The 227497-nt window shown below is 71.3% G+C and carries 212 protein-coding genes, 1 tRNA gene and 2 rRNA genes (1 of these 215 cut by a window edge); 93 read left to right on the top strand and 122 right to left on the bottom strand.

Annotation, left to right across the window (positions count from 1 at the left end; all coding sequences use genetic code 11):
* On the bottom strand, positions 1–471 hold the 5' portion of the coding sequence (locus QSK37_RS30635) for a TetR/AcrR family transcriptional regulator (RefSeq protein WP_285628081.1). The gene continues 111 nt to the left of window position 1, outside the view; 471 of the gene's 582 nt are visible here — the first part of the coding sequence; the start codon lies at positions 469–471; its stop codon lies off the left edge, out of view.
* Between the two features lie 102 nt (positions 472–573).
* On the opposite strand from QSK37_RS30635, the gene QSK37_RS30630 reads away from it, so the two are divergent.
* The 3 genes from QSK37_RS30630 to QSK37_RS30620 all read left to right on the top strand — a co-directional run bounded on the left by QSK37_RS30630 (position 574) and on the right by QSK37_RS30620 (position 2961).
* Positions 574–987, top strand: coding sequence for an ester cyclase (locus tag QSK37_RS30630; RefSeq protein ID WP_285628078.1), 414 nt, complete (start codon positions 574–576; stop codon positions 985–987).
* Between the two features lie 148 nt (positions 988–1135).
* Positions 1136–2005 (top strand): ADP-ribosylglycohydrolase family protein, encoded by an 870-nt coding sequence (locus QSK37_RS30625; protein WP_285628075.1) that lies wholly within the window; start codon positions 1136–1138, stop codon positions 2003–2005.
* Complete coding sequence (locus QSK37_RS30620; RefSeq protein ID WP_285628072.1) at positions 2002–2961, top strand: ArsR family transcriptional regulator; 960 nt, start codon at positions 2002–2004, stop codon at positions 2959–2961. The genes QSK37_RS30625 and QSK37_RS30620 overlap by 4 nt, the downstream gene beginning before the upstream one ends.
* 87 nt (positions 2962–3048) lie before the next feature.
* On the opposite strand, the gene QSK37_RS30615 is transcribed toward QSK37_RS30620, so the two are convergent.
* Positions 3049–3660, bottom strand: a complete 612-nt coding sequence (locus QSK37_RS30615) for a hypothetical protein (RefSeq protein ID WP_285628070.1) — start codon at positions 3658–3660, stop codon at positions 3049–3051.
* Between the two features lie 180 nt (positions 3661–3840).
* Here QSK37_RS30615 and QSK37_RS30610 point away from each other — a divergent pair, with 180 nt between their 5' ends.
* On the top strand, positions 3841–4467 hold the full coding sequence (locus QSK37_RS30610; protein ID WP_285628067.1) for a TetR/AcrR family transcriptional regulator: 627 nt from the start codon (positions 3841–3843) through the stop codon (positions 4465–4467).
* 9 nt (positions 4468–4476) lie between these two features.
* Positions 4477–5316 carry an NAD(P)H-binding protein gene (locus tag QSK37_RS30605; protein WP_285628064.1) on the top strand — a complete coding sequence of 280 codons (840 nt, stop codon included), beginning with the start codon at positions 4477–4479 and terminating at the stop codon, positions 5314–5316.
* Between the two features lie 5 nt (positions 5317–5321).
* On the opposite strand, the gene QSK37_RS30600 is transcribed toward QSK37_RS30605, so the two are convergent.
* The 3 genes from QSK37_RS30600 to QSK37_RS30590 all read right to left on the bottom strand — a co-directional run bounded on the left by QSK37_RS30600 (position 5322) and on the right by QSK37_RS30590 (position 9346).
* Entirely contained in the window at positions 5322–7610 is a 2289-nt protein-coding gene (locus QSK37_RS30600) for an AAA family ATPase (protein WP_285628061.1), read from the bottom strand.
* 276 nt (positions 7611–7886) lie between these two features.
* Positions 7887–8519, bottom strand: a complete 633-nt coding sequence (locus QSK37_RS30595) for an HhH-GDP family DNA glycosylase (protein ID WP_285628058.1) — start codon at positions 8517–8519, stop codon at positions 7887–7889.
* A 38-nt stretch (positions 8520–8557) separates the two neighbouring features.
* Positions 8558–9346 (bottom strand): sugar isomerase domain-containing protein, encoded by a 789-nt coding sequence (locus QSK37_RS30590; protein ID WP_285628056.1) that lies wholly within the window; start codon positions 9344–9346, stop codon positions 8558–8560.
* A gap of 36 nt (positions 9347–9382) precedes the next feature.
* Here QSK37_RS30590 and QSK37_RS30585 point away from each other — a divergent pair, with 36 nt between their 5' ends.
* The 4 genes from QSK37_RS30585 to QSK37_RS30570 are packed head-to-tail and all read left to right on the top strand — an operon-like array spanning position 9383 to position 11779.
* Complete coding sequence (locus tag QSK37_RS30585; protein WP_285628053.1) at positions 9383–10552, top strand: sensor histidine kinase; 1170 nt, start codon at positions 9383–9385, stop codon at positions 10550–10552.
* Positions 10549–11154 carry a response regulator transcription factor gene (locus tag QSK37_RS30580; RefSeq protein ID WP_285580228.1) on the top strand — a complete coding sequence of 202 codons (606 nt, stop codon included), beginning with the start codon at positions 10549–10551 and terminating at the stop codon, positions 11152–11154. The genes QSK37_RS30585 and QSK37_RS30580 overlap by 4 nt, the downstream gene beginning before the upstream one ends.
* Before the next feature lie 23 nt (positions 11155–11177).
* Complete coding sequence (locus QSK37_RS30575) at positions 11178–11348, top strand: hypothetical protein (RefSeq protein WP_285628048.1); 171 nt, start codon at positions 11178–11180, stop codon at positions 11346–11348.
* On the top strand, positions 11345–11779 hold the full coding sequence (locus QSK37_RS30570) for a hypothetical protein (RefSeq protein ID WP_285628046.1): 435 nt from the start codon (positions 11345–11347) through the stop codon (positions 11777–11779). Before QSK37_RS30575 ends, QSK37_RS30570 begins: the two co-directional genes overlap by 4 nt.
* Here QSK37_RS30570 and rnhB read toward each other — a convergent pair.
* Positions 11701–12408 carry a ribonuclease HII gene (rnhB, locus tag QSK37_RS30565; RefSeq protein ID WP_285628838.1) on the bottom strand — a complete coding sequence of 236 codons (708 nt, stop codon included), beginning with the start codon at positions 12406–12408 and terminating at the stop codon, positions 11701–11703. The two genes, QSK37_RS30570 and rnhB, sit on opposite strands and share 79 nt — an antisense overlap.
* 367 nt (positions 12409–12775) lie before the next feature.
* Here rnhB and QSK37_RS30560 point away from each other — a divergent pair, with 367 nt between their 5' ends.
* Positions 12776–13615 (top strand): DoxX family membrane protein, encoded by an 840-nt coding sequence (locus QSK37_RS30560; RefSeq protein ID WP_285628043.1) that lies wholly within the window; start codon positions 12776–12778, stop codon positions 13613–13615.
* A 150-nt stretch (positions 13616–13765) separates the two neighbouring features.
* On the opposite strand, the gene pgi is transcribed toward QSK37_RS30560, so the two are convergent.
* Entirely contained in the window at positions 13766–15403 is a 1638-nt protein-coding gene (gene pgi / locus QSK37_RS30555) for a glucose-6-phosphate isomerase (protein WP_285628040.1), read from the bottom strand.
* An 82-nt stretch (positions 15404–15485) separates the two neighbouring features.
* On the bottom strand, positions 15486–16535 hold the full coding sequence (lplAB, locus tag QSK37_RS30550) for a lipoate-protein ligase LplAB (RefSeq protein ID WP_285628038.1): 1050 nt from the start codon (positions 16533–16535) through the stop codon (positions 15486–15488).
* Positions 16536–16666: 131 nt separating this feature from the next.
* Here lplAB and QSK37_RS30545 point away from each other — a divergent pair, with 131 nt between their 5' ends.
* Both QSK37_RS30545 and QSK37_RS30540 read left to right on the top strand, forming a co-directional pair.
* A complete protein-coding gene (locus tag QSK37_RS30545; RefSeq protein WP_285628036.1) occupies positions 16667–17155 on the top strand; it encodes a MarR family winged helix-turn-helix transcriptional regulator in 489 nt (162 codons plus the stop codon).
* A gap of 79 nt (positions 17156–17234) precedes the next feature.
* Positions 17235–18689, top strand: coding sequence for an MFS transporter (locus tag QSK37_RS30540; RefSeq protein WP_285628034.1), 1455 nt, complete (start codon positions 17235–17237; stop codon positions 18687–18689).
* A gap of 52 nt (positions 18690–18741) precedes the next feature.
* Here QSK37_RS30540 and QSK37_RS30535 read toward each other — a convergent pair whose 3' ends face one another.
* Positions 18742–19557: an isocitrate lyase/PEP mutase family protein gene (locus QSK37_RS30535; RefSeq protein WP_285628031.1), complete on the bottom strand. Its 816-nt coding sequence runs from the start codon at positions 19555–19557 to the stop codon at positions 18742–18744.
* A 74-nt stretch (positions 19558–19631) separates the two neighbouring features.
* The gene (locus QSK37_RS30530) at positions 19632–20201 is read right to left on the bottom strand and encodes a YceI family protein (RefSeq protein WP_285628028.1); all 570 of its coding nucleotides are present in this window, start codon (positions 20199–20201) and stop codon (positions 19632–19634) included.
* A gap of 137 nt (positions 20202–20338) precedes the next feature.
* Here QSK37_RS30530 and QSK37_RS30525 point away from each other — a divergent pair, with 137 nt between their 5' ends.
* Both QSK37_RS30525 and QSK37_RS30520 read left to right on the top strand, forming a co-directional pair.
* Positions 20339–20728, top strand: coding sequence for a winged helix-turn-helix transcriptional regulator (locus tag QSK37_RS30525; protein ID WP_285628025.1), 390 nt, complete (start codon positions 20339–20341; stop codon positions 20726–20728).
* Positions 20729–20784: 56 nt separating this feature from the next.
* Positions 20785–22281 (top strand): cryptochrome/photolyase family protein, encoded by a 1497-nt coding sequence (locus tag QSK37_RS30520; RefSeq protein WP_285628023.1) that lies wholly within the window; start codon positions 20785–20787, stop codon positions 22279–22281.
* Positions 22282–22343: 62 nt separating this feature from the next.
* Here QSK37_RS30520 and QSK37_RS30515 read toward each other — a convergent pair whose 3' ends face one another.
* The gene (locus QSK37_RS30515; RefSeq protein WP_285628021.1) at positions 22344–25199 is read right to left on the bottom strand and encodes a helix-turn-helix transcriptional regulator; all 2856 of its coding nucleotides are present in this window, start codon (positions 25197–25199) and stop codon (positions 22344–22346) included.
* A gap of 129 nt (positions 25200–25328) precedes the next feature.
* Here QSK37_RS30515 and QSK37_RS30510 point away from each other — a divergent pair, with 129 nt between their 5' ends.
* On the top strand, positions 25329–25931 hold the full coding sequence (locus tag QSK37_RS30510; protein WP_285628018.1) for a dihydrofolate reductase family protein: 603 nt from the start codon (positions 25329–25331) through the stop codon (positions 25929–25931).
* Between the two features lie 295 nt (positions 25932–26226).
* Entirely contained in the window at positions 26227–27714 is a 1488-nt protein-coding gene (locus QSK37_RS30505) for an MFS transporter (RefSeq protein WP_285628016.1), read from the top strand.
* A gap of 138 nt (positions 27715–27852) precedes the next feature.
* On the opposite strand, the gene fusA is transcribed toward QSK37_RS30505, so the two are convergent.
* On the bottom strand, positions 27853–29946 hold the full coding sequence (fusA, locus tag QSK37_RS30500) for an elongation factor G (RefSeq protein WP_285628014.1): 2094 nt from the start codon (positions 29944–29946) through the stop codon (positions 27853–27855).
* Positions 29947–30236: 290 nt separating this feature from the next.
* Here fusA and QSK37_RS30495 point away from each other — a divergent pair, with 290 nt between their 5' ends.
* From QSK37_RS30495 to QSK37_RS30485, 3 genes are all read left to right on the top strand, one after another.
* Complete coding sequence (locus QSK37_RS30495) at positions 30237–31136, top strand: ABC transporter ATP-binding protein (RefSeq protein ID WP_285628011.1); 900 nt, start codon at positions 30237–30239, stop codon at positions 31134–31136.
* A 64-nt stretch (positions 31137–31200) separates the two neighbouring features.
* Positions 31201–32553, top strand: coding sequence for an ABC transporter permease (locus QSK37_RS30490; protein ID WP_285628009.1), 1353 nt, complete (start codon positions 31201–31203; stop codon positions 32551–32553).
* 3 nt (positions 32554–32556) lie between these two features.
* Positions 32557–35313: a bifunctional YncE family protein/alkaline phosphatase family protein gene (locus QSK37_RS30485; protein WP_285628006.1), complete on the top strand. Its 2757-nt coding sequence runs from the start codon at positions 32557–32559 to the stop codon at positions 35311–35313.
* A 66-nt stretch (positions 35314–35379) separates the two neighbouring features.
* Here the strand turns inward: QSK37_RS30485 and QSK37_RS30480 are convergent, their stop codons facing one another.
* A complete protein-coding gene (locus tag QSK37_RS30480; RefSeq protein WP_285628003.1) occupies positions 35380–36315 on the bottom strand; it encodes a GlxA family transcriptional regulator in 936 nt (311 codons plus the stop codon).
* Positions 36316–36387: 72 nt separating this feature from the next.
* Here QSK37_RS30480 and QSK37_RS30475 point away from each other — a divergent pair, with 72 nt between their 5' ends.
* A complete protein-coding gene (locus QSK37_RS30475; protein WP_285628000.1) occupies positions 36388–36723 on the top strand; it encodes a cupin domain-containing protein in 336 nt (111 codons plus the stop codon).
* A gap of 119 nt (positions 36724–36842) precedes the next feature.
* On the opposite strand, the gene QSK37_RS30470 is transcribed toward QSK37_RS30475, so the two are convergent.
* A complete protein-coding gene (locus QSK37_RS30470) occupies positions 36843–37520 on the bottom strand; it encodes a VOC family protein (protein ID WP_285627997.1) in 678 nt (225 codons plus the stop codon).
* Between the two features lie 62 nt (positions 37521–37582).
* Positions 37583–38494, bottom strand: a complete 912-nt coding sequence (locus QSK37_RS30465; RefSeq protein ID WP_285627994.1) for an AraC family transcriptional regulator — start codon at positions 38492–38494, stop codon at positions 37583–37585.
* 127 nt (positions 38495–38621) lie between these two features.
* Here QSK37_RS30465 and QSK37_RS30460 point away from each other — a divergent pair, with 127 nt between their 5' ends.
* Positions 38622–39671: a saccharopine dehydrogenase family protein gene (locus tag QSK37_RS30460; RefSeq protein ID WP_285627992.1), complete on the top strand. Its 1050-nt coding sequence runs from the start codon at positions 38622–38624 to the stop codon at positions 39669–39671.
* A 2-nt stretch (positions 39672–39673) separates the two neighbouring features.
* On the opposite strand, the gene QSK37_RS30455 is transcribed toward QSK37_RS30460, so the two are convergent.
* From QSK37_RS30455 to QSK37_RS30440, 4 genes are all read right to left on the bottom strand, one after another.
* Positions 39674–40594, bottom strand: a complete 921-nt coding sequence (locus tag QSK37_RS30455) for a helix-turn-helix domain-containing protein (protein WP_285627990.1) — start codon at positions 40592–40594, stop codon at positions 39674–39676.
* A gap of 67 nt (positions 40595–40661) precedes the next feature.
* Positions 40662–41108, bottom strand: coding sequence for a hypothetical protein (locus tag QSK37_RS30450; RefSeq protein ID WP_285627988.1), 447 nt, complete (start codon positions 41106–41108; stop codon positions 40662–40664).
* Between the two features lie 129 nt (positions 41109–41237).
* Positions 41238–42689 (bottom strand): glycosyltransferase family 39 protein, encoded by a 1452-nt coding sequence (locus QSK37_RS30445; protein WP_285627986.1) that lies wholly within the window; start codon positions 42687–42689, stop codon positions 41238–41240.
* 118 nt (positions 42690–42807) lie between these two features.
* Positions 42808–43527, bottom strand: coding sequence for a TetR/AcrR family transcriptional regulator (locus QSK37_RS30440; RefSeq protein ID WP_285627984.1), 720 nt, complete (start codon positions 43525–43527; stop codon positions 42808–42810).
* A 209-nt stretch (positions 43528–43736) separates the two neighbouring features.
* Here QSK37_RS30440 and QSK37_RS30435 point away from each other — a divergent pair, with 209 nt between their 5' ends.
* Genes QSK37_RS30435 through QSK37_RS30425 form a run of 3 tightly spaced genes read left to right on the top strand, consistent with a single transcriptional unit; the run spans position 43737 to position 45208 of the window.
* A complete protein-coding gene (locus tag QSK37_RS30435; RefSeq protein WP_285580287.1) occupies positions 43737–44078 on the top strand; it encodes an ArsR/SmtB family transcription factor in 342 nt (113 codons plus the stop codon).
* 3 nt (positions 44079–44081) lie between these two features.
* The gene (locus QSK37_RS30430) at positions 44082–44588 is read left to right on the top strand and encodes an SRPBCC family protein (RefSeq protein WP_285627981.1); all 507 of its coding nucleotides are present in this window, start codon (positions 44082–44084) and stop codon (positions 44586–44588) included.
* On the top strand, positions 44588–45208 hold the full coding sequence (locus tag QSK37_RS30425) for a dihydrofolate reductase family protein (protein ID WP_285627979.1): 621 nt from the start codon (positions 44588–44590) through the stop codon (positions 45206–45208). Before QSK37_RS30430 ends, QSK37_RS30425 begins: the two co-directional genes overlap by 1 nt.
* Positions 45209–45291: 83 nt before the next feature.
* On the opposite strand, the gene QSK37_RS30420 is transcribed toward QSK37_RS30425, so the two are convergent.
* From QSK37_RS30420 to QSK37_RS30395, 6 genes are all read right to left on the bottom strand, one after another.
* Positions 45292–46278: a hypothetical protein gene (locus QSK37_RS30420; RefSeq protein ID WP_285627977.1), complete on the bottom strand. Its 987-nt coding sequence runs from the start codon at positions 46276–46278 to the stop codon at positions 45292–45294.
* A 188-nt stretch (positions 46279–46466) separates the two neighbouring features.
* The gene (locus QSK37_RS30415; RefSeq protein ID WP_285627975.1) at positions 46467–47282 is read right to left on the bottom strand and encodes a MerR family transcriptional regulator; all 816 of its coding nucleotides are present in this window, start codon (positions 47280–47282) and stop codon (positions 46467–46469) included.
* A gap of 24 nt (positions 47283–47306) precedes the next feature.
* On the bottom strand, positions 47307–48113 hold the full coding sequence (locus QSK37_RS30410) for an alpha/beta fold hydrolase (protein WP_285627973.1): 807 nt from the start codon (positions 48111–48113) through the stop codon (positions 47307–47309).
* Positions 48114–48260: 147 nt separating this feature from the next.
* Complete coding sequence (locus QSK37_RS30405) at positions 48261–51080, bottom strand: vitamin B12-dependent ribonucleotide reductase (RefSeq protein WP_285627972.1); 2820 nt, start codon at positions 51078–51080, stop codon at positions 48261–48263.
* Between the two features lie 73 nt (positions 51081–51153).
* Positions 51154–51609 carry a transcriptional regulator NrdR gene (gene nrdR / locus QSK37_RS30400; protein ID WP_285627969.1) on the bottom strand — a complete coding sequence of 152 codons (456 nt, stop codon included), beginning with the start codon at positions 51607–51609 and terminating at the stop codon, positions 51154–51156.
* A gap of 237 nt (positions 51610–51846) precedes the next feature.
* Positions 51847–52230 carry a LysM peptidoglycan-binding domain-containing protein gene (locus tag QSK37_RS30395; RefSeq protein WP_285627967.1) on the bottom strand — a complete coding sequence of 128 codons (384 nt, stop codon included), beginning with the start codon at positions 52228–52230 and terminating at the stop codon, positions 51847–51849.
* A gap of 198 nt (positions 52231–52428) precedes the next feature.
* Here QSK37_RS30395 and lexA point away from each other — a divergent pair, with 198 nt between their 5' ends.
* The gene (gene lexA, locus QSK37_RS30390) at positions 52429–53127 is read left to right on the top strand and encodes a transcriptional repressor LexA (RefSeq protein WP_285580305.1); all 699 of its coding nucleotides are present in this window, start codon (positions 52429–52431) and stop codon (positions 53125–53127) included.
* A gap of 104 nt (positions 53128–53231) precedes the next feature.
* On the opposite strand, the gene leuS is transcribed toward lexA, so the two are convergent.
* Positions 53232–55697 carry a leucine--tRNA ligase gene (gene leuS, locus QSK37_RS30385; RefSeq protein WP_285627964.1) on the bottom strand — a complete coding sequence of 822 codons (2466 nt, stop codon included), beginning with the start codon at positions 55695–55697 and terminating at the stop codon, positions 53232–53234.
* Between the two features lie 309 nt (positions 55698–56006).
* Between leuS and QSK37_RS30380 the strand changes: the two genes are divergently transcribed.
* Genes QSK37_RS30380 through QSK37_RS30370 form a run of 3 tightly spaced genes read left to right on the top strand, consistent with a single transcriptional unit; the run spans position 56007 to position 58942 of the window.
* Positions 56007–56597 carry a lytic polysaccharide monooxygenase auxiliary activity family 9 protein gene (locus tag QSK37_RS30380; RefSeq protein WP_285627962.1) on the top strand — a complete coding sequence of 197 codons (591 nt, stop codon included), beginning with the start codon at positions 56007–56009 and terminating at the stop codon, positions 56595–56597.
* 58 nt (positions 56598–56655) lie between these two features.
* Entirely contained in the window at positions 56656–58197 is a 1542-nt protein-coding gene (locus tag QSK37_RS30375; RefSeq protein WP_285627960.1) for a long-chain-fatty-acid--CoA ligase, read from the top strand.
* A 19-nt stretch (positions 58198–58216) separates the two neighbouring features.
* Positions 58217–58942 carry a hypothetical protein gene (locus QSK37_RS30370; protein WP_285627957.1) on the top strand — a complete coding sequence of 242 codons (726 nt, stop codon included), beginning with the start codon at positions 58217–58219 and terminating at the stop codon, positions 58940–58942.
* Positions 58943–58946: 4 nt separating this feature from the next.
* On the opposite strand, the gene QSK37_RS30365 is transcribed toward QSK37_RS30370, so the two are convergent.
* From QSK37_RS30365 to QSK37_RS30350, 4 genes are all read right to left on the bottom strand, one after another.
* Positions 58947–60200, bottom strand: a complete 1254-nt coding sequence (locus tag QSK37_RS30365; protein WP_285627954.1) for a cytochrome P450 — start codon at positions 60198–60200, stop codon at positions 58947–58949.
* Positions 60201–60293: 93 nt separating this feature from the next.
* On the bottom strand, positions 60294–61160 hold the full coding sequence (locus QSK37_RS30360; RefSeq protein WP_285627951.1) for an alpha/beta fold hydrolase: 867 nt from the start codon (positions 61158–61160) through the stop codon (positions 60294–60296).
* A 75-nt stretch (positions 61161–61235) separates the two neighbouring features.
* Complete coding sequence (locus QSK37_RS30355; protein ID WP_285627949.1) at positions 61236–62519, bottom strand: class I SAM-dependent methyltransferase; 1284 nt, start codon at positions 62517–62519, stop codon at positions 61236–61238.
* 2 nt (positions 62520–62521) lie between these two features.
* Positions 62522–63886 carry an FAD-binding oxidoreductase gene (locus QSK37_RS30350; RefSeq protein WP_285627946.1) on the bottom strand — a complete coding sequence of 455 codons (1365 nt, stop codon included), beginning with the start codon at positions 63884–63886 and terminating at the stop codon, positions 62522–62524.
* Positions 63887–63971: 85 nt separating this feature from the next.
* Here QSK37_RS30350 and QSK37_RS30345 point away from each other — a divergent pair, with 85 nt between their 5' ends.
* Entirely contained in the window at positions 63972–64565 is a 594-nt protein-coding gene (locus QSK37_RS30345; protein WP_285627944.1) for a pyridoxamine 5'-phosphate oxidase family protein, read from the top strand.
* On the opposite strand, the gene QSK37_RS30340 is transcribed toward QSK37_RS30345, so the two are convergent.
* The gene (locus QSK37_RS30340) at positions 64535–65056 is read right to left on the bottom strand and encodes a DUF1707 and DUF4870 domain-containing protein (protein ID WP_285627942.1); all 522 of its coding nucleotides are present in this window, start codon (positions 65054–65056) and stop codon (positions 64535–64537) included. The genes QSK37_RS30345 and QSK37_RS30340 overlap by 31 nt on opposite strands.
* 98 nt (positions 65057–65154) lie before the next feature.
* On the opposite strand from QSK37_RS30340, the gene QSK37_RS30335 reads away from it, so the two are divergent.
* Positions 65155–65664 (top strand): DinB family protein, encoded by a 510-nt coding sequence (locus QSK37_RS30335; protein ID WP_285627940.1) that lies wholly within the window; start codon positions 65155–65157, stop codon positions 65662–65664.
* Positions 65665–65732: 68 nt separating this feature from the next.
* Here the strand turns inward: QSK37_RS30335 and QSK37_RS30330 are convergent, their stop codons facing one another.
* Entirely contained in the window at positions 65733–66188 is a 456-nt protein-coding gene (locus tag QSK37_RS30330; RefSeq protein WP_285627938.1) for a MarR family winged helix-turn-helix transcriptional regulator, read from the bottom strand.
* Between the two features lie 212 nt (positions 66189–66400).
* Here QSK37_RS30330 and QSK37_RS30325 point away from each other — a divergent pair, with 212 nt between their 5' ends.
* The gene (locus QSK37_RS30325) at positions 66401–70129 is read left to right on the top strand and encodes an RHS repeat-associated core domain-containing protein (RefSeq protein WP_285627936.1); all 3729 of its coding nucleotides are present in this window, start codon (positions 66401–66403) and stop codon (positions 70127–70129) included.
* A 21-nt stretch (positions 70130–70150) separates the two neighbouring features.
* On the opposite strand, the gene QSK37_RS30320 is transcribed toward QSK37_RS30325, so the two are convergent.
* Positions 70151–70963 (bottom strand): polysaccharide deacetylase family protein, encoded by an 813-nt coding sequence (locus QSK37_RS30320; protein WP_285580332.1) that lies wholly within the window; start codon positions 70961–70963, stop codon positions 70151–70153.
* A 190-nt stretch (positions 70964–71153) separates the two neighbouring features.
* Here QSK37_RS30320 and QSK37_RS30315 point away from each other — a divergent pair, with 190 nt between their 5' ends.
* Together QSK37_RS30315 and QSK37_RS30310 are read left to right on the top strand one after the other, a co-directional pair.
* Positions 71154–71501 carry a hypothetical protein gene (locus QSK37_RS30315; RefSeq protein WP_285627935.1) on the top strand — a complete coding sequence of 116 codons (348 nt, stop codon included), beginning with the start codon at positions 71154–71156 and terminating at the stop codon, positions 71499–71501.
* A gap of 69 nt (positions 71502–71570) precedes the next feature.
* The gene (locus tag QSK37_RS30310; protein WP_285627933.1) at positions 71571–73649 is read left to right on the top strand and encodes an ATP-dependent DNA helicase; all 2079 of its coding nucleotides are present in this window, start codon (positions 71571–71573) and stop codon (positions 73647–73649) included.
* Between the two features lie 35 nt (positions 73650–73684).
* On the opposite strand, the gene QSK37_RS30305 is transcribed toward QSK37_RS30310, so the two are convergent.
* The gene (locus QSK37_RS30305) at positions 73685–74536 is read right to left on the bottom strand and encodes a LysR family transcriptional regulator (RefSeq protein WP_285627931.1); all 852 of its coding nucleotides are present in this window, start codon (positions 74534–74536) and stop codon (positions 73685–73687) included.
* Positions 74537–74606: 70 nt separating this feature from the next.
* Here QSK37_RS30305 and QSK37_RS30300 point away from each other — a divergent pair, with 70 nt between their 5' ends.
* Positions 74607–75347, top strand: a complete 741-nt coding sequence (locus QSK37_RS30300) for an SDR family NAD(P)-dependent oxidoreductase (RefSeq protein ID WP_285627929.1) — start codon at positions 74607–74609, stop codon at positions 75345–75347.
* Between the two features lie 31 nt (positions 75348–75378).
* Here QSK37_RS30300 and QSK37_RS30295 read toward each other — a convergent pair whose 3' ends face one another.
* Positions 75379–77076, bottom strand: a complete 1698-nt coding sequence (locus QSK37_RS30295; RefSeq protein WP_285627927.1) for an AMP-binding protein — start codon at positions 77074–77076, stop codon at positions 75379–75381.
* 223 nt (positions 77077–77299) lie between these two features.
* On the opposite strand from QSK37_RS30295, the gene QSK37_RS30290 reads away from it, so the two are divergent.
* Positions 77300–78286, top strand: coding sequence for a DUF4192 domain-containing protein (locus QSK37_RS30290; RefSeq protein WP_285627925.1), 987 nt, complete (start codon positions 77300–77302; stop codon positions 78284–78286).
* Between the two features lie 467 nt (positions 78287–78753).
* Here QSK37_RS30290 and QSK37_RS30285 read toward each other — a convergent pair whose 3' ends face one another.
* On the bottom strand, positions 78754–79269 hold the full coding sequence (locus QSK37_RS30285; RefSeq protein WP_285627923.1) for a hypothetical protein: 516 nt from the start codon (positions 79267–79269) through the stop codon (positions 78754–78756).
* A 296-nt stretch (positions 79270–79565) separates the two neighbouring features.
* Positions 79566–80132 carry a TetR/AcrR family transcriptional regulator gene (locus QSK37_RS30280; protein ID WP_285627921.1) on the bottom strand — a complete coding sequence of 189 codons (567 nt, stop codon included), beginning with the start codon at positions 80130–80132 and terminating at the stop codon, positions 79566–79568.
* 108 nt (positions 80133–80240) lie between these two features.
* Here QSK37_RS30280 and QSK37_RS30275 point away from each other — a divergent pair, with 108 nt between their 5' ends.
* From QSK37_RS30275 to QSK37_RS30260, 4 genes are all read left to right on the top strand, one after another.
* Positions 80241–80627 (top strand): nuclear transport factor 2 family protein, encoded by a 387-nt coding sequence (locus QSK37_RS30275; protein ID WP_285627919.1) that lies wholly within the window; start codon positions 80241–80243, stop codon positions 80625–80627.
* A 73-nt stretch (positions 80628–80700) separates the two neighbouring features.
* Positions 80701–81744, top strand: coding sequence for a S66 family peptidase (locus QSK37_RS30270; protein ID WP_285627917.1), 1044 nt, complete (start codon positions 80701–80703; stop codon positions 81742–81744).
* A gap of 40 nt (positions 81745–81784) precedes the next feature.
* The gene (locus QSK37_RS30265) at positions 81785–81934 is read left to right on the top strand and encodes a hypothetical protein (RefSeq protein ID WP_285627915.1); all 150 of its coding nucleotides are present in this window, start codon (positions 81785–81787) and stop codon (positions 81932–81934) included.
* Entirely contained in the window at positions 81931–85572 is a 3642-nt protein-coding gene (locus QSK37_RS30260; RefSeq protein ID WP_285627913.1) for a DUF6531 domain-containing protein, read from the top strand. Before QSK37_RS30265 ends, QSK37_RS30260 begins: the two co-directional genes overlap by 4 nt.
* A 3-nt stretch (positions 85573–85575) precedes the next feature.
* Here QSK37_RS30260 and QSK37_RS30255 read toward each other — a convergent pair whose 3' ends face one another.
* From QSK37_RS30255 to QSK37_RS30240, 4 genes are all read right to left on the bottom strand, one after another.
* On the bottom strand, positions 85576–86787 hold the full coding sequence (locus tag QSK37_RS30255; RefSeq protein ID WP_285627911.1) for a pyridoxal phosphate-dependent aminotransferase: 1212 nt from the start codon (positions 86785–86787) through the stop codon (positions 85576–85578).
* A 104-nt stretch (positions 86788–86891) separates the two neighbouring features.
* Positions 86892–87545 carry a 4a-hydroxytetrahydrobiopterin dehydratase gene (locus tag QSK37_RS30250; RefSeq protein WP_285627909.1) on the bottom strand — a complete coding sequence of 218 codons (654 nt, stop codon included), beginning with the start codon at positions 87543–87545 and terminating at the stop codon, positions 86892–86894.
* Complete coding sequence (locus tag QSK37_RS30245; RefSeq protein WP_285627907.1) at positions 87538–87714, bottom strand: DUF397 domain-containing protein; 177 nt, start codon at positions 87712–87714, stop codon at positions 87538–87540. The genes QSK37_RS30250 and QSK37_RS30245 overlap by 8 nt, the downstream gene beginning before the upstream one ends.
* Positions 87711–88526: a helix-turn-helix domain-containing protein gene (locus tag QSK37_RS30240; protein ID WP_285627905.1), complete on the bottom strand. Its 816-nt coding sequence runs from the start codon at positions 88524–88526 to the stop codon at positions 87711–87713. Before QSK37_RS30240 ends, QSK37_RS30245 begins: the two co-directional genes overlap by 4 nt.
* A gap of 413 nt (positions 88527–88939) precedes the next feature.
* Here QSK37_RS30240 and QSK37_RS30235 point away from each other — a divergent pair, with 413 nt between their 5' ends.
* The 5 genes from QSK37_RS30235 to QSK37_RS30215 all read left to right on the top strand — a co-directional run bounded on the left by QSK37_RS30235 (position 88940) and on the right by QSK37_RS30215 (position 94539).
* Positions 88940–89674, top strand: coding sequence for a dienelactone hydrolase family protein (locus QSK37_RS30235; RefSeq protein WP_285627903.1), 735 nt, complete (start codon positions 88940–88942; stop codon positions 89672–89674).
* Positions 89675–89775: 101 nt separating this feature from the next.
* Entirely contained in the window at positions 89776–90426 is a 651-nt protein-coding gene (locus tag QSK37_RS30230) for a TetR/AcrR family transcriptional regulator (RefSeq protein WP_285627901.1), read from the top strand.
* Between the two features lie 2 nt (positions 90427–90428).
* Positions 90429–91436, top strand: a complete 1008-nt coding sequence (locus QSK37_RS30225; RefSeq protein WP_285627899.1) for an AurF N-oxygenase family protein — start codon at positions 90429–90431, stop codon at positions 91434–91436.
* Complete coding sequence (locus tag QSK37_RS30220; protein ID WP_285627897.1) at positions 91433–92266, top strand: SDR family NAD(P)-dependent oxidoreductase; 834 nt, start codon at positions 91433–91435, stop codon at positions 92264–92266. Before QSK37_RS30225 ends, QSK37_RS30220 begins: the two co-directional genes overlap by 4 nt.
* A gap of 302 nt (positions 92267–92568) precedes the next feature.
* Positions 92569–94539, top strand: a complete 1971-nt coding sequence (locus QSK37_RS30215) for a S53 family peptidase (protein WP_285627895.1) — start codon at positions 92569–92571, stop codon at positions 94537–94539.
* Between the two features lie 75 nt (positions 94540–94614).
* On the opposite strand, the gene QSK37_RS30210 is transcribed toward QSK37_RS30215, so the two are convergent.
* Both QSK37_RS30210 and QSK37_RS30205 read right to left on the bottom strand, forming a co-directional pair.
* The gene (locus tag QSK37_RS30210) at positions 94615–95316 is read right to left on the bottom strand and encodes a TetR/AcrR family transcriptional regulator (protein WP_285627893.1); all 702 of its coding nucleotides are present in this window, start codon (positions 95314–95316) and stop codon (positions 94615–94617) included.
* A 58-nt stretch (positions 95317–95374) separates the two neighbouring features.
* A complete protein-coding gene (locus tag QSK37_RS30205; protein WP_285627890.1) occupies positions 95375–96307 on the bottom strand; it encodes a phosphotransferase in 933 nt (310 codons plus the stop codon).
* A 100-nt stretch (positions 96308–96407) separates the two neighbouring features.
* Here QSK37_RS30205 and QSK37_RS30200 point away from each other — a divergent pair, with 100 nt between their 5' ends.
* Positions 96408–96590 (top strand): hypothetical protein, encoded by a 183-nt coding sequence (locus tag QSK37_RS30200; RefSeq protein ID WP_285627888.1) that lies wholly within the window; start codon positions 96408–96410, stop codon positions 96588–96590.
* Positions 96591–96594: 4 nt separating this feature from the next.
* On the opposite strand, the gene QSK37_RS30195 is transcribed toward QSK37_RS30200, so the two are convergent.
* The 4 genes from QSK37_RS30195 to QSK37_RS30180 all read right to left on the bottom strand — a co-directional run bounded on the left by QSK37_RS30195 (position 96595) and on the right by QSK37_RS30180 (position 99866).
* Entirely contained in the window at positions 96595–98061 is a 1467-nt protein-coding gene (locus QSK37_RS30195) for an FAD-dependent monooxygenase (RefSeq protein WP_285627886.1), read from the bottom strand.
* Positions 98062–98149: 88 nt separating this feature from the next.
* Positions 98150–98314 (bottom strand): hypothetical protein, encoded by a 165-nt coding sequence (locus QSK37_RS30190; RefSeq protein WP_285627884.1) that lies wholly within the window; start codon positions 98312–98314, stop codon positions 98150–98152.
* Between the two features lie 59 nt (positions 98315–98373).
* Complete coding sequence (locus tag QSK37_RS30185; RefSeq protein ID WP_285580377.1) at positions 98374–99168, bottom strand: GAF domain-containing protein; 795 nt, start codon at positions 99166–99168, stop codon at positions 98374–98376.
* A gap of 74 nt (positions 99169–99242) precedes the next feature.
* Positions 99243–99866, bottom strand: coding sequence for a TetR/AcrR family transcriptional regulator (locus QSK37_RS30180; protein WP_285627882.1), 624 nt, complete (start codon positions 99864–99866; stop codon positions 99243–99245).
* A gap of 96 nt (positions 99867–99962) precedes the next feature.
* Between QSK37_RS30180 and QSK37_RS30175 the strand changes: the two genes are divergently transcribed.
* From QSK37_RS30175 to QSK37_RS30165, 3 genes are all read left to right on the top strand, one after another.
* Positions 99963–101552 (top strand): MFS transporter, encoded by a 1590-nt coding sequence (locus QSK37_RS30175; protein WP_285627880.1) that lies wholly within the window; start codon positions 99963–99965, stop codon positions 101550–101552.
* A gap of 656 nt (positions 101553–102208) precedes the next feature.
* Positions 102209–102424: a V-type ATP synthase subunit F gene (locus QSK37_RS30170; RefSeq protein ID WP_285627877.1), complete on the top strand. Its 216-nt coding sequence runs from the start codon at positions 102209–102211 to the stop codon at positions 102422–102424.
* Positions 102425–102519: 95 nt separating this feature from the next.
* Positions 102520–103266: an HAD family hydrolase gene (locus tag QSK37_RS30165; protein WP_285627874.1), complete on the top strand. Its 747-nt coding sequence runs from the start codon at positions 102520–102522 to the stop codon at positions 103264–103266.
* A gap of 21 nt (positions 103267–103287) precedes the next feature.
* Here QSK37_RS30165 and QSK37_RS30160 read toward each other — a convergent pair whose 3' ends face one another.
* Together QSK37_RS30160 and QSK37_RS30155 are read right to left on the bottom strand one after the other, a co-directional pair.
* Positions 103288–103998, bottom strand: coding sequence for a PIG-L family deacetylase (locus QSK37_RS30160; RefSeq protein WP_285627871.1), 711 nt, complete (start codon positions 103996–103998; stop codon positions 103288–103290).
* Between the two features lie 129 nt (positions 103999–104127).
* Positions 104128–104994 (bottom strand): universal stress protein, encoded by an 867-nt coding sequence (locus QSK37_RS30155; protein ID WP_285627868.1) that lies wholly within the window; start codon positions 104992–104994, stop codon positions 104128–104130.
* Between the two features lie 253 nt (positions 104995–105247).
* Between QSK37_RS30155 and QSK37_RS30150 the strand changes: the two genes are divergently transcribed.
* Complete coding sequence (locus QSK37_RS30150; RefSeq protein ID WP_285627865.1) at positions 105248–105835, top strand: Rv1733c family protein; 588 nt, start codon at positions 105248–105250, stop codon at positions 105833–105835.
* Between the two features lie 161 nt (positions 105836–105996).
* Positions 105997–106653, top strand: coding sequence for a response regulator (locus QSK37_RS30145; RefSeq protein WP_285580394.1), 657 nt, complete (start codon positions 105997–105999; stop codon positions 106651–106653).
* On the opposite strand, the gene QSK37_RS30140 is transcribed toward QSK37_RS30145, so the two are convergent.
* Positions 106654–107625 carry an Acg family FMN-binding oxidoreductase gene (locus QSK37_RS30140; protein WP_285627862.1) on the bottom strand — a complete coding sequence of 324 codons (972 nt, stop codon included), beginning with the start codon at positions 107623–107625 and terminating at the stop codon, positions 106654–106656.
* A gap of 115 nt (positions 107626–107740) precedes the next feature.
* Positions 107741–108607, bottom strand: a complete 867-nt coding sequence (locus tag QSK37_RS30135; RefSeq protein WP_285627859.1) for a universal stress protein — start codon at positions 108605–108607, stop codon at positions 107741–107743.
* A gap of 451 nt (positions 108608–109058) precedes the next feature.
* Here QSK37_RS30135 and QSK37_RS30130 point away from each other — a divergent pair, with 451 nt between their 5' ends.
* Entirely contained in the window at positions 109059–109268 is a 210-nt protein-coding gene (locus QSK37_RS30130) for a hypothetical protein (RefSeq protein ID WP_285580397.1), read from the top strand.
* A gap of 185 nt (positions 109269–109453) precedes the next feature.
* On the opposite strand, the gene QSK37_RS30125 is transcribed toward QSK37_RS30130, so the two are convergent.
* The 3 genes from QSK37_RS30125 to QSK37_RS30115 form a co-directional block, all read right to left on the bottom strand.
* Positions 109454–111160, bottom strand: coding sequence for a glycerol-3-phosphate dehydrogenase/oxidase (locus QSK37_RS30125; protein ID WP_285627856.1), 1707 nt, complete (start codon positions 111158–111160; stop codon positions 109454–109456).
* A gap of 84 nt (positions 111161–111244) precedes the next feature.
* On the bottom strand, positions 111245–112762 hold the full coding sequence (gene glpK / locus QSK37_RS30120; RefSeq protein ID WP_285627853.1) for a glycerol kinase GlpK: 1518 nt from the start codon (positions 112760–112762) through the stop codon (positions 111245–111247).
* A gap of 29 nt (positions 112763–112791) precedes the next feature.
* A complete protein-coding gene (locus QSK37_RS30115) occupies positions 112792–113616 on the bottom strand; it encodes an MIP/aquaporin family protein (RefSeq protein WP_285580400.1) in 825 nt (274 codons plus the stop codon).
* A 298-nt stretch (positions 113617–113914) separates the two neighbouring features.
* On the opposite strand from QSK37_RS30115, the gene QSK37_RS30110 reads away from it, so the two are divergent.
* Together QSK37_RS30110 and glpK (QSK37_RS30105) are read left to right on the top strand one after the other, a co-directional pair.
* Positions 113915–114679: an IclR family transcriptional regulator gene (locus QSK37_RS30110; protein WP_285580401.1), complete on the top strand. Its 765-nt coding sequence runs from the start codon at positions 113915–113917 to the stop codon at positions 114677–114679.
* 22 nt (positions 114680–114701) lie between these two features.
* Positions 114702–116210 (top strand): glycerol kinase GlpK, encoded by a 1509-nt coding sequence (gene glpK, locus QSK37_RS30105; protein WP_285580402.1) that lies wholly within the window; start codon positions 114702–114704, stop codon positions 116208–116210.
* Between the two features lie 3 nt (positions 116211–116213).
* Here glpK (QSK37_RS30105) and QSK37_RS30100 read toward each other — a convergent pair whose 3' ends face one another.
* Positions 116214–117401 (bottom strand): PP2C family protein-serine/threonine phosphatase, encoded by a 1188-nt coding sequence (locus QSK37_RS30100; protein ID WP_285627850.1) that lies wholly within the window; start codon positions 117399–117401, stop codon positions 116214–116216.
* An 89-nt stretch (positions 117402–117490) separates the two neighbouring features.
* On the opposite strand from QSK37_RS30100, the gene QSK37_RS30095 reads away from it, so the two are divergent.
* On the top strand, positions 117491–117979 hold the full coding sequence (locus QSK37_RS30095; RefSeq protein ID WP_285627848.1) for a MarR family winged helix-turn-helix transcriptional regulator: 489 nt from the start codon (positions 117491–117493) through the stop codon (positions 117977–117979).
* Positions 117980–117990: 11 nt separating this feature from the next.
* Here QSK37_RS30095 and QSK37_RS30090 read toward each other — a convergent pair whose 3' ends face one another.
* The 14 genes from QSK37_RS30090 to QSK37_RS30025 form a co-directional block, all read right to left on the bottom strand.
* Entirely contained in the window at positions 117991–119685 is a 1695-nt protein-coding gene (locus tag QSK37_RS30090) for a PP2C family protein-serine/threonine phosphatase (protein ID WP_285627845.1), read from the bottom strand.
* Positions 119682–120728 (bottom strand): SpoIIE family protein phosphatase, encoded by a 1047-nt coding sequence (locus QSK37_RS30085; protein WP_285627843.1) that lies wholly within the window; start codon positions 120726–120728, stop codon positions 119682–119684. Before QSK37_RS30085 ends, QSK37_RS30090 begins: the two co-directional genes overlap by 4 nt.
* Before the next feature lie 123 nt (positions 120729–120851).
* A complete protein-coding gene (locus tag QSK37_RS30080; protein ID WP_285627841.1) occupies positions 120852–121280 on the bottom strand; it encodes an ATP-binding protein in 429 nt (142 codons plus the stop codon).
* The gene (locus QSK37_RS30075; protein ID WP_285627839.1) at positions 121277–121651 is read right to left on the bottom strand and encodes an STAS domain-containing protein; all 375 of its coding nucleotides are present in this window, start codon (positions 121649–121651) and stop codon (positions 121277–121279) included. Before QSK37_RS30075 ends, QSK37_RS30080 begins: the two co-directional genes overlap by 4 nt.
* Positions 121648–122463, bottom strand: a complete 816-nt coding sequence (locus QSK37_RS30070) for an STAS domain-containing protein (protein ID WP_285627836.1) — start codon at positions 122461–122463, stop codon at positions 121648–121650. The genes QSK37_RS30075 and QSK37_RS30070 overlap by 4 nt, the downstream gene beginning before the upstream one ends.
* A 221-nt stretch (positions 122464–122684) precedes the next feature.
* Complete coding sequence (locus tag QSK37_RS30065) at positions 122685–123200, bottom strand: VanZ family protein (RefSeq protein WP_285627832.1); 516 nt, start codon at positions 123198–123200, stop codon at positions 122685–122687.
* 198 nt (positions 123201–123398) lie between these two features.
* Positions 123399–123662, bottom strand: coding sequence for a UBP-type zinc finger domain-containing protein (locus QSK37_RS30060; RefSeq protein ID WP_285627829.1), 264 nt, complete (start codon positions 123660–123662; stop codon positions 123399–123401).
* Positions 123663–123812: 150 nt separating this feature from the next.
* Entirely contained in the window at positions 123813–126248 is a 2436-nt protein-coding gene (locus QSK37_RS30055) for an ABC transporter permease (protein ID WP_285627825.1), read from the bottom strand.
* The gene (locus tag QSK37_RS30050; protein WP_285580413.1) at positions 126248–127009 is read right to left on the bottom strand and encodes an ABC transporter ATP-binding protein; all 762 of its coding nucleotides are present in this window, start codon (positions 127007–127009) and stop codon (positions 126248–126250) included. The genes QSK37_RS30055 and QSK37_RS30050 overlap by 1 nt, the downstream gene beginning before the upstream one ends.
* A gap of 50 nt (positions 127010–127059) precedes the next feature.
* A complete protein-coding gene (locus QSK37_RS30045; protein WP_285627822.1) occupies positions 127060–127629 on the bottom strand; it encodes an ArsR/SmtB family transcription factor in 570 nt (189 codons plus the stop codon).
* 76 nt (positions 127630–127705) lie between these two features.
* Positions 127706–128854 (bottom strand): alcohol dehydrogenase catalytic domain-containing protein, encoded by a 1149-nt coding sequence (locus tag QSK37_RS30040; protein ID WP_285627820.1) that lies wholly within the window; start codon positions 128852–128854, stop codon positions 127706–127708.
* 38 nt (positions 128855–128892) lie between these two features.
* Positions 128893–129747: an ABC transporter permease gene (locus QSK37_RS30035; protein WP_285627818.1), complete on the bottom strand. Its 855-nt coding sequence runs from the start codon at positions 129745–129747 to the stop codon at positions 128893–128895.
* Entirely contained in the window at positions 129744–130526 is a 783-nt protein-coding gene (locus QSK37_RS30030; protein WP_285580421.1) for an ABC transporter ATP-binding protein, read from the bottom strand. The genes QSK37_RS30035 and QSK37_RS30030 overlap by 4 nt, the downstream gene beginning before the upstream one ends.
* A 2-nt stretch (positions 130527–130528) precedes the next feature.
* Positions 130529–131596 carry an ABC transporter substrate-binding protein gene (locus tag QSK37_RS30025; RefSeq protein WP_285627814.1) on the bottom strand — a complete coding sequence of 356 codons (1068 nt, stop codon included), beginning with the start codon at positions 131594–131596 and terminating at the stop codon, positions 130529–130531.
* Positions 131597–131771: 175 nt separating this feature from the next.
* Between QSK37_RS30025 and QSK37_RS30020 the strand changes: the two genes are divergently transcribed.
* Positions 131772–132332: a MarR family winged helix-turn-helix transcriptional regulator gene (locus tag QSK37_RS30020; RefSeq protein WP_285627811.1), complete on the top strand. Its 561-nt coding sequence runs from the start codon at positions 131772–131774 to the stop codon at positions 132330–132332.
* 109 nt (positions 132333–132441) lie between these two features.
* Positions 132442–133917, top strand: a complete 1476-nt coding sequence (locus QSK37_RS30015; RefSeq protein ID WP_285627808.1) for an aldehyde dehydrogenase — start codon at positions 132442–132444, stop codon at positions 133915–133917.
* A 13-nt stretch (positions 133918–133930) separates the two neighbouring features.
* Here the strand turns inward: QSK37_RS30015 and QSK37_RS30010 are convergent, their stop codons facing one another.
* Entirely contained in the window at positions 133931–134482 is a 552-nt protein-coding gene (locus QSK37_RS30010; RefSeq protein WP_285627805.1) for a MarR family winged helix-turn-helix transcriptional regulator, read from the bottom strand.
* A gap of 237 nt (positions 134483–134719) precedes the next feature.
* Between QSK37_RS30010 and QSK37_RS30005 the strand changes: the two genes are divergently transcribed.
* The 16 genes from QSK37_RS30005 (at position 134720) to QSK37_RS29930 (ending at position 149560) form a co-directional block, all read left to right on the top strand.
* Positions 134720–135541, top strand: a complete 822-nt coding sequence (locus QSK37_RS30005; protein ID WP_285627799.1) for an FAD binding domain-containing protein — start codon at positions 134720–134722, stop codon at positions 135539–135541.
* Positions 135538–136023, top strand: coding sequence for a (2Fe-2S)-binding protein (locus QSK37_RS30000; RefSeq protein ID WP_285627796.1), 486 nt, complete (start codon positions 135538–135540; stop codon positions 136021–136023). The genes QSK37_RS30005 and QSK37_RS30000 overlap by 4 nt, the downstream gene beginning before the upstream one ends.
* Positions 136020–138302 (top strand): xanthine dehydrogenase family protein molybdopterin-binding subunit, encoded by a 2283-nt coding sequence (locus QSK37_RS29995; RefSeq protein WP_285627793.1) that lies wholly within the window; start codon positions 136020–136022, stop codon positions 138300–138302. The genes QSK37_RS30000 and QSK37_RS29995 overlap by 4 nt, the downstream gene beginning before the upstream one ends.
* A 139-nt stretch (positions 138303–138441) precedes the next feature.
* Complete coding sequence (locus QSK37_RS29990; RefSeq protein ID WP_285627791.1) at positions 138442–138963, top strand: cupin domain-containing protein; 522 nt, start codon at positions 138442–138444, stop codon at positions 138961–138963.
* Between the two features lies 1 nt (position 138964).
* Positions 138965–139894: a PDR/VanB family oxidoreductase gene (locus tag QSK37_RS29985; RefSeq protein ID WP_285627788.1), complete on the top strand. Its 930-nt coding sequence runs from the start codon at positions 138965–138967 to the stop codon at positions 139892–139894.
* An 11-nt stretch (positions 139895–139905) separates the two neighbouring features.
* Positions 139906–140127, top strand: a complete 222-nt coding sequence (locus tag QSK37_RS29980) for a recombinase-like helix-turn-helix domain-containing protein (RefSeq protein WP_285580440.1) — start codon at positions 139906–139908, stop codon at positions 140125–140127.
* Positions 140124–141179 (top strand): Rieske 2Fe-2S domain-containing protein, encoded by a 1056-nt coding sequence (locus QSK37_RS29975; RefSeq protein ID WP_285627786.1) that lies wholly within the window; start codon positions 140124–140126, stop codon positions 141177–141179. Before QSK37_RS29980 ends, QSK37_RS29975 begins: the two co-directional genes overlap by 4 nt.
* Complete coding sequence (locus QSK37_RS29970) at positions 141176–142096, top strand: VOC family protein (RefSeq protein ID WP_285627784.1); 921 nt, start codon at positions 141176–141178, stop codon at positions 142094–142096. Before QSK37_RS29975 ends, QSK37_RS29970 begins: the two co-directional genes overlap by 4 nt.
* On the top strand, positions 142093–142797 hold the full coding sequence (locus QSK37_RS29965; RefSeq protein WP_285627779.1) for an aspartate dehydrogenase domain-containing protein: 705 nt from the start codon (positions 142093–142095) through the stop codon (positions 142795–142797). The genes QSK37_RS29970 and QSK37_RS29965 overlap by 4 nt, the downstream gene beginning before the upstream one ends.
* On the top strand, positions 142794–143552 hold the full coding sequence (locus QSK37_RS29960) for an alpha/beta fold hydrolase (protein WP_285627778.1): 759 nt from the start codon (positions 142794–142796) through the stop codon (positions 143550–143552). The genes QSK37_RS29965 and QSK37_RS29960 overlap by 4 nt, the downstream gene beginning before the upstream one ends.
* A complete protein-coding gene (locus QSK37_RS29955; RefSeq protein WP_285627776.1) occupies positions 143549–144286 on the top strand; it encodes an SDR family oxidoreductase in 738 nt (245 codons plus the stop codon). Before QSK37_RS29960 ends, QSK37_RS29955 begins: the two co-directional genes overlap by 4 nt.
* A gap of 14 nt (positions 144287–144300) precedes the next feature.
* Entirely contained in the window at positions 144301–145083 is a 783-nt protein-coding gene (locus QSK37_RS29950; RefSeq protein ID WP_285627773.1) for an SDR family oxidoreductase, read from the top strand.
* Positions 145076–146689 (top strand): thiamine pyrophosphate-binding protein, encoded by a 1614-nt coding sequence (locus tag QSK37_RS29945; RefSeq protein WP_285627770.1) that lies wholly within the window; start codon positions 145076–145078, stop codon positions 146687–146689. Before QSK37_RS29950 ends, QSK37_RS29945 begins: the two co-directional genes overlap by 8 nt.
* Entirely contained in the window at positions 146686–147402 is a 717-nt protein-coding gene (locus QSK37_RS29940) for a dienelactone hydrolase family protein (RefSeq protein WP_285627767.1), read from the top strand. The genes QSK37_RS29945 and QSK37_RS29940 overlap by 4 nt, the downstream gene beginning before the upstream one ends.
* A 76-nt stretch (positions 147403–147478) precedes the next feature.
* Positions 147479–148846 carry an MFS transporter gene (locus QSK37_RS29935; RefSeq protein WP_285627764.1) on the top strand — a complete coding sequence of 456 codons (1368 nt, stop codon included), beginning with the start codon at positions 147479–147481 and terminating at the stop codon, positions 148844–148846.
* A gap of 75 nt (positions 148847–148921) precedes the next feature.
* Positions 148922–149560: an HAD family hydrolase gene (locus tag QSK37_RS29930; protein WP_285627761.1), complete on the top strand. Its 639-nt coding sequence runs from the start codon at positions 148922–148924 to the stop codon at positions 149558–149560.
* Between the two features lie 23 nt (positions 149561–149583).
* On the opposite strand, the gene QSK37_RS29925 is transcribed toward QSK37_RS29930, so the two are convergent.
* Positions 149584–150243, bottom strand: coding sequence for a TetR/AcrR family transcriptional regulator (locus tag QSK37_RS29925; protein WP_285627758.1), 660 nt, complete (start codon positions 150241–150243; stop codon positions 149584–149586).
* 134 nt (positions 150244–150377) lie between these two features.
* Here QSK37_RS29925 and QSK37_RS29920 point away from each other — a divergent pair, with 134 nt between their 5' ends.
* Positions 150378–150797, top strand: coding sequence for a Dabb family protein (locus QSK37_RS29920; protein WP_285627755.1), 420 nt, complete (start codon positions 150378–150380; stop codon positions 150795–150797).
* A gap of 1012 nt (positions 150798–151809) precedes the next feature.
* Here the strand turns inward: QSK37_RS29920 and QSK37_RS29915 are convergent.
* Genes QSK37_RS29915 through QSK37_RS29905 form a run of 3 tightly spaced genes read right to left on the bottom strand, consistent with a single transcriptional unit; the run spans position 151810 to position 153294 of the window.
* The gene (locus QSK37_RS29915) at positions 151810–152502 is read right to left on the bottom strand and encodes an anti-sigma factor family protein (RefSeq protein WP_285627753.1); all 693 of its coding nucleotides are present in this window, start codon (positions 152500–152502) and stop codon (positions 151810–151812) included.
* Positions 152499–152732, bottom strand: a complete 234-nt coding sequence (locus QSK37_RS29910) for a sigma factor-like helix-turn-helix DNA-binding protein (protein ID WP_285627750.1) — start codon at positions 152730–152732, stop codon at positions 152499–152501. Before QSK37_RS29910 ends, QSK37_RS29915 begins: the two co-directional genes overlap by 4 nt.
* A 46-nt stretch (positions 152733–152778) precedes the next feature.
* Entirely contained in the window at positions 152779–153294 is a 516-nt protein-coding gene (locus QSK37_RS29905; RefSeq protein ID WP_285627748.1) for a MarR family winged helix-turn-helix transcriptional regulator, read from the bottom strand.
* Between the two features lie 62 nt (positions 153295–153356).
* Between QSK37_RS29905 and QSK37_RS29900 the strand changes: the two genes are divergently transcribed.
* On the top strand, positions 153357–154625 hold the full coding sequence (locus QSK37_RS29900) for an amidohydrolase family protein (protein ID WP_285627746.1): 1269 nt from the start codon (positions 153357–153359) through the stop codon (positions 154623–154625).
* On the opposite strand, the gene QSK37_RS29895 is transcribed toward QSK37_RS29900, so the two are convergent.
* Together QSK37_RS29895 and QSK37_RS29890 are read right to left on the bottom strand one after the other, a co-directional pair.
* Positions 154626–155603, bottom strand: coding sequence for a helix-turn-helix transcriptional regulator (locus QSK37_RS29895; protein WP_285627744.1), 978 nt, complete (start codon positions 155601–155603; stop codon positions 154626–154628).
* 282 nt (positions 155604–155885) lie between these two features.
* A complete protein-coding gene (locus tag QSK37_RS29890; protein WP_285627742.1) occupies positions 155886–156689 on the bottom strand; it encodes a mechanosensitive ion channel domain-containing protein in 804 nt (267 codons plus the stop codon).
* Between the two features lie 215 nt (positions 156690–156904).
* Here QSK37_RS29890 and recQ point away from each other — a divergent pair, with 215 nt between their 5' ends.
* Both recQ and QSK37_RS29880 read left to right on the top strand, forming a co-directional pair.
* Positions 156905–158737 carry a DNA helicase RecQ gene (gene recQ / locus QSK37_RS29885; RefSeq protein WP_285627740.1) on the top strand — a complete coding sequence of 611 codons (1833 nt, stop codon included), beginning with the start codon at positions 156905–156907 and terminating at the stop codon, positions 158735–158737.
* 505 nt (positions 158738–159242) lie between these two features.
* Positions 159243–160286 (top strand): glycosyl hydrolase, encoded by a 1044-nt coding sequence (locus QSK37_RS29880; RefSeq protein ID WP_285627738.1) that lies wholly within the window; start codon positions 159243–159245, stop codon positions 160284–160286.
* Positions 160287–160312: 26 nt separating this feature from the next.
* Here the strand turns inward: QSK37_RS29880 and QSK37_RS29875 are convergent, their stop codons facing one another.
* Positions 160313–160975, bottom strand: coding sequence for a helix-turn-helix domain-containing protein (locus QSK37_RS29875; protein WP_285627735.1), 663 nt, complete (start codon positions 160973–160975; stop codon positions 160313–160315).
* 93 nt (positions 160976–161068) lie between these two features.
* Here QSK37_RS29875 and QSK37_RS29870 point away from each other — a divergent pair, with 93 nt between their 5' ends.
* Both QSK37_RS29870 and QSK37_RS29865 read left to right on the top strand, forming a co-directional pair.
* Positions 161069–161953 carry an oxidoreductase gene (locus QSK37_RS29870; protein ID WP_285627733.1) on the top strand — a complete coding sequence of 295 codons (885 nt, stop codon included), beginning with the start codon at positions 161069–161071 and terminating at the stop codon, positions 161951–161953.
* Positions 161954–162158: 205 nt separating this feature from the next.
* Positions 162159–162524, top strand: coding sequence for a hypothetical protein (locus QSK37_RS29865; RefSeq protein ID WP_285627730.1), 366 nt, complete (start codon positions 162159–162161; stop codon positions 162522–162524).
* Here the strand turns inward: QSK37_RS29865 and galT are convergent.
* From galT to QSK37_RS29835, 6 genes are read right to left on the bottom strand one after another with little or no spacing between them, the layout of a single operon-like run.
* Positions 162521–163522 (bottom strand): galactose-1-phosphate uridylyltransferase, encoded by a 1002-nt coding sequence (gene galT, locus QSK37_RS29860; RefSeq protein ID WP_285627727.1) that lies wholly within the window; start codon positions 163520–163522, stop codon positions 162521–162523. The two genes, QSK37_RS29865 and galT, sit on opposite strands and share 4 nt — an antisense overlap.
* Positions 163519–166182, bottom strand: coding sequence for a glycoside hydrolase family 2 protein (locus QSK37_RS29855; RefSeq protein WP_285627725.1), 2664 nt, complete (start codon positions 166180–166182; stop codon positions 163519–163521). The genes galT and QSK37_RS29855 overlap by 4 nt, the downstream gene beginning before the upstream one ends.
* A gap of 22 nt (positions 166183–166204) precedes the next feature.
* Complete coding sequence (arfA, locus tag QSK37_RS29850; RefSeq protein WP_285627723.1) at positions 166205–167689, bottom strand: arabinosylfuranosidase ArfA; 1485 nt, start codon at positions 167687–167689, stop codon at positions 166205–166207.
* Complete coding sequence (locus QSK37_RS29845) at positions 167686–168495, bottom strand: carbohydrate ABC transporter permease (RefSeq protein WP_285580495.1); 810 nt, start codon at positions 168493–168495, stop codon at positions 167686–167688. The genes arfA and QSK37_RS29845 overlap by 4 nt, the downstream gene beginning before the upstream one ends.
* On the bottom strand, positions 168495–169403 hold the full coding sequence (locus QSK37_RS29840) for a carbohydrate ABC transporter permease (protein ID WP_285627720.1): 909 nt from the start codon (positions 169401–169403) through the stop codon (positions 168495–168497). Before QSK37_RS29840 ends, QSK37_RS29845 begins: the two co-directional genes overlap by 1 nt.
* Positions 169404–169410: 7 nt before the next feature.
* Complete coding sequence (locus QSK37_RS29835; RefSeq protein ID WP_285627717.1) at positions 169411–170682, bottom strand: ABC transporter substrate-binding protein; 1272 nt, start codon at positions 170680–170682, stop codon at positions 169411–169413.
* 192 nt (positions 170683–170874) lie between these two features.
* Between QSK37_RS29835 and QSK37_RS29830 the strand changes: the two genes are divergently transcribed.
* Positions 170875–171924 carry a LacI family DNA-binding transcriptional regulator gene (locus QSK37_RS29830; protein ID WP_285627714.1) on the top strand — a complete coding sequence of 350 codons (1050 nt, stop codon included), beginning with the start codon at positions 170875–170877 and terminating at the stop codon, positions 171922–171924.
* Here QSK37_RS29830 and QSK37_RS29825 read toward each other — a convergent pair.
* The gene (locus tag QSK37_RS29825; RefSeq protein WP_285627711.1) at positions 171921–172451 is read right to left on the bottom strand and encodes an rRNA adenine N-6-methyltransferase family protein; all 531 of its coding nucleotides are present in this window, start codon (positions 172449–172451) and stop codon (positions 171921–171923) included. The genes QSK37_RS29830 and QSK37_RS29825 overlap by 4 nt on opposite strands.
* Positions 172452–172578: 127 nt before the next feature.
* On the opposite strand from QSK37_RS29825, the gene QSK37_RS29820 reads away from it, so the two are divergent.
* Together QSK37_RS29820 and QSK37_RS29815 are read left to right on the top strand one after the other, a co-directional pair.
* Positions 172579–173400 carry a patatin-like phospholipase family protein gene (locus QSK37_RS29820; RefSeq protein ID WP_285627708.1) on the top strand — a complete coding sequence of 274 codons (822 nt, stop codon included), beginning with the start codon at positions 172579–172581 and terminating at the stop codon, positions 173398–173400.
* Positions 173401–173570: 170 nt separating this feature from the next.
* Positions 173571–174104: a hypothetical protein gene (locus QSK37_RS29815; protein ID WP_285627706.1), complete on the top strand. Its 534-nt coding sequence runs from the start codon at positions 173571–173573 to the stop codon at positions 174102–174104.
* 229 nt (positions 174105–174333) lie between these two features.
* On the opposite strand, the gene QSK37_RS29810 is transcribed toward QSK37_RS29815, so the two are convergent.
* From QSK37_RS29810 to nadD, 4 genes are all read right to left on the bottom strand, one after another.
* Positions 174334–174406: transfer RNA gene (locus QSK37_RS29810), tRNA-Ala, on the bottom strand.
* A 69-nt stretch (positions 174407–174475) separates the two neighbouring features.
* Positions 174476–175111, bottom strand: coding sequence for a histidine phosphatase family protein (locus tag QSK37_RS29805; protein ID WP_285627704.1), 636 nt, complete (start codon positions 175109–175111; stop codon positions 174476–174478).
* Positions 175112–175145: 34 nt separating this feature from the next.
* Positions 175146–175553, bottom strand: coding sequence for a ribosome silencing factor (rsfS, locus tag QSK37_RS29800; RefSeq protein ID WP_285580510.1), 408 nt, complete (start codon positions 175551–175553; stop codon positions 175146–175148).
* A gap of 36 nt (positions 175554–175589) precedes the next feature.
* On the bottom strand, positions 175590–176180 hold the full coding sequence (nadD, locus tag QSK37_RS29795) for a nicotinate-nucleotide adenylyltransferase (protein ID WP_285627701.1): 591 nt from the start codon (positions 176178–176180) through the stop codon (positions 175590–175592).
* A gap of 161 nt (positions 176181–176341) precedes the next feature.
* On the opposite strand from nadD, the gene QSK37_RS29790 reads away from it, so the two are divergent.
* Positions 176342–177436 (top strand): RNA-guided endonuclease InsQ/TnpB family protein, encoded by a 1095-nt coding sequence (locus QSK37_RS29790; RefSeq protein WP_285627699.1) that lies wholly within the window; start codon positions 176342–176344, stop codon positions 177434–177436.
* 65 nt (positions 177437–177501) lie between these two features.
* Here QSK37_RS29790 and QSK37_RS29785 read toward each other — a convergent pair whose 3' ends face one another.
* The 3 genes from QSK37_RS29785 to QSK37_RS29775 form a co-directional block, all read right to left on the bottom strand.
* Positions 177502–178302 carry a hypothetical protein gene (locus tag QSK37_RS29785; RefSeq protein WP_285627697.1) on the bottom strand — a complete coding sequence of 267 codons (801 nt, stop codon included), beginning with the start codon at positions 178300–178302 and terminating at the stop codon, positions 177502–177504.
* A 10-nt stretch (positions 178303–178312) separates the two neighbouring features.
* A complete protein-coding gene (locus tag QSK37_RS29780) occupies positions 178313–179179 on the bottom strand; it encodes a flagellar basal body-associated FliL family protein (RefSeq protein ID WP_285627694.1) in 867 nt (288 codons plus the stop codon).
* A 100-nt stretch (positions 179180–179279) separates the two neighbouring features.
* Entirely contained in the window at positions 179280–180548 is a 1269-nt protein-coding gene (locus QSK37_RS29775; protein ID WP_285627692.1) for a phenylacetate--CoA ligase family protein, read from the bottom strand.
* A 77-nt stretch (positions 180549–180625) separates the two neighbouring features.
* On the opposite strand from QSK37_RS29775, the gene QSK37_RS29770 reads away from it, so the two are divergent.
* Entirely contained in the window at positions 180626–181663 is a 1038-nt protein-coding gene (locus QSK37_RS29770; protein WP_285627688.1) for a M48 family metallopeptidase, read from the top strand.
* 100 nt (positions 181664–181763) lie between these two features.
* Here QSK37_RS29770 and QSK37_RS29765 read toward each other — a convergent pair whose 3' ends face one another.
* From QSK37_RS29765 to QSK37_RS29755, 3 genes are read right to left on the bottom strand one after another with little or no spacing between them, the layout of a single operon-like run.
* Positions 181764–182276 carry a WXG100-like domain-containing protein gene (locus QSK37_RS29765; protein WP_285627686.1) on the bottom strand — a complete coding sequence of 171 codons (513 nt, stop codon included), beginning with the start codon at positions 182274–182276 and terminating at the stop codon, positions 181764–181766.
* Between the two features lie 47 nt (positions 182277–182323).
* Positions 182324–182653: a hypothetical protein gene (locus QSK37_RS29760; RefSeq protein WP_285627684.1), complete on the bottom strand. Its 330-nt coding sequence runs from the start codon at positions 182651–182653 to the stop codon at positions 182324–182326.
* A gap of 10 nt (positions 182654–182663) precedes the next feature.
* Complete coding sequence (locus QSK37_RS29755) at positions 182664–183440, bottom strand: hypothetical protein (RefSeq protein WP_285580524.1); 777 nt, start codon at positions 183438–183440, stop codon at positions 182664–182666.
* Positions 183441–183708: 268 nt separating this feature from the next.
* Between QSK37_RS29755 and QSK37_RS29750 the strand changes: the two genes are divergently transcribed.
* Both QSK37_RS29750 and QSK37_RS29745 read left to right on the top strand, forming a co-directional pair.
* Positions 183709–184857, top strand: coding sequence for an ROK family transcriptional regulator (locus QSK37_RS29750; RefSeq protein ID WP_285627681.1), 1149 nt, complete (start codon positions 183709–183711; stop codon positions 184855–184857).
* Positions 184858–184965: 108 nt separating this feature from the next.
* Positions 184966–187209 (top strand): glycoside hydrolase family 3 N-terminal domain-containing protein, encoded by a 2244-nt coding sequence (locus QSK37_RS29745; protein WP_285627679.1) that lies wholly within the window; start codon positions 184966–184968, stop codon positions 187207–187209.
* 85 nt (positions 187210–187294) lie between these two features.
* Here QSK37_RS29745 and QSK37_RS29740 read toward each other — a convergent pair whose 3' ends face one another.
* From QSK37_RS29740 to QSK37_RS29730, 3 genes are all read right to left on the bottom strand, one after another.
* Positions 187295–189451: an MMPL family transporter gene (locus QSK37_RS29740; protein ID WP_285627676.1), complete on the bottom strand. Its 2157-nt coding sequence runs from the start codon at positions 189449–189451 to the stop codon at positions 187295–187297.
* A gap of 118 nt (positions 189452–189569) precedes the next feature.
* Positions 189570–189767, bottom strand: a complete 198-nt coding sequence (locus QSK37_RS29735; RefSeq protein WP_285627674.1) for a hypothetical protein — start codon at positions 189765–189767, stop codon at positions 189570–189572.
* 56 nt (positions 189768–189823) lie between these two features.
* A complete protein-coding gene (locus QSK37_RS29730) occupies positions 189824–190165 on the bottom strand; it encodes an ArsR/SmtB family transcription factor (protein ID WP_285627672.1) in 342 nt (113 codons plus the stop codon).
* A 114-nt stretch (positions 190166–190279) separates the two neighbouring features.
* Here QSK37_RS29730 and QSK37_RS29725 point away from each other — a divergent pair, with 114 nt between their 5' ends.
* The 3 genes from QSK37_RS29725 to QSK37_RS29715 all read left to right on the top strand — a co-directional run bounded on the left by QSK37_RS29725 (position 190280) and on the right by QSK37_RS29715 (position 193025).
* A complete protein-coding gene (locus QSK37_RS29725) occupies positions 190280–190852 on the top strand; it encodes an RNA polymerase sigma factor (RefSeq protein ID WP_285627670.1) in 573 nt (190 codons plus the stop codon).
* Positions 190849–191499 (top strand): hypothetical protein, encoded by a 651-nt coding sequence (locus tag QSK37_RS29720; RefSeq protein ID WP_285627668.1) that lies wholly within the window; start codon positions 190849–190851, stop codon positions 191497–191499. Before QSK37_RS29725 ends, QSK37_RS29720 begins: the two co-directional genes overlap by 4 nt.
* Positions 191500–191600: 101 nt before the next feature.
* A complete protein-coding gene (locus QSK37_RS29715; protein WP_285627666.1) occupies positions 191601–193025 on the top strand; it encodes a phospholipid carrier-dependent glycosyltransferase in 1425 nt (474 codons plus the stop codon).
* On the opposite strand, the gene QSK37_RS29710 is transcribed toward QSK37_RS29715, so the two are convergent.
* From QSK37_RS29710 to QSK37_RS29670, 9 genes are all read right to left on the bottom strand, one after another.
* Positions 192994–194247: a glutamate-5-semialdehyde dehydrogenase gene (locus QSK37_RS29710; RefSeq protein WP_285627663.1), complete on the bottom strand. Its 1254-nt coding sequence runs from the start codon at positions 194245–194247 to the stop codon at positions 192994–192996. The two genes, QSK37_RS29715 and QSK37_RS29710, sit on opposite strands and share 32 nt — an antisense overlap.
* A gap of 14 nt (positions 194248–194261) precedes the next feature.
* On the bottom strand, positions 194262–195404 hold the full coding sequence (proB, locus tag QSK37_RS29705; RefSeq protein WP_285627660.1) for a glutamate 5-kinase: 1143 nt from the start codon (positions 195402–195404) through the stop codon (positions 194262–194264).
* 22 nt (positions 195405–195426) lie between these two features.
* Positions 195427–196893, bottom strand: a complete 1467-nt coding sequence (gene obgE, locus QSK37_RS29700) for a GTPase ObgE (RefSeq protein WP_285627657.1) — start codon at positions 196891–196893, stop codon at positions 195427–195429.
* An 87-nt stretch (positions 196894–196980) separates the two neighbouring features.
* Complete coding sequence (gene rpmA, locus QSK37_RS29695) at positions 196981–197238, bottom strand: 50S ribosomal protein L27 (protein WP_285585044.1); 258 nt, start codon at positions 197236–197238, stop codon at positions 196981–196983.
* Positions 197239–197247: 9 nt separating this feature from the next.
* The gene (gene rplU, locus QSK37_RS29690; RefSeq protein ID WP_285585043.1) at positions 197248–197562 is read right to left on the bottom strand and encodes a 50S ribosomal protein L21; all 315 of its coding nucleotides are present in this window, start codon (positions 197560–197562) and stop codon (positions 197248–197250) included.
* 220 nt (positions 197563–197782) lie between these two features.
* Entirely contained in the window at positions 197783–200335 is a 2553-nt protein-coding gene (locus tag QSK37_RS29685) for an Rne/Rng family ribonuclease (RefSeq protein ID WP_285627654.1), read from the bottom strand.
* 164 nt (positions 200336–200499) lie between these two features.
* A complete protein-coding gene (locus tag QSK37_RS29680; RefSeq protein ID WP_285627652.1) occupies positions 200500–201318 on the bottom strand; it encodes a TIGR03936 family radical SAM-associated protein in 819 nt (272 codons plus the stop codon).
* A gap of 67 nt (positions 201319–201385) precedes the next feature.
* Positions 201386–202051 carry a hypothetical protein gene (locus QSK37_RS29675; RefSeq protein ID WP_285627650.1) on the bottom strand — a complete coding sequence of 222 codons (666 nt, stop codon included), beginning with the start codon at positions 202049–202051 and terminating at the stop codon, positions 201386–201388.
* A 27-nt stretch (positions 202052–202078) separates the two neighbouring features.
* Positions 202079–203161, bottom strand: a complete 1083-nt coding sequence (locus QSK37_RS29670) for a LacI family DNA-binding transcriptional regulator (protein WP_285627647.1) — start codon at positions 203159–203161, stop codon at positions 202079–202081.
* A 92-nt stretch (positions 203162–203253) separates the two neighbouring features.
* Between QSK37_RS29670 and QSK37_RS29665 the strand changes: the two genes are divergently transcribed.
* A complete protein-coding gene (locus QSK37_RS29665) occupies positions 203254–203472 on the top strand; it encodes a hypothetical protein (protein WP_285627645.1) in 219 nt (72 codons plus the stop codon).
* A gap of 927 nt (positions 203473–204399) precedes the next feature.
* On the opposite strand, the gene QSK37_RS29660 is transcribed toward QSK37_RS29665, so the two are convergent.
* Positions 204400–206316 carry a TIGR03960 family B12-binding radical SAM protein gene (locus QSK37_RS29660; RefSeq protein ID WP_285585036.1) on the bottom strand — a complete coding sequence of 639 codons (1917 nt, stop codon included), beginning with the start codon at positions 206314–206316 and terminating at the stop codon, positions 204400–204402.
* A 180-nt stretch (positions 206317–206496) separates the two neighbouring features.
* On the opposite strand from QSK37_RS29660, the gene QSK37_RS29655 reads away from it, so the two are divergent.
* Positions 206497–207495 (top strand): zinc-dependent alcohol dehydrogenase family protein, encoded by a 999-nt coding sequence (locus tag QSK37_RS29655; protein ID WP_285627642.1) that lies wholly within the window; start codon positions 206497–206499, stop codon positions 207493–207495.
* A 40-nt stretch (positions 207496–207535) separates the two neighbouring features.
* On the opposite strand, the gene QSK37_RS29650 is transcribed toward QSK37_RS29655, so the two are convergent.
* From QSK37_RS29650 to QSK37_RS29595, 12 genes are all read right to left on the bottom strand, one after another.
* Complete coding sequence (locus tag QSK37_RS29650; RefSeq protein WP_285627639.1) at positions 207536–207913, bottom strand: type II toxin-antitoxin system VapC family toxin; 378 nt, start codon at positions 207911–207913, stop codon at positions 207536–207538.
* 22 nt (positions 207914–207935) lie between these two features.
* Complete coding sequence (locus QSK37_RS29645; RefSeq protein WP_285627636.1) at positions 207936–208283, bottom strand: hypothetical protein; 348 nt, start codon at positions 208281–208283, stop codon at positions 207936–207938.
* Between the two features lie 42 nt (positions 208284–208325).
* The gene (locus QSK37_RS29640) at positions 208326–208814 is read right to left on the bottom strand and encodes a macro domain-containing protein (protein WP_285627633.1); all 489 of its coding nucleotides are present in this window, start codon (positions 208812–208814) and stop codon (positions 208326–208328) included.
* A gap of 37 nt (positions 208815–208851) precedes the next feature.
* The gene (rodA, locus tag QSK37_RS29635; RefSeq protein ID WP_285627630.1) at positions 208852–210027 is read right to left on the bottom strand and encodes a rod shape-determining protein RodA; all 1176 of its coding nucleotides are present in this window, start codon (positions 210025–210027) and stop codon (positions 208852–208854) included.
* Positions 210024–212174, bottom strand: a complete 2151-nt coding sequence (gene mrdA, locus QSK37_RS29630; RefSeq protein WP_285627627.1) for a penicillin-binding protein 2 — start codon at positions 212172–212174, stop codon at positions 210024–210026. Before mrdA ends, rodA begins: the two co-directional genes overlap by 4 nt.
* A 4-nt stretch (positions 212175–212178) precedes the next feature.
* Positions 212179–212724 (bottom strand): rod shape-determining protein MreD, encoded by a 546-nt coding sequence (mreD, locus tag QSK37_RS29625; RefSeq protein ID WP_285627624.1) that lies wholly within the window; start codon positions 212722–212724, stop codon positions 212179–212181.
* 2 nt (positions 212725–212726) lie between these two features.
* Positions 212727–213704 (bottom strand): rod shape-determining protein MreC, encoded by a 978-nt coding sequence (gene mreC / locus QSK37_RS29620; protein WP_285627621.1) that lies wholly within the window; start codon positions 213702–213704, stop codon positions 212727–212729.
* A gap of 12 nt (positions 213705–213716) precedes the next feature.
* A complete protein-coding gene (locus QSK37_RS29615; RefSeq protein ID WP_285585022.1) occupies positions 213717–214748 on the bottom strand; it encodes a rod shape-determining protein in 1032 nt (343 codons plus the stop codon).
* Between the two features lie 189 nt (positions 214749–214937).
* A complete protein-coding gene (ndk, locus tag QSK37_RS29610; protein ID WP_285627619.1) occupies positions 214938–215348 on the bottom strand; it encodes a nucleoside-diphosphate kinase in 411 nt (136 codons plus the stop codon).
* 140 nt (positions 215349–215488) lie between these two features.
* Complete coding sequence (locus QSK37_RS29605) at positions 215489–216919, bottom strand: hypothetical protein (RefSeq protein WP_285627617.1); 1431 nt, start codon at positions 216917–216919, stop codon at positions 215489–215491.
* 147 nt (positions 216920–217066) lie between these two features.
* Positions 217067–217384, bottom strand: coding sequence for a DUF4233 domain-containing protein (locus QSK37_RS29600; RefSeq protein WP_285585018.1), 318 nt, complete (start codon positions 217382–217384; stop codon positions 217067–217069).
* A gap of 43 nt (positions 217385–217427) precedes the next feature.
* The gene (locus QSK37_RS29595) at positions 217428–218780 is read right to left on the bottom strand and encodes a bifunctional folylpolyglutamate synthase/dihydrofolate synthase (protein WP_285627615.1); all 1353 of its coding nucleotides are present in this window, start codon (positions 218778–218780) and stop codon (positions 217428–217430) included.
* A 230-nt stretch (positions 218781–219010) separates the two neighbouring features.
* Here QSK37_RS29595 and QSK37_RS29590 point away from each other — a divergent pair, with 230 nt between their 5' ends.
* A complete protein-coding gene (locus tag QSK37_RS29590; RefSeq protein WP_285627613.1) occupies positions 219011–220210 on the top strand; it encodes a folylpolyglutamate synthase/dihydrofolate synthase family protein in 1200 nt (399 codons plus the stop codon).
* Between the two features lie 6 nt (positions 220211–220216).
* Here the strand turns inward: QSK37_RS29590 and QSK37_RS29585 are convergent, their stop codons facing one another.
* Complete coding sequence (locus QSK37_RS29585) at positions 220217–222286, bottom strand: SpoIIE family protein phosphatase (protein WP_349498001.1); 2070 nt, start codon at positions 222284–222286, stop codon at positions 220217–220219.
* Positions 222287–222395: 109 nt separating this feature from the next.
* Here QSK37_RS29585 and QSK37_RS29580 point away from each other — a divergent pair, with 109 nt between their 5' ends.
* Together QSK37_RS29580 and QSK37_RS29575 are read left to right on the top strand one after the other, a co-directional pair.
* Positions 222396–226238 carry a HAMP domain-containing protein gene (locus QSK37_RS29580; protein ID WP_285627608.1) on the top strand — a complete coding sequence of 1281 codons (3843 nt, stop codon included), beginning with the start codon at positions 222396–222398 and terminating at the stop codon, positions 226236–226238.
* A gap of 14 nt (positions 226239–226252) precedes the next feature.
* Positions 226253–226870, top strand: a complete 618-nt coding sequence (locus tag QSK37_RS29575; RefSeq protein ID WP_285585008.1) for a response regulator — start codon at positions 226253–226255, stop codon at positions 226868–226870.
* Between the two features lie 187 nt (positions 226871–227057).
* Here the strand turns inward: QSK37_RS29575 and rrf are convergent.
* A 5S ribosomal RNA gene (gene rrf / locus QSK37_RS29570) occupies positions 227058–227174 on the bottom strand.
* 87 nt (positions 227175–227261) lie between these two features.
* Positions 227262–227497, bottom strand: a 23S ribosomal RNA gene (locus tag QSK37_RS29565); the annotation flags it as partial.

Below are 227497 nucleotides of genomic sequence, written 5' to 3'. Positions count from 1 at the left end.
GTCCACCCCGGGCCGTACCGTCCCGGACCGCCGCGCCCGGTCCAGAAGGGCCTCGGCGGTGGTGCGCATCGACTCGTGCCAGCCGTCGAACAGCTCCGAGCGCCGGCCGGCGCGGTCGTCGGTGAGGGCCAGCGCCAGCTCTCGCTTGGTCGCGACGTGCGCCACGAACGCCTCCAGCCAGGTGAACAGCGCGTCGCCCGGCGGGTCCGCCGCCAGCAGCGCCTCGCCGCGCGCGCACAGCTCCGTCACCTCATCGGAGTAGACGGCGATGAGGAGTTCCTCGCGCGTCGGGAAGTGCCGGTACATCGTGGCGTTGCCGACCCCGGCCCGGCGCGCGACCTCGTCCAGGGGCGCGCCGGCGCCCCGTTCGGCGAAGACCTCCTTGGCGGCGGCCAGCAGCAGGTCGTGGTTGCGCCGGGCGTCGGCCCGGCGCGGCCGGCCTCCCGGCTCGGCGGCCTGACGTGGCGGCATGGCCCTCCCTTGCTAACCGGGGTACTCCCCGGTTAATTTACCGTGAGCAGCGAAACGGGGAGTTCCCCGGTTATCCGCAGTGTTGTCGCGAGGAGGAGAACGATGACGGATGTCACCCCCGGACCGGGCGAGGTCCACCGGCGCGTGGTCGGGATGTACGACGAGGTCCTCGCCGGGCGGCTCGACGAGGCGCTCGCGCTGATCGACCCGGACGTGGTCGACCACCGCGGCGGGTCCTCCGGCGACCACCACGGCATCGAGGCCTGGCGGCGCAAGTGGGAGGGGTTCGGCCGGGGCGGCGCCTTCCACGACGTCTCGGTGACGATCGAGCAGAACGTCGTGGCCGGCGACACCTCGGTCAACCGCTACACCACCCGCGGCACGCACACCGCCTCCGGGCGACGCTACGAGGTCCTCGGCATGGACATGGTCCGCGTACGGAACGGCCGCATCGTCGAGCACTGGGCCCTGCGCGACTCCGACGCCATCCGCCACCAGCTCGGCCAGGACACCTGACCCCCGGATACCGTTCCTGACATGAGCGAGCGGAGCGAGCGAATCGAGAGCACGGCGCGCCTCGCCGCTCCTCCGACGAAGGAGGACTCATGAGCGAGCGAATCAGAAACACAGCGTGCCTGATCACTCCTCCGACGAAGGAGGGCTCATGAGTGCGTTCGACTCGCTTGTGGGGCTGTCCGTCGGTGACGCGTTCGGGGCCCAGTTCTTCGCCACGGAGAACCGGCCGCTGCTGCTCGACGAGACCGCGCTGCCGGCACCGCCCTGGCCCTGGACCGACGACACCGAGATGGCCTGCAACCTCCTCGACGTCCTGTGGCGCCACGGGCAGGTCGAGCGCGACGCGCTCGCGGCGGCGTTCGCCGAACGCTACGACCCCTACCGCGGTTACGGGCCCGGCACCGTCGTCCTGCTCCGCGCGCTGCGCGACGGCGAGCACTGGCGGTCCGCCACGACGGCGCAGTTCGGCGGGCGCGGGTCGATGGGCAACGGCGCGGCGATGCGCGTCGCGCCGCTCGGCGCGTACTACCCCGGCGACCCGGCGCGCGCCGCCCTGGAGGCCACCGCCTCGGCCGTCGTCACGCACGCTCACCCCGAGGGTGTGGCCGGCGCGGTCGCGGTGGCCGTCGCCGCCTCCTGTGCCGCGAGCGGCGACGCCGCCGGACTGATCGAGACGGTCCTCGCCCACACACCGCCGGGCCTGGTCCACGACGGCGTACGGCGGGCCGCCGGTCTGCTGGACCGCACGCGGGAGGAGGCCGCGTACGAGCTCGGCAACGGCGCCCGCGTCCTGGCGCAGGACACCGTGCCGTTCTGCGTCTGGGCCGCCGTGCGCCATCTCGGCGACTACGAACGGGCCGTACGCGACTGCGTCGCCGTCGGCGGTGACATCGACACGACCGCCGCCATCACGGGCGGCATCGTGGCCGCCGGCACCGGAGCGGAGGGGGTGCCGCGCGCCTGGCGCGACGCCCGTGAGCCGCTGCCCGGGTGGCTCCCCACCGGCGAGCCGGGATGATCGAGCTGGACCTGGACGTCGAGGACCTCGTCGGCATGCGGTTCGCCGTGTCTCCCCTGATGGAGACGGTGATGAGCCTGCGCACCCCGCTGCTGCCGACCTACTTCGTGCTGCAGATGCCCTGGTGGCGACGGGTCGAGAAGGACGTGGCCCACCTCGACATGCGGCCGCTGGCCTCGCTCGTCGGCGTACGGCGCTGGGTGCCGGACTTCCTCACGCCCCGGCCCGAGGTCCCGGTCCCGGACTTCGAGGACGAGCTCGAGATCGTCCGCCGGACGCCGCCGGAGAAGGTGGCCGCCGACATCCGGCGCGCCCACGCGGGCCGTCCGGTGCCCTCGATCCTCCGGCTGGACGAGCCGGCGCGGCTCCGCGACCGGCTCGCCGACCTGCTCCGGGAGTACTGGGAGACGGCGCTGGCCCCGTACTGGACGCGCATGCGCGGAGTGCTGGAGGCCGACATGCTCTACCGGGCCCGGCAGTTCACCCGTGGCGGCGCCCGGCTGCTGTTCGCCGACCTGCACCCGGCCGTGCGCTGGGAGGCCGGCGTGCTGCGCCTGGACGTGCCCGCGATCGACTACCGGGTCGACGTCACCGGCCGCGGGCTGTGCCTGATGCCGTGCCTGTTCGTCCGGAGCACGGCGCCGCCGATCAGCGCGGACGAGCCGCCCTCGCTCGCCTACCCGGCACGCGGCATCGCGACGCTCTGGGAGACCGAGCGGCCGACCGGCGGCGAGGCGATCGTCGCGCTCATCGGCCGCCGCAAGGCGACGCTGCTCGGCTGCCTGGACCGGCCGGCCTCGACGCTGGACCTGGCCGAGCGGCTCGGGGTCACGCCCGGAGCGGTCTCCCAGCACCTGAGCGTCCTGCACGGCGCCGGACTCGTCACCCGCGCACGCGTCGGCCGGGTCGTGCTGTACGCGCGCAGCGAGCTGGGCTCCCGCCTCCTCGCCAGGTGACCGCCTTCAGGGCTCCCACGGCCGCGACTCCGGCCAGCGAGCAGCCCCCCTACCTGAGGTGAACGAGCGGCGCGCCGATGACCGGCCTCAGGACGCGGTCGTGGTCTCCTGCGGTCGCGACTCCAGCCACGGGGCGGCACGCTCACGGTCGAGCAGTTCGGGCCGGCGCAGCTGGCCGAGCATGAGGTGGACGAGCGGCGCGGCGTCCCGCGTCCAGGCGTAGCACTGGTGCGCCGAGCCGCACTGGGTCGCCGCGCGGCTCTGCGCCACCGCGACGATCTCCGGCGCGTCGGCGCGGATCTGCTCGACGTCGGCGGCCGGGTCCGCCAGCGGCACGCCCGCCCGCTCGGCGACGGCACCGATGTCGGACAACTCGCCGTGCAGCCACTCCCACGGCGTGGCCTTGACGGCGTCGGCCCAGTTGCGCTCGCACGGCTCGACGCCGTCGAAGCGGGGATGGAAGTGCGCGGCCTCGAACGCCCCCGGCGTGCCGTCGACGCGGTCGAACAGGTCGGCACGCCACACCGGCCGGTCGGCCACGATCCGCTGCGCCGCGGACTCGCTGCCGCGGAGCGGCTGCGGCTCACGCAGCCGCAGCTCCAGCCGTACGCCGTGCTCGAGATGACTGTCCTTGGGACTCACCTCGAACCAGTGCCGGACCAGGATCGCTGTGTCGTTGTAGACGAAGGCGTGCAGCACCTGACCACCCCTTGATCACCATCCGGACACCCCGCGGCGACCCGCCCCGGGCACCGGATCACGAAGAACCGGCAGAGCGTTCTCTACCCTCCCAGAGGACTCATTAGTCGGACAAACCACTCTCTCATCCATCTGCTTGACAGTTGTCATCCAACTGATTGATTGATTAGCATCGCCCGCATGTCGGCACGAAGGGCGCCATCGCCGGAGGATCGCGGGAAGACGGCCGAACGGACGCGGGAGCGGATCCTCGACGCCGCCGTGGCCGAGTTCGGGGCCAAGGGGTACGCGGGCGCCCGCACCGCCGGGATCGCCGCGCGTGCGGGCGTCAACCAGCAGCTGATCTCGTACTACTTCGGCGGCAAGCAGGGCCTGCTCACTGAGTTGTGCCGCCGCCGGCAGCAGGCCGAGTCCTCGATGGTGTCCCCGGACGCCTCGTTCGAGGAATCGGTCGCCGCGTACCTGGACGCGATTCTCGACCATCCCGACTGGGCCCGGCTGGTGATCTGGCAGGCGCTGGGCGACCGCCCGTTCACCGACGCCGAGGAGGACGAGCGGTTCGCGGAGGCCCGGCGGTCCACGACGGCGAAGGCGTTGGAGCGCATCCGCCGCCGGCAGCGGGCCGGTGAGGTCACCGGTGAGATCGATCCCGCCTTCGCGCTCCTGGTCGCGTACGCCGTGGTCCTCTCACCGATCACGATGCCGCAGTTCGTACGTGACATCTTCGGCGAAGACCCGCTGGCGCCATCCGTCCGGCACCGGCTCCACGAGCAACTGGTCAAGCTCCTCGGCACCGCCGAGGGTTAGGAGGATTCAGTGGTCACGGTCGTCTTCGGTGCCCGAGGGAACGTGGGCCGCCATGTCGCCGACGGCCTGCTCGCCGCGGGCGAGCGGGTACGGGCGACGAGCCGCACCCCCGAGGCGGCGGGCCTCTCGCCACACGTGGAGGTCGTGGCCGCCGACCTGGAGCGTCCGGAGACGCTGCCCGCCGCCCTGGAGGGCGCTGAGAAGGTGTTCCTCTACGCCAAGCCGGACGGCGTTCAGGGCTTCGTCGAGGCCGCCGGGTCGGCGGGCGTCCGGCATCTGGTCCTGCTGTCGTCGGCGGCGATCGTGGCCGACGACGCCGAGCGGAACCCGATCGCCCAGGCGCACCGCACCGTGGAGCTGGCGATCGAACGGTCCGGCATCGACTGGACGTTCATCCGCCCGGGGATGTTCGCCACGAACACCCTGTGGTGGTGGCGCACGTCGATCCGCACCGAGGGCGTCGTCCGCACCCCGTACCCGGAGGCGCAGACAGCACCGATCCATGAGAAGGATCTCGCCGCGCTCGCGGTGGCCGCGCTGACCGAACCCGGCCACCAAGGGCAGTCCTACACCGTGTACGGGCCGGAGTCGCTCACCCTGCGGCGGCAGGTCCAGCACATCGGCGACGCCATCGGCCGGGACGTCCGCCTCGACGTGGTCTCCGCCGAGGAGGCGCGGGCCGAGCTGAGCCGGACCATCCCCCCGATCGGCGTCGAGACCTTCCTCCGCCTGTGGGCGGCCCGCGACGGCAAGCCGGCCGAGACCTCGGCGACCGTCCAGGAGGTCACCGGCCGTCCCGCACGCACCTTCGCCGAGTGGGCGCAGGACCACGCCGGCGACTTTCGCTGAGACCGTCAGGCGCGGCGCTGGGCGAACTCGGCGTACGCCGAGCGGACGTCCTCGGCGGTCAGCGTGGTGAGGTCGGCGGTCGTGGCGTCCGAGCCGAGCGAGGCGATCCGCAGGTCGCGGAAACCGCACGCCTTCTCGTACAGCGAGCGCACGAAGCGGCCGTTGCCCAGCTCGTCGATGCGCCCCTGCCCGCGTACGTGCTGGAAGACGCCGGCGAGGTCGTCGAGCGCGTCCTCCTCCCACGAGTCGCCGGCCGAGGCCGCCAGGCTCACCGCGATCTCCAGCAGCTCGTCGGGCGTGTAGGAGGGGAACGCGACGCGCTCGGAGAACCGCGAGGCGAGGCCGGGGTTGGAGCGCAGGAACCGGTCCATGTCGGCGTCGTAACCGGCCAGGATGACGACCAGCCGGTCACGGTCGTCCTCGGCCCGCTTCAGCAGCGTCTGCACGGCCTCGACGCCGAACGCGTCGCCTCCGGCGTACCCGGGGTTGACCAGGGAGTACGCCTCGTCGATGAACAGCACGCCGCCCAGCGCCGAGTCGATCACCTTGTTGGTCTTCAGCGCCGTCGAGCCCAGGTGCTCCCCCACCAGGTCGGCGCGCTGCGCCTCGACCACCTCGGGCCGGGCGAGCAGGCCCAGCGCGGCGAAGATGCGGCCGAGGACGCGGGCGACCGTGGTCTTGCCGGTGCCGGGCGGCCCGGCGAAGACGAAGTGGCGCATCGGCGGATGGGTGGCCAGACCCTGTTCTTGCCGGAGCTGCGCCACGCGCAGCTGGGCCGTGATGGCGTGCACCTGCCGTTTCACCGGTTCGAGGCCGATCATCGCGTCGAGGCCGGCGAGCGCCTCCTCCAGCGTCGGCGTCTCGGCGTAACCGCGATAGCGCTCGGTCACCTCGGCGAACGCCAGCTCGATGTCGGCGGCGCCGATCGTGACGAGCTCGTCAGGCGTCGGCTCGGGCGCCTTCTCGGCGCTCCGCGCCCCGTGCCGCCAGCCGCCGCCGACGATCCGCACGTCGCGGGCCCGCGCCGCGCCCTCGATCAGGGAGCGGACGAAGCGGCCGTTGCCCAGCTCGTCGACGATGCCACGCCGGCTGACCTCCTCGAACCGCGCCCAGAGGGTGGGCGCCGCGTCCGGGCCGAGGCGGTCGCCGCGCAGCGTGGCGTGGTATTCGGCGATCTGGAGCAGCTCGGGCGGGTCGTACCGGGGGAAGCTCACCCGCGTGCCGAACCGGGAGGCCAGGCCGGGGTTGGAGGACAGGAACGTGTCCATCTCCTCCTCGTACCCGGCCAGGATGATCACGACGTTCTCACGGTCGTCCTCGGCCCGTTTCAGCAGCGTCTGCACGGCCTCGTTGCCGAACCGGTCGGGTTGCCCGTCCGTGCCGCCCACCAGGCCGTACGCCTCGTCGATGAACAGGACGCCGCCGAGCGCCCGGTCGACCAGCTCGTTGGTCTTGATGGCGGTGGCACCCAGGTACTCGCCGACGAGGTCGGCGCGTTGTGCCTCGACGACCTCGGGTGACGGCAGCAGTGCGAAGGCGTAGAAGATCTTGGCGACGACGCGGGCCACGGTGGTCTTGCCGGTGCCCGACGGGCCGACGAACACGAAGTGCCGCATCGGCTTCTCGGCGGCGAAGCCGGCCTCCGCGCGCATCCGCGCCGCCTCGATCGACGCCGCGATGGCGCGGACCTGCCGCTTCACCGGCTCCAGGCCGATCATGGCCTCCAGCTCGGCGAGCGCCTCGTTCACCGAGATCTGCGGGACCTCCTCGACGGCGCGCCCGTGCGCCGGAGGGGCGTACTCCTCCGGCTCCTGGTAGTCCTCCTGCGCCCAGCCGGTGTCGTATGCCTCGGCCGGCACGATGCGCCGCGCCTGCCACCAGCGATAGCACAGCACGACCAGCGCGGTCGCCCAGGCGGGCGCGGCGTTCAGCTGGGGGAAGGGGTGTGCGAGGGCGGCGGCCACGATGCCGGCGAGGGCGAAGGCGGCCAGGGCCGTACGCCACGGGGCGTACGCGCGAATGCGGTGGGCGAGGAAGGCCGTCGGGAGGGCGAGGGCGGCCAGGAAGACGGCCTCGTGGCCGCCGGGCGGGTAGAGGCGGCTGAGCGGGAGGATCACGGCCAGCCAGCACATGACGACGAACGCCGTCGCCATGCCGCTGGGCGAGCGTAGGGTGAAGTCGATGACGAGCAGGATCGTGGCCGCGAAGACGACCGTCGTGAGCAGCGGCCAGCCGGTGACGACGGCGACCGCCGCCGCGCCGACCACCAGCACGAGAAACGTCAGCCGCCGCACACCCGCTTGAATCTGGAAATAACGCCAGCGTGCGCGTTCGAACACATCGCGCGCGATCTGCGGGTGCGATCGGGATCTGCCGAACGGTCGCATCGCCCTCCCCTCACGCCTGCAGACGTGTATAGCGCAGGTTCACCATGTAATGGCAGAACCTATTGTCTGGCGTGCCCCCATCAAGACGGTTACCGCCCGGCGACAATACGCGGGATTCGGGGCCGGTCTCAAAGTTCGCATCCGTGGAACAGCGGGACTTTGAGCCGGGGTGGTGGGGCCTGGCTAGGCTCCGACCAGCCGATCGGCCAGCTTCTTGTCCTTGGCGACCCGCACCAGCGCGGAGGCGAGACGGGCGAGTTCGCGGTCGCCGACGAGTTCGGCGAGGCGTTTCGGATCGGTGGGCAGGCCGAGACGGTCGGCGCCCTTGAGCGCGAGCGCGTCGAACGACGGACGCAGCCACGGCCACACCGCCTGGGCCTCGCGGCAGAAGATCTCGGCGCCGACCGGACCGATGCCGGGGAACTCCTGGAGCGCCTCCCGGGCCCGGTCGGCGTCACGCCCGACGTTCTGCGGCAGTCTGCGCAGGTCACCGGCGTAGTCCTCCATCACCTTGTCGGCCATGTCGCCGAGCCGGGTGGAGGTGCTCTCGTCATAACGCACATAGTGCGCGCGGCCCAGTGCGTCGACGCGTCCCTGCCAGCCGAGCTTCGCCAGGCCGCGTGGCGTGCCGCCGCCGGCCTCGAACAACTCGCGCGCCGCCGCCACCGCGATCTCCGCGTTGATGCGGGTGCTGAGGAGATTCGTGAGTACCAGGAGCTTGAAAAGGGCCGCCGGCTGGTCCTTGAGGGTGATTCCGGCGTCCTCCGCATAGGTATGGCCCGCTTCGGAGAGCAACGTCTTGGTCGTCTTGTCCATGGGCCACCTCCACTTATGGCGGGCAGGTACGCATTTCCTTACCCCGTGAAGGACCGTCTTAGTGCGGGGACACGGACCGAGTAGCGTTCGAGCAGCTCGGCGTTGCGCTCGTCGCCGCCCGGAACGTTGGCGCTGACCCACAGCGGCAGGTCCGCGCGGTCGGCCATCCGCGCCAGCAGCAGGTTCCACAGGTACACGCACGCCAGCGACGACAGGGCCGCCGTACGCGGCGCCTCGGCCGGGTAGGACACGTCGCCGGGCGGGACGAGCGTGTCGATGACCAGGTCGGCGACCTCGCCGAGCTTCACGCCGGCGCGCGCGGGCGCCGCCGCCATCGACGGGCCGGACACGAACGCGATCACCGGCAGGCCGTACGAGCGGGCCGCGCCGGCCAGTTCGACCGGGTAGGGGTTCGCGCCGCTGTTGGAGAAGATCACCACGACGTCGCCGGGCCGGGGCGCGGCCGCCTCCATGATCGGCCCGGCCAGGCCGGACCGGCGTTCCGCCTCGGTCGCGGGCCACGCGCCGTGCAGCGGTGAGATCTCCGGCGCGTACAGCGGATGCACGCAGGCCAGGCCGCCGGCGCGGAAGAAGCCTTCGAGCACCATCGCGAGCGAGTGGCCGGATCCGCCGACGTGGACGAGGCCGCCGCCGGTCACGGCCGGGAGAAGGAGTCCGGCCGCCTGGTCGAGCGCGTCGGCGTTGTGCCGCTCGACGAGGTCGAGATGTTCCTGCATCCAGTTCACGAAAGATCGGTTTACCAGGTACGGCGCCGCGTTCCACGCACCCAGGACATTTGTCCTGCTTAGAAGCGGATGGACCGCCATTCCCGGCTTCTCCGCCACGTCCTAGGGTGTCTCTCTGTGACCCACAGGGACGAGGCGCCGGACGCGCCGGGGTCGGCGCCGGATTTCGCCGGGCGGATCGACGACGGGCCCGGCCCGTTCGGGATCTACCCGTGGCTGCTGGTCGGGGCCGGCGCCGTCTCGGATGTCGCGCACGGGAGGGCGCGGCCGCTCTGGGCGTCCGCGCCGCTGCTGGGGTTGTTCGTCGCGCTGGTCCTGGCGGCGATCTGGTTCGGCTTCCGCCGTGGGCGGGGCGACCGGCTGGCGTCCGGCCTGCTCGTGGCGCTGACCGCGGACGCGTTCGTGCTGAACGCCTGGTTCGGGCACGGCATGGCCATGCTGTTCCCCCTGGCCGCGATGGCCGCCGGCGTCGTGGTGCCGTGGACCCGCCGGCCGTGGCCGGTGGTCGTGGTCGGGATGCTGGCCGTGCTGGGCGGCGTGGCCACGTGGCTTCGCGGCGCGTCGCCCGGTGACGGCTTCACCGTCGGGTACAGCACGCTGATCTCCGGCTTCATCGTCTCCATCATCCTGCTGCTGTTCGGCGCGATCCGCGAGCTCCGCGAGACCCGCGAGGAACTCGCGCGGACGGCCGTGTCCGAAGAACGGCTGCGGTTCGCCCGCGACCTGCACGACCTGCTCGGCCACACGCTGTCGGTGATGGTGATCAAGGCCCAGGCGGTGCGCAAGCTGATCCCGCGCGACACCGGCCTGGCGGCGGGCCAGGCGGCCGACATCGAGACGATCGGCCGGGACGCTCTCCGGCAGGTGCGCCTCGCCGTGAGCGGCTACCGCGGCCGGGGACTCGCCGCCGAGATCGACGGGGCGCGTACGGCGCTGCGCGACGCCGGCATCGAGCCGACCGTCCGTCAGGAGGGCACGCCGCTCCCGGATGAGGCCGGCTCGCTGCTCGGCTGGGTGGTGCGCGAGGGCGTCACCAACGTCATCCGCCACAGCGGCGCCGGCACCTGCGAGATCTCGGTACACGGCCGTGTGGACACCGCCGTACTGTCGATCCGCGACGACGGCCGCGGCGGGCCCCCGGTCATGGGCAACGGCCTGCTCGGGCTCACCGAACGCGTCAGCGGCGCCGGCGGGCGGCTCCAGGCCGGCCCGGACGAGCGGGGCGGGTATCGGCTCACGGTGACGGTCCCGTTGAATACGCTCCCGGTGAAGGGAGACGTCTCTTGATCAGGGTGTTGCTGGCCGAGGACCAGGGCATGATGCGCGGCGCGCTGGCGCTGCTGCTCGGCCTGGAGGAGGACTTCGAGGTCGTCGGTCAGGTCGCCGCGGGCGACCGGATCGTGCCCACCGCACGTGAGGTCCGCCCCGACGTCGCCGTCCTCGACATCGAGATGCCCGGCCGCAGCGGCCTGGACGCCGCCGCCGACCTGCACGCCGAGCTGCCCGACTGCAAGATCCTCATCGTCACGACGTTCGGCCGCCCCGGCTACCTGCGGCGCGCGATGGAGGCGGGCGCGAGCGGCTTCCTCGTCAAGGACGGCCCGGTGGAGGACCTCGCCCGCGCCATCCGCCGGGTGCTCGCGGGCGAGCGCGTGGTCGACCCCGAGCTGGCCACGGCCGCGTTGAGTGCGGGCCCGAACCCTCTCACCGGCCGCGAGCGCGACGTGCTGACCGCCGCGGTCGACGGCTCCACCATCGCCGATATCGCCGGACGCCTGCACCTGTCGGAGAGCACGGTCCGCAACTACCTGTCCGCGGCGATCGGCAAGACCGGAGCGCGCAACCGGATCGAGGCCGTACGCACCGCGCGCCACAACGGCTGGCTCTGACGTCGAACATCTTCACGGACGTCGTGCGGATCCACGCGCGGCCCGGTCGTCGCATCGATGAGGTCGAGGCGCAGTGGATCGCCTGGACGCTGCTCGGCCCCGGCGGCTCGTACCGGGTGCCGGTCCACGTCCGGCGCGGACCCGAGGGGCGCTACGCCGAGATCCCGTACGGCTCGGGAAAGAGCCCCGCGTGACCACCGCCGACGGGCGGCCGCCGACGGACGCACCGTGGCGGCGGCATGCCGACGGTTCGTGGCGGATCGAGGTCACCGGCGGTTACCGCACCGGCAACGACCGGTTCGCCGGTGTCGGGCCCTGCGCCACGCCCACGACGGATCCGCCGGTCCCGGACCCGGACGTCCTGCCGCTGCCCACGCCGACCACCCCGACCATCGGCGACGAGGCACCGACGGCCGTCGATCCGCCCTGGCTCACCGGCGAGGAGTCGGCCGTCGTGGCGATCGAGCACCACTGCCGGGGCCGCCTCGTGCATCGGGCCACAGGACTGGGAGGCGGCCACCTGGGACCACCGGCGATGACCGGCCGTCAGATCAGGGAGAGCTGGCCCTCGATCTCGGGCCGGTGCTTGCGCAGGTGCCGCCACTCGGGCAGGTCGTCGAGGTAGGACCAGGACAGCCGGTGGTGCGGCGTGGGGCCGAGCCGCCGGAGCGCGTCCTGGTGCACGGGCGAGGGGTACCCGGCGTTGGCCGCGAAGCCGTACTCCTCGTGGCCCAGCCCGGCCATCAGCGTGTCGCGGTGCACCTTGGCCAGCACGGACGCCGCCGCGACCGACACCGACCGCAGGTCGGCCTTGATCTCGGTGCGGACCGGCCACGGCCGCCCGTCGGCGGCCGCGCGGTCGCCGAGGAAGTTGTGCGCGCCGTCGAGGATCACCGCGTCCGGGCGTTCGGGCAGCGCCTCCAGCGCGCGTACGGCCGCCCGGCGCAGCGCCTCGGTCATGCCCACGTCGTCGATCTCCTCCGGGCTCGCGGCGCCGAACGCGTACGCGGCGAGCCAGTCCTCGATAACCTCGGCGATCGCGGTGCGGCGGCGCGGCGTGAGCATCTTGGAGTCGGTGAGGCCCTCCGGCGGGGTGTCCATGCGGGTCACGGCCGCGCAGACGACGACCGGCCCGGCCCAGGCGCCCCGGCCGACCTCGTCGACGCCCGCGACGCGGACGGCTCCGGCGGCGGTCAGCTGCTCCTCGACGGCGTAACCGGGGCCGCTCGGGGCAGGCGTGTCCTCGGTTCCCATGGCGCTCATGAGTCCTCCTTCGTCGGAGGGAGTGACCACCGGCGCCGTGCCTCCGATTCCCTCGCTCCGCTCGCTCATGAGTCCTCCTTCGTCGGAGGGAGTGACCACCGGCGCCGTGCCTTCGATTCCCTCGCTCCGCTCGGTCATGAGTCCTCCTTCGTCGGAGGGTGTGACCACAGGGCCGTGCTCTCGATTCCCTCGCTTCGCTGGGTCATGATGGCAGGTTCACGGGTCGCGTTCGCCGTGTTACGACGGCGTGCCGCCCCTCCCGCCGTTTCACGATCGAGCAACGGCGGACCGGACCGAGTGGACGCCGAATCGCTGCGGAGCGGATGATCTGACGGATACGTCCGCAGGAAGGATTGTCATGCGTAATCGGCCGATATACGACGTCGTCGCGCTGCTCGCCCGATGTGGTGTCGGCACGGTGTTCCTGGCCCATGGGTGGCAGAAGATCCAAGTAGGGGTGACCGCCACCGGGCGCAACCTCGACGCGATGGGCACCCCGTTGCCGACCGCCGCGGCGGTCTACTCGACGTTCGTCGAACTGCTGGGCGGGGCGGCGCTGATCCTCGGCCTCGCGCTGCCGGTCGCCGGGACGCTGCTCTTCCTCGACATGGCGGGTGCGTTGATCTTCGTGCACGCCAAGCACGGCATCTTCCTCGTCGACAACGGGAAGGTCCAGAACGGCTTCGAGCTGGTCATCGTCCTCGGCCTGGCGGCGCTGGTGTTCGCGGCCGGCGGTGGCGGGCGCATCGCGCTGGACCAGCGGCTGTTCGGCGGGCGGAGCCGCGGGGCGGACGAGGACGACGAGACGCCGCCGCCCTGGCGTCCGGTGCCCGGCACGACGGAGGAGACGCCCGTCGCGTCGCCCGCGAAGCCCGCCATCGCGGCGGGCGCGTACCCCGTGCCCCCGGAGAGCCCGCGGGAGGACTCGCGGAAAGACGAGGACAAACCCGCGGCCCGGCCCCGGCTGGCTGCCGAGATCGTGACCGACACCTCCCGCGACGTGATCGTCGCCGGCCGCAAGAAGCCCGAGCCGCCCGCGGGCGACACGGCTCCGCTGCGGACCCGCAAGAAGCGTCCCGAAGCGCCCTCGGACGACACGGCGCCCGCCCGGACCCGCAAGAAGGCGGCCGAGCCGTCCGGAGACGACACCACTCCCGTACGGACCCGCAAGCGCCAGCCCCGGTCGACCGACTCGTGACTTAGGCCGGCGCCCGCCGGTGAGCATCCCACCGGCGTCGCGGTCGAACCGCCCAGGTCACCGAGTCTCGGCCGCGCCGACCAGCCGGCGCCCGCCGGCTCGTGACCTGTGCGGATGCCCGGCCGGCGGGCCGGGCATCCGCCGGGGCGGTCAGCGGCCGCGCAGCCGCCGGTAGCGCTCCACCAGCGTCGCGGTCGAACCGTCCAGGTCGCCGGTGTCGGCGGCGCCGGTCAGCCGGGGCTCGAGGTTCTTGGCGAGCACCTTGCCCAGCTCGACGCCCCACTGGTCGAAGGAGTTGATCCCCCAGATCGCCCCCTGGACGAACACCTTGTGCTCGTACAGGGCGATCAGCTGGCCGAGCACCGACGGGGTCAGCTCCGTGGCCAGGATCGTGTTGGTCGGCCGGTTGCCGGGGAACGTGCGGTGCGGCACCTGCTCGGCCGGCACGCCCTCGGCGGCGACCTCCTCGGCGGTCTTGCCGAACGCCAGCGCCTGGCCCTGCGCGAAGAGGTTGGCCATCAGCAGGTCGTGCTGCCCCTTCAGCTCGCCGAGCTCCTCGACGGGCCGGGCGAAGCCGATGAGGTCGGCCGGCACGAGCTTGGTGCCCTGGTGGAGCAGCTGGTAGTAGGCGTGCTGGCCGTTGGTGCCCGGCGTGCCCCACACGATCGGGCCGGTCTGCCAGGTCACCGGCCGGCCCTCGCGGTCGACGGACTTTCCGTTGGACTCCATGTCGAGCTGCTGGAGGTAGTCGGTGAACCGCGACAGGTAGTGGCTGTAGGGCAGCACGGCGTACGTCTGGGCGTCGTAGAAGTCGTCGTACCACACGCCGAGCAGGCCGAGCAGCATCGGCAGGTTCCGCTCCGGGGACGCCGTACGGAAGTGCTCGTCCATCAGGTGGAAGCCGTCGAGCATCTCGCGGAAGCGCTCCGGCCCGATGGCGACCATCAGCGACAGTCCGATGGCCGAGTCGAAGGAGTACCGGCCGCCGACCCAGTCCCAGAAGCCGAACATGTTGGCGGTGTCGATGCCGAACTTGGCCACCTGGTCGGCGTTGGTGGAGACCGCGACGAAGTGCTTCGCGACCGCCTCCTCGCCGAGGGCCGACACCAGCCACTGCCGCGCCGCGGTCGCGTTGGTGATCGTCTCGACCGTGGTGAAGGTCTTGGAGGAGATGATGAACAGCGTCTCCGCCGGGTCGAGGTCGTGGACGGCCTCGTGCAGGTCGGCGCCGTCGACGTTGGACACGAAGCGGAACACCCGCGACCGGTCGGTGTAGGGACGCAGCGCCTCGTACGCCATCTTCGGGCCGAGGTCGGAGCCGCCGATGCCGATGTTGACGACGTTGCGGATCGGCTTTCCGGTCGCCCCGGTCCACTCCCCCGAGCGCACCTGGCCGGAGAAGGCGGCCATCCGGTCGAGGACCTCGTGCACGGCGGGCACGACGTTCTCCCCGTCCACCTCGATGACGGCGTCACGCGGGGCGCGCAGGGCGATATGCAGCACCGCGCGCTTCTCCGTGAAGTTGATCTTTTCGCCGGAGAACATCGCGTCGCGCAGCTCGGTCACCCTGCGGGCGGCGAGGAGCTCGCGCAGCAGCCGCAGCGTCTCGTCGGTGACCCGGTTGCGCGAGTAGTCGACGTACAGGTCGCCGGCCTCCAGCGCGTACCGGCTCCCCCGTTCGGGGTCGGCGGCGAACAACTCGCGCAGGTGCAGCTCGCGCGTCTCCTCGTAGTGCCGCCGCAGCGCCCGCCACTCGTCGGTCTGGTCCAGCCGCCCGCTGTCGGACATCCCTTTGCCTCCGTCTCGTCTGCCTACCCGGCCATCCAATCGAACGCGCGGGGGCGGCGCGCACCGAACCCCCGCGAGCGGCTCAGGGAACCCGCGCGGTCCACGCGTCCGTGCCGAACTTGGCGGCCACTCTCTTCTCGGCGGCGCTCAGCTCGGCGGCGGTGAGCCGGTCGCCGGTCAGCCCGTACCGGCCGCGGAAATGGCCGATCATCCGGTCGATGATCTCCGACCGCGGCAGGCCGGTCTGGCGCCGCAGGGGGTCCACGCGCTTGCGCGCGCTCGTGATGCCCTTGTCCGACAGCTTCTCCCGGCCGATCCGCAGCACGTCCAGCATCTTGTCCGCGTCGATGTCGTACGACATGGTCACGTGGTGCAGGACGGCGCCCGAGCTGAGCCGCTTCTGCGCGGCTCCGGCGATCTTTCCCTGGTCGGAGGTGATGTCGTTGAGCGGCTGGTACCAGGCCCGGATGCCGAGCTCGCCGAGGGCGCCCAGCACCCAGTCGTCGAGGAAGGCGTAGCTGTCGGCGAAGCTCATGCCCTGGACGAGGGTGGCCGGGGCGTACAGCGAGTAGGTGATCGTGTTGCCCGGCTCGATGAACATCGCGCCGCCGCCGCTGATGCGCCGGACCACCGTGACGCCGTGCCGCCGCGCCGCCTCGGCGTCCACCTCGTTGCGCAGCGACTGGAAGCTGCCGATCACCACCGCGGGCGCCGCCCACTCCCACACGCGCAGTGTCGGGGGCCGCCGCCCGGCGCCGACCTCCTCGGTGAGGACCTCGTCGATCGCCATGTGCAGCGCGGGGTCCTGCGGCGGCTCGTGGACGAGACGCCAGTCGTAGGCGCGCCAGTCGCTCGCGTCGGTCAGCGCCCGGCGTACGGCGACGCCCACGGCCTCGGCGGAGAACCCGAGCATCATCGTGCCCGGCGGCAGCTGCGCGTCGATGCGGGCGGCGATGTCGCGGGCCTCCAGGTGCGCGGGCAGGCCGTTCAGCGCCGCGGTGATCCGGTCCAGCGCGTGGTCGGGTTCGAGGAAGAAGTCGCCGCTGACCAGGGCGTGGCGCAGCCGGCCGTCCTCGAGGTCGAAGTCGACGACCACGAGCTTTCCCCCGGGCACCTTGTACTCACCGTGCATGTCGGCATCCCCGCTTCGTGTGCTGGCGTCCCCGTGACGCGATCACCTCAACCGTTCCGGCGCGTCCGCGATTCCGCGAATCGGTCCGTCGCGGATAATCCACCTCCGATCCGAACGCATAGACTCCGAGCATGACCGCGAGCGCTCCCAGCCGAACCGTCCTCGACCTGTCCGCCCTGTTCTCCCAGGCCAGTCACGTTCTCGAGACGCAGATGACGGCGGCGTTCACCGAGATCGGCATCACCCCGCGCGAGTACTGCGTGCTGTTCCACGCCCTGGAGGACGAACGCACCCAGATCCAGCTCGCCAAGATCTCCGACCTGGACAAGACCACGATGGTGGTGACCGTCGACGAGCTGGAAAAGGCCGGCCTGGCCGAACGCCGGCCGTCCAGCACCGACCGGCGGGCGCGGATCATCGCGGTGACCGAGGCGGGCGAACGCGCCGTCGCCGCCGGGATGAAGATCGCCGACCGGGTGCACCGCGACGTCATCGACGCGATCCCGGAGGAGTGGCGCGAGGTGTTCCTCAGCGCGCTCACCGGCCTGGTCGCGGGCCATCTGTCCACGCCGGCGGAGTCCGAGCAGCCGGTACGGCGGACGCGGCAGAGGAAAATCTAGGTCCGAGTTAGATCGTCTACTTCAAAACTATCTGCTACGGTCTCTCCTGTTCCTTCCCTGCGAACAGGAGCTTTCCGCGATGCCTCGCACTTCCCGTACGGCCGCGCTCATCGCGCTCTGCGCGGCCATGCTGATGATCGTTCTCGACGGCAGCATCGTCACCGTCGCCCTCCCCGCGATCCAGCGTGACCTGCGGTTCTCTCCCTCGAACCTCACCTGGACCGTCAACTCGTACATGATCGCCTTCGGCGGTCTGCTGCTGCTGGCGGGACGCCTCGGCGACCTCGTCGGGCGCAAGCGGATGTTCGTGGCGGGCCTGGCGGTCTTCACCGTCGCGTCCCTGCTCTGCGGGGTGTCCACCGGCCAGGAGATGCTCATCGCCGCCCGGTTCGTCCAGGGCGTGGGCGGGGCGATGACCTCGGCGGTGAGCCTCGGGATGATCGTGACGCACTTCCCCGAGCCGCGTGAGCGCGGCCGGGCGATCGGCGCCTACGCCTTCGTCGGCGCCGCGGGCGCGTCGATCGGCCAGGTCCTCGGCGGAGTCCTCACCCAGGCCGTGAGCTGGCACTGGATCTTCTTCATCAACCTGCCGATCGGCGTGGCCGCCGCGCTCCTGGCCCTGCGGGTGCTGGATTCCGACCGGGGGCTCGGCCTCCGCGCGGGGGCCGACCTGCCCGGCGCCCTCCTGGTGACCGCCGGTCTGATGCTCGGCGTCTACACGATCGTGGAGACGAGCCGGTACGGCTGGGGCTCCGCGCACACGCTCGGCTACGGCGCGCTCGCGCTGGTGCTGCTCGCGGGGTTCCTCCTGCGCCAGGCCACGGCGGCGGCCCCTCTCCTGCCGCTCGGGATCTTCCGGTCGCGGGTCGTCGCGGGCGCCAACGCCGTCCAGGTCCTGATGGTCTCGGCGCTGTTCGGATTCCAGATCCTCATCGCGCTGTACCTGCAGGAGGTGCGCGGCTACGGGGCGGCGGGGACCGGGCTGGCGATGCTGCCGGCCGCCCTGGCCATCGCGACGGTCTCGCTCCTCCTGTCCGCGCGGCTCAACGCGCGCTTCGGCGAACGCCGCGTACTGCTCGCCGGGCTCGCGCTGCTGGTCGTCGGCATCGGGCTGCTCACCCGCCTGCCCGTGCACGCCGGATACGCCGTGGACCTGCTGCCGACGATGCTGCTGGCGAGCGGTTTCGGCCTGGCGACCTCCGCGCTCACGACGCTCGGCATGTCCGGCGCGGGCGCGGCCGACACGGGGCTCGTCTCGGGCCTGTTCAACACCTCACAGCAGGTCGGCGGGGCGCTCGGCGTGGCGGTGCTGTCCACCTTCGCGGCGTCGCGCACGCGGGGCCTGACCGCCGCCGGGCACGACCGCGCCACGGCGCTGACCGGCGGGTACCACCTGGCGTTCGGCATCGGCGCCGGTCTGCTGGTCGCCGCGCTCGTCCTCGCGGCCGCGGTGCTGCGGCAGCCCCGGGTCCGGATGGCACGGGCGTCCGGAAGTCAGGCGGTGGAGGAGACGCCGGTCCCCTCCGCCACCTGACCTCCGGTGCCCGCCGATGGGCGGTCCGTCCTCGGACGGGCCGCCCGTCGGCTCATCCGGACAGGCCGTTCAACTCCCCGTAGTCCAGGGCGTCGGCGAGTTCGTCGTACGTGCCGTCCGACAGCACCTGGCGGGCGGCGCGCCGTACGACGGCGTACGCCGCCTGGGCGATCCCGGAACCCAGGCTGATCCGCGAGACGCCGAGCCCCGCCAGCGTCGCGACGTCGGGTGCGCCCGGGCCGGCCATCACGTTCAGGGGCAGCGTCGTCCCCTCGACGAGCGCGGCCACCGTCTCAACGTCGGTCACGCCCGGCACGAAGATCCCGCTCGCGCCCGCGTCGGCGTAGGCCGCCGCGCGGGTCAGGGTCTCGCGCAGACGCGTGTCCGGGTCGCCGACGCGCCAGAGATAGGTGTCGATGCGGGCGTTGAGGAAGAGCGGAACGTCCGCGGCATCGGCGACCCGGCGGGCGGCCGCGATGCGTTCGGCCTGGTCGGCGATCTCACGCAACCCCGCCGCGCCGGCGTCTTCGAGGTTGACCCCCACGGCCCCGGCCGCGAGCACCCCTTCGACCGTCTTCGCGACCCCGTCGGGCGTGTCGGAGTAGCCGCCCTCGATGTCGGCGGTCACCGGGACGTCGACCGCCGCGACGACCCGGGCGATGAGGTCGACGGCACGGTCCTGCCCCAGGGTGCCGCCGTCAGCGGCCCCCAGGCTCCAGGCGACCCCGGCGCTCGTGGTGGCGACCGCCCGGGCGCCGGCGTCCGCCACCAGGCGGGCGCTGATGGCGTCCCAGGCGTTGGGCAGGACCAGGATGCCGTCGTGCAGCGTATGGAACAGCTCGGCCTTGGCCTTGATGTCAGATGTCATGAGCGCAGTCCACCAGTCGAACACCGATGACCTCTGGCAGAAATCCGACATCGACGTCGGGTCGTTACCCGGGCTCAGCCACCGGTTTCGAGCGCCGCCTCGATCTCCAGGACGATCTGGACCTTCTCCGAGATGAAGACACCGCCGCCGGGGACGGGGCTGTTGAAGCTGACCCCGAAGTCTCCCCGGTCGATCTCCCCGGTGGCGGTGAAGCCGGCGCGGGTGCCGCCCTCGTTCATCGGGTCGGGGGCGAAGCCGTTCACCTCCAGCATGAGCGGCACCGGACGCGTCACGCCCCTGAGGGTGAGCTCGCCGTCCAGGACGAGATCGTCGCCGTCGTGGCGGACGCCGGTCGAGCGGTACGTCATCGTCGGGTGCTTCTCCACGTCGAAGAAGTCGGCGGAGCGGATGTGGGCGTCCCGCTGCTCGTTGCTCGTGTCGACGGAGGCCAGGTCGATCGTCGCGGTCACGGTGGACTTCAGGGGGTCCTCCGCGGTGACGATCCGGCCCTCGAACTTCGTGAAGTGTCCGCGCACCTTGCTCACCATCACGTGCCGGACGACGAAGCCCACGTCGGAGTGGACCGGGTCGACCGTCCACGTGCCCGCGACATATCCGGGAATCTCCACCAGCTCGGCCGTCATCGTCTCTCCCGATTACGAAAAGTGTGTTGGTTACCGTTCATGGGGTGGTTCCTGATGGGAACCGGATCTATCGTGGGACGATCCGCCGACCGGCACAAGAAGGCATGTTTTTCTGCCTCAGGCACCTGGAGATAACCATGGCCCGACCTGCCCCTTCGGAGGCCCGCGCGCAGGAGTCGCCGCACTCGGTGAGCTGCCGGGCCCGCGACATCCTCGGCCGGATCGGCGACAAGTGGTCGTTGTACGTCATCTTCGTGCTCGGCGAGCAGACGCTCCGGTTCACCGAGCTCAAGCGCGGCGTCGAGGGCATCAGCCAGCGCATGCTGACCGTCACCCTGCGCGGCCTCGAACGCGACGGCATCGTGTCCCGGACCGTCTACCCGGTCGTGCCGCCCCGCGTGGAGTACTCCCTGACCCCGATGGGCCGCACCCTGCTCGATACGGTGGGCACGCTCGTGCGCTGGGCCGATGACCACGTCGAGCGGATCCAGCACGCCCGCACGGCGTACGACGCGCGCGAGGCGTAGCGGCCCGGCCGTATCAGCAGGCATCCGGTCGTGCCCGGGCGGTAACACTCCAGGTCATGAGGGACGGAACGCCGCTGTGGCTGTTCGGGGACCAGCTCGGCCGGCACTTCCACGCGACCCCGGAGAACCGGGGCCGGGACGTGCTGCTGATCGAGTCGGAGGCCGCGCTGGCCCGGCGGCCCTTCCACCGGCAGAAGCTGCACCTGGTCCTGTCGGCGATGCGGCACCTCGCCGTCGAACTCGGCGACCGGGTCACGCTGGTCCGGGCGCGCACCTACCGCGAGGGACTGGCCCGGTTCGGGCGCCCGGTGGTCGTGCACGAACCCGGTTCCCACGCCGCGGAACGGCTGGTCGCCGGCCTGATCGAGGAGGGGCTGGTCGAGGCCGAACTGCCCACGCCGGGGTTCATCCGGTCCAGGAGGGACTTCGCCGCCTGGGCGGACGGGCGGGGCCGCCTGGTGATGGAGGACTTCTACCGCGACCAGCGACGCCGGTTCGCGGTCCTGATGGAGCCCGACGGCGACCCGGTCGGCGGCACGTGGAACCTCGACCGCGCCAACCGTGAGCCGCCGCCGCGCCGCGCCGCCCTCGGCGTGCCGCGGGCCTACCGGCCGCGCGAGGACGACGTCGACCGGGGCGTACGGGACGACCTGGACCGGCTGCTGCGCGCCCGGCGGATCGGCCCGGTCGGCGTGGACGGGCCACGGCTGTTCGCCGCCACCCACGACGAGGCCGGACGGGCACTGAGGAGGTTCCTCACGACGCGGCTGGCCTCGTTCGGACCGCACCAGGACGCGATGCTCGCCGGAGACTGGGCGATGTCACACGCCCTGCTCTCAGCCTCGCTGAACCTCGGCCTGCTCGACCCGCTCGCGGTCGTCCGCGCGGCCGAGGCCCGCCTGCGGGGCGGCGAGGCGCCTCTGAACAGCGTGGAGGGATTCGTCCGGCAGATCCTGGGCTGGCGGGAGTGGATCTGGCACCTGTACTGGTACCTGGGGCCGTCCTACCTCGACCGCAACGCGCTGGACGCGCGCACCCCGCTGCCGGACTGGTGGCGGCGGCTGGACCCGTCCCAGGTGAGCGCCCGATGCCTGCGCACGGCGCTGGCCGGGGTCCGCGACCGCGCGTACGCCCATCACATCCAGCGGCTGATGGTGCTGGGCAACTTCGCCCTGCAGCGCGGCTTCGCGCCGGGCGCGCTCACCGAGTGGTTCGCCACCGCCTTCGTCGACGGCCACCCGTGGGTCATGCCGGCGAACGTCATCGGCATGAGCCAGTACGCGGACGGCGGCATCGCGGCGACCAAGCCGTACGCCGCCGGGGGCGCGTACATCAACGCGATGAGCGACTACTGCCGGGACTGCCGGTACGACCCGCGGGTCCGGCTCGGCCCGGACGCCTGCCCCTTCACCGCCGGCTACTGGGCCTGGCTGGACCGCAACGCGACCCGGCTGGCGGGCAACCGCCGCATGTCACGGCCGCTGAGCGGGCTGCGCCGCCTCGCCGACCGCGAGGCCGTCGTCGAGCAGGAAAGGCACCGGGAGCGCTACTGATGACCTCCGGTCAAGCCCGTACCCGATGTCACCAAGTCTGGTGTCCTTCGCTGCCGGACGGGTCAGGAGCTCAGGAGATCCGCCTCGTGGGCTCGCGCGGCGGCCTCCGTACGGGTGGTGGCGCCGAGCTTGGTGAGGATCCTGGCGACGTGGGACGCGACCGTGTTCGGGGTGATGAACAGCTCCTCGGCGATCTGCGGGTTCGACCGGCCGCGGGCGAGGACGCGCAGGACGTCGAGTTCACGGCGGGTCAGGCCGAAGCCGTTCGGCGCCGGGGCGTCGGTGTCCTCGCCGAGGCGGCCGCGGGCGGTCAGGTCGCCGATGCGGGTCAGCAGCGGAGCGGCGCCCAGTTCGGCGGCGATGGCGCGCGCCTCGCGCAGCCGGGAGCGGGCGCCGGGCCGGTTGTTCGAGGTGAGCGCGGCGGCCGCTGCGTCGGTCAGCGCGGTGGCCGTCTCGTAGGGGTTGAGGAGGCCGCGCCATGCCTCGGCGGCGCGGTCCCAGGCGGCGAGCGTGTCGGCGACCTCGGCCTCGAACGTGCGGCGGTAGGCGGTGACCGCCGGAGTGACGGCGCGTACGGAGTCGGCGACGCCGGCCAGCTGCGCGAGCCGGTCGGCGCACTGCCCGGCGACCCCCCGGTTCCGCGGCGCCGCGGCACGGCGGGCGCGCTGGGCTCGCGCGCCGAGCGCCGCGAGCCGCATGACGACGTCCGGCTGCGGTGACGCCGGGGGCAACTGCTCGCCGAGGACGCGGTCGGCCAGTGCCGGGTCGCCTTGGTCGAGGGCCCAGGCGATGCGCTGGAGGGCGATCTCCACCTTGACCTCGGCCGCCCCGCGCGCGTGCAGGGCGAACTCGGTGAGCTGGCGGAGCAGGATCTCGAACCGGTCCGTCTCACCGCGGCAGCGTGCGATGTCGGCGGCCACCAGGCGCACGAACGCGCCGTACAGGGGCGGCGGGCCCTCGGCGAGAGTGTCCTCGACGAGCCGCAGGGCCTCGTCCCACCGGCCCAGCAGCCGGAGGGGGACCGCGCGAGCCGAGGCGAGCGCGCTGCCGCGGGACCGGGCTCGGCCGAGCCGCACGGCCTCTCGCCGCCCGGCACCGGCCAGTTCCGCGGCCGGCCCGTACCGGCCGGTGGACTCCAGGAGCGCGGCCTCCCACTGGAACGTGGTCAGGAAGGTCTGTACGTCCAGGGCCGCCTCGGCGGCACGGCGAGCCTCGGCGAACATGCGCTCGGCGGGCTCGGTCTCGCCGTCCATGCCGTCGAGCGCGGCCAGTACGAGCAGGGCGGGCGCTCGCAGGCCGTCGTCGTCGAGCCGTTCGGCGATGTCCAGCGCCTCGGCCGCGTGCCGCCGGCTGTCGCCGTGGCGGTGCGCGCCGATGCCGACGAACGCCAGGGCGGACAGCAGACCGCCGCGCAGCGCGTCCGACGAACCCGCGGGCACCAGGGCGATCGCCCGTTCGAGGTCGTCGATCCCGGTGCCGTCGACGCGGTTCTGCGACTGGCCGCGCAGGCCGAGCAGCCGGGCCACCCGCTGCGGCTCGCTCTCCGGAGCGAGCCCGGCCAGCGCGGCGGTGGCGTGCCCGACGCCGGCCGCCGACCTGCCCGCCGCGTGGGCCGCCGCCGCGGCCCGCTCCAGCACGGTCGTGCGGTCGGCGCCGATGAGCCGAGGCGGGTCGGCGACCTCGGCCCAGCTCCGCAGGATCAGTTCGAGCAGGTAGAGCTGCTCGTCATAGGCGTTCTGCCGGGCGGCGCGGTCGGCCGCGCGCCAGGCGGCGGGCAGCGCCCGTTCCGGCTCCCCCGCGGCGATCCAGTGTTCGGCCAGGGCCAGGTCGTCGGCGTCGCGGGCGGCGAGCACGGCGGCGTACCGGGCGTGCCGGCGCCGCCGCTCCGCCGGGAGCAGCGAGGCGTACATGGCCTCCCGGATCAGCTCGTGCCGGATCGCGTACGCGTCCTCGTGGACCACCACGAGGTCGCGCCCGACCAGGTCGGCCACCGCGCGCCGCTGCCGCGGCTCGTCCAGGCCGCCGACCTCCAGCAGGATCCGGTCCGGCAGCTCGGCACCGGCGACCGCCAGGGCCGACAGCACCTCGCGCGCCGGATCCGGCAGGTCGGTGATCCGGTCGATCAGCAGGGACCGCAGGTCGCCGGCCGACGCCTCGTCCGCGTCGCTCAGCGTCTCGACGAAGAGCGGGTTGCCGCCGCTGCGCCGGTGGATCCGCTCGCTGCGGGAACGGTCCGGCCGGCGGCCGTCGATGGCCGCGAGCAGCTCGACCACGTGCCGGTGCTCCAGCGGGCCGAGGGCCAGGCGGACGACGTCGCCGCCGCGGCCCAGTTCGGCGAGCAGCTTCCGGTTCGGGTGCCCCGCCGCCAGCTCGCCGGTGCGGATCGTGCCGATCAGCAGGACGGCGCCGTCGTTCAGGTTCCGGGCCAGGTAGGCGAACAGCTCGCGGCTGGACGCGTCGGCCCAGTGCAGGTCCTCCACGACCAGGACGACCGGCCGCGCCTCCGAGACCCGCGTGATCAGCCCCAGCATCTCCTCCAGCAGCCGGACCCGCCCGTACGTCGCCGGTGACGGCCCGAGGTCGGGCAGCCAGTCGCCGAGCGCGGAGCCCGACGGCGGCAGCAGCGCCGCCACCCGGTCGCGCCCGAGCCGGCGTACGAGGTCGCGCAGGATCGCGACGAACGGCACGTACGGAGCGCCCTCCGCGCCGAGCTCCAGGCAACCGCCGGACAGCACGAGAGGCTCGCCCGGCAGCGTCCCCGCGACGGTGGCCACCAGCCGGGACTTGCCGATGCCCGCCTCTCCGCTGACCAGCACCGTCACCGGCCGCCGTGCCAGCGCCCGCTCGTAGGCCGCCCGCACAGCGGCGGACTCGGACGCCCGGCCGACCAGCACCGGGCTGACGATCGACCCGATCATCACCTGGTCACCCCTTCAAATCCGGACAGCATCTCATCAGGTCTGACGACGACGGCCCGTGCCCTGCCCCGGCAGGCTCATCTCATCACCGCGACCGGCCCGCCCGGTCCCCGAACGAAGGAGTCCCCGATGACCGCACCGACCCGTCGCGTCGTCGCCAACATCTCTCTGTCCCTCGACGGACGCGTCACCGGCCCCGGTGGAGAGTACGACATGGGCTGGATCGCTCCGCACGCCCTGAGCGCGGGTGCCCGCTCACACATGGTGGAGGTTACCGGCGCGGCCACCACGGCGCTGCTCGGCCGCAAGAACTACCAGGGCTTCGCCGGCTTCTGGCCCGCCGTGGCCGACGACGAGGCCGCCGATGTCAGTGACCGGACCTTCGCGCGCTGGCTGAACGACGTCGAGAAGGTCGTCTTCTCCAGCACGCTGGAGAAGGTGGAGTGGCAGAACGCGCGCCTGGCCACCGCCGACCCGGCCGCCACCGTCAAGGAGCTGCGGGAGCAGGAGGGCGGCGACATCATCGTCCTCGCCAGCACCAGCGTCATCCGGCAGCTCATCGACGCCGACGAGCTGGACCGGCTGAGCATCACCCTGTGCCCGGAACTCGTCGGCGGCGGCGCCCGCCTGTTCCCCGACGGCCCGGCCGCCTCCTCCTGGTCGCTGACCGCCACGAGCACCACCGAGAGCGGCGCGCTCTGCCTCCTGTACGACCGGGTCCGCCAGGCCTGACGCCACGCCGGGCGCACACGACGGGCCATGCTTGAAACCTGTGGATCATCGGGAAGGGGCCTACCTTCCCGATGATCACGTGAGATCTCAAGCATGGCCAACGCGCCAACGTCGGCGGGGAAGACACACCCGATCCTCCGCTGCGCTACCCATCACCGACAACGGACGGCGCCGGGACGTCTTCGCCAAGTCGACCGGGAGTCGGGCGTCCACAGCCGTGCCGCACCTGACGGCTTGACCTCAATGTTGGTTGAGGTTTCAGGATGGGGGCCGCTACCGACGACGGGAGGAATGTGTGAGCACCATCAGTGTCGGCGCGCGGCCCGCGGGGCGGGTGAGCCCGCCGGTGACGGCGGCCACCGTGCTGCTCGGCGTCCTGGCGCTGGCCATGTCGATCGCGGGCACCGCGGTGGCGGTCCCGCGCATCGGGGACGACCTGGGCGTGTCCGGCGCGGCCCTGCAGTGGGTGGTCGCCGGATACAACCTGACGTTCGCCGCGTGCACGCTCGTGTGCGGCTCGCTGGCCGATCTGTTCGGCCGCCGACGCGTCTTCACGCTCGGGGCGGCGCTGTTCACGGTGGCGGCGCTGGCCGGCACGGTCGCGAACGGCATCTGGCTGCTGGACGCGGCGCGGCTGCTGGCCGGCGTGGGAGCCGCCGGGATGATGGCCGCGGGCGGGGCGATCCTGGCGTCGACGTTCGATGGTGCCGCGCGCACCCGTGCGTTCGCCGGGATGGGGACCATGGCCGGCGTCGGCATCGCGATCGGCCCGAGCCTGTCCGGCTGGATGATCGGCGGGTTCGGCTGGCGCGGCACGTTCGGCGCGTACGTGGTCGCCGGCCTGCTGGTCCTGGCGGGCAGCCGGTTCGCTCCGGAGTCGCGGGCCGGCGAGCGTCCCCGTGTGGACCATGGGGGGATCACCACCTTCGTCGGCGGGCTGGCCGCGCTCATGTTCGGCATCATGCAGGGCCCGGAGCAGGGCTGGAGCGCCGCGCCGGTGCTCGTCGCACTGGCCGTGGGAGCTCTCCTGCTGGTGGCCTTCGGCGTGGTCGAACGCCGTGGCGCCCACCCGGTGCTGGACCTGACGCTGATCCGGAACCGGCCGTTCATGGGCTGGTGCCTGGGCACCCTGGCGACCTCGATCGGGTTCGTCGGTGTGCTGGTGTTCCTGCCCACCTATCTGCAGGGCGTGAACGGGGTTCCGGCGAGCGAGTCGGGCGTGCTGATGCTCATGTTGACCGCGCCGGTGCTGGTCGTTCCGCCGCTGGGCGGCCGGCTGGTGACCCGCGGCGTGCCCGGCCGCACGCTGATGACGGCGGCACTGGGCCTGATCGCGGCGGGCAACGCCTGGCTGACCGTGCTGCGTCCCGGCATCGGCGTGGCCGGGCTGCTCGGCCCGCTGCTCCTGATCGGCGTCGGGATGGGCCTGTCGTTCGGGATCACCGACGGCCAGGCCATGAACATCGTCGAGCCCACACGCGCCGGGACGGCTGCGGGCTTCCTCAACACCGTGCGCGGCGCGGCCGAGGCCCTGGTCATCGCGGTGTTCGGCGCGGCGCTGGTCAGCCTCATCCGGGTGGAGACCGGATCGCCGGCCGCGGCGGCGCGGATCGCGGCGGGCGAGGTCGCCCGCACGGAGCGCACCGCGTTCACGGACGCCTGGCACTCGGCCCTCAGCGGTGTCACCCTGGTCACCGCGCTGTGCGCCGTCGCCGTCTTCGTCCTGCTCCGCCCGCGCCGCTCGTCTGTGGACGACGCCCTGGAGGGCAGGGGTCGTCGATGACGCCGCAGACCGAGACCCGCCACCCGCCCGGTCCCACACGCGCCTCGCCGGACGGCTGAACCGAATCAACGACTCAGGACACCGGCCGTTCGTGCCGGGGCGGGTGCCGGCGTGCTGCCGACGCCCGCCCCGGGTGCGTCACGCCTTGGCGACGATGGCCTCGGTCAGGCCACGTGGGACCTCGGCGTAGGAGGCGAACAGCATCGAGTGGCTCCCCCGTCCCGAGGTCCGGCTGCGCAGGTCACTGACGTAGCCGAACATCTCCGACAGCGGCACCAGTGCCCGGATGAGGCGGGCGCCGGACCGCTCGTCCACGGCCTGCACCTGGCCGCGGCGTGCGTTCAGGTCGCCGATGACCTCTCCCATCGCGGCGTCGGGGGTGACGACCTCGACCGCCATCACGGGCTCCAGGAGCACGGGTGCCGCCTGGCGGGCGGCCGCGCGGAACGCGTGGTACCCGGCCTGCCGGAACGCCAGTTCGGAGGAGTCCTGCTCGTGGAAGGCGCCGTCGACGAGCGTGACGCGTACGCCCGTCATCTCGTGCCCGGCCACGATGCCGGCCTGCATCGCGTCCTGGCAGCCGGCGTCCACCGACGGGATGAACTCCTTCGGGACGCGGCCCCCGGTGACCTTGTTCACGAACTCGTAGCCGTCCGCGATCGGTTCGATCGAGATCTGTACCTTGGCGAACTGTCCCCTTCCTCCGGTCTGTTTCCGATGCGTGTAGCCGACCAGCTCCACCGGCCTGCGGACGGTCTCCCGGTAGGCGACCCGTGGCCGGCCGAGGTCGGCCCGTACCCCGAGCTCCCGTGCCATCCGGTCGACGAGGATCGACAGGTGCAGCTCACCCATCCCGCCGATGACGGTCTGGCCGGTCTGCGGATCGGTCCGTACGACGAAGGACGGGTCCTCCGCGGCGAGCCGCTGGAGCGCCGACGGGAGCCGCTCTTCGTCCGCCCTCGACCGGGGGCGTACGGCCGCCTCGATGACCGGCTCCGGCAGGTCCATGGACTCCAGGACCACCGGGCGCCGCTCGTCGCACAGCGTGTCGCCGGTCGTGGTGCCCTTCAGCCCCATGAGGACGACGATGTCGCCCGCGCCCGCCGAGTCCAGCTCCTGGCGCCTGGCCCCGTACATCCGGAAGATGCGGCCGATCCGCTCCTTCTGTCCGCTGACGGAGTTGAGCACCGTCATGCCCGGTTTCAGCCGGCCGGAGTAGATCCGGGCGAACGCCAGCGCGCCCAGGTGCCGGTCGGTCACGATCTTGAACGCCAGGGCGGCCGGTGGCTCGTCGTCGGACGGCGCGATCCGGCCGCTCCGTTCGACGTCGAGGACCTCGACGTCGAGCGGTGACGGCAGGTAGCGCACGACCGCGTCGAGCAGGGGCTGGACGCCCTTGTTCTTGAACGCGGTGCCGCAGAGCACCGGCGTGACCGTGACGTCCGCCGACGTGCCGGAGGCGATGGTGATCCGCCGGATCGCCGCGTGCAGGCGCTCCTCGGACGGCTCGCGCCCTTCGGCGTACAGCCGCATCATCTCCTCGTCGTGCTCGGCGACCGTCTCCAGCAGCCGGTCGCGCCACTGCCGGGCGGCCTCGGCGTACGCGGCCGGGATGCCGGTGACCTCGTACGCCTCACCGAGGCGCGCCTCGGCGTGCCAGACGCAGGCCTTCATCCCGACCAGGTCGACGACGCCCGTGAAGGCAGCCTCGGCTCCGATCGGCAACTGCAGGACCAGCGGCACCGCCCCGAGCCGGTCGACGATCGTGTCGACGCAGGCGTGGAAGTCGGCGCCCGCGCGGTCGAGCTTGTTGACGAAGCAGATCCGCGGCACGCCGTACCGGTCGGCCTGGCGCCAGACGGTCTCGGACTGCGGCTCCACGCCCGCGACCCCGTCGAACACCGCCACGGCGCCGTCGAGCACCCGCAGGCAGCGCTCCACCTCGACGGTGAAGTCGACGTGCCCGGGGGTGTCGATGATGGTGACGGCGTGGTCGGCACCGTCGACCGTCCAGTGACAGGTGGTCGCGGCGGACGTGATCGTGATGCCGTGTTCGCGCTCCTGCTCGGTGTGGTCCATCAGCGTGTCGCCGTCGTGGACCTCGCCGATCCGGTACGCGACGCCGGTGTAGTAGAGGATCCGCTCGGTGGTCGTCGTCTTGCCCGCATCGATGTGGGCCATGATCCCGATGTTGCGGACCGCGGCCAGATCCAGACGAGTCGTGGTGGCCATGGGCTTTGATCCCTTCTGCGCTCGATGGGTGAACGACGACCGGTCGTACTGCGGCCCAAGTATCAAGTCGCGGCTCCCGCCACCGCACGTCATTTTCCCGGGCCGTGTGCAATCGCCCGTTGATTGTCTTATTGGCGGCTTTGGCGTCGTTCGCCCAAAATTCGACTGCGCGCCCCTCCACGGCAAACCGCGCTCCCTAGGGTCCTCCTGCTGAAGATCGATCAGAGGAGACCGACATGCGCAGGAGCCCCGCAGTCCGGGGTCGCGGGATCAGGAAGTCTTTCGGCGATGTGGTCGCACTCGACGGCGTCGACCTCGACGTGGCAAGCGGGCAGGTCCACGGCCTGGTCGGCCCGAACGGCGCGGGCAAGACGACGCTCCTCGGTCTCCTGCTGGGCCTGGCGGTCGCCGACAGCGGCCGGCTGGAGATCCTGGGTACGACGGTCGGGCGGACGCTCGCCGTCCCCGACGGCGTCTCCGGCTTCGTGGACGGGCCGGGCCTCTACCCGTCGCTCACCGCGCGGCAGAACCTCTCGGCCCTGGCCGCACTGCGCGGGCACGAGACCGGTCAGGCCGCACGCGTCGGCGAGGCGCTGGAGCAGGTCGGGCTCACCGACGTCGCCGACGACCGCCTCCGGGGCTTCTCTCTCGGCATGCGCCAGCGGCTCGGGCTCGCCGCCGCGCTGCTGACCGAACCGCGGCTGCTCGTGCTCGACGAGCCGGCCAACGGCCTGGACCCCGCCGGCAAGCACCACGTGCACCGCGTCATCACCGGGCTCGCCGCGGCCGGGACCGCGGTGGTCCTGTCCAGCCACCGGATGGACGACCTCGCCGCGCTGTGCTCGGAGGTCACCCTCCTCGCCACCGGGCGGGTCGTGTTCTCCGGGCCGGTGGGCAAGCTCGCCGCCGAGAGCGGCGAGCTCGACTACCGGGTGCGCACCTCTGACCCGGCCGAGGCTCATCGGGTGGCGCTGGAGACGCCCGGACTCCAGGTCAAGTCCGACCGCGACCCCGCCGAGCGGCCGGACACCGACGTGCTCGTGGTCCGCGGGCCGGTGCCCGTTCTCGACGACCTGGTGGTGCGGCTCGTACGGGCCGACGTGGCGGTACGGGAACTGGCGCCCGTCGTGTCGCCGCTCGAGGCCGCGTTCCTGGCCATGACCGGGCAGACCGATGAGGAGAACAAGTGACCGAGCGAAGCGAGGGCACCGGAAAACACAGCGACTTTGTCATGAGGCTGACGAAGGAGGCCTCATGACGACTGTGGCCGCGCCGCCCAGGGTCGAGGCCCAGCCGGCGCCGGTGCTGCGCGGGTACCGGTTCGAGCTGGTCAAGCTGCTGTCGCAGTGGCGGATCCGGGTGCTGCTGCTCGCCTGCTGGATCGCCCCCGCGGTGTTCGTGGTCGCGGTGAGCCTGCAGAGCACGCTCCCCAGCGACACGGTGTTCGGCCGCTGGATGCACGCCACCGGCTGGGCGGGGGCCCTGGTCGTACTGGACTTCTCCCGCAGCTGGGCGCTCCCGCTGCTGACCGCCCTGGTCGCCGGCGACGTCTTCGCGACCGAGGACCGGCTGGGCACCTGGCGCCACCTCCTCGTGGCGGTCCGCTCGCCGCGCCGGATCTTCGTGGCGAAGGGCCTCGCCACCCTCACCGTGCTCCTGGTGCTGGTGGCCGGGCTGGCGGTGTCGGGCATCGCCGGCGGTCTGGCCGCGGTCGGCGACCACCCGCTCGTCGGCCTGGACGGGCATCTCCTCAGTCCGGGGGGCGCGGCCGGCACGGTCCTGCTCTCGTGGGCCTGCGTGCTGGCGCCGACGCTGGCGTTCGCCGGGGTCGGCCTCCTCGGCTCGGTCGCCCTGGGCCGCTCGACGATGGGCCTGTTGATGCCCGCGCTCCTCGCCTTCGCGCTCCAGCTCACGCAGCTGCTTCCGCTGCCGGTGCCGATACGGCTGGCCCTGCCGAGCCACGCCTTCCTCGCCTGGCGCGGGCTGTTCACCAGCCCGGCGCAGACGGGGCCCCTTCTCATCGGCATCGTGGTGAGCCTGGCGTGGGCGATCGTCGCGACCGCGCTGGCCTACCACCTGTTCCTGCGCCGCGGCTTCACCGACCTGGCGTACGACGGGTCGGGCCGGCGCGTCCTCGTCGCGGGGGCGCTTCCGCTGGCCGCTCTGGTCGGCCTCACCGCCGTACTGCTCGCCGTCGTGACCCCGGCCAAGGGCTCCGGGATCGAGCAGGCCAAGCTGCAGCGCTCGCTCGCCACGGTGTACGCCCACCTGTACCGCGTGCAGACGCGGGAGCTCCATCGTCCCGACGTCACCGAGGCGCAGCTCGCGGCCACCGCGTCCTGCGACAAGGGCGGCGACCGGGTCCTCGACCAGGGGCCGGGCAACGACTGGCGCTGTGTCGTGTCCTGGCACCTTCCCGGCACGGCCGCCGTCGGCCAGGCCATCTATCAGCTCGACGTCACCGCGGACGGGCGGTACGTCGCGGACGGAGACGGACCGAAGGAGGTGAACGGCTACTTCCCGGTGCGCACCGAGACCGGTGACGCACCCAATCCCCTGTGGCAGTTCGACGGGAACGTCGATCTGCTCGCAAGCACGAAGGATTAACTCATGCACGTTACGCGCCAGCGCGTCGCGAAGTCCCGTCGTAGATTCTTCGAAAGACGCACCGGCCGGCGGATCCACACGGTGGCGGCCGGCACCGCTGCTCTCGCCGTCGCCAGCGGGAGCATCGCCTACGCCTCCACCACGGGGTTCGGCACCGACCAGGTCGGCCAGACCACCAAAAAGGGCCAGGTCGTCTCCGGCGACCAGTACATCGACCCCATCGGCGAGCGCCTCGTCATCAACAACGGCAAGATCATGTCGTCCACGCTCAGCCCGGACGGCACCCACGTCGCGGCCTCGGTCACCGACGGCGGCATGGCGCTCGCCATCGTGGACGTGAAGAACTGGAAGGTGCAGCAGCTCGTCGGCAACAACGCGGCGGCGAACCTCAAGATCAGCGGCAACGACGTGGGCCAGGAAGGCCCCACGTACTCGCCCGACGGTTCGCAGCTGTGGCTGGGCCAGACCGACGGCTACACCAAGTTCACCGTGAACGCGGACGGCACGCTCGCCAACCCCGTCGCCGTCAAGATCCCGGCGGACGGGGCCAAGCACGCGCTGGTGGCTCAGGCGGTGTTCTCGCCCGACGGCAAGACCGTGTACTCCGCCGTCAACGGCCAGAACCGCGTGGTCGCCATCGACGCGGCGACCGGGGCCGTCCAGCAGAGCTGGGCCGTGGGCAACGCCCCGCGCGGCGTGGCGCTCGTCGGCGGCAAGCTGTACGTCAGCAACGAGGGCGGCCGCCCGGCCAAGCCCGGCGACACCACGATCAACTCCTACGGCACCCAGGTGCCGGCCGACCCGAAGACCGGTGCCACCACCACCGGCACGGTCAGCGTCATCGACCCGGCGAACCCCGCTGCCGCCGCCGCGAGCATCGACGTCGGCCTGCACCCGACCGCCCTGTACGCCAAGAACGGGGCGCTGTTCGTCACCAACACGGCCACCAACAACGTGTCCGTCATCGACACCGCCAAGAACAAGGTCGTCCAGACCATCGCCACCCAGCCGTGGCCGGAGGCGTCGGTGGGCTACGAGCCCGACGCGGCCACGCTCACGAAGGACGGTCACCTGCTGGTGACGCTCGGCCGCGCCAACGCGGTCGCCGTCTACCGGTACACGAAGCCGCTGGAGCCGGTCAGCTACGTCGGCCTGCTCCCGACCGACTACTTCCCCGCGGAGATCACCACTGTCGGCGACGACGTGCTGGTCTCCAACACCCGTGGCATCGACGCCCGCCGTACGCCGCCCGCCAACAGCGCCGGACACGGCACCCACGACACCACGTCCAGCCTGCAGCGGTTCAAACTGCCGAGCGACAAGGTCATCCGGTCCTACACGGCCAAGGTCTTCGCGCAGAACGGCTGGGGCAAGAACGACGTCAAGCTGGCCAACGGCCGCTCCGCGCACGCGGTGGCGGTCCCGCAGCGGCTCGGCGACCCCTCGACGATCAAGCACGTCTTCATGCTCGTCAAGGAGAACCGGACCTACGACCAGCTCTTCGGCGACATCGCGAAGGGCAACGGCGACCCGACGCTGGCCCAGTACGGCGAGAACGTGACGCCGAACCAGCACGCGCTGACCGAGCAGTTCGGGCTGTACGACAACACGTACGACATCGGCACGAACTCCGCCGAGGGTCACAACTGGCTGATGCAGGCCGACGACCCGGAGTACACCGAGTCCTCGGCCGGTGAGTACCTGCGCAGCTACGACACCGAGGACGACGCTCTCGGCCACCAGCGGACCGGCTTCATCTGGTCCGGTGCGCAGGCGGCGGGCAAGACCGTACGGGACTTCGGTGAGTTCCAGCAGTTCCTGACCAAGCCGGCCGGCGCGACCTGGCAGAACCTGTACTGCGACACCAAGACCATGGCGGCGAACCCCGCGCAGGACACCGCCTACCCGATGAACTCCTACTCGCCGATCCCGTCACTGAACAACGTGTCGGTGCACGGCTTCCCGAAGTTCGACACCAGCGTCCCGGACATCTACCGGTACGAGATCTGGAAGCGTGACTTCGAGAAGAACGGCCCGGCGAACCTCAACATGTTCTGGCTCTCCAGCGACCACACCGGTGGTCCGCCGAACGGGGCCGCTCAGGTCGCGGACAACGACCTGGCCGTCGGCAAGATCGTCGACGAGATCTCGCACAGCAAGTACTGGAAGGACTCCGCGATCTTCGTGGTCGAGGACGACTCCCAGGCCGGCACCGACCACGTCGACGGCCACCGCGCCCCGATCCAGATCATCAGCCCCTGGGCCCAGCACGGCACCGTCGACAATCACTACTACTCGCAGATCACGATGATCCGCACGATCGAGCAGATCCTCGGGGTCCACCCGATGAACCAGAAGGACAGCGCCGCCACGCCGATGAGCGCCGCCTTCACCAACAAGCCCGACTACAAACCGTTCACCGCGCTGCCCAACCGGACATCGCTGACCCTGGGCCTTTCCACCCTGCCGACCTGTGGCGCGGACACCCCCGCGGCGCAGGACCCGAAGGCCGCGGCCGCGCCGACGACGGCGGCCGTGCCGAAGGCCGAGCAGCAGGTGGCGGCGCAGTGGCAGGCATGGAAGGCCAAGCAGCCCTTCTCCGCGCCCAACGCCAAGGCCGACTCCGCCAACCCCGAGCAGATGAACCACTTCTCGTGGTACGAGGCTCACGGGTGGAAGAAGCCGTACCCGGGTGAGAGCAAGATCTACGCGCCGGACAAGGTGCCCGGCGCCTACATCCCGTCGTCGGACACCGACTGACGCGGGACTGATCACCTAAGGAGGCCCCTGGCCGGCGTCACCGCCGGCCAGGGGTCTCTTTTCGTGTCAGGAGACCCGGAACGCCCGCCGGTAGGCGCCCGGGGTCGTGCCCACCTGGGCGCGGAAACGGCGGCGCAGGTTGACCGCCGAGCCGAGACCGACGCGGCCGGCGATCGCCTCCACCGGCAGGTCCGTCTCCTCCAGCAGGGTGCGCGCCTCGGCCACCCGGCGGGACAGCAGCCACGCGCCCGGGCTCGTACCGAGCCGGTCGTCGAAGCGCCGCGCCAGCGTACGAGGCGAGACGCCGAGGTGCGCGGCCAGGTCGTCCACGGACAACGGCGTCCCGAGGCGCGCGCCCGCCCACTCGAGGAGACCGCCGAGCGCGTCCCCGGGCGGCGGAGGCGGCGCGTACTGCGCCTGACCTCCCTCACGGTGCGGCGGCATCACCATGTGCCGGGCGACGAGGGCGGCGTGCGCGGCCCCGTGGTCCTTGCGGACGAGGTGCAGGCACAGGTCCATGCCCGCGCCCGCACCGGCGCTGGTCGCGACGTCGCCGTGGTCCACGTACAGCACGTCCGGTTCCACCCGCACCGCGGGGAACTCGCGCCGCAGTCGCTCGGCACGCGCCCAGTGCGTGGTGGCCGAGCGGCCGTCGAGCAGTCCCGTACGGGCCAGCGCGAACACCCCGGAGCAGATCGTGACGAGCCGCGCCCCACGGGCGTGCGCCCGCAGCAGCGCACGGCGCACGCCGGCGGAGAGCGGCACCTCCACCGGCGCCCAGCCGGGGATGAGCACGGTGTCCGCGGCCGCGAGCGCCGAGAGCCCCAGCGGCACGGACATCCCGTACCCGGCCGACGTCGGCACCGTGCCGGGCGTCTCCGTGCACACCTGGAACTCGTAGTGCTGCGGCACCCCGTCCCGTACCGTGCCGAAGACCTCGGCGGCACAGCCGAGCTCGAACGTCGACTGCACCGGCCGCACCAGGGCCACCACGCGATGCATGGCAGGAAAATACCCCATGGTGTCATTGCAGACGGTGTCGCTTCCTGACCCGCGCGCGGCACGGTGGATGGCATGCAATCCGAGATCCTCGCCCAGTCGGGCTACACCTCCGTTTCCGTCAGCGAGTCCCCGGTCCGCGAACTCTTCCCGGGCATCCGGCTGCGCCCACTGTGGAAGGGCCCGACCGGCGCGCACGCCAACGTGCTGGAGATGGACCCGGGCACGTCATGGCCGCACCGCGACGTCCACGAGCCCGGCCCGGAGGAGGTCTACGTGCTGACGGGAACGTTCAACGACGGCGCCCGCGACCACCCGCCGGGAACGTTTTTGCACGCCCCGGCCGGAACCTGGCACGTGCCGTCCAGCACAACGGGCTGCACGCTGTTCCTCTTCTACCCGGAGGGCTAGTGCCGCACTTTACGCCGGCCGTTGATCCACATCGATGGTGATCACAACCTCATCGCCCAGAGAAGGTTCGACGCGGCAGTGCAGACTCAGGTCGACGATGCGACCGTCACGCGGGCGCCTTATCCCTGGTACAGGTCGATGTGGTTGCCGGCCGGATCCTTCACGGTTGATGACCGTGGCTTCCACGGTTTGTCGGCCGGCGCTTCGATTTCGACGGCTCCGGCGGTGAGTGCCCGTGCGTGCGCGGTGTCGACGTCGTCGACGAGCAGTCCGAACTTGGCCGGCCCGCCGGGCCAGGGGTGCTGTTTCTGGTCGGCCACCGTCACGAGGAAGAAGTCGTCGTCAGGGTAGCCGCCGAACTGAAAAGAGCTGATCTCTTCGTGGTAGGCGGCGTCGAAGGCGTCGCGGTAGAACGCGATCAAGGTGGGCAGGTCGTCGGTCACTATGGTGACCTGGGCGATGCGACGGGTCTTCACCGGCAACCCCTTCTCAAGGTAGCGCTCGACGTTTTCGATGAGCTGCGCCAGCGAGTCGGCTCTGGCGCGCAGGCGTTCATGGTGCTCGCTGAGTACGGCCTCGACGCCGCGTTCCCGAACCGTTCGCATCGCGTCGACGGGTACCTGGAGACGTCGCAACGCCGCGTACAGACGCGCCTCGCCGACCTGGTCGGGCCGGTACCGGCGGTATTTGGTGTCGGGGTCGACATAGGCGGGCGTCAGCAGCCCGACCTCGTCGTAGTGTCGCAACGCGGTGATCGACAGGCCGGTGACGAGCGAGAAGCTTCCGATGCTCAGCACGCGACCATTCTGCGAGTCTCGCGCCACCTGAGAGTCAAAAAGGTCACCGGAGGTGGGAGGCCTCAGGGCCCCTGCTTCCGGTATCGGCCGGGGGCGACGCCGAAGGCTCGTTTGAACGCGTTGGCGAACGCGAACTCCGATCCGTAGCCGACTCGGGTCGCCACCGCGCTCAGGGGGAGGTCGGAGTCGCGCAGGAGTCCGGCCGCCGTGGTCATCCGCCACCAGGTCAGGTAGGCCAGGGGCGGCCGGCCGACCAGCGCGGTGAACCGCCGGGAGAACGCCGCGCGGGACATTCCCGCCCGTGCCCCCAGTTCCTCGACCGTCCACGGCCGGGCCGGGTCGTCGTGGATGCCGTCCAGTGCCGCCATGATGCGCGGGTCGCGGAGTGCCGCGGTCCAGCCGGTCGCCGCGTGGCCCTCCGGCTGTTCGTCCAGCCAGCCGCGCACCATGTAGACCAGCAGCGCGTCGAGGAGTGACGGCAGGACGGCGTCCGCCCCCGGGCGGCGTCGTTCGAGTTCGGTTCCGAGCAGGTCGATCGCGGCGCGCAACGACGGATGGCGTCCGACGCGCGACGGCAGGTGGACGATCTCCGGAAGCTCGTCCAGCAGGGGATGCCGCCGGGTCCGGTCGATCAGGTAGGCGCCGCAGAGCAGCACGACGGAGTCGGGGCCGTCCGGCGGAAGCCGATCCTCCATCTCGGTCAGCGCGGTGACCGGAGGGTCGGCCGGCGGATCGGAGAGGCCGTCGGCGAGTTGGTGCGCGCTGCCGTGCGGCAGGAACACCGCGTCGCCCGTACCGAGCGCGATCGGCGAGCCGCCCTCGGAGGTCAGCCGGCACGCTCCCTGCAGGACCACGTGGAAGCCCGCTCCCGCGAACGACGAGTGGCGTACGGCCCACCGGCCGCGCCTCCCGGTGCGCGCCGAATGCGGCCTGCCCAACCGCATCGCGGTGATCGCGTCACTCAGCACGTCCATGAACGCCAGCGTATCGCCAGACGATCGCAGTGAGACGCACGCTTATGAACAGAGCACTATCGAGCATTGAGCGTCTTGGCACAGGACTCATAGCGTCGAACTCATCCGAGCCGCGAGGAGCAGATCCATGAAGATCGCCGTCTATGGGGCGAACGGCTATACCGGAAGACTCGTCGTCGCCGAGCTGGCCCGGCGAGGCATCGACCTCGTGCTGGTGGGGCGCGACATCGAACGCCTCCGCAAGACCGCGGCCGGAACCGAGACACGCGCCGCCGGAGTCGACGACACCGCCGCGCTCGCCGGCGCATTTCACGGCTGCGACGCGGTGATCAACTGCGCGGGCCCGTTCAGCGTGTCCGGTGAGGCGGTCGTACGGGCCGCGATCAGGGCCGGCCGTCACTACGTGGACATCTCCGGCGAACAGCTCTACCTGAAGCGGATCCACGACACGTTCGCGCAGGAGGCCACGGAGGCCGGCGTGACGGTGGTACCCGGCGTGAACGACGACGGCCTGCCCAGCGACCTGATCGCGCACCTCGCGGCCCGGCGGGTCTCGCCGGTCGCCGAGCTGGTCATCGCCCTGGACCTGGCGCGCAGCGGCGCCTCACCGTCTCGCGGCACGCTGCGCTCCGCGCTCGCGAACATCGACACGTTCACCGGCGGCGGCCTCACCTACCGCGACGGCGACTGGCGCCCGGACGTCCCCGCTCTCCGTACGTCGATCGTCTTCCCCGGTGGTACGGGACCGGCTCCGGTCGCCCGGTTCCCCCTGCCCGGCGTCGTCACCGTTCCCCGGCACGTGTCCGCTCGGCACGTCGAGGGGGTGGTCCGGACGGAGCTGGTGGCCGCCTTCTCCGCGGTCACCCCCGAGGTGGTGGACAGCGTGCCCGACGGGCCGTCCGAGGACGACCGCCGCGCCGGGCGGTGGACCGTCCTGGCCGAAGCCACCGGCCAGGACGGGCGCTCGGCCCGTGGCGTGGTGTCGGGCCCGGACACGTACGGCTCCACCGCGGTCATCGCGGTCGAGAGCGCCCGCCGCCTCGTCGCCGACGGAGCCGAGCCCGGCGTGCTCGCCCCCGCCCAGGTCTATGACCCGATCGGCTTCCTCGACTTCCTCACCGAGCACGGCGCCACCTGGACCGTCGAGGTAGGACCGGCGCCTCGTACGGGCCCCTGACGTCAGGCCCGAACGTCGCCGTGGGCGCGGAGGGCTGCGATCAGCCACTCGAAGCTCGGTACGGCCGCCGGCTGCGGCGGGTGGCCGTTGACGATCGCCAGGAGCTGCCAGTACCGCTCCACCCGGGCGTCGACGAACGTCTCGAGCTGCTCGAGTATCCGGGCGCGCTGCGCGGCCGTGGTGTCCGGGGCGACGATGCGGTCGAGTACGGTCCGGGCCTGAGCGGAGCCGGGTGCGACTCCCTCCGCCAACGCCCCGCCCGCGTGTTCCACGACCGCGTGGTGGTCCGGGCCGTACTCCAGTTCGTCGGCGCCCCGGCCGGCCACCGCCATGGCGCGCACCCGGCGTCGGAAGTCCTCGTCCGCGACGAGTTCGCCGAGCTCGATCCACGCGTCCACCTGTTCGGGCGCCGGGTCGTCCGGCAGGTCCGCGGGCAGCCGCCGCATGCTGTCGGCGATCCCCATCGCGGGGGCGTCGGGATCGACGCCCGCCACGACGTACTGGACGAAGTCATCGATGATCTGCTGCCGCTCCCGGGCGGACATCTGGGCCAGCTTGTGCATCAGCAACGTCTCCTCAATCGTGTTCGCGCGCTCGGCGACGGTGCTGAGCACCGCCCGGCGCAACCGCAGCGTCCTGATCTCCGCGTCCAGGGCGGCGACGTGCGCCGACGCCACCTCGCTCACGGTGACGCTCCTGGACAGGACCGCCTCCACCACGTCCAGCCCGAGCCCCAGTTCGCGGAGGGTACGGACCAGCTCCAGCCGGGCCACCGACCCGGCGTCGTAGAGGCGATAACCGCCCGCGGACCGGCCGGCCGGCGGAACCAGCCCCGCATCGGACCAGAACCGGATCGTCCGCGCCGGCAGCCCACACCTCTCGGCCAGCTGCCCGATCGTGAACAGCCCCGCGTTCGTGCTCATGAGGACGACTGTGCACCTTCCACCCGCTGGAACCTCAAGCCCGGCCCCCCGGCCGCGGATGGGGGCGTCAGACGCGCTTGCGGTGCCGGAACCATTCGGCGCGGAGCTCCTCGAACGGCTTGCGCAGAGACCCGGGCGTATTGGGCGGCGCCATGTCGTAGCCGGACAAACGAGACAGGAGGGGGTTGGCGCCCAGCCCGGGGTCGACGGCGTTGGTCGGGCACACGAGCGCCGAGCGGCCCACCCCATCGGACCAGACCCGCACCCGCCAGACCCGGAACCCGGGATGGACGGTCACACGCTCGATCTTCGTCCAGGGAATCCGGTGCCGCTTGAACGATGACACCAGTTCGACGCCGGAATCGTCCATGACCACGCGGCCGCGGAGTGCGGCGGCGATGAACACGGTCACGCCGAGAAGCAGCAGCACGAGGAGAAGCACGCCAAGACGCCGGCCGATCGAATGGTCCGGCAGATCGTCGGTGATGAGAAGCCACGCGACCTGGCCGCACATCGCGGCGAACGCCGCGACACCGAAGACCAGTAATCCGACCGTACGGCGACAACGAAGCGTACGAGGCTCTGACATGGCGGTGGATGTTAACGCATACCGACCCCGTCCCCCACAGAGCGGCCGTGTGTCCTAATCAAGGTGGCGTAGCCCCGGCCAGATCTGTGCCCAGTCGCCGTGTGGTCGCCGGCACAGGTAGATCGCCGCGTGTTGGGCGGTTTCCTCGTTCACGATGCCGCCGGGCATGGTGATGGGCTCGATCTCCTGCACGTCGGACCAGGACCGGCGCAGGTAGGCGGCGCGGAACTCGCCCACGCACAGCACGGTGTCCGGCGTCGTGCCCGAGGGCGGTCCCCACAGCAGGTAGCCGTTGTGTCCGCTGGATACGGGCAACCGCAGGCCCGCGTCCGGGCCGAGGACGGTCAGCGCCCCGGCTTCGCCGTAGTTGCTGGTGAAGATGCCGGCGCCGGGCGGAAGGGTCTTGGCCACCTCCGTGACCTGGCGGACGAAGGCGGGCCAGCCGTACGTCTCCACCGGCTGGGCGTTGACCGAGCGGAGCGCGTTCTCCGCGCGCAGCGGCAGCACGGGCAGGCCGATCAGCAGCGCGAACACCCCGGACATGGTGATCGCGACCGGCCACCGCCAGCGCGGCCGGGCGGCCGGGGTCGCGGCCCCGGTGGTTCGGGCTTCGACCCACACCCCACCGGCCGCGAACAATCCGATCAGGGCAGGCGCCGGGTAGTAGACCTTGCCACCGCTGGCGGTGAACACGACCACCGCGGTCGCCGCGACGACGAGCACCCATCGGTGGTCGCGGCCGGCGGCCGAACCCAGCCAGCGGATACCGAAGATCCACAACAGGACCAGCGGCGGGCCGGCCAGGACCAGCGCCAGCTCGGGAAGATGCGCCAGGGAGCCGAGGGGGCCGCCCTCCGAGGCCGAGAGCGTGGCGCCCATGCGGAACTGCGCCCACCCGTGCCGCGCGTTCCACACCACATTCGGCGCGACCATCAGCACCGCCAGGGCACCGGCCAGCCACGGCCCGGAAGTACGCAGCACGGCACGGTGAGACAGCAGCACCCCGACGGTGATGCCCAGCACCAGCACCCCGATGGTGTCCTTGTTCTCCAACCCGATTCCGGCCATCGCCCCGGCCGGCAGCCAGGCGCGCACCGTGCCCAGCCGTACGGCTCTTGCCGTCATGACGAACACGGCGGCCCAGGCCACCTGGTCGGTGACGGTCGTGCCGAACAGCAGCGCGGCGGCGACGAACGCGGGGCAGGCCGCGACCGCCGCGGCGGCGATGGTCTGGGCCCGAGCCCGGCCTCCGAACTCGGCGGCCAGGGCGGCGACCAGCAGGATGCAGCCCAGTTGAGCGGCGACCGCGAGCAGCCGCAGCGGCAGCACCCCGCCGGGCAGGTCGGCGGCCAGCCGCGCCAGCAGCGGCGTCAGCGGCGGCTGGTCCGGGTACCCCCAGGCCAGGTGCCGGCCGGAGATCACGTAGTAGAACTCGTCACGGTGCCAGCCGAACCGGGTCGCCACCGCCAGGTGTACGGCGCCGGCCACGGCCACCACGGCCAGCACCGGTCGCCACGCCAGTGGCGCTGCCCGCCTCGCGTCGGGCTCGCTCGAGCCGGACGCCGTTCGCGCGCCGGCCGGCGCGGATGCTGCACTCTCAGACACGGCTTCTCGTCTTTCCGGATCAGGTCGGTTCGGTGTCCACGTCCGGGGCGGGGAGGAACGCGGCGAGCAGGAGGTGGCGGACGGTTCGACGGCAGGCGTCGCCGTCGAGCATCGCCGAGTCCGGATCGTCGATTCGATGCCAGGCGAACCAGGCGACGGTCTCGGTGATGAAACGCGCCGCCGCCGGCACGTCGGGAACCGGGCGCAGTGCACCGGACTGGATGTGCCGGCGCAGGTAGTCGCCAAGAGTGGCCAGCAGCGTCCTACGACGCTGTATGAAGTAGTGCTGTGCGAGTTCCGGCAGGTCGGGGGCGCACCGCTCGATCAGGGCCAGCAGTCGCCGGTTGCGTTCGACGAACTCGTACAGCTCGTCGATGATGGCGCCGAACTCTTCGGCGACCGACTCGTGTCGCCGCCGTCCGTCGGCCGCCGCGGTCAACCGGGAGAAACCGCTGTGGTCGGCGGCCCCGGTGTCGACCACGGCCACGATCTCCTCCGGCGCCGGCGTGGCCACCGGAATCTCCAGGCCGGCCAGCGACTCCGGGCGGGCCAGGCGCAACAGAGCCAGGTACAGCAGAGCCGCCTTGCTCCTGGCGTAGGTGTACACCGCACCGTGGCTCATGTTGAGGGCCGCGGACACGTCGGAGATCCCGGCCCCTCGGTAGCCCTTGGCCATGAACACCCGCGCCGCCGCTTCGGCTATCTCCTCGACCGGCCGCGCCGGCACCCTACCTCGCACCCGCCCGATTATTGACTGACCAAGTCAGTCAGTCAAATGCCCTGATACGCCGGGTGAGACGTCCGGGGCCCCGGCTAGGTGGATCGACGCCGGCTTGGCCGCGGCCAAGCGGGTCACCGGCCGGGTCGTCGTCTACGTCGCCCCGCCACCGTTCCACCGTGACCGAACTCGGGGCTAACGCATTCCGATATGGGTATATGATTCCTGCCATGGCACGAGCAGCGACGACGTCGGACGTCTTCAACGCGATCGCCGAGCCGCAGCGCCGGGAGATCCTGGTGCTGCTGCGGGCGGGTGAACGGCCGGTGACCGAGTTGGCCCGGGAGCTGGGGATGACCCAGCCGGGGGCGTCCAAGCATCTGCGGGTGCTCCGGGAGGTGGGGCTGGTGCGGGACCGCAAGGCGGGCAAGCAGCGCCTGTACGGCCTTGACGCCCGCGGGCTGCGGCCGGTTCACGAGTGGACCGGCGGGTTCGAGCGGTTCTGGGACGAGAGCTTCGACCGGCTGGACGCGTACGTGCAGGACCTGAAGCAGGAAAGGCAGGAGGGGTAGCCGATGAGCGAGACAGGACGAGGAACGCCGGCGCAGTCCGCGACGGCCGACCGCGAGATCGTGATCTCCCGGGCCATCGACGCACCGCGGGAGCTGGTGTTCGAGGCGTTCACCGAGGTGCGGCACCTGTCGCGGTGGTGGGGGCCGGAGGGTTTCAGCACCACCACGCGGGCGTTCGAGTTCCGCGTCGGCGGGGTGTGGGACTTCGTGATGCACGGACCGGACGGGACGGACTACCAGGAATGGATCTCCTGGACCGAGATCACCCCGCCGGAGCGGATCGCGCTGCTGCACGGTGAGTCCCGCACCGACCCGAACGCCTTCGAGTCGGTCCTGACGTTCGCCTCCGAAGGCGCGGCGACCCGGATCGAGATGCGCACGGTGTTCCCCACTAAGGAGCTGCGCGACGAGGCTGCCGAGAATTACCACGCGATCGAGGCCGGCCGGCAGACCCTGAGCAGCCTGGCGGCCTACGTCACCGACCTCGCGCGGAAGGGAGTTGAGGGCTGATGGCCGGGAAGGTGTTCTTCAGCGTGTCGATGTCGCTGGACGGGTTCATCGCGCCCGGCTCGCTCGGGGAACTGATGGGGCGGCAGTGGATGGAACTGCAGCGGTGGATCTTCCCGCAGCGGTTCTTCCGGGAGAACCTGGGGCTTGGCGAGGGCGGCGAGGAGGGGCGCGACAACGACATCGTGCGGGAGACGTTCGAGCGCACCGGCGCGAGCGTGATGGGCAAGCGCATGTTCGACGCCGGCGAGCGGATGTGGCCGGAGGAGGCGCCGTTCCACACGCCGGTCTTCGTCGTGACGCACGAGAAGCGCGACCCCTGGGAGCGGCCGGGTGGAACCACATTCCACTTCGTCAACGACGGCATCGAGACGGCGCTCGACCAGGCCCGCGAGGCCGCCGGCGACCGTGACGTCCGCATCGCGGGCGGCGGCGCGACGATCCTGGAGTACGTGAACGCCGGCCTGATCGACGAGTTCACGATCGCGCTCTCGCCCGTGCTGTTCGGCTCCGGAATCCGCCTGTTCGAAGGCGTGGACGCGGGCCGCGTGGCCCTGGAGCCGGTCGGCGCGGAGCCGACGCGGCGGGTGACCCACCTGACCTACGCGGTCCGGGAGCGGTAACCGTCCCGACCCCGGCGGCAGAACCCGGAAAATCACGCAGGAGGGGAGCCGATGGATATCGGCTACCCTCCTGAGGCGGGCGCTCATGCCGAGGATGCGGTATGCCCCCGGAGCTTGATGGCGGCGATGAGAAGGGCCAAGCCGGCACCGATGCTCAGCGCATGCTCGATCACCGCGACAACGGGGTATTCGGCCGTCACGTAGTCGCCGGGTCGGATGACGGCCAGCGGAAGCTTCCAGCAGCTCCAGGCGAACAGCGACCCTGAGGCCGCGAATACCGACGTCATCGGAATCCACAGCGGCAGGCCGGCCGGACGTCGACGAGCGAACACCAGCATGTTCGAGCCGCCGATCAGGGCCCATAGTCCCGAGTTCACGTTCAACAGCCGCCCGTTGAGGTCCCACTGGTCGCGATGAGAGGGGTCCAGGCCGATCGTTCCGCCGAACCCCCAATACGACCAGAGCAAGCCCAGCATCACGGCCGCGAGCATCCCCGCCCAGGCCCATCGTGATGCGCTCAACCGGAGCTGTCCGACGCGCCCCAGGAAATGGTTCGGCCACCTCTCCCTCAGATAGATCGGAAGAGCCACGGCCAGCCCTACCGCCATCCCGGCGAAGCCGATGGCGATGAAGACCATCTCCCACCCTGGCACCGAGCCGGAACCACCGGACTGGTCGCCGCCTCGGTCGACGCCGGCCGCGTCCAGGACCGTACTGATCACCATGTAGGGCAGCATCGGAACCAGGAAGCCGGCGCCCACCCAGGAAATGAGGACCACGGGAAGCGCGGGCAGCCGCCGCCCCCATCGCTGGGCCAACGCCAGTCCCAGCATGACCCCGACCGCGGACATCCCCACGGTGACGGCGTTGAGCCCCACCCAGCCGGCGGTACCGGCGTCCGGCGGTCCATGCCCGACCAACGCGGCCGCGATCCAAATGACCTTGACCAACAGATAGAGCGACATGGTCAGCGCGGCCGCATGGCCCGCCAGCCTGCGTGCGGCGCTCCACCGCGCGCCGACGATGCCGGCGGACGGCCGCCCCTCCAGGCCGGATTTCACCTGCGTCATTCGACCCCACCTTTCGCACACCGATGCGCGACGTGGGCGATCCTTCCGCCGGCCACCCGCGCGCGGATCCCGCCGAGGGGCGAACATCTCTCAGGCGTCTCCCCACAACGCGCGGTCGCACGATCACCCGCTAGAGGGAGGACCCACCATTCGCGCTGAACAGCGCCCGTCGCACTGGTGGAGATCACTTATTCGAGCGTGCGCTGTTCGGACCGGTGTCTTCCTGCCGCACCCCGTGGGTCCACGCGCTCGAGCTTGGTCCAGCCGGTCCAGCCTCGCCTCTTCAGCAGCCCGATCAGCCGACGGGCCGGCGGCACGGTGTCGAACACCAGTGCGTCCATCAGGTTGGCCAACGGTGGGTCGATATCGACGTCGTCGACATAGTCCTCGCCCATCTCGTCGGCCATCCGCGTGATATAGGCGGCCAGCTCATCGGCAAGTTCCACCAGCCGTGGGTCGTCGGAGTTCCGATCGAGAGCCTGGCTCAGGGTGAGAAAGAAGTCGATGAGCCGCGGGTCGGCGATCTGCTCCCGCTTGCGCGCCATCCACTCCGGGACTCGCTCGGATGAGTGCGCGGCCAGCAGGATCCAGCCGTCGCGCTCGACCTCGACGATCCGCTCGTCGACCCCGAGCGCCCGCAGCCGGTCGAGATACCCGACCACCTCCGATGGCAGCGCCAGGCTGTCCCCGGCGGCGAGCCGGGCGATCCGTTTCCGGTGACGCTGCCGTTGCCGGATCTCCGCCCGCAGCCGCTCGTCGATGTCCGCGACCGCCGCGGCGAACTCCTCCTCGTCGGCCTGCAGCAGTTCTCGCACCCGCGCCAGCGGGATCCCGGCCTCGGCGAGGGTCCGGATCTTGATCAGCTCGATCACGGCGCCGGCACCGTACCTGCGGTAGCCGGAGTGGTCCCGCTCCGGCTCCGGCAGCAGTCCCTTGGCGTGGTAGTGCCGCACCGTGCGCACCGTCACCCCGGCGTACGATGCCAGCTCGCCGATGGTCAGCATCGCACCAGTCTCCTACGAGTGCGTTCAAGGAGCCGCCTGGCCGACTGCGCCTTGTGCACTCCGGATGATCTGGGCGATTTCCGGGCCATGGGTGAAGACCAGCCCGTGGTCGGCCTCGAGCCAGAACGTGGCGATGTGCGGCTGCTCGCGGACAAGCCGCTCGACGCCGGCACGCCAGTTCTGATTGAACCGTGGCGCATGCCCTTCGGCGCTGTCGCCGGCCATCGAGATCGACATGATCATGCTGATAGGCCGGTCGATCTTCCGGTACCGGTCGAGGATCCCTGACCGAACCGCATCGATCTCGACATTCAGGTCGAGAATCTCCTGGGCGGTGAGCAACACCTGACGCGCGGTGCCCCGCTCGGCCTCTTGCTGCGTCGCCATGTCCTCCCACATGGCGCGGAACTCCGGCAGGACGGCCTCGGTGATGAACGGTTCGGGCACCGGGTTCGCCCCGTCGATGAGAACAAGCCCCGCGACGCTGTCAGGATGCTCGGCGGCATAGTGCACGGCCAGGTCCGCGCCCAGCGAGTAGCCCACCAGCACGGGCGCCGTGTCCAGGTCGAGCCGCCCCAGCTCCGCCATCACGGCGACGAGATCGCTGAGGAACGCCTCGAAGGAGTAGCGGTCGGCGGCCGAGGCGAGGCCATGGCCCCGCAGGTCGAAGGTCACCACGTCGTGGTCGCGCCGCAGCAGCTCGGCCAGCTCGTGCAGGTCGGCCTGTGTCGAGTTCAGCCCAGGGCACAGGACCAACGGTCGCCCCCTGCCGCCGCGAGACACCGGGATCGTGACGCCGTCGTGGTGGATCGTGAAGTTGTTCGTGGTCATGCCGCCATGCTGAGAGATTGACCTTGCGTCAGGGTCAACCGCCACAGCGACACGACCTCCGCACACCCACCACTCACGCAGGAGGGGGAGCCGATGGACATCGACTCCCCCTCCTGACCTGCCATTCGCGCTGAGCAGCGCCCGTTGTCAGCTGCAGCCGCTGGTGGAGCCGCAGCCCTCGCAGACGTAGCAGCTGCCCGCAGGGCGCATCTTCGTGCCGCACGTGAGGCACAGCGGGGCGTCGGCGGTGCGGCCCTGGTGGCTCTCGATCAGCTCCGTCGAGGAGTGGGCCTCGGCGACGGCCGGGGCGGAGTTCTCCTGCTTCGGGCGCTCGACCGGGACCGACTGGGCCAGCGTCTCCTGGTCGACGTCATCCTCGGTGTGCAGGCTCGCCGGGTCCTGGCCGGCCGCCTGGGCGGCGCGCTCCTCGGCCGAGAAGATGCCCAGCTCGGCCCGCGTCTCGTACGGCAGGTGGTCGAGGGCGAGACGGCGGAAGATGTAGTCCATCATGGAGTTCGCCATGCGGATGTCCGGGTCGTCGGTCATGCCCGCAGGCTCGAACCGCATGTTGGTGAACTTGTCCACCCAGGTCTCCAGCGGCACGCCGTACTGGAGGCTGATGGAGATCGCCATGGAGAAGGCGTCCATGACGCCGGCCAGGGTCGAGCCCTGCTTGCCGAGCTTGAGGAACACCTCGCCGAGGCCGTTGTCCGGGTACGTCGAGGCGGTCATGTAGCCCTCGGCGCCGCCGACGGAGAAGCGCGTCACCGTGGCCGGGCGCCGCTTGGGCAGCCGCGTGCGCACCGGGCCGACCTCGACCGGGGCCGCGGCGGGCTCCGCCTTGTCCTCGGTCTTCTTCTTCGCCACGGACAGCGGCTGGCCGACCTTGCAGTTGTCGCGGTAGATCGCGAGCGCCTTGAGGCCGAGCTTCCAGCCCTGGAGGTAGACCTCCTCGATGTCCTCGATCGTCGCGCTCTCGGGGACGTTGACCGTCTTGCTGATGGCGCCGGACAGGAACGGCTGGGTGGCGGCCATCATCCGGACGTGGCCCATCGGGCTGATCGCGCGCTCGCCCATCGCGCAGTCGAACACCTCGTAGTGCTCCGGCCGCAGGCCCGGGGCGTCGACGACGTGACCGTGCTCGGCGATGTACTCCACGATCGCCTCGATCTGCTCCGGCTGGTAGCCGAGCTTCTTCAGCGCCCGCGGCACGGTGTTGTTCACGATCTGCATCGACCCGCCGCCGACGAGCTTCTTGAACTTCACCAGCGCGAGGTCGGGCTCGATGCCCGTCGTGTCGCAGTCCATCATCAGGCCGATCGTGCCGGTCGGCGCCAGCAGCGAGGCCTGGGCGTTGCGGTAGCCGTTCCTCTCGCCGACCTTGAGGCACTCCTGCCACTGCCGGGTCGCCTCGGCGTGGATGGCCTTGTCGATCGCGTCGAGGGTGCGGATCTGGTCGTTGGCCGCGGCGTGCTTGCGCATGACCCGCTTGTGGGCCTCGGCGTTGCGCGCGTAGCCGTCGTACGGGTCGACGACACCGGCCATCTCGGCGGAGCGGCGGTAGGCGACGCCGGTCATCAGCGAGGTGATCGCCGCGGCGAGCGAGCGGCCGCCCTCGGAGTCGTACGCGTGGCCGGTCGCCATCAGCAGCGCGCCGAGGTTGGCGTAGCCGATGCCGAGCTGGCGGTACGCCCGCGTGGTCTCACCGATCTTCTCGGTCGGGAAGTCGGCGAAGGTGATGGAGATGTCCATCGCCGTGATGACCAGCTCGGCGACCTTGACGAAGGCGTCGACGTCGAAGGTGTTGTCGTCGCGCAGGAACTTGAGCAGGTTGAGGCTGGCGAGGTTGCAGGAGGAGTTGTCCAGGCTCATGTACTCCGAGCACGGGTTGCTCGCCGTGATCCGGCCCGACTCGGGGTTCGTGTGCCAGTCGTTGATCGTGTCGTCGTACTGGATGCCGGGGTCGGCGCACTCCCAGGCCGCCTTGGCGATCTTGCGGAAGAGGCCCTTCGCGTCGACGGTGTCGATCACCTCGCCGGTCAGGCGGCCGCGCAGCCCGAAGGAGGACTGGGACTCGACGGCGCGCATGAACTCGTCGCTCACGCGCACGGAGTTGTTGGCGTTCTGGTACTGAACGCTGACGATGTCCTTGCCGCCGAGGTCCATGTCATAGCCGGCGTCGCGGAGCGCGCGGATCTTGTCCTCTTCCCGCGCCTTCGTCTCGATGAACTCCTCGACGTCGGGGTGGTCGACGTCGAGCACGACCATCTTGGCGGCCCGCCGGGTGGCGCCACCGGACTTGATCGTGCCCGCCGACGCGTCGGCGCCGCGCATGAACGAGACCGGGCCGCTGGCCGTGCCGCCGGAGGAGAGCAGTTCTTTGCTGGACCGGATGCGGGAGAGGTTGACACCCGAGCCCGAACCGCCCTTGAAGATCACACCCTCCTCCTTGTACCAGTCGAGGATCGACTCCATCGTGTCGTCCACCGACAGGATGAAACAGGCGCTGACCTGCTGCGGCGACGGCGTGCCCACGTTGAACCACACCGGCGAGTTGAAGCTGAACACCTGGTGGACCAGCGCGTGCGTCAGCTCGTGCTCGAAGATCTCGGCGTCTTCGTCGCTCGCGAAGTAGCCGTGCTTGCGGCCGGTCTCGGTGTAGACCCCGACGACCCGGTCGACCAGCTGCTTCAGGCTCCACTCACGCTGCGGCGTGCCGACGGCGCCGCGGAAGTACTTCGACGTGACGATGTTGGCCGCGTTGACCGACCAGGACTCGGGGAACTCCACGCCGCGCTGCTCGAAGTTGACCGAGCCGTCGCGCCAGTTGGTCATGACGACGTCGCGGCGCTCCCACCGGACCTCGTCGTACGGGTGAATGCCGGGCTTGGTGAAGATGCGGCGCATCTTCAACCCCTTACGGCCGCCCCTCCCGCGCCGTGTCTGGCCGCTCACGGTCTCCGTCATGACCTCCCCCTTCTCAGGCCGAACCGGCCCATTTCAAGGATTACCTCGTACAACACGCGATGGGGCGCCGGTGTTACCGGCCGCGTTCCGCCGCGCGAAGAGTCTCGATTTCCTTCTCGAAGTCGTCGATCGACTCGAACCCCCGGTAGACGGAGGCGAATCGCAGGTACGCGACCTCGTCCAGCTCACGCAGCGGCCCGAGGATGGCCAGCCCCACGTCGTGCGAACGCATCTCGGCGTTTCCGGTCGCCCGGATGGCCTCTTCGACGCGTTGCCCGAGCTTGGCCAGCGCGTCCTCCGTCACCGGGCGCCCCTGACAGGCCCGGCGCACCCCAGCGATGATCTTGTCGCGGGAGAACGGCTCGGTGACGCCGCTGCGCTTGGCGACCATCAGGAGTACGGTCTCCTGGGTCGTGAAGCGGCGACCGCACTCGGGGCACGACCGGCGCCGCCGGATCGCCGCGCCGTCTTCGGTGGAGCGGCTGTCGATCACCCTGCTGTCGGGGTTACGGCAGAACGGGCAGTGCACGATCCATCCCCTCCCCCCGGCGGGCGTTACGTCCTCGATTACAGCGACTTCACTGCGTGACCACAACCTGTGGTGAACTACATCCATGTAAGTACTAGATGTAGTGGTCTACCGTACGGCTCCACGAGGGCCTCCGCAACCTCGTCCGCCACATGAGCACGAAGACGCCGACGCCGTCACGGCGGCGTCGGCGTGTCGCGCCGCCGCCCCGCGAGGGCGCGGCGAGCGGCGAGCCCGTCAGCGCGCGGGGATGTAGATCTTCTGGCCCGGATTGACGACCGCGGTGGACAGGGCGTTGAGGTCGATCATGCGCTGGACCGTGACGCGGGGGTCGACCTCCGGCCGGGCGCGTACGGCGATGCCCCACAACGTGTCGCGCGGCCCCACGATCACCGACTCGCGCGCGACCGCCGGCCCCCTCTCGCCACCGGACGTGGCGCGGGCGCCGTGCCGCGCCCCCGTCCAGTAGCCGGCGAGGAGCGCCAGCGCCACGGCGCAGACCACGACGACCCGGCCGCGCCGGGTGAGCCGGAGAGGTGTGCCGGGATGAGCCCGACGCTCGCCCATGAGCCCTCCCTCGGGAGTGACCAGGCTCACGCGCCCATCGATTCGCTCGCTCATGTCGATCTCCCCTCTGCCGAGTCGAAAGAGATTTCGATCGAACATCTGTACGAGTTGTACCGCGAGAGCCGACGAATTTCCAGGACATCTTCGAACAGGTGTTTGATCATTTAGCGGGAAGGCGCTAACGTCCGTGTACAGGAACGAAATACCGGCGACAGCGCGTCACCGGAGCGCAGTCATCCAGCGGAGACATATATGAGCAAGGTTCGGGAAATGCCCGACGGCCCCCGCGACGAGTCGGGGCTCACGGCACGCCAGCGCAAGGTCCTGGAGGTGATTCGCGACTCCGTCCAGCGCCGCGGTTACCCTCCGTCGATGCGCGAGATCGGCGAGTCGGTCGGGCTGACGAGCACCTCCAGCGTGTCGCACCAACTGCGCGCGCTCCAGCGCAAGGGCTTCCTCCTGCGCGACCCCAACCGCCCGCGCGCCGTCGTGGTCCGCATGCCCGGCTCGGCGGCCGTGGCCACCGAGCCGGAGTCGTACGAGACGACCTCGGGGCAGGAGACGGCGACCCGCCCGGCGCCCGCCTACGTGCCTCTCGTGGGCCGTATCGCGGCCGGTGGCCCGATCCTGGCCGAGGAGGCCGTGGAGGACGTCTTCGCGCTGCCCAAGCAGCTCGTGGGCGAGGGCACGCACTTCCTGCTCAACGTCACCGGTGACTCGATGATCGAGGCCGCGATCGCCGACGGCGACTGGGTGGTCGTCCGCCAGCAGCCTGTGGCCGAGAACGGCGACATCGTCGCCGCCATGATCGACGGCGAGGCCACCGTCAAGACGCTGAAGCGCCGCGACGGCAAGGTCTGGCTGATGCCGCACAACCCGGCGTACGACCCGATCCCGGGCGACGACGCGACGATCCTCGGTCGGGTCGTCGCGGTGCTGCGCAAGATGTGACCGACGCGTCTCCGGACTGCGCGCGGTGAGGGCGCCCCTCGTGGGGTGCCCTCACCGCTTTTCGTGTCGCCTTTGCGGGTGTTCGTCCCGCCCGGGAGGCGGGGCTACGCCGGGACGATGTTGACGATCTTGGGGGCGCGGACGACGACCTTGCGGATGCCGCGGTCGCCGAGGGCGGCCTGGATCTTCTCCGAGGCCAGCGCCAGCCGCTCCAGCTCCGTCTCGCCGATCTCCGGGGAGACCTCCAGCCGGTCGCGGACCTTGCCCGCCACCTGGACCACGCAGGTCACCGACTCCTGGACCAGCAGCGCCGGCTCGGCGGCCGGCCAGCCGGCCTTGGCCACGGACCCGTCCCGGCCCAGGCGCTCCCACATCTCCTCCGCGGTGTAGGGCGCCACCAGCGACAGCATCACCGCCAGCGTCTCGGCCGCCTCGCGCACGGCGGGATCGGCCGGGCCCGCCCCGGAGTCGATCACCCGCCGGGAGGCGGAGGTCAGCTCCATCATGCGAGCCACCGCGACGTTGTAGCGATGCGCCTCGACCAGCCGGGTGACCTCGTCGATCGTCCGGTGGGTCACCTTGCGCAGCTCGACGTCGCCCGAGGCCGGCCCGGCGCCCGGCGCCGACGTCACGTCGGCGGCGACCCGGTGCGCGCGGGCCAGGAACTTCACCGCGCCGGACGGCGACACGTCGGCCCAGTCGATGTCGTCCTCCGGCGGCCCGGAGAAGATCATCGTCAGGCGTACCGCGTCGACGCCGTACTCGGAGATCTGCTCGCCCAGGTCGACCAGGTTGCCGGTCGTCTTGGACATCGCGGAACCGTTGAGGATCACCTGGCCCTGGTTGACCAGCCGGGTGAACGGCTCGACGCAGTCCAGCATGCCCATGTCGTACAGCACCTTGGTGAAGAACCGGCTGTACAGCAGGTGCAGGATCGCGTGCTCGACACCGCCGGTGTACTGGTCGACCGGCATCCACCGGCGCGCCTTCTCCACGTCGAACGGGCCGTCGGTGTAGCCCGGCGAGCAGTAGCGCACGAAGTACCACGAGGAGTCGACGAAGGTGTCCATCGTGTCGGTGTCGCGCTTGGCCGCGCCGCCGCACTTGGGGCACGCGACGTTGACCCAGTCGGCGGCGGCCGCCAGCGGCGACACGCCCCGGGGCGCCAGGTCGGCGCCGCGCAGGTCGTCCGGCAGGCGCACCGGCAGCTGGTCGTCGGGGACCGGGACCTCGCCGCAGGCCTCGCAGTGGATGATCGGGATCGGCGTGCCCCAGAAGCGCTGCCGGGAGATCAGCCAGTCGCGCAGGCGGTAGTTGACGGCCGCCTTGCCCAGCCCGCGCTCCTCCAGGATCTCGGTGATCCGCGGGATCGCGGCGCCCTTGGTCAGGCCGTCCAGCGGACCGGAGTTGACCAGCTCGCCCTCGCCGGGGGTCGCGACGCCGGACTCGGCCGGGTCGGCCTCGCCGGTGTGCACGACGACCCGCACCGGCAGGTCGAACTTGAGCGCGAAGTCCAGGTCGCGCTGGTCGTGCGCGGGGACCGCCATGATCGCGCCGTGGCCGTACTCCGCCAGGACGTAGTCCGAGGCCCACACGGGCATGCGCTCGCCGTTGACCGGGTTGATCGCGTAGCGCCCCAGGAAGACGCCGGTCTTCTCGCGGTCGGCGGACAGCCGCTCGACCTCCGACTCGCGCGCCACCGCCTGGCGGTACGCCTCGAACTCGGCCCGCTGCCCGGCCGAGCAGATCTCGTCGGCCAGCGGCGCGTCGGCGGCCACCACGAAGAACGTCGCGCCGAACAGCGTGTCGGGCCGGGTCGTGTAGACGGTGACCGGCTCGTCGCGGCCCTCGATCTGGAACGCGACGTCGGCGCCCTCGGACCGGCCGATCCAGTTGCGCTGCATCGTCAGCACGCGCTCGGGCCAGTCGAGGCCGTCCATGTCGGCCAGCAGCCGGTCGGCGTACTCAGTGATCTTGAAGTACCACTGGGTCAGCAGGCGCTTCTCCACCAGGGCGCCGCAGCGCTCGCAGTGGCCGGCGATGACCTGCTCGTTGGCCAGCACGGTCTGGTCGTTGGGACACCAGTTGACCCGGCCGCCCCGGCGATAGGCCAGGCCGCGCTCGTAGAAGCGCAGGAACAGCCACTGGTTCCAGCGGTAGTACTCCGGGTCGGAGGTGTGCAGCCGGCGCGACCAGTCGAAGGAGATCGCGTAGCGGTGGAACGACTCGGCCTGCGTGTCGATGTTGGCGTAGGTCCATTCCGCCGGGTGGGAGTCGCGCTTGATCGCGGCGTTCTCGGCGGGCAGGCCGAAGGAGTCCCAGCCGATGGGGTGCAGGACGTTGAAGCCGTGCTGGTTCCAGTAGCGGGCGCTCACGTCGCCGATGGCGTACGCCTCGGCGTGACCCATGTGGAGGTCGCCGGAGGGGTAGGGGAACATGTCCAGCGCGTACTTGCGAGGCCGCTCATCGCCCGGGTCCTCGCTCGCGGTGAAGGGCTTCAGCTCCTCCCACCGGGCCTGCCATTTCTCCTGAATCGCCCGTGGGTCAAAGTTCTCGTCGGCGCCAGTCATCGTTCCTCGTCTGAGATTCGCACGGCTTCGGCTCATCGAAAATGTGCCCCTTGGAAAGCCTCTCCGCATGGAAAGGCCCCTCGCGCAAGGAGGGGCTGCCGCGTCGACCGATCGGTTACGTCAACGCGGCCGGCTAAGGAGCAGCCGAGAGCACATATCCCAAGACTAGCGCAGACGCAAGCAAGAACCGTCGGGCTTTACGCCGTGGAGGTGACGCCGCCCTCCCTCACGGGCCACCTTACTTTTAGGAAGGTTTCCAGTAAATTCACGGACAGGGTCCCCGCCAGGACTCCCGTCCGAGGAGGTCACATGCACGGAAAGCTCGCCCTGGCCGTCGCCGGCGCCGCGGCCGTCGCGGTCCCCCTGCTCACCGCCACCCCCGCGTTCGCCCACGGCTACACCACCTCACCGCCCAGCCGCAGCTACCGCTGCGCCCAGCACCAGGTCACCGACTGCGGCGCGATCCAGTACGAGCCGCAGAGCGTGGAGGGCCCCAAGGGCTTCCCGCAGGCCGGCCCGGCGGACGGTCACATCTGCAGCGCGAATCACACGGAGTTCGCCCAGCTCGACGACCCGCGCGGCGGCGCCTGGCCGGCCGCGTCGATGACGAGCGGCGCCTCGTACAACTTCTCGTGGACCTTCACCGCCATCCACGCGACCACGTCGTTCCGCTACTTCATCACCAAGACCACCTACGACCCCACCCAGCCGCTGACCCGGGCCGCCCTGGAGTCCACGCCGTTCCTGCAGGTGAACTACGGCGGTCAGCGGCCGCCGAACCCGGTCACCCACACCGGCACGCCGCCGGCCCGGCACGGCCGGCAGCTGATCCTCGCCGTCTGGGACATCGCCGACACCGGAAACGCCTTCTACTCCTGCGCCGACGTCATCTTCAGCTGACAGCTCCGCTGCGATATCAATGGGAACCTTCCCATCGATATCGCAGCAGGAGACGCCGATGCTCAACCTCTCGGTCGTTCTGGACGACGCCGCACGCGACAACCCCGACCACGAGGCACTGGTCTTCGGCGACATGCGCCTGTCGTACGCGTTCGTGAACCAGGTGGCGAACCAGGTCGCGAACCTCCTGCGCGACCGCGGCGTCCGGCCGGGCGACAAGGTGGCGCTCGCCTGCCCCAACCTGCCGTACTTCCCGATGGTCTACTTCGGGATCCTCAAGGCGGGCGCCGTGGTCGTGCCGCTCAACGTCCTGCTGAAGCGGCGGGAGATCGCCTACCACCTGGAGGACTCCGGGGCGAAGGCGCTGTTCTGCTTCGAGGGCACGCCGGAGCTGCCGCTGGGCGAGGCCGGCTGGGGCGCGTTCGGCGACGTGCCGGACTGTGAGCACTTCTTCCTGCTGCCCGCCACTCCCCTGGCGACCGAGGTGCCGTACGGCGAGTCGATCTGGGCGGCGCTCGCCGGGCAGCCGCAGGAGTTCGAGACCGCGCGGACCGACGCCACCGACACGGCGGTGATCCTCTACACGAGCGGCACGACCGGCCGGCCCAAGGGCGCCGAGCTCACCCACCAGAACATGCTGCTCAACGCCATGGTCTGCGACAGCATGTTCGAGACGGCCGGCGACGACGTCTTCCTGGCCGCGCTCCCGCTGTTCCACGCGTTCGGCCAGTCGGTGGTGCTCAACACCGGCTTCCTGCGGCACGCCACGGTCGTGCTGATGGCGCGCTTCGAGGCGGGCGCCGCGCTCGACCTCATGCTGGCGGAGAAGGTCACGTTCTTCGCCGGGGTGCCCACGATGTACTGGGGCCTGCTCACGCACGAGGGCGGGCACACGCGAGAGGAGATCGAGCGGATCGCCGCGTCCCTCTCGACGGCGTCGAGCGGCGGGGCCGCGCTGCCGCTGGAGGTCCTGAAGGGATTCGCCGAGCGCTTCGGGGTGAACGTCCTGGAGGGGTACGGCCTGTCGGAGACCTCCCCCGTCGCCTGCTTCAACCGGCCCGACCGCCCGGCCCGCGCGGGCTCGATCGGGCGGCCGATCTGGGGCGTGGAGATGAAGCTCGTCGATGACGAGTGGAAGGACGTGAGCGACGGGCCGGGTGAGATCGCGGTCCGCGGGCACTGCGTGATGAAGGGATACCTCCGGCGTCCGGAGGCCACCGCCGAGGTGCTGCGCGACGGCTGGTTCCGCACCGGCGACATCGCCCGGCGCGACGAGGACGGCTTCTACTACATCATCGACCGCTCCAAGGACATGATCATCCGGGGCGGGTTCAACGTGTATCCGCGGGAGGTCGAGGAGGTGCTGATGACGCATCCCGACGTCTCGCTCGCAGCCGTCGTCGGCGTTCCGCACGACACCCACGGCGAGGAGGTCAAGGCGTACGTCATCCCGGTGCACGGCGCCACGGTCAGCGAGGACGCGCTGGTCGCGTGGGCGAAGGAGAACCTCGCGAACTACAAGTACCCCCGCGTCGTGGAGTTCCGCGACGAGCTGCCGATGACCGCGACCGGGAAGATCCTCAAGCGAGAGCTTCGTTAATTCCGTACGCTTACGACCCGTGAAGACGCTGATTGCCGCCGCTGCCGCTTTCGTCCTAGTGGTGGCGGCGGCGATCGTGTTTCTGCTCAATCGCCACACCGACAGCGGCCCGGACGCCTTCCCCGGGGCCTATCCGCTGGTCACCGCCAACCCCACGGGCGTGCCCGCGTTGACGTGGCGGCCCACCGGCACGCCGGCCGGCCCGCTGCCGACCTTCCCCGGCGCCGGATCACGCACGGCCGGGACGATCACCGACCGGCAGAGCGGGATCTCCTACGCCCTGCTGGGGCCGCCCTGGGCGCGGCTCACCTCCCGGCTGAGCGTGAACCACACCTCCGGCGAGGAGGTGAACAGCAGGCGCAAGGACTACAAGCACTTCTGGTACGCCGCCGTCTACGTCGGCCCGCTCGACCCGAAGCTCGCCGTCGCCGGTTCGCAGCGGCTGCGCGCCGCCGCCGAGCTCACCGGCAAGGAGTTCGTCGACGAGCTGTACAGCGACAACGGTCAGCGGAAGGACCTGGCCGGCGCCGCGATGACGGTCGACCACCGCAACGCCTGGGTCACCGCGTTCCGGATGACCCACACGGCGAGCGACCGGGTGCAGAAGGGCCAGACGGAGGTCATCGTCGCCGTCGACACCGGCCGCCGGATGCCCGCGATCGTGGAGATCACGATCCCGAGCAACCAGCCGAACCTCCTGCCCGACATCAACCACGTGGTCCGTTCGCTCCACGTGGTGCGCTGAGGCTCTACAGCTCGTACTGCAGGCGCTTGATGCCGTTGATGAAGCTCGACAGCAGGCGGTCCGGCGGCGCGGTCGAGCGGATGCCCGGCACGTGGCGGAACAGCTCCCGGAACATCACGCCGATCTCGCGCCGGGCCAGGTGGGCGCCCAGGCAGAAGTGCGGGCCGGGGCCGCCGAAGCCGATGTGCGGGTTCGGGTCGCGGGTGATGTCGAACTTGTCCGGATCGGCGAACACCGACTCGTCGCGGTTGCCGGACCAGTAGTAGAGCAGGAGCTTGTCGCCCGCCTTGAACTCCTGCCCGTTCAGCTCGGTGTCGCGCGTCGCCGTACGGCGCATCCAGATCACCGGCGAGGCGTAGCGGACGATCTCCTCGACCGCGCCGGGCAGACGGGCCTCGAAGTCGGCCAGCAGCAGCTCCCGCTGGTCGGGGTGGACGGTGAACAGCTTGAGCCCGTGCGCGATCGCGTTGCGGGTCGTCTCGTTGCCCGCCACGACGAGCAGGATGAAGAAGGAGCCGAGCTCCTGGTCGGTCAGTGACTCGCCGTCGATGTTGGCGGTGACGAGCGCGGACACGAGGTCGTCGGAGGGGTTCTCGCGCCGGTGCCGGCCGAGCTCCTCGACCAGGTCCTTCAGCGTCTGGCCGGCCTGGAGCAGCTTGAGGGCGTACTCCTCGTCGTTCTCGGGGAGGAACTCCGCGTCGCCGCCGCCGAGGATGATGTTGGAGTTGTCGAAGACGGTCTTGTAACCGCTCTCGGGGATCCCCATCATGTCGCAGATGATCTTGAGCGGGAGCCGCGCGGCCACGTCGGCGACGAAGTCGCCGGAGCCCTTCGCGGTGATCTCCTCGATGATCTGGTCCGCGACCGCCTGCACCTGGTCCTCGAAGCGCTGGATCATGCGGGGCGAGAAGGCGCGGGAGACGATGCGGCGGATCTTGGCGTGCCGCGGGTCGTCCATGTTGATCATGGAGCCGAAGTACTCGTTGAGATCCGGCGGCATGTCCGTGATGTTGATGGCGCCGTTGCCCGAGCAGAAGTCCTGCGGGCGGCGGGAGGCCTCCACGATGTCGGCGTGCCTCACCAGCGCGTAGTAGCCCGGGCCCGTCGGCATGATCGACTGCTCCGGCTCGCGGAAGAACGCCGGGCGCGGCAGCTGCCGCAGCGCGCGGAAGGCCTCGTGCCGCTCGCTCAGCGGGCGGGCCCAGAAGGCCCAGTCGGTGAGGTCGATCTCCGACGGTTCGAGCGTGCCTGTGGTCACGGCCTGGTCAACTCCCCCAACTAGAATCACGTTCGGGTCTCATCCTGCCAAGCCGGAACGAGTCAGGACAAGGGCCTCACGAACATCCGTGGATCATGCGGCCAGCCACTCAACGACGAGCGTGTTGACGGCGTCGGGCCGCTCCAGGTGCACGAAGTGTCCTGCCCCGGGCAGGATCTCCGCACGCGAGCCCGGTGGCAGGTGCGCCGCGACGTCACCGGCCAGGGAGGCGGCGAGGCAGCCGTCGTCGCGGCCGTGCAGGTACAGAATCGGCCGGTCGCCGCGGGCGCCGGCGGACTCCTGCTCGGCGGCGTAGGCGGCCACGTGCCGGGACGGGTCGAACATCGCCGCGTAGTAGCCCATCGCCGCGTCGAGGTTGGCGGGCTCGCGCAGGCACGCCTTGACGTGCGTCAGGTCCTCGGCGGCGTCGTAGCCGGGCGACCAGTCCGCCCAGAGCCGGTCGAGGAAGGCCATGTCGTTCGCCGCGACGGCGGGCGCGCCGAGCGGTGTCTGCACCAGGAACATGTAGAACGAGCGCCGGAGCTGGTCGTAGTCGAAGAAACCCGAGGCGAGGGCGGAGATCGGCGGCACGGCCATGGCGACGGCGCGGCGCCAGCGCGAGGGCGCGTGCGCGGTCGCGGCGTACGTCGCCGCCGCGCCCCAGTCGTGGCCGATGAGCACGGCGTCCGCACCGCCGCCGAACGCCTCGTGCAGGGCGTTCGCGTCGGCGGCGAGCGCGCCCGTCTGGTACGCGCCGTCCGCCGGCACGCTCGTCGGAGCGTAGCCGCGCTGGAACGGCGCCACCGCGTGGTAGCCGGCGTCCGCCAGCGCGGGCAGCAGATGGCGCCACGTGTGGGCGGAGTCGGGGAAGCCGTGCAGGCACAGGGCGAGCGGGCCGCGGCCGGCCTCGAGGTACCCGAACGTCAGGCCGTTCGCCTCGACCGTCTGGATCACCGTCATGGCCGCGACGTTAGGCGCGCCGTACAGCGCTGTCCACGGCCGCCGGTGCGCTGGCACCGGCGGCCGGTGACGGGGTCAGCGCGGGAAGGGCGGCTCGAACGACGGGCGCAGCGGCATGCCCGAACGCCCGTCCTCGTGCAGCTTCACGCCCAGCACCTGGTGCAGCTGGATCCAGTTCAGCTCGAACCCGAGCCGCGAGCCGGCCATGTAGAGCCGCCAGACGCGTGCCGTGCCCTCGCCCACCTCGGCGACCGCCTCGTCCCAGTGGTCGTCGAGGTTGCGGCACCAGCCGGTGAGGGTCTTGGCGTAGTGCTCGCGGAGGTTCTCCTCGTGGCGTACCTCGAACCCGGCGTCGTGCATCCGCGAGACCAGGTGGCCCGGTCCCTCCAGCTCGCCGTCGGGGAAGACGTACCGGTTGATGAAGCCGTCCTTCTTCATCGCCGGGCCGGTGTCGTCGGGCCGGGTGATGCAGTGGTTCAGCAGCCGGCCGCCGGGCTCGAGCTTGCCGTACAGGAAGGAGAAGTAGGACTCCAGGTTGTCCTTGCCGATGTGCTCGGTGAGGCCGATCGAGCTGACCGCGTCGAAGCCGGTCTCGGTCACGTCGCGGTAGTCCAGGTGGCGGACCTCGGCCAGCTCGGACAGTCCGGCCTCGGCGATCGCCTTCTGCGCCCACTCGGCCTGCTGCTTGGACAGCGTGACGCCGAGCCCCTTGACGCCGTACTCACGCGCGGCGTGCATGACCATGCCGCCCCAGCCGCAGCCGACGTCGAGCAGCCGCATGCCCTTCTTGAGGTCCAGCTTGCGCGCGACCAGGTCGAACTTGTGGAACTGCGCCTGCTCCAGCGTCGCGTCCTCGGCAGGGAAGCACGCGCAGGTGTAGGCCATCGACGGTCCGAGCACCCATTCGTAGAAGGTGTTGGACACGTCGTAGTGGTGGGAGATGGCCTTCGCGTCGCGGCGCTTGGAGTGGCGCAGCCCCGTGAGGAACGGCAGCCGCTCGACGCGCACCTCCTGCGGCGGCGGTTCCAGGCGCTTCAGGGCGGCCGCGCGCAGCAGCGGGTCGCCGATGATGTTGCGCAGCAGTGTGCGCTTGTCCGCCCAGGACAGTTCGCCCATCGCCGACTGCATCCGGAACAGCGCCGTGTACATGTCGCCGGTGACGTCCAGATGGCCGGAGACGTACGCGCGGGCCAGCCCGATCGCACCGGGGGCGTGGGTCAGATATGAGATCGCGTACGGCGACTTGACGGTCACCGTCACGTCAGCGTCGGCCGGTCCGGCCGCGCTGTCGTCATAGGCCAGGAACCTCACCTGCGCGTCGCGGCCCACGACGCGCTCGAATACCTCCGCGAGCCTCATGTTCACCTACCTCGTACCGTTTTGTCGTAGAGATCCAGCAACCGCCCGCCAGGGTCGTACGTCTCCTTCAGCCGCTTGTAGGTATCCCCGTCGTAGTGGCGCCAGAAGTCATCGCGCGTGTAGTACGCGGTGGAGTACAGCGACTTGTGCCCCTCGAGACGGGCGACCTCGCGCTCGATCAGGCGGTTGTGGTGCTCGGGCAGGCGTCCGGGCGGGATCGGCACCGTGCCCCAGAAGCCGGCGTTGACGTACGTCCGTCCAGGTTCGAGCGGATACAGCGGCCAGCTCTCCTGTGCGCGCAGCGGGCAGAGCCACACCGGGCTCATGCGGACCTCGCGGCCGAAGAAGTCCAGGAACTCCGGGAGGCGCTCCGCCGGGACCTCGACGTCCTGGATGACGTCCTCGCGCGGAGGCCGGCCGAGCCAGCGGTCCACGCGGGCCGACGTCTGCGTGCGCTTGTCGAGGGCGACGAGGCGGCGGTAGACGTCCGAGCGCTTCTTGGCGTCGGGCCAGACGCGGCGCACCAGCGGGTTCTGCACGCCCAGCGCCCGCGAGCACCAGAACCAGTCGGTGTCCCAGCGCCACAGGTAGCCGTGGGTGGTGAGCACGTCGGTGGGCGCGGTGGAGGCGTTCAGCCAGTGGGGCCTGATGCTCCGGTCCTGGATCGACCGGTAGTAGATCTTCTGCCCGGTGTAGTCGGACACGTGGCGTGCGGTGTCGGCGAACCGGCCCAGCGTCAGGTAGAGCTCGTCGCCGCCGAAGACGACGCCGTCGACGAAGTCGTAGTCCGGCGCCAGCTTGTCGATGGCGTCCGTCAGCTCCCGCGCCGAGTCGAAGCGCACGTGCCACAGCTCGACGAACGGCTTCACCGGCTGGAGCCGGATCGTGAGGCGCAGCGTGTAGCCGAGCGTGCCGTAGGAGTTGGGGAAGCCGTAGAACAGGTCGCGGTGCTCGTTCTCACGCGTCGCGGTGACGATCTCGCCCGCGCCGGTGATGACCTCCATCTCCAGGACCGACTCGTGCGGCAGGCCGTGGTGGTAGGAGGAGGACTCGATGCCGAGGCCGGTGACCGCGCCGCCCAGCGTGATGGTCTTCAGCTGCGGGACGACGAGCGGCATCAGCCCGTGTGGCAGCGTCGCGTCGACCAGGTCCTCGTACGTCGTCATGCCCTGGACGTCGGCGGTGCGGCGCTCCGGGTCGACGCTGAGTACCCGGTTGAACCCGCCGACGTCGAGGCCGGGCGCGCCCGTCTCGTCGCGGAAGCGGAACAGGTTGGAGGTCCGCTTCGCCAGGCGTACCGGCGTTCCCTCAGGGATCGAGCGGTAGGACTCCAGGAGTTTTTCGGTTGCCGCACGGTGACCAGTCACCCAGAGATCGTCTCATCCCGCGCGCTCCCGTCGAAGACCGGCCGCGTGTAATGTCCGAGTTGTCGTCGCGCATGGGGGTGTGGCAGTGGCAAAGCTCTTCGAGGCCATCGACCAACGACTACGAGAGTTCATCGAGGCCCAGCCGATGTTCTTCGTCGCGACCGCGCCGCACGAGGGCGGCCACGTCAACGTCTCCCCAAAGGGCTACCAGGACACCTTCTCGGTGCTCGACGAGCGGACGGTGGCCTACCTCGACCTGTACGGCAGCGGCGCGGAGACCATCGCCCACCTGCGCGACAACGGGCGCATCACCGTGATGTTCTGCTCGTTCGCGCGGCAGCCGAAGATCCTGCGGCTGTACGGCACGGGGCGCGTCGTCCGGCCGGACGACGACGAGTGGGACGCGCTCGCCGGCCGCTTCGGCGACGGTCACGCGGGCACCCGGGCGATCGTGGTGGTCGACGTCGAGCGCGTGGCCGACTCCTGCGGGTACTCCGTGCCGATCATGGAGGTCGTCGGCGAGCGTTCCCTCCTCGACGACCAGCACCGGCGCCGCCCGGCCGAGCAGTGGCCGGCCCGCGTGCTGCGCAACGCCGAGAGCATCGACGGGCTGCCCGCGCTCGAACCCGACCATCCGGCGCCGCCCGGTCAGCGCGCGATGCGGAGCGTGAACGGGTAGCGGAACGGCGTGCCGGCCAGCGCCAGGAACGCGGCGACCAGCGCGACCGCCCAGGCGACGGCGTAGGCGACCGCGCCGACGCCGAGCGTCACCACCGTGACCGCCAGCAGCGTGAGCTGGAAGTTCAGCGACGCGGCGATGTGGTGACGCACGTACGGCGAGCGCCGGGCGCGCGTGCACATCATCACCATCGGGCCGACGAACAGCGTCACGATGCCGAGCACGTGGGCGAGCGCGGCGAGCAGGCGCTGCTCTGCGGTGGGATCCGGCAGCGCGACCGGCGCGGGTACGGGCGCGGGCGGCGGCGCCAGGTCCGACAGCACCGAGGCGAGGTCGTCGCGGGTCTTGGCGGTCATGGCGAGATGCAGCCGCAGGTCGAGCTCGGCCTTGTCGAGCCGCCCCTCGGCGTACGCCTGCTGGAGCCGTTCGACGGCCGGCTCGCGTTCGTCGTGGGAGACGCGCAGCGTTCCGGGGTGCACGGGAGTGGTCATGTCCCGATCCTGCGCGCACGCGGGGGTGGAGACCATCGGGGATTCCCCCGACTCACCCCTGAGGCCATCCCCCATACGGTCTCTCTAAGCTGGGGCCGGTGACCACCGAACGCCCCGACGTGCCGCTGCTCGCCGACGAGCGCACGATGCTCCGCGCCCACCTCGACTTCCACCGCGCCACCCTCGCCTGGAAGTGCGACGGCCTGGACGACGACGACCTGCGCGAGCGGGCGTCGGAACCCTCGGCGCTCTCCCTGCTCGGGCTGGTGCGCCACATGGCCGAGGTGGAGCGCACCTGGTTCCGCAAGACCGTGAACGGCGAGCACGACCTGCCCAACGTCTGGTCCCACGCCGACGACTACCAGACCGCCTACGACCCGTCCGGCTGCACCCGCGAGGAGGCCTTCGCCGCCTGGCGGGCCGAGGTGGAGCACGCCCGCCGCGTCGAACGCGCGGCCCCGTCGCTCGATCTGGTCGTCCGCCAGCCCCGCTGGGACGAGGACGTCTCGCTCCGCTTCGTCATGCTGCACCTGATCCACGAGTACGCGCGGCACAACGGCCACGCCGACCTCATCCGGGAGGCGGTCGACGGCACCGTGGGCGCGTGACGCCGCCCCGGCATTGACACCACGCCCACGATCACTGACAACGAGCTACGCCCTTGGTCGGATCAGCGTCATGCGTCGGCGAGTCGCGACACCAGGTTGATGAGCTGACGCCGCTGGGCGGCCGTCAGCGGCGCCAGGAACTCGTCCTGAACGCCGTCGATGACTTCGTCGAGCTCGAGAAGCCGTTCGGCGCCCTTCGCTGTGATCGTGACGATGTTCCGGCGCTTGTGCTCGGGATCGACGGAGCGCTCGACCAGGTCGCGTGACTCGAGTTCGGCCAGGGCAGCGGTCACATCGCTGCGATCGATCGCGGTCTTCCGGCCGAGCTCGGCCTGACTCGCGGGTCCCCACTCCTCCAGCGCGGCGAGGAGCCGGTAGTGGTAACTGCGCAGTCCGCCGCCATGGGCCTCGAAACCGGCGCTGAGCAGCCGTGAGGAGCGTGTGTGCGCTCGACTGACCAGCCAGGTCGCGCGTCCTTGGAGCCGGGTGAGATCGGCGCCGGTGTCGTGGCGAGGCGTGGGCACGTGTCAAGCGTAACAGTTGTGGGTCACACCAACACCCGATATGTTGGCCCGACCAATACTCCCCATGCCCGACGCCGTCGCGCGGCTGGTGCCGACATCGGTCACCGACAACCGACTTCCCCGGGTCAGCCAGGTCACGACGAGCAGCGATGACCGGTAACGCCCCGGCCCTCGCGCGGGGCAATTGTGCCCTCTGATGAATGTGAGGTTCTGTGGCTGACGCAGCAGGACTTTTCAAGGTCGTGGGATCGTTGCTCCGCCGCCCTGCCGTGGCTTCGGGCATGCGCTCGGCCGCGGACGCGACGGTGAAGGCGGCCAGGAGGCTCAAAGTGCCGCTCCGCCGCTGGCCCGGAAAGATCCGTGCCCGATCGGTGCCGCGCGCGCTTCGCCACGTGACGGGCGATCCGGTCGACGTGGCCAGCGGTGAGGTGCTGATGCACCAGACCGACGTCGCGCTGGCCGGGGTACTGCCACTGGTACTGGAGCGCACGCACGTCTCGTCATATCGGCAGGAAGGCCTTTTCGGAACCTGGGCGTCGACGCTGGATCAGCGCCTGGAGATCGATGAGCGCGGAGTGTGTTTCGCCTCTGACGATGGCATGGTCCTGGTGTATCCGCCACCGGCCTCCACGGGGACGGCGGTCCTGCCGTACGAGGGACCGCGCCGGCCGCTGACCCGTACCGGTGAAGGGTATGCGATAACGGATCCGGCACTCGGCCGGACCCTGCATTTCCGCAGTCCGATGCCGGCCGAACGCGATGGGTGGCTGTGGCCCCTGACGACGATTTCGGATCGCAACGCGAACCGGATCGATTTCCTCCGCACCGAAGACGGAACACTCAGCGAGGTATACCACCGAGGCGGTTATCGGGTCGGTGTCGACGTCGAAGGAGACCGAGTCGTCGCGCTGCGACTGCTCGCTGGTCCGGTCGATGGCGATGCGGATGACCAGGTTCTGATTCGCTACGGTTACGACGGCACCGGAAATCTGACCGAGGTCATCAATTCTTCAGGAAAGGCGCTGCGGTTCCGGTACGACGAAGAAGGCCGGCTCACCGAGTGGATCGACCGGAACGACGAGTGGTATCGCTACACATACGACGACTCGGGCCGTTGCGTCAGCGGTACCGGGTCGGGTGGCGCTCTCGGCGTGAGCCTTTCCTATGCGGATCAGACCACCGTCGCCACTGACTCGCTGGGCAATTCCACCACGTACCATTTCAACGAGCTGGGCCAGGTGATCGCCGAGGTCGACCCGATGGGCCATCTGACGCGATCGGAGTGGGACCGCTTCGACCGGCTGCTGAGCAGAACCGACCAGCTCGGCCGTATCGCTCGCTACGGCTACGACGAAGCGGGCGGCCTGACCACGGTCGCGTTGCCCGGCGGTTCGGCGACCACGATCGCCCGCGATGAACGCGGCCTGCCGATCCAGGTCACGACGCCCGACGGGGCGGTCTGGCGGCAGCGCTTCGACGAGCGGGGCAACCTGCTCACGGTGACGGATCCCCTGGAGGGCACGACACGGTTCTCCTACGACGGGCACGGGCATCTCGCCACGGTCACCGACCCGCTCGGCGACACGACACGTGTCCGCACGAACTCCGTCGGCCTGCCGGTCGAGGTGACCGACCCGCTCGACAACGTCATTCACTGCGAGCGCGACGCGCTGGGACGGGTCACGGCGGTCACCGACGCGGTCGGCGGCATCACCCGGTTCGGCTGGACGATCGAAGGCGATCCGGCCTGGCGGACTCTGCCCAGCGGAGCGACGGAACGGTGGCGATACGACGCCGAGGGCAATCCGATCGAGCACGTCGATGCGGTCGGGCGGATCACCCGTACCGAATACACCCACTTCGACCTGCCCGCCGCCCGCATCGCCGCCGACGGCACCAGGCTGGAGTTCGCGTACGACACACAGCTACGGCCGGTGAGCGTACGGAACCCGCAGGGCCTGGTGTGGCGCTACTCGTACGACGCGGCCGGCCGTCTGGTCGACGAGGTCGATTTCGACGGTCGGCAGGTGACCTACGACTATGACGCCGCGGGGCAGGTGTCCTCGCGCACCGACGACGCGGGGAACACGACGCGCCTCATACGGAACACGCTCGGCGACGTGGTCGAGAAGCACACCGGCGACGGTGTCACCGTGTTCGCCTACGACTTGGCCGGACGCCTGATCCGCGCGGCGAACGACGCCGCCGACGTGCACCTCACCCGCGATGCCCTCGGCCGGGTGATCGCGGAGACCGTGAACGGCCGCACGCTCGCCTCCACCTACGACGCGGCGGGGCGGCGCGTCGGCCGGCGCACCCCGGTGAGCGCCGAAACCGCCTGGGAGTACGACTCGGGCGGGCGTCCGGTCGAGCTGGTGACCGCGGACCGGACCATCCGCTTCGCCCATGACCCCGCCGGCCGGGAGATCGCGCGCAGCATGAGCACCGGCGCCCACTCCGGCGTCGCCTTCCTCCAACGCTGGGACGCCGACCATCGGGTCACGGCGCAGACACTCCGGAAAGCGACGCCGATCGCCGGCCCAGAGCAGTCGATCCAGCACCGGACCTATGACTACCGCCCCAACGGAGAACTCATCGCCGTCGCGGATCGTCGGTCCGGACCCAGGAATTTCACGCTGGACGCGATCGGCCGCGTCACCGAGGTCGACGGACACGACTGGATCGAGCGGTACCGCTACGACCCGGCCGGCAACCTCACCGAGGCCACGTGGCCCACCCGGCCTCAGGACGTGCGAGCCGACGGCGGACGCGAATACGCGCGGATGCTGGTCCGCCGGGCCGGTGGCATGCGCTACGACTACGATTCCCGAGGCCGCGTGGTGGCGCGGCGGTACCGCACCCTTTCCGGAGAGTCACGCGAGTGGCGGTTCACCTGGAACGCGGATGACCGCCTGACCTCCGTGGCGACCCCGGACGGCCGGCGGTGGCGCTACTCCTACGACCCGTTCGGACGGCGTACCGCGAAGGAATGCCTTCGCCCGGATGGCACGGTCGCCGGGCGTATCGACTTCACCTGGGACGGGTTCTCCCTCTCCGAGCAGATCAGCCGTGACGAGGCCGGCCTCGTCACCACCACCTGGGACTACCGGCCTGGCGGACTCGAGGCCATCGTCCAGACCGTACGGACGTCCACGCTGGACGCGCCGCACCGGTGGATCGATCAACGGGTCTACGCGATCGCCGCCGACTCCGCGGGCGCTCCCGTGGAGATGCTGGACGCGGACGGCGAGGTCGTCTGGCGTTTTCGCGCCACGCTGTGGGGAAACCACGTGCCGGCCGAAAAGAACCACGCCTATTGCCCGTTGCGTTTTCCAGGCCAGTACCACGACCCGGAAACCGGACTGAACTACAACGTTCATCGCTACTACGATCCCGTAACCGCCCGCTACCAGAGTCCTGATCCGCTCGGCCTCATCTCCCACGCCAATCCATACTCTTATGTCCACAATCCCACCCGATGGGCCGACCCTCTGGGCCTCAGTCCTTACCTGATAAAAATGCAAAGAAATCGAATGCCCGAAAGGCTCGCCGAGGAGCTGATGGGTAATGCACCCGTGCTAACGGAAGGCACCTTCGCGTTTCGCTATATATTGGAAAGTATCCCTCGCAGGCAGACCCGGCGCTACCGGTGGGCGGTCGACGAACACGGAGTGCTAAAACTCACGTTTTCCGGACCGGGCACAAGCCACGCGGCGATGACCGGCGGAGGGCCGGTACGAGGCGCTGGAATGGCCGAGATCGGGCCGGGTTACAACCTTATGACCGGAGAACCGATCCTCACCGTTCACGAACTCACGAATGAGACCGGACATTTCTTGCCACCGCGAGGTCTCGCGCAGCAGTTCATCGACGTCGGAACCGACGCGTTCGAACGCAACGGCATCCAGGTGGCGGTCAAGACGATTTATCCCGGGATCTGACCACGCGGATCCGTCGGCTCGTCAGCCTCCGTGGAAGTAGGCCCGGCCCGGCTTGATCGGGTGCGCCGCGAGGAGTTCGGGCACGGTGACGAACGTGAAGCCGCGCTTGGCGAGGCCGCGGAGGATCTTCGGTACGGCCCGCACGGTCGTCGGGTGGATGTCGTGCATGAGGATGATGTCCCCCCGGTGCGCCCGCGTGATGGCGCGGTGGGCGACGATCGCCGAGTTCCGGTCGAGCCAGTCGTCGGTGTCGACGTTCCAGATGACCTGGGCCAGCCCGAGGCGCCGGGCGACCTTGGCGACGTGCCGGTCGGTCGCCCCGTACGGCGGGCGCATCAGGGTGACCGGCCGGCCGGTCACCCGCGTGATCGCGGTGAGCGTCCGGGTGAGCTGCGCACGGACCTGCTTCTCCGAGAGGTTGTCGAGGTCGGGGTGGCTCCACGTATGGTCGCCGATGGCGTGGCCCTCGGCCAGCTCCTGGCGTACGACGGCCTCCCGGCCGTGGATGTTCCCGCCGATGAGGAAGAACGTGGCCTTGGCGTGACGGGCGGCGAGCATGCGCAGCAGCCGGGCGGTGTACGGGCCGGGCCCGTCGTCGAAGGTGAGGGCGACGCACTTCACCTTGCGGCAGTCGACGGGTGGCCGGCTCGGCGCGGGCCGCTGGCGCCGTACGGCGGGACGGCGCGCGGCCGGCGGAGGACCGCTCGCCGCGGCGGGGACCCGCGTCTCGTTCGCGCGGGCGGGGCCGAGGCCACTGAGCCAGCCGAGGAAGAGCACCCCGGCGACCGCGCCGGCGATGATCCGCGCACGGCCTGCGGGAATGGCGAACCGCATCAAGGCCCCCGTAATTGCCTTTGTCACGACAACGCACAGATTAGTGGCGCAGAACGTTGATAAGTGTCGAGTTGTGAGGATCTCATGATTTATGCCACATCTATGCAACTGGGAACCGCAGCCGCGACAGCGACGTTGAAGACGTGACCGATGACGGGACGGGGGCAACGGGTTCTTGAGGAGGACCTCGATGAAGTGGGGCGATCGCTTCGGGATTCACCGCCGGCGTGGTGAAAAGGTGACCACCCTCGACCGTGAGGCGAACGACGCCGACATCGAGTCGCTGATCGCCTTCGCCCGCAGCCGTACGGGGGTGGAGTTCTACGTCGAGCCGGAGACGTTCGCGACCGACACGACGGCGATGGCGATCGCGGCCGACGGCGAATGGACCCGCCGGCGCGTGGGGTCGCCGAGCGTGATCCAGAAGGTCGCGCGCGACCTGCGCCTGCCGGTCTACGACGTGCAGATCACCGGCTATCCGCAGCGGATGCGCGACTTCAACGAGCGCCGCCGTCGCCAGGGCGGCGCATCGCTCTGACGCGGCCCGTACGGTCGAGGCACGTGTAATGGGCGTCCGAGGTCCGCGTCACCGGTAGCGTCTGCTGTCGTGCCCGACGACCTCCTCGACTCCGCCTCCGACGAGACCGACCTGCCCGACGTCTCCGCCCTTCTGGCCGCCGCGGTCTCCGGCGTCGGCGGCGCCGAACGGCCCGGCCAGGTCAAGATGGCCGAGGCGGTGGCGCACGCGATCGACTCCGGCGAGCACCTCGCCGTCCAGGCGGGTACCGGCACGGGCAAGTCCCTCGCCTACCTCGTGCCGGCCGTGCGCCACGCGGTCGCCCGCAACACGTGCGTGGTCGTGTCCACCGCGACGATCGCCCTTCAGCGCCAGCTCATCGACCGTGACCTGCCCCGGCTCGCCGAGTCGCTGAAACCGCTGCTCGGCCGCGAGCCGGTCTTCGCCATCCTCAAGGGCCGCCGCAACTACCTGTGCCGCCACCGGTTGCAGGTGGACGCGCCGGAGGACCCGGAGGAGATCCTGTTCGACCCGCAGACGGTGTCGGCGGCCGGACGTCAGGTGCAGCGCATCCACGAGTGGGCCGAGACCACCGACACCGGCGACCGCGACGAACTCGTACCGGGCGTGAACGAGCACGCGTGGCGGCAGGTCTCGGTCAGCGCCCGCGAGTGCCTCGGCGCGCAGCGGTGCCCGTTCGGCACCGAGTGCTACGCCGAACAGGCCCGCGACCGGGCCGGCGACGCCGACATCGTCGTGACCAACCACGCGCTGCTCGCGATCGACGCCCTGGAGGACTACCAGGTCCTGCCCGAGCACGACGTCGTCATCGTCGACGAGGCGCACGAGCTGGTCGACCGGGTCACGTCCGTGGCGACGGCGGAACTGTCCGCGCAGGCCGTGGAGATCACCGCGCGCCGCTGCGGGCGGCTCATCGAGGAGGACCTCGCCGACCGGCTCAAGGAGACCGGCGAGGCACTGGCGCCGGTGCTGGCCGACCTGCGCCCCGGCCGCCTGGACGTGCTGCCGCAGGAGGCCGGCGTGTCGCTCGCCGCGATCCGCGACGCCGCCCATGCCTGTGCCACGGCACTCCGTACGACACTGCAGGGCGCCGGCGACGACGCCGAGCGGCTCGGCGCGGGCCGCGCGGCCCTGACCTCGCTGGAGGAGATCCACGACACGGCCGTGCGCTTCCTGGAGTCGTTCGCGGGCGACCTGGCGTCGCGGCACGACGTGGTCTGGCTCGACAAGCCGTTCTCGGACGACTCGCGGCGGCCGGTCGCCCTGCGCGTCGCACCGCTCGGCGTGGGCGCGCTGCTGCGCGAGCGGCTCTTCCGGCGGCGTACGACGGTGCTGACGTCGGCGACGCTGTCGCTCGGCGGGTCGTTCGAGCCGCTCGCCCGCCAGTGGGGGCTGCCGGCCGCGTCCAACGAGTCCGATGAGCCCGAAAAGTCCGGCGAGTCCCGCGAGTCCCGCGAGTCCGGCGGCGAGGGAGCGCCGATCACGTGGTCCGGCCTGGACGTCGGCTCACCGTTCGACCACGCGCGCAGCGGCATCCTCTACATCGCCCGCGGACTGCCCTCGCCGGGCCGCGACGGCCTGCCGGAGGCGTACCTCACGGAGCTCAGCGAGCTGATCGAGGCGGCCGGCGGCCGCACCCTCGGCCTGTTCTCCTCGATGCGCGCCGCCAAGCAGGCCGCCGAGGAGTTGAAGGGCCGCATCGCGCAGCCCCTGCTGTGCCAGGGCGAGGACTCGACGTCGCAGCTGGTCAAACGCTTCGCGGAGGACGACGCGACGTGCCTGTTCGGCACGCTGTCGCTGTGGCAGGGCGTGGACGTGCCGGGCCCGTCGCTGCGCCTGGTGGTGATCGACCGGATCCCGTTCCCGCGCCCGGACGATCCGCTGTCCTCGGCGCGGCAGCGGGCCATCGCGGCACGCGGGGGAAACGGCTTCATGGCGGTCGCCGCGACGAACGCCGCCCTGCTCCTCGCCCAGGGCGCCGGACGCCTGCTGCGCAGCATGGACGACCGCGGCGTGGTCGCGATCCTCGACCCGCGTCTGGCGACGGCCCGTTACGGATCCTTCCTGCGCGCCTCGCTGCCCCCGTTCTGGACGACGTACGACTCGGCGACGGTGAAGGCCGCTCTGCGCCGCCTCGACGCGTCGTAGCGCCGGCTTCCGCGGGAGCCGGACGAGACGCGTGATCAGGCTCCCGTCAGGGCGTCGGCGGTGGAGCGCGCCGCCGCGACCTCGGCGGCGGTTCGAACGAACGCGGCGAGCGCGCGGTCGCGACGTTCCTCGGACCAGGCGGCCAGCAGTGTCGTCCGGCGATCGTCGACAGGGACGGCGATCAGGTCGGGGCCGAGCCGGCAGGCGACCGACTCGGGCAGCACGGCGGTGATCTGTCCGAGCATGATCAACTCGGCCACCTGACCGGTGTCGGTGATGACCGGCCCGCTGCCCGGTGACTCGTCGGACCACCGGGGAAAGACCTCGTCGGCCAGATCGACCGTTCGCACCGACGCGCGGCCGGCCAGCCGATGGGTGCGCGGCAGCACCACCAGCTCGCGCTCGGTCAGCAGCTCCTCGGTGGCCAGCCCGGACAGATCGGTCTGCGGCGTGCGCAGCAGCGCGACGTCCGCGGTTCCGTCGCGCAGCAGGCTCTTCTGTTCGCCGATGCCGCAGATCAGCACCTCGACCTCGACCGTGTCGGGGTGCGCGGCGAAACGGGCCAGGATGGGTTCGAGGAGGCCGGCGTCGCCGGCCGGTTTCGTCACCACCACCAGCCGCGGCTCGCGGCCGGCGCGCCGGGTCAGCCGCTCGGCCGCCGCCAGGTTGGTGAGCGCCTTGCGTCCCTCGTTCAACAGAACCTCGCCGGCGCGGGTCAGCGACACCTGGCGGCTGGTGCGCTCCAGAAGCCGTACGCCGAGCCGCCGCTCCAAACGCTGGATCGCCCGGGACAGTGGCGGCTGGGCGATGCCGAGCCGGTCGGCCGCCCGGCTGAAGTTCCGCTCCTGCGCGACCGCGACGAAGTAGACCAGCTCCCGGGACTCCATACCGGCAGGGTATAGGTGCGCGTCCCCATCGGTCTTGGTGCCGTTCGCCGGTGGCCGGTGAACTGGCGTCATGACGCACACGACCACGATCGCTCTGGTCACCGGGGCGAACAAGGGCATCGGCCACGCCATCGCGGCCGCACTCGCCGAGCGAAGGATGACCGTACTCGTCGGAGCCCGCGACATCGAGCGACGGAACGCGGCGGTGCGAATGCTGCGCGCCGCCGGCGGCGACGTGCACGGGATCACACTCGACGTGACCGCCGCCGAAATCATCGCCATGGCCGCCGAAGAGATCGCGACCCGGTACGGCCGGCTGGACGTCCTGGTCAACAACGCCGGAATCACCGGCGACGAACGGCAGATCCCCGGCGCCGGCGCGGACGTGCCGGCCGAGGTCCGCAGAGTGTTCGAGACCAACGTCTTCGGCCTGGTCGCGGTGACCGAGGCGATGCTGCCGCTGCTCCTGCGCTCACCGGCCGGACGTGTGGTGAACGTGTCCGGGCGCGGCGGCTCGCTGACCGCGATGGCCACGCCGGACGGAGAGTTCGCCGACCTGCCACCGCTGCTGGGTTACCCGGCGAGCAAAGCCGCGGTCAACGCGGTAACGACGCAGTACGCCAAGCATCTGCGCCGGAACGGAATCCTGGTCAACGCCGTCTGCCCTGGTCACACGGCGACCGAAGGGAACGGGTTCACCGGCGACCGCACCACCCGGCAGGCCGCCGCGATCGCGGTACGCATGGCGACGCTCGGCCCCGGCGGTCCGACGGGCGCCTTCGTCGACGAGAACGGGCCGATTCCCTGGTGAGCCCTGGCGGGCGAGGCGTCCTCTCGCGCCGTCAGGACATCGCGTTCTCCTCGCGGAGGACGCGGCGCAGGACCTTGCCGAGCATGTTGCGCGGCAGCGTCGGGCGCAGTTCGACGAACGCCGGCACTTTGTAGCCGGCGAGGTGCTGGGCGGCGTACGCCCGGATCTCGTCCGGGCTCGGCGCGGGCTCGCGCGGGATGATGTACGCGGTGACCACCTCGCCGTGCGCGGAGTCCGGTACGCCGACGACCGCGGCCTCGGCGACGCCCGGGTGCGCGGCCAGGACGTTCTCGATCTCGGACGGGTAGACGTTGAAGCCGTCGACGATGACGACGTCGCGCTTGCGGTCGATGAGGGTGAAGTAGCCGTCCGGGCTCATCACGGCGATGTCTCCCGTACGGAACCAGCCGTCGCGGGAGAGGCTCTCGGCGGTCTCGGCGGGCTGGTTCCAGTAGCCGGCGAAGATCTGCGGCCCGCGTACGATCAGCTCCCCCGGGTAGCCGACGGGCAGCACGCGGGTCGGGTCGCGCTCGTCCACGATGCGCGCCTCGGTGCCGGGCAGCGGCGCGCCGACGGAGACGTGGCGGGCGTTCCCGTCGAGCGGGTTGGCCATGACGACCGGGGACGTCTCGGTCATCCCGTACCCCTGCACGACCCGGCCGCCCGTCCCGGTCCGGAACGCGTCGACGGTCGTACGGGCGAGCTTCATGGCCCCGGACACGCAGGTCCGGATGTCGCCGACGCCGGCCTTCTTCGCCTCGGGCGCGGCGGCGAGCTGCTGGTAGATCGGCGGAACGCCCGGGAAGAGCGTGGGCTTGTGCTTGCGTACGGCGTCCAGCACCAGGTCCAGGTCGAACCTGGGGACCAGCACGACCATGCCGCCGATGAGCATCGTGCAGGTCAGGCAGAACGTCAGGCCGAAGACGTGGAACAGGGGCACGACGGCGAGGTTCACGTCGTGGCCGGGGCGGATCGCCGGATCCCACGCGACGGTCTGGTGGGCGTTGGCGACGAGGTTGCGATGGGTGAGCATCGCGCCCTTGGGACGACCGGTGGTGCCGCCGGTGTACTGCAGGACGGCCAGGTCGCGGATCGGGTCGACCGGGGTCTGCTGCGGGTTGTCCGGCCCTTCCTTCAGCAGGTCGTCGAACCAGAGGATGTCGGCGTTCTCCGGAAGCTCGGTGCTCAGCTCGGCGAGGAGCCTCCTCGCCTTGGCGACGGGCAGCTTCAGCAGCTCACGCTTGACGAACGGCAGGTAGTCGGCGAGCGAGGTGACGACGACCTGCCGGACGTCGGTGCCGGGCATGGCCTCGATCAGCGTCTCGTACGCCTTGTCGAAGACGACCACGACCCGCGCCCCGGAGTCGGCGAGCTGGTGGCGCAGTTCGGAGGCCGTGTACAGCGGGTTGGTCGGGACGACGATGGCGCCGATCCGCAGGATCGCGTAGAACGCGATGACCTCCTGGGGGCAGTTCGGGAGGATCACCGCGACGCGTTCGCCCTTACGGAGCCCGATCCGGCGCAGCGCCCCGGCAAGGCGGTTGACCGCGTTCAGCAGCTTGGCGTACGTCATGGCGCGCCCGAAGAACATCAGGGCCTTGCGGTTCGGGAACCGCTCGGCCGACGCGTCGAGCAGGTGCGTCAGCGGCACGTCCGGGACCTGGACGTTCGCCGGCACGCCGTCGGCGTAGAACCGAAGCCACGGCCGTTCATCGTAGGGAGTGCTCATTCGTCGACCATTACTCCCGAGGACAAGCGAAACATTCCCGTTACCTTGGCACTAAGCACACTCTCATGCACAGTCGTTGACCGACTACGCATACGGGTCATTCCGTACTCGTGAGCCGTCCGCGGAGTGGACTTCAGTGTGCTGAGCTGGGGTTTCGTGGAGTTATCCACAGAACCGCTCCGAGGGCTGTCCGTCCACTTCCCGCCACGGCACGCTCGTTCCCATGAACCCGAACACGCTCCGCCTCCGCTCCCCCGCCGACGTCGTCTGCGCGATCCCCTACCTCATCGGCTTCCATCCGTCCGACAGCGTGGTGGTGCTGGCGTGCGACGCCACGACCGGCGCGTACGCCGTGCGGCTCGACCTGACCGCGGCCGAGGGGTTACTCGAGCACGTCGCCGGCCTCCTCGCCCGCCGGGGGCCGGACGGAGTGATCCTGGCGGGCTACGGGCCGGCCGGCCGGGTGACGCCGATGATCGAGCGCGTCCGCGACCGCCTGCACGACCACGGTGTCCGGGTACGCGAGGCGCTGCGCGTGGAGGGCGGCAGGTTCTGGTCCTACCTGTGCGCCGACACCGGATGCTGCCCGCCGGAGGGCACGTTCGTGGACGTGACGGCGAGCCCGGTCGCCGCGACCGCCATCGCGGGCGGCCTGGTCGCCCTGCCCGACCGGGCCGAGCTGGAGCGCATGGTGGCCCCGGCCGGCGGCCCCGGCATGCGCGCGGCCACGGTCCACGCCGAGCGGCGGCTGGCGAGGTGGGCCGAGAGCGACGCCTCGCGTGTCACGGAGCTGATGGCCCGCGAGGGCGTGTCCCTGGTCCGCGACGTCATCGACCGCGCGTGCGCGGGTGAGAGGCCGCCGGGAGACGAGGAGACGGCCTGGCTGGGGGTGCTCCTGTCCAGCCTGCGCGTCCGCGACGAGGCGTGGGTCCGGATGACGGAGCCGCACCTGCAGGCGCACCTGAGGCTCTGGCGCCACGTCCTGACGAGGGTCGCCGAGCCCTACGCCCCCGCCCCGGCGAGCCTGCTGTCCTTCGCCGCCTGGCGGGCCGGCGAGGGAGCCCTGGCCAACATCGCCCTCGACCGGGCCCTGTCGGCCGACCCGGCGTACTCGATGGCGCTGCTGCTGCGCGAGCTGTTCGTCAGCGGCCTGCCCCCGTCGTCCGTCCCCCTGGACCTGACCCCGGACGACCTCGACGAGCCCGCCTGACATGGCCGGTCAGCGATGCCGATGAGACGACCGGCTCACCTGACGTCCCACCGGACCGCCGGCCCGCGGGGAAGAGCCAGGCATCGCCGATCAGGAGTCCACGCGAGGGGCGAGACGAGCGGAGACCGGGCCGACGAGGACGCCGAACGCGAGGGTGCCCTCGTCCGGGCCCACTCGATGGGAGGTCGATGCCGGGGCACGGCGAGATGAGCGCGTGGTGGGTGCGGTCTTTCCGGCTCGGCGCAGGCCGGGAGGTCCGCACCGGCCGGCACGCGATCCTCGCGCGCTCAATCCGGCGACGGGGTCCTGCGCGTCGTCCGCCGTCGCGGTGAACGGCTTCACCGGGAGCACCGCGCCGGCAAGCAGAGGAGGGCGACACAGCGACACGAATCGTACGGGTGAGGCCATTCCGGCGCGGCCTGGATCACGACGTCCGCACCGGCCGGAAAATCCTCGCCGAGCGACGGTCAGTCGGCGGTCGCGTTGTACACCGCGCCCACGGCCATGTAGCCGACAAAGCCCAGCGCGCCGATTTCGGCTGCGAGCCAACTCGGCTTGACGTATCCATACTTAATCGGATACTTCATGCCTTTCCACAGGTTACGCGCGCCATACGCCTGCGCCCCCGCCTCGTGAAGATAAACATACAGTCCGGATTTATTATTCAATACGAAATGAGCGTAACCCAGCACCGGCGAACGAGGAGTCAACACCGAGTGGAACAGCTCATGCCGCACGGTCTCATGCAGCTCTCTCGGATCAACCTTCATATCCCCGGAGATGAACACGTTCCCGGTGGCCATGGAGGTCATCCCGGCCACGCCCTCGTCCTTGCCCTTGAAGCCTTCCCTCATGAAGGCGATCTTGCGTCCGCGAGGACCGGAGAACACATGATCCGCATCACGCATCAACGCTTCTTCATCCAGTCCGGGAAAGCGAAAGAGCCGCTCGACGGCTTCGAAGACTCCTGATTTCCCGGACATCGCGGGCGATCTTACACGCGCCGCCTATTTGTGACACGCCAATCCGGCCATCGCGCCCCGCGAACACTCCAACAGCCGACCGGGCGACCTCTCAGAAGTCGGCGCCGAGCAGGCCGGCCGCCAATCCCGCACCCAGCCCCCGACGGACCCGCGCCACCCACGAAAGCCCGCGCCCAGCAGGCCCACCCCCGAACCCCGCACACAGACCCCAACGGACCGCGCCACCCACGAAAGCCCACGCCCAGCAAGCCCACCACCGAACCCCACGCCCAGACCCCAACGGACCGGGTGGCCTCTCACGAGTCGGCGTCGAGGAGGGCGGCGGCCAGGCCCCGCGCGTAGGTCTCGTCGGTTTCGGGGAGGGAGAAGACCACGCGGAAGTAAATGGGGGCGACGATCCGGTCGAGTACCCGTTCCAGCGACGGTGGCGTCTCGCCCCGCTCGCGGGCCGCGTCGAGGATCGTCTCGAAGCGGGTGCTGACGCGCTGCAGGCATTCGCGCAGGCCGGCTCGGCGTTCGTCGACGTCGGGCGCCACCTCGGCACGGAAGAACGCGACTCCGCCCGGGCGGGACAGGTCCGCCAGCGTCCACGCCGCGTGGTTCGCCAGATCGTCGTGCAGGTCTCCGGTGGGTTCGGGGGCGGTGTCGGCCCGCTGGGCGGCGATGTCGGCCAGGAGCGCGGGCAGCGTGCCCCAGCGCCGGTAGATCGTGCTCGGGTTGACCCCGGCGCGCTCGGCCACCGCGGGGACGGTCACCTGGTCGGCGCCGCGCTCGGCGACCAGGTCGGCCGCGGCCCGGTGCACGACCGCACGCACGCGCGCGCTGCGGCCGCCCGGCCGCCTCGCTCGGGGATCGGCACTCACGTCGACCATGCTAACGCACACACCTTTGCTTTAGCGGTCCCCGCCTTGTAGCCTGCCGTTAAAGCACACAACTTTGCTTTAAGCTCTCAGACTCACGAGGAGACACCTGTGACCAGCCACGACACCGCCTACGCCCTCGGCAAGCAGTTCCACGCCGCCCTCACCGCGGGTGACTGGGAGGCGATCCGGTCGTTGCTGCACCCCGACGCCACGTGGACCCTGCCGGGTGACAACACCGTGTCCGGCACCGTCGTCGGCGCCGACGCGGTCGTACGGCACGCGAAAAAGATCGCCGGCTACGGTCTCGACTTCCAGCTCCTGCACGTCCTGGTCAGCCGCGATAACGTGGCGCTGTCCCTGCACAACACCGCCCGCCGCGACGACGCGGTGCTGGATGAGCACCTGTCCACGGTCTGCCGCCTGCGCGACGGAAGGATCGCCGACATCGAGACCTACCTGTCCGATGTTCCCGGCATGAACGCCTTCTTCGTATGACCCGACGCGCTTCCCCCTGAAGACTCGGGAAAAGGCTTTGATTCGAGCCACGGCCGATGCCGACACTGGCCTCATGACCGAACCGATCTACCCGCCCAAGCCGCGGCCCGGCGACAGGGTGGCGATCGTGTCGCCGTCGGCCGGTCTGCCGGAGCTCTTTCCGCTGCCGTACGAGCTGGGGCTGCGGCGGTTGCGGGAGGACTTCCGGCTCGTGCCGGTCGAGTATCCGGCCACCCGGCGGATGGGGGCCTCGCCGGCAGAGCGGGCGGCCGACCTGCACGCGGCCTTCGGCGACCCGGACATCAAGGCCGTCATCGCCAGCATCGGCGGCGATGACCAGATCACCGTCCTGCCGCACCTCGACGCCGGCCTGATCAGGGCGAACCCCAAGCCGTTCTTCGGCTACAGCGACAACACGAACCTGCTGACCTACATCGCCGATCTCGGCATCGTCGCGTACCACGGCGGTTCCGTCATGGCGGAGTTCGGACGGCCCGGCGCGATGCACTCGCTGACGACGGTCTCGCTCCAGGCGGCGCTGTTCACGTCCGGCGAGTACGAGCTGCGCGAGAGCACGGTGTACGGCGACGTCCAGCGCGACTGGGCGGATCCCACGACGTTCGCGTCCCCGCCGATGATGCAGGCCTGCGACGGCTGGCGCTGGCACAACGCCGACCAGGTCGTCGAGGGGCCGGCCTGGGGCGGCAGCCTGGAGATCCTGTCCTGGCTGCTGATGGCCGACCGCCTGATCGGGCCGCCCGAGGCGTACGACGGCCGGGTTCTGCTGATCGAGACGAGCGAGGAACTCCCGTCCGCGACCGAGGTGTACCGGATCCTGCGCAACATGGGCGAGCGCGGCATGCTCGGCCGGTTCGCCGGTGTCCTCGTCGGGCGCGCCAAGGCCTGGTCGTTCGAACGTCCGAACACCCCCGACGAGAGAGCCGCGTACGCCAAGGAGCAGCGCGAGGCGATCCTGCGCGCGCTGGCCGCGTACAACCCCGAGGCGCTCGTCGTCTTCGACGTCGACTTCGGGCACACCGATCCCCAGGTCGTCATCCCGGTCGGCGGCTGGGTGCGGGTGGACGGCCACGCCCACCGGATCACCGTGCGCTACTGAACGGACCCTCTGCGTCGAGGCCGCCATTGTCGAAGGAGCGATGAGCAGGATAAAGTTCGTCACATTCCAGCCAGAATTCGACAGAAAGCCGATGAGCTGGGCGGCGTTTCGTCCGCAATCGCCCACGGTGACGGGATTCTGGCCGATGCTCGTTGTCATTCTCAGATCGGGTCGGGTGACCGAGAATTGAGTCCTAAATCCGGTGTCGTCGCGGCCGGTGCACGGCTGGGCCTGTTCGGAGGACTGGCGCGCCTTTTCAAAGGCCCGGTCTCACGACTGGCGGCCGACGGCGCAAAGGGCGGGACACTACTGACTCGGGCGCTCCGCCTCGGCCGGGGCGGTTCGGGAAAGGCGCGGACCTACGCCTCCCGCGTCCTCATCAAGGATCCCATCGACGTCGCCAGCGGAGAGGTGGTTCTGCGGCAGATCGACGTGGAACTGGCCGGCGCGCTGCCCCTGGTACTCGAGCGGACATACCTGTCCTCTTCGCGCATTGACGGCCTGTTCGGAGTGGCATGGGCGTCGACGCTCGACCAGCGGCTGGAGATCGACGCCGACGGCGTGTGCTTCGCGTCCGCCGACGGGATGGTGCTGACCTACCCTCCGCCGGCGGAGGGAACGCGGGTCCTGCCCGACTCGGGTCCACGATGGCCGTTGCGCAAGACGGGCGACGGCGCCTACACGATCACCGATCCGCCGACCGGCCGGGAATGGCATTTCAGCGGCCGGACGGGGACGGTGCTTCCCCTGACCTCGATCGTCGATCGGAACGGGCACCGCATCGAACTCGTCCACGACGACGACGGCCTGCTGTCCGAGGTACGGCATTCAGGTGGATACCGGATCGCGGTCGCCATGGACGGCGGTCGGGTCGCCGCGCTACGGCTGGTCACGGGTCACGCGGACGGGCCCCTGCTGGTCCGCTATCGCTATGACGACGCCGGCCGTCTCAGCGAGGTGATCAACTCCTCCGGCGCTCCCCTGCGCTTCACCTATGACGACGCGGGACGCCTCGCCGGCTGGGTGGACCGCAACGGCTTCTGGTACCGCTACGCCTACGACGAGCGAGGGCGAGCCGTCCGGGCCGAGGGCTCGGACGGACTGCTGAACGTCACCCTCGGCTACGCCGAGGACGGCTCGACCACGACCGTGACGGACTCGCTCGGGCACCCGACGACGTTCCATTTCAACGAGTCACGTCAGGTCGTCGCGGAGGTCGATCCGCTCGGCCGCCGTACGGTGTCCGAATGGGACGACCAGGACCGGCTGGTGGCCCGTACCGACCCACTGGGACGCACCACGAGGTACGCCTTCGACGACCGGGGCAACCTGACCTCGATCATCGGACCGGGCGATCGACGGCTCTCCGCGCGGTACAACGAGTTGGATCTCCCCGTCGAGTTCGTCGAGGCGGACGGTAGGGTCTGGCGGCAGGAGTTCGACGACCGGGGGAACCTGGTCGCCGTCATCGATCCCCGCGACGCCGTCACCCGCTACTCCTACGACGATCGCGGGCACCTGACGGCGATCACCGATGCTCTCGGCCTCACCACGCGAGTGACCCTGGATGACGCCGGACTCGCGGTGGCGGCCACCGATCCCGGCGGCGTGACGACGCGGATGGAGCGGGACGCTCTCGGACGCGTGGTGGCGGTCAGCGAGGCGGCCGGCGGGGTGACCCGGTTCGGCTGGACCATCGAGGGCCGACCGGCCTGGTGCACGTTGCCCGGCGGTGCGACCGAACGCTGGAGCTACGACGGCGAAGGCAACTGCGTCGAGCACCGGGACGCCGAAGGCCGCGTCACCCGCACCGTCTACGGACCGTTCGACCTGCCGGTCGCCCGCATCGACCCGGACGGCGCCCGCCAGGAGTTCTCCTACGACACCGAACTCCGGCTCGTGGCGGTCACCAACCCTCTCGGCCTGGTCTGGCGCTACGAGTACAACGGCTCCGGTGACCTGGTACGCGAGACCGACTTCAACGGACGTACCGTCTCCTACACCTATGATGACGCCGGCCGTCTCACCACACGCGTCAACGGCGCCGGGCAGGCCACCCACTTCACCCGCGACCTGCTGGACAACGTCGTCGAACGGCGCAGCGGGGACACCGTCGCGACCTTCGCCTACGACCAGGCCGGTCGGCTCATCCGGGCCGTCAACCCCGACGCGGACGTGCGGTTCGACCGCGACCGCCTCGGTCGGGTCATCGGCGAGACCTGCAACGGCCGCGCCCTGACCAGCGTCTATGACCTGATGGGACGTCGCGTACGGCGCCGCACGCCGTCCGGCGCCGAGGCGATCTGGCGGTACGACCGCGGGGGGCGGCCCACCGTCGTGGAGACCGCGGGTCAGACGATCCGGTTCGCGTACGACCCGGCGGGCCAGGAGGTCGAACGCCGGATCGGCGGCGGCGCCGTAGTCGTCCAGCGGTGGGACGCCGACCGCCGGCTGAGCTCCCAGACTCTCTTGGGCGCGCCGAGGACCGGCGAGCCGGCACAGCATCGCGCCTACCGCTACCGGGCGGACGGGACGCTCGTCGGCCGGACCGACCTGCTCGGCGGGCCGACCGGTTTCGAGCTGGACGTCGCGGACCGGGTGACGGCCGTCCACGCCGACGGCCGGCAGGAGCGCTACGCCTATGATCCGTCCGGGAACATCACCGCGGCCGACCCCGGCGCCGACCATGACGCGGCGGGTCCGCGGGAGCACGTCGGCGTCCGCGTCCGGCGCGCCGGGCGGACCCACTACTCCCACGACGCACAGGGACGCGTCGTCGAACGGCGGCAGGTGACGCTGTCGGGGCGGTCGCTGAACTGGGAGTACGTCTGGGACGCCGACGACCGTCTGATCGCCGTCACCACGCCGGACGGAAGGCGATGGCAGTACTGCTACGACGCGCTCGGCCGGCGTGTCGCCAAACAGCTCCTCACCCGCGACGGCCGGGCCGTCGAGGAACAGACCGACTTCGTCTGGGACGGCGCCGCCCTCGCCGAACAGGTCCAGAACACGCGCGTCACCACCTGGGACTACGAGCCGGAGACGTTCCGCCCGCTGGCCCAGACCGAGGGCGTCCTGTCCGCCGACGCGGCACGGCGACGGGTCGACGAGCGGTTCTACGCGATCGTCACCGACCTGGTCGGCACCCCGGCCGAGCTCCTCACCGCTGACGGCACCGTCGCCGGGCGCGTCGACACCACGCTGTGGGGCGCTCTGCTTTCCGGCCCGGTCGCCTGTCCGCTCCGCTTTCCCGGGCAGTATCACGACGCGGAGACCGGTCTCCACTACAACTTCCAGCGCTACTACGACCCGGCCGTAGGCCGCTACCAGAGCCCGGACCCGCTCGGCCTCGCCCCCGCGCCCGATCCCTACGCCTACGCCTTCAACCCCACGCTCCAGATCGACCCTCTCGGACTCGCGGCCTGCAGGCCCGCCATCCACCTGGCACTCGGGCTCAGGCACACGAACTGGGGCCGTACGGAGCTGCTGGACCCGTTCGCCCGGAGTGTTCGCGCTCGCACCTTTTTCAATCTGCCACGCAAGTGGCGAGTCGGCAGCTTCCAAGACACCGTCCTCAATATCTTGAAGCATCCCAGGAGCAAGATCTCGGTCAACCTGACCGGCGTGGACGACCCTTATGAAGCGTTCTTGCGGGTGGCGAAGAACCGGGGGAACATCGGCGGCGGCGCCGGATACACGGACTGGGAGCTCCACCAGCTCAGCTGGAATTCCGAGGCCTGGTCCAGGATCACTTTCTACCGGGACGGCAAGGTCGTCGGCAATCCCTTCGAGTGGCAGGGAGGGGAACTCACCCACCCCTTCCTCTGAGCGTCACGCCCGACGCGTGGCGAGGAACTCGCCCAGCCGGCCGATCGCCTCCTCCAGGTCGTCGGCGTGCTGCAGAGTGACGATGCGCAGGTGGTCGGGGGTGGGCCAGTTGAAGCCGGTGCCCTGGACGACGAGGATCTGCTGGCTCTCCAGCAGGTCGAGGACGAAGCGTTCGTCGTCCTCGATCGGGTAGATGGTCGAGTCGAGCCGGGGGAAGACGTAGAGGGCGCCGGCCGGCTTCACGCAGCTCACGCCGGGGATCTCGTTGAGCAGGCGGACGGCGCGGTCGCGTTGTTCGCGCAGGCGCCCGCCGGGCAGGACCAGGTCGTTGATGCTCTGGTAGCCGCCGAGGGCCGCCTGGATCGCGTGCTGGCCCGGGACGTTCGGGCACAGGCGCATGTTGGCCAGCATGTTCAGGCCCTCGATGTAGGACTCGGCGTGCTCCTTGGGGCCGGAGACCACCATCCAGCCGGAGCGGAAGCCGCAGACCCGGTACGCCTTGGACAGCCCGGAGAAGGTCAGCGACGGCAGGTCGGGCGCGAGCGGCGCGATCGAGAAGTGCTTCGCGTCGTCGAACAGGATGCGGTCGTAGATCTCGTCGGCGAGGATCAGCAGCCCTTCGCGGCGCGCGAGTTCGGCGATGCCTTCGAGCAGCTCTTTGGAGTAGACGGCGCCGGTCGGGTTGTTCGGGTTGATGATCACGATGGCCTTGGTGGCCGGGGTGATCTTCGCCTCGATGTCGGCGAGGTCGGGCATCCAGCCGTTGTTCTCGTCGCAGAGGTAATGGACGGGCGTACCGCCGCCGAGCGACACCGCGGCCGTCCAGAGCGGGTAGTCCGGTGCCGGGATGAGCACCTGGTCGCCGTTGTTGAGGAGCGCCTGCATCGCCATCACGATCAGCTCGGACACGCCGTTGCCGAGGTAGACGTCCTCGACGTCGAGGCCCGCGAACCCCTGCTGCTCGTAGTGCTGCACCACGGCGCGCCGGGCGGGCAGGATGCCCTTCGAGTCGCTGTAGCCGTGGGCCACCGGCAGGTTGCGGATGACGTCCTGGAGGATCTCGTCCGGAGCCTCGAACCCGAACGGAGCCGGGTTCCCGATGTGCAGCTTGAGGATCTGGTGACCCTCGGCCTCCATCTGCATGGCGCGCTTGAGCACCGGCCCACGGATGTCGTAGAGGACGTTGGCGAGCTTGTCCGACTGGCTGACCTGCATGGCGACAACCCTAACGGGCCCGTCGGGCGACGGGCATCAGGTTATCGACACCGCGCCGCCCCGCCGTTCCGGAGCCGTACGGCCCGGCTTCCGGTACGTCCGAGTCAGTCGCGGTCCTGCGAGGTGCACAGGCAGACGCGGTTGCCCTCGGGGTCGGCGAGGACCCAGAAGCGCGGCGCCTCCTCATCACTGACCAGCGTGCCGCCGGCGGCGAGCGCGGCGTCGATGCGCGGCTGAACCTGGGCGAGATCCACCCAGATGTCCGGGTGCCAGCGCTGGCGGGGTTCCTCGCCACCGGACGCCTGGAACCAGACGGTCGGCAGGCCGTCGGCCGGGTCGTGCAGCTCGTCGCCGAACTCGGGCTCGGACCGATGCTCCATCGCCAGCACCGCCGCCCAGAATGGGAGGACCTTCTCGCGTGCCGGGGTGTCGAGGGCGAGTTCGAGCCGCGAGACGTTCGCGGAGTCCAGCCGCGCGCCCGCGCCGGCCGCGATCGAGGAGATCGTGCGGGCGAGCCGGACGTCGCGGTCGGTGACCCCGTGCTCGTCGTGACTGGTCAGACGGACGTCGACGTGGGGATAGCGCAGGTCGAGGTCGGGGTGGTGGTTCATCTCCTTGGCCGCCGCGCCGATGGCGTTGACGACCGCGAGCCCGGCCGCGAAGTCACCGGTGTGGATGCGGGTCTGCAGGCCACCGAGCAGGTAGGCCCATCCGCGCAGTTCCTCGTCGGCGATCTGCCGCCCGGTGAGCCTAGCCATCCGAAGACTGCCGCAGGTCGTCGACCCGCGCGCCGGACGCCCCGGAGGTCGGGGAGGACACGCCCTCGTCGCGGCGGAGCCGGGTCGCGCCGGAAACCCGCGCCACCTCGACGCAGGCCTGGTCACTGATGCCGCCGCTGCGGGAACTCTTACGCCATTGGGGGATCACGTGTATCTCTCCAGATACTGCTCGATGATGGCGCGTGAGCCATCCTCGGATGCGGCTTTCGCGCCGATACGATCGAATTTTACTGCGAACTCCTTGACCTCGCCGGTCCCCTCGATCAGGCGGCCACCGTTCTGGGCTCCGGAATAGGCCACGTCCCGCCCCTCCAAGCTGATGACCTGGAACGGACCGTCGATGCCGAGGTGAGGCCCAGATGAGGTGGGAACGATCCGCACGCTCACGTAAGGCAGGCGGGAAAGGTGGAGCAGGTGCTCCAGCTGCTCCTTCATGACCTTCGCGCCGCCCACGGGAAGGGCCAGGACGCTCTCGTCCATCAGCGCCCAGAGGTACGGCGGATCCTCCCGGCCGAAGATGCCCCCCTTACGAGCGATCCGTTCGGCCACCGCCGTGTCGAAGTTTCTCGGATCATTCTTCTCCAGCAGCGCGCGGATGTAGTCGTCGGTCTGCAGCGGGCCGGGAATCGCCTGGCCGTGGTAGATCTTGATTGCTAGGGCCTTGGCTTCGTAGTGGCTGTACTGGCGGAACCAGTCCGGGTCGTGGGCGGTGCGGGCGTACCAGAGCAGGAGCTGGAAGAGAAAACCGGATTCCCACGTTTGATCGAGGGTCCGGGCCTGCCGGTCGTCGATTTTCCGGCGGCCGGCCTCGATGTTGGAGACGGTCGATGGGGCGGCGCTGATGATTTTCCCCATCTGGTTGAGCGAGAGACCGCGTCGCTGGCGCTCGTACCGCAGCTGCCAGGCCAGGAAGTGCCAAAGAGAGAACTTCGGGTTCACAAGATCTTTGCCGACCACCATGGCAGCCCCCATCGTTATCAATCGCTTCCAGCGCGACCGAATCTAGCCCGAAAGATTCGTTCTCGGCGGAGAAATCAACAGCTTCGAACGTCTTCCTTATTGCGCGCGATCCGGCCATTACGAATAACGCGATTTGTCCCCAGGGCTTCGCGCGCCGCCGGGCGGCGTTGAACCGGTATCGATGAGTGTCGGCGCCAGGTCAGGTCGATGAGGACTCCGGTGGGCTACGCTGTGCGGCGATGATTACCGGGACGGCATCGCGCCACACACGGATTGGTGACCCGGTGCCCTCCTGAGCGCCGCACGGGCCGGTGCGGGCCCGCCGTTCGATCGAGGATCTCGCGCAGTCGCGCGGGCCCCGCCTCCGTCGTGTTGATCACAGGCTCGACATATCAACCACGACAGGAGAGGTCATGCCCACCAAGACTGTGCGGATTCCCACCAACGACGGCCAGGCCGACGCCTTCGCCGCCTTCCCCGACGGTGGCGGCCGGCGCCCAGGGGTGTTGATGTACGCGGACGGCTTCGGCATCCGGCCCGTACTGCGGGAGATGGCCCGCGAACTGGCCGGGCACGGGTACTACGTACTCGTCCCCAACTTCTTCTACCGGCACGGCCCGGCACCGGTGATCGAACTTCCCGAACACATCGGAGAGGAGGCCCGGCCCGCGATCTTCGCCCAGCTGATGCCCTTGATCGAGGCGCACACCACCGAACGGATCCTGAGCGACGCCGACGCCTACCTCAGGTTCCTCACCACCCAGCCCGAGGTCGGCGCCGGACCGGTCGCGGTGACCGGCTACTGCATAGGCGGCCTCCTGGCGGTACGCACCGCCGCAGCCCACCCCGGCCAGGTGGCCGCCGTCGCCGGATTCCACGGCCCCGTGGGTGCCGTCGGGCCCGACGGCCTCTCCACGCTCACCGCCCAGGTCCACTTCGGCCACGCCGAAACCGATATCACGCCCGAGGCCCTCGGCGAGCTGAACCAGGCCCTGGACGCCGCGGGTATCGACTACACCTCCGAGATCTATCCCGGCACGGTCCACGGCTTCACCATGGCCGACACCGACGCCTTCAACCCTTCCGGGCTGCAGCGCCACTGGGACCGCCTGCTCCCCCTCCTCGACCGCGCCCTGGCCAACGGCTGAGGCTCGGGGGCCTGTGGATCTTGGACTCCGCGTCCAATTGTGACCCGGGCAACATACAAGCAGGCTTGATTGCATGTTTTGTCGCGCCTACCGTCGAAGGCGTGTCAGTCAGCAGTCGCCGTCGCCACGGCCACCACCGGCACGCGGCCTCCCGTACGCAGGAGGAGCGGCGAGCCGAGACCCAGGGACGCCTGCTCGACGCCACCATGGAGTGTCTCGCCGAGCTCGGCTGGTCGGGTACGTCGACCACCGAGGTCGCCCGGCGCGCGGGTGTGTCGCGCGGAGCGCAGCAGCACCACTACCCCACCAAGATGCTGCTCGTCGCCGCCGCCCTCGAACATCTCCTCGAACGGCAGCGCCTCGCGTACGAGCGTGCGTTCGCCGACCTGCCCGACGACCGCCGCAACGTCGAAGGGGCGCTCGACCTGCTCTGGGACACCTTCCGGCAGGCGCCCTCGCTCGCGCTCATGGAACTCGCCATGGCCGCGCGGACCGACGAGACCCTGCGGGGGCTCAGCCTCGACATCAACGAGCGCGTGGTGCAGGTGATCCTGGAGACGTTCCACCGGCTGTTCCCCACGTCGCTGGACCCCGAGGCGGCGAGCACGGTGATCCGCACCCTGTTCGCCACGCTGATCGGCCTGACGCTGCAGAACTCCCTGGACGACGACGCCCACGGACACCAGGCGGCCGTACTGACACAGCTCAAGAGCTTCGCCCGTCTGCTCATTCCGGCCGAAACAGGGGAGTGATCATGCCCAACCCGACGAGCACGACGCTGGACGAGGAAGTCCGCGAGAAGGTCGCGGACCGCAAGGCCTACGTCGGCGTCATCCAGCGGCTGTCGAAGGCCTCCGTGGACAAGCACTGGGAGGCGTACGCCGACATCCCCTGGGACGACCCCGACTTCAAGGTCGACCCGAACGACCCCCGCTGGATCCTCCCGCCGATCGACCGGCTCGGCGCCACGGAGTGGTACCGCAGCCAGCCGGAGCACGTCCAGGCGCAGATCGGGCTGTGGCGCGTCGCGACGATGATGAAGATCGGCCTGCAGTTCGAGAACCTGCTGAAGCGCGGCCTGCTCGCCTACGCGTACAAGCTGCCGAACGGCTCCCCCGAGTTCCGGTACGTCCTGCACGAGACGACCGAGGAATGCCATCACGCGATGATGTTCCAGGAGTTCGTCAACCGTACGGAGATGCCGATCAAGGGCATGCCCCGGAGCCTCGACATCATCGCGCAGGTCGCGCCGCACATCCCCCGGATCTCCACCGAGCTGTTCTTCGTGTTCGTGCTCGGCGGCGAGGATCCGATCGACTACTTCCAGCGGCAGACGATCAAGGGCGGCCAGGTCAAGCACCCGCTCCAGGAGAAGATCCTGCGCATCCACATCGCGGAGGAGGCGCGGCACATCTCCTTCGCCCGGCACTACCTCAAGCACCGGGTGCCGCGCATCAACCCGGTACGGCGGAAGGCGCTCAGCGTGCTGTCCCCGCTGATCCTCGGCCTGATGGCGCGCATCATGCTCGCGCCGCCCGGCACGATGGTCCGCCACTTCAACATCCCCAAGGACGTCATCCGCGAGGCGTACAGCAAGAACGACGCCTGGAACGGCGAGATGAAGAACTGCGTCGCCAAGGTCCGCGATCTCGCCGCCGAGATCGGCATGGTCGACGGCTTCAGCCGCCGGCTCTGGCAGGCCGTCGGCCTCTGGGACGAGCCGCAGAAGAAGGCGCAGAAGACCGGGAAGGCGGCCAAGTGACCCGCATCGCCGTCATCACCGGTGGCGCCTCCGGCATCGGCCGTGCCATCGCGACCGGTCTCGTCCTGCGCGGCGACAGCGTCGTCGTCGCCGACCTCGACAAGGAACGCGCGGAGAGCGTCGCCGCCCGCCTGTCCGAGCGGGGCACGGCCGAGGCCGCCGCGCTCGACGTCACCGACGCCGAGCAGGTCGCCGCGCTGTACCGGGACGTCGCCGAACGGCACGGCCGGCTCGACCTGGTCTTCAACAACGCCGGCATCGCGGTCGGCGGCCGTACCGACGAGCTCACCCTCGACCACTGGAACAAGACCCTCGATGTGAACCTGCGCGGCGTCATCCACGGGGTGCACGCGGCGTACCCGATCCTGCTGGAGCAGGGACACGGGCACATCGTGAACACCGCCTCGCTCGCGGGCCTGGTGCCGGCGCCGCTGATGCTGCCGTACACCACGACCAAGCACGCGGTGGTCGGCCTGAGCCTCGCCCTCCGCGCCGAGGCGGCGCCGAGGGGCGTACGGGTGAGCGTGGTGTGCCCCGGCTTCGTGGACACCCCCCTGCTCGACAACGCCAACCCGGACCTGCCGGCCACTGAGGCGGGAACCCATGCCCGAGAGGCGGCACTGAAGGTGCAACGACGCCTCTACACCCCCGAGGCGCTGGCCCGCGACGTGCTGCGCGGCGTGGAGAAGAACCAGGCCATGATCGTCGCCCCGGCCTCGGCCCGCGCGGCCTGGCGCGGCGTACGCCTGTCCCCGGAGGGCGCCGTACGGATCGCGGGCCGCAGCCTCGGTCGCCTCGGTTCGACGGTCACCGACAAGCCGAACGGCTGAAGGAAGGCCTTTTCGTACCCGGTTCACGCCGCCGCGCCCCCGGGGCCGTGGCGGCGTGAACCGTTTCTCCTCTGCCGTCAATCGATATGACGGAAAAATGACCCGGTCGTTCCGTGCGGAAGCTCACACCGAGATGTCCACTTCTGGCCCTAAGTTCCCGATTTTTGCATCTTTTTCATAACGACTATTGCTTCACCATAGGAGCACCGAAATCCTCTCGTCGCGGCCTTACGCGCCGCTGACGAAAGGACTGGTGGATGTCACGAGACGGACGACGCCGTCGCGCTCTGACAGCCGCAGCCGTGGCTCTGCCGCTCGTCGCGGCGACCTTCGCGGCTACCGGCACAGCGCAGGCGAGCGACCGGCACACGGTGGCGGGGACCAAGCCGACCTGGGCTTCCTCCTCTGTCGACCGCGGCAAGACCGACAGCAATCAGCGAGTCGACGTCAAGGTCTGGCTTACCGGCCGCGACCCCAAGGGACTCGACGCGTACGCCCTGGCCGTCTCCACTCCGGGTAACGCGCTGTACGGCAAGTACCTCACCCCGCAGCAGTTCAACCAGCGCTTCGGGGCGAGCCGGCAGCAGATCGACGCTGTCACCTCGTGGATCCGCAGCTCGGGCCTGTACGTCGACCTCGCCGGCTCGAACAGCCACTACCTCCACGTGACCGGTCACGTGGACAAGGCGACGAAGGCGTTCGGCACCGAGTTCCGCGACTACGCGGCTCAGGGCACGGTCGCCCGCGCGCCGGAGAGCAACGCCACGGTGCCCGATGCGCTGGCGTCCTCGGTTCTCACGGTGACCGGGCTGGACACCGGCAAGCACCTGCGCACGCACGACGACACGCTGCCGCCGCCGGAGCCGAACTACAACGTCGCCGAGCCCTGCGCCAAGTACTGGAACGAGAAGGTCGCGACGGACAAGCCGACCGCGTACGGCAAGCACCAGTCGCGGGCGATGTGCGGTCTCCTCCCCCAGCAGCTGCGCGGCGCGTACGGCTCGACCGCGAGCGGGCTGACCGGCAAGGGCGCGACGGTCGCGATCGTCGACGCCTACGCCGCGCCGAAGATGGAAGAGGTCTCCAACCAGTTCGCCAAGAAGTACGGCAGCCCGGCGTTCGCCAAGGGCCAGTACCGTGAGGTGCTGCCGCCGACCTTCGACCTCGTCGACGAGTGCGGCGCGGCCGGCTGGTACGGCGAGGAGGCGCTGGACGTCACCGCCGTGCACGACCTGGCGCCCAAGGCCAACGTCGTGTACGTCGGCGCCCAGAACTGCGCCGACGGCCTCGACGACGCGCTCGCGAACATCGTCGACAACCACCTCGCCGACATCGTCAGCAACTCGTGGGGCGACCTGGCGGAGCACTACACCCAGGCGATGATCCAGGCCGAAGAGTCCATCTTCAAGCAGGGTGCGATCGAGGGCATCGGCTTCTACTTCTCCACCGGTGACTGCGGCTACGAGGTGCCCGGCACCCCGTGCCAGGCCCGGTACGGCGACGCCGGCTCGACGAGGCGCCAGGCCGACCTGCCCGTCTCCGACCCGTGGGTGACCGCGGTCGGCGGTACGACCCTCGCGGTCGGCAAGAGCGACAACTACGAGTTCGAGACGCACTGGAACGTCCAGTACGACAACCTCGCGGCGGACGGCAAGAGCTGGAGCTACCCGCCGCCCGGCAGCTACCCGACGACCTACTCCGCCGGTGGCGGTGGCGGTACGAGCGACCTGTTCACCCAGCCGGGCTACCAGCGCGGCGCCGTGCCCAGGTCGCAGAGCACCGCGCTGCCGGACGGTACGACCGCCAAGCAGCCGATGCGTACCATCCCGGACATCTCCGCGGTGGGCGACTCCGGCACCGGCGTCCGGTACCCGGAGTGGAACCAGCGTCCGGACGGCTCGTTCGGTTACACCGAGAGCCGCGTCGGCGGCACGAGCCTCTCCTGCCCGGTCATCGCCGGTCTGCAGGCGCTGGCTCAGCAGGCCCAGGGCCGGCTGCCGATCGGCTTCGCCAACCCGGCGATCTACCTGCGGGCGGGCACGAAGGCGTACCACGACGTGACCGACACGCCGCTCGGCAAGAACAACCCGGTCGCGTACGTCCGGACGAACTACACCGACCCGTACGCGGCGACCGGTCCGCTGAAGTACATCCTCGTCACCTCCGGGAACAAGGGCATTCCGGCGCAGGACGCCCTGAGCGCCGTCCCCGGCTATGACCGAGGCACCGGTGTGGGCAGCCCGACCGCCGCGTACCTGCGGTCCTTCAGGTAGGGCACGACCCGTACGAAGGACGCGGGGCCGGGTGCGACTCATCGCACCCGGCCCCGCGCCTTTTCTGTTCCGGTTCTACTCCGGCAGGCCGATGGACCGGCCCAGGCCCCGCATCGCGTAGTCGAAGACCGCGGTCAGGTCGGAGACGACGTTCGCGTACTGCCCGAACAGCTCGAAGCTGACCGCGCCGAACAGCCCCGGCCAGACGGTGGCCGCGCGGGCGATGACGTCGCCGGGAACGCCGGGCATGATCGCGTCCCTGATCCTGGCGGCGTCGGCGGCCATCGACTCCGGCACCGGCGGGTAGCCGCCCGGTGGGTCCAGCACGCCCGCGCGGAAGGCGTCGCCGACCAGCCGGCCGAAGACCTCCGCGGACGTCGACGCCGGGGCGATGGTGTCCTCCGGCGCGCGGTAGCCGGGCACGGGCGAGCCGTACAGCAGCGCGTACTCGTGGGGATGCGCGAGGGCCCAGCCGCGCAGGCCGTGGCAGAGCGCGAGCCAGCGCCCCATGAAGTCCGCCCGGTCGCGGGCGGCCTCGGCCTCCCTCACCGCCCCGCCCGCGGCGTTGTAGCCGTCGATGATCAGGGCGGTCAGCAGATCGTCGCGGCTCGGGTAGTAGCGGTAGATCGCCGAGGAGACCATCCCCATCTCGCGGGCGACGGCCCGCAGGGACAGCCCCGCCGCGCCGTCCTTGGCCAGGTGCTTGCGGGCGATGTCGGTGATCTCCGCCATGAGCTCGGCGCGCACCCGTTCCCGTGCCGTACGGCTCGCGTTCATCCCTCGACAGTAACAGAGCATCGCAACGAAACGAGAGCAGCGCTCCGATTTCTAGGAATCAGTCCGCGACCGCACGGCCGAGGCCCGCGAGCGCCTCGGCCAGCAGCCGCTCGCGTCCGGTGTCGGCGGCGTACTCGGCCAGGGCCGCGCACAGGAACACCGCGAGCACCCGCGCACGCAGTTCCCGCTCCGCACCGACCGGCCCGTACGCCGACAGCAGGGCCGTACGGGCCGGGCCGGCGAAGCCGCCGTAGGCCAGCGACAGGTCGACGGCGGGGTCGGCGGCGCACAGGTCGCCCCAGTCGATGACGCCGGCCGCCTCCCCACTCTCCGGATCCACGAGCAGGTGACGAATGTGCAGGTCGCCGTGGGAGACCACGACCGGGGCGCTGGACGTCCCGAGCCGCTCGCCGTCGCGCAGGAGGCGTTCGACCGCCGGGTCGGGCGCCCAGACGCCCGCGGCGGCGAGCCGGGCCAGCCGCTCGCGCGCCATCGGGGCGCGTACGGACGGCTCGGCGCGGCTCAGCGGGTCGCGCGGCAGTTCGCCCTCCAGGCCGGAGACCAGCCCGGGGTCGTGCAGGGCGCGCAGGAACGCGCCGAGACCGGCCGCCGCGGCGGTCCGCGCGCCGTCGGGCAGGCCCGCCTCCGCCAGCTCACGGCCGGGTACGCGCCGGGCCCCCCAGAACGGCCACGGGAACTCCGGCGACGGCCGCCCGGCGAACTCCGGCACGGGTACGGGCAGCGGCAGCCGCGGGGCCAGCCGGGGCAGCACGGCGAGCTCCCGCCGCACGCCGGGAAGCGCGACCGAACGGCGCGGGAACCGGAAGATCCATTCTCCGCCGACAAGGAACACGGTGTTGTCCCAGCCGGTGGCCAGCGCCTCGACGGTCGCGCCGCGCAGGCGGGGGAACCGCGCGCCGATGAGGTCGGCCGCGCGTTCCGCCGAGACGGTCCGCTCCGCCTCCCACGCCGTCGTCCCTCCCCCGCTCACGGGTCGAACCTATCGGGCCGGGAGGCCGCGGATGATCGAACCGTTCCCGTTTGGGTAGGGCCGGAACGTGACGAACGACGACCCACGAGGAGGCGATCCGATGGAGACCGAGGCCGGGCGCGACGACCAGGCACCCAAGGAGCAGGAGGACCGGAACGACACCACTCCCGACGCGTCGGAACTGTCCGACCGCGCCGCCGAGTCGGTCGGTCGGCGTTACGACGCCACCAAGGAGACGCACCACGAGCCGCTGCCCGGCGACGAACGCTCGGACGAGGGATGAGGCGTCAGTGCGCGACCCGGCCCGTGGCCGGACCGCACCACTGACGTAGCGCCGCGCGTACGCCCGACCTTGCGTCGGGCCCCTCCGCGGCCCAGGCGATGTACCCGTCGGGCCGTACGAGGACGGTCGTGCGCGTCGGCCCGCCCGCGGTGACCAGGTCGACCCGGTCGCGCCAGGCGGCGATCCCCGAGCCGTCGGTGCCGGGCGGTACGACCAGCAGGAAGCGGCCCGGCCGCAGCGCGCGGTAGAGCCGGCGCGGCGCGTCGCCGGCCAGCGGGATGTCCGGCGCGCGGCGGCCGACGAGAGGATGCGAGCCGCGCGGTGCCGGATAGGACAGGTCGATCATCGAGACGGCGCCCGCCATGCGCCGTGCGACCGGGCGCAGGCCCGCCGCGACCCGCAGGGCGGTGTCCCGGAGCGCGCGCAGGACGCGCGGGCGCAGGAGCCCGGCGCGCAGGATGGTGCCGCTCGTGCGCAGGACACGCCGGCCGACCGGATACCGCTCGTCGTGATAGGTGTCCAGCAGCCCGTCCGGCGCCCAGCCCTGGATCGCGGCGCTGAGCTTCCAGGCGAGGTTGACCGCGTCCTGCAGGCCGGTGTTCATTCCCATGCCGCCGGCCGGCGAGTGCACGTGGGCGGCGTCCCCGGCGAGGAAGATCCGGCGGTCGCGGTAGCGCGGCACCTGGCGTTCGTCGCTGTGGAACCGCGAGATCCAGCGCGGGTCGTGCATGCCCAGGTCGGTGCCGAGGACCGCGTGGGTGACCCGGCGGACCTCCTCGAAGTCGACCGGGGCGGTGTCGGGGAGCTGGTTGCGGCGGTTCCAGGCGATGACGCGGTGCCAGCCGTCGCCGAACGGCGCGATGAAGACGAACCCCGCCCCGGTGGCCCGTGCCGTCACCGTGTCCGGCGGGGACTCGGCGAGCCGGACGTCGCAGATCATCACCGAGCGCACCACCGAGCGGCCGGGGAACGGCAGGCCGAGCTCGCGGCGTACGGTGCTGTGCACGCCGTCGGCGCCCACGGCGTAGTGGGCTCGCAGCGTGCGCGTCGCACCGCCGGCCTCGCGCACCGTCACGTCGACACCCTCGGCGTCCTGGCGCAGCGCCACCACATCGGCGCCCGGCACGATCACCGCGCCGGCCGCGCGCGCCCGGTCGGCGAGCACGCGCTCGGTCTCGTACTGCGGTGTGATCAGGACGTACGGGAAGCGGGTCGGCAGCGTGAAGAAGCGCAGGCCGAATGGGCCGAGGCCGGACGCCGGCACGCCGGTCGCGACGAGGTCGTCGGCGAGTCCCCGCGCGTCGAGCAGTTCGAGGGTGCGCGCGTGCACGCCGAAGGCGCGCGTGAGGTTGGACTCCTGGTCGCGGCGTTCGAGGACGGCGCAGGCGACACCGGCGGCGGCGAGGTCGCCGGCCAGCATCAGGCCCGTCGGCCCGCCGCCCACGATGAGCACGTCCGTATCGGCCCGCATGCGATCCCCCTGGGTCGTCGCCACCGGCGGTCAACCGCTCGTGACTGACGACCTTCCCGCGAAACGGGCCCTTCGCACCTCGGGCGGGTCAGTCGCCCGGCTCGTCCTGCCCGGCGGCGTCCTTGCGCACCTCGGCCTCGCGCCGGACCTCGCGTTCGGCACGCTCGCGCGCCTCGGCGAAGTAGCGGCCCGGATCCTTGATCATCCGCTCCGACCTGTCGTCGGAGTCCCGCACCACGATGTCGCCTGGCATAGGCCCCCACTCCCCTTCTTCCGTCAGTGTCCGGAACGCCGGACGAAAGGTCAAACGAATCAACGCACGAGGCGCCGGATCCCCTCCTCGTTCGTCCCGTACGCGAGGGCGCCGGCGAGCAGGCCCGCCAGCAGCCGTGCGAACGGGATGTCGGACCGGCTCACTCCCCCGACGTTCATGGCGTCCACGGTGAGGATCCCGTACGGCGTGTGCCCGGCCACGACGGGCACGGCGACGAAGGACCGGTAGCCGTGGTCGGCCGACCCGGCCCAGCCCGGCGGCGGGTCGCGGTCGACGTCGGCGGAGTGCGCGTGCTCGTTGTCGCGGATCATCGCGAAGACGGAGTCGCCCTCGGGCGTGCCCTCGGTGAAGACCGTCAGGGGCGCGTCCGCGCGCCCGGCGTACTGGACGGGCACGAGCTTCTTCGGGCTGCCGTCCTCGAGCCGGAACAGGCAGGCCCGCACGCGGCGGCCCTTGATCAGATGCGCCGCGGAGTCGAGGACCATGGGGATGGTCGCCTCCCGCAGGTTTCCCCGCTCCTGGCGGTTCGCGGCGGTCGCGATGCGCCCCAGCTGACGCACGATCGGGTCGAGCGCGTCGTTGATCGTGACGCGCATCTCGACGGCGGCCTCGATCGCCTCCTGCTCGGCGGTCTTGCGCTGGCGTTCCTTGCGGATCTGCTCATAGCCGGGGACCGCCGCCCCGACGACGCTCATCACCACGCCGAGCACGATCCACCAGGGCTTCCACGGACCGGCCTCGCCCGCCTCGGCCCCGGAGATCGCCACCAGGGCGACGGAGGCGATGCCGACGGTCGTGGTGAGGTAAAGCCGTCTTCTGGGGGGAATGCGCACGCACGCACATTAAAGGATCATCGACGAACTCCGCGTGTCGACGGTTTGTCCACGGCAGGCCATGACCATTTCGGTCAAGCCGTTACCGCCCTCGCCTGGCCGTTCACCGCCGCGTCCGCGTCGGCGGCGGGCACGCCCGCGGCGATGAGGCACGTGCGGGCGACCTCCCGGGCCGGGTCCGCGCTCTGCCACAGCCCGTCGTTGACCGCCTGCAGGAGCCCGAGGATGAGCGACTCGAGGGCGTGGGCGAGCACGCTCGGCGGCAGGTGCCGGGTGAAGTCGCCGCGCCGTGCGCCCTCCTCCAGCAGGCCGGCGACCCCCTCGCGCGCGGGCCGCAGGTGGTCGCGGATGCCGCCGCCGGTCAGGTTGCGCTGGGCCAGGGAGATGAGCAGCCGGTAGCGGTCGCCGATCGCCCAGGTCGCGGTGGTCGCGGCCACGAGCGCATCGACCGGCGAGGTGACGCCGGTGGTGGCCCGGCTCAGCGCGTCGGTGACCTCGCGGGCGACCTGGTCGGCGATGCCCTCGATCAGCGCCTCACGGCTCGGGAAGTGGCCGTAGACGGTGCGGCGCACGACGCCGGCGGCGCGGGCGATGTCGTCCATGCTCGCGTCCGGGTCGCGGATCAGCTCCCGCGTGGCGACGGCCAGGATGTGCCGCCGGTTGGCCTCGGCACGGCCGGTCCGCCTCGCCTCGCTCATGTGACTCCTTTCACAAGCCACATTCTTGCACACCGGTGTGCAGATGACTAGCTTGCACAGTGGTGTGCAAATTGATCTCATATCGGAGGGGCGATCATGAATCGGACGGACCGGCCGTACTCCCGCCGGTGGGCCGCGCTGGCCGTGCTGTGCCTGAGCCTGCTGATCATCGTCATGGCCAACACCTCGCTGCTCGTCGCGGCGCCGGCGATGACGCGCGACCTCGGCCTCAGCAGCAGCGACCTGCAGTGGGTCATCGACGCCTACACGGTGCCGTACGCGGCGTTGATGCTGGTGATGGGCGCGATCGGCGACAAGTACAGCCGCCGCGGCGCGCTCCTGGCCGGTCTCGTGGTGTTCGCCGCCGGCTCGGTGACCGGCAGCCTGGTCCATGAGACCGCGGGGGTGATCACGGCCCGGGCGGTGATGGGCGTCGGCGCGGCGATGATCATGCCCGCGACGCTGTCGCTGCTGAGCGCGACGTTCCCCCGGCGAGAGCGGGCGCGGGCGATCACCATCTGGACCGCCACGTCGGGGCTGGCCATCGCGGCCGGGCCGCTGCTGGCCGGGTGGCTGCTCGAGAGCCACTCGTGGGGGTTCACGTTCCTGATCAACGTCCCGGTCGCGGCCGTCGCCGTGGTCGCCGCGCTCGTGCTCGTACCGCCGTCCCGCGCGGGCGGCCGGGAACGACTCGACCTCATCGGCGGCCTGCTGTCGGTGATCTTCCTGGCCGCGCTCGTCTACATGATCATCGAGGGCCCCCGGTTCGGGTGGGGCACCGGTGCGATCACGGCCGCCGTCGTGGCCGGCGCCGGTCTGGCCGCGTTCGTCTGGTGGGAGCTGCGGCACCCGCGCCCGATCCTGGACGTCCGCCGGTTCCGCGACCGTACGTTCGGCGGGGCGAACCTCGCGGTCGCGCTGTTCTTCCTCGCGGCGTTCGGGTCGATCTACTACCTGACGCAGCACCTGCAGTTCGTCCTGGGCTACGGCCCGCTGTCCACCGGCGTACGGCTGCTGCCGCTGGCCGGCGCGGTGTTCGCGGGCGCCGCCGTCACGGGCGTGCTCACCCCGCGGCTCGGCACGAAGGTCACGGTGGTGCTCGGCATGGCCCTGGGCACGGCCGGCATCCTGCTGCTCACCCGCGTCGACGACGGATCCGGGTACGGCACGTTCCTGCCCTCGCTGCTGCTGCTCGGCGTGGCGATCGGACTCAGCGTCTCCCCCTGCACCGACGCCATCATGGGCGCGTTCCCCGAGGAACGCCTCGGCGTGGGCGGCGCGGTGAACGACACGTCGCTCGAACTCGGCGGCTCGCTCGGCATCGCCATCCTCGGCTCGGTCCTGGCCGACGCGTACCGAGCGGACGTGACGACGGCGATCGGCGGCCGGCTGCCCGCAGCCGCGGCGAAGGCGGCCGAGGAGTCGATCGGCGGGGCGCTGACCGTGGCGGAGAAGGTGACCGCCACCGCGGGCCCCGGACGCGCGGCGTCACTGGTGCACGCGGCGGACCACGCCTTCGCTCACGCGGTCGCGCACACGAGCCTGGTGGGCGGCCTCATCCTCGGCGCCGGCACCGTCCTGGTCGCCCTGCTGCTGCCGAACACCCGCCGCCCCGACGTTTCTCCCGGCGAACGCCCCGCGACGGCGGAACCCGAGCCGTCGCTGTCCGGCACGGCGCACGGCTGATCCGCCGCGGCGTTATCCACAGGGAATCCCCGGGCTTCCGCCCGGGGATCCAGCGCTTGACAATGGAAGTGGGCTGGAGCCCCCGAGGCGGGCGGGGACCGCCCGGACCGGGGACCCCCACCCGGGGACTGTGCGGGGCCAAGACCGCCAACCGGCCTCAGGAGTGGCACGGACGCTGGACGGGAACCGCCCCCGGACCCGACCACCGGCATCCGGGACCGGGGTTCACGGGGGCTCGGCAGAAACCGCCGTCCTGGGCGAAAGCCGCGCCTCCGCCGCGCACGGACGCTGAACCCGGATCGCCGCCTCAGCCCGACCAACCCCAGAGCGCACGGGCGCGCCGGGTCAGTCCGCTGCGGTATGCCGGAGTCGGGGCCAAGGTCCTCCGGGGTTCGGCGGGCCGTCGGCCGCGGGGCGGCGCGGGGTGCGCGGGTCCGTACGGCGAACCGGGGCGAAGGTCCCTTGACCGACTTCCGTGCGGCCCTGCCCCGAACCGGTCATCACGACCGACCATGGTTCACATGCCGACATCACACGACCTCCCGCTCCGGGCCGACTCCGGTGGCCGGGACGGCCGGTGTTGTCGGTCCGTCGCGATCGGCGCGTCGTCGCCGGCGCTCTCCTCCTCCGGCAGTCGTCGTTCGGGAAGGCGGAAAATGGCGAAGATCGCGGTGATCGGGGAAAGCGGAAAGGTCCTGGAGTTCGGTCTCGCGGGGGCGATCGTCATCCCCGCCGAGGAGCCCGAGGCCGTACTCGCCGCCTGGCAGTCGCTGGGCGATGACGTCGCCGTCGTAGTGCTGACCTCGCGCGCGGCACGGACCCTGGCCGGCCGGACGGCGTCGTGGCCGCTCACGGCGGTGATGCCGCCGTGAGCAGGCCAGATTCACGGCCCCCGCACGGTCGCCGCCCCGGCGTGACGGGAAGACTGAAGGAACGGGCCCAGCGGGGGGAATGAGGTGAGCGGGCCATGCAGAGGAGATCCGGGGAGTGTGAGCTCGGCGGCGACATAACAGCGGTGATCTTCGGAGTGGACGGCGTGGTCATCGACAGCGCGCGTACGTCGGCGGGGGCCTGGAAGACGGTGTTCGACCCCTTCCTGCGCACGTACGCGGCGACCCACGAGACCGTCTTCGTGCCGTTCGACGTCCGGGCCGACTTTCTGCGTTACACGCACGGCAAGCCGCGGCTGGCGGGGGCACGGGACTTCCTCGCCTCCCGTGACATCTGCCTGCCCTACGACGATCTGCGGGGACTGATGATCCGGCACGAGGAGTTCTTCCTCGGCGAGGTTCACCGGCACGGGGTGAGCCCGTTCGCCTCCGCGGTCACGCTGATCCGGGAGTCCCACCGGCGCGGTCTTCGCACGGCGGCGGTGTGCACGCAGCGGCACGGTACCGAGGTGCTGAGGAACGCCGGTGTCGTGGACATGTTCGACATCGTCCTGGACGGCCTGCGCGCGCCCGGCACGCGGCTTCCGTTCTGCCCCGACACCGCGCTGTTCGTACGGGCCGCGCTGCAACTGGGCGTCGAACCGCGTCACACCGCGGTCATCGAGGAGTCGCCGGCGGCCCTGATGGCCGCCAAGCGCGGCGGGTTCGGCCTGGTCGTCGGCGTCGATCGCCTGGGCGGCGGAGCGCTGCGCGAACACGGCGCGGACGTCGTCGTGACGGACCTGTCCGAACTCCACGTCGGCGGCCACCGCCACGCCGCCTGAGGAAGAGACGCACCAGGCCGATCAGGCGCGCCCTCGCTCCGGCACGTCCCCGCAGGGCACCAGCCAGCGCAGCCATTCGCGGTCGCCCTGGACGGCCAGCCGGGCGAGCTGGGTGCGGTCGCCGCGTGCCTGGCTGCCGTGGGCGCGCATCGCGTACTGCTGGGCGTTCCGGCGGACTCGCAGCTCGAAGTCGATCCGCAGGTCCGCGTCCCCGGTCACCGACAGCCCCGTCGCCTCCCGTACGGCCTTGGCCACGTCGTGCGGCAGCGTCCAGCCGAGCACCGGAACGGCGAGTTCGCGGCCCGCGTGGCAGGCCACGCAGGCGGCGATGCGGTCGCCGAGGCGCCCGTCGACGGTGAGAAGGAGGTCGACGTTCCACTCGCGCACCATCCGGATCACCCGTTCGGCGAGCCGGGCGACCGGCAGCCGCCGCAGCTCGGCCTCCGGGTAGTCGGCGAGCATGCAGTGCGACGCCCGCAGCGCGCTCGCGGCGGCGTCGAACTCGAACGGCCGGACGGAGGTGAGCCGCTCCATGGAGTCGTTGTACGGCGACGCGTCCCCGCGGCTGATCGCGAGCACGCTCACCTGGCTGCCGGCGCGGCGGAAGGCGTCGAGCACCGCGCCGAGATAACAGGCCTCATCACCCGGCCGTGCCACGACGGCCAGGACGCACTTGGCGTCCGGCAGCCGCCCCAGCGTCCCCGACGGCCACATTCCGGTATCCGCGGTCATCTGTCATGCGCCCCCTACCTCGCCTTTTCCGAGGCTCCCTGTTTCGAGCATCGCCGGAGGCGGCCGGTGATGTGACCGGCGAAGGTCCCCGCCCGGCGGGACCCCGGGCCCGTGCGGGGTCGCCGAAGGTCAGTTCCGCGGCCGTACGATCGCCACCGGGCACGGGGCGTGCTGCAGCACGGCCGCGGCCACCGCGCCGAGGCGCAGTCCGGCGACGCCGCCGAGCCCGCGCCCGCCCACGACGAGCAGCGCGGCGGTGCCCGCCGCCTCCAGGAGCGCGTGCCGCGGGGTCCGCATCGACAGCACCGTGTCCGCGTCGACGTACGGGTACTTCTCCCGCCAGGGCGACACGGTCCGTTCCAGGCGGCCCGCGGCCATCACCCGCAGCTCCTCCGGGTCGGTGATCATCCCCATCTCGGCCGACACGATCGCCTCGGGCTCCCAGCAGCCGAACACCGCCCGCAGCGCCAGGCCGCGCAGCGCCGCCTCCTCGAAGCCGAACGCGAGGGCGGCGTCCGAGGCGGCCGAACCGTCCACCCCCACGACGACCGGGCGGCTGCGGTCGGGCGCGCCCCGCACGACCAGGACGGGGCAGTGCGCGTACGAGGGCAGCTGGACCGCCGACGAACCCGCCTCCGGCCCGGCGAAGGCGCCCGCGCCGTGGGTGCCGATCACCGCGAGCGAGGCGTTCTTGGACTGGTTGACCAGCATCGCCGGCGCCGGCCCGGCGGCGAGCCGGCCGCGCACCGGGGTGCGCGGGGACGCCTCCTGGGCGATGATGACGCCTCGGTCCAGCGTGTGCTGGGCCATCTTGCGCACCGTCTCCACCGCCTCGGGACCGGACGGCGGCACGGGATAGGGCCAGTGCCACGCGTGGCAGACGGTCAGCGGCATGCGGCGCAGGCGCGCCTCGTCGACGGCCCAGCGCAGGGCCCGCTCGCTCGCCGCGGACCCGTCGAAGCCGACCAGCACGTACGACCCGTCGAACCGGTCCATGTCCCCCTCCCTCTTCAGCGTGACGACGGCCGCGACACGCCAGAAGAGGCCGAAAGTCCCCCGCGACCGGCCCGCCCGGCCCTGTCCCGTCCTCACTCGCCGCAGGGTTACCATCGCACCCGGTAAGGGCAGGTCAGGGGCCAAAGCCCGCGGTCCGCAGGACCCTCGGCGGAGTCCACGGGGACCAGCGCCTCTCCCGAGAAGGGGTCGAACCGCCTAGTCTGCGGAATAAAAGGCCGTAACGGAGGTGTCTATGCGAACCTTCACGATCAAGCTTCTGGGCGTGATCCGTTACGTGCGCCCCGATGGCAATCCGCTGCGCCGTCCGGTCGACCGCACACACGTCCGGATGATGATCGTTCTCGGCCTCCTCTTCCTCGTCCTGGCGCCGCTGTCGGTGGTCGTGACCGCCCGGCTGGCCGGCGGCGCGGGCGCGCGGGCCGAACGCGTGCAGGCGCAGACCCGGCACCGGGTGGAGGCGGTGGTCGTCGACACCTCTCCGACCGGGTCGCGCGGAGTCCTGGATGAGACCGTGCGCATCGGCTGGCACGACAGGGCGGGCGCCTACCACGCCGCCGTCGTCCCGGCGGCCGGCAACGAGACGATCGGCGCCCATCGCACGATCTGGATCGACCGCATCGGACGGCTGACGACTCATCCGCGCAAGCACTCCCAGACGGTCGCCGACAGCGTCATGGCGGCGACGACGGCTCTCACGATGCTCGCGCTGCTGTTCTCCGCCGCCCGCATGCTCATCGAGCATCGCCTGGACCGCCGCCGCCTGGAGCTGTGGGAGCGCGAGTGGGCCGCCGTGGCGCCCCGCTGGACGGGCCTGCCCTGAGCCACCGGTCCGGCCGGCCGAAGCATGGGCGCGGCGGGTCCGCCAGGGACCTTGGTCCACGGGATCTCCGACGTTCGTACCACGGTGATCCGAGGAACGCCTCCTAACGTGAGGACACAGGCCGGCGCCCGCCGGCCCCGCACGGATTGCGAGGCCAGGCCATGACGATCCGGGTTTTCCTGCTCGACGACCACGAAGTGGTCCGGCGCGGCGTCGCGGCGCTGCTCGAGTCCGAATCCGACATCGAGATCGTCGGGGAGGCCGCCACCGCCGCGCACGCCATCGCCCGGATCCCCGCCGTACGGCCCGACGTCGCCGTCCTGGACGTGCGGCTGCCGGACGGCGACGGGGTGAGCGTGTGCCGTGAGATCCGCTCCCGGCTGCCGGGCCTGGCCTGCCTGATGCTGACGTCGTTCTCCGACGAGGAGGCCCTGTTCGACGCGGTCATGGCCGGGGCCGCCGGGTACGTGCTGAAGCAGATCCACGGGTCGGACCTGGTCGCGGCGGTCCGAACGGTCGCCTCCGGGCAGTCGCTGCTCGACCCGCACAGCACCGCGCAGATGCTGCACCGCCTGCGCGAACGCCAGACCCGCAAGGACCCGCTGTCCACGCTGTCCGACCAGGAACGCCAGATCCTCGAGCTCATCGGCGAGGGACTGACCAACCGCCAGATCGGCGAGCGGCTCTTCCTCGCCGAGAAGACCGTGAAGAACTACGTCTCGAACCTGTTCACCAAGCTCGACATGCGCCGCCGTACGCAGGCGGCGGCGTTCGTCGCCCAGCTCAAGGCCGCGGGCGACCGGTCGCGCGACGAATGATCACAGCTCGCCACGCGTCAGCTCGGTGACGGACCGGCGCACCACGTTCGCGTGGGCGATCCCCAGCCGCAGAATCATCTGCGGATAGGCCCCGTCGCAGAACCGGGTGCGGATGAACTCCCGCAACTCCGGCACCTCCAGCGCCTGACCGTGGAACGCGGCCGACACCTCGTACTCGGCCGCGCAGAGCAGGATCCGCTGGAGCGCCTGCCCGGCGCACAGCCGGTCGCCGCACCCGTCGCCGTCGGTGAGCAGGACCGCCACGACGCCCGTCGCGTCCCGGTTCTCGCTGCCGGCCCCGCCCCATCCCTGGCCGGTGGCGAAGTCGCGGCCGGCGAAGTCCGGTTCCAGGCGGGCCGACTCACGCGGGCAGGTCTCCTCGGACGCGGCGCCGGGCGGCGGGGCCCAGCGGGCCACCTCCGCGACGTACGCCGGGTTCTGCCGCTGGACCTGCTCGGCGGCCTCGGTCAGCGCGGCGAGCGCGATCCGCGCCCGCGGGTCGGCGACGATGCGCAGCGAGACCTGCTCGCAGTAGGCATGGGTGCGCAGGGCCTGGAGCAGGCCGATGGGCAGCCCGCCCGGCCGGAACCCGCCGGTGTGCGTGTGCCGGTGCCGGATCTGGGCGTACATCTGGCGCTCCTCGGCGGTGGCGGGCCGCTCGCCGCCGACGCCGACCTCGGCGATCAGGTCGGGCCGGTCCGGGTCGGGCAGCATCCGCACCAGGGGTATCCGGCCGAGGTCACGCATGGCCAGGCGCAGGGTGTAGAGCGCCGCGCCACAACTGATCATCGTCTCGCGGCCGTCCGGATCGGCCACCTCCAGCCGGCGCTCGGGGTCGGCGTGCACCGTGACGGTCGAGCCGCGCGTGCCGAACCGCCACGGCCGCGTGTCGTACACCGAAGGCGCCCACACCGCAGCGTCGACGAGATGGTGCGCGATCTCGTCGGCGCGCGGCGTCTCGACGGCATCCATGTGCGCTCCTGGTCGTCTCTCCGGTCTTCAGCGCACCATCCGGGCACCGGATCCGGGCAGAGACGAAGGTCCCCGCGAACGGGGACCTGCGGCACGGTCGGCCCGGGGGCCGCGCCTACCTACCGGACGGTACGACGGCCAGCGGGCAGTGCGCGTGGTGCAGCAGGCCGTGGCTCACCGAGCCGAGGATGAGGCCGGCGAACCCGCCGCGGCCCCGCGAGCCCACCACGAGAAGGTCGCAGCGCGCGGACACCCCGGACAGGATCCGTACCGGGCGGCCGTGGACGACCTCGGTGACCACCTCGACGTCGGGATACTTGTCGCGCCAGACCGCGAGCGCGTCGTTCAGCCGGCGCGTGTGCTCGACGCCGATCACGTCGGCGTCGTAGACCAGCGGCGTCATGCCGCCGAGGTCCACCGCGCCGGGGTCGGACCAGACGTGGACGGCCCGCAGTCGCGCCCCGCGAAGGCCCGCCTCCTCGAACGCGAAGGCCAGCGCAGGGTCGCCCAGCGGCGGCCCGTCGACGCCGACGGCGACCTCCCCGCGGTCGACCGGCTCGACGTGGCGTACGACGACGGCCGGCACCGGCGTGTGCGTGACCACCTGCAGCGCGCTCGACCCGAGCAGCAGGCCGGCGACCGAGCCCATGCCGTGGCTGCCGACCACGACGAGCGAGGCGTCGCGCGCCCGTTCGACCAGGGCGCGGGAGGCGCCCGCGGGAACCATGTCGCCGTCGACGTCGATGCCCGGCGCACGCGTGCGCGCGGCCTCGATCGCCGCCCCGATGACCTCCTGGCCGCCGGCGAGGAGCCATTCCCGCACGGCCACCAGGCGCGGGTCGACGTTCCGGTCGTACAGCCAGGGCGCGACGGCGTGCACGATCCGCAGCGGCGCTCCCCGCAGAGCCGCCTCGCCGGCGGCCCAGTCGACCGCCCGCAGGCTGTGCCGCGACCCGTCGGCGCCGACGATGATCGGGTCCATGACCGTTCTCCTCCGGTCCTCCCGGGAGCTCTGACACCTCCATCCCAGGCGGGAATCCGGCTTCGCACTCAGGGCCCTACGGTCCCGCGCCCACGCCGATGGTCCCTTCGGACGGTGTCTCCCGGCACCGTCCGCCAGCGCCTTCGCCGCCGACCATGAAAGGACCATGCGCGGTCATCACCCGCGCCATCCGGCCGATTCGGAGCCGGTGGCCCTCGTTCGCTCCGCCGGTCCGGAGACCCGCCGCCACCAGGGCGGATCCGCGCTTAAAGCGGCTCCGCGCGGCCACTCCACTAGTGGTCAAGTTGTGGCATGTAACCGACAGTCAGTATTGCTCCCGGCGAACCGGACATGTGAGGTTGAACTAGGCGATGAGGCCATAAAAGGCACAAATCGCCTGGCGTGACAATGACCCGTCATGCCGTCGGTACCAACCAGGGAGGTAGTTTCCATGGCGATTTCGAAGCGACTCGCGGTAGCCATCTCCGGTGCGGCCTTCGCGGGCGCGGCCGCGCTGACGATGGGTGCTGCGACCCCCGCCGGCGCGGCCACGGCAAGCGCTCCGGCGACCGGCCGGCACATCGCCAGCCTCGCCTCGTGGTGGGGCTGTGGCTGGGACTGCTGCGACGACTGCGACTGGGACTGCTGGGACTGGTGCTGACGGCCTGACCGCACCCACCCGGTGATCCACCGGAGGGGCCTCGCCCCCACCAGCGCGAGGCCCCCAACCCCCACCGGTACCGAATCCATGACCCGCCAGATGACCACGCCCCACCTCGGACCATGGCCCTCACGCTCCGGTCCGCCGTCCCGGGGCCGGATCACCGGCCCCGGGACGGCCATGTGTCAGGAGGCGGCGCGGTCGGGGAACAGGGACGGGACCTCGTGCAGCGCCGCCGCGGCGGCCGTGTCGCTCTGCTCGCGGCGGGCCTGGAGTTCGGCCTGGACCCGGGCCACGTAGTTCTCCGTCTCGCGTTTGGCCGTCTCGTCGTCCCAACCGAGGATCGGCGCGATGAGGCCGGCGACCTCGGGAGCCGCCGCCGCGCCCTGGTCCCACTCCTCCATCGACGCGCGCAGCCGGCGGCGCAGCACGTCCTCCAGGTGCAGGGCGCCCTCGTGCGTCACCGCGTACACCGCCTCGGCCTTCAGGTAGTCGCTCGCGGCGGGGATCGGCTCCCCCAGGGACGGGTCGCCCTCGATCAGCGCGAGGACCTCGTCGACGCACGAGCCGTACCGGTTCAGCAGGTGCTCGATGCGCGCGACGTGCAGTCCCGCCCGCGCCGCCAGCCGTCGGCGGTCGTTCCACAGCACCTCATAGCCCACGGCTCCGGCGAGCGGCAGGCGGTGGGTCACCGAATCGGGCACGTTCAGCGGCAGCCGGCCGGCGACGGCGTCCACGACGTCCTCGGCCATCACCCGGTACGTCGTGAACTTGCCGCCCGCGATGACGGTCAGGCCGGGCACCGGCTGGGAGACCGTGTGCTCGCGGGACAGCTTCGTCGTCTCGTCCGAACCGCCGGACAGCAGCGGGCGCAGCCCCGCGTACACCGCCTCGATGTCGTCGTGGGTCAGCGGGATCGTCAGGACCGAGTTGACGTGGTCGAGCAGGTAGTCGACGTCCGCGCCGCTGGCGGCGGGCTCGTCCTTGGCCAGCTCCCACGCGGTGTCGGTGGTGCCGATGATCCAGTGACGGCCCCACGGAATGACGAACAGCACGCTCTTCTCGGTCCGCATGATCAGGCCGGTGTCCAGGCGGATGCGGTCGCGGGGAACCAGCAGGTGGACGCCCTTGGACGCGCGCACCTCGACATCGCCGCGCGCCCCCGCCAGCCGGTGCGTCTCGTCGGTCCACACGCCGGTCGCGTTGATCACCTCGCGGGCGCGTACCGTGATCTCCCGGTCGTTCTCCAGGTCGTGGACGCGCGCGCCGGTCACGCGCTCGCCCTCCCGTACGAACCCGGTCGCCCGCGCCCGGCTGACGACCGTGGCGCCGTAACTCGCGGCGGTCCGCGCGAGCGTCATCGTGAAGCGCGCGTCGTCGACCTGGGCGTCGAAGTACTGGATCGCGCCGACGAACGCGTCCCCGCGCAGCGCCGGCGCCACCCGCAGCGCGTGCCGGTGGCTCAGGTGACGGTGGCGGGGCACCGCCCCGGCGCCGCCCATCGTGTCGTACAGGCCGATGCCCGCGCCGACGTAGAAGCGCTCCCACATCCGGTGCTTGAGCGGGTACAGGAACGGCACGGGGTGGACGAGGTGGGGCGCGACCCTCGTCAGCAGCAGGGCGCGCTCCCGAAGCGCCTCGCGTACGAGATGGAAGTCGCGCTGCTCCAGGTAGCGCAGGCCGCCGTGGATCAGTTTGCTGGAGCGGCTGGACGTGCCGGCGGCCCAGTCCGCGGCCTCGACCAGCGCCACGGACAGGCCGCGCGACACGGCGTCGAGCGCTGCGCCCGCGCCCACCACGCCGCCGCCCACGACCAGCACGTCGAACTCTTGGTCCGCCAGTTCGCGCACCGCACGCGCGCGATCGGCCGGTCCCAGGGATGCGGGTTTCATCGTCGGGCTCCTCGAAAGCTTCGGAGGGGAGAGAGGTAAAGGCCGGACGGGGCACCGCGCGACACCCCGCCCGGCGTTCGTGCCTTAGTCGACGTCGACCCAGTCGAGGGTGCGGTCGACCGCCTTCTTCCAGCCGGCGTAGCCGGTGGCGCGCTGCTCGTCGCTCCACCGCGGCTCCCAGCGCCGGTCCTCGTTCCAGTTCTGCTTGAGCTCCTCGGTGCTGCCCCAGAACCCCGTGGCCAGGCCCGCCGCGTACGCCGCGCCGAGCGCCGTGGTCTCGGCCACCACCGGCTTGGACACCGGCACGCCGAGGATGTCGGCCTGCAGCTCCATGCACAGCTCGTTGGCGGTCACGCCGCCGTCGACGCGCAGCACGTCGAGGGAGACGCCGGAGTCCTGCCGCATCGCCTCGACGACGTCGCGGGTCTGGTAGCAGATCGACTCGAGCGTGGCCCGCGCCAGGTGCGCGTTGGTGTTGTAGCGGGACAGGCCGACGATGGCGCCGCGGGCGTCGGACCGCCAGTACGGGGCGAACAGGCCGGAGAACGCCGGCACGAAGTAGACGCCGCCGTTGTCCTCGACCTGCCGGGCGAGCGTCTCGCTCTGCGATGCGCCGGAGATGATGCCGAGCTGGTCGCGCAGCCACTGCACCGCCGACCCGGTCACCGCGATCGAGCCCTCCAGGGCGTAGACCGGCGCCTCGCCGCCGAACTGGTAGCAGACCGTGGTCAGCAGCCCGCTCTTGGAGCGGACCAGCTCGTTGCCGGTGTTGAGCAGCAGGAAGTTGCCGGTGCCGTAGGTGTTCTTGGCCTCGCCGACGCCGAAGCAGACCTGCCCGACCGTCGCCGCCTGCTGGTCGCCGAGGTCGCCGGACAGCGGCACCTCACCGCCGAACGGGCCGTTCGCCAGCGTCTTGCCGTAGAAGTCCGGGTTGGACGACGGCTTGATCTCCGGCAGCATCGCGCGCGGGACGCCGAAGAACGACAGCAGCTCGTCGTCCCAGTCGAGCGTCTCCAGGTTCATCAGCATCGTGCGGCTGGCGTTGGTCGGGTCGGTGACGTGCACGCCGCCGTTCGTGCCGCCGGTGAGGTTCCACAGCAGCCACGTGTCGGTGTTGCCGAAGATCGCGTCGCCGGCCTCGGCCGCCTCGCGTACGCCGTCGACGTTCTCCAGGATCCACTGGATCTTGCCGCCGGAGAAGTACGTGGCCGGCGGGAGCCCGGCCTTGGCGCGGATGACGTCGCCCCGCCCGTCGCGGTCGAGCGCGGAGGCGATGCGGTCCGTACGGGTGTCCTGCCAGACGATCGCGTTGTAGTAGGGGCGACCGGTGCGGCGGTTCCACACGACGGCGGTCTCGCGCTGGTTGGTGATGCCGACCGCGGCCAGGTCGGCGGCGGTGAGGTTGGTCTGGTGGAGCGCGGTCTCGATCACCGAGCGGGTGCGCTCCCAGATCTCGGTGGGATTGTGCTCCACCCAGCCCGGCTTGGGCATGATCTGCTCGTGTTCGAGCTGGTGCTTGCCCACCTCGTTGCCCGAGTGGTCGAAGATCATGAAGCGGGTGCTCGTGGTGCCCTGGTCAACGGCTCCGACGAAGTCGGCCATGGAAGGTCGCCTTTCTCTGATGGGGGAATTCAGGCCTTCTCGAGCTCCGGGTCGTTCGCGACGCGCCCCGGCTCCTCGGTCTCGGCGGGCAGGAAGCGGGCGACCAGCGCCTGGTACAGCCCGGCGCCGAGGACACCGCCGATGATCGGGCCGATGATGGGCACCCAGAAGTACAGCCCGCCGTACTGGTCGCGGAAGGCGGTGCCGTACCCGGTGATGAACGAGGCGAGGCGCGGGCCGAAGTCACGCGCCGGGTTGATCGCGTACCCGGCGTCGGTCCCCCACGCCATGCCGATCGCGACGACGATGAGGCCGACGATGAACGGGGCGAGGTTGGCGGCGGGCGCGGAGTTCTTCAGGTCGGTCACGGCGAGGATCAGGAAGAGCAGGATCGCGGTGCCGATCACCTGGTCGCGGAAGGCGCCCCAGGTGTGCACGGGGAGCGCGCCGTTGCCGGGCAGGGTGGAGAAGACGCCCTGGGTCTTGATGGTGTGACCCGGGTCGACCTTGCCGAGGATCTCGGTGTAGTTCCACCGGACGATCAGGGCCGCGACGAACGCGCCGAGGAACTGCGCCAGCGAGTACGGCAGGACCTTGCGCCAGGAGAAGCCCTTGAAGACGGCGAGCGCGACGGTCACCGCCGGATTGAGATGGGCGCCGCTGATCCGGCCCGCCACATAGACGCCCAGGGTGACGCCGAGGCCCCACGCCCAGGCGATGCTGTCGTGGTCGCCGATGGCGCCGCCCACGACCTGCGCCACGACGCCCACGCCGAACAGGATCAGGATCAGCGTCCCGGCGAACTCGGCGGCCAGTTCGCCGGCCAGCCCTGGGATCTTCAATCGCTCTGCCACGTCTCCTCCTTGATGACGAAGCCCGGTGGGAACATCACGAGGCACCGCCGTGTGAAGGGCGGTGTCCCGGGGCGGAACAGCGCCTCTCACGGCTGACCGGACGGTAGGTCGGCGCGGACAGAGGGTCAATGGACATGTGCCGACATTGTCGAACGCCGCCCTGCGTTGCCAGCTCCGGACGATCATCGGAGGGTGTTTCGGGGTGACGTGGATCACTACTGGGGGCGTTCGGCCGACTACAGAGCCCCACAATGCCGACATTGTCGAATATGTGTCGACATGACGTATTATCCGCCTCGTGCCCGGTCCGGTTCAGTCGATTGAGCGCGCGGCGGCGATCCTGCGCCTGCTCGCGCGCGGCTCCGGCCGGCTCGGCGTGAGCGAGATCGCGGGCTCGCTCGGCCTGGCCCGCGGCACCGCTCACGGCATCTTGCGAACGCTGCACGGTGTCGGCTTCGTCGAGCAGGACGAGGAGACCGGCAAGTACCGGCTCGGCGCGGCGCTGCTGCACCTGGGCACGAGCTACCTCGACGTCAACGAGCTGCGGTCCCGCGCGATCAACTGGGCGGACGCGCTGGCGGCGCGCAGCGGCGAGGCCGTGCGCATCGGCACGCCGCTCGACGGCAAGGTGCTCGTCGTCCACCACGTCTTCCGGCCCGACGACACCCTGCAGACCCTCGACGTCGGCGCGCTCCTGCCGGCCCACGCGACGGCACTGGGCAAGGTGCTGCTGGCCTACGACGCAGGAGCGGCGGCCGCGCTGCACGGTGAGCTCGAACCGTTCACACGGCGTACGACGACCGTTCCCCGCGAACTCGCCCGCATGCTGGCCGAGGTCCGCGACATGGGATGGGCGGCCGAAGTAGAGGAGATGACGGTCGGGGAGGCGGGCGTCGCCGCTCCCATCCGCGGTCAGGGCGGCCTGGTCGTCGGCGCCATGGGCATCACCGGCGCGGTCGAACGGATCTGCGGCCCCGGCGGACGGCCGAAACCGACGCTGGTGACCGGCGTACGCGACGCCGCGCGCGCGGTCTCCCGAGATCTCGGGGCCTCACGCTGGTGAGACCCGTGGAGGTGGGGACGCGATGGTAGAGCGCTACGTGATGGCGGTCGACCAGGGCACGACGTCCACGCGCTGCATCCTGTTCGACCACGGCGGACGCCTGGTGTCGGTGACGCAGCGGGAGCACAAGCAGCACTTTCCCCGGCCCGGCTGGGTCGAGCACGACGCCATGGAGATCTGGCGCAACCTCGAACGGATCGCCCCGGAGGCGGTCGCCCAGGCCGGGGCCACCCCCGACCAGGTCGCCGCGCTCGGCATCGCCAACCAGCGCGAGACCACGGTGCTGTGGGACCGGCACACCGGCCGGCCGATCGGCCACGCGATCGTGTGGCAGGACACGCGCACCGACCGCCTCGTCGACGAGCTGGCCGCGCACCCGCTGGCCGACCTCGTCCGCGAGCGCTGCGGGCTGCCCCTGGCGACCTACTTCTCCGCCCCGCGCATCCGCTGGATGCTCGACAACCGTCCCGGCCTGCGCGAACGCGCCGAACGCGGCGACGTGCTCTTCGGGACGATGGAGAGCTGGCTGATCTGGAACCTCACCGGCGGGCCCGAGGGCGGTCTGCACGTCACCGACGTCACCAACGCCAGCCGCACGCTCCTGATGAACCTCACGACCCTCGACTGGGACGACGAGCTGCTCGCCTTCTTCGGCGTGCCGCGGGCGATGCTGCCGCGGATCCGGCCCTCGACCGAGACGTACGGCCCGGCCCGGCGGGTGCTGCCCGGCGTACGCATCGCCGCCGCGCTCGGCGACCAGCAGGCGGCGCTGTTCGGGCAGACCTGCTTCGCGCCCGGCGAGGCCAAGTGCACGTACGGGACCGGCGCCTTCCTGCTCCTCAACACCGGCAACGAGCCGGTCCGCTCCGCGCACGGCCTGCTCACGACGGTGGGGTACCAGATCGGCTCGGAGCCGGCCGTCTACGCGCTCGAAGGGTCCATCGCGATCACCGGCGCGCTCGTGCAGTGGTTCCGCGACGGGCTCGGCATCATCGGCAGCGCCCCGGAGATCGAGACGCTGGCGCGCACCGTGGACGACAACGGCGGCTGCTACATCGTGCCCGCCTTCTCCGGGCTGTTCACGCCGTACTGGCGCAGCGAGGCGCGCGGCATCATCGTCGGTCTGACCTCCTACATCACCAAGGGGCACCTGGCCCGCGCGGTGCTGGAGGCCACCGGCTGGCAGACCCGCGAGGTGGTCGACGCGATGAACGCCGACTCCGGACTGGCGCTCAAGGCGCTCAAGGTGGACGGCGGCATGACCGCCGACAACCTGCTCATGCAGTTCATCTCCGACGTCCTCAACGTCCCGGTGATCCGCCCGATGGCCGCCGAGACCGTCTCACTCGGCGCCGCGTACGCCGCCGGGCTCGCGGTCGGCTACTGGCCCGACCTGGAGGGGCTGCGGCGCAACTGGCACCGCGCGGCCCAGTGGCTCCCCGCGATGGACCCCGCGCGCCGCGAGGTGGAGTACGACAACTGGCGACGGGCCGTGGAACGCACCTTCGACTGGATCAAGCCGGAGAGCTGACGGTCATCCATCGGCCGCGACGGCGTTCGCGGCCGTCCGGCCCGTCCAGTCGAGGCAGAGCACGACGGCGTCGTCGGCGAGTTCGATCCCGTCGTGGTAGTCCAGCAGGCCGCGCGTGAGCGTGCGCACCATCTCCGACGGGCTCTGCAGCTGTGTCTGGCGCAGCGCGGCGGCCAGCGCGGAGGCCCCGTACGTCTCGCCGCGCGGTGACCGGGCGGTGTGGAAGCCGTCGCTGAAGATGACCAGGCGGTCGCCGCTCTCGACGGTGAACTCCTGCTCGGTGTAGTTCGTGTCCTCGAACATGCCGAGGGGAAGCTGAGCGTCCAGCGACACCGGCTCGACCGTGCCGTTCCGCATCCGGAAGATCTTCGGGGACCCCGCGTCGATCGCGCCGACCCGGCCCGTCGCCACGTCGAAGCGCAGCAGGAGCGTGGAGATGTGACGCTGCCCGTGGTGCTGGTTGTAGATCGTCTCGTTGGCGAGCGTCGCCTGCTCGACGAGGTCGGCCCCGGACCGGCGGGCGTTGCGCAGGGCCCCGACGGCCAGCTGCGTGAGCAGCGCCGCCTCGGCGCCCCGCCCCATGCCGTTGGTCACGGACACGGTCAGGTGGTCGGCCGAGGTCGACCAGTCGAAGTTGTCGCCCCAGATCGCGTAGGCGGGTTCGAGCTGCCCGGCGAGATGGTATTCGTCGGTCACGCACGAACGTCCGGGCAGCAGCTCCCACTGGATCTCCGCGGCGAGAGTGAGCCGGTTGCGCCGCCGGATGTTCCGGAAGACGTCGGAGCCCACGTCGGCGATCTTCAGTGCGCGGGCGATGACGCCGGCGACCGCGTGCAGCTCCTCGCAGGTGGCGTCGTCCGGCTCGTCCGGCAGGACGACCGTGAGCACGCCGCTGCGGTCGCCCCGTACCGTGAGCGGCAGGTGGACCTCCCAAGTGTCACCGTCCCCGGTCTTGACCGTCACCGTCTCCTGCGCGGCGAACGCGCGGCCGGCGGACGTGCCGTCCATGGCGAACGCCGGCCGCCCGGAGACCACGGGGACGAGAAAGTCGAGCCGGTAGTCGGCGAGGAGCAGGTCCGCGGAGATCGCTCCGTAGGCCTGTTCGATCGCGGTCGCCACGGCACCCGCCAAAGCGTGCGGCTCCGCCTTCCAGGCGACACGCTCGACGGTGGTCAGCCGATTCTCAGACATGATCTCGTCTCGTTCGGGCACACGTGGTGTCACGCATGAGGAGTGACTGCACACGCGCGATGGGTGACAGGCGGGGTATGGTGTCGGATGTGGGTGAATCATCGCGGCTGCCGGAATGCGCTGCCGCGATCGATATTGCGGCCGAGGCGCTCGTCCGGATCTGGACAGGTCCGCAGAGCGCACCCGGGGTGCCGGTGCCGGCGACCCAGCTGCGTGTTCTGTTGGTCGTGGAGCAGAGCGGTGCCATCAACCTCAGTCGCCTGGCGAATGAGCTCGGGGCGCTCCTGTCGTCGGCCAGCCGGCTGTGTGACCGCCTCGAGGCCGCTGGGCTGATTGTACGTGAGTCCGGCCAGCAGTCCCGTCGCGAGATCGCGATCCGGCTGAGCCCCGACGGCGAGGCGCTGCTGGAGCGCGTACGCCGCGAGCGGCAGGAGCAGATCACCAAGGTCCTCGCGCAGATGCCCCCGAGTGCCCGCCAGGCGCTGCTCACCGGCCTCACGGAGTTCCAGAACGCGGCCGACGCGCGCACCCGGCCGGGCACGCCCGGCTCGGCGCAGTCGTTCTCACTGCCCGCCTGAGGCGGCGTCTCTCAAGGGTCGTCGGTCACCGCGTCCTCGTCATCCGTCTCGCGGCGAAGATCCTCCGGCCGCGGCCCGATCCGGAACATCAGCAGGCAGGTGTCGTCCTCGCGCGCGCTGTCGCGGAGCATCTCCACCAGGACGCCGTCGGCGACGGCGTCCAGGTCGCCGTCCGCCCGGCCGAACGCGCGCGCGAGCCGGTCGATGCCCTCGCCGAGGGGGACGCCGCGCCGCTCGATGAGACCGTCGGTGTAGAACAGCACGATCGAGCCGGGCTCGGGCCGGAGGCTGAACTCCCGCAGGTCGGCGTCCTCCAACGGCATGCCGAGCAGGAAGTCGTGGCCCTCCAGCACGGTGACCGCGCCGTCGGGCGCGCGGACCAGGGGCGGCGGGTGCCCGGCGTTGGACCAGCTCAGCAGGCCGTCGGGCGACACCTGGGCGAGCACCGCGGTGGCCAGGTCGTCCGGCTGCAGGTGCGAGAGCATGCGGTGCATGCGGGTGAGCACCTCGCCGGGCCCGCCGCCGCCGTCGACGGCGTACGCGCGCAGCGTGGTGCGCAGCTGCCCCATCAGGGCGGCGGCCTGCAGGCCGTGGCCGGTGACGTCGCCGACCGCGGCCATGATGTGCCCGTCCGGGCGTTCGAAGGCGTCGTACCAGTCGCCGCCGACGTTGAGACTCGCCTCTGCGGGCAGGTAACGGGAGGTGAACCGGAGTCTCCCGGCCGCCGGCAGGTCGGTGAGCATGGCGCGCTGGAGGATCTCGGCGACGTCACGCTCGCGTTCGTAGCGCAGGGCGTTGTCGGTGGCGGCGGCGGTGATCCGGGCCAGCTCGCCGAAGACGACGACGTCCTCGGCGCCGAAGGAGTCCGCGGGCGGCTCGACCGCCAGCACTCCGAGCGTCGTGCCGCGCGAGATCAGCGGGATGGCGAGGAGCTGCTGCCGGTCGAAGGTGGTGTCGACGCCGGCGTTCGCCGGCTCGTCGCCCGGCGCGCGGGTGGCGTGCTGCGCCCGGCCGCTGGCGAAGGCCTTCTCCACCATCGGCGGAGGACGCTCGAACCCGGGCGCGGCCGGGAGTGGCTCCAGCAGGCCGGGCTCACGGACCAGCCACGCGGTCATCGCGGACGCGTGGCGCGGGACGACGATGTCGTAGAGACGGCCGAGGATCTGCTCGTGGTCGAGCGACTCGGACAGGATCGCGCTGGTGTGGGCCAGGAAGGCCAGCCGGGCGCGGGAGGCCTCGGCCGCGGCGTGGGCCGCTCGCTCCGCCTCCAGCAGCCGGTGCTGCTGGTCGCCGGCCTGGCGGAGCCGTTCGGTGGTCTCGGCCAGCTCGGCGTGGAGCGCGAGCACGCCCTGGTTGGTCTGTTCCAGCTCCTGCCGGTGCCAGTCGAGGGCGTCGTGCTGTTCGACGATGAGGTCGAGCAGCGCGGTGCCGTCGTCGTTCCGTCCGGACCCGTCGCCGTCGGCGATCGGGGCCGTGGCCGTACGGTCCGCTCCCCCGCCGCCGTCCACCGTCGCCCGCAGGCGCGACTCGCCGACGGTCAACGTCAGCCGGCCGCCGGGATGGTGGTCGCGCATCGCCTGGGCGACCGTCGCGAGGAACCCGGGCCGCTCGTCGGCGGCGACGCCGAACCGGCTCATCGCCTCCGCGACGGCCGACAGGGCGGCCACCGGGTCGGTGACCGGCCCGTGGTGGATCCGCCGGCTCATCGAGCCTCATTCCGCGGTGCCGTCCGGACGACGACAACCGTGGCGTCGTCGTTGCCGCGCAGGGCGTCGCGCCAGATGAGGGCCGCGAGGACCGCCGGATGATGGTGCTCGGCACGCGGATAGTCGGCGAGGTTCCACCGGCTGATGATGCCGTCGGTGTGCAGGATGAGGGCGGCGGGCGCCTGCCAGTCGGCCGTCACGACCCGGTGCGACCGAGGGCGGGTGACGATCTCGGGGCCGGGACCGGCGCCGAGGATCCCCGGTCGTGAGACGAGCGCCTGATCGGCGCCGGGCCGGAACAGCCGGCCCGTGACGTTTCCCATTCCGGCGAAGCTCAGCCGGCGCGACCAGCCGTCGATCTGGGCGATCGCCGCGGCGGCGCCCCGGGTGACCCGGAGGCCGACGTCGATCTCGCCGAGCAGCCCGGCGGAGTCCAGGGCGGGCTGCCGTTCGAGCAGGTCCAGCGCCGCGCTGCGCGCCTCGGCCGCCTTGACGCCGTGGCCCAGGCCGTCGACGACGCCGACGGTCATGCGGTCGCCGTCCCAGGCCAGCCCGAAGCCGTCCCCGACCGCCGACTCGTCCGGGTGCGGGGAGATGACGCCGCCGACCTCGACCGGCCCGGAGGGTTCCGCCGCGGCCGGGCCGACACGTGCCAGCGCGACCGTGCCCTGCCCGACCCGGCTGTAGAGGTCGAACTGCGACGCACCGCGCCGGCAGGCTCCGAGCCCCGCGCCCAGCGAGGAGTTCGTGGTGAAGCCGTCCGTCAGCGACGCCGCCACGTCGGCGATGCCGGGGCCGTGGTCGACCGCGACGAGCTGCACCGCTCCCCGGCCGAAGACGTTGACGAGCAGCCGCCCGCCCACGGCGTGGCGCACGAGGTTCGTGGCCAGCTCGGTGGCGAGCAGCTCGCAGGTGGCGAGGTCGTTCGGGTCCAGGCCGGCGGCCAGCGCGGCGGCCGACGCGGCGGCGGCCGCGCCGTGCACCTGACTGTCGTCGGCCACGACGACGTCCCACGCCTCGGTGACCATGACGCGGCCGCTCATGAGCCCTCCTTCGTCGGAGGAGAGACCAGGCGCGCTGTGTCACCGATTCGCTCACTGCGTTCGCTCATGAACCCTCCTTCGTCAGAGGAGAGACCAGGCGCGCGTGTTCTTTGATTCGCTCGCTCATCGCGGCACTCTCTGGGCCATACGCGACCAGGCGACCGCCGTCACGGTCGTCCCTCCGCCGGGCCGGCTCTCGATCGTGAAGTCCTGCACCAGGCGGCGCGCGCCGCCGAGGCCCAGGCCCAGGCCGTTGCCGGTGCTGTAGCCGTCCGACAGCGCCACGTCCACGTCGGGGATGCCCGGTCCGTCGTCGGTGAAGGTCAGCCGGATGCCGTGGCCGCCGGAGTTCTCCACCACGGCGAGCTCCATGTGGCCGCCACCGCCGTGCACCAGCGTGTTGCGGGCGAGCTCGCTCGCGGCTGTGACGATCTTCGTCTGCTCGACCAGGCTGAAGCCGGCGGCGACCGCCGCCTGGCGTACGGCCTGACGCGCCCCGGCGATCTGCACGTCGCTGCCGATCTCCAGCCGTGTCACTTCGTCCCGGCTCATCGACCGGCCTGCCCCCGGAACACCGCCATGGCGTCTTCCAGCGAGCGCGCCGTCTCCAGCCCGCGCAGGCCGAGCCCCATCTCCACCAGCGTAATGGCCACGGACGGGCGCATCCCCGCGACCACCGTACGGCCCGCGAGCATGTTCGTCGCCGCCGCGATCTCGGACAGGACACGCGCGAGGAACGAATCGACGATCTCCACGCCGGAGATCTCGATGACCACACCGCGGGCGCCGGCGGCGGCCATCTCGGTGAGGTCCTGCTGGAGCGCGAGCGCGGACTCGTCGGTCAGCTCCTGCTGGATGGCGGCGATGAGGATGTCGCCCATCCGCAGGACCGAGACGCGCCCCGCCCCGGCCTCCGCGGTCACCCCTCCCCCACGACGACGGAGACGCCGGCCTTCCCCAGCGCCCACTTCAGCGCGTCGGCCAGGGTCGCACGCGTGGTGATGTCGCCCAGGTCGATGCCCAGCTGCACGATGGTCTGCGCGATCTGCGGCCGGATGCCGCTGATGACGCACTCGGCGCCCATGAGCCGCACCGCCATCGCGGTCTTCAGCAGGTACTGCGCGACGACGGTGTCGACCATCGGCACACCGGTGATGTCGAGGATCGCCATCCCGGCGTTCTGGTCGACGATGGCCTGCAGCAGCGCCTCCATCACGACCTGCGTGCGGGCGCTGTCCAGGGTGCCGATCAGCGGTACGGCGACCACCCCGTCCCACAGCTTGATGACCGGGTTGGAGATCTCGAGCAGCTGGGCGCGCTGCCGGTCGATGAGCTCGGCGCCCTCGCTCAACGCGATCTCCACGACCACGACCCGCAGGGTGCCCATGAGCTCCACCGCCGCCACCGCACCGTCGGCACCGCCCGTCTCGCGGGCGACGATCTCGAGCAGGGGACGCTTGAGCTCCGCGACCTCGGCGGTGATCTGCTGGTGGGTGGCGCCGGACCGGGTCCGCGCCGTCACCGTCTGCGCCAGGTGGGGGCGGACCCGCTCGAAGTCGGGTGCGGAGGTGTCGTCGAGACGCCCGTGGCGGGCCACCTCGGCCAGGACCCGTACGAGCCGGTGCGCGGCCGCCACGGCCGCGTCCCGGCCGGTCGTGTAGACGTTGCGGAAGAGCGGGAGATCCGCCCACTGCTGTGCCACCTGCTCGCCGCGCGTCTCCAGAACCTGCGCCACCGTCGCGGCACCAGAGCCGTCTGAACCCACCGAAGTCACCCGTATTCTCCCTGGTTACATGATCGAACCGACGGAGTCGGCGCCCCCGCGCCCAGCCAATCGGCAGCCCCGGACCGAGCGGATCCCTCCACCTGGCCCGGGGCCGGAACAGTGTCCGCGTCCAGGATCACAGAAAAGCTTGCCAAGCGACAATCGTATCGAATCGGCACCTAAAACGCGCGTCAGGTCGCGCGGTGGGCCCAGCGCGCGACGCGGCGTCCGATCAGAAGGTAGGCCAGGACGGCGCCCAGAGTGTTGAGGATGACATCGTCGGCGTCGAACGCGCGTCCGGCGATCATCGTGCCCTGGACGGACTCGATGCAGAGCGAGACGAACCCGACCGTGAGCAGGATCCGCAGCGGGCCGCGGAACCGGTTGGACAGCACCGGCAGCAGTACGCCGAGCGGCGCGAGCAGCACGATATTGCCGCCGATCTCCAGCAGCGCGGCCTTGACGCTCGGCTGGTCCAGGTAGAGCCGCAGCGTCTGCCCGGGATGGGTGTTGTCGTGCACGTACTTACCGGCGCCCGGCTCGGGCTGGAGCGTCAGCCGGCTGATCACCCAGGCGAAGGCGGCGACGCCGGCGAGCCCCGCGATGATCCACAGGCCGCGCACCAGGTACGACGAGAACGACCGGGTCTTCTTCTTCGTGTTCGTGCTCGTGGAGGAGCCATCTTTGTGCTTGCTCGTGGACGGCATGGACGTCTTCTCGGTACGGGGCCGGCGCCGGGCTCGCGGGGACGAGGCGGTCTTGGACGCGGGCTTACGGGACGCGGGGGATGGCTTCGTCGTGGACACGACCTAGCAATCCCCAATCCAGGACGCCCTATCCGTCCCGTCCGCCCCCGGTTTCGCGCGTTCCGTCGGCGCCGGTGACGTTTTGACGGGCGAGGCCGGTCAGACGAAGGTCTCGTCCACGAAGCACCAGCGCCAGTCCTCCCCCGGCTCGAAGGAGCGGACGACCGGGTGGTCGGCCGTACCGGCGTGCGCCCGTGCGTGCCGGTTGGGCGAGGAGTCGCAGCAGCCGACGTGCCCGCAGCTCAGACATTCGCGCAGGTGCACCCAGCGGGATCCGATCCGCAGGCAGTCCTCACAGCCGGCCGTGGTGGACGGGGTCACGTCGGGGGGCAGGGTGACCACATGCGCGCAGGTCTCGGACATCGCGCGACCATCCTCGTCACTCGGGCCGGCCCGGACGGGCCGACGGTGTTCATCGACAGCGGTGTTCCATCGACAGCGGCATCGACCGCGTTCGGTTCCAGCGTCTCACCACGGCCCGCCGCACCACCACCGGCCCTCCCCCGCGCGCGGTCAGTCCTCCCGCGCGCCCAGCGCCTCCGGAGGGTGGACGGTCAGCGCCAGCCGGCCGGGAACCGCCGTGGCCAGCAGCGCCAGCACCGCCACGCCCACGACGACTCCCAGGTAGGCGAGCGGCGGGAACGCCGGCCGTGCCGAGCCGGTCATCCCCGCGCCGTACGCCGACAGCGTGCCCACCGCGATGGCGGTGCCCAGCACGACTCCGGTGAGCGTGACGCTCAGGGTCTCCAGGCGGAGCATGCGGCGGATCTGGCGCTTGGTCGTGCCGACCAGGCGGAGCAGCGCGAACTCCCGGGACCGTTCGGCGGTCGCCATCGCCAGCGTGTTGACGACCGCGATCGCCGTGAAGGCGATGATCAGGCCCATGATCACCAGGTTGACCTCGGTGCTGTTCCGCCGGCCCGCCGCCTGGGCGGCCGGTGACATCCGCACTCCCGGGTAGCGGGCGACCGCCCGCCGCAGCGCGTCCGCCGAGCCGCCCGCGACGAGCACCTGCCGTGGGAGCGGGTCGTCGACGTGCGCCGCGACGACGCCGTACGGGAGGAGCACGTCGCCGAAGCCCAGCCCGCGGCCGTAGATCGCGGCGACCCGCGCACGCAGCGGTGTGCCGTCGCCGAGCGTGACGTTCAGCTCGGTGCCGAGACGGGCGTGCAGGTGCCCGGCCGCGGTCGCGCTGACCGCCACGTCGCCCGCGCCGAGCCGGTCGAGCGAACCGGCGCGCACGCCGGGGTCGATCGTCCGGGTCAGCCCGGCGGGCGTGACGCCCTGCGCGGCGTACTTGCCCTCTCCGACGCGGATCGAGGTGGGCACCATCGCGGTGACCGCGCGGACACCGGGCAGGCGGCCCAGTTCCGCGGCGCCGGGGACCCGGCCGGCCAGGACGTGCTCGGCCCGGCCCCCCTCGCGCGCCTGCCGGGTGGCCGCGCCGGCGACGGTGGCGGGGGCGAACAGGATCGTGCAGGTCATGCCGACCGCGAGGGTGAGCGGGGTGATGATCGAGGCGAGCCGGCGCGTACCGGCCCGGCCGTTGGCGGCGGCCAGGTGACCGCTGACCCGCGACAGTCGCAGCGGCACGGCCAGCACGGCCGTCGCGGCGCGGGCGAGGAGCGGACCGAGCAGCGCGACCGCGAAGGCCCCGAGCACGACCGCGAGGAAGGTCACCGGGGTCGCGGCCGCCTCGACGTCGAGGGCGCGCAGGACGGCCAGCAGGGTGACGTGCCCGGCCAGGACGACCAGGCCGGCGAGGGTGCGCGCCACTGGCGGCCGGCGGCGTTCGACCGCCGCCTCGGCGAGCGCCTCGGCGGGCCGGATCCGTACGGTGCTCCGGGCGGACAGCCGCGCGGCGACCCAGGCCGCGAGCATGGTCGCGGCCAGCCCGGCGGCCATCGGGAACGGGCTGAGCACCAGCCCGAGGTTCGGCGGCATCACGCCGTGCCCGACGAACAGCGACCGCAGCCACCGGGCCACGAACAGGCCGCCGGCCGCGCCTACGAGGCCCGCGCCGGACCCGACGAGCAGGGCCTCGCGGCCGATCATCTTCCGCACCTGCCGGGGCGTGGCGGCCACGGCGCGCAGCAGCGCCAGCTCACGCCGCCGCTGCTCGATCGTCAGCGTGAACGTGCCGACCACGACGAGGATCGCCACCAGCAGCGACGTGCCCCCGAGAGCGCCGCCCATGCTGACCAGGGTTACGCGCGCCTTCGACGCGTCGGCGAACTCCAGCGAACCGCGGTCCCGGCCGGTGTAGACCTCGGCCGGGGTGCCGCGCAGCGCCGCGCGTACGGCGGGCGCCGCGGAGGCGGGGAACACGCCGATCGCCGCGACCTGGCCGGGCCGCCCGGCCAGCCTCCGTGCCTCCTGCTCGGTGAAGAACAGGTTCGCCTGCCGGGGCGTCGCCTGGGCGGTGATCCCGACCACGCGGTAGGTCCGCGGGGCCGCGGTGGCCAGGACGGTGATCGTGTCCCCCGGCCGCGCGCCGGCGCGCGCGTCGGCCACGACCTCGCCGTCGGCGCGCGGCTCGCGGCCGGTCGCGAGCGTGAACGGCGTCAGCGCCGCGGACGCCCACGCGTGCCCCTGGGCCATGCCGTGCGCGGTCTGCGCCGGGAAGGTCACCTCCGGGACGATCTTCGTCACGCCGGGCACGTGCGCGATCCGGTCCGCGACGTCCGCGGCCAGCCACGCGCGTTCGGTGAGCGGCTTGGACTTGGTCTTGACCTTGTGCTTCTTGTGTTTGTTCCAGTGGAGCTGCTGGTCGGCGCCGACCACGATCGGCGCGCCGGCGTAGCGCTCGGGGGCGACGTGGCCGCGCAGGCCCGTCTCCAGCAGCACACCGCAGGCGGTGATGAGCGCGGCCGCGCACAGCAGGGCGGCGAACGCCCCGGCGAAGGCGCCCTTGCGGCTGCGCAGCGTGTGCAAGGCGAGGGACAGCATCAGACCCGCCCTCCCAGCCCGGCCATCCGCTCGGCGACGAGGTCGGCCGACGGGGCGTCCAGCGTGCCGGCGATCCGGCCGTCGGCCAGGAACAGGACGCGGTCCGCGTACCCGGCGGCGACCGGGTCGTGGGTGACGATCACGACGGTCTGCCCGAGAGCGTCGACGGCCTCGCGCAGCAGCGTGAGGACGTCGCGTCCGGTGACGGTGTCCAGCGCGCCGGTCGGCTCGTCACCGAAGATCACCTCGGGCCGGGTGACGAGCGCGCGGGCGAGCGCGACCCGCTGCTGCTGCCCGCCGGACAGCTGCGCGGGGCGATGGCTCGTACGGCCCGTCAGGCCGACGCGATCGATGATCTCCTCCAGCCACGCCCGGTCGGTCCGCGTGCCGGAGAGCCGCAGCGGCAGCTCGATGTTCCGCAGGACGTCCAGCGAGGGAACGAGGTTGAAGGCCTGGAAGACGAAGCCGACGCGGCTGCGGCGCAGCTCGGTGAGCCGCACCTCGTTCATGCCGGACAGGTCGGTGCCGCCCAGCAGCACGGTGCCGGAGGTGGGGGTGTCCAGGCCCGCGGCGCAGTGCAGGAAGGTCGACTTACCGGATCCCGACGGCCCCATGACCGCGGTGAAGGTGCCGCGGGGGATGGTGATCGTCACGTCGTCGAGTGCGGTGACGGCGCCGGCCCCCTTCCCGTACACCTTGCGGACCGACGTCATCCGGACCGCGTCGGCGTGCGGCGTCGCGGGTCTGTCTCGGCGCGGCATGGGCGCCTTCCTTTCAAGAGTGGGTTCGGTGAGGGGCGCGGACGGCCGTCTCACTCTGAGTCCGAGTCGGTGGCGGGAAACGCCAGGAAGCGGGCGTAGACGGGCCGGGCGTCTTCGGGTACGTCTCCGGGGTCCCGCTTGAAGCGGTTGACGAGCCGGATGTACTCCTCGAAGAACTCGCGGACCTCATCGAGCGTGAGGTGCAGGAGCGAGCGGGAGTACGGCACGGCGTCTCCCCACTCGCCGAGGGACCCGCGCCGGCCGAGGAAGCGCCCGAACGCCTCGACGTCGGCGTCGAACGCCATGCGGTTCAGCTGGTCGAGCGCGGCGCGCACCTGCGGGCTCTGCCGGCTGGGCGGCGGGAACCGGCGGTCGCCGGGCACGGCGCGCCACCACCGCTCCCGCCCGTGCGCCCTGTCCGCGAGCTCCTCGACGAACCCGTGCCTGGCCAGCTCGCGCAGGTGGTAGCTCGTGGCCCCGGTGTTGAGGTCCAGCGCGCGGGCCAGGGACGCCGACGTGGCCGGGCCGTGCAGGGCCAGGTGCTCGAGCATCTTCTGCCGCCGCGGATGCGCGAGCGCCTTCAGCACCTCGAGGTCGTTGATCTCCTGCGGTTCGGGCATGAGTGCACAATATTCTGTGCACAGAGAATTGTGCAACTACGCCCACGGGAGGCCGGCGGGAGGTCGCCGGCCTCCGCTACGGAATCAGCACGAACTTGCGCCCCGCCCCGGCGCCGAACCTCGCGTACGCCTCCACGGCGCCGTCCAGCGGCACCGGGGTCGCCCCGACGACGTCGCCGATCGCCAGCCCGCCCGCCAGGAGGGCTTCGGCCAGCTCGTCCTGGTAGCGGCGGGCCGGCGTCGCCCCGGAGCCGACGGTGAGCGCCTTGGACCAGATGCCGCCGAGGTTCACCCCAAGGGCGGGCCGGCCGGCCGCGGAATAGACGCCGGGGACGGCGATCGCGCCTCCCGGCCGGACCACCGAGACGACGTCGTTGAGCGCGGAGGCGAGCGGCACGCCGTCGCCGTCCAGCCCCGGAGCGGACGCGCCGACGCAGTCGATCCCGGCGTCGACGAGCGGCCGGCCGGTCAGGTCCGCCACCATCTCGGGCAGGTCGCCACGGGCCAGATCCACCGCCTCGAACCCGACGGACCGGGCGTGCTCCAGGCGCTCGCCGTTGAAGTCCCCCAGGATGACGACGGCCGCGCCGAGCAGCCGGCAGGCCGCGGCGCACGCGAGTCCGACCGGACCCGCGCCGGCGATGTAGACCTTCGCGCCAGGACCCACGGCCGCACCCTTCGCCGCGTGGTAACCGGTCGGCAGGATGTCGCCCAGCAGGGCCACGTCCAGCAGCCGCTCCCGAGCCTGGTCGGCGTCGGGAAAGACGTAGAGGTTGAAGTCGGCGTACGGGACCAGGGCGTACTCGGCCTGCAGGCCGGCCCATCCGCCGAAGCCCTCCCCCATCCCGTACGTCGCGCCCGGCCGGTGCGGGTTGACGCCGAGGCAGTGACCGGTGAGTCCGGCGCGGCAGTTCGCGCAGCGCCCGCAGGCGACGTTGAACGGCACGGAGCACACGTCGCCGACCCGCACGCGCTGGACGTCCCGGCCGACCTCGATCACGACTCCGGTGAGCTCGTGGCCGAGGACCATGCCGGGAGCGGATCCCGGACCGTGCAGGGTGTGCTGGTCCGAGCCGCAGACGCAGGTCGCGAGCGTGCGCAGGATCACGCCGTGGTCGCAGCGGCGTGGCAGCACGCCGGGGGCGGGCCGTACGTCCAGCCCGGGCAGGGCCACCTCGCGGAGTTCCACGCGGCCCGGCCCGGCATAGACGACGGCCCGTTGCACGTCACCCGTGACGGGGAGGGGCCCCGCGCCGGCCGCGTTCACAGGCTTCCCGACGCCTCGAAGCTGCGCCGGCCGCCCCGCCGGGGCACCAGGACGCGCTCGAGGAGTTCGACGACGCCGAACAGCACCGCCCCGATGACCGTCAGCCAGGCGACCGAGGCGAACACCGTGAGGCTGTCCATGTCACCGCGCGCGGTGATCAGCAGCACGCCGAGCCCCGTGTCGGCGCCGACGAACTCCGCCACCACCGCGCCGACGACGGCGAGCGTGATGCCGACCTTCACGCCGGCGAAGATGCTCGGCACCGCCCACGGCCAGCGGACCTTCCAGAACGCCTGCCACCGGCTCGCGCCCATGGACCGGACGAGCATCAGGCTCTCCGGGCGGGCGGCGCGAAAGCCCACCATGGAGTCGATGACGACGGGGAAGAAGCAGATCAGCGCCACCATCAGCACCTTCGGCAGCTGTCCGAAGCCGAACCAGATGATGAACAGCGGCGCGATCGCGACCTTCGGCACAACCTGGGCGACGATCAGCAGCGGGTAGACCGCCCGGCGCACGACGCTGCTGTAGACCATCGCCACCGCGATCGGGAGGGCGACGACGATCGCGAGCGCGAACCCGACGAAGATCGCGATGATTGTCGGCACCGACTGGTCGGCGAAGGTGCCGAAGTCGGAGAACATCTTTTTCACGACGGCGCCCGGAGCCGGCAGCACGTACTCCTTGACGCCGCCGAACGACACCATCGCCTGCCACACCGCGACGATGACGACGACGAGGATGAGGGGCAGCACCCCGTCGGCGATCCGCGACCGGAGCGGCCGGCGTCTCCGTGCGCGCGTTCCAGTGGAGGCGGTGGCCGGCTTCTTCCGCTGGTCCGTGCTGGTCACGTCCGCTCCTCCGTGAGTACTCCGAGGTTCTCGAAGACCTCGCGGATCTCCCCGACGAGGCCGGCGAACTCCGGCGTGGCCCGCGCGCTCAGGTGCCGCGGCCGGTCAAGCGACACACGGAAGTCCGCCGCGATACGGGCGGGACGGGGCGAGAACACGAGCACCCGGTCGGCGAGGAACACCGCCTCGTCGATGCTGTGGGTCACGAACACGACCGTCTTGCGCCGCTCCATCCACAGGTGCTGCAGATCGATCTGGATCTGGTCGCGGGTCAGGGCGTCGAGCGCGCCGAACGGCTCGTCCATGACCAGGATCTCCGGATCGTGCAGCAACGCCCGGCACAGCGACACGCGCTGCTGCATCCCGCCGGACAGCTCGTCCGGGTAGCGGTCCTCGAACCCGCCGAGGCCGACCTGGGCGAGCAGTTCGCGCGCCCGCGCCTCCGACTCGCGCTTGGAGCCACGACGGATCTCGGCCTGGAGCATGACGTTCTGCAGCGCGGTCCGCCAGGGCAGCAGCTCGGCTCCCTGGAAGACGATCCCCAGGTCCGTGTACGGCTCGAGGATCGGCCGGCCCGCGACTCTGACCTGTCCGGTGGTCGGCTGGGTCAGCCCGGCCAGGGCGAGCAGCAGCGTGCTCTTCCCGCACCCGCTGGGCCCGACGATGGCGAGGAACTCACCGCGGTCCAGGTCGAAGGACATCTCGTCGACGGCGGTCATGACACCGTCACCGGTGTCGAACGCCTTCGTGACCTGGTCGAACTCGACGAAAGACGCCATCGCTACTGCTTCCCGAGCTGGTCGGAGCACTGGCCGAGATAGGCGTTGCTGGCGACCTCCGCCGGCTTGACCTTGCCGGCGGCGACGCCGCCGTGCTGCTCCATCTGGGCGATGGTGCTCTGCCAGTCGGCCGCGGCCATGCAGCCGAATGCCTGGTCCTTGGTCTTGTCCGTGTGCATCAGCTGGGCGGAGGCCAGCCACTGCTGCTTGACCACGGCTTTGGAGAGCGTGCTCGTCTTGACCACGTTGAAGAAGGACGACACCGCCGCGTCGACGTTCTTGTCGGTGTAGTCCACGGCTTCGGCGGTCGCGGCCAGGAAGTTCTTCACCGCGTCCGGGTGCTTGTCCGCGAAGCTCTTGGAGGTGACGATGCCGGAGCTGAGCACGTTCAGACCGGCGTCCGCGTAGCTGAGCGCGGCGAGCGTGCAGTGGCACTTCGCCTCGATGGTCGCCCGGCTGACGTTCAGCAGGCCGAAGCTGAACTGGGTCTTGCCCTGCACGAAGAGGCTGTCCCGGGTCGGGATGTCGACCTTGTTGAGATGTACCGACTGCGGGTTCAGCCCGCTGGCCTTGGCGAACGCGGGGAACAGCGTCTCCGGGGCGGACCCCGCCGTGAAACCGGCCGTCTTGCCCGCCAGGTCCGACGCGCTGCGGATCCCCGAGTCGGTGCGGGTGAAGATCGCGAGCGGTGAGCGCTGCACCATGCCCGCCACCATCTCGACCGGCATGCCCTTGCCCGCCGCCTGCACCAGGGCGCCGCCGTCGGCGTAGCCGAGGTCGTCCGAGCCGTTGGCCACCGTCTGGAGCGTGGTCGCCGAGCCCTTGCCCGGGTTCAGGGTGACGTCGAGGCCGTGCTTCTTGTAGATGCCCTTGTCGATGCCTGCGAGCAGGGGCAGCACGGCACCCGTGTAGAAGACGTCGGTCCGCACCTTGACCTTGGTCAGTCCCGAGGCGTCCTTCGACCCGCCGGATCCGCCACAGGCCGAGAGCGTCAACGCGCCCGCGATCGCGAGGGCGGCGCCCGGCAGCGTCCAGCGCCGGCCGCGGAGTGCGGCGAAAGAGATGTGCATCGGTTCCTCACAGGGCTGAGCAGACGACCGAGCCGCCGTCCGAGCTGGGCATCCGCCGAGGCGGAGGGGATTTAGCTTGGCACGGAGTATCTTGTAGCTAAATATCTTGTGTCAAGATATCTTGGTTCCGATAGTCTTCCCCGGCGGATTTCGCCCCAGCCGGACGGACGGTGTCATGGAAGCGGTCGAGAGGGTTCTCGAGGACTGGCGACGTGAGCGACCCGACCTGGACGCATCGCCGATCGGCGTGTTCGGTCGCGTACGCCGGGTGGACCAGCTGTCGCGCCACGAGCTTGAGGTGTTCCTTGCGCCCCACGGCCTGACGCCCAAGTCCTTCGACCTGCTGGCCAACCTTCGCCGCAGCGGGCACCCGTACCGCAAGACCCCCTCCGAGCTCGCGGAGTCCTCACTGCTGTCCACGGGAGCGATGACCGGCCGCCTCGACAGCCTGGAGGCACAGGGCTGGATCCGGCGCACCCCGCACCCCACCGATCGTCGGGTCATGTACGCCGAGCTGACGCCGGACGGCGTGAAGCGCATCGACGAGATCTTCGCCCTGCACCTGGCCAACGAGGAGTCCCTGCTCGGCGACCTGTCCCAGGAGGAGCGCGACCGCGTCGCCGCGGCCCTCGCCACACTGGAGGAGGCCCTGCAGGCCGCGGTGGCCAGAAGGACTCCCGGCGGTCCGCAGGCTCCCCGGCCCCGCAGGGCACGCACGGCGCGCCGCGTCGTGTGAACCACCCCGGACCGCGAGGCGCCGGAGGACCACCGACCGGCCCCACACATCGCCTAAAACCTTAGCGCTAAGGTATATCCGCCACGTCATTCGGTGGAAGGCGGACTTCATGGACCAGATCAGGGATGAGATCCTCGTCGGCGGCGACTGGCGCCGGGGCGCCGGCGCTCTCATCGAGACCCGCGATCCCGCGACCGGCGCGCTCATCGCCGCCGTTCACGGCGCGGACGCCGAAGACGTGGAACTGGCGGTGGCGGCGGGCCACCGGGCCGCCGCCGATCCGGCCTGGCGCGATCTGCTGCCGCACGAGCGGAGCAAGTTCCTGACGAGGATCTCCGACCTCATCACCGAGCGGGCCGAGGACCTGGCCCGGCTGCAGACCGCGGACACCGGCAAGTCGATCAATGAGACACGGGCGCTGGTGGCGAGTGCGGCCGGCACGTTCCGCTACTTCGCCGCCGCCCTGGAGACCGCGGAGGAGGCGCTCACCCCGCCCCGCGGGCCGTACCTCACCATGAGCGTGCACGAACCGATCGGCGTCGTCGGCGCCATCACCCCGTGGAACTCGCCGATCGCCAGCGACGCGCAGAAGCTCGCCCCCGCGCTGGCCGCCGGCAACGCCGTCGTGCTCAAGCCGGCCGAGTGGACTCCGCTCGTCTCCCTCGCCCTCGGCAGACTGATCACCGACGCCGGACTGCCCGCCGGGCTGCTGTCGGTGCTGCCCGGCCCCGGACGGACCATCGGCGACGCCATCGTGCGCCATCCCGGCGTGGGGAAGGTGACGTTCACCGGCGGCACGGCCACGGGCCGGACCATCGGCGCGGCGGCCGCCGAGAAGATCATGCCGGTGTCGCTCGAACTCGGCGGCAAGTCGCCGACGATCGTCTTCCCCGACGCCGACCTCGACCAGACGGTCGCCGGGGTGCTGTTCGGGATCTTCTCCTCGTCGGGTCAGAGCTGCATCGCGGGATCGCGCGTGTTCATCCACGCCGACGTCTACGACGAGGTGCTCGACCGGCTCGTGCGGCACACCGAGAAGCTGCGGATCGGCCCGGGCACCGACCCGGCCACGCAGGTCGCCCCGATGGTGACGCACGCCCATCGCGACAAGGTGGCCGCCATGGTCGACCGCGCCCGCGAGGAGGGCGCCCGGGTGCTCTGCGGCGGCGGAGTGCCGGACGGACCGGAGTACGCGGCCGGCGCCTACTATCTGCCGACCATCCTCGACGGGCTGGCCAACGACTCGGCCACCTGCCAGGAGGAGATCTTCGGTCCGGTGCTGGTGGCCCTGCCGTTCGCCGACGAGGAGGACCTCGTCGCCCAGGCCAACGACACCGTGTACGGCCTGGCCTGCGGCATCTGGACCGGTGACTATCGGACCGCGTGGCGGGTGGGCCGCCGGATCGAGGCGGGGACGGTGTGGATCAACACCTACAAGCAGTTCAGCATCTCCACGCCGTTCAGCGGCCTGAAGGGAAGCGGCCTCGGCACGGAGAAGGGACGCGAGGGCATCCGCTCCTACACCCGGCAGAAGAGCCTCTACTGGGGGCTCACCGAAGATCCCCTGCCCTGGGCGGGCGTCTGAGACCTGGACCGGGTCAGGCCTCGCCCGCCGCGGCGGCGGGCGGGTGCTGCTCGGCGTGCTCCAGCGAGCGCTCCAGCTTGCTGAGCAGCAGGCCGAGCTGACGCCGCTCGGCCTCGTTGAGTCCCGCCAGCATGCGGTCCTCATTGGCAAAGTGCGCCTTGGCGACGGTGTTGACCACGTCGAGGCCCTTGTCGGTGAGCTGGGCGAAGACGACCCGCCGGTCGTCGGAGTCGCGCTCCCGGGTGACCAGACCCGCGGACTCCAGCCGGTCGAGGCGCAGCGTGATGCCCCCCGTCGTGACCAGTGCGATCTGGGCGAGCTCACCCGCCGTCCTGCGGTACGGCGCGCCGGAGCGGCGCAGCGCGGCGAGCACGTCGAAGGCGGCCATGTTGAGCCCGTGGCGGTCGAAGAGCTCGGCCACCAGACCCTGGTAGCGAAGGAAGCTGCGGTGCAGCCGGCCGAGGACCTCCATCGGCGAGGCGTCCAGGGCAGGCAGCTCCCGTGCCCACTGCTCCAGGATCAGGTCCACCGCGTCGGGCCGACCTGGAGAAGATCTGCGCGTCATCGCTGGTCGGGAAGACGGCACCCGGCCGACTCGCCCCTCCTCCTTCCGGCACCCTGATCCGTCGAAAGATGTCTGAGACCTAAGGTACAGCGCTTCCATCCGCGCGGGCCCGCCTCTTGTGCGAACCGCGGGCCGATGCTAGAAATCTCACCGATAACTTACTTATAGCTAAGCTTATTTCGCGTGGCAGACGCGATGTCGGTCCTGCTTTCACGCAAAGTCAGGAGGCAAGGACGAATGCGCTTGCTCCCCGCCGGCCTGGTCGCGCCCACCCAGCGCACCATCCCGGATTTCGACCTGCACCGTCCGCGCACGATCGCCGAGGCGGTCGCCGCCGGGGCCACCGGGGGCGCGGTGTACGCGCAGGGCTGCACCGACCTGTTCGCCCGGTTCCGCGAGGGCCTCGACTGCACCCGCCTCGTCTCACTCGACCGGATTCCCGAACTCGGCCGGATCGACCGGGACGGCGCGACCCTGGCGATCGGCGCGGCGGTCGGCCACCACGCCGGCTCGGGCGACGCCGCCGTCCGCGCGGCCCTGCCCGGGTTCGCCGCGGCCTGGGCCCGGATCGCCAACCACAGGATCCGGCAGCGGGCCACCATCGGCGGCAACGTCATGGCGCGTCGCACCCGCTATGAGATGTCGATAATGCTCGACGCGCTCGGCGCGAACCTGGACTTCGCCACCCCGGACGGCGCGGTCGTGCTGTCCCCGGCGGACCTCTGGCAACGGCGGGAGCCGCACGGGGCACTGCTGCACACCATCCGGATCCCCGACGTGCCCGGCGTGTGGTTCGGCTACGAGCGCTCGCTGCGGCCGCTGCTGACCGTGGCCGCCGCCGTCCGCGGTGGGACCGTACGGCTGAGCGTGGGTTCGGAGTACACCCGTCCCTTCACCGTCGAGGGCGAGCCGGGCATCGATCCCGCCCGGCTGGCCGCCGCGCTCCCGGACGAGATCGGCGACGCCGCCGGGAGCGCCGACTATCGCCGGCACGCGGCCGGTGTCCTGCTGGGCAGGCTGCTGGGCCGTTTCACGGCCGGAGAGGAGGACCCGCGGTGAGCTCGCGCGTCTCGATCGACTTCGAGGTCGACGGAGTGCGGCGGAGCGAGGAGATCGCACCGAACACGGTGCTCCTCGACCTGCTGCGCGATCGCCACGCCCTGACCGGGGTGAAGGCCTCCTGCGAACGCGGTGTCTGCGGCGCCTGCACGATCCTGGTCGACGGGACGCCGGCCGCCTCGTGCGGCGTCTTCGCCTTCAGCGTGGACGGCGCCGCCGTGGAGACGATCGACGGCCAGGGACGCGAGGGCGGGCTCGGCCCCGTGCAGCGGGCGTTCGCGGAGTGCGGCGGTTTCCAGTGCGGCTACTGCACGCCGGGCATGGTCATGCTGACGACCGCCCTGCTGCGGGCACACCCGGAGCCGGATGACGAGCGGATCCGCTCCTGGATCTCCTCCAACGTCTGCCGCTGCACCGGCTACCAGATGATCGTCGATTCGGTGCGCCGCGCGGCCGAGCTCAGCCGTGAGGAGCAGCCGTGACGAACCAGCCCGCCGCGGTCGGCACCAGCGCGCGACGGCACGACGCGGCCGCCAAGGTGACCGGCGGCGCGCTGTACACCGCCGACGTCCGGCTGCCCGGGATGCTCCATGCCAAGGTGCTGCGCAGCCCGCACGCGCACGCACGTCTGCGGTCGGTCGACGCGACCCGGGCGCGGGCGCTGGCGGGCGTGCACGCCGTGCTCACGCGCGACGAGCTCGCCGGTCTCTCCCCGACCTACGGATACTTCATCAAGGACCAGCCGGTCGTCGCGATGGACAAGGTGCGCTACGTGGGCGACGTGGTGGCGGCGGTCGCGGCGGAGGACGAGGCGACCGCGCTGCGGGCGCTGGAGCTCATCGACGTGGTCTACGAACCGCTGCCCGACGTGCCGGACGTCACCGCCGCGCTCGCCGAGGACGCGCCGGAGCTGTTCGAGGAGGCGCCGCCCGGGATCGTCCCGCCGTACGGCACGGGCGCCTCGGGGCACCTGCGGCCGCGCCGGAACGTCTGCTACGAGTTCCGCTACGCGACCGGCCCCGCGGACGTGTGGCAGGAGTGCGACCACGTCTTCGAGGACACCTTCGCGTTCTCCCGCATGAACCACTTCCACCTGGAGCCGTTCGTCACCGTCGCCGACGTGCGCGGTGAGCAGATCGAGATCTGGAGCTCGACCCAGAACCCGTTCCCGCTGCGCAAGGAGCTGGCCCGGGTGCTGCGGGTCGGCGAGAACCGGATCCGGGTCCACGTGCCGTACGTGGGCGGCGGGTTCGGCGCCAAGCACAACTGCAAGACCGAGCCGATCGCCATCCTGCTGTCGCGCATGGCCGGCCGGCCGGTGCGCTACTGCCTGACCACCGAAGAGGGCTTCCTCACCCTCAGCCAGCACGCGGCGGTGCTGAAGGTGAAGACCGGTGTGAAGGCCGACGGGACGTTCGTCGCCCGGGAGAGCGAGGTGCTGCTCGACGCGGGGGCCTACTCCGACGGCAGCCCGCTGGTCGCCGAGAAGGCCGCCTACCGGATGCCCGGACCGTACCGCTGGACGCACGTCAAGTCCTCCTGCGCGTGCGTGATGACCACGACGACGCCGGCCGGGCCCTTCCGGGGGTTCGGCGCCACCCAGTCGACCTGGGCCGGCGAGAGCCAGGTGGACATGATCGCGCGACGGCTCGGCATGGACCCGTACGAGCTGCGGATCAAGAACCTCAAGCGGCTCGGCGAGCCGTTCGTGCCGGGCGAGAGCGGCATCGACAGCGACCTGGCCGAGGGGCTGGACACGGTCGCCGGCGAGCTGGGCTACCACCGGCGGGCACGGACGCCGAACCGAGGCATGGGCCTGGCCATCGGGTTCAAGGACGGCGGCGGCGTGAACAAGCCCGCGCAGGCGAGGGTGAAGGTCACCGCCAACGGCGCCGTCTACGTCAACTCCGGCACCGTCGAGATCGGGCAGGGCGCCTCCACCACTCTGTGCCAGGTCGCCGCCGAGGTGCTCGGCGTCCCGCTCGAACAGGTGGCGTACGCCCCGATCAACACCGACGTCACGCCCTTCGACCAGGGGACCAACGCGTCGTCGGGCATGACCGTGATGGGACGGGCCGTGCTGCGCGCGGCGGAGGCCGTCAGGGCCCAGGTGCTGGAGTTCGCCGCGCGGCAGCTCGGCTGCGAGGCGACCGCCCTGACGCTGGAGAACTGGGCGGTACGGCGCGGCGACGAGGCACCCACACCGCTGCCGGGCTTGATCATGAAGGTGTTCGGCGGCACCGGTTACGAGTTCTCCGGCGAGGGGTTCTTCAAGGCGCCCAACTCCCCCGAGGCGCCGCTGGACGCGCCCTGTGTGTTCTGGGAGATCGGCTGGGCGGGCGCCGAGGTGGAGGTCGACCCGGACACCGGCAAGGTCACCGTGCTGCAGCTCGTCGCCAGCGGTGACGTCGGCAAGGCGATCAACAAGCTGGTCTGCCGGGGCCAGGACGAGGGCGCGGCCGTGATGGGGCTGGGTCAGGCGCTGTTCGAGGAGATGCGTTACGACGGGAGCGCGCTGCTGAACGGCGAGGCGCTGGACTACCGCGTGCCGATGGCCGAGGACCTGCCGGAGCGGTTCGTCTCCGTCACGCAGGAGCAGGGACACGGGCCGGGCCCGTTCGGCGCCAAGGGCGCCGGCGAGGGCGCCATGGTCCCCGTGGCCGCCGCGATCGCCAACGCCGTGCACGACGCCACGGGTGTACGGGTCACTGCGCTGCCGCTCTCTCCGGAACGCGTGTTCAACGCCCTGCACCGCCGCTGAACTGCACGGATCTCGACGACACGCGCGGAACCGCACCCAAATTACTTAGCGCTAGGAAGCTTGTTCGTTGATAGCTTGTCAGATAATATCTTGGCACTAAGCTAATAAGCCCGCGAACCTGGAAGGCAGGGCAACACCCATGAGCGAGACCCCGACCACCGCGCCGGTGGACCTGGACGCCCTCATCGACTCATGCATCGCGAGCCGCGACAGCCGGTACGAGGACTGGGACACCCTCGGCTTCCAGGCCAAGGCCGGCGACGAGTTCCGCCGCGCGCAGATCCGCTACGTCGGCTCCGGCGCCACGGGCGACCACGAGACCGACAACCGCATCATCCCCGCCGGCGGCTTCACCTTCTCGAACATGCGGCTGCCGGCCGGCGCGGTGGGCCCCGAGCACACGCACCACGACGCCGAGGAGGCCTTCTTCGTACTGGAGGGCAACCTCGAGGTGACCGTGCACGACGTCGAGGACGGCACGAAGACCGCGAGCCGCGTGCTCGGCTACCGCGACCTGATCCGGGTCCCCGCCGGAGTCCCCCGCAGCCTTCGCAACATCGGCGACACCGACGCGCTGTTCTGCGTGATCATCGGCACGACCAAGCCGCAGATCCCGACCTACCCGCCGACCTCCGCGATGCACGGCGTCACCCGGGACTGACATGCTCACGCTCCGCCTTCACCAGCTGACCTGGCTCGCCGAGGGCGTGGTGCGGTTGGAGTTCACCGACCCGCGGGGGGCCCGGCTCCCCGCCTGGGAGCCGGGTGCGCACCTGTCGCTGCGGCTGCCCGGCGGGCTGGCACGGGAGTACTCCCTGTGCGGGGACCCCGCGGACCGCACCCGCTACGCGGTGGCCGTGCAACGGGAGAAGAACTCCCGTGGCGGCAGCGCCTGCGTGCACGAGCGGCTGCGGGTCGGTGACCTCATCGAGGTCGACGGGCCGAAGAACAACTTCGCGCTGGAAGACGCGGCCGCTCATCTGCTCATCGCCGGCGGAATAGGGATCACCCCGATCAAGGCGATGGCGGAGTCGCTCGCGGCCCGCGGCGCGCCGTGGCGCCTGTTCTACTGCGGCACCACGCGCGCCCGGATGGCCTTCACCGAGGAGCTCGCCGGCCTCGGCGACGTCGTCCTGCACGCCGACGACGAGGCCGGCGGCCCTCCGGACCTGGCCGGCGTACTCCGCGACCTGCCCTCCGGCACGCTGGTCTACTGCTGCGGGCCCGAACCCCTGCTGCGGGCCGTCGAGACCGGGCTCCCCGACTCGTCGAGCCTGCGCGTCGAGCGCTTCCGCGCGCCGGAGGCGCCGAAGGCCGGCGGCGACACGGCCTTCACGGTGACCTGCGGACGGTCCGGCGGCACCTTCACGGTGGAGCCGGGCGTGTCGATCCTCAAGACGCTGCGCACCGGCGGCATGGATCTGCCGTCCTCCTGTGAGGAGGGCATCTGCGGCACGTGCGAGACGCGGGTGCTCGCCGGCGAGCCCGACCACCGGGACTTCCTGCTCACCGAGGCGGAGAAGGCGGCGGGCGGCTCGATGATGCTCTGCGTCTCCCGCTCCCGCAGCCCCGAACTCGTCCTGGACCTTTAGGGAAAAGCCCCATGACTCTGCGACTGCAGCCGATCCAGTCACGCCGACACGAGCTCACCAGCTACGAGAACGCGCTGGCCGACGAGCTGGAGGCCATCTTCGGCCGTGGCGTGCACGACCTGCCCGGGCTGGTCAGCGCTCTCAACGAGACCGGTGTACGCCCGGCCGGCGGCGCCGACTGGACCGAGGAATCCTTCACCGCCGAGATGGCACGACTGGGAGACCCAGAATGACCGGACATCCGGCCAACGCCGCCCTGAACACCGTCGACGGCCTGATCCGGCTCGGCGTCCGCAACCAGTGGTACGCCCTGTGCCCGTCCGAGCGGGTTCCGGCCGGGGACCTGATCCGGCTGGACCGCGCGGGCGAGGAGCTGATGCTCTGGCGCGACGCGGCCGGCACCGTGCACGTTCAGGAGGACCGCTGCCCGCACCGCGGCGCGCGGCTCACCCAGGGCGTGCACATGGGCGACCGGGTGGCCTGCAACTACCACGGGGTGCAGGTCGACGGCGAGGGCCTGGTCGTGTCGGTCCCCGGAGTCCCCGGCTGCGCGCTGGAGGGCAGGCGGGCGCTGCGGACGTTCCCCGCGCGCGAGCACGGCGGAGCGGTCTTCGCCTGGTTCGGCGACCCCGATGACGCCGAACCGCTGCCCTTCGAGGTGCCCGAGCAGCTCTCCTCCGACGGCTGGGACCACTTCCTGGCCTACGTCGAGTGGGACGCGCCCTGGATCTACTCCCTCGACAACCTCATGGACCCGATGCACGGGACGTTCCTGCACCGCAAGTCCCACACGATGGGCAGCGGGCGGCGCGAGGCGCTGTTCCAGATCCGCGACACCGACACCGGCTTCGTGTTCGAGAAGACCGACCAGGCCGGCGTCAACTTCGACTGGTCGGAGTGGATCGCCGGCGGCACCCCCTGGGTGCGCCTCGCCATCCCGTACCCGGACACCGCCGGGCCGGGCGGCCCGTTCACCATCGTCTGCACCGCCACGCCGATCAACGAGACCCAGCACGCCGCGTTCTTCTGGCGCTGCCGGCAGGTGACCGGCTGGCAGCGCGACACCTGGCGGTTCCTCTACAAGGCGCGGCTCGAGGCCCGGCACTGGGCGGTGCTGGAACAGGACCGCGTCATGGAAGAGGCGATGCCGCTCGACGCCTGGTCGCGCGAGACGCTCTACCAGCACGACCTGGCTCTCGTACGGCTCCGCCGCGCCATCCGCGGTGAGGCGCAGCGGCAGCTCGCGGCACGCGAGGAGCGGACCGCCGCGGAGGTGCGTACATGACCGGGGAACCGATCGCACGGCTGCGCACCCTGCGCAGCGTCGCCCTGCGCACGCCGGAGGCGTCACAGGCCGCGGAGTTCTACCAGCACGTGTGGGGACTGTCGCGGATCGACGGCGACGACGGCACCACCTGGCTGCGCGGCAGCGGCCAGGAGCACCACATCCTGGAGGTGCGCCAGGCCGAGCAGAACGCCCTCGGCAAGATCGCGTTCGCGGTCGCCACGCCGCGCGAGGTCGACGAGGCGGCCGCCCGGCTCGCCGCGCGGAACATCGCCCTGGTCGCCGAGCCCGGGCCGCTCGACCAGGCCGGCGGCGGGTATGGCCTGCGCTTCGCCGACCCGGAGGGGCGGCTGGTCGAGCTGTCCACCCAGGTCGAGGCCGTCGCGCCGCGGGATCCGAACGGCATCGAGGCGGTGCCGCGCAAGCTGGCCCACGTCGTGCTCAACACCGTCGACATCGACGCGGCCTGCGCGTTCTACACCACGGTCCTGGGCATGCGGGTGTCGGACTGGTCCGAGCACCAGATGGTGTTCCTGCGCTGTAACAGCGACCATCACGTCATCGCGTTCAACCAGGCCTCGTGGACCTCGCTCAACCACGTGGCCTACGAGATGCCGTCGGTCGACCACTTCATGCGCGGCATCGGCCGCCTGCGCCACCACGGCATCACGCCGAAGTGGGGTCCGGGCCGGCACGGGCCGGGCAACAACACCTTCTCCTACTTCACCGACCCGGCCGGGCTGGTCTGCGAGTACACCTCGGAGGTCGAGCAGGTCGAGGAGGACGCCTGGCTGTGCCGGGTCTGGCGGCGTGTGCCCGAACTCTCCGATCTGTGGGGGACGGCCGGGCCGCCCTCGGCGGACGTCCGCTCGCACATGGCGGGAGTCCCCGACACCGGAAGGTGGTGGGAGAAGTGACCCGCGTCGCCGTGGTGGGGCGCGGCTCCATCGGCGGCGTCGTGATCCGGGCCCTGGAGTCCGGGGAGGTGCCCGGCGCACGGCTGACCGCCGTCGTCGACCTCGGCGACTCCCTGGACGACGCCCTCGCCGTGGCGGACCTCGTGGTGGAGTGCGCCGGCCAGCGGGCCCTGGCCGAGCTCGGCCCACGCGTCGTGGCCGCCGGCAAGGATCTGCTCGTCGTCTCGATCGGCGCGCTGACCGACGACGCGCTGCACGAGCGGCTGCGCGGCGGTCCCGGCCGGCTGTTCCTCACCTCCGGCGCGATCGGCGGCCTGGATCTCCTGCGGGCCGCCGCCCTGATGGCGCCGCTGGAGAAGGTGCGGATCGTCACCACCAAGAAGCCGGCCACGCTGGGGGTGCCCCACGCCGCCGAGCCGGTCGAGGTGATGCGCGGCCCGGCCAGGGAGGTCGCGGCGGCCTTCCCGAAGTCCACCAACGTGGCGGCGGCGGTGGCGCTCGCGGCCGGGTCGTTCGACGTCGTCGAGGCGGTCGTCGTCGCCGACCCGGCCGCCACACTGACCTCGCACGTGATCACGGCGTCGGGGCCGGCGGGCGACTACCGCTTCGAGATCCGCAACCGGCCGTCCGAGCAGAACCCGGCGAGCAGCCAGGTCGTGCCGCACGCCGTCCTGGCCACGCTGCGGGACATCGTCCGATGACCGTTTATGTGAACGAGTACGACGGGCCGGGGGAACCGGTTCTGCTGCTGCACGGCATCGGCGGCAGCGCGGACTCCTTCACCGGCCAGTTCGCCGCGCTGTCGGCCCGCCACCGGGTGCTGGCCTGGGACGCCCCGGGCTACGCGCGGTCCGCCGCCCCGTGGGAGGCGCCCCGCATGACCGGTTACGCCGCGACCGCGGCGGCGGTGCTGCGCGAGCGCGACGCCGTACCCGCGCACGTGGTCGGCGTCTCCTGGGGCGGCGTCATCGCCACCCGGCTCGCGTTGGAGCATCCCGAGGTGGTCCGCTCGCTGGTCCTGGTGGACTCCACGCGCGGCTCGGGCCGTACGGCGGAGCAGGCGGCGGCGATGCGGCGGCGCGCGGACGAACTGGCCGAGGTGGGCCCGGACGCCTTCGCCCGGGCCCGTGCCCCCAGGCTGCTGTCCGCCGAGGCACCCCCGGAACTGGCGGAACGGGTGGCGACCGCGATGGCGCGGTCGATCCGGCTGCCCGGATACGCCTACGCGGCCGCCTCGATGGCCGAGACCGACCACGACGACGTGCTCGGCCGCGTCTCCGTGCCGACGCTGGTGATCGCCGGTGATCGGGACGTCGTCACGGGAGTGACGGAGAGCGAGGCCATCGCGGCGGCCGTTCCCGGCGCCCGGTTCGAAGTGATCGAAGGTGCCGGGCACCTGTCCAACGTGGAGTGCCCCGAAGAGTTCAACCGCCTGGTTCTGGAGTTCCTGTCATGAAGGACCGACTGGTCGTGGTGACCGGTGCGGGTCGCGGGCTCGGCCTGGAGATCGCGCGAGCGGTCGGCGAAGCCGGCGCTCGCGTCGTGATCGCCGAACGGGACGCCGGGCGGGCGGCCGCCGCCCACGCGGAGCTCACCTCCGCGGGCGTCGAGACCCACCGGGTGGACACCGACGTCGCCGACCCCGCCTCGGTCGCCGCCCTGGCCGCCGCCGTCCGCGACCTCGGCGGAGCCTACGGGCTCGTCAACAACGCAGCCCTCGCCGACGGGGTGGGCGGCAAGCCGTTCCACGAGATCGACGTCACCGAATGGGACCGGCTGATGACGGTGAACGTGCGCGGTCCGTGGCTGGTGGCGCGCGAGCTGTTCCCGCACCTGTCGCGGCCCGGCCGGATCGTCAACCTGGCCTCCGACGCCGCCATCTACGGCTCGCCGCGGCTGGCGCACTACGTCACCTCCAAGGGCGCGGTGATGGCCATGACCCGCGCGCTCGCACGCGACGCGGGTCCCTACGACATCACGGTGAACGCGGTCGCGCCCGGCCTGACCGAGGGCGAGGCCGCCGACATGATCCCGGCCGAGCGGCACGAGCTGTACCGGATCAACCGGGCGCTCACCCGTCCGCAGCAGCCCGGCGACCTCACCGGAGCCGTCGTCTTCCTGCTGTCCGACGCCGCCTCGTACATCACCGGGCAGACGCTCGTGGTCGACGGCGGGTTCGTCTTCAACTAGAGGGGCTTGCTCGTATGGATCTCGGCTTGGACGGCCGCGCCTACGTCGTCACCGGTGCCAGTTCCGGTGTCGGCCTGGCGACCGCCGCCGCACTGCTGCGGGAGGGCGCCCATGTGGCGGCCTGCGCCCGCGACGAGGAGCGGCTGAGGCGGGCGCTCGACCCGCTGCCCCGCGCGGCGGGCGCCCGGGTTTTCGCCGCCGCGTGCGACGTGGTGGACGGCTCGGCGGTCGAGGCGTTCACCGTGGAGGCGGCCCGGCGGTTCGGCCGGATCGACGGCGTGGTCAACAACGCCGGGCGCTCGCTGATGGCCTCGGTGGCGGAGACCTCCGAGACACAGTGGCGCGAGGAGTTCGATCTCAAGATCTTCAGCGTGCTCAACACGATCCGCGCGGCCGAGCCGTACCTGCGTGCCTCCGACGCCCCCGCCGTCGTCAACGTCAACGCGATCCTCGCCCGCCAGCCCGAGCCACGGCTGGGTGCGACCTCGGCGGCCCGGGCCGCGCTGCTCAACCTGACCAGGACCCTGTCCGGCGATCTCGTCCCCATCCGGGTCAACTCGGTCTGCCTCGGCCTGGTCGACACCGGCCAGTGGCGGCGCCGCTACGACACCGCGGCGACCGGGCAGAGCTATGAGGAGTGGTCGGCCGGGATCGCCGCCGATCGAGGCATCGCGCTCGGCCGGCTGGGCCGGGCCGACGAGGTCGCCTATCCCATCGTCGCGCTGCTGTCCCCGCGCGCGTCCTACATCACCGGCTCGACCATCGACGTCGGTGGAGGAGTTTCCAGATATGTCTAACGGTGGGGACCTGCTGGTCCAGATACTCCGTGAGCACGGCGTCGACACGGTCTTCGGGATCGTCAGCGTGCACAACCTCCCCCTGGTGGAGGCCGTCGACCGGGAACTGCGGTTCGTGGCGGTGCGGCACGAGGCCGCGGCGGTCAACGCGGCCGACGCCTACGCTCGCGTCAGTGGCGGCCTCGGCTGCGCGCTGACCAGCACCGGTACCGGTGCGGGCAACGCCGCCGGGTCGTTGGTCGAGGCCCTCAGCGCGGGCAGCCGGGTGCTGCACGTCACCGGCCAGATCGACAGTCGGTACCTCGGCCAGGGCCGCGGCGTCATCCACGAGACCAAGGATCAGCTCGGCATGCTGACTGCGGTCTCCAAGGTCGCGGTCGGCGTGCCGTCGGCCGAGGCCGCGCCGCGGGTCCTGCGCGAGGCGGTGCGGGAGGCGCTGGCCAAACCGTACGGACCGGTCAGCGTGGAGTGGCCGATCGATCTGCAGTACGCCGGGCAACCGGTCGCGGAGCCGGGAGTCGCCCCGGCGCGGGAACGGCCGGTGCCCGACGTCGCCGAGGCCGTACGGCTCGTGGCGAGCGCCCGCAGACCCGTCATCTGGGCCGGCGGCGGTGCCCGGGAGGCCCGGGCCGAGCTGCGCGCGCTGGCCGAGCTCCTCGGCGCGCCGGTGTTCACCTCCAACGCGGGCCGCGGGGTCATCGGGGAGGACCACGAACTGGTCATCGGCAATTTCGCCGTCAACCCGATGGCGGCGCCGCTGCTGGCCGACGCCGACCTGCTGATCAGCGTGGGCACGCACTTCCGGTCCAACGAGACCCGGCACTACGAGCTCGCGCTGCCCGAGCGGCACCTCCAGATCGACATCGACCCGGCGGCGATCGGGCGGGTCCATCCGGTCACCGTGGGACTGTGCGGTGACGCCGCACCCACGCTGGCCGCGCTGCTGGCGGATCTCGGCTCCCCGGCGGTGGCGGACGGCTGGCGAGAGCGGGCGGTCGCCGGCCGTACGGCGGTGCGGGAGAGGCTGCGCGCCGACATCGGCGAGTACGCCCGGATCTGCGACGCCATGCGCCGGCACCTCGACCCGCGTTCGCCCATCGCGCGGGACGTCACGATCCCGTCGAGCCAGTGGGGCAACCGGCTCCTGCCGATCCACGATCCGGCGACCAACGTCTTCCCGCTCGGCGGGGGCATCGGACAGGGACTGGCGATGGGGATCGGGGCCGCGCTGGCCCGTCCGGACGTCCCCACCCTGGTCATCGCCGGCGACGGCGGACTCGCCGTCCACCTCGGTGAGCTCGCCACCCTCGCCCAGGAGGCGCCGTGGCTGGTGCTCGTGGTGTTCAACGACGGCGGCTACGGCGTGCTGCGCAACATGCAGGAGGCGGGCTCCGGACGCCGCTCCGGCGTGGATCTGTACACCCCCGACTTCCGGGCACTGGCCGCCTCACTGGCGCTGCGGCACAGCCTGGTCACCGACGCGGACGACTTCGACGAGGTGTTCGCCAAGGCGGTCGAGACGCAGGAGCCCTACCTCGTGGAGGTCGACGTCACCGCCGTCACGCCGACGCCGGTGCCGTTCGTCCCGCCGGTGGAGGTGCCGTGAGCCAGGAGCACTCGGGCCATGGGCACGGTCCCGCCAACCGGGGGCGCAAGGTGCTCGCGACCGCCGCCCCGCTCTTCGTACGGGAGCCGGACGGCGAGCCCCGGGGCGGCGCTGTCGTGCTGCACGACGTCTTCGGGGTGACCGAGTACGCCGAGGAGGTCTGCCGCGCGCTGGCCCGCGACGGCCGGCTGGCGGTCTCGCCCTACCTCTACTACGAGCGTGGCGGTCCCGCCTTCGACGCCGGTGAGCTCGCCGTGGCCCGCGCTCACATGGACGGGCTGACCGCCGACGACCTGGCCTGCGACGTCGCCGCGGCGCTGGAGTACGTCCGGGCCCGTACGCCGGGGCCGATCCTCGTCGTCGGCTTCAGCATGGGCGGTTACCTGGCCACCTGGGCGGCGGCACACCATCAGGTGGCGGCCGCGGTCGCGGTCAGCCCGTCGGGCGTCGGAGCACCGCCCTGGCCCGGCGTGCCGCCCGCCGAACTCCTGGTCGCCGAGCGGCGTTCGCCCTGGCTGGGCGTGCTCGGCGGGGCCGATCACACGGTGGACGCGGACCTGCTGACGATGGCGACCCAGGCGCCGGGGCCGCCGGCCGCCGTCGAGGTGGTGGCCGACGCGGGCCACGGCTTCTACCGGAGCGGACGTCCGGGGCACGATCCCGTCGCCACCGCCGAGGCCTGGCACAGGATCCACCGCTTTCTGCGGAAATAATCTTTGTGCTCACTTATTGACCGCCAAGATACCTCCCCATAGGGTCTCCGCAACCCTTCGCGGAAGGAACCCCCGAATGACGACCGTCACCCCCGGAACATCCGCCGGATCCATCGCCGACCGGCTCGAACGCCTGCCGAACTCGCGCTGGCACGTCAGGGTGCGAAGCCTCATCGGCGTCGTCACCTTCTTCGAGGCGTTCGACCAGTTGCTGGTCTCCACCGCCCTGCCCGTCCTCACGAAGCAGTGGCACCTCACCTCCGGGCAGGCGACGTTCGCCGTCACCAGCGGCTCGGTCGGCATGCTGGCCGGCGCGTTCGCGGCCGGCTGGCTCGGCGACCGGATCGGCCGGGTACGGACGGTCGCCCTCGGCGTCGCCGTGACCGCGCTCGCCAGCCTGGCGCTCGTCTTCTCACCGGACCTGGCGTTCTTCGCGGGCCTCCGGTTCGTCCAGGGGATCGGCATCGGCGGAGTCGTCCCGGTCGCGGCGACGTACATCAGCGAGATCGCCAAGTCCCGTCACCGGGGCCGGTTCGTGCTGCTCTACGAACTCATCTTCCCCGCCGGCCTGACGAGCGCGACCCTCGTCGCCTCCTGTGTGGTGCCGCACTGGGGCTGGCGGGCGATGTTCCTCATCGGCGCCGCACCCGCCCTCGTCTTCGCCTTCCTCCAGCGCAGGGTCCCCGAGTCGCCCCGCTGGCTCGCCTCCCGCGGCCGCCTCTCCGAGGCCGAGCAGGTCATCTCCCGGATCGAAGAGGAGGTGGAGCGGGCCACCGGCCACCCCCTTCCCGACCCGGGCCCCGCGGCCGCCGCCGAGCCGACGGCGCGCGGCGGCCTGCGCGACCTGTTCGCCGGCCGGTACCTCCGACGCACCGTCGTGGTCGCCTTCCTGTGGTTCTTCGGCTACTTCGTCAACTACGGCATCACCGCCTGGCTGCCGACGCTGTACACCAAGACGTTCAAGCTCGACCTGCAGACGGCGCTCGACTACAACGTGGTCAGCAATCTGGCCGGTCTGCTCGGCTGCCTCGTCGTCGCCCTGGTGATCGACCGGGTGGGCCGGCGGCCGGCCCTGGTCGTCGGACTCGCCGGCGCCGCCGTCGCGCTGCTGGCCCTCGCCGTCTCCGGTACGGGTTCGGGCGGACAGGTCGCCGTCTGGGCGTCGATCACGTCGCTGTTCGTCTACGCGACGAATGTCAGCCTCTACCTGTACACACCCGAGCTGTACCCGACCCAGAGCCGGGCGCTCGGCGCCTCACTCGGCGGCGTGTCCAACCGCCTGGGCGTCATCGTCGGACCGATCGTGGTGGGCACGATCATCGGCTCGGGCGCGGGCATCGCCACGGTGTTCACCGTACTCGGCATCGTCGCGCTCGCCGGGGCGCTGACCGCGCTGTTCGCCGTGGAGACCAGGGGCCGCACCCTCGAACAGCTCAACTCCTGACCGAAGGCGGCGTCCGGGACGCACGCCCGTTTATTCGCTGGTGTGGCGAGCGGTCGATCGCCAGACTTACCTGCCGTGGTGACTCTGCACGTCTTCGACATGGACGGCACGCTGCTCGAAGGGACGACGGCCGGCCTGCAGATCGCCCGGCACCTCGGATCCACGAGCGAGCTGGTCGAGCTGGAGGCGCGCTTCGCGGCCGGCGAGATCGACACCCGGGGGTTCGCGACCGCCATCCATGCGCTGTGGCGGGACCTGACGCCGGCGGCCGTCGCCGAGGTGTTCGCCGCGAGCCCCTGGCTGACCGGCATCCGCGAGGTCTGCGCGGACATCCGGGAGCGCGGTGAGCGGTGCGTGGTGATCACCATGTCACCCGACTTCTTCGCACGGCACCTTCTCGACCTGGGGTTCGATGAGGTGGTGGCCTCGCGGTTCCCGGCACTGCCCTTCCTCGAACCGCTCGACCCGGCGAAGATCCTCACGCCGGGCGACAAGGCGCGGATCGTGGAGGAGATGTGCGAGCGGTACGACCTCGCGCGCTCCCGGTGCGTGGCCTACGGCGACTCGATGTCGGACGCTCCGCTGTTCCGCAGGCTGACCAAGACGGTGGCGGTGAACGCCGATCATCACCTCGCCGACCTGGCCGCCGTGAGTTACCGCGGCAACGATCTGGCCGGGGCGTACGCGCTCGGCCGTGCTCTCCTCGCTTCCTGACCCGAGGCCGGCGCCGTGAGGGCTCAGGGCCGGCCGCGCCCGGCCGGCGTGCCGTAGGCCTTCAGGAAGGTGTCGACCGCCGCTTCGGCCACCGCACGCGCCTCCGCGGCCGGAACCTTGCGGGTGCCCAGCCCGGACCGGGCCTCCATCGGGCCGGTCAGCAGCGCCAGGAGCTGTTCGGCGGCCCGCGCCGGGTCGCAGGGGCACAGGCGGCCGGACAGTGACAGGCGTGCCAGCCGGTCCGCCAGCGCCTCGCCGAGCCCCTTCGCGGTACGGCCCTGCACGACGTCGATCAGGTCGGGGAAGCGGGCGACCTGGGCGTAGGTCAGCCACCGCAGTGCCAGGGAACGCTCGCCGCAGCACACCTGGAGCATCCGGTACGCCACCTCCTCCAGGGCGGCGTGGAGGTCCTCCCCCGGATCGCGCAGCCGCTCGATGACGGCGAGGTTGTCCGCCAGGACCGCGTCGGCCGCGGACGCCATGGCGGCGCGGAAGAGGTTCTCCTTGTCGCCGAAGTGGCTGTAGACGGTCGGCTTGGCGACACCGGCCTCCTCGGCGATCTCCTGCACCCCGGCCTCCGCGTACCCCCGGCGGGCGAAGACGGGAAAGGCGGCGTCCAGGATGGCCTGCCGCTTGTCGATCCGCCCCCGCGAGCCCGTACGCCCGGCCACCACGTCTGCCACGCCCGCAGTCTATCGCCGGAGCTGACGCGTGAGTTCAACCAGCTGAACCCGCTTGTATCCGAACGTATCGTAGCGTTAAATTGAACGCACAAGTTCAATTCAACAGCCTCATGGGTAAGGACAGGAGTCGTAGCGTGATCGTCAACATCCTGCGTTTCAGCTTCAAGGACGGCACCAGCGAGGAGAAGAAGGCCGAGGTCCTCGCGGCGATGAGACGGACGGCGAGCGTGGAGTCGGTGTCCTTCGCGACCGTCGGCCAGGACCTGGGCGACCCCGCCGAGGGCTACACGCACGCGTTCTGCGCGGCCGTCGAGGACCTGGCGGCCCTGGAGCGATACATGTACGACCCGGTCCACCTGGCCGGCGACCCCGGCATCCTCCCCCACTTCGAGCGCCTGTCGGCGGTCCGCCTGTCGGACGACCCGGACGGCGAGCTGCACGAGAAGATCACCACGATGCACCTGCGGAAGGTCGCCACGCACCCGGAGTACGGCCGCCTCCTCGACGAGATCCCGAACGGCCGCATCCCGACCCAAGCGTCTCTGATCAGCTAGCGATCCGTAGTCACGTTAAGTGTTGTGATCGGGGGATCTGCCCATCGTGGTGGGGTGGCGTGGGCGTGTAGGGGGAAGCCTGCGCCCAGTGCCGCTCCTTTGGGTCGGTGCCGTGGACGGTTCCGACTGGTGGGGGTGCTTGAGGTGATCGTGTGCACGGGTGTGCGCGCGCCCTGGTGCCGGTAGGCCGCGCGGGGTGGTCTGGGGTCCGTGTGAGCGTGTCCCTCCGGACGCTGACCTGCCGGCCCGTGGGGGCTGGGGGTGGAGGGTGCCCCGCGTCGCCTGGGCACGGGGCGTGGGGATCGGTGCGGGGTGGGTCCGGTCTTGGACCGGTCACCCCCGCCGGCTGGAGAAGGCACGGTCGACGCGATGACCGCGCTGGTTTCGAGTGTGTCGATGACGCGGGGGATGGTCATGTGGCCGGTGGCGCGGTCGATGGTGGTGGTGGGCCGGTCGGGTGCCTTGCAGTGCCGCAGCCGCGTTAGGCACTGGGGGCAGTGCTTGGAAGTGTTGGGAGCGGGGACGGCGGTCCGGGCCACCTGACCCGCACGCAGCCAGCGGAAGTTGCCGGCTCATACGACACAACCGGATGACACGCGACCAAGCATGCACGCACAGTAACGACCCGTATCCGCAATCCGCCCGGTCATTCGAAAATCCCAGCGAGGCCAGCACCGTCAGGGCCTCACCCACCCCCCGGCGAAGCACCATCGAACACACCCGCTTTCGCCATCGTGATCAACCACCGCAACCCGACGCCCTCGATCGACCAGCTACGAAACATCACGGACCCCTAAGAAAACCCGTGAGCCTGACGGCCCCGCGCAGCCGCGTGCCCGTACCGGCCAGCGAGTTTCGCCCCGGCGCCGTTCCGCCGCGCTGGGCACCACCCAGCGCGGCGACAGCCAGACGCACCGGCCCAGACGCCGCACCGACCCGCCGACCCCAATTGCTCTCCCGGTCTGGCCTGCCTTCCGTAACAGTGGGCGCACCGAGCCGCGCGCCGTGCCCGTCAGACGGGGATGCTCACCAGTCGGCCGCCGCCCTCGATCAGGACGTCGTAGCGGCTCACCTCGCCCGGCGACGCCGCGATGCCACCGTGGACCTGGAGGTGGGCTCGTGAGCCGGGCACGCCGTAGCCCTTCGGCGGCACGGCCCACTCGGTGACCGCCTGCTGCCGTCCCGACCGGAGTACGGCCACCAGCCGGCAGGTCAGCGGTCCGCGGACGCCGGCCAGATCCAGGCCGACCTCCGTGCCGAAGGTCTCCGGCCGGGTCGCCACCACGGCCACGGCGTGCGTCGTCGGGTCGGTGGCCGTGTGGCGTGTGCCCTTGGCGAGAACGTCGGCGGCGGGGCTGCCGTGCTGGTGGGTGCCGCCGCCCGGCGAGACGAGGGCGGCGCCGGCCGTGACTCCGCCGGCGACGAGCGCGACGCCGGCCGCCAGTCCGATCACCAGCGTGCCGCGTCGCCGGCGGCGGTCCTCGCGCCTCCGGCGGCTCAGCAGGTCCGGAACTCCGTCGGGGAGGTCGCCGTCGTCGGCCTCGACCGGGCCGACGCCGGTGAGCAGGGCCCGCATGCCGGCGAGGCCGTGGAGTTCGGCCGTGCATTCGGCGCAGCCGGTCACGTGCTGCTCGAACGCCCGGCGGTCGTCGTCTTCGAGCAGGCCGAGAGCGTAGGCACCGACGTCGGTGTGCTCGACGCTCATGTCGTCACCCCTCGCTCCTCGAGCAGGATGCGCAATGCCCGGAGCGCGTAGTAGACCCGGCTCTTAACGATGCTCACCGGCAGGCCCAATATATCCGCGGCCTCGTTGACCGTACGCCTCCGCATGACGGTCTCGGTCAGGACCTCGCGGTGATCCCGCGAGAGTCCGTTCAACGCTTCCGCGATCACCACCTGGCGCAGGGCGTCCTCCGATCCGTCAGCGGCCTTCACTGGAAACAACGGCCGCCGTGCTCCGCGGGTTCATGACGGCGGCGCCTCAGCGGACGGACCGCCGGCCGGCGATCGCCAGTACGTCACGGAGGGCGTCGGCCGCGTGGCGTACGGCCTCGTCCGGCACACCGGCGAGGACCTCCAGGTGGGCGCGGCCCGAGGCGTCGAGCGCCGTCGCGACGAGCTCGCGCCCAGCGCCGGTGAGCCCGACCCAGCGGCTGCGCCCGTCGCCCGGGTTCGCCCCGCGTTCGACGTGGCCACCCGCCTCCAGGCGCTGCAGGACGTTGCTGATCCCGCCCGAGGTCAGGAACAGCGACCGGGACAGCTCGCTCGGTTTGAGCCGGTACGGCGGGCCGGTGCGGTTCAGCGCCGCGAGCACGTCGAACTCGGCGTAGGTCAGCCCGAGCTCGCCCAGTTCGGCGCGGATGGCCTGCTCGAACAGGCCGCTCACGCGGGACAGGCGCTTGCTCAGCTCCAGGGCCGCCACGAGCCGGGGCGGCAGCTCGGCCGCCCAGCCGGGCACGAGGGCGTCGACCTCGTCGCGGATCCCGTCGTCTGACACGGGTCCACGATACTGTCCACGGATATAGCTTTCGCGAAAGCTTTTCCATAAGCTATGCGCCCATGAACATCCTGCTGCGGGGCGCCGCCGCCGTACTCGACACCGACCCCCTCCCCTCCGTCACCGGCCACACCGACGTGCTCGTCGAGGACGGCCTGATCTCCGCGGTCGGCACCGGCCTGCCGTCCCCGCCGGGCGCGGAGGTGATCGACGCGACCGGGCGCATCGTGCTGCCGGGGTTCGTGGACACCCACCGGCACACCTGGCAGGCGACGATCCGCGCCATCGCGCCGGACATCTCCTTCCCCGGCTACCTGGAGCGCGTCCTCGGCGGACTCGCGCCGCGACACCGGCCCGAGGACGTGTACGCGGGCAATCTGGCCGGCGCGCTTGAATGCCTGAACGCCGGGATCACGACTCTGCTCGACTGGTCGCACGTCCAGTTCTCCCCCGCGCACACGGAGGCGACGGTCGCGGCGCTCCGCGCCTCGGGCATCCGCGCCGTCCTCGGCTACTGCTACGGCGGACCGGACGGCCCGGAGGGGATCGCGAAGGAGGGCCGCCGCGTCCACCGTGCGTACGCCGGCGTCGACCCGTTGGTGACTCTGGCGGTCGCGGCCCTCGGCCCGGAGATCGCCGGCGAGGGTTTGGCCGCGCACGAGTGGCGGCTCGCCCGCGACCTCGGGCTGCCGGTGACCGTGCACATGGGCGGCCACGGCCGGGACAGCGCCGAGCGCGGCCTGGCGTTCCTGCGGGAGAACGGCCTCTTCGGCCCGGGAATCACCTACGTCCACCCGAACCACTACACCGACGACGACCTGAAACGGATCGCCGACAGCGGCGGCACGGCGTCGGTGTCACCGCTGGTCGAGGTCGAGCTGGGCATCGGCTACCCGGCGACGGGCCGGGCCCGCGCCGCCGGCGTGCCGACCGGCCTGAGCGCGGACACGGTGGCGAGCGGACCGGGTGACATGTTCGGCCTGATGCGCGCGGCGTACACGCTCGAACGCGCCCGCGGCTCGGAGGTCACCACCCGCGACGTCCTGCGGATGGCCACCATCGAGGGCGCCGAGGTGGTGGGCCTGGGCGAGGTGACCGGGTCGCTGCGCGTGGGCAAGCAGGCCGACCTGGTGCTCGTCCGCGCCGATTCCCTCGCGACGGCGCCGGCGCACGACCCGGTCGGCGCCCTGGTCCTGTCCGCCGACACGAGCTGCGTCGACACCGTCCTGGTCGCGGGCCGCGTGGTCAAGCGCGACGGCCGGCTGCTCCACCACGACGTGCCCGCGGTCCTGGCGTCGCTGCGGGAGTCGGCGGCCCACGTCGCCGCCTGATCAGCTGTGCAGCGTCGTCCGGGGCGTCTGCCCGTACGCCCGCCGGTACTCGGCGGCGAAGCGCCCGAAGTGCAGGAATCCCCAGCGCGCGGCGATGGCGGTCACCGTGTCGCCGCGCGTGGGGTCCGCGCGCCGTAGGTCCTCGTGCGCGCGGGCCAGGCGCACCCGCCGCAGATAGGCGGTCGGCGTGGTGCCGCGGTGGCGCCGGAAGGCGTACTGCAGCGCGCGGGGCGTCACGCGGGCTGCCTCGGCCATGTCGGCGACGCTGATGTCACGGTCGGCGTTCGCGTCGATGAACGCGATGGCGCGGCGCAGCATCGCGGGCGTGCTGTCGGCCCGGTCTCGCGGCGCCGGGGCGGGCACGATCGTGTTCGGGAAGGCGGTCAGGGCCGAGGCGGCCAGGAGCCGGGCGGCGTTGCCGATGATGAGCGGCTGCGCGGCGGCCTCGGCGTTGGTGAGCAGCCGTTCCGTGACGTACGCCGCGGTGCGCTTCCAGTTCTCGGCCGCCGCGGGCGTGACGGGCCGGAAGTCGTCGAACCGGAGGGGACCCGGCGCCTCGCCGTCGGGCGCGCCGGCGACGTGCCGGAGAAGGGACAGGTCGAGCGTCACCGTCTGCGCCTCGAGGCCGAGCGTCCGGGCCGAGTACGGCAGGTCGGGGCGGGCGCTGACGTAGATCTCCCCGGCCGCGAACCGCTCCCGCGAGCCCGCGGAGCGACGCTCGATCGCGCCGGCGTCGATCCGGGTCACGATGAGCCTGCCCACGGCGTCCGCGTCGAAGTCGAGGTCCGCGGGCATCTGCAGCTCGTCGACCGTGAACGGCCCGGCGTCGACCCGGACGAACCGGAACCGGGGGCGTACGGCGGTGGGAGCCATGCGCAGGCCCGTCCCGTACGCGCCGGCCAGGTACTCCCGCGCCGACTCCGGATCGGTCGTGACGAACTCCCCGCGCGCCGGCGGGGTCGTGGTCGGGTCGCTCATTGGGGAGGCGCGATCCGAGGGGCGTGGCTGAGCGGCCGCCCGGTGCGTACGCCGATGTGAGGACGGCGCTCGGTGCGGGTGAGGCGTTCGACCGTCAGGTCGGGAACGCGGGCGGACATCGTCGGCCTCCGGGATCGAGGAAATCCCGGGCCGCTGCTTGACCCGTCGCGGGCCGCCGGCCCGCGCCCTCCGACCTTACTGTGCCCCGGTCCATTCGACGAACGACACACGACGCGAGGGGAAACGGCGTCTTCGGCCTGCTCTCTCCTTGGACCGCTCGCGCTAACGCGGCCCGGGCTCCTCGGGGGCATCGCCGTCGTGGGTCTGGGCCGCGATGTGCACGGTCTGGGGCGCGGAGGCGGGCTGGGCCGGGTCGGCCTCGGCCGGGAGCGCCTGCGCCGTGGCCATCACGCCGGTGGCCGTCGCGGTGGCGGCCGGCGGCGCGGAGACGCGCGGCCCCACGGCGGCGGACAGCACCTGGGCGTTGGGCAGCCGGTACTCCCCGTCCGAGGCCTCGATCCGCACGTACGTCAGGCCGATCTCCAGGACCGTGCCGTCGAACTCCCCGCCGAGCGGCCCGGACCACAGATGCACGTCGTCGCCGACCACGAACGGCTTGGACAGCAGCAGGATGATGCCGGCGAACAGGTTCGCGAGCGTCTGCTGGGCCGCGATGCCGACGAGCACACCGGTCAGGGCGCCGCCGAGCACGAGCTGCCCGACGGGCAGGCTGAGCAGTTGCATCGTGAGCACCAGGGTGGCGAGCCCGGCGATGAGCACGATCAGCAACCGCACCATCGTCGCGTGCGCGTTGCCGATGCGCGGCAGCAGGATGTCGCGCGCCCGCCCGGACAGCCCCAGCGTGGCGCCGAACCCGAACACGAAGAACGCCGCGGCGCAGCCCGCCGCGGCCATCTCCAGCGGAAGACTGCCGTGCACGTCCCGTGAATGCTGGCGGGCGAGGATCGATCCGATCATGGCGAGCACGGCCAGGAGCAGCGCGAAGATGGACCGCCACGGCCGTGCGCGGTTCCGTACCTTGGCCACCTGTTCCACCAACTGGTCGACCATCTGGGTCTGGTTCACCCGCGAACTCCTCCACGCGGTCGAGGCATCGGGCACTCCGGCCCCAACCGTATCGGCGGTGTCCCGAGCCTCTGCCGCGCGGTCCGTGCTCGCGCGTGATCCGTGCCGGGCCATTGTCGTACGGATCCGTGCGGTTGTCTCGGCCCCGGCGCCGAGTTGTCCACAACCCCGCCCTTCGGCCCGCGAGCGTCCCCGGCGCCTTCTAAAGTGGCCGCATGACCGCCCCGGCTCTCGATCTCCACGACAGCGACGCGTCGCAGGTGCTGCGACGGGTCTTCGGCTACGACGAGTTCCGCGAGGGGCAGGGCGAGATCATCGAGCACGTCGTGGCCGGGGGCGACGCCCTCGTGCTGATGCCGACGGGCGGCGGCAAGTCCCTGTGCTACCAGATCCCCGCTCTCGTACGGCGCGGCACCGGCGTGGTCGTCTCCCCGCTCATCGCGCTCATGCAGGACCAGGTCGACGCCCTGCGCGCCCTCGGCGTACGGGCCGACTTCCTCAACTCCTCGCTCGATTACGACCAGCAGCGCGTGGTGGAGGCGACGTTCCGCGCCGGGGAGCTCGACCTGCTCTACCTCGCGCCGGAGCGGCTGCGGCTGGAGTCGACGCAGAAGCTGCTCGACGGCGGCGACATCGCGCTGTTCGCGATCGACGAGGCGCACTGCGTCTCCCAGTGGGGGCACGACTTCCGGCCCGACTACCTCGCGCTGTCCGCCCTGCACGAGCGCTGGCCCGACGTGCCGCGGATCGCGCTCACCGCGACCGCCACCCCGGCCACCCACCAGGAGATCGCCGGCCGCCTGCGGCTCGAAGACGCCCGTCACTTCGTGGCGAGCTTCGACCGGCCGAACATCCAATACCGCATCACCCCGAAGACCGAGCCGAGGCGCCAGCTCCTGGAGCTGCTGCGCACCGAGCACGCGGGCGACGCGGGCATCGTCTACTGCCTGTCGCGCAGTTCCGTGGAGAAGATCGCCGAGTTCCTGGTGGCCAACGGCATCCCGGCGCTCCCCTACCACGCGGGCCTCGACGCCGGCACGCGCGCGGCCAACCAGGCGCGGTTCCTGCGCGAGGACGGCGTCGTCATCGTGGCGACGATCGCGTTCGGCATGGGCATCGACAAGCCCGACGTGCGTTTCGTCGCCCACCTCGACCTGCCCAAGTCGGTCGAGGGCTACTACCAGGAGACCGGCCGCGCCGGGCGTGACGGGCTGCCGTCGACGGCCTGGCTGGCGTACGGCCTGCAGGATGTCGTCCAGCTCCGCAAGCTCGTGGAAACATCCGACGGGGACGACGCGCACCGGCGCCGGCAGGGCCGGCACCTGGACTCCATGCTCGCCCTGTGCGAGACGGTGGAGTGCCGGCGGGTGCAGCTGCTCGCCTACTTCGGCCAGGAGGGCAAGCCGTGCGGCAACTGCGACACGTGCCTGACGCCGCCCGAGTCCTGGGACGGCACGATCGCCGCCCAGAAGGTGCTGTCGGCGGTGTACCGGCTCGACCGTGAGCGCCGGCAGCGGTTCGGGGCCGGCCACGTCATCGACATCCTCATGGGCAAGAAGACGCCGAAGGTCATCCAGTTCGACCACGACGAGCTGACCGTGTTCGGCGTCGGCGCCGACCTGTCCGCGAACGAATGGCGCGGCGTCGTCCGGCAGCTGCTGGCCCGCGGCCTGCTGGCCGTCGAGCCCGACCACGGCACGCTGGCGCTCACCGACGGGAGCGCCTCGGTGCTCCGCCGCGAACGCGAGGTCTTGATGCGCCGCGAGCCCGAACGCACCCCGAAGGCCAAACTCGCCAAGGCCGCGAAGGCCGCCGCCGCCGAGCTGCCGGAGGAGGCGGCACCCGTCTTCGAGAAACTCCGCGCCTGGCGCGCGGCCAGCGCGAAGGAGCAGGGCGTCCCGCCGTACGTCGTGTTCCACGACAAGACCCTCCGCGAGATCGCCACCGTACGCCCGTCCTCACTGGAGGAGCTGAGCACGGTCAACGGCGTCGGCGAGAACAAGCTGGCAAAGTACGGCCAGCAGATCCTCGACACCCTCGCCGAGTAGCCACCCCCGGTCCGAGCGTTCCACTCATGCCGCTGGACCTCGAGTGGACGCGAGATCGGCGAAGGTGCTCCTCCCCTGGGGCCCGTAGCGAACGGGTCTCTTTGTGGAACCACGGGGTCACGCCGGTGACGGGTGGTGGCGGCTGGCCCGGGGACGGTCATCGAAGTCCCGGCGGACAGGTTGAAATGCGAGGAGCCCCCGGAGGTGACCGCGGCCTGAACGGCGTGCGGCGCGAGCGCACGAACGCTGCGGACCGCCCTTCGGAGGCGGCGGTCGTTCCCACCCGGGCCGCGAGGTCCGCCACACTCCACCGACCACGGCGAATGACCCCACAGGCGAGGGGTTGTCGGCCGCACCCAGGCATGGTATTACGGTAAACAACTCTTACAAAACCGGTTTAGCAAGCGGCCTCCCCCTGCCGATGGCTTGGCTAAATCTCGCTGGTCAAAGCGGAAAAACCGGTTTGTAACCCCACCTCAAGTCCGCCAGCATGAGGAGGATCGGAATGCGACTCACCCGTCGAATGGCGTACGCGGCCGTCGCGCTGCTCGCCGCCTTAGGCCTGACCGCGGCCGGCAACGCCGGGACCGTCGCCGTCGCACGGCCCATCGCCACCGGCGCTCGCCGCCCCGGTGCCGTGCGACCGGCCGCCACGGCCGCCGACGTCGTCGCCTACCTGAAGACGATCTCCGGTGATCACACCGTCTCCGGGCAGCACAACCGTGAGCCCAACGCGTCGCCCGCCATCTGGACCGACAAGGTGCACGACATCACCGGCGTGTATCCCGGGCTGTGGGGCGGCGACTTCCTGTACTCCCAGGATGACATCGCGCACCGCGCCACCATGGTGGCCGAGGCCCGCAACGAGTGGAACGCCGGCTCGCTCGTCGCCCTGATGTGGCACATGTGCCCGCCCACCATGGCCGAGCCGTGCGGCTGGGAGAGCGGCGTCGAGAGCCACCTGACCGACGGCCAGTGGAGTGAGCTCGTCACCAACGGCACGGCCCTGAACAACGCCTGGAAAGCCCGCCTCGACACGATCGTCCCGTACCTGCAGAGCCTCAAGGACGCCGGCGTGCCCGTGCTGTGGCGGGTTCTGCACGAGATGAACGACGGCTGGGCGTGGTGGGGCGGACGCCCGGGCCCCGGCGGCAGCGCGAAGCTGTACCAGCTCACCCACGACTACCTCGTGGGCACCAAGGGCCTGACCAACCTGATCTGGGTCTGGAACGTCAAGGACCTGAACGCCGGCGCCATCTCCGGCTACTACCCCGGCGCGTCGTACGTCGACGTGGCCACGCTGGACAGCTGGAACAACGCGTTTCCGCCGAGCCAGTACTACCAGGCGATGCAGTCGGTGGCGCCGGGCAAGCCGATCGCGCTCGCCGAGGTGGGCACGCTTCCCACGCCGGCGCAGCTCGCCGCGCAGCCGAAGTGGACGTACTTCATGGTCTGGGCGGAGTACCTGACGAACGACAACAGCGACGACGCCATCAAGGCCACCTACTACGACTACCAGGTCCTGCACCGGGGCGACATCCACCTGTGACCGGATGAGACGGGCCGCCGCGCGGGTCAGGGGCTCAGGCCGAGCTCGCCCGCGCGGAGACCCGCCTGGAAGCGGGAGTCCGAGTCGAGGGCGCGCAACAGCTCGGCCACCCGGCGGCGGTAGGTGCGCAGCGAGATGCCCATGCTCCGGGCGGCGACCTCGTCGGTCATTCCCGCGCCGAGGGTCCGCAGGATCGCCCGGCCGTCCGGGCCGATGAGCGGCAGCTCCAGCCGGTCGGCCAGGGACGCGGCCGCCTCCCAGGTGGCGTCGAACAGCGCGTGCACCGGGCCGATCAGTCCCGGTGACGTCGTCACGGTGAACTCCCGGTCGCCCTGCACCCACGGACCGGCGAGGATCATCACCCGTCGATCGATGATGATGGTCTCGTGCGGGAGGCCCGCCTCGCAGATGCGCACCTGGGCGCCGATGCCCAGGAGCTGCAGCAATTGCTCGCGCTGCCCGGCGTCGGCCAGCGCGGCCGAGGTGTAGAGCTTGCGTACGGTGAGGTCCCTCTGCTGGATCGTCGGCTGCATCCGGGCGGCGATGACGGTCCGCGTCGAGGGCTGGGACCAGGTGTCCATGTCGGTCGCGGCGCACAGGAACTCTTTGTTGACCCCGGTGAACAGGTGCCCGGCGCGCGCGGCGAGCTGGCCCTCGCCTCGGACGGTGATGACCTGGTCGTTCGGCATGTTCTCCAGTCTGAGGCGGCCGAGAGCGCGGGGCAATGGCAGTTTGCTGTCAGCGAATGGCCGCCTCCCGGTTTCCGCAGCAGGGTTGAGCCCATGACGACGAACATCATGGCCGCCGCGAGCGGCGAGTTCACCTTGGGCGGCGACCGGCCGGTACGCCGGATGGGCTTCGGCGCCATGCGCCTTCCCGTCGGCGTCTTCGGCGGCACGCCGCGCGACCCGGAGACCGGCATCGCGGTGCTGCGCCGCGCGGTCGAGCTGGGAGTGAACCACATCGACACGGCCGGTTTCTACGCGTGGGGCGGCGTCGAGGCCAACGACCTGATCCGCCGGGCGCTGTCCCCGTACGCCGACGACCTCGTGATCGCCACCAAGGTCGGGCCGCTGCGCGGTCCCGACGGCCTGCCGTCCAGCCAGGCCGGCCCGGAGCGGCTTCGCGAGCTGGTCGAGGACGACCTGCGCGCGCTGGGCCTGGACCGTTTTGACCTGGTCTACCTGCGCATCGGCGGCATGGCACGGGATCCGGAGGAGTCGCTCGGCGAGCGGTTCGCCGTGCTCGCCGGGCTGCGTGAGGAGGGCCTGATCCGGCATCTGGGCATCAGCAACGTGGGCGCGGAGCAGCTCGCGGAGGCGCGGTCGATCGCCCCGGTCGCGGCGGTGCAGAACCACTTCCACGTGCACCACGCCGACGACCTCGGACTGCTCCGCCAGTGTGAGGAACTGGGCGTGGCGTACGTGCCGTACTTCCCGCTGGGCGGAGGCGACCGGCCCCTCGACGCCGAACGCCTGGCGAAGGTCGCCGCGCGGCACGACGCCACCGCCGCCCAGGTCGCGCTGGCCTGGCTGCTGGCGCTGTCCCCGGCGATGCTCGCGATTCCCGGGACCGGCTCACCCGAACATCTGGAGGAGAACGTCGCCGCCGCGGCTCTCACCCTGACCGAAGAAGACCTGGCCGAACTCGCGGGGCAGAACGTCTGAACGTCCACATCAGTCCCGGCACGATCGTGCCGGGACTGACCTGTTCCCTCGTCACGTCCCGGCGCGGCGCGTGGAGTACGACACGTACCGTGGGCCGCCGAGTCTCCGTCAATGGTCACGCTTTAGCAGTTTTCGAATTGTTCGCCGTTCGTTGAGACGCCGCGTTAATTTCTTCGCGACAGCACGCGACAACGGAAGGTCGAGCATGCCCACGATGAAGAGGTTGGCCGCGAGCGGTGTGGTGGCGCTGGCCGCCGCGGGGACTTCGGTGATCGCCGCGAGCCCGGCCCACGCCGACTACAACCGCTGCCCCTACGGCACGGTGTGCCTGTTCACCGAGACCTGGGGGAACGGCACCATGTGGCGGGTGCCGCACTGTGGCGACAACGCGCTGCCGGCCTCGGTCTCCATGGCCGTGAAATCGGCTCGCACTTACGGCAACAGCATTTCGTTCTACTACAAGGACAGCGCCGGTAGTCTTTGGAACACCGGCGCCGTCAACACCTGGACCTCGACGAACCTCGGTTCGGAGTCGGCGAACAAATTCAACCTCGTCACTGTTTGGTGCTAGGCCGCGGCCTCGTTCGGCGAGGCGGTCTCGCGGGAAAGGACGTCGCGTAGTGCGGCCGCCGTGCGCTCCGGGGCCAGGTCGGTGACGTACGCGCCGGCGGCCAGTTCGCTGCCGGCCAGGAACTTGCGCTTCGTCGCCGTCCGGTACGGCGGGGACAGCTCCAGGTGCAGGTGCGTGACGTCGCCGTGGCCGCCGGTCGCGGGCTCCTGGTGCACCGCCATGACGTACGGCATGGAGAAGCCGAACAGGCCGTCGTAGGCGACCAGGACCCGCTTGAGGACGCGTGCCAGGTCGTCCCGCTCGGGTGCGGTGAGCGAGGGCAGGGCCGGCGCGTGGCGGCGGGCGCTGATGTACACCTGGTACGGAAACCGCGCCCAGAACGGCACGTACGCCGCGAACGCGTCACCACGGACGACGAGCCGTTCGCTCGTCTCCTCGCGTACCACCACGTCGCACCACACGCATGAGCCGTGCTCGGCTCGGTACCGTCGCGCGGCGGCGATCTCCTGCGCCGGGATGGGCGGGATGTCCGGGTAGCCGTAGACCTGGCCGTGCGGATGGTTGAGGGTGACGCCGATCTCCTCGCCCTTGTTCTCGAACGGGAAGACGTATCCGATCTCGGCGCGGCGGCCGAGCACGGTCGTCCGGTCGGCCCACACGTCCACGAGGGCGCGCAGCCGGGCGACCGGCAGCTCGGCCAGCGTGGCGTCGTGGTCTTCGGTGAACACCACGACCTCCGCCCGGCCCACGGCGGGTGCGACGGGGGTCAGCGCGTCACCGGTCACCGACGGCTCCGGCGGGTCGGCGGTGAACGACGGGAACCGGTTGTCGAAGGTGACCAGGTCGTACGAGGGGGCCGGGATCTCGGTCGGCGGACCGCCGGGCGCGGTCGGGCACAGCGGGCACTGGTCGGCCGGCGGGAGGAACGTACGGTTCTGCCGATGGGTGGCGAAGGTGACCCACTCGCCACGCGTCGGGTCGTATCTCCGCTCCGTCATGGAATTTCCTTCGTCGCGTAGTAGGTGATGGCACGGCCGTCGGCGAGCCGGTCCTGCTCGGACCGCAGCGCGGGTACGGGCCCGGCGAGGTGACGCAGCAGGTCCGCGAGCACCGCCGTGGCCATCGGATCGCCCTCCCGGGCGGCCGTGAGCAGCGGAAACTGGCAGACGAGCAGCCGGCCCGGCCCGACGCGCGTCTCCCCGACGACCGTGCCGGCGATCTCGTCCGGGAACGGTTTCCACATCCCGGCGATCAGGTGCTCGGGGAAGGGACCGTCGCCGAGACGGGTCCACACCGCGTCCGGCACGATCGTCATCGGCTCGGTGGTCAGGACGGTGGCCGGCGGCAGCGCCGGTACCGCCAGCTCGCCCGTCGTGAACAGGAACGGCGTCGACCCCCAGGCGGTGGCCACCTCGGTCAGCTCGGCGGGGATCGGCAGGTGCCGCGCCCGGTCCGCGTCCTGGGCCAGCACGAGGACCGGCCGGCCGGCGGCCAGGGACTCCGCGACCAGGGCGCCGCTGTCGGCGTCCAGTGCGCCCTCGGCGACGACGAGCGGCGCCGCGTCGTCCGTGACGATCTCCGCACCTGCCAGGCTCGCGGAACCGGCGAGCCGGACCGCCACCCGTGCGGGCTCGCCGGACACCACGTGCAGCGGATACCGGTTGACCACGGTGACGCCGTCGCCGGTCAGCCGTACCGTCAGCTCGTGCGTCCCGGTCACCTCCGGCGCCGGCACGCGGACCGTCGCCACCTCCGACGCGGTGTGCGCGGGCAGGTCCACCGGGCCGTACCGAACCGTACGGCCGCGCAGGGCGGCCTCGATCGTCACCCCGGTCAGCGCCGGGCCGTCGTTGGCCACGGACACCGGCAGCTCCACCGCCTCGCCCGCGGCCACCGTCCAGGAGGTCCGTGCGACGATCGGCAGCACGTCCTCGCAGGCGAGAGCGAGCTCCGCGAGCGCGGCGGGTTTGCCCTCCCGCTCCAGGCTCCACAGGCCGTTGAACTCGTGCGGCACGTCGGTCAGCTCGGTGAGGCACCAGCCCGCGATGCCGTCGTGACGGCGGAACAGCTCGATCTGCAGCCGGTCGGCGAGGCCCTGGTAGCGCTGGGTGCCCTCGACGAACGCCGCGGCAGTACGCGGCCAGGGCGTCCGCTCGATCGCCGCCCTGAGCGTGTCGCCGTACCACCAGAACGGCGCGTTCTCGCGCGGCTCCAGTGACGGCAGCCCCCAGTCGCCGAACTCGCTCATCAGGAACGGGCGCGGCGAGGCCGCCCACGGGGCGGCCTTGGCCGCCAGCTCGGTCAGGTACGCGGTCGACAGCCGCCCGTACCAGTGCGCGGTCAGGATCGGGCTGGCGAACACCCGGTCGGGGTCGGGGTCGACCCAGTCGTTCTCGATCACCGGCCGGGTGGGGTCGGCCTCCGCGACCGCCGCGTACATGCGCCGCGCGAACCCCTCGTACCCGTCGCTCGCGCGCGAGGGCTCGTATTCGAGGCCGAGCTCGTTCATCGCCGACCACAGCACGACGCTCGGGTGGTTCCGGTCGCGGCGGACCTGCTCGGTGGCGGCCGTGGCGCAGCGGTCGGCGACCTCGCCGTCCGCGCCGAGCTCGGCGTGGGCGATCGGCTCGGCGACCGGGATGTCGCAGTGCACCAGCATGCCCAGTTCGTCGCACACGTCGAGGTAGACCGGATCGAACGCCTTGATGTGCAGCCGCAGCGTGTTCAGCCCGAGCCGCTTGGCCTCGGCGACCTCGGCGACGATCGCGTCGCGGCCGGGCTCGGCGTACAGGGTGCCGGCGTAGAAGCCCTGGACCAGCGCGCTGCGCATCCGGTACGGCTCGCCGTTCAGCAGCAGCCGGTCGCCCGCGACGGCGATCGTCCGCAGCCCGAACCGCGTCGTGCGCGTGTCGCTGATCTCCTCGCCGGCGGCGACCGTGACCTCCGCCTCGTGCAGCACCGGCGACCCGGGCGACCAGCGCGCCGCGCCCGACGCGCCGAAGGCGAGGACCGCACGGCCGTGCCCGCCCGGCGGCAGCACGACCTCCGCCTCCCGCACGTCGCCGGGCACGGCGACGCGTACGCGCGCGGTCGCGGTGTCCGGCGAGCGGTTGGACAGCTCGACGGCGACGGTCAGGTCCGCCGGGTCGCCGTCCACGAAGACGTCGTCGACGGCGACCGGCCCGTGGCGGCGCAGGGTGACCGGCTGCCAGATGCCGCCGTAGGTCAGGTAGAGGCTGGGCGGGCTGGGGAAGGCATGGTTGGCCCAGCCCTGCTTGCCGTGCGCGGTGCGCGGGTGCTCCGGGTCGTCCAGGGCGTGGTCGGTGACGCGCACGGCGAGGACGTTCTGCCCCGCGACCAGCGCGCCACCGGGGTCGAGCTCGAACGGGGTGAACGCGCCGACGTGGCCGCCCAGCGCGACGCCGTTGAGGTACACCTCGGCGACGTCCATGACCGCGCCGAACCTCAGGGTCCACCGGCCGGACGGGTCCGCGCAGTCGAAGGTGCGCCGGTACCAGACCACACCGTCGAGGGCCGGATCGATCTCCGCCTCCCAGAGCCCGGGCACGGTCACGGGCCGCGACGGGGCGTCGGCCAGCCCGGCGATCCCCGGGTCGCCGACGATGAGGTCCCAGGTGCCGTCCAGGGTGAGATGCATCATTTCCCTTCGAGAGGCGGGCTCAGACGGTGAGCCGGATGACGTTCCAGGACACCGGCGGCAGCTCGACGAGCAGTGGCTCACCGGCCCGCACCGGGACCTCACTCCGCTGGGGCGTCACCCGGCCGGGCTCGGCCTCGGTGTTGGCCGCGCCCGTGTCCGCGTCGGACAGGACGATCCGCTCGGCGCTCCGCACGCCCGGCAGGGCGCGCAGGTCGAGGGTGAGACCGACGGACTCCTCCACGTCGCGGTTGACGGCGAAGACGGTGACACCGTCGTCGTCGTGGGTCGCCACCGCGTCCACCAGCGGCACGTCGCCGTACTTGGCGGTCTCCACCCGCGGCGCGTCCAGCACGACCCGCAACGCGTCGCCCTTCGCGTACGCCGCCGCGTGCGCGAAGGGATGGAAGATGGTCTGCCGCCAGGCGGGGCCGCCCGGCTCGGTGCGGATCGGCGCGAGGAGGTTCGCGAGCTGCGCCTGGCAGGCGACGCCGACCCGGTCGGCGTGCTTGAGCAGCGAGATCAGCAGGTTTCCGACCACGACGGCGTCGGCGACGTTGAACAGGTCCTCGCTCATCCGGGGCGCCTGCTCCCAGGTGCCGCCCTCGAAGGAGTCGGTGTACCAGACGTTCCACTCGTCGAAGGAGAGCTGGATCCGCTTGGACTTGCGCAGCTTGGCCCGTACGTGGTCGGCGGTGGCGATGACGCCGTCGATGAAGGCGTCCATGTCGACCGCCGAGGCGAGGAAGCTCGGCAGGTCGCCGTCCTGGCCGTAGTAGGCGTGCAGGGAGACGTAGTCGGCCTCGTCGTAGCAGTGCTCGAGGACGGTCGCCTCCCAGCTGCCGAACGTCGGCATGTGCCCGTTCGAGCTGCCGCAGGCGACCAGTTCGACCGACGGGTCGACGAGCTTCATCGCCTTGCCGGTCTCCTGGGCGAGCCGGCCGTACTCTGTCGCGGTCTTGTGCCCGATCTGCCACGGACCGTCCATCTCGTTGCCGAGACACCACAGGCCGATGCCGTACGGCTCGGTCCGGCCGTTCTTCACGCGGCGGTCCGACAGGGCGGTGCCGCCCGGGTGGTTGCAGTACTCCAGCAGGTCGACGGCCTCCTGGACGCCGCGGGTGCCGAGGTTGACCGCCATCATCGGCTCCACGCCCGCCCGGTCGGCCCAGGTCATGAACTCATGCAGCCCGAAGGCGTTGGTCTCCAGCGACTGCCACGCGAGGTCCAGGCGGGCCGGGCGTTCCTCGACCGGCCCGACGCCGTCCTCCCAGCGGTAGCCGGAGACGAAGTTGCCACCCGGGTAGCGGACGACGCTGACGCCCATCTCGCGGGTGAGCGCCAGGACGTCCTCGCGCAGGCCGTCCGCGTCGGCCCGCGGATGGCCGGGCTCGTAGATGCCGGTGTACACGCAGCGGCCCATGTGCTCGACGAACGAGCCGAACAGGCGGGGCCGTACCGGCCCGACGCGGAAGGCCGGGTCGAGGATGAGAGTCGCGGTCTTCATTTGAGTCCCGTCGTGGCGATGCCTTGGATGAACTTGCGCTGCACGAAGAGGAACGCGATCACGATCGGCAGGGTCGTGAGCGTCGCCCCGGCCATCACCACGCCGTACTGCGAGACGTGCTGTCCCATGAACAGGGCCAGCCCCGCGGGCAAGGTCTCCATCCGCGTGCTCGTGGTGAAGATCAGCGGCCACAGCAGGTCGTTCCAGTTGAACATGAAGTCGAACAGGGCGATCGTCAGCAGGGCCGGTTTGGACAGGGGAAGGATGATCCGGGCGTAGATCCGCCAGTCGCCGGCCCCGTCGATGCGGGCCGCCTCGTCGAGCGAGCGCGGGATGCCGAGGAAGAACTGGCGCAGGAAGAAGATCCCGAAGGCGTTCGTGGCCCGCGGGATGATCATGCCGGGGAAGGTGTTCATCAGCCCGAGCTTGGCCACGAGCTGGTAGATCGGGATGAGCGTGACCTGGTACGGGATCATCAGGAACAGGATGATCGCGATGAACAGCGCGCGGCGGCCGGGGAAGTCCAGCCGGGCCAGCGCGAACGCGCACATCGAGTTGAACGCCAGGGAGAACACCGTCACGCCGCCCGCGAAGATGATCGAGTTGAGGAACTGGCGGGCGAACGGGATCTGCCGGGTCACCTCGCGGTAGTTCTGCGTGGTGACGTGCTCGGGCAGCAGTTGTGCGGGGTTGCCGGTGATGTCCGCCTCGGGCTTGACGGAGGCGAAGACCATCCACACGACCGGCAGCACGATCACCGCAACGGCCACCAGGAGACCGGCGTAGAGGCCGACACGACGAACCATCAGTACTTCACCTGCCGCCGGCCGAAGTAGAAGTTCTGCACGAGGCTGATCAGGAAGACCAGGAACACCAGCACCCACGCGACCGCCGAGGCGTAGCCGAACTCGAAGTCCTTGAAGCCCGTGCGGTAGACGAGGTACACCAGCGTCTCGGTCTTGAAGAACGGGCCGCCGTGCGTCATCACGAAGATCTGGTCGAACGCCTGCAGCGAGGCGATCGCCGCGATGACGAACACGAACAGCGTGGTGTTGGACAGCAGCGGCCACGTGATGTGGCGGAACCGCGCCCACGGCCCGGCGCCGTCGATCGCCGCGGCCTCGTAGAAGTCGTTCGGGATCGTGCTCAGGCCCGCCAGGTACATCACCATGTAGAACCCGGCGTTCTTCCAGACCCCGACGAACATCACGTACGCCATCGCCCAGTTCGGGTCGTTCACGCCGTTGCCGAGCGACAGGCCGACGTGCTGGAGCCAGCGTGGGAGCACCCCGATGTTGGGGTCGAGCACGAAGTCCCACGCGATGCCCATGACGCCGAACGACAGCACGGCGGGCAGGAAGATCGCGGCGCGGAAGAACGACCGGCCGCGCAGGCGGCGGTGCAGCATCAGCGCGAACACCAGCGCCAGCCCGACCGCGAGGGGCGTGACCACGGCCGCGTACACCAGCGTGTTGACCAGGTCGCCGCGGAACGTCGCGTCCGCGAACAGCTTCCGGTAGTTGCCCAGCCCCACGAACGTCGGCGGGGCGAACTGGGACGCCTCATAGAAGGAGGTGCGCAGCGACCAGATCATCGGCCAGGCGAGGAAGACGCCCAAGATGATCACGGACGGCGCGATGAACCCGTACGCGCTGAGGCTGCGCCGGGCGCGCAGCGTGAGGCCGCCGCGCGCCCGGACACCGGATCGACGCATGAACCGGTCAGCTCCCCGCCAGCAACGTCCGGAGCTGCCCCGCGCTCTGTTTCAGCAGCGCCGCCGGGTCGCCCTGGCCGTTCAGGATCTTCTCGAACCCCGGGTCGATGACCTCGCTCTGCATCTGCGCGAACTTGGTCTGACCGGGCAGGAACGGCACGGCCTTCGGCGCGTACTTGGCGAACACCGCGACGTTGGGGTTCTTCAGGTCCGACGCGCCGACGTCGGTACGGGTGGGCGGGAAACCGGTGGTGTTGGCGAAGTAGATCTGGGAGTCGCGGGAGTTCCAGTAGGAGAAGAACTCCTCGGCCGCCTTCTTCTTCGCGCCGGTCGCGCGGCTGCCGAGCGAGAACTGCACGCTGTCGCTGAGCGTCGTCTGCGCGGCCGGTCCGGCGGGCACCATCGCGAGGCCGTAGTCGATCTTCGACTGCTCCAGCGAGGACGTCAGCCAGGGGCCGTTGATCTCCATCGCCGCGTCACCGGACTGCATGAGCTTGTCGGCGTCCGCGCCCGACGTGCCCACCGGCATGACGTGGTTCGTGCGGACCAGGTTCGTCCACGTGGTCATGGCCTGGATCGACTGGGGGCTGTCGAGCGTGACCGTCCTGCCGTCGTCGCCGATGACGCCGCCGCCCTGGCCGGCCAGCAGGATCGGGATGCCCTCGACCGTCTCGTGCGTGCCCATCGTGATGCCGTACTGCGCCGGCTTGCCGCCGGGCCCCTTGCCCTTGGTGAGCTTCTTCAGGTCGGCGATCCACTCGTTCCAGTCGGCCGGCGGCGCCGCGATGCCGGCCTGCTTGAACAGCTTCTTGTTGTAGTAGAGGAGCAACGGGGTGAAGTTCGCCGGCAGGCCGTACTGCTTGCCGGCGTACTGGCCCGCCTGGAGCGCGCCGGGCACGATCTTGGACTTGTCGAGGCCGGCCGAGAAGGCGTCGTCGAGCGGCTGGAAGACGCGCTTGGCGGCGTACTGCGCCACCTGGTTGGCGCTCATCGCCGTGACGTCGGGGCCCTTGCCGGCGCCGTAGGCGGGCAGCAGCTTCTGGTAGAAGACGTCCCACGGCATGATCTGCATGTTCACGTGGATCTTCGGGTGCGACTTGTTGAACTCGTCGACCAGATGCTCGACGCCGGGCCGGTCGCCTCCGGTGAAACCGTTCCAGAACGACAACGTGACGGTGCCACCGCTCTTGTCGTCCGACGTGCCGGACCCGCCACACGCGGCGGCGGCGGCGAGCGTCGCCAGCGCGGCGAACGCGGTGAGCTTTCTGCGTAGGTCCACGGCGTCTCCTCCCTCATCGGCAGCGATGAGCCGGCCCGACGTCTCCTCACCGGGCCGGAGTTACCGGGACCATACTCGCGAAGGTAAACGATGTACACCCCTCACCTCGGAGTAACTCATGTCGCCCATGGTGCAGCTTCCATCGATGTAGTAATCGATATACTCTCGTCCGGCGACAAGAGGGGGTCGGGGATGACCAGCACGTCCGCGCAACCAGGACGCCGCTCGGCGAGCATGAAGGACGTGGCCGCCCGTGCCGGAGTGTCGGTCAAGACCGTCTCGAACGTCATCAACGGCGCGCACGTCGGCGCCGCGACCCGCGAACGCGTCGAGCGCGCCATCGCCGACCTCGGCTACCGGCCCAACATCAGCGCCCGCAACCTGCGCCGCGGCCGTACGGGGATCCTGGCCCTCGCCGTGTCCGAGGTGGACGTCCCGTACTTCGCCGAGCTCGCCCGGCTCATCGTCGACACCGCCGAGGAGCACGGCTACACGATCCTGATCGACCAGACCGGCGGCGACCCGAAGCGCGAGCAGTACGTCGTCGACGGCATGGGCGCCCGGCTGGTCGACGGCATCGTGTTCAGCCCGGTCGCCATGGACCACCTCGACATCGCCCGCCGCACGGACACGACACCGCTGATCCTGCTCGGCGAACGCGTCTCGGCCGGCACCGCCGACCACGTCGCGATCGACAATGTCGCCGCCGCCCGCACCGCCACCGCGCACCTGGCGGGTCAGGGCCGTCGCCGCATCGCCGCGATCGGCACGCAGCCGTCGTACGCGCAGGGCACCGCCACCATGCGCGAGAGCGGCTACCGCGCGGCGCTGAACGACGCCGGGCTCCCGGTGGAGGAATCTCTGATCGTGGCCGCCCGGCAGTACCACCGCCGCGACGGCGCGGAGGCGGCGGCGTACCTGACCGAGCTGGAGGATCCGCCGGACGCGGTGTTCTGCTTCAACGACACGCTGGCCCTGGGCGCGATGCGGACGCTGCACGACCGCGGCTACCGCATCCCCGAGGACGTCGCGGTCGTCGGCTTCGACGACATCGACGACGGCCGGTACAACGTGCCGAGCCTGACGACCATCAGCCCGGACAAGGCCGGCATCGCCCGCTCGGCCCTGCGCCTGCTGCTCGACCGCATCGCCGCCGTCGACTCCCCGCCCCGCGAGGTGACGGTGAGCCACGAACTCCGCGTCCGCGAGAGCTCGGGAGCGGGCCCCCGACGGCGCCCCTAACGCCGTCGGCGTACGACGAGGACGGACGAGTCGACCTGCGGTGGCGGGCGGAAGGCGCGGCGGGGCAGCGCACGGCCGGCCCGGACCTCCCAGCGGCCCGGTCGCGAACGCCCCTCGGTGTACCGGCGGACCACCGCACGCTGGAGGACCAGGTCGGCGGCGACCAGCCGCGACCGCGGCGCGAGCAGGAGCCGCAGCAGCTCACTGGAGAGCGCGTACGGCGGGCTGGCGACGACGCGGAACGGCCGGCGCGGCAGCGGCAGGGCCAGCGCGTCGGTCTCGACGACCGTCACATCCGTGCCCGCGAACCGCTCGCGCAGCCGCTCGGCCCGGCCGGGATGCGGCTCGACCGCGACGACCCGGGCTCCGGCCGCCAGCAGGTGGGTGGTCAGCGCGCCACGGCCGGCGCCGATGTCGAGCACGAGCTGCCCCGGGCGTACGCGGGCGTCCTCGACGACACGGCGGGCCCACTCGTCAACGAGCGGATGCCAGCCCCACGCCCGCCGCGACCGCCCGGAGGCGACCACGGCGCACCATGTTCATGAAGCACGTCATGCCGTTCACCGTAGGAGGCCCCCACATGGCCCGGCAATCGAATTACGAGCGCCGTGATCGCTGCCCCAGGCGCGAACCCGAACTCGGGGAGGCGAGCCGATGACAGTGCAGAGCGCGGTCGTTCTGGGGCCTGGCGGCGTGGTCGGCACGGCGTGGCTGGCCGGGCTGGCGGCGGGGCTACGCCGCGAAGGTGTCGACCTGGGCGCCGCCGACCTGATCGTGGGCACGTCGGCGGGCGCGATCGTCGGGGCGATCCTGGCCCGCGGCGAAGACCTCGACCGGCTTGCCACGCTGCCCGCGCCGACCGGTCCCCCGGACGGTGCACGGCCCGATCCGGCGAAGCTCGCGGAGGTGTTCGCGACGCTCGGCGACACCGGGATCGACCGCGCCGAGGCCACGCGCCGGGTCGGCCGGCTCGCCGTCGCCGCCACGACCGGCGCCGAGGAAGCGGTCATCGCCCGGATGCGGTCCCTGGTCGGCGGAGCGGAGTGGCCGTCGCGGCCGCTGCTGATCCCGGCGGTGGACGCCGAAACCGGCGAGGCGGTGGTCTGGGACCGGCAGGGCGCCGCGTCGCTGCCGGAGGCCGTGGCCGCGAGCACCGCCTTCCCCGCGACCGCCCCGCCGATCACCATCGGCGGGCGCCGTTACATCGACGGCGCGCTCCGGGCCGGAACCAACCTCGACCTGGCCGGTGACGCGGAAACGCTGATCGTCGCCGAGCCGATGGCGCACGGCTTCGGCCCGAGCGACGCCGGAGAGGGCGAGCGGATCGTCGTCCGGCTGGTTCCGGACGCCGAGGCGACCGAGGCGATCGGCCCGGATGTCGGCGACCGCGCCGCATGGGCGCCCGCGTATCAGGCCGGCGTCAGGCAGGCCGAGGACGCCGCCGAACGCATCAGGGAGTGTTCCGCGATCAGGTGACGGGACGGGAGGCTCCCGTCACCGTCATGCCACCGCCAGGTGATGATCTTCGCCCCCGCCGGTAAAAAGACCCCGGCGGGGGTCACGGTCGTGATGATCTCGCGGGGAAACCCTCTTCCGGACGCCGGGCCACGACGTCCGGAAGGCCGAACTCGACGGGGGAACAGAAGATGATCAAATCCATCGGACGACACGCCCTGACCGCCGCAACGACGATCACGCTCAGCGGCGCCGCGGTCGTCGCGCCGTACGGGCCAGCGGAGGCGTCGAGCTTCTCGGCCACCTACACCTGCACCGTGCCGGTGCTGGGCTCCCGCCCGGTCACCATCAACGGCCGCCTGACCGCCTCGGCCGACCAAGCGACGGTGGGCCGGCCGCTCCGCTTCCACCTGCGCATCTCCCGCCTGAACCTGCGCACGCCGGTACCCATCGACAGCTGGACCGCGGTAGCCGAGATCGACGTCAACGGCGCACGGACGAGCGCGTTCCGCATGACCGGAACCGGCGGCCCGGTAACACCACGAGAACCCATCAGCGGCGACCTGTTCGGCTCCTGGACCCCAAGAACACCCGGTACGGCCCGCTTCCGCGGCGCCAACGTGGCCCTGACCGCCCGAGTAGCCCGAGTAGGCCAACTAACCGCAGCCTGCACCCCGACCACCCCCCGCCCGGTAATGGAAACCGTAACGGTGCTCCAGCCATAGCCAACAAGCCAAAACCAGAGGCAGAGAACCGCCGGGCCCAGACAACGGGCCCGGCACCCCCGACATCCGAACAACCCGAGCAAAAACCCTCGTGAGACCCCAGCCACGTGGGGGCGTGGGGGCGAAGCCCCCACATCGGGGGGAATGGGGGGTCGCCCCCCAAAAGGAATAGCGGCCCAACGCGAAACCGCCCCCCGAAGGGGGGCGGTGAGTAAGTTGAGCCAGCCCGTGGAGCTATGGGGATTCGAACCCCAGACCTCCTCCATGCCATGGAGGCGCGCTACCAACTGCGCCATAGCCCCGCGCGTCTTTCAGGTCTCCCTGCGACGCCCCGTCAGTGTATAGGACCTGACGGCCATACCTGTAATCGATCAGCCGTCACCCGCGGCACGGTCGTCACTCAGGACGGGTTCCGGCAGCGTACCGGCGTTGTGCTCGACCAGACGCCAGCCGAGGCGACCGTCCTCCAGCACCGACCAGCAGCAGTTCGACAGGCCTCCGAAGCGGCCCCACAGCTCCTCGGGGAAGCCGAGCCAGTGCAGCATGCCGATGCGGACGGCCGCGCCGTGGGAGACCACGACGAGCAGGCCGTCGTCCGGGATGCGGGTCAGCGCGCGTTCGAGGGCGGCGCCGAAGCGCTTGGCGACCTGTTCCGCGGTCTCGCCGCCCGGCGGCTGCCAGATGGCGTGCTCGCTGGGGTAGCGGGTGCGGATCTCGTGGTTCGTCAGGCCTTCCCAGGCGCCGCCGCCGCGTTCGATGAGGTCCGGGTCGTGGTTGACCGGCAGGCCGGTGACCTCGCTGAGCGCGCCGGCGGTGGCGCTGGCCCGCTGCAGCGGGGACGAGACGATCGCGGACGGGCGGAGGGCGGCGAGGAGCCGGGCGGAGCGGGCCGCCTGCTGCACGCCGGTCTGGTCCAGCGGGATGTCGGTCGTGCCCTGAAAGCGACGTTCGACGTTCCAGGCCGTCTGACCGTGTCGCCACAACACGATCTTGCGCGGCCCGGTCACGAGCGCTCGCCTTCGTCCGGATGGATCTGCGGGCTCACCGGCCGTCACCCGCGCGTACACGTTGTGCCGCGTGGGCGTTGACGTCTTCGGGCAGAGCCATCTCCGGGCAGTCCTTCCACAGGCGCTCGAGCGCGTAGTAGACGCGGTCCTCTTCGTGCTGGATGTGCACGATGATGTCGGAGTAGTCGAGGAGCACCCATCGGCCTTCGCGCTCGCCCTCACGGCGAATCGGCTTGGCGTCGGCGTCCTCGCGCAGGCGCCTCTCGACCTCGTCGACGATCGAGCGGACCTGGCGGTCGTTGGCGGCCGAGCAGAGGACGAAGGCGTCCGTGATGACGAGCTGCTCGCTCACGTCATAGGCGATGATGTTCTCGGCCAGCTTCTCCGCCGCGGCCTCGGCGGCGAGTTGGACCAGCTGGTTGGCCCTGTCGGATGCGGTCACGATGCTGTCGTGTTCCTCCCTGCGGGGGCTTCGTCGTCAGTCGCCACGATAAAGCCCTCGTTTATTGATGTATTGCACGATTCCGTCTGGCACCAGGTACCACACGGGCTCGCCGGCACGCACGCGTTCGCGGCACTCGGTCGATGAGATCGCCAGAGCGGGCACCTCGACGAGGCTCACCCCGCCGCCGGGCAGCCCGGGGTCGGCGAGGTTGTGGCCGGGACGCGTACAGCCTATGAAATGTGCGAGGTTGAAGAGCTCATCCGCGTCACGCCAGGACAAGATCTCGCCCAGAGCGTCGGCGCCGGTTATGAAGAACAACTCGGCGTCCGGCCCGTGTATTTCGCGCATCTCCCGCAACGTGTCGATGGTGTAGGTCTTCCCTGGCCGGTCGATGTCGACGCGGCTGACCGAGAACCGGGGGTTGGACGCGGTCGCGATCACCGTCATCAGGTAGCGGTCCTCGGCCGGGGACGTCTTCCGCCCCTCCTTCATCCACGGCTGGCCGGTCGGCACGAAGATCACCTCGTCCAGCGCGAACAGGTGCGCCACCTCGCTCGCGGCCACGAGGTGACCGTGGTGGATGGGATCGAAGGTGCCGCCCATGACCCCGAGTCGACGTTTCATCCTCTTGTGGCGCGGAAACCCCCGGTGCCACGACCGGGGACGATGCGCCTCCTCCTCACAAGTCGATCGCAGGACAGCAACTTGGGTCACGAACTGTCGGTGGCAGTCCGTAACGTCTCCGCCACGAGAACGGAACGGAATCGCGCGGAGGGAGGGTGGCGGTGACGTTGCGGAAGTCGGCGGTCAAGCAGGCAGGGTGTTCCTCGGCGGTACAGGTACGCCTGACGCCCACGCCTGAACAGGCGGTCCGGCTGGCCGCGGCCGTGGCGGTCTGCAACACCGCCGCCACCTACGCGTCCCGCATCGCCTGGGAACAGGGCGTGTTCGGGCAGTTGGCGTTGCACCGGCTGATCTACCGGCACCTGCGCGACCACTTCGCCGATCTTGGCGCCCAGGCCACCGTACGCACGATCGCACGCGTCGCCGACGTTTACGCCAACCGCCGATCGACCAGGAAACGGGCGCACGTCTTCCGGCCACACGCCGCCGTGCCCTACGACGCCAGAATGATCAGCTTCAACCGAGACGCCCGCATCGCCTCCGTTTGGACCCCCGCCGGCCGGATCCACGTGGCTTATACCGGCCGGGACAGCGACCTGAAGGCCATCGCCACGTTGCCGATCGGGGAATGCGACTTGATCGAACGCAACGGACTCTGGCTTCTTCAAGTCGCCGTCACCCTTCCCCGGCCGGATTTCGCCGAGCCGGTCAATGGCTTCCTCGGGGTTGATCAGGGCACGGCGAACCTGACCGTCACCTCCGACGGTGAGGTCCTGCCCGGCAAGACCCTCCCCGGCACGATCGAGAACAACGGTCACATCCGTGGTCTCCGCGACCGTCGGCACCGGCAACGCCGACGGCTGCAGGCCAAGGGCACCTCCGCGGCCCGGCGTCGGCTGCGCACGCTGGCCGGGCGTGAGTCGCGGATGATGAAAGACGTCAACCACCAGATCAGCAAACACCTGGTGCGTAAGGCCGAACGCGCCGGCATCGCCTTCACCACCGTCGACCCGGCATACACGAGTCAGACCTGCCCACGATGCGGACACGTCACCCGGCTCAACCGGCCTGAGCGCGGCACATTCAGGTGCCGATCCTGCGATCTCGCTGGACACGCAGACCACATCGCAGCCATCAACATCGCCAACCGCGGTGTCGAGGGCTGGGGCGCCATCAACCGCCCACACGCTACCGGCCTCCCTTCAGCCAGACGGGCCCCGGAGAGCAAGCCACAGACTTCAACCCGTGGCCGTTGATGGCGCGACCCTAACCAGCGGCGCCGACGTCCGATTCGTACGCCCCCTCGATTCGCCGCCCGGCATCAGTGCTCGGCCGCGTTGCGCAGTTCGAACGTGACGCCGGCCAGGGACTTGACGCTGCGGTATCCCGACCTGAACACCATGCCGATGGTCGAGCCGTCCGCCCAGGCGCAGGTCACCACCGTCCCGTCCTCGTCCCTGCCCCTCCCGCAGCGGAGCACACCGCCGAACCGCCCGGCCGTGTAGTCCTTCGCGCTGCCCTTTATCCCCAGCGGCTCGAACACCCAGTCGACCTGCTCCGACGGCGTGGCGGACCGCAACTGCTTCGCCGCCGCCGGAGCGTCCTTCGCCGAGAGCCCGATGAAGACGATGGGAGGCTCGGTGCTTCCGCGCCTCTGGTAGATGGCGGTCCTCGCGTGCGTGAACGCGCCGCCGTGCGGTGCCATCTCCTGAAGCATGGCCTTCTCGGCCTGCTGCGCGTCGCTTCCGGTCTTCCGCTGGTAGGGGCCGAAGGTCTCGGGGACGACGATCGCGTGCACCTCGTGTGGGGCGCCCAGTGATCCAGCCTCCGCGAGCAGCAGAGGAACGGCGGCGACCACGACGCCGGCCACGATGACGAGCCCGATGATCAGGCCCCGGCGGTTCTTCTTCGGCGGCCGCGGGCCCGGCCCGTACGGCCACGGACCCGGCGCGCCGTACGGCCCGGGCAGCGTGCCGTCACCGTACGACGCCGGGCCGCCGGGGGCCTCATGGCCTCCCGGGCCGCCGCGCGGCGGGTCGCTCCGGCCCGCCAGGCCCTCATCGGGCCGAGGCTCGCCGTCCGGCGGCACGAACCCCGGCCCGTCGTCCTGTCCGTCGTTCACTCGTCCCCCGTCAGCGTTCGGCGGCGTCGCGCAGCCGGAGGGTGACCCGCGCCAGCGTCGCGGCCGACTTCTGGGGCTGGGCGACCATGCCGAAAGTGGAGGAGTCCGCCCACGCGCAGGTCATCGCCGTCATACCGCCCAGATCACCCTTGCCACAGCGGAGTACGCCGCCGAAATGCCCGGGCGCGTAGTCCTTGGTCTGGGCCACTCCCGTGCCGAGGAACATCTGGTCGACCAGCTCCGACGGGCACGTCGTTCGCATCGCTTCGGCGATCTTCGGGCTGTCCTTGGCCGACATGCCCACGAAGAGCAGCCGACGGTCCGGGTCGCCGCCGTAGGTATAGATCGCGATCTTCCACTTCGCGTACACGTCGGCGTGCTGACGGTCCTCCTTGACCATCGACTGGCGCATCCTCTGGACCAGCCGGTCCGCGACGTTGCCGGTCAGCCGCCGGTACGTTCCGACGGTCATCGGCGGCACGATGGAGTGCGTCACGCTCTCGGCCGCCGGCGAGGTCGCGTCACCGGACGGCGCGGCGGCCGCGTCCGGCCGGGTGTGGTGGTCGCCGGATGACAGGACCACGCCGGCCAGTGCGGCGACGCCGCCCAGCACGACGACCGCGCCGATCGCCAGACCGACGATCAGCCCCGTCCGGCGCCGGCTCGACGGCTCCTCCCACGGCTCGGGTCCGTACGATCCGAACCCTCCGCCGTACGAGCCGGGCTGCGTGCCGTACGCCTCGGGCTGCGTGCCGTACGCGCCCGGTCGTCCCTCGTATCGCGGCTGCGCTCCGGCCCCGTACGGCGCCCCGTCCTGCGGCTCGTCCGGCCACCGCCCGCCATCCGGCGGCGCGAAGCCACCCTGTCCACCGTTCACGACACTCCCCGCTCCAAGCCCCGTCACCGATCAAAGGATCGGTAAAGGTTAGCCAGTGAACGAACGGCGTTATGTCGCAAATGAGCATCAATGAGGGGGACTATAGGCCGGGTAGCGGTGCCTCTCCGGACTCCCAGGTCACCACGCGCACCGCCTTGCCGATCTCCACTCGCGGCACCGTGCCGGCCGGCAGCACCCGGACCTCGCATGACAGGCCCAGCTCGGCCGACAGCTCCTGCTCCAGCCCCGGACCGGCCCCCTCGCACGCCACGATGAGCCGCGGCATGGTCGCCCGCCGGTCGACGATCACCTGGTAGTGCGGCGAGGCGTGCCGCAGCAGCACCGCCTCGATCTCGCGCGGATAGACGTTCACGCCCCGGACGACCAGCATGTCGTCGCGGCGGCCCAGCACCTTGCTCATCCGGACGAGCGTGCGCCCGCACGGGCACGGCGCGGTCGTCAGCGACGCGATGTCCCCGGTGCGGTAGCGCAGCAGCGGCATCGCCTCGCGCGTCGTGGTGAACACCAGCTCGCCCGGCGTGCCCTCCGGCACCGGCGAGCCGTCCTCGCCGACCGCCTCCACGAGGAAGTGGTCCTCGTTGACGTGGAGGCCGTCGCGTTCGAGGCACTCGGTGGCCACTCCCGGCCCGATGACCTCCGACAGGCCGTAGATGTCCAGCGCGGCCAGGCCGAGCAGGTCCTCGATCGTGCCGCGCAGCTCCTCCGACCAGGGCTCGGAGCCGAACAGGCCGGCCTTGAGGTTCAGCTCGACCCCGGCGTCCCGCGCGGCCTCCCCCAGGCGTACCGCGTAGGACGGCGTGCAGGTCAGGATGTCGGGCCGCAGGTCGGCGAGCAGCCGGATCTGCCGCTCGGTCATGCCGCCCGACATCGGCACGACCGTCGCGCCGAGGGCGACCGCGCCCTGGTGGATGCCGAGCCCGCCGGTGAACAGGCCGTAGCCGTAGGCGTTGTGCACCACGCTGTCCGGGCCGGCGCCCGCGCAGACCAGGGACCGCGCGCACATCGCCGCCCACAGCTCCAGGTCGCCCCGCGTGTACGGGACGAGCGTCGGCCGGCCGCGCGAGCCGCTGGAGCCGTGCACCACGACGACGTCGCGCATCGGCACCGCCAGCATGCCGTGCGGGTAGGAGTCCCACAGGTCCTGCTTGGTGGTGAACGGAAGTTTGGGCAGATCGGCGAGCGCGACGTCCTCGGCGCCCGTGACGCCGGCCGCGCGCAGGCGCTCGCCCTGGACGCCGCCGGCCCGTACGAGCCGGTCGATCAGTTCGCGCAGGCGGGTCCGCTGCAGTGCGGCCCGCTCGTCGCGCGACATCGTCTCCGCGGGCCCTGGCCCGTACGCCTCCACCATGAACCGGACCATAGATGGCGCACACGCGGGAGGGGAACCCTGAGCGGGGCACAAGCGTCGGACATAGCATGCCGGACATGACGAGCAACACGCCCGACCGTTCACGCACGCGCTTTCCGGGCATCAGCTCCCGGGCCTACGAACACCCCGCCGACCGGTCGGCGCTGGTGGCGCTGCGGTCGCTGACGGGCTTCGACACCGTGCTCAAGCGCCTGGCGGGCCTGTTCAGTGAGCGCGCGATCCGGTTGATGTTCCTCGGCGGGAGCGTACGCGCCGGTGAGACGCAGTTCCGCAACATCAACGACATGGTCCGCGACGCCTCCTACATCCTCGACCTGCCCGAGGTGCCGGAGCTGTACGTCGTGCAGGACCCCACGCCGAACGCCATGACGATCGGCACCGACCACCCGTTCATCGTGCTCAACACCGGCCTTGTCGACCTGCTCGACGACGAGGAGCTGCGGTTCGTCGTGGCCCACGAGGTCGGGCACGTGCTCTCCGGCCACGCAGTGTACCGGACGATGGCGCTGATCCTGACCAACCTCGGCGCGCGGATCGCCTGGCTGCCGTTCGGCAACATCGCCATCTCCGCGATCCTCATGGGCCTGAACGAATGGCAGCGCAAGGCCGAGCTGTCCGCCGACCGCGCCGGGCTGCTCGCCGGCCAGGACGTCGACGCGGGCAAGCGCGCCCTGATGAAGCTCGCCGGCGGCGGCCGCCTGACCGAGATGGACTCCGAGGCGTTCCGCGAGCAGGCTCGCGAGTACGACGCGGCCGGCGACGTGCGCGACGGGCTGCTGAAGTTCCTCAACCTGCTGACCCGCTCGCACCCGTACGCCGTGGTGCGTTTCGCGGAGCTGGAGCACTGGGCGAACGAGGGCGAATACCAGCGCATCCTCGGCGGTGACTACCCGCGCCGGGCCGACGACGCGAACGCCTCGATCTCCGATGAGATCAAGAACGCCGCCCGCGCCTACCGCGAGTCGTGGAACCGTAGCGAGGACCCGTTCATCGGCGTGGTCAAGGGCGCGGCCGAGGGCGCCGTCAACGTGGGCGAGAAGATCTTCTCCCGCTTCGGCGGCCGCCCGGGCGACGACCGCAACCGCGAGTCCTGACGGCGGTACGCCGCCCCCTCATCCTCGAACGGACGCCCGGCAGCCGGAGACGGTCTGCCGGGCGTCGACGCGTTCCAGTACGTCGGTCCGCTCAGACGGTCTAAGCCGACTTGGTGTCCGAGTTCCCGAGGAGGAGCGCGAGCAGCGTGTTCGTGATGCCGGTCTGCAGCAGACGGCCGATCGCCAGCTCCTCCGGAATGGCGACCTGACCGCCGGGGATCATGGCGGACGTCGCGATCTGCGCCGCGGTCACGCCGCCGTCGACGAGCTTGAAGATCTTGTATGAGGCCAGCCCGATCGGCACCACTCCGCCGGCGATGAGCGCCGTCACCAGCGCGCCCTTGTGGTGGTCGATGAGGTTGTTGATCGCGCCCTGCGGATGGTCGATCGTCTGCGTCATCGACGTCCCGGCCGCGCTCTGGACGGCGGAGGTCGCGCGCTGCCCGTGGGTCTTCGCGTCGGTCACCGCGGGCTGAACGTTGGTCGCGTGCTGCTGGTACACGGTGCCGACGGCGTGTGCCGTGTCCTCATTGGCGTTCGTCCAGCCCGCGGCTCCGGCTATGCCCATGAGGTTGAGCAGCTTGGCAAACCAGCCCGGGAGCTCTATCGCCATTGGATCGTGTCACCTTTCCGGCCGCGTCCGGCCTCCTCGGATCAGGGTCAGACCGACTGGGTCAGGCCGGTGTTCGCGTCTTCCGCTCCGGTCATGTTCCCGGACATCACCTGCATCGCCTGCCCGTGGCTGTGCAGCACGTCGAGGTTCTGCTGGCCGGTGGACATCATCATCTGGTGGACGGCCGTGAAGCACCCCCCGAGCACGCCCCCGATCAGATCGTTCGGGTCGTTGTTGGGGTTCCACCACTCGCCGAACCCCTCGATCTGCGTCTGGGTGTTGGCCAGGTGGGTTCGGGCGTTCTCGTGGGCGGTCACGATGCCGTCGCCGGCCAGCTTCAGCTGCGGCCGGTCGTACTCGATCTGCGGCTCGGTCATCCTTGCTCCCTCAACGCTCCGGCTCGATGCCGTTGATCACGTCACTCAGCGCCCGGAAGTAGGACTCCAGCCGGGCCATGTTCCGTTCCCTCAGCTGACCGAGTTGTTTCTTCACCGCTTCCGGATCGACGTCGGACTCCGCCCGCCGGTCCCGCGTCCTGGCGTCCAGGTCGTCCAGCGCGGCGTTCACCGCGGTCACGACGTCACGTTCGAGCTCGACGGTGCCGCGCGTCGCGCGGGCGTCCAGAACCAGTGACTTGAGCCGGCCGACGGGCACGCACACCGCGCGCACCGACGCCCGCGGGGCCTCGCCCGTGCCGGTGAGGTCCTCGTCGCCGAGGTGCCGCGCCTCGTCCACCGTTCGCAGGAGGCCGGTCACCTCGTCGACCATGTCGTCGACGTTCAGGGTCGGCAGATCGGCCACCCTGACCCCGGCCTGGCGCAGTTCGGTGACGACGTCCGCGGCGAACTCCATCCGCTGGCTCATGTCGCGCCGGAATTGCTCGTTCGCCTTCTGCAGGTCGGCGATGATCTCGCGCAAATCGAAATCCGGGGCCTCGCCGTCGAAGCGACGCGCGCGGAAGTCCTCGAGCGCGGCGTTGACCGCCTCGATGAGAAGCCGGCTCAGCTCCTCCCGTGAGGATCGCAGCAGCCTCGGTTCCACACGTACGGTCTCCAACCGCTCGTCGACCACGGTCGCCCGTACGCGGCCCTCATCGGCTTCGCCGACACCGCGGGGGGTCTTTCCGGGGCCGGTGTCCGACCGCTCTACCGACCACTGCGCCATGGCCTGATCGTACAGCGATCGCGCCTTACCTGAAGGATCGACGGCAAACGCCGGAAGTGCCGCTATGACACTTCGAAGATGTGCGATAGCGGTGAATGCCGCGAATGACGATCGCCGTGCGGGGCCGAGTCCCCCATGACGCCGGACCCGCGACACACGCGGTGCACGCCGGCGAGCGTGCCGAGGCAGGTTACTCCGAGCACGGTTGCGCGTAGCCTGGAGTTCACTTCTTGAACACCGTAGACCCGCTGGGGGACCGATGGTGGCGATGCCGGGCTCGCAGACGTCCCTGCGGGAGGCCAACCAGCGGCGGGTCATCGAGGCGGTGCGCGAGTCCGGGGCGCCGACCCAGGCCGACATCGCGCGCAGCACCGGGCTCTCCCGCGCCACCGTCTCCAACATCGTGCGCGAGCTGACCGCCGGCGGGCTGCTCGTCGTGACGCCGACGTCGGCCGGCGGGCGCCGGGCCCGCGCGGTGTCGCTGGCTCCCGGCGCCGGGCTCGCCGTCGGGGTCGACTTCGGCCACTCGCACCTGCGCGTGGCGATCGGCAACCTCGCCCGCGAGGTGATCGCCGAACGGGTCATGCCGCTCGACGTCGGCGCGTCGGCGGCCGACGGCCTGTCCGCGGCGGAACGTCTCATGGACGGGCTGCTGGCCTCGGCCGGCGCGACGCGCGAGGACGTGGTCGGGATCGGGCTCGGCGTGCCCGGTCCGGTCGACGCGGTGACCGGCACGATCGGGTCGAGCACGATCCTGCCCGGCTGGGCCGGCATCCACGCCGCCGACGAGGCCGCCCGGCGCCTCGGCCGCCCCGTGCACGTCGACAACGACGCCAACCTCGGCGCGCTCGGCGAGATGACGTGGGGCGCGGCGCACGGCCACGCCGACGCCGCGTACATCAAGATCAGCTCTGGCGTCGGCGCCGGTATCGTCATCGGCGGCCGTCTCTACCACGGGCCCGGCGGCACCGCGGGCGAGCTCGGGCACCTCACGCTCGACGAGCGAGGGCCGATGTGCCGCTGCGGCAACCGCGGCTGCCTGGAGACCTACGCCGGCGGCCGTTACCTCGCCGAGTTGCTGCGGCACGCGCACGGCGACGGCCTGACCACCGCGCGGATCGTCGAGCTGGCCCTCGCCGGCGACGCGCCGTGCCGCCGCGCGGTCGGCGACGCCGGCCGTTACGTCGGCGCCGGTGTGGCCGGCCTGTGCAACCTGCTGAACCCGACGCGTGTCGTGGTCGGCGGCGACCTGGGCCGTGCGGGGGCGCTGCTGCTGGATCCGATGGCCGAGGCGGTGAGACGATCGGCGATCGCCAGCGCGGCCTCGCTGGTGTCGATCGTGCCCGGGGTCCTCGGCGACCGCGCGGAGGTGCTCGGCGCGCTGGCGCTCGTTCTCCAGGTCGCGTTCAACTCTTGAACGATTCTGGCAGGCTTCGGCCAAACTTAATTCAAGCCTTGATTTGATCTTCGGCTGGGTCTTTGATCACAGAGCCTCTTCTTGATCCCCCGCCTGGAGACACGCGTCATGAGACTGAGGTCCAGGGCCGCCCACATCGGGCTGGCCGTCACTCTCACCCTCTCCGGCCTGGCGTTGAGCGCGACCGGCGCCAGCGCCCAGTCCGGATATCAGGACCCGCACGCCCCCGTGCCCGCCCGTGTGGCCGACCTCCTCAAGCGCATGACGCTCGAGGAGAAGGTCGGTCAGATGACCCAGCCGGCGGTGGTCAACATGCAGGGCGACTGCCAGTGGGCCGGCGGCGCCCTGGTCGAGTCCTGCATGAAGCACATCCTGACCGACCTGAAAGCCGGCTCGGTGCTGTCCGGCGGCGGGGAGACCCCGCCGCAGAACACGCCCAAGGACTGGGCCGACATGGTCAACGCGGTCCAGAAGTACGCGATCGACCACTCCCGCCTGCACATCCCGATCGTGTACGGCGTCGACGCCGTACACGGGCACAACAACGTCCTCGGCGCCACGAAGTTCCCCCAGCAGGTGGGCGTCGGCGCCACCTGGGACCCGCAGCTGTCCGAGGCGATGGGCGAGTCCACCGCGCGCGCGGTCAAGGCCACCGGCCCGCAGTGGGACTTCGCGCCCGTCGAGGACATCTCCCGTGACACCCGCTGGGGCCGCTACTACGAGACCTATTCCGAGGACCCGTACCTCGCGGGCTCGCTCGGCGCCGCCAACATCCAGGGCCTGCAGAAGTCCGGTCAGGTCGCGGCGACGGTCAAGCACTTCGCCGGCTACTCCGCGCCGTTCGCGGGCCATGACCGCACCGAGGCGCACCTGGACCCGCGCTACTTCCAGGACACGTTCCTGCCGGCCTACAAGGCGGCGGTCGACGCGGGCGCGCTGACCCTCATGGCCAACTCCGGCTCGGTCAACGGCATCCCGGCGCACGCCTCGCACTACCTGCTCACCGACCTGCTGCGCAGGCAGTGGGGCTTCAAGGGCGTCGTGGTCAGCGACTGGAACGACGTCCAGAGCCTGCAGACCGCCTACCACCTGAGCGACACCTACGCGGGAGCCGCGGCCATCGCGGTCAACGCGGGCGTGGACATGGCGATGCTGCCGCCGGGCAGCGTCGACGACTACGTGAACGGGCTCATCGCCGACGTCAAGAGCGGCAAGGTGTCCAAGGCGCGCATCGACGAGGCCGTCTCGCGCATCCTGACGCTGAAGTTCAAGCTCGGCCTGTTCGAGCACCCGTACGTGGACGCCTCCCAGGCGGACGGCATCGCGCTCGGCGCCGACAAGGACCTCGCGGTCCGCGCGGCCACCGAGTCGCAGACGCTGCTGAAGAACGACGGCAACGTGCTGCCGCTGTCGACCGGCGTCGGCAAGGTGGTCGTGACCGGCCCCAGCGCCGACTCGATCCCCAACCAGGACGGCGGCTGGACGATCCAGTGGCAGGGCATCCCGGACGGCGTCAACGATCCGGGCGTCACGGTCTACCAGGGCATCAAGAACCTCATCGGCGACCACGCCAAGCTGGTCAAGGACGCCGGTGACGCGGTCGACCAGACGAAGGGCGCGGACGCGGCCGTCGTCGTGGTCGGCGAGAAGCCGGGCGCCGAGGGCACCAACGACAACGAGACGCCCGAGCTGGCCGCCGACCAGCAGAAGCTGGTCGACGACCTGCAGGCCACCGGCAAGCCGGTGATCGTGGTGGTCGTGGCCGGGCGGCCGCTCGCCCTCGGCGGCGCCGCCGACGCCAAGCAGCTGCTCATGTCCTGGCTGCCGGGCAGCGAGGGCGGTACGGCGGTGGCGAACGTCCTGTTCGGCAAGGCCAACCCCAGCGGACGCCTGCCGGTGTCGTGGCCGAAGGTCGCCGGCGACGAGCCGATGTTCTACCAGCAGCTGCCGGGCACCAACTCCGGCACCAGCTCGTCCTACGATCCGCTGTTCGGCTTCGGCGCGGGCCTGTCCTACACCTCGTACGCGGTGAACGACGTCTCGGTGTCCGGCGGCAGCACGGTGAAGGTGTCGGTGAAGGTCGCCAACACCGGTTCCCGCGACGGCGACATGGTGGTACCGGTCTTCGCCCAGCAGCCGGTCAGCCGCATCCTCGTCCCGCCGAACCGCCTCGTCGCCTACACTCGCGTGCCGCTGAAGGCCGGCCAGTCGACGACCGTCTCGCTGTCGTTCCCGGTGTCGCGCCTGGCCGTGACGCAGGGCGACATCAACGGCTCGTCCACCCGGTCGGTCGTGCCCGGCCAGTACAAGATCGTCGCCGGCGGTAAGTCCGCGGACCTGACCGTTCACTAGGCGACCCCGGCCACCGGCCCTCCGCCGGGAGAGGCGGTCGCCCCGGCGGGTCCGCAACCCACCCGCCGGGGCGACCCAGCCTTTCTCACCGGCGGCGACCCCACGCCCGGTCGCCGAGCAGGGCCAGAGCGGCCGGGAGGAGCACGCCGCGTACGAGGGTGGCGTCGAGAAGGATGGCCACGGACAGCCCGACGCCCATCATCTTGTACTCGATCGCGGTCAGCACGACGAAGACGCTGAAGGCCGCGGTCATGATGACGGCGGCGCTGGTCACGACGCCCGCGCTCGCGCCGACGCCCTCGACGACCGCCTCGCGCGGACCGGCTCCGCCGGACCGGCGCTCGCGGATCCGGCTGAGGATGAAGATGTGGTAGTCCATGCTCAGGCCGAACAGGACGACGAACATGAACACCGGGAGCCAGTCGACGATCCCTCCGTAGGAGGTGAAGCCGAGCAGCGAGCCCCCGTGGCCGCCCTGGAACACCCAGCCGAGCACGCCGCACGCGGCGCCGATCGACAGCAGGTTCAAGGCGATCGAGACCAGCGGCACGGTGAGGGAACGGAACGCCACGGCGAGCAGGACGAACGCCAGCACGAGCACGAACCCGAAGACGAGCGGCGTACGGCCGGACAGCTGCCGGGTGAAGTCGTACGCCAGCGCGGTCCGGCCGGTGACCGCGTACTCGACCCCGTCCACGTGCCCGAACGCGGCGGGCAGGGAGCGGTGCCGCAGCGTGCCCAGCGCCCGGACGGCCGTCTCCCCGTTGCCGAAGTCGGCCAGGGGCACCCGCAGGAGCAGCGCCCGGCCGACCCGCGCCTGGGCGATCGGCTGCGCCCCGTCGCCCCGCAGGCCGTCGACGGCCCGCCGTGCGGCCGGACCGTCGAGCGCGCCGTCACGTGTCTCCCACACCACCACGCGAGCCGGAGACGGCGTGCCCGGGAAGGCCTCCTGCATGCGGACGGCGGCGTCCACGACGGGCACGCTGCGCGGCAGGCTGTCGGTCACGGCGGCGTCCTGCAGGTGGATCCCGAACACGGGCAGCGCCATCACCACCAGGGCGAGCACGGCCGCGCCGCCCCACAGGAGCGGCCGCCGCACGACCACCCGCGCGACCGCCGTCCAGGTGCGTGACTCCGCCGCGGCCGTACGCCGGCGGCCCAACCATGGGAGCCGGCCCCGGTCCACCCAGCGGCCCAGCAGGCTCAGCAGCGCCGGCAGCACGGTCACCGAGCCGACCATCGCGAGGCCGACCACGAGGACCGCGCCGATCGTCAGCCCGCGCAGCTCGGCCAGCCCGCTGAACAGCAGCCCGGTCATGCAGAGCATCACCGTCAGGCCCGAGACGAGGATGACGTGCCCGGAGGTGCGGGCGGTGACCCGCAGCGCCTCCCGGACGGTACGGCCCGCGGCGCGCTCCTCGCGTTCGCGTCGCAGGTAGAACAGCGAGTAGTCGATGCCGACGGCGACGCCGATCAGCAGGACCATGGAGTGGGTCGCGCTGTTGATCGGGGTCCAGTGATCGACCACCTGCAACAGGCCGAACGCGCCGATGACGGTGCTGAGCGCCAGCAGCAGCGGGATGCCCGCCGCGATCAGCGAGCCGAACACCACCAGCAGGATCACCACGGTGATCGGCAGTGAGAAGTGCTCGGCCCGCTTGAAGTCGCCCTTGATGCCCTCGTCGACCGCGGAGCTCAGACTGCGGTCGCCGGCCTGGGCCACACGCGCCCCCGGATGGCGGGCCGCCACCTCCGCGACCGCCTTCACGACGGCGTCGTACTGCGCGTCCACCTGTTCGTACGGTCCCGCGAGCTGGAAGGTGACCAGGCCGGAGCGGCCGTCCCTGGACACCAGGGGCGAGCGGAAGCCTGTGACCGTACCGGGCGTCCGCCGGAGCGCCGCCTCCAGGTCCCGCGCGGCCTGGCGCAGGTCCGGGTCGTCCGCGAACCGTCCGCCCGTACGGGACTGGACCAGCACGTTCTCCAGGACCGGCACGTAGGCGTGCTGGGCGTCCAGGACTCGTTGGGCCCGGCCCGACTCCCCCGGATCGATGCCGCCGGCGCCCTGACCCGGGATCAGCGTGCCGGCGAGCACGGCGAGGATCACCAGGGCGAACCAGCCCGCGATGGCCGGTGTGCGGTGCCGCACCGACCACCCCGCGACGCGCTCCACGAGGGGCGCGGGCCCTGCCGGGGCCCGCGCCGCGGTCTCCGGCGGGGCCGACTTGCCAATGCGCAGCATGAACTGCTGTCCTTTCCACGAAGGGGTATTCGACGAGAACTCGCCCTCGGGCGAGGTGATGCTTCTTCGCTACCTGGGCCGCCGAGTTGCAGCTCGGCGGCCCGGGGTCCTCCGATCGTTACTCGACCTCTTTGAGGATCCGTTCCAGTGAGGCCAGGCGCCCGCGCATGTCCTCCAGGACCAGGGTGATCTCCCGGAGCTGAAGGTCGGTCCTCTCCTGCACGGCCGCGGTGCTCTCGGCGAGCTCCTGGTACCTCCCCTCGCGCGGCGCCAGGATCTTGGCCCGCACGATGGCGGCGACCTGCCAGATGGTCACGGCGACCACCGTGGAGAGTCCGGCGGCTCCGATGACTTCCGCCAAGGCATGCCCGTTCATATGGGTGATTCCTCCCCGCCGTCGCGCTGGACGATCTCGGGTGTGGTGAGAGTGAGTACGGCGGCCGCGACGGCCTCCGGGGTGAGCTGGATGGAGAAGGGGGTCACCTCGTAGAACTTCATCGCCTTCCCGTCCTCGGACAGCTCCATCTGGGCCGACACGAGCCCGGCCGCCTGCAGCTTCCGTAGGTGCACCTGGAGCAGCGCACGGCTGATGCCCAGCTCACGGGCCAGCCGGCTGACGTAGTTGCGCTCACGCGCCAGCGCCGCGACGACGCGCAGGCGATGCGGGTTGGCGAGCGTCGCCAGCACCTCCACGAGCTCGTCACCGGTCGGCACGGAGACTCTCCTAACAATTTTTTGCCCCTGCAAAGAAAAGTTAGCATGTAACCCTTCCTTCGCCAATGACCAAGTAAGGGTGTGATCCGGCGGAACGGTGAAGGAGGCGGACCGATGCGCGGCAGGCACGCATCGCCGGCAGAGGTCGCCACCGACCCTGAGGCGTTCGAGCGGTTCTACCGGCGCCACGTCGACGCGGTCACGCGGTTCGTGGCCCGCCGGCTCGACGATCCTCACCTGGTCGCCGACCTGGTCGCGGACGTGTTCGTCGCGGTGATCGACTCGGCGCACACCTACCGCGCGGACCGTGGCACCGAGGTCGCGTGGCTGCACGGCGTGGCGCGCAACACGCTCGCGGCGTACCGGCGGCGGGAGGCACGACAGCAGCGGCTCGAACACCGGATCGCCGGCCGTCGCCTGCTCGACACGGACGACGTGTCCCGGCTCGAGGACCGCATCGACGCGGAGAGACCGGCGCGCCGGCTGCTGGCCGCGATGGCCGGCCTGCCGCCGGGCGAGCGCGCGGTGCTGGAACTCGTGGCGATCGACGAACTGACCGTCGGGGAGGCGGCCGCCGTCCTGGGCATCCGGCAGAACACCGCCCGGGTCCGGCTGCACCGGGCCCGCCGATCGCTGCGCGGCGATCCCGACACCGGCCCGACCGTCGCCGTGGAGGGACTGCGATGAGCTTCGAGGACAGGCTCCTGGCGGAGCTGAAGACCGAGGTGGCGGACCGAGCCTCCCGGCGACGCGGCACGGTGCGGCGGCGGTGGCGCACGGCGGGACGACCCACGAGGGTCCGGTGGCGGCCGGTGACCGTGGCGGCCGCCGCGGTGGCCGTTCTCGCGGCGCTCGCCGTCCCGGCGCTGATCGGCTCGGAGGCCACGGCGGCCTACGCGGTCACCCGGAACGCCGACGGCTCGATCACCGTGACGGTCAAGGAGTTGCGCGCGGCGGCCCGGCTGCAGGCGGAACTCGCGGACGACGGCGCCCGTACCGACATCACCTATCTGCCCCAGCACATGAGATGCACCGGCGAGCGGGGCGCCGTGGTCGACCAGCCCGCTCCCCCGACCCCGTCGAAGTCCGTGACGAAGATGTCCGACCTGCCCCGGTCGTACCGGGACATGCTCGCGCACCAGCCGCTCGTGTGGCCGGCGTCGAAGCGCTCGTTCCAGTCCTTCAAGATCTTCCCCCAGCGCATCAAGCCCGGTCAGACGCTCGTGGTGGAGCTCGCCGAGTCGCACCGCACGAAGTTGTGGAAGCTCGGGTCCTACCTGGTGGCCGGGCCGGTCCGGCCCTGCGTGTTCGAGAACGACCCGTACTGGAACTGACCCGCGACTGAGACCGCCTTCCGGCGGCGCGTAACGCGCCGCCGGGCGGCCGGTGACGCTTGTCCGCACGCTATTGGACGAAATTACAATAAGGAGCCGCTTTGCCGCACCTTCTCGCCGACGCGCCCGTCTCGCGGCTGCCGTCCCGCCGACCCGCCGGACGTTCGCGGTGGGCGGCGCACGCGCCGTTCGGCGTGGTCCTCGCCGTCGCGGCCGGGCTGCGGATCGTGACGATGCTCGGATACCGGCCCGGCCGGGTGTACTACATCGACTCCTACGAGTACCTCGGCCTCGCGCTGCACCTGCGTCCCGGGACGGGCTTCCGCGGCATCGGCTACCCGCTGCTGCTGCGCCTGTTCCTGCCGTTCCACAGCGTCCCCGTGGTGGTCGCGACGCAGCACGTCCTCGGCCTCGCGACCGGCCTGCTGATCTACGCGCTGCTCCGCCGCAGGGGCGTGCCCGGGTGGGGCGCGGTGCTCGCGACGGTGCCGGTCCTGTTCGACGGGCAGATGCTCCAGCTCGAACACGCCGTGCTGTCCGACACGCTGTTCCTGTTCCTCGTGGTCGTCGCGGTGGTGACGCTGATGTGGTCGCCCGGCCGCCCGTCGGCGCGTGCCGCGGCGGGCGCGGGCCTGGCGCTCGCGGCGGCCGCGCTGACCCGCAGCGCAGGCCTGCCGCTGCTCCTGCTCGTACTGCTCTACCTGGCCGTACGCCGGATCGGCGTGCGCCGGTTCGCCGCCGCGGCGGTCGCGGGCCTGCTGCCCCTCGCGCTGTTCGCCGGCTGGTACCGGGCCGACAACGGCCGCTTCGCCCTCTCCGGGACCGACGGGGTCGCCCTCTGGGCGCGGACCATGACCTTCGCGGACTGCCGCCGGATCCAGCCACCGCCGGACGAGGCCGCGCTGTGCCCGAACGGCACCCGGCAGGACGCCGCGTCGGAGTACGTGTGGGATCCCCGCTCGTCCCTCAACCGCGTGCGCGGGGGCGCCGCCGCGAACAACGACCTCGCCCGGTCGTTCGCGCTGCGGGCGATCCTCGCCCAGCCCCTGGACTACCTCGGCGCGGTCGGCCGCGACGTCTCTCTGACCTTCCACTGGACACCGGCCCGCCATCCCCGGCGCGTGACGCCCGCGTTCGGCTTCGCGAAGGGCCGCTGGGCGCCCGTCGGGGTCCCGCCGTCGGCGCTGCGGACGCTGTCCTCGTACGACCCCGGCGCCACCGGGGAGTACCACTCCGTCGAGCCGTACGCCGCCGTGCTGCGCGCCTACCAGTACCCGGCCTACCTGCGCGGCCCGTTCCTGGCGGCGATCCTCCTCGCGGGCGCGCTCGGCCTGCGGCGCGGCGGCACGCTGCTGCCCTGGGGCACGGCGGTCACGCTGCTGGTCGTGCCGGTCGCGGTCCTCGACTTCGACCACCGGTACGTCCTGCCGGTCGTACCGGTGGCCTGCCTGGCCGCGGCGCTGGCGCTCGCCGGACGGCCCGGCGAACGCCGGGTCAGGCGCCCCTCAGGTGACCCTCGCCGGTGACGACGTACTTGGTGGAGGTCAGCTCGGGCAGCCCCATCGGGCCGCGCGCGTGCAGCTTCTGGGTCGAGATGCCGATCTCCGCGCCGAAGCCGAACTCCTCGCCGTCGGTGAACCGCGTCGAGGCGTTGACCATGACGGCCGCCGAGTCGACCAGGGCCACGAACCGGCGGGCCGCCGACTGGGAGGTCGTCACGATCGCCTCGGTGTGCGCCGAGCCGTACCGGCGGATGTGCGCGACCGCGTCCTCCAGCGAGCCGACCACGGCAGCGGCGAGGTCGAGCGAGAGGTACTCGTTCGACCAGTCCTCCTCGGTGGCGGGCACGACGTCGTCGCCGTACGCGCGCACGGCCTCGTCGCCGTGCACGGTCACGCCCTTGCCGCGCAATGCCTCCAGGGCGCGCGGCAGGAAGTCGGCGGCGACGTCGCGGTGAACGAGCACCGTCTCGGCCGCGTTGCACACCGACGGCCGCTGCGTCTTGGCGTTCACCAGGATGTCCACGGCCATGCCGAGGTCGGCGTCGGCGTCGACGTAGACGTGGCAGTTGCCGACGCCCGTCTCGATCACCGGGACGGTCGACTCCTCCACGACCGAATTGATCAGCGACGCGCCGCCGCGCGGGATCAGCACGTCGACCAGGCCGCGGGCGCGCATGAGGTACTTCACCGAGTCGCGGTCGCGACCCGGGACGAGCTGCACGGCGTCGGCGGGCACGTCGGTGAGCGCGGAGCGCATGACCTCCACCAGCGCGACGTTGGAGTCGTACGCCGAGGAGGAGCCGCGCAGCAGCACGGCGTTGCCGCTCTTGAGCGTCAGCGCGGCGGCGTCGACGGTGACGTTCGGCCGGCCCTCGTAGATGATGCCGACGACGCCCAGCGGCACGCGGACCTGCCGCAGCTCCAGGCCGTTCGGCAGGGTGTAGCCCCGGACCGACTCCCCCACCGGGTCCGGCAGCGAGGCCACGTGGCGTACGGCGGCCGCGATCTTCTCGACGCGCTCGGTGGACAGGCTCAGCCGGTCGATCATGTACTCGGACGTGCCGGCCTCGCGGGCCCGCGCGACGTCGCCGGCGTTCGCCTCGACGATCTCGGCCGACCGGGCGAGGAGGGCGTCGGCGATCGCGTGCAGCGCGGCGTCCTTGGTGGCGCGCGGCAGCGGGGCGAGCTCGGCCGCCGCCTGCCGGGCGCGCCGCGCCACGTCGAGAACCTGCTCCTGAGTGGTCACGTTTCTGTCCCCTCCTACCCCGCCGCCGACCGCGACGGGGTCTCCGGATTCGCCAGGACGACGAGGTCGTCCCGGTGGATGATCTCGCGTTCGTACTCCGGGCCGAGCTCGCGCGCCAGCCAGCGCGTCGAGCGGCCCATGAGGTCGGGGATCTCCCCAGCGTCGTAGTTGACCAGCCCGCGGGCGATCAGGCCGCCCTGCTCGTCGCACAGGTCCACCGGGTCGCCGGCGCTGAAGTCGCCCTCGACGCCGGTGATCCCGGCGGGCAGCAGCGACTTGCCGCGGCGTAGGACGGCCTCGACCGCGCCCGGGTCGAGCCGCAGCCGCCCCTGTCCGGTCGTGGCGTGCGCCAGCCACTGCCGCCGTGCCGAGGGCCGGGTCACCGGCGGGTGGAAGTAGGTGCCGGCGTCCTCACCGGCCAGCGCCTGTTGGACCGAGGCGGCGTCGGTCAGCACGACCGGCACGCCCGCGATCCGCGCGGCCTCCACCTTGGTCACCATGCCGCCGGTGCCGACCCGCCCGGAGGCGCCGAGGCGTACGCCGTCGAGGTCCGCCGGCCCGCGGACGTGCTCGATGCGGCGGGAGCCCGGCAGCCGCGGGTCACCGGTGTAGAGCGCGTCGACGTCGGAGAGCAGGATCAGCGCGTCCGCGCGGACCAGGTGGGCGACGAGGGCGGCGAGCCGGTCGTTGTCGCCGAAGCGGATCTCGTCCGTCGCGACCGTGTCGTTCTCGTTGACGATCGGCACGACGCCGAAGGCCAGGAGCTGTTCGAGCGTGCGCCGGGCGTTGCGGTGGTGCGAGCGCCGCATCATGTCGTCCGCGGTGAGCAGCACCTGCCCGACGCCCAGGCCGTACCGCGCGAACGACGACGCGTAGCGGGCGATGAGCAGGCCCTGGCCCACGCTCGCCGCCGCCTGCTGGATGGCCAGGTCACGCGGGCGCACCGGCAGGCCGAGCGGGCTCATCCCGGCGGCGATCGCGCCCGAGGACACGAACACCACCTCGCGGCCCCTGCCGCCGTCCGGGGTCCGCCAGCCGGCCAGGGCGTCGACGAGCGCGTCAATGCGGGCGGCGTCGATCGCGCCGTCGGGCGTGGTGAGCGAGGAGGAACCCGCCTTCACCACCACGCGGCGGGCGCTCGCGATGGCGGTACGCATCAGCTCGTCCGCCTCCGGCGCGTCATCGGCCCTCCAGCCTGGTGTCGGTGCCCCGGCGACCCAGCCCCTGCTCGGATCCGGCGAGCACCTCCGGCTCCCAGTCGAAGACGATCGAGTCGTCCTCGGTGCCGATGAGCACGGTCGCGCCGGGTTCGGCCCCGGCCTCGGCCAGCCGCTCCTCGACGCCGAGCCGGGCCAGCCGGTCGGCCAGATAGCCGACGGCCTCGTCGTTGGAGAAGTCGGTCTGCCGGAGCCAGCGGCGCGGCTTCTCCCCGGTGATCAGGAAGCTGCCGTCGCCGAGGCGGCGGATCTCGAACTCCGGGCCGCCGACCGGCTCCGGCCGGATGACCAGCCGGGTCGGTTCTTCGGGCGGCTGCGCGGCGCGGTGGGCTCTCACCATCTCGGCCATCGCGAAGCCCAGCTCGCGCAGGCCCTCGTGCGTGGCGGCCGAGATCTCGAACACGCGCAGGCCGCGCTGCTCGAACTCGGGGCGTACGAGGTCGGCGAGCTCACGGGCCTCGGGAACGTCGACCTTGTTGAGCACGATGACGCGGGGCCGGTCGGCCAGCGGCCGGTCGCCGAGGGCGTTGTAGGCCTCCAGCTCGGCCTCGATGACCTCGAAGTCGGAGATCGGGTCGCGGCCCGGCTCCAGGGTCGCGCAGTCGAGCACGTGCACCAGCGTCGAGGCGCGCTCGATGTGCCGCAGGAACTCCAGGCCCAGGCCCTTGCCCTGACTGGCCCCCTCGATGAGGCCGGGCACGTCGGCGACCGTGAACACGGACTCCCCGGCGCTGACCACGCCGAGGTTGGGCACGAGCGTGGTGAAGGGATAGTCGGCGATCTTGGGCTTGGCCGCGGACATGGCCGCGATCAGCGACGACTTGCCCGCGCTCGGGAAGCCGACGAGCGCGACGTCGGCGACGGTCTTCAGCTCCAGGACGACGTCGAGCTCGTCACCGGGCTCGCCGAGCAGCGCGAAGCCGGGCGCCTTGCGCCGCGAGGTGGCGAGCGCGGCGTTGCCCAGCCCGCCGTGCCCGCCCTGGGCGGCGACGAACCGCGTGCCGGCGCCGGTCAGGTCGGCGAGGATCTCGCCGTCCGGCGTCTTGACGACCGTGCCGTTCGGCACGGCCAGCAGGAGGTCGGCGCCGTTGGCGCCGTTCTTGTGCGACCCCTGCCCCTGCTTGCCGCCGTTCGCCTTGCGGTGCGGGCGCTTGTGGTATTCGAGCAGGCTGGCGGCGTTCGGGTCGACCTCGAACGTGATGTCGCCGCCGCGCCCGCCGTTGCCGCCGTCCGGGCCGCCGAGCGGCTTGAACTTCTCCCGGTGCACCGAGGCGCAGCCGTTCCCGCCGTTGCCGGCCTGCAGATGCAGCGTCACCCGGTCGACGAACTGCGCGCCCTTGCCACCCGGGGCGCGGCCTCGGACGGGGGCGTGATCGTCTCGGTGGCCGTCGTGCTCCCCCGTCGCGGGGGAAACGGCACGATCCGGCATGGTTCCTTCTTCCTGTCGTAAAACACGACAAGGGCGGGCCGATCGATCGGCCCGCCCTTGTCTCGAAGTCGTGTCGCTCCGGCGGACCTATTCCGCCGGGGGGACGATGCTGACGGCGCGACGGCCGCGGTAGCGGCCGAACTCCACCGCGCCCGCGACGAGCGCGAACAGCGTGTCGTCGCTGCCACGACCCACACCCGGACCCGGGTGGAAGTGCGTGCCGCGCTGGCGGACGATGATCTCGCCGGCGTTGACGACCTGGCCGCCGAACCGCTTCACTCCGAGCCGCTGCGCGTTGGAGTCACGGCCGTTACGGCTGGACGAGGCGCCCTTCTTGTGTGCCATGTCTGCGACCTACTTTCCGGCCTTGATACCGGTCACCTTGACCTGGGTGTACGGCTGACGGTGACCCATGCGCCGCTTGTACCCGGTCTTGTTCCGGTAGTGCATGATGTTGATCTTCGGACCCTTGGTGGCCCCGAGGATCTCGGCGGTGACCTCGTACTTGGCCACATCGGCAGGCGCGCTGACGACGTTGTCGCCGTCGACGACGAGCACTGCTGGCAGCGTCACCGTGGAGCCGACCTCACCGGACAGCTTGTCGACGGCGAGCACGTCGTCGACGGCCACCTTCTCCTGCCTGCCGCCGCAACGGACGATCGCGTACACCGCGGAACCTTTCCTTTGCGTGCCTCGGGCACGACTTACCGAACTGAAGCTCATTTCGGAAGCTGCTGCCTGTGCCCCATCGGGCGAGGGGCCTCAGGCGCGCTAACAACGACGCGAGAGCGCCGGGCCCTCAGGATACCGGATCGGGAGCCCTGAGGTCGAACCGGACGCCTTTCCGGGCCGTGGACCGGCGCGGACGCGCCGTCCACACCCGGGCAGGTCAGTCGGCCGCCGCCTCGGACTTGGCCCGCGGCGACCGGCGGGTACGCCGGCGGCGCCCGTTCGCGGTCGGCTCGGCGTCGCTCACCTCGGCATGGTCGGCCGGGCCGCCGTGGTCCGCGGCCGCGGGGGCGGGCTCGGCGGCGCCGTGGCCGTTGTCCCCGGTGTCCGCCGTGGCAGGCTCCTTGGCGTCCGCCTTGGCGGGCTCCTTGGCGCGCTCGGCCTGGGCCATCTTGTCCTCGACGGCCTTCTCGATGTCGCCCTTGCGCTTGCGGCGACGGCTCGACCCGCCGGACTTGTCGGCCTTCGGCTCGACCGGCGACAGTGTCACGTGGATCCCGCGGCCGTTGCAGCACTCACACGGCTCGGAGAAGGACTCCAGCAGGCCGCCGCCGACGCGCTTACGGGTCATCTGGACGAGCCCGAGCGAGGTCACCTCGGCGACCTGGTGCTTGGTGCGGTCACGCGACAGGCACTCGAGCATCCGGCGCAACACCAGGTCGCGGTTGCTCTCCAGGACCATGTCGATGAAGTCGATGACGATGATGCCGCCGATGTCACGCAGCCGGAGCTGATGGACGATCTCCTCGGCGGCCTCGAGGTTGTTGCGGGTGACGGTCTCTTCGAGGTTGCCGCCCTGCCCGGTGAACTTCCCGGTGTTGACGTCGACGACCGTCATGGCCTCGGTACGGTCGATGACCAGCGAGCCACCGCTGGGCAGCCACACCTTGCGCTCCATCGCCTTGGCGATCTGCTCGTCCACCCGGTAGCCGGAGAAGACGTCCTCACCGTCGGACCAGAGCTCGAGCCGGTCGGCCAGGTGCGGCGCGACGTAGCCGACGTACTCCTTGACCATGTCCCAGGCGTCCTCGCCCTGGACGACGAGCTTGCTGAAGTCCTCGTTGAAGATGTCGCGCACGACACGGATGGTCAGGTCCGGCTCGCCGTACAGCATGGCCGGGGCGTTCGCCGTCTTGGACTGCCGCTTGATGTTCTCCCACTGCGCGGACAGGCGGGAGACGTCGCGGGCCAGCTCCTCCTCGGCCGCGCCCTCGGCGGCGGTGCGCACGATCACGCCGGCGTTCTCGGGCATGACCTTCTTGAGGATCTGCTTGAGGCGCGTGCGCTCCTTGTCGGGCAGCTTGCGGCTGATGCCGGTCATCGAGCCGTCCGGGACGTACACGAGGTAGCGGCCCGGAAGCGAGATCTGGCTGGTCAGCCGCGCGCCCTTGTGGCCGAGCGGGTCCTTGGTGACCTGGACGAGGACCGACTGGCCGGACTTCAGCGCCGACTCGATGCGGCGCGGCTGGCCCTCCAGCCCGGCCAGGTCCCAGTTGACCTCGCCGGCGTACAGCACGGCGTTGCGGCCCTTGCCGATGTCGACGAACGCCGCCTCCATCGACGGCAGGACGTTCTGCACCTTGCCGAGGTAGACGTTGCCGACGTAGGACTGGTGGCTCGACCGGTCGACGTAGTGCTCGACCAGCACGTTGTCCTCGAGGATGCCGATCTGCGTACGGTCGCCCTCCGAGCGGATCACCATGACGCGCTCGACCGACTCACGGCGGGCCAGGAACTCCGACTCGGTGACGATCGGCGGCCGGCGACGGCCCTGCTCGCGTCCCTCGCGGCGGCGCTGCTTCTTGGCCTCCAGGCGCGTGGAGCCCTTGACCGCCTGCACCTCGTCCTCGACGGCGCGGGGCTCACGGACGTGCACGACGGTGTTGGGCGGGTCGTCGCCCGCGACGTCGTCGCCCTCGCCCCCGCCCGTACGGCGACGGCGGCGGCGACGCCGGCGGCTCGAGGAGGAGCCGGCGTCCTCGCGGTCCTCGTCCTCGTCGTCGGACTCCTCGTCGGCCTGCTGGGCGTCCTCGTCGGTGTCCTTGGTGTCCTCGGTGTCCTGGCCGTCGCGTGCCTTGCCGCGACCGCGGCCGCCGCGGCGACGCCGGCGGCGTCCGCCCTTGTCGGTGCCCTCGTCGTCATCGGCCTGGTCGTCGGCCTCGTCGGCCTTCGGCGCCTCCTGCTTGGGCTCGGCCTTGGGCTTGGACTCGGCCTTGGGCTTGCCCTCGGCCTTGGGCTTGGGCTGACTCTCGGCCTTGGGCCGGCGCGGCGGGGCCTCTTCGGCGGGCAGGGCCGGCGGCTGGAAGACGACCATCGGCGGCTGGAACGCCGCGTCGGGGACCTCCGAGGTCTTCGGCGCGCCGGAGGCGGCCGGCGGCTCGGCGGACTCGGCCTTCACCGTGGCCTTGACCGGCGCTTCGGCCTTGACCGGTGCCTCGGCCTTGACCGGCGCCTCGGGCGTGGCCGGGGTCTCCGGCTCGGCCGCGGGCTTGCGCGTGGTCCGGCGGGTGCGCGTGGTCTTGGATGTGGCCTTGGCAGGGGCGGCCTGGTCCTCGCCGGCGGGCGCGGACGGCGTGCTCTCCTCTGGTTCAGGAGGCGGTCCGGCCGGACGGCTGGCCCGGCGCGGGCGGCTCACCTGCTTGGTCTCACCACTCGATTCACTGCCGTTGTGTTCAGTGCCGCCTGCGGCGTCACCGATCTCGTTGTCAAGCATGCGGGCGTTCTCCCGTCAGCTCCCGGGCGCGACCCGCGAGGGTGCGCCGCACAGGAGCGATCCGTTTCTCCTTGGCGCCGGCTCGGCCCTTCGGGTCGTGCCGACAAAGTCATCAGGGGTGCGCCCGGCTTTCGGTGAGAGTCCATGCGATGCACGGAAACCACCTACGGCTGGGCACCGACGGCGTCCGGCTCCGCCATCCGTACGGCGTCCGCGTGCGCGGCGGCGACATCGCCTGCCGGTGCGGTCTGCCGGTCGGGGGCCAGCGGGTCGGTGAGCTCACCGGTGTCATCGGCGAGCAGTCCCTGCGCCAGCCGCGTCACCAAAGGAGGCGACGGCGGCGCGAGGTCGGCCACAAGCCGAAGTCCGGTGAGGACGTCGTCAGGTCGAACAGCGGGTGTCGTGTGCCGAACAACCATTCGAAGTATGGCACACTGCGCATCCGCGCCCTCGGTGGCACGCCGGTCGAGCTCGCACGCGATGACCGCGGCGCGGGCGTCGAAGGTCCGGCGGCCCTTCTTGGTGAGGCGTTCGACCTCGATCTCATCGGCCGCCAGGAAGGCGGCCGCGGCGGCGCCGGCGGTCTCCGGGGTGACCCCGTCGAGACGTACGAGCCAGCTCGATGCCTCCAGGCGGTCCGCCAGAGCTCCGTTGCGCGCCTCGACGACGTCGAGGATGTCCAGACCCTCGGGTAGCGCGTCGTCGAGATCGGCCCGCAGCCGACCTGGGTCACAGGTGGCGGCAAGCCCGATTTCGAGGTACTCCGCCTCACTGGCCACACCAGTTGCCGCCGCACCCGAATACGAGATCTTCGGATGCGGGCTGAATCCGGCGCTGAACGCCACCGGAATCCCGGCGCGCCGGATGGCGCGTTCCACGGCCCGGGAGATGTCTCGGTGGCTGGTGAACCGCAGCCTGCCGCGCTTGGCGTAGCGCACGCGAAGCCGCTGGATCACGGGGGCCGGCGCCGGGCCCTCCGGCATGGGTGCCAGTGTTTTGATCCTTCCTACTCGTGCCAGTGCGAAAGTCTTTTGTTCTAAGAGTACGGGGTCACGGACGCCGTGCATCCAGGCCGAGCGCTCTGGAGACCGAACGTCCGGCCGCGCGTACGGGTTCCAGGACATAGTGGCGGAACCAGCGGGCCGCCGGTACCACCGTGGCTCGCCAGACCTGCCGTACGGCGCGCAGCACCGGCCTGAGCACCATCCGCCACAGGAACCTCAGGGGCCGTACGAGGAGGTGGTGGAGAATGACGCCGGCGAGCCGCCAGGTGTAGGCGATCAGTCGGCCGAAAGCAGCCAGAACCGGCCACAGCACGGCGCGCCACAGCGCGGCGAGCGCCCGGCCGACGGGCCGCGCGACGAACATGAAGAGCCGGCCGGCGAGCGTGGCGAGCCAGGCGACGCCGCGCAGGAGCGGCACCAGGACGTACCGCAGGATCGCGCGTCCCAGCGGCAGCAGGAGCACCCGGCCCACCCATCGCAGGGGCAGCACCAGCAGGACGAGCACGAGCCAGCGGATCGGGCGCCAGACGAGTTCGCGCAGGATCCACGCCACGGGCCGTACGAGGCCGTTGTAGAGCAGCCAGCCGAGCGGGCGCAACACGTACGCGCGGACGAACCGCCCGATCAGGCGCAGCCCCTCCCACAGGAGGCGAAACGGCAGAACGATGATCAGAAGGGGGATCGTCACGCAGCCCGGGGGACGGCTGTCCATGCTGTTCACTCACCTAGGACGCGGCCGTCACGAATTTCGTTTCGTCCGCGGGGGCGGCGCGGTGGTGCGGCGAACGATCAGCCGGTGTTCCATCAGGACGCACGGCGCCGGATCGTCGCGGGACGGCTCGAGCAGCAGCCGCCCGGCCGTGGTGCCCTTCTCGGTGATCGGCTGACGGACGGTGGTGAGCCCGGCCGGCTCGGCGGCGGGCACATCGTCGAACCCGACGACGGACAGCTCATCGGGGATGCCGATGCCCCGCTGGGCCGCGACGTCCATCACCCCGAAGGCGATCTCGTCGGTGGCCGCGATCACGGCCGTCGGCCGCGGGTCCAGGTCGAGGATCCGCGCGGCCGCCCGGCGCGCGATCTCCCGGTCGTTCGTGGTGGGGTGAATCGGGATTTCGGACCAGCTCAGACCGGCTTTCAGACACGCGTCGTGGTAGCCGGCCACCCGGGCGCGGCCCGCGCCGAACCGGTGGGCGGCGGCGAGGTCGATGTCGAGCCAGGCCTGCTCGTGACCACGGCCGGGGACCTGGGCCGCCATCGGCTGCGCCGCGATGATCGCGATGTGCCGGTGCCCGAGTTCGAGCAGGCAGGTCGCCGCCTCGCTCGCCGCGGCGCGGTCCTCGATGCCGACGAACGGCACGCCGGGGACGTACGGATGGTCGACCGTGACGACGGGAAGCCTGCGGCGCAGGACGGTCTCCACCAAAGGGTGGGCCTCCGGCGAGAAGAGGCAGAAGCCGTCGACGACGGCGTCGCCGATCACCTCCTCCGCGACGCCGGGCGAGGGCCAGCCGATCAGATGCAACCCGGTGCCGGACTGCTCGGCCACGCGGGCGAGCCCGCGCAGGAAGCCGACGGCGTAGGAGTCGGCGAAGGCGTACGACAGCGTCTCGGTGAAGACGACCCCGATCACCCCGGCGCGTCCGCGGCGGAGCGTACGGGCGGCGGGGTTCGGCCCCGGGTAGTCGAGCTCCTCGGCGACTTCCATGATCCGCTGCCGTAGCTCCTGTTTGAGCTGGTCAGGCCGGGAGAAGGCGTTCGACACGGTCGTACGTGAGACGCCGACCCGGTCGGCGATCGTCTGCAGGGTGACGCGTTCCACATCGGAAACCCTAATTCTGAATTGATTCAGAAGCGACATGGACGTAGGCTCATGCCTGGTTCTGAATCGATAAAGAGACCTAGAGAGGGCAAATGGAACCGCTGCAGATGATCGCGTTCGAGTCCGCTCGCCGTCAGGCGCGGCAGCACCTGCTCGACTCGCGCCCGGAGGCACCCCGCGTGCCCTACCGGCCGACCGCGCGCCACGAGGCGACGGCCCAGGTCCGGCAGACCGCCCGCGTGCACCTCGCGGGCCTGCTGCGCCGCACCGCCGACCGGGTCGACCCCTGCGCGACCCCGTCCGCGGGCTGAGCCCCCGGCCCAGCCCGACGCGCGGACCGAGCATCCGCCCGGATCCCGCGTACGGACTGAGGTCCCAGCCCAGCCCCGCGCACGGACCGAGCACCCGCCCGGCCCCGCTTACGGGCTGAGCCTCCAGCCCAGCCCCGGCGCGCCGAGCACTCGCTCGATCCCGCGTACGGGCTGAGCCCGGCCTGATCCGGCGGTCGAACCGCACGAACCCGTGCTGACGCCCCGGATCCCACCGACTCCCGTCGCCGCCCGAAGGCCGCCCGCTCCGGCCGTCCGGCGACAAGCCCTGTGAGACTCTCCGCTCGTCGCGGAGACATCCTCACAGGGCTGCCTGCTTTTCCGGAGCAGGTCTCCGCCGACCACGCGCGGACAGTCTGGTTATCCACAGCCCCTTGGACGGCCTTCCGCCGGCGGACCAGGGGGCTGGACAATGAAAGTGGGCTGGAGCCCCCAGGGCGGGTGGGCCGCACCACGGGTGGGCCGCACCACGGGTGGGCCGCACCACGGGTGGGCCGCACCACGAACGGGCCGCCCGCCTGCGACGACGTTGCGCTCGCCCTCCATCCGATCCCCGGTCGGGCCGGCTACCACCGCGACGCTCCGCCTGCCACGATTCCCGATCGCCACCGCGACCGCCCGCAGGCGCGCGGTCCGCCGACCGCCTCATCGACCACCGCCCGGTGCCGGAACTGAGCGGCGTGGACTTCGGCGAGTCCCTCGGCGTCCACGTCGGCCTAAGGGCACCGGCCCTGCCCACACGGCGATCGAACCGATGCCGCCACCACAGCCCCGCACATCCCTCAGATCGAGTCCAGGTAAAGCCGGCCGGGGAAAGACAACTCAGGTCGAGGTCCAGCGGGCGGCGGCCACATCAGGACCGCCCTGGTCTCACCACCGGCACGCCGTGCCGCCGGTGGGACCCGGGGATCAGACGACGGTCAGCGGGAGGAGTTTCTTGCCCGTTGGGCCGATCTGGATTTCCGTGTCCATCGTCGGGCAGACGCCGCAGTCGTAGCACGGGGTCCACCGGCAGTCTTCGACCTCGGTCTCGTCGATCGCGTCCTGCCAGTCCTGCCACAGCCATTCGCGGTCCAGGCCGGCGTCCAGATGGTCCCAGGGCAGGACTTCGACCTCGTCGCGCTCGCGGACGGTGTACCAGTCCAGGTCGACGCCCTCCAGGGCCTTCTCGGCGCAGGACTGCCAGCGGGCGAAGCTGAAGAACTCGCTCCAGCCGTCGAAGCGGCCCCCGTCCTCCCAGACGGCCTGGATGACCTTGCCGACCCGGCGGTCGCCGCGGGACAGCAGGCCCTCGATGATGGACGGCTCGCCGTCGTGGTACCGCAGGCCGATGGCGCGGCCGTACTCCTTGTCGCGCCGCAGGGTGTCCTTCAGCGCGCGCAGGCGCCGGTCGACCGTCTCGTGGTCGCACTGGGCGGCCCATTGGAACGGCGTGTGCGGCTTGGGCACGAACCCGCCGATCGAGACGGTGCAGCGGATGTCGCGGCGCCCGGTCGCCTCGCGGCCTGCGCGGATGACGCGCCTGGCCATGTCGGCGATGGCGAGGACGTCCTCGTCCTCCTCGGTCGGCAGGCCGCACATGAAGTAGAGCTTGACCTGCCGCCAGCCGTTCTCGTACGCCGTGGTCACGGTGCGGATGAGGTCGTCTTCGGAGACCATCTTGTTGATGACCTTGCGCATGCGCTCCGAGCCGCCCTCGGGCGCGAACGTGAGGCCCGAGCGGCGTCCGCCGCGGGAGAACTCGTTGGCCAGCGTGATGTTGAACGCGTCGACCCGCGTGGACGGCAGGGACAGCGAGGTGTTGGTGCCCTCGTACCGGTCGGCCAGGCCCTTGGCGATGTCGCCGATCTCCGAATGGTCGGCGCTGGACAGGCTGAGCAGCCCGACCTCCTGGAAGCCGGACTCCTTCAGCCCCGTCTCGACCATCGAGCCGATCGTCGTGATCGACCGCTCTCGTACGGGGCGGGTGATCATGCCGGCCTGGCAGAAGCGGCAGCCCCGCGTGCAGCCGCGGAAGATCTCCACGCTGAAGCGCTCGTGCACGGTCTCGGCGAGAGGCACCAGCGGCTTCTTCGGGTACGGCCACTGGTCGAGGTCCATGACCGTGTGCTTGGCCACCCGCCACGGCACGCCGGGCCGGTTGGGCGCGACCCGCTGGATCCGGCCGTCCGGCAGGTACGTGACGTCGTAGAACCGTGGGACGTACACGCCGCCGGAGCGCGCCAGCCGCATCAGCAGCTCGTCGCGGCCACCGGGACGGCCCTCGTCCTTCCACTCGCGGATCACCTCGGTGATCGCGAGCACGATCTCCTCGCCGTCGCCGAGCACGGCCGCGTCGAGGAAGTCGGCGATCGGCTCGGGGTTGAAGGCCGCGTGCCCGCCCGCGAGCACGATCGGGTGGTCGTCGGTACGGTCCGCGGCGTGCAGCGGGATCCCGGCGAGGTCGAGCGCGGTCAGCATGTTGGTGTAGCCGAGCTCGGTGGAGAAGCTGATCCCGAACACGTCGAACGCGCCGACGGGGCGGTGGGCGTCCACGGTGAACTGCGGGATGCCGTGCTCGCGCATCAGCGCCTCGAGGTCGGGCCACACGCTGTAGGTGCGTTCGGCGAGCACGCCCTCGCGCTCGTTCAGGATTTCGTAAAGGATCTGGACGCCTTGGTTCGGCTGCCCCACCTCGTACGCGTCCGGGTACATCAGCGCCCACCGGACCTGCGCCTCGTCCCAGTCCTTGACCGAGGAGTTCAGCTCACCGCCGACGTACTGAATCGGCTTTTGCACCGCGGGGAGCAGCGGCTCCAGGCGGGGAAACAGCGACTCGACGGACATGGCGGAAGCCTCCGGGAAACAGGGTGGGAATCAAGTTCCGAGCCTACCGCCGCCGGGGCGTGGACCCGGACATGACGACGAGGAACAGAGCAAGTCTTGTACGAGGATTCTCTAATTTGACATCCGTCGTACTTTGCCGTGGAATCGATCATCGGCTTCCGACGGAACGGATGGTGTGCGATGGCCGGAACGGTGCTGTTCCACGAGCTCGGCGGGCCCGAGGTGCTGCGACTGGAGGATGTGCCGGTCGGCGAGCCCGGCCCCGGCGAGGTGCTCGTACGCGTGGAGGCGATCGGCCTGAACCGGGCCGAGGCGCTGTTCCGCAGCGGCCACTACATCGAGCCGGTGCGACGGTTTCCGGCCAGGCTGGGCACCGAGGCCGCCGGCGTGGTCGAGGCGACCGGCGAGGGCGTCACCGGGGTGGCGGCGGGGCAGCCGGTCAGCGTCATACCCGCCTTCTCCCAGAACGACTACGGCGTCTACGCCGAGCGCGCGATCGTGCCGGCCGCCGCGGTGCTGCCCCGCCCCGACGGCGTGGACGCGGTCGCGGGCGCGGCGGTGTGGATGCCGTACCTGACGGCCTACGGCGCGCTGGTCGAGGTCGGCGGCATGCGGGCCGGGGACACCGTCGCCCTGAACGCCGCGTCCAGCAGCGTGGGGCTGGCCGCCATCCACGTCGCACGCCGCATGGGTGCCGTGCCGATCGCCCTGACCCGCACCGACGCCAAGAAGGACGCGCTGCTTCGTGAGGGCGCGGCCGAGGTGATCGTCACCGGGGCGGAGGACGTGGTCGAGCGGGTACGGGCGCTGACCGGGGGCCGGGGCGTGGAGTTCGTCTTCGACGCCGTCGCCGGCCCTGGCGTGCTGGACCTGGCCCGGGTGGTCGCCCCGGGCGGCACGCTCCTGGAGTACGGGGCGCTCAGCGGCGAGACCACGCCGTACCCGGGGTTCGCGCTCGGCATGCCCGCGCTGAACATGCGCACCTACACCGTCCACGAGACGACGAGGGACCCGGAGCGCCTGCGCCGCGCGGAGGCGTTCGTGGCCTCCGGACTGCGGGCGAACGCCTTCCGCGCCGTGGTGGACCGCACCTTCGACCTCGGTGACATCGTCGCGGCCCACCGGCACATGGAGTCCGGCACACAGGTCGGAAAGATCGTCGTCACGACCGCCCCCTGACCGACGGCCGGCCACTCCCACGCGGGAGCGGCCGGCCGGATCACACCTTCTGGATCAACGGTGGGACCACGGCGTCGGACACGTCGAGGAGCGCTTCGAGATCGTCCGGATCACTGGTGAAGATCGTGGCGGCCTTCATCTCGATGGCGGTGGCGACGACGAGGGCGTCCACGGCGTCGCTGGTGCCGGTGCGCCCGAGCAGTTCACCGGCGCGTTTGGCGATCGCCTCCGAGGGAGAGTCGAGCACGCAGCCCTTCAGGAAACGGCACAGCGCCGCCTGCCGGGGACCGCTGCGCCACACCTGCGCGAGCACGGGCGTGGTGACGATCAGCGCACGGGAGCCGCGCGCCCTCCGCTTGATCGACCAGGCGATCTTGCCGCGGGACTCGGCGTCGATGAGGACTCCGCTGTCGAGCACCGCACGAGTGACGGGGAGCACGTCAGGTCGCCGCCCTTCGCATCTTGCGCTGATGGGCCTCGGCGTCCTGCCACATCCGCTCGGCCTCGATCAGTTCTTCGGGCGTGAACGGACCTTCCTCCTCCTCGAACCATCGCACCGCCTCCTCGCCGGCGATCTGGCGGGCGCGATGGTCGAGTACGTCGGCGATGACGGCGGAGACCGAGGTGCCTTCTTCCTCGGCCTGGCGCCTGACCATCTCCGCGAGTTCGGCGGGCAGGGTGATGGACAGCTTCTTCATCGCCATGGCGCCGATCCTACTTGGGTAGGATCGCTCCGGCCAGGCGAAATACGTGAGCCGCTGGGGGGCGGCCTCAATGGCTACGGTCACATTGGGTAACTTAACCCCTACTATCCGCCAGTGACCACCCGTTCACCCGAAGTCACCATGGTCGTACACGGTCACCGGGACGCCGGCCGCGACGAGGCGGGTGTCGATGAGAGGCTCGACGCGCTCCCAGCGTCCGCCGGCGAGGCCGCAGCCGATGCGGGGCATGTGGACGCTCGCCCCCAGTGCGGCGGCCGGTTCGGCCAGCCGGCGCACGCACTCGTCCAGCGCCTCGTAGCGGATCGGCGGCCCGCTGCTCCGGCCGCTCCTGGTGCCGTGCTGGCCGATCATGTTGGCGACCCACGTGTCGGCGCGGACCTGCACGAGCTGGACCGCGCCGAGCCCGAAGTCGTTGCCGGCGCGGCCGCGGCGCCACCGCCGGTAGGCCTTCTCCGGGTCGGGCCACCGCCGCGACACCGCCACGACGAAGCCCTTCCCCCACCCGCCCCGGTCGTTGCAGACGTGCGCGATGACCTTGGGGCCCTTGGCCTGGGGGCACGTGGCGTCGCCCCGCACGTACCGGATCTCCGTCACGATCCGCACGATAGGCGTTGCCTCTGACGGATCCCGGTCACTCGTACGGGTTGTGGCGCAGGTGCACGGCCTCCAGGAGCCCGACGGCGATCATGTTGGCGAACGTCGCCGAGCCGCCGTACGACACGAACGGCAGCGGCAGGCCGGTGATCGGCATGATGCCGACGGTCATGCCGATGTTCTCGAACGTCTGGAAGGCCAGCCAGCACACCACGCCCGAGGCCACCAGCAGGCCGAACAGGTCGGCCGCCTGCATCGCGATGCGCAGGCCCCGCCACAGCACCACGCCCAGCAGCGCGGTGATCAGCGCCGCGCCCACGAAGCCGAGCTCCTCCCCCGCCACCGTGAAGATGAAGTCCGTGTGCTGCTCCGGCACGAAGTGACCGATCGTCTGCTCGCCGTGGAACAGGCCCTTGCCGAGCAGCCCGCCCGAGCCGACGGCGATGCGCGCCTGCTCGGCGTTGTAGCCCGCGCCCTGCGGGTCCTTCGACGGATCGGCGAACGCCGTGAACCGGTTGATCTGGTACGGCTTGAGCAGGTGCAGCCACCACACCAGGAACGCCCCGGTCACGGCGCCGCCCAGCAGCCCCAGCACCCAGCGCTTGGGCGCGCCGCAGACCGCCAGCATGCCGATGACGACCGCGCCGAACACCAGGGTCGTGCCCAGGTCCGGTTGGAGCATCACCAGGCCCGCGGGCAGGGCGGCCAGCGCCAGGGCCAGCAGGATGTCGCGGCGTCCCGGGCCCACCTCGCCGTCGCGCGGCTCGCCGAGGATCATCGCCAGCAGCACCACCAGGCCGACCTTGGCGAACTCCGACGGCTGGAGCTGGAACCCACCGCCCAGCGTGATCCACGAGTGCGAGCCGTTGATCGTCGCGCCCAGCGGTGTCAGCACGACGACCAGGCCGACGCACGCGGCGGCGTACACGATCGGCGCGTACGCCCGCAGCAGCCGGTAGTCCAGCGCCGCCGTCACGCCGCCGAGGATGACCCCGATCGCGATGTTGAACAGGTGTTTCTTCAGGTAGGTGTACGGATCGTCGCCCGCCTCGCTCAGGCCGCCGCGGGTCGCGGAGAACACCAGCACCGAGCCGATCGCGGTCAGGATCGCCGTGACGCAGAGGAGCGTCCAGTCGAGCCGGCGCAACGGCGAGTCGGACAGCCGGCTCAGCCACGAGCGCCCTTCGAGCGGCCGGCCGTACCCGCCGATCATTTGTGCTTCTTCCGGCGGGGGGCGGGAACGGACGCGGGCGTCTTGTCCTCCGGCTCGCCGAAACCGGGCGGTGGAACGATCGTGCCGTCGGAGGCGAGCGCCGGGAGCCGGTCGGGCACCTTCCCGTCGGGCAGGTCGGCCTTCTTGCCCTTGCGCAGGCCGTACATGTCCTCCCAGATCTCGCGTACGGCCGGCGCGGCCGTGGTCGCGCCGGTGCCGGTCTGGGTGACCATCACCACGACGACGTAGTGCGGGTTGTTGGCCGGGGCGTAGGAGGCGAACCAGGAGTTGTCCTTCTTGCCCCAGACCTCCGCGGTGCCGGTCTTGCCGGCGACGGGCAGCTTGTCGAGCGGGAACCCGCCGAACGCCCCGGCCGCCGTACCGGACTTGGGCACGTCGGCGAACGCGCTCCTCATGTACGCCAGCACCTTCTGCGAGATCGGCAGCGTGCCGGCCTTCACCGGATCGATGCGGCGGGCGATCGTGCCGTTGGGCGCCAGCACCGCCTTGCCGACGCGCGGGCTCCACAGCGTGCCGCCGTTGGCCACCGCGGCGTACGCGCGGGCGAGCTGCAGCGGTGTGACCAGCACGTCGCCCTGGCCGACCGAGAAGTTGGCCGCGTCGCCGGCGCGGAAGACGTAGCCGTCGACGCAGTTCTCCGCGGCCATCTGCTTGAGGTACGCCGCGCGCGCCGGGTCGGTCTTGGCGACGTCGGGATAGCCGGTCTTGCCGTGCTTGCAGTCGGAGGCCTTGGTGGCGTCCCAGTAGTCCGTCTTCCACTGCCGGCTGGGGATGCGCCCCGGGGACTCGCCGACCAGGTCGATGCCGGTGCGCTTGCCGAACCCGAAGTCCTTGGCCATTTTGATCATCGGGTCCTTGGGGTTCTTCACCGGGTGCATGCCGCCGTCGCGGAGCCACTCCTCGTACGCGAACCGGTAGAAGATCGTGTCGCAGGACATCACGATCGCCTGGTGCAGGGTGATGTCGCCGCCGGACTCGCCCTCGAAGTTGCTGAACGCGCGCGCGCCCACCATGTACGACGACGGGCAACCGTAGATGCCGTGCAGCGGGTAGCCGTCACGGATCGCCGCCGGCAGCGAGGAGACCTTGAACGTCGAGCCCGGCGCGAACTCGCCCTGAGTGGCGCGGGAGATCAGCGGCTGTCCCTTGCTCTTGTTGAGCAGCCCGTCGTACTCGCTCTGGGAGATGCCGCCGGTCCACACCGCCGGGTTGTAGGTCGGGTAGCTGCCGAGCGCCATGACCCGTCCGGTGCGCACGTCCATGACCACGGCGGCCCCTGAGTCGGCGGGGTCGCCGCGTTTGTGCGCGGCGTCGATGGCGTGTTTGAGCGCGGCCTCGACATCGCCCTGAACCTTGGCGTCGATGCTGGTGACGAGGTTGCCGCCGGACACCGGCGGCTTTTCGGACGCGACGCCGGTGACCCGCCCCTGGCTGTCGACCAGCACCCGGCGTACGCCCGTCGCGCCGCGCAGGTCGCCGTCGTAGATCGCCTCGAGGCCGTCGCGGCCGATCAGGTCGACGCCGCTGTAGCCGGTGACCTTGATGCCCTTGCGCTTGTTCAGCTCCTCCTGGGTGATCGGCTGGAGGTATCCGAGGGCCTGCGCGGCGCCCGCCCCGTCCGTACGGGGATAGTCGCGGACCGCCTGGAGCTGCGCGCTGATGCCGGGAAAGTCCTCTTGGCGCTCGCGGATCTGCAGTGCCTTGCGGGCGTCGGCGTTGTCGTCGAGCGGGATCGGCTGGTACGGGGAGCCGGTCCAGCAGGGCCGGGTGACGCCCGGCCCGCACAGGCGGACCTTGGCGGCGAGCTGGGCGTACGGCACTCCGAGCACGCCGGCGAGCCGTTGGAGCACGGCCCTGCCGCCGTCCTTCTGCCGCAGCAGGACCGTACGGTCGGCCGAGACGACCAGGGCCGTGCGGTTGCGCACCAGCGGACGGCCGGCGTCGTCGAGGATCTGCCCGCGCGGCGCCGGCACGATGATGTCGCGGATGCCGTTGTCGGCGGCCACCCGGCGGTAGTGCGCGCCGTTCATGACCTGCAGGTACCAGAGCCGCCCGCCGAGCGACAGCAGCAGCGACATGACCATGACGTGCAGCACGACGAGCCGCACGCGAGAACGTGAGCCCATCGGCCTACCTCGCCCGGTAGAAGCCGGGCACCGGGTCCAGCCCCGCCGAGTCGCGTGGGCGTTCGGCGCGGTTGGTCAGCCGTAGCACGGCCCACACCACGAACGGGCTGGCGACGATGTCGTAGAAGACCTGGAGCGGCAGCACGTGCGAGACCACCGGCCAGCGGGCCCGTGGATCGCCGAGCATGGCGCCGACCAGCGCGTACAGCACGGTGCCGGCGAGGGCGCCGGCGGCCACCGCCACGAACGGCAGCAGCGGCGCCCGGTCCATCTCGACGGCGACCGACCCGCAGACGTAGCCGATGAGGCAGAAGACGAGTGCGTACCGGCCGATCGTGTGGTCGGCCGGCGGGATGATGTCGGCGGCCAGGCCCGCGCAGAACCCGGCGACGAGCCCGCGCAGCGAGCCGTTGACCAGGGCGAGCGCCACGACGGCCAGCAGCACGAGGTCGGGCACCACCGAGCCGGGCAGCGGCAGCCGGTTGACGACCGTCACCTGCAGGATCAGCGCGGCGACGATGACGATCGAGGCGAGGACGTTACGTGACACGGTCAGCCTCTCGACGTCGGTGACGGAGCCGGCCGGGACTTCGGCGGCGCGGACGAGCCGGCCTGGGCCGGCGGCGGTTGCGATGGCGTGGGTGTGGGCGTGGGGGTCGACGGCGAGGGCGAGGGCGGCAGCACCGAGTCGCGCGGGTTGCGCTTCGGCGCCGCGACCACCACGCCGACCACGTCGAGCGAGGTGAAGTGCACGAACGGGCGTACGACCGCGGTGCGGGTCAGCGACCCCGACGTCCGCTCGATCCTGGTGATCGTGCCGATCGGGACACCGGGGACGTACGGCCGGTCGTCCTCGGAGCCGAACGAGACGATGCGCTGGCCGGGCTCCATCACCACCGTGGAGTCGAGCAGCTGGAACTTCAGCGACGAGCCGCCGTGGCGGCCGGCGCCCTGCACGATGCCGATCTCGTTGGAGCTCTCCAGCCGCCCGCCGACCGACGACGCCGCGTCGGTGGCGAGCATGACCGTCGAGGTGGTCGGCCCGACACGGGTCACCCGGCCGACCAGCCCGTCGCCGGACAGCACGGTCATGTTCGGCTGCACGCCGCTGCGGCTGCCGACGTCGAGCGAGACGGTGTTCTCCATGCCCTCGCCGGAGGAGATCACCTCCGCCGGGACGATGCGGTAGCCGCCGAGACCCGAGGAGCCGAGGAGGCTCTCGAGCTCGCCGGCCCGCCGCTTGTCGAGTTGTCCGGTGCGCAGTTGCCGGCGCAGCTGCTGGTTCTCGCGTTCGAGCCGGGTGATCCGCCGGTGCGCGCTCGGCGCGCCGGTGAACGTGTGGAAGGCGCCGGCGATCGGATGGACGACCGCGGTGGCGCCCTGCTCGATGGGGCCGAAGATGGCCTCGCCGAAGCCGCGCAGCACCCTCAGCGGGGAGTGGTCCCCACCGCGGTAGTCCACAGTGATCATGGCGAGCGAGACGAGCAACAGCACGCCGAGGACGGCGCGGGTTCGCCGGGTGTCCTTCACCGGCCAGGTGTCCTAACGCCTTGGTTCGGGTACGAGGACCTGCCGCAGTGCCTCGAAGTCCTCGACGCACTTGCCCGAGCCGAGCACGACCGAGTCGAGCGGATTGTCGACCATGTGGATCGGCATGCCGGTCTCTTCGCGCAGGCGCTCATCGATGTTCTTCAGCAGCGCGCCGCCTCCGGTCAGCGCGATGCCGCGGTCCATGATGTCGCCGGACAGCTCGGGCGGGCATTTGTCCAGGGTGGTCTTGACCGCGTCGACGACGGTGTTGACCGGCTCCTCGATCGCGCGGCGGATCTCCTCGGCGGAGATCACGACGGTCTTCGGCAGCCCGCTGACGAGGTCGCGGCCGCGGATCTCGGCGTGCGGCTCGTCGTCGAAGGGGTACGCCGACCCGATCGCCATCTTGATCTCCTCGGAGGTGCGCTCCCCCAGCATGAGGGAGTACTCCTTCTTGGCGTAGGAGATGATCGCCTGGTCGAGCTCGTCGCCGCCGACGCGGATGGACTGGCTCGTCACGATGCCGCCGAGCGAGATGATCGCGACCTCGGTCGTGCCGCCGCCGATGTCGACGACCATGTTGCCGGTCGGCTCGTGCACCGGCAGCCCGGCGCCGATCGCGGCGGCCATGGGCTCCTCGATGATGTAGACGCGCCTGGCCCCGGCCTGGTAGCCCGCCTCCTTCACCGCCCGCTGTTCGACCCCGGTGATGCCGCTGGGCACGGCCACGACGATGCGTGGCTTGGCGAAATGTCGGCGTTTGTGAACCTTTTGGATGAAGTAGCGCAGCATCCGTTCGGTGACGTCGAAGTCGGCGATGACGCCGTCCTTCAGCGGACGCACCGCGACGATGTTGCCCGGCGTACGGCCGATCATCCGCTTGGCTTCGATCCCGACGGCGACGATCTTGCCCGTGTGGGTGTTGATCGCCACGACAGAGGGCTCGTTGAGCACGATGCCGCGACCGCGGACGTAGACCAACGTGTTCGCCGTACCCAGATCGACCGCCATGTCGCGGCCGAGGAACGACAGCTTGTTACCCATGAAGAAAGGCAGCCCTTCGAGATTGGCGGGCGTGCAGGAGCGCATTGTCATGGTAACTCGGAACAGGCCAGTTGATGCAGGACCAATCGTCGCGCGTCGTCGCTCCGTAACGCTCCGGTCAGGAGCCGGTCACGCTAAACAAAACGCGCGGACCGGAGTCGCTCCGGACCGCGCGTCTTGGCGCCGTCGTCAGAAAAGGTTCGGGAAGAAGAGCTTGATCTCACGCTCGGCGGAGTAGGTGGAGTCGGAGCCGTGGACGATGTTCTCCTGGATCTCCAGGGCGTGGTCGCCGCGGATCGTGCCGGGCGCCGCGGCGACCGGGTCGGTGGCGCCGGCGAGCCCGCGGAACGCCTCGATGGCGCGCGGCCCCTCCACCACCATCGCGACGAGCGGGCCGCCGGTGATGAACTCGACGAGGGAACCGAAGAACGGCTTCTCCCGGTGCTCCTCGTAGTGGGTCTCGGCGACCTCGCGCTCGAGCGTGCGCAGCTCCAGCGCGACGAGCTTGAGGCCCTTGCGCTCGATGCGCGAGATCACGTCGCCGACGATCCCCCGGCGTACGCCGTCGGGCTTGACGAGGACAAGAGTGCGTTCGGACACGGGTTGGTTCTCCTCGCGTTCTTTGGATGACGATCGTCACGGGGCCGGGAGGGCGGTCGCCGCATGACAGGCTGCGATGCCGAGCTCGGCGATGACGGCTCGCGGCCGGGCCTCCGCGTGTGGCTGCGATCCTACCCGTGTCACCCGGTGGGAAGGGCGGCGCCGCTGGAGCCCGGAGCCGCGGCGACGGCGGCGTCCCGGCGCGCCCGGCCGCGCCCGGTCCAGGCGGTCGCGACGGCGAGCACCACGGCGATCACGCAGGCGCTCACCAGCCACATCCGGTACGCGTCGGTCAGCGCCGCCAGCGCCTGGGCGGTGCCCCCTCCCGTCCTCGTCACCGCGCCGACCCTGGCGACCTGGAGCGGCCCGACGACGAGGTGGCCGCCGAGCACGGCGGGCAGGCACAGGGTCAGGCCGAAGAGCGCCGGGCCCGCCCCGGCCGGCCGCAGCGTGGTGCCCAGCGCCAGGCCCATGCCCGTACCCAGGGCCCCCAGCGCGCCGGACAGCTCCCACCGGTCGGCCCCGGCGCCCATCGCCACGAGCGCCACCATCGCGGCGGTGACCAGGCCGAACCCGCACATCACCGCGCCCCGTCCGGCCGGCCGCCGGGTCGCGGTCGCGGTGAGCACGGCCAGCGCGGCGCACCCCGCGCCCACGGCGAACGGCCCGAACGGCACGCCGCGCCCGCCCAGCAGCCCCGCCAGCGGTCCGGTCACCGGCATCGACAGCAGGCCCACGGCGACCATCACCACGGCGTACCCGAGCGGGCTGCCGGTGACGGCGCCGCGCGACCCGGCCAGGGCGATGCCGAGCAGGCCGGTCACGGCGCACGCGGCCAGGATGAGCTGGCCCCCCGGCGACCAGGCGTACGTCGTCACGACGGCCAGGAAGGCGAACCCGGCGGCGGGCGCGACCGGCAGCAGCAACAGCACGCGCTCCCCCCGCGTGGGCGCCGGCACACCCGGCCCGATGGGCGGCCGCAGGCGCAGCACGCCCAGCAGGCCGGTGCCCACGAGCGCGGTCGCCCCGAGCCACCAGTACGGATGCAGGATCACCCGCCACTCGGCCGCGTAGGCGCCGTACGGGCCGGGCGTGACGGCCAGGACGGCGGGCGTGGCCAGCAGCAGGGAGCCGGTCAGGGCGGCCGCCCACACCCCGGTCGCCAGGCGGCGTTCGGAGCGCTCGCAGGCGAGCAGGAGGGCCGCCGGCAGGACGGCGCCCGCCCCGACCCCCTCCACGGCCCGCAGGAGGCCCGTGAGCGGCACCGAGGTGGCGTACGCGGCCGACGCCTGGGCGCCGAGCAGGAGGGCCAGGCCGCCGAACAGGACGCCCCACGGAGTGCGCCGCCGGGCCAGCACGGCGGCGAGCGGGGTGGCCAGCAGGAGCGCCGGCATCGCGAGGCCGGTCGCCCGTACGAACCCGGCCGCCTCGCCGCCCGACAGGCCGAGGTCGCGGGCCGCCTGCGGCACGACGTAGGACGCGGTGTTGGGCAGCACGAGAACCGCGGCGGGAATGGCGGTGACCAGAACGAGAAGGAGAATGGCGAGCCCGGCCGGGTCTCGCCGTTGCACGTCATGACTTTCGGGGCGAATTTCGGGAAGATCAGTCATCGGGCGGCCTCCCGGAGTCATCCCCGTTTCCAACGAATTCGGTAAATGTCCGACTTTGCTGGAATTGATATTCTGTTCGACGGGGAACGCTGAAGAGTCAACCCGACATTAGCGCGCCGGAGCGCCTTCCACCCGCCATCCGAGCCAAATCGCCGTCGCCCACAGAGCGGCGAATATGATCCCGAGAACGAACATCGTCGTCACCACGAAACCGGTCGCTATCACCAGAACCTGCAACACGCTCCCGGCGACGTACGCCCACCGGAACCGCAGCAGACCCGCGACGACCAGCCCGGCCACCGCCAGGACGCCGCCCACGACACCCGCCGTCGTGCCGTCCGCGTGCGCCACGGCGATCGCCACCGGAATCGACAGAGCGGTCACCACCGCCTGAAGGGCGAGGACGACGGCACACAGTCTTCTCACGCTCGACCCGCCTTTGCGGCGCGGAACTCCGGGCCCGTGCCGATCATTGTGACGCCTTCATCAGCAACCGGGCATCGCCCGCCGTCGCCACCGAACCGGTGATCAACACCCCGGCCCCGGCGAACTCTCCCGACTGGTCCGCGAGCCCGATCGCCTGGTCGATCGCGTCGTCCAGCCGGGCCACGAGATGAACGCGATCTTCGCCGAAGACATCGCGTGCCACCACCGCCAGTTCGTGCGCCGGCATCGAACGCGGTGAGGAGTTACGCGAGACGATCAACTCGTCGATGATCGGCTCGAGCTCCTCCAGCACTCCCATCACGTCTTTGTCCGCCATGACGGCGAGAATCCCGATCAGGCGGGTGAACCCGAACTCCTCGGTGATCGCCGCGACGGTGGCCGCCATGCCGGCCGGGTTGTGCGTCGCGTCGACCAGGACGGTCGGCCCCGTCCGCACGACCTCCAGCCGCCCGGGCGCGGGCGCGCCGGCGAACGCCGCGCGCACGAGGTCGGCGTCGAGCCGGTCCTCACCGCCCGGCTCGGCGGTGGCCCGCCCGCGCGCGAACGCCTCGACCGCGGCCAGCGCACAGGCGGCGTTGCTCGCCTGGTAGTCGCCGAACAGCGGCAGGAACACCTCGTCGTAGGTGCCGAGCAGGCCCTGCAGGCGGACCCGCTGCCCGCCCACCGCCAGCTCCCGCTGCAGGACGCCGAACTCGATGCCCTCGCGCGCGACGGTCGCACCGACCTCGGTGGCGCGGCGCAGGAGCACCTCGGCGGCCTCGACCGGCTGCTGCGCGAGGACCGCGACCGCCTCCGGCTTGATGATCCCGGCCTTCTCGCCCGCGATCGCCTCGATCGTGTCCCCGAGGTACTCGGTGTGGTCGAGCCCGATCGGCGTGACGACGGCCACGGACCCGTCGGCGACGTTGGTGGCGTCCCACGCGCCCCCCATGCCGACCTCGACCACGGCGACGTCCACGGGGGCGTCGGCGAACGCGGCGAACGCCATCGCGGTCAGCATCTCGAAGAAGGAGACCTTGACATCGTGCTTGGCGTCGACCATCTCGGCGTACGGCAGGACGTCGTCGTACAGCTCGGCGAAGCGTTCCTCGGTCACCGGCTCACCGTCGACACTGATCCGCTCGCGCATGGTGTGCAGTTCGGGACTGGTGTAGAGACCGACCCGCAGCCCGCGCTCGCGGAGAAGGGCGTCGATCATCCGCGCGGTGCTCGACTTGCCGTTGGTCCCGGTGACATGGATCACCGGGTACGCCCGCTGCGGCGAGCCGAGGATGTCGACCAGGTCCCGGATCCGGTCCAGCGACGGGTCGAGGTCCCACTCGACCCCACGCGCCCTGATCCCGGCAACGGCGTCGTCATAACTGCTCCGTGTCACGCTCGCAGCCTAGTCAGCTTTTCGGGTCCGACGCCCTCGAGCTCGCAGGTAGGGCCTCACCGGCGGTGCGGTCCCCTCCGGCGTCCCGGCCATCGGACTTGTGGTCCGACGGCCGGGACGCGTGACTCACGCCCCGCCTTCCACACGCGTCTTCACCACGATCACCCGCCGGGAAGTCATGGAGATCCTCCGCGGATAGCGTGGCGTGTGCGCGCTTGGGAGGACAAACGATGACCGGCGAGGGCGATATCGCCTTCTTCTACGACGAATGGGGCCGTCGCGGCCCTGGGGACCGGCGTGACCTGGATCGGGCCGCGCGGCTCGCCGACGTGCTCGGGCTCCCCACGATTCCCGTCCTCACCGTGGTCGGGTCCAAGGGCAAGGGCACCGCCGCGACGTACGCCTCGGCCTGGCTCGTGGCGGCCGGGTGCCGGGTGGTGACCGTCACCAGTCCCGGTCTGCGCCGGGACACCGACCGGATCCGCCTCGACGGGGCCGCGATCGCCGAGCGTGACCTCGCCGGGCTCGGCCGCAGGCTCAGGGACGGAGCCCGGTCACTGCCGCCCCGGGAGGCCGGGTACCTCTCGCCGAGTGGGCTGTTCACCCTCGCCGGTCTGCTGCACGCACGCGACGCCGGGGCCGACGTCATCGTGCTGGAGGCCGGGATGGGCGGCGCCTCGGACGAGGTGAGCCTGGTGCCGCCCACGGTCGTGGCGATCACCGAGGTGTTCGGCGAGCACCTCGGCGTCCTCGGTGACACGCCGGCGGAGATCGCGGCGGACAAGGCCGGGGTCGTCGCGCGGCTCACGCGGGCGGTCGTGTCGCTGCCGCAGGCGCCGGACGTCGCGACGGCGATCGAGGCGACCGTCGCCGCACGTACCGGCCGCCGGGTCGACGTGGTCACCGACGCCCCCTCCGCGACTCCCGGAATCCAGCGTCCCAACGCCCTCCTCGGCTGCGCCGCCGCCCGGCGGCTGCTCGAGGCGATCGGCCGGCCCGCCCCGGACCCCGCGCGTACCGCCGAGGTGCTGGCCTCCGTACGGCTCCCCGGCCGCGTGTCCTGGCACACGGTCCCCGGCGCCACCCTGCTCGTCGACTCCGCCGTCGAGGCGAACGGCGCCGCCGCCGCGCTCGCCGAGGCGTACCGCCGCTGGGACCGGATCGACCACGTCCTCGTCTGCCTGCCCGACCACAAGGACCTGGAGGGCGTCCTGGCCGCGCTCGGCGGCCTGCCGGTGACCATGGTGCGGATGCCCGACCGGGAGAGCCTGCGCTTCACCCGTACGCGCGACGGCCTCGACATCGCCGACCTCACCCCCGCACGGCTCGCGGCGTACGGGGAGCGGATCGTCGTCCTCGGCACCGTGTACTTCACCGGCCGGGTGCTCGACCTCGTCGGCGCCGACACCACGCGCCTGTTCGACGCCTGAGCCGCCTCACTCCTCGATGCGCAGGACGATCAGCGCCATGTCGTCGTGCGAGGGCTCGCCGGAGAAGGCGCGTACGGCGCGGCTGACCCGCGCGGCCACCGCGCCGGCGCCCAGCCCGGCACAGCCCGCGAGGATGCGTTCGAGCCCCCGGTCGTCGCCCAGCAGCCGGTCGCCGTTGCGCCGTTCGGTCACGCCGTCGGTGAACCCCAGCAGCAGGTGCCCCGGCCCGAGGGTGACCGTCCGGAGGGAGTATTCCGCCTCCGGGAACGCCCCGAGCATCAGGTCCGACTCGTCGTCGCCCACGACCGTGCCCGCCGGGCTGAGGAACAGCGGCGGCGGATGGCCCGCGGTCACGTACGTCACGCGGGCGCTGCCGTCCTCGAGCGGCTCGACCTCCCCGTGCAGCAGCGTCAGGAACCGCGCGCGCGACCCCTCGTCCAGGATGAGGGCGTTGAGGCGTTGGAGGACCTCGGTGATGGCGTAGTCCTCCCGGCCGAGGATGCGCAGCGCCTGGCGGGCCAGGCCGGTCACCGACGCGGCCTCCGGCCCGGTGCCGCACACGTCGCCGATGGCGAAGCGCCACCGCGAGCCGACGCTGAACACGTCGTAGAAGTCGCCGCCCACCTCACTGCTCTCGCCGGCCGGTTCGTACACCACGGACACGTCCAGGCCCGGGATGACCGGGATCTCCGGCGGCAGGAGGCTGCGCTGGAGCGTACGGCTCATGTCCGCCTGCTCCTCGTACAGCCGCGCGTTGTCGATGGCGAGCGCCGCGCGCCCGGCGAGGTCCTCGGTCAGCTCGAGCATGTCGCGGTTGAACCGGGCGCCCTTCGGGCCGCCGACGACCAGCATGCCGATGCTGCGTCCGCGCGCCAGCAGCGGGAACTCGTGTGCGACGTCGCCGGTGACCCGGTGCGCGGTGGGGGGCATGCCCTCGCTGGGCGCGGGCCCGAAGCCCTCCCACGGCCCGGGTTCGGCCGGCGGCGGCGCCGGCGGCAGCAGGTCGAGGAGCACGCGCAGGTCGGCCACCATCGTCTCGTCGGCGTGCCAGGCGTACGCCGGGAGCGCCGCCCCGTTGTCCCGTACGGTGAACAGGGCGCACCAGGTCGCCAGGCGGGGCACGATCAGCTGCGACACCAGCGCCATGGTCATCTGCTGGTCGAGGGTGCCGGCGAGCAGGCTGCTCGCCTCGGCGAGGAAGCCGAGCCAGCCGCGCCGGGCCCGTTCGAGCTCCATCAGGCGGGCGCGTTCGAGTGAGGGCGCCTGCCGGTCGGCGACCTGCTGGAGGCGTTCGACGTCGGCTTCGTTGAAGTGGGCCGCGTCGCGCGAGGCGGCGATGATCAGCCCGATGCCCCGGCCGTCCACGACGAACGGCGCGGTGACGAGCGAGCGGATCCCGGCGGCCTGCAGCGCCGGCAGGTTGTACGGGCTGCCGCCCAGGTCGGCGTAGACGCCCCTCCCGCCGACGGTGGCGCCTTCGAGGCCCATCTCCAGCGCCGCGCCCTCGGGCCGTACACCGGACGTCGCCTTGAGCACGAGGTCGGCGTCGTCCTCGGTCAGCAGGACGTACACGCAGTCGGCGCCCAGGGCGTCCTGCGCGCTCTGCGCGGTGCGGTGGGCCAGTTCGTCGACGGTCGGCCGGGTCGGGCGCGGCGCGGTGACGATCTCCTCGTACGAGGGCGGCGGAGGCGGTGGCTTCTCCCCGGAGACTCCGGGGACGGTGAACCAGACCTGTTTGTCGCCCTGGCCGTACGTGACGCCCCAGGAGATCGCCAGCGTCTCGGGGAACAGCAGCCCGCGGCCGCTCACCTGGTCGCCGGGGACGGGGATGCGCCGCGCCTGGTGCCGGTCGTGGACCTCGACCCGCACCTGGCCGCCGAGCGCCTCGCACACGACCTCGACCTCGGTGCCGGCGTGGACGATTGCGTTCGTAACCAGTTCACTGGTGAGTAGCATGGCGTCGTCCACCTCGTCGACGCCCCAGTTACGAAGCGTGTCCCCGACAAAACGCCGTGCAGCCGCAACTGACGCGACCTCCGGCGGGAAGGTCGCGTACCTCTTTGGGTTCTTCTCCACAGTCACTTGGATTCGTCTCGGGGATGCACGACGCTGCCATCGTGGCAGATTCCCCGGGTGGGCTGAACATATCCCCGACCACGTCGCATGGAAGGCGAGGTGCTAGTTAATGCCTCGAAGCACGTCCCATGCACCGGTGAGCGTCCAGTACGACGAGGCTGACCTGCGGCCCGTCCTCGACGCGCTCAGCGCCCTGCGCGACGGAGATTTCGAGACCAGACTCGATGCCTCCGGTGATGATGTCCTGGCCGAGATCGCCTCCGTCTTCAACGATGTGCAGGCACGTGCGGGCCATCTGACCGGGGAACTCGTCCGTGTGCAACGTGAGGTTCGTCACGAGGGCCGGATCGACGAGCGGCTCGGCGCCGGCGGGGAGGGCGCCTGGGCGACCGGGAACGCCGCCGCCAACGCGCTCATCGACACGCTGGTGCAGTCCGCGACCGCGATGGCACGGGTGGCCGACGCGGTCGCCGACGGCGATCTGAGCCAGCGCATCGAGCTCGACACCGGCACCCGTCCCTGGCGCGGCGAGCTGCTGCGGATGGGCTCGGGCGTCAACCGCATGGTCGAACACCTCGACGAGTTCGCCGCGGAGGTCACCCAGCTGGCCCGCGAGGTCGGCGCGGAGGGGCGCCTGGGCGGCCAGGCCAAGCCGCGTGAGATGTCGGGCCGCTGGCGGGACGTCACGGGCGCGGTCAACGCGATGGCGAGCCGGCTGACCGGCCAGGTCCGCGACATCGCCCTGGTGACCACGGCGGTGGCCAAGGGCGACCTGACCCGCAAGGTCACGGTCGAGGCGACCGGCGAGCTGCTGGAGCTCAAGGCGACCGTGAACACCATGGTCGACCAGCTCTCCTCGTTCGCCGACGAGGTGACGCGTGTGGCCCGCGAGGTCGGCACCGAAGGGCGCCTCGGCGGCCAGGCACAGGTCAGCGGCGTGTCCGGCGTCTGGAAGGACCTCACCGACAACGTCAACTCCATGGCCGGCAACCTCACCGGCCAGGTGCGCAACATCGCGCAGGTCGCCACGTCCGTCGCCAACGGCGACCTGTCCAAGAAGATCACCGTCGACGCTCAGGGCGAGATCCTCCAGCTCAAGGACACCCTCAACACGATGGTGGACCAGCTGTCGGGCTTCGCCAACGAGGTGACGCGTGTGGCCCGCGAGGTCGGCACCGAAGGACGCCTCGGCGGCCAGGCACAGGTCAGCGGCGTGTCCGGCGTCTGGAAGGACCTCACCGACAACGTCAACTCCATGGCCGGCAACCTCACCGGCCAGGTCCGCAGCATCGCCCAGGTGGCGACCGCGGTGGCCGGCGGCGACCTGTCCAAGAAGATCACCGTCGACGCTCAGGGCGAGATCCTCCAGCTCAAGGACACCCTCAACACGATGGTCGACCGGCTGTCGGCGTTCGCCGACGAGGTCACCCGCGTCGCCCGCGAGGTGGGCACGGAGGGCAACCTCGGCGGGCGCGCGAAGGTCGGCGGCGTCAGCGGCGTCTGGAAGGACCTCACCGACAACGTCAACTCCATGGCGGACAACCTGACCTCCCAGGTCCGCAACATCGCCCAGGTGACCACCGCGGTCGCGAACGGCGACCTGACCAAGAAGATCGACGTCGACGCCCAGGGCGAGATCCTGGAGCTGAAGACCACCATCAACACGATGGTCGACCAGCTGTCCGCGTTCGCCGGCGAGGTCACACGTGTGGCGCGCGAGGTGGGCAGCGAGGGACGGCTGGGCGGCCAGGCCGAGGTCGAGGGCGTCTCCGGCACGTGGAAGCGGCTCACCGAGAGCGTGAACGAGCTGGCCGGCAACCTGACCCGGCAGGTGCGCGCCATCGCGTCGGTGGCCAGCTCGGTCGCCCGCGGCGACCTGAGCAAGTCGGTCGCGGTCGAGGCCCGCGGCGAGGTCGCCGAGCTGGGCGACAACGTCAACCTCATGGTGGCCAACCTCCGCGAGACCACCCGCGCCAACCAGCAGCAGGACTGGCTGAAGACCAACCTCGCCCGCATCGCCGGCCTCATGCAGGGCCACCGCGACCTCATGGAGGTCGCGCGGCTGATCATGAGCGAGGTCACCCCGCTCGCCTCCGCGCAGTACGGTGCGTTCTACCTCGCGGAGGAGGGCGGCGACGGGGAGCGCGAACTCGTGCTCAAGACCGGGTACGGCGTGGGCCGCGACCAGGTGGACCGGGTCCGCTTCGCGTTCGGCGACCGCCTCGTCGGCCAGGCCGCCGTGGAGCACAAGCCGATCCTGGTCGACGACCTCCCGCCGGGCTACATCACGATCGGCACGGGGCTCGGGCAGGCGTCCCCGGCGAACGTCATCGTGCTGCCGATCCTGTTCGAGAACCGCGTGCTCGGCGCGATCGAGCTCGCGTCGTTCAGCCCGTTCAGCGAGGTCCACCTGGCGTTCTTCGACCAGTTCGTGGAGACCATCGGCGTGACGATCAACACGATCACCGCCAACTCCCGTACGGAGGCGCTGCTCGCCGAGTCCCAGCGACTGACGGTCGAGCTGCAGGACCGCTCCAGCGAGCTGCAGCGCCAGCAGGCGGAGCTGCGGCGCTCCAACGCCGAGCTGGAGGAGAAGGCGGCGCTGCTGGCCAAGCAGAACCGCGCGATCGAGATGCAGAACTTCCAGATCGAGCAGGCACGCCGCACGCTGGAGGAGCGCGCCGAGCAGCTCGCGCAGTCGTCGCGCTACAAGTCCGAGTTCCTCACCAACATGTCCCACGAGCTGCGCACGCCGCTCAACAGCCTGCTCGTGCTCGCCAAGCTCCTGGCCGGCAACCCGGACAAGAACCTGACGGCCAAGCAGGTCGAGCTGATCAAGACGATCCACGAGTCGGGCAGCGACCTGCTGCGGCTCATCAACGACATGCTCGACCTGTCCAAGGTCGAGGCGGGCAAGATGGAGCTGCACCCGCAGCGCATCGCGCTGTCGGAGCTGGTCGACTACGTCGACGCGACGTTCCGGCCGATGGCCGCCGACAAGGGGCTCGCCTTCGACGTGTACGCCGAGCCGGGCCTCCCGCACGAGCTGTACACCGATGAGCAGCGGCTCCAGCAGGTGCTGCGCAACCTGCTGTCCAACGCGGTCAAGTTCACCTCCTCCGGCGAGGTGCGCCTGACCGTACGGCGGCCGGTGGACGTCACCTTCGTCGACCCGGCGCTCGCCGAGAACCCCGACGTCATCGGCCTCGCGGTCACCGACACGGGCATCGGCATCGACGAGCACAACCTCAAGTCGATCTTCGAGGCGTTCCAGCAGGCGGACGGCACCACCAGCCGGCGCTACGGGGGCACCGGGCTGGGCCTGTCGATCAGCCGCGACATCGCCGCGCTGCTCGGCGGTGAGATCCACGTGTCCAGCCGCCCGGGCGACGGCAGCACGTTCACGCTGTACCTGCCGGTCCGGTACGCCGGTCCGGTCGACACGGCGCTCGCCGCGCCCAGCGACAGCCGGCCGACGCCGCAGCCGCCGCCTCCCGCCCCGCAGGCGACGCTCGAGCTGCCCGAGGCCGAGGAGCAGTTCGCCGAGAACCCCATCGACGACGAGGTGCTGTCGGGCCGGAAGATCCTGATCGTCGACGATGACGTGCGCAACATCTTCGCGCTGACCTGCGTGCTGGAGCAGTACGGCATCGAGGTGCTGTACGCCGAGAACGGTCGCGAGGGGATCGACACGCTCGACCGCAACGAGGACATCGACCTCGTACTGATGGATGTCATGATGCCCGAGCTCGACGGCTACGCGACCACTGAGGCCGTACGCCGGATGCCGCAGTTCGCCGACCTGCCGATCATCGCCCTCACCGCGAAGGCGATGAAGGGCGACCGGGAGAAGAGCATCGAGTCCGGGGCATCCGACTATGTGCCCAAGCCTGTCGACGCGGACCACCTTCTTGACATCATGAGAGCGTGGCTCAGTCGGCCGCGCACATGATGGAGGCTTGAACCGTGGCCGAGAAGGCGAACATCCTGCTGGTCGATGACCGCGACGAGAACCTCGTCGCGCTCGAGGCGATCCTCAGCTCCCTCGACCAGAACATGATCCGTGCCCGGTCGGGCGACGAGGCCCTGCGGGCACTGCTGACGAACGAGTTCGCGGTGATCCTGCTGGACATCGTGATGCCGGGCATGGACGGCTTCGAGATCGCCCGTGCGATCAAGCGCCGTCGAAAGACGCGCGAGGTACCGATCATCTTCCTGACGGCGGTGGACGCCGGCCCGGACTACGCGTTCCGCGGGTACGCCGCCGGCGCCGTGGACTACATCTCCAAGCCGTTCGACCCGTGGGTGCTACGGACCAAGGTGTCGATCTTCGTGGAGCTGCATCGGAAGAACCAGCAGCTGCGAGAGCAGTCAGAGCTGCTGCGCACGCAGTTCGCGGCCGCTCCCTCAGGTGAGTTCGCCGCGGAGCTCAGCGAGCGTCTGACGGCCGTGGAGCAGCAAATCCGGGTGCTGTCCGAGTGGTCGTCGAAGGATGAGGAGGCGGCCAAGGCGATGGGCACGCTGGAGCAGCGTGTCGGCGAGCTGCGGACCGCGATCGACACGCTTCGTCCGCCGGCCGACTGAGACCGCTCCTCGGAGCTCTGCGGCGGGGGCGGCCTTCGTGCCCGCCCCCGCCGCTTTGCTGTCCGACCGAGTGTGGAAATGAAAAAAGGGGCCGCTGTTTGCGGCCCCTACCTGAAATGCGAGAAGAGGAGAGAACACTCCGCGAATGTTTCGCGGGGTTCTCTCCTCTTCCCGACTATATGTTGATGTCCGGCGGTGTCCTACTCTCCCACACCGTCCCCGGTGCAGTACCATCGGCGCTGGAGGGCTTAACTTCCGGGTTCGGAATGGGACCGGGTGTTTCCCCACCGCTATGACCACCGAAACGCTTAACAGAACATAACCAGTGGAACAATGGTTCCCGGTCGTGTTCCGGGAACCGCACAGTGAACGCGAGCAACAAAACGTGAGTGTGTTCAAGTCACTCGGCCTATTAGTACCGGTCGACTCCACACCTTGCGGTGCTTCCATCTCCGGCCTATCAACCCAGTCGTCTAGCTGGGGGCCTTACAACCACAAAGGGTTGGGAGACCTCATCTCGAGGAAGGCTTCCCGCTTAGATGCTTTCAGCGGTTATCCCGACCGAACGTAGCCAACCAGCCATGCACCTGGCGGTACAACTGGCACACCAGAGGTTCGTCCGTCCCG

It is taken from the genome of Actinoallomurus iriomotensis, assembly GCF_030269445.1.
In the GTDB taxonomy this organism is placed as follows: Bacteria; Actinomycetota; Actinomycetes; order Streptosporangiales; family Streptosporangiaceae; genus Actinoallomurus; species Actinoallomurus iriomotensis.
This window is presented reverse-complemented; position numbering and strand designations above follow the sequence as displayed.

What these genes read in the sequence shown, in the direction of transcription:
- rpmA (WP_285585044.1), bottom strand. Translation starts at nt 197,238, where the DNA reads ATGGCACACAAGAAGGGCGCCTCGTCCAGCCGTAACGGCCGTGACTCC.
- QSK37_RS30620 (WP_285628072.1), top strand. Translation starts at nt 2,002, where the DNA reads ATGATCGAGCTGGACCTGGACGTCGAGGACCTCGTCGGCATGCGGTTC.
- glpK (WP_285580402.1), top strand. Translation starts at nt 114,702, where the DNA reads ATGGTAGAGCGCTACGTGATGGCGGTCGACCAGGGCACGACGTCCACG.
- QSK37_RS30190 (WP_285627884.1), bottom strand. Translation starts at nt 98,314, where the DNA reads ATGCCAGGCGACATCGTGGTGCGGGACTCCGACGACAGGTCGGAGCGG.
- QSK37_RS29680 (WP_285627652.1), bottom strand. Translation starts at nt 201,318, where the DNA reads ATGCCGGAGGGCCCGGCGCCGGCCCCCGTGATCCAGCGGCTTCGCGTG.
- QSK37_RS30270 (WP_285627917.1), top strand. Translation starts at nt 80,701, where the DNA reads ATGACCGAACCGATCTACCCGCCCAAGCCGCGGCCCGGCGACAGGGTG.
- QSK37_RS30100 (WP_285627850.1), bottom strand. Translation starts at nt 117,401, where the DNA reads ATGTCTGAGAATCGGCTGACCACCGTCGAGCGTGTCGCCTGGAAGGCG.
- lplAB (WP_285628038.1), bottom strand. Translation starts at nt 16,535, where the DNA reads ATGCACGGTGAGTACAAGGTGCCCGGGGGAAAGCTCGTGGTCGTCGAC.
- QSK37_RS29760 (WP_285627684.1), bottom strand. Translation starts at nt 182,653, where the DNA reads ATGACCGAGCCGCAGATCGAGTACGACCGGCCGCAGCTGAAGCTGGCC.
- QSK37_RS30515 (WP_285628021.1), bottom strand. Translation starts at nt 25,199, where the DNA reads ATGATCGGGTCGATCGTCAGCCCGGTGCTGGTCGGCCGGGCGTCCGAG.
- QSK37_RS30455 (WP_285627990.1), bottom strand. Translation starts at nt 40,594, where the DNA reads ATGAGCACGAACGCGGGGCTGTTCACGATCGGGCAGCTGGCCGAGAGG.
- QSK37_RS29720 (WP_285627668.1), top strand. Translation starts at nt 190,849, where the DNA reads ATGAGCTTCGAGGACAGGCTCCTGGCGGAGCTGAAGACCGAGGTGGCG.
- QSK37_RS29725 (WP_285627670.1), top strand. Translation starts at nt 190,280, where the DNA reads ATGCGCGGCAGGCACGCATCGCCGGCAGAGGTCGCCACCGACCCTGAG.
- QSK37_RS30305 (WP_285627931.1), bottom strand. Translation starts at nt 74,536, where the DNA reads ATGGAGTCCCGGGAGCTGGTCTACTTCGTCGCGGTCGCGCAGGAGCGG.
- QSK37_RS30490 (WP_285628009.1), top strand. Translation starts at nt 31,201, where the DNA reads ATGACGACTGTGGCCGCGCCGCCCAGGGTCGAGGCCCAGCCGGCGCCG.
- QSK37_RS30295 (WP_285627927.1), bottom strand. Translation starts at nt 77,076, where the DNA reads ATGAGCACTCCCTACGATGAACGGCCGTGGCTTCGGTTCTACGCCGAC.
- arfA (WP_285627723.1), bottom strand. Translation starts at nt 167,689, where the DNA reads ATGAAGACCGCGACTCTCATCCTCGACCCGGCCTTCCGCGTCGGGCCG.
- QSK37_RS30545 (WP_285628036.1), top strand. Translation starts at nt 16,667, where the DNA reads ATGACCGCGAGCGCTCCCAGCCGAACCGTCCTCGACCTGTCCGCCCTG.
- QSK37_RS29915 (WP_285627753.1), bottom strand. Translation starts at nt 152,502, where the DNA reads ATGAGCGTCGAGCACACCGACGTCGGTGCCTACGCTCTCGGCCTGCTC.
- QSK37_RS29895 (WP_285627744.1), bottom strand. Translation starts at nt 155,603, where the DNA reads ATGAGCGACCCGACCACGACCCCGCCGGCGCGCGGGGAGTTCGTCACG.
- QSK37_RS30475 (WP_285628000.1), top strand. Translation starts at nt 36,388, where the DNA reads ATGCAATCCGAGATCCTCGCCCAGTCGGGCTACACCTCCGTTTCCGTC.
- QSK37_RS30540 (WP_285628034.1), top strand. Translation starts at nt 17,235, where the DNA reads ATGCCTCGCACTTCCCGTACGGCCGCGCTCATCGCGCTCTGCGCGGCC.
- QSK37_RS29815 (WP_285627706.1), top strand. Translation starts at nt 173,571, where the DNA reads ATGATCAAATCCATCGGACGACACGCCCTGACCGCCGCAACGACGATC.
- QSK37_RS29775 (WP_285627692.1), bottom strand. Translation starts at nt 180,548, where the DNA reads ATGGTGGAGGCGTACGGGCCAGGGCCCGCGGAGACGATGTCGCGCGAC.
- rodA (WP_285627630.1), bottom strand. Translation starts at nt 210,027, where the DNA reads ATGATCGGCGGGTACGGCCGGCCGCTCGAAGGGCGCTCGTGGCTGAGC.
- QSK37_RS30520 (WP_285628023.1), top strand. Translation starts at nt 20,785, where the DNA reads ATGAGGGACGGAACGCCGCTGTGGCTGTTCGGGGACCAGCTCGGCCGG.
- QSK37_RS29655 (WP_285627642.1), top strand. Translation starts at nt 206,497, where the DNA reads ATGGCCGGAACGGTGCTGTTCCACGAGCTCGGCGGGCCCGAGGTGCTG.
- QSK37_RS30255 (WP_285627911.1), bottom strand. Translation starts at nt 86,787, where the DNA reads ATGCAGGTCAGCCAGTCGGACAAGCTCGCCAACGTCCTCTACGACATC.
- QSK37_RS30265 (WP_285627915.1), top strand. Translation starts at nt 81,785, where the DNA reads ATGAGCAGGATAAAGTTCGTCACATTCCAGCCAGAATTCGACAGAAAG.
- QSK37_RS30125 (WP_285627856.1), bottom strand. Translation starts at nt 111,160, where the DNA reads ATGAAACCCGCATCCCTGGGACCGGCCGATCGCGCGCGTGCGGTGCGC.
- QSK37_RS29900 (WP_285627746.1), top strand. Translation starts at nt 153,357, where the DNA reads ATGAACATCCTGCTGCGGGGCGCCGCCGCCGTACTCGACACCGACCCC.
- QSK37_RS30015 (WP_285627808.1), top strand. Translation starts at nt 132,442, where the DNA reads ATGGACCAGATCAGGGATGAGATCCTCGTCGGCGGCGACTGGCGCCGG.
- QSK37_RS30525 (WP_285628025.1), top strand. Translation starts at nt 20,339, where the DNA reads ATGGCCCGACCTGCCCCTTCGGAGGCCCGCGCGCAGGAGTCGCCGCAC.
- QSK37_RS30065 (WP_285627832.1), bottom strand. Translation starts at nt 123,200, where the DNA reads ATGCCGTCCACGAGCAAGCACAAAGATGGCTCCTCCACGAGCACGAAC.
- QSK37_RS30360 (WP_285627951.1), bottom strand. Translation starts at nt 61,160, where the DNA reads ATGACGGTGATCCAGACGGTCGAGGCGAACGGCCTGACGTTCGGGTAC.
- QSK37_RS30240 (WP_285627905.1), bottom strand. Translation starts at nt 88,526, where the DNA reads ATGGTGGTCGGCAAAGATCTTGTGAACCCGAAGTTCTCTCTTTGGCAC.
- QSK37_RS30025 (WP_285627814.1), bottom strand. Translation starts at nt 131,596, where the DNA reads ATGCACATCTCTTTCGCCGCACTCCGCGGCCGGCGCTGGACGCTGCCG.
- QSK37_RS30420 (WP_285627977.1), bottom strand. Translation starts at nt 46,278, where the DNA reads ATGACGCAGGTGAAATCCGGCCTGGAGGGGCGGCCGTCCGCCGGCATC.
- QSK37_RS29855 (WP_285627725.1), bottom strand. Translation starts at nt 166,182, where the DNA reads ATGCATCTCACCCTGGACGGCACCTGGGACCTCATCGTCGGCGACCCG.
- QSK37_RS29770 (WP_285627688.1), top strand. Translation starts at nt 180,626, where the DNA reads ATGACGAGCAACACGCCCGACCGTTCACGCACGCGCTTTCCGGGCATC.
- leuS (WP_285627964.1), bottom strand. Translation starts at nt 55,697, where the DNA reads ATGACTGGCGCCGACGAGAACTTTGACCCACGGGCGATTCAGGAGAAA.
- QSK37_RS29675 (WP_285627650.1), bottom strand. Translation starts at nt 202,051, where the DNA reads ATGGACAGCCGTCCCCCGGGCTGCGTGACGATCCCCCTTCTGATCATC.
- QSK37_RS30450 (WP_285627988.1), bottom strand. Translation starts at nt 41,108, where the DNA reads ATGTGCGGCCAGGTCGCGTGGCTTCTCATCACCGACGATCTGCCGGAC.
- QSK37_RS30060 (WP_285627829.1), bottom strand. Translation starts at nt 123,662, where the DNA reads ATGTCCGAGACCTGCGCGCATGTGGTCACCCTGCCCCCCGACGTGACC.
- QSK37_RS30235 (WP_285627903.1), top strand. Translation starts at nt 88,940, where the DNA reads ATGCCCACCAAGACTGTGCGGATTCCCACCAACGACGGCCAGGCCGAC.
- QSK37_RS30050 (WP_285580413.1), bottom strand. Translation starts at nt 127,009, where the DNA reads ATGCCGCGCCGAGACAGACCCGCGACGCCGCACGCCGACGCGGTCCGG.
- QSK37_RS30030 (WP_285580421.1), bottom strand. Translation starts at nt 130,526, where the DNA reads ATGGCGTCTTTCGTCGAGTTCGACCAGGTCACGAAGGCGTTCGACACC.
- QSK37_RS30250 (WP_285627909.1), bottom strand. Translation starts at nt 87,545, where the DNA reads ATGGCTAGGCTCACCGGGCGGCAGATCGCCGACGAGGAACTGCGCGGA.
- QSK37_RS30590 (WP_285628056.1), bottom strand. Translation starts at nt 9,346, where the DNA reads ATGGCGGTCCATCCGCTTCTAAGCAGGACAAATGTCCTGGGTGCGTGG.
- QSK37_RS30145 (WP_285580394.1), top strand. Translation starts at nt 105,997, where the DNA reads ATGACGATCCGGGTTTTCCTGCTCGACGACCACGAAGTGGTCCGGCGC.
- QSK37_RS30435 (WP_285580287.1), top strand. Translation starts at nt 43,737, where the DNA reads ATGGCACGAGCAGCGACGACGTCGGACGTCTTCAACGCGATCGCCGAG.
- QSK37_RS30020 (WP_285627811.1), top strand. Translation starts at nt 131,772, where the DNA reads ATGGAAGCGGTCGAGAGGGTTCTCGAGGACTGGCGACGTGAGCGACCC.
- QSK37_RS30315 (WP_285627935.1), top strand. Translation starts at nt 71,154, where the DNA reads ATGAAGTGGGGCGATCGCTTCGGGATTCACCGCCGGCGTGGTGAAAAG.
- QSK37_RS29985 (WP_285627788.1), top strand. Translation starts at nt 138,965, where the DNA reads ATGCTCACGCTCCGCCTTCACCAGCTGACCTGGCTCGCCGAGGGCGTG.
- QSK37_RS30595 (WP_285628058.1), bottom strand. Translation starts at nt 8,519, where the DNA reads ATGGACAAGACGACCAAGACGTTGCTCTCCGAAGCGGGCCATACCTAT.
- QSK37_RS30320 (WP_285580332.1), bottom strand. Translation starts at nt 70,963, where the DNA reads ATGCGGTTCGCCATTCCCGCAGGCCGTGCGCGGATCATCGCCGGCGCG.
- QSK37_RS30395 (WP_285627967.1), bottom strand. Translation starts at nt 52,230, where the DNA reads ATGAGCGAGCGAATCGATGGGCGCGTGAGCCTGGTCACTCCCGAGGGA.
- QSK37_RS29870 (WP_285627733.1), top strand. Translation starts at nt 161,069, where the DNA reads ATGACGACGAACATCATGGCCGCCGCGAGCGGCGAGTTCACCTTGGGC.
- QSK37_RS29950 (WP_285627773.1), top strand. Translation starts at nt 144,301, where the DNA reads ATGGATCTCGGCTTGGACGGCCGCGCCTACGTCGTCACCGGTGCCAGT.
- QSK37_RS29750 (WP_285627681.1), top strand. Translation starts at nt 183,709, where the DNA reads ATGCCGGGCTCGCAGACGTCCCTGCGGGAGGCCAACCAGCGGCGGGTC.
- QSK37_RS30630 (WP_285628078.1), top strand. Translation starts at nt 574, where the DNA reads ATGACGGATGTCACCCCCGGACCGGGCGAGGTCCACCGGCGCGTGGTC.
- QSK37_RS29960 (WP_285627778.1), top strand. Translation starts at nt 142,794, where the DNA reads ATGACCGTTTATGTGAACGAGTACGACGGGCCGGGGGAACCGGTTCTG.
- QSK37_RS29990 (WP_285627791.1), top strand. Translation starts at nt 138,442, where the DNA reads ATGAGCGAGACCCCGACCACCGCGCCGGTGGACCTGGACGCCCTCATC.
- QSK37_RS29830 (WP_285627714.1), top strand. Translation starts at nt 170,875, where the DNA reads ATGACCAGCACGTCCGCGCAACCAGGACGCCGCTCGGCGAGCATGAAG.
- QSK37_RS29840 (WP_285627720.1), bottom strand. Translation starts at nt 169,403, where the DNA reads ATGCGTCGATCCGGTGTCCGGGCGCGCGGCGGCCTCACGCTGCGCGCC.
- obgE (WP_285627657.1), bottom strand. Translation starts at nt 196,893, where the DNA reads ATGCCGGATCGTGCCGTTTCCCCCGCGACGGGGGAGCACGACGGCCAC.
- QSK37_RS30045 (WP_285627822.1), bottom strand. Translation starts at nt 127,629, where the DNA reads ATGCCCGAACCGCAGGAGATCAACGACCTCGAGGTGCTGAAGGCGCTC.
- QSK37_RS30610 (WP_285628067.1), top strand. Translation starts at nt 3,841, where the DNA reads ATGTCGGCACGAAGGGCGCCATCGCCGGAGGATCGCGGGAAGACGGCC.
- QSK37_RS30180 (WP_285627882.1), bottom strand. Translation starts at nt 99,866, where the DNA reads ATGAGCGAGGCGAGGCGGACCGGCCGTGCCGAGGCCAACCGGCGGCAC.
- QSK37_RS30085 (WP_285627843.1), bottom strand. Translation starts at nt 120,728, where the DNA reads ATGAGCGGCCGCGTCATGGTCACCGAGGCGTGGGACGTCGTCGTGGCC.
- QSK37_RS29765 (WP_285627686.1), bottom strand. Translation starts at nt 182,276, where the DNA reads ATGGCGATAGAGCTCCCGGGCTGGTTTGCCAAGCTGCTCAACCTCATG.
- QSK37_RS30530 (WP_285628028.1), bottom strand. Translation starts at nt 20,201, where the DNA reads ATGACGGCCGAGCTGGTGGAGATTCCCGGATATGTCGCGGGCACGTGG.
- QSK37_RS30155 (WP_285627868.1), bottom strand. Translation starts at nt 104,994, where the DNA reads ATGGACCGGTTCGACGGGTCGTACGTGCTGGTCGGCTTCGACGGGTCC.
- QSK37_RS30135 (WP_285627859.1), bottom strand. Translation starts at nt 108,607, where the DNA reads ATGGACCCGATCATCGTCGGCGCCGACGGGTCGCGGCACAGCCTGCGG.
- QSK37_RS30625 (WP_285628075.1), top strand. Translation starts at nt 1,136, where the DNA reads ATGAGTGCGTTCGACTCGCTTGTGGGGCTGTCCGTCGGTGACGCGTTC.
- QSK37_RS29820 (WP_285627708.1), top strand. Translation starts at nt 172,579, where the DNA reads ATGACAGTGCAGAGCGCGGTCGTTCTGGGGCCTGGCGGCGTGGTCGGC.
- QSK37_RS30415 (WP_285627975.1), bottom strand. Translation starts at nt 47,282, where the DNA reads ATGCTGACCATCGGCGAGCTGGCATCGTACGCCGGGGTGACGGTGCGC.
- QSK37_RS30195 (WP_285627886.1), bottom strand. Translation starts at nt 98,061, where the DNA reads ATGCGGGCCGATACGGACGTGCTCATCGTGGGCGGCGGGCCGACGGGC.
- QSK37_RS30430 (WP_285627981.1), top strand. Translation starts at nt 44,082, where the DNA reads ATGAGCGAGACAGGACGAGGAACGCCGGCGCAGTCCGCGACGGCCGAC.
- QSK37_RS30290 (WP_285627925.1), top strand. Translation starts at nt 77,300, where the DNA reads ATGAACCCGAACACGCTCCGCCTCCGCTCCCCCGCCGACGTCGTCTGC.
- glpK (WP_285627853.1), bottom strand. Translation starts at nt 112,762, where the DNA reads ATGGCCGACTTCGTCGGAGCCGTTGACCAGGGCACCACGAGCACCCGC.
- QSK37_RS30405 (WP_285627972.1), bottom strand. Translation starts at nt 51,080, where the DNA reads ATGACGGAGACCGTGAGCGGCCAGACACGGCGCGGGAGGGGCGGCCGT.
- QSK37_RS30355 (WP_285627949.1), bottom strand. Translation starts at nt 62,519, where the DNA reads ATGAGGCTCGCGGAGGTATTCGAGCGCGTCGTGGGCCGCGACGCGCAG.
- QSK37_RS29865 (WP_285627730.1), top strand. Translation starts at nt 162,159, where the DNA reads ATGCCCACGATGAAGAGGTTGGCCGCGAGCGGTGTGGTGGCGCTGGCC.
- QSK37_RS30080 (WP_285627841.1), bottom strand. Translation starts at nt 121,280, where the DNA reads ATGAGCCGGGACGAAGTGACACGGCTGGAGATCGGCAGCGACGTGCAG.
- QSK37_RS30560 (WP_285628043.1), top strand. Translation starts at nt 12,776, where the DNA reads ATGCGTAATCGGCCGATATACGACGTCGTCGCGCTGCTCGCCCGATGT.
- QSK37_RS29880 (WP_285627738.1), top strand. Translation starts at nt 159,243, where the DNA reads ATGCGACTCACCCGTCGAATGGCGTACGCGGCCGTCGCGCTGCTCGCC.
- QSK37_RS30340 (WP_285627942.1), bottom strand. Translation starts at nt 65,056, where the DNA reads ATGACCACTCCCGTGCACCCCGGAACGCTGCGCGTCTCCCACGACGAA.
- QSK37_RS30175 (WP_285627880.1), top strand. Translation starts at nt 99,963, where the DNA reads ATGAATCGGACGGACCGGCCGTACTCCCGCCGGTGGGCCGCGCTGGCC.
- QSK37_RS29975 (WP_285627786.1), top strand. Translation starts at nt 140,124, where the DNA reads ATGACCGGACATCCGGCCAACGCCGCCCTGAACACCGTCGACGGCCTG.
- lexA (WP_285580305.1), top strand. Translation starts at nt 52,429, where the DNA reads ATGAGCAAGGTTCGGGAAATGCCCGACGGCCCCCGCGACGAGTCGGGG.
- nadD (WP_285627701.1), bottom strand. Translation starts at nt 176,180, where the DNA reads ATGAAACGTCGACTCGGGGTCATGGGCGGCACCTTCGATCCCATCCAC.
- QSK37_RS30285 (WP_285627923.1), bottom strand. Translation starts at nt 79,269, where the DNA reads ATGTCCGGGAAATCAGGAGTCTTCGAAGCCGTCGAGCGGCTCTTTCGC.
- QSK37_RS30480 (WP_285628003.1), bottom strand. Translation starts at nt 36,315, where the DNA reads ATGCATCGCGTGGTGGCCCTGGTGCGGCCGGTGCAGTCGACGTTCGAG.
- QSK37_RS29590 (WP_285627613.1), top strand. Translation starts at nt 219,011, where the DNA reads ATGACCGGCGAGGGCGATATCGCCTTCTTCTACGACGAATGGGGCCGT.
- QSK37_RS30010 (WP_285627805.1), bottom strand. Translation starts at nt 134,482, where the DNA reads ATGACGCGCAGATCTTCTCCAGGTCGGCCCGACGCGGTGGACCTGATC.
- QSK37_RS30130 (WP_285580397.1), top strand. Translation starts at nt 109,059, where the DNA reads ATGGCGATTTCGAAGCGACTCGCGGTAGCCATCTCCGGTGCGGCCTTC.
- proB (WP_285627660.1), bottom strand. Translation starts at nt 195,404, where the DNA reads ATGCGTACCGCCATCGCGAGCGCCCGCCGCGTGGTGGTGAAGGCGGGT.
- QSK37_RS29845 (WP_285580495.1), bottom strand. Translation starts at nt 168,495, where the DNA reads ATGGTTCGTCGTGTCGGCCTCTACGCCGGTCTCCTGGTGGCCGTTGCG.
- QSK37_RS29970 (WP_285627784.1), top strand. Translation starts at nt 141,176, where the DNA reads ATGACCGGGGAACCGATCGCACGGCTGCGCACCCTGCGCAGCGTCGCC.
- QSK37_RS30375 (WP_285627960.1), top strand. Translation starts at nt 56,656, where the DNA reads ATGCTCAACCTCTCGGTCGTTCTGGACGACGCCGCACGCGACAACCCC.
- QSK37_RS29935 (WP_285627764.1), top strand. Translation starts at nt 147,479, where the DNA reads ATGACGACCGTCACCCCCGGAACATCCGCCGGATCCATCGCCGACCGG.
- QSK37_RS30465 (WP_285627994.1), bottom strand. Translation starts at nt 38,494, where the DNA reads ATGGACGTGCTGAGTGACGCGATCACCGCGATGCGGTTGGGCAGGCCG.
- QSK37_RS29875 (WP_285627735.1), bottom strand. Translation starts at nt 160,975, where the DNA reads ATGCCGAACGACCAGGTCATCACCGTCCGAGGCGAGGGCCAGCTCGCC.
- QSK37_RS30090 (WP_285627845.1), bottom strand. Translation starts at nt 119,685, where the DNA reads ATGAGCCGGCGGATCCACCACGGGCCGGTCACCGACCCGGTGGCCGCC.
- QSK37_RS30005 (WP_285627799.1), top strand. Translation starts at nt 134,720, where the DNA reads ATGCGCTTGCTCCCCGCCGGCCTGGTCGCGCCCACCCAGCGCACCATC.
- mrdA (WP_285627627.1), bottom strand. Translation starts at nt 212,174, where the DNA reads ATGGGCTCACGTTCTCGCGTGCGGCTCGTCGTGCTGCACGTCATGGTC.
- galT (WP_285627727.1), bottom strand. Translation starts at nt 163,522, where the DNA reads ATGACGGAGCGGAGATACGACCCGACGCGTGGCGAGTGGGTCACCTTC.
- QSK37_RS29980 (WP_285580440.1), top strand. Translation starts at nt 139,906, where the DNA reads ATGACTCTGCGACTGCAGCCGATCCAGTCACGCCGACACGAGCTCACC.
- QSK37_RS29660 (WP_285585036.1), bottom strand. Translation starts at nt 206,316, where the DNA reads ATGTCCGTCGAGTCGCTGTTTCCCCGCCTGGAGCCGCTGCTCCCCGCG.
- QSK37_RS30535 (WP_285628031.1), bottom strand. Translation starts at nt 19,557, where the DNA reads ATGACATCTGACATCAAGGCCAAGGCCGAGCTGTTCCATACGCTGCAC.
- QSK37_RS30210 (WP_285627893.1), bottom strand. Translation starts at nt 95,316, where the DNA reads ATGAACGCGAGCCGTACGGCACGGGAACGGGTGCGCGCCGAGCTCATG.
- QSK37_RS30460 (WP_285627992.1), top strand. Translation starts at nt 38,622, where the DNA reads ATGAAGATCGCCGTCTATGGGGCGAACGGCTATACCGGAAGACTCGTC.
- QSK37_RS29665 (WP_285627645.1), top strand. Translation starts at nt 203,254, where the DNA reads ATGGAACCGCTGCAGATGATCGCGTTCGAGTCCGCTCGCCGTCAGGCG.
- QSK37_RS30225 (WP_285627899.1), top strand. Translation starts at nt 90,429, where the DNA reads ATGCCCAACCCGACGAGCACGACGCTGGACGAGGAAGTCCGCGAGAAG.
- QSK37_RS30485 (WP_285628006.1), top strand. Translation starts at nt 32,557, where the DNA reads ATGCACGTTACGCGCCAGCGCGTCGCGAAGTCCCGTCGTAGATTCTTC.
- QSK37_RS29955 (WP_285627776.1), top strand. Translation starts at nt 143,549, where the DNA reads ATGAAGGACCGACTGGTCGTGGTGACCGGTGCGGGTCGCGGGCTCGGC.
- QSK37_RS30200 (WP_285627888.1), top strand. Translation starts at nt 96,408, where the DNA reads ATGGAGACCGAGGCCGGGCGCGACGACCAGGCACCCAAGGAGCAGGAG.
- QSK37_RS29945 (WP_285627770.1), top strand. Translation starts at nt 145,076, where the DNA reads ATGTCTAACGGTGGGGACCTGCTGGTCCAGATACTCCGTGAGCACGGC.
- QSK37_RS29740 (WP_285627676.1), bottom strand. Translation starts at nt 189,451, where the DNA reads ATGCTGCGCATTGGCAAGTCGGCCCCGCCGGAGACCGCGGCGCGGGCC.
- QSK37_RS29685 (WP_285627654.1), bottom strand. Translation starts at nt 200,335, where the DNA reads ATGCTTGACAACGAGATCGGTGACGCCGCAGGCGGCACTGAACACAAC.
- recQ (WP_285627740.1), top strand. Translation starts at nt 156,905, where the DNA reads ATGACCGCCCCGGCTCTCGATCTCCACGACAGCGACGCGTCGCAGGTG.
- QSK37_RS30380 (WP_285627962.1), top strand. Translation starts at nt 56,007, where the DNA reads ATGCACGGAAAGCTCGCCCTGGCCGTCGCCGGCGCCGCGGCCGTCGCG.
- QSK37_RS30055 (WP_285627825.1), bottom strand. Translation starts at nt 126,248, where the DNA reads ATGCTGTCCCTCGCCTTGCACACGCTGCGCAGCCGCAAGGGCGCCTTC.
- QSK37_RS29615 (WP_285585022.1), bottom strand. Translation starts at nt 214,748, where the DNA reads ATGGGTAACAAGCTGTCGTTCCTCGGCCGCGACATGGCGGTCGATCTG.
- QSK37_RS30165 (WP_285627874.1), top strand. Translation starts at nt 102,520, where the DNA reads ATGCAGAGGAGATCCGGGGAGTGTGAGCTCGGCGGCGACATAACAGCG.
- QSK37_RS30140 (WP_285627862.1), bottom strand. Translation starts at nt 107,625, where the DNA reads ATGGATGCCGTCGAGACGCCGCGCGCCGACGAGATCGCGCACCATCTC.
- rnhB (WP_285628838.1), bottom strand. Translation starts at nt 12,408, where the DNA reads ATGGGAACCGAGGACACGCCTGCCCCGAGCGGCCCCGGTTACGCCGTC.
- QSK37_RS30410 (WP_285627973.1), bottom strand. Translation starts at nt 48,113, where the DNA reads ATGACCACGAACAACTTCACGATCCACCACGACGGCGTCACGATCCCG.
- QSK37_RS30425 (WP_285627979.1), top strand. Translation starts at nt 44,588, where the DNA reads ATGGCCGGGAAGGTGTTCTTCAGCGTGTCGATGTCGCTGGACGGGTTC.
- QSK37_RS29755 (WP_285580524.1), bottom strand. Translation starts at nt 183,440, where the DNA reads ATGGCGCAGTGGTCGGTAGAGCGGTCGGACACCGGCCCCGGAAAGACC.
- QSK37_RS30170 (WP_285627877.1), top strand. Translation starts at nt 102,209, where the DNA reads ATGGCGAAGATCGCGGTGATCGGGGAAAGCGGAAAGGTCCTGGAGTTC.
- QSK37_RS30150 (WP_285627865.1), top strand. Translation starts at nt 105,248, where the DNA reads ATGCGAACCTTCACGATCAAGCTTCTGGGCGTGATCCGTTACGTGCGC.
- QSK37_RS30300 (WP_285627929.1), top strand. Translation starts at nt 74,607, where the DNA reads ATGACGCACACGACCACGATCGCTCTGGTCACCGGGGCGAACAAGGGC.
- QSK37_RS30510 (WP_285628018.1), top strand. Translation starts at nt 25,329, where the DNA reads ATGACCGCACCGACCCGTCGCGTCGTCGCCAACATCTCTCTGTCCCTC.
- pgi (WP_285628040.1), bottom strand. Translation starts at nt 15,403, where the DNA reads ATGTCCGACAGCGGGCGGCTGGACCAGACCGACGAGTGGCGGGCGCTG.
- QSK37_RS30160 (WP_285627871.1), bottom strand. Translation starts at nt 103,998, where the DNA reads ATGACCGCGGATACCGGAATGTGGCCGTCGGGGACGCTGGGGCGGCTG.
- QSK37_RS29745 (WP_285627679.1), top strand. Translation starts at nt 184,966, where the DNA reads ATGAGACTGAGGTCCAGGGCCGCCCACATCGGGCTGGCCGTCACTCTC.
- fusA (WP_285628014.1), bottom strand. Translation starts at nt 29,946, where the DNA reads ATGGCCACCACGACTCGTCTGGATCTGGCCGCGGTCCGCAACATCGGG.
- QSK37_RS29580 (WP_285627608.1), top strand. Translation starts at nt 222,396, where the DNA reads ATGCCTCGAAGCACGTCCCATGCACCGGTGAGCGTCCAGTACGACGAG.